The organism is Streptomyces sp. NPDC058239 (assembly GCF_042882185.1).
Classification (GTDB): Bacteria; Actinomycetota; Actinomycetes; order Streptomycetales; family Streptomycetaceae; genus Streptomyces.
In genome coordinates this window covers 6800-212473 of record NZ_JBHVWS010000010.1, presented here as the reverse complement: position 1 = coordinate 212473, position 205674 = coordinate 6800, and the positions used below count along the sequence as shown (strand labels likewise).

Sequence of the window (205674 nt, the reverse complement as noted above, 5' to 3'; positions counted from 1 at the left end):
GGGGGGGTGGGGTGGGCCGCGCCGGGGTTGGGGGGGCGGGGCCCCACCCGTTTCCGTTGCGGTCAGCCCCGCTTGAGACCGAGCACCTCCGCGGCGGCGAAGGTCTCGCCCGTCGGGCGGTCCTCGTAGTACGGGGAGATCAGCTCGTCCAGCTCGTCGAAGGAGAACGTCTCCTTCGACGAGTCGAACTTCGCCGCCACCCTGGGGCGTTCGACGATCGCGACCATCCCGCCGTGCACGACGAGCAGTTGCCCGTTGACCTTGGCGGCCGCCGGGGAGGCCAGATAGCCGACCAGCGGAGAGACATGCTCGGGGGCGAGCGCGTCGAGCCGGCCGTCCGTCGGTTCCTGGAAGCCCGCGAAGACGTCCTCGGTCATCCGGGTGCGGGCCCGCGGGCAGATGGCGTTGGCGGTGACGCCGTACTTGGCCAGGGCCAGGGCCGTGGAGGTGGTGAGGCCGACGATGCCGCCCTTGGCCGCCGCGTAGTTCGGCTGGCCGGCCGAACCGGCCAGGAACGCCTCCGACGAGGTGTTGACGATCCGGCCGTAGACCGGGCCGCCGGACTCCTTGGAGCGGGCGCGCCAGTGGGATGCGGCGAAGTGTGTGGTGTTGAAGTGGCCCTTGAGGTGGACTCTGATGACGGAGTCCCACTCGTCCTCGGTCATCGAGAAGACCATCCGGTCGCGCAGGATGCCCGCGTTGTTGACCAGGATGTCGAGCTTTCCGTATGTGCCGACGGCCAGCTCCACCAGGGCGCGGGCCTGCTCGTGGTCGGAGACGTCGCCGAGGTGCGCGACCGCCCGGCCGCCCGCGGCCCGGATCTCCTCGGCGACCTCCTCGGCGGGGGCCGCGGATGCCTCGCCGGAGCCGTCGCGGCCCGGCTGCCCGTAGTCGTTGACGACGACGGACGCGCCGAGCCGCGCCAGTTCCAGTGCTTCGGCGCGTCCGAGGCCGCGGCCCGCGCCCGTGACGATCGCGGACATGCCTTCCAGGGGAAGTGACATCGGAATCTCGGAGTCCTCTCAGGTGGGAGCAGGGTGGGAGCGAGGTGGGAGCAGGGTGAGGGTCAGAGTTCGATGCAGGTGCGCAGCGACTCGCCGGTCCTCATCTGGTCGAGGGCGTCGTTGATGCCGTCGAGCCGCACCCGGTGGGTGATCATCGATTCGAGGTCGATCCGGCCGGCCCGCCAGAGCGCGATGGCCCGTTCGTACGACCGGAGCACATCGCCTCCGCCGTACATGGAGGGCAGGATCCGCTTCTCGTCGAAGAACAGCTCGAACATGTTGACCTGAAAGTTGTCGTCCATCGCGCCCGCGCCGACGATGCAGAGGGTGCCGCCGCGCCGGGTGTTCTCGTACGCCGTGCGGGCGGTGGCCGACTTGCCGACGACCTCGAAGACGTAGTCGAAGCCCTCGCCTGCGGTGATCCGCTGCTTGGCGTCAGCGAATTCGTCCGGGGACACCGCCTCGGTCGCGCCGAACCGCAGTGCCGCCTCGCGCCGCGATGCGACCGGGTCCACGGCCACGATCTGGGCGGCGCCCTGCACCCTGGCGCCCTGGATCGTGGAGATGCCCACTCCGCCGCAGCCGATGACGGCGACCGACGAACCGGCCTCCACCTGTGCGGTGTTGATGGCCGCGCCCAGCCCGGTGGTCACCCCGCAGCCGATCAGCGCGGCGATATCGAACGGCACGTCGTCGGGGATCGGTACCGCGCAGCCCGCGCCGACGACGACCTCCTCGGTGAAGGTGCCGGTGCCCGCGAAGCCGAAGACATCTCCCCCGGGGCGCTTGAAGTTGGGCGTTCCCGCGTTCATGAAGCCGGCCAGGCAGAGGTGGGTCTGGCCGCGTTTGCAGGACGGACACGCCCCGCATGCGGGCAGCCAGCAGACCAGCACCCGGTCCCCCGCGTTCAGCCCGGTGACGCCGTCGCCGACGTCGACGACCTCGCCCGCGCCCTCGTGGCCCGGGATGAAGGGGGCGGGCTGCGGCAGCACGCCGCTCATCGCGGAGACATCGGAGTGGCACAGTCCGGTGGCCCGGATGCGGAGCCTGACCTTGCCGGGGCCGAAGCCCACCGCCTCGACGTCGTCGAGGACTTCCAGTTTGTCCTGACCGATCTCGTGCAGTACGGCTGCGCGCATTGCGGCTCCCCTCATGGGCCTGTGGACCTCTTGGAGTTGGTTCAGGAGTGTTCGACGAAGGTGTCGCCGAGGACCGGGGCGTCGTCCCGCTCGACGGCTCGCACCTCGGCCCGGACGTGGTCCTTGCCGGTCCACATCTGGATACGGAGGGTCTCGCCGGGGAAGACGACGCCGACGAAACGGGTGCGGTAGGAGCGGATACGCGTCACATCGCCGCCGAGCACCGTGTCGGTAACGGCCTTGAGTGTCATGCCGTAGGTGCACAGCCCGTGCAGGATCGGCCGGTCGAAGCCGGCGAGCCGGGCGAACTCGGGGTCGGCGTGGAGCGGGTTCCAGTCCCCGGAGAGGCGGTACAGCAGCGCCTGGTCCGGGCGGATCGGCCGCTCCACCACGCGGTCGGGGGCGACGGCGGGACAGGCGACCCGCTCGGAGGGGCCGCGTTCGCCACCGAAGCCCCCCTCGCCCCGGACGAAGATCTGGGCGTCGTTGGTCCACAGCGGGCCCTCGTCGTCGGCGGCCTCGGTGCGCAGCACCAGCACGGCCGCCTTGCCCTTGTCGTACACGGCGGCAACCTTCGAGGTCTGTACGGCGCTGCCCTTCACGGGGATCGGCCGGTGCACCCGCACACTCTGCCCGCCGTGCAGGACGGCGGCCAGGTCGACATCGATGCCGGGCGAGGAGAGTCCGCCGACGACGCCCGTGCCCGCGACGGTGGCGAAGGAGGGCAGCACCTGGAGCCGGGACTCCAGGGTGTAGCGCAGCTCGCCGGGGTCGGTGGCGGGGTCGGCCCGGTCGGGATCGGCGCCCGCACCGATCCCCAGGTGGTAGAGCTGGACGTCCTTGTGGTCCCAGCTGATCCGGGTGGACCGGGCTTCGGCGGCGACAGCCTTTTCGGCATCAATGGGCATGGGGAAGCTGCTCCTTGATGGTGGGAAGACCTCGGCGCGGCCGTCCGCACCGTCGGCCGCACCGAGGTCGTGCGGGACCGGCCGTCACGCCCGTTCTAGAACGCGTTCTAGCCGATGACCCCCATGTATAACGCAGCACCCAGCAGTTGTGAAGACCGTTGCTGACGTAGTGTCAGACATGGTTCCTCCGGGTGGTCCGGCACCATGACATATGTCATCGCGAAGTCCGTACACACACCTCTGCCGGGGCCTCGGGCACCCTCCGTAGTGTCGCGGTCATGAAGCAGACAACGGGGAGCTCGGCCGCGGTGGTGCTCACCGCGGCGGTCAAGACCTTCGGCCGGGCGGAGCGGAGCGTACGGGCCGTGGACGGGATCGATCTGTCCATCGGCCGCGGCGAGACCGTCGCCCTGCTCGGCCGCAACGGGGCGGGCAAGTCCACCACCATCGGCCTTCTGCTGGGTCTGAACGAGCCGGACTCCGGCAGTGTGCGGGTGCTGGGCCGGACCGCCGAGCAGGCGGTACGGGCCGGTCTGGTCGGCGCCATGCTCCAGGACGGGCGGCCCATCCAGCGGGTGACCGTCCGCGAACTGATCACCTTCGTCGCCTCGACCTACCCGCAGCCGATGCCGGTGACCGAGGCGCTCTCGCTGGCGGGCGTCACCGCGTACGCGAACCGGCGCATCGACAAGCTCTCCGGCGGCCAGACCCAGCGCGTCCGCTTCGCCGTCGCGCTGGCCGGCAACCCCGAGCTGATCGTCCTGGACGAGCCGACCGCCGCCCTGGACGTGGAGGCACGCCGGACGTTCTGGGACTCGATGCGGGCCTACGCCCGGCGCGGCAACACCGTCCTCTTCTCCACCCACTATCTGGAGGAGGCCGACGAGAACGCCGACCGGATCGTCGTCATCGACCGGGGCCGGATCGTCGCGGACGGCACCGGCGACACGATCAGGGGCGCGGCCGGAAGCAGTCTCGTCTCCTTCGACCTGGCGGGCGGGCCGACCGAGGGCCTGGAACTGCTGCCCGGCGTCGTCACCGTCGAGGTGTCCGGGGACCGGGCGCTGCTGCACACCGACGATTCCGACGCCACCGTCATGGAGCTGGCCCGCCTCGGCGCGCTCCGTGACCTCCGGGTCTCCCGGGCCACGCTGGAGGACGCGTTCCTCGCCCTCACCGCACCGGTCGCCGCAGTACCCGTAACAGATTCCGAGAGGGAGACCGTGTGATGTTCCGCTACATCGTGCTCGAAGTGCGCAGGACCCTGCGTGACGGCTTCTTCCTGATCTTCGGGACCGGGATGCCGGTGATGATGTATCTGCTCTTCACCAACATCGGCGGGGGCGAGGGCGTCGACGGCTGGAAGACGGCCTCGATGGTCGGCATGGCCGCGTACGGTGCGCTGGGCTCCGCCATGTCGATCGGTACGGGGGTCGCCTCCGACAAGACGCTGGGCTGGCTCCAACAGCTGCGGGTCACCCCGCTCGCCCCTTCCCGGGCGGTCGTGGGCCGGGCGATCAGCGGTTCGGTGACCGTCCTGCCGACGATCCTGACGGTGCTGCTGGCCGGCGGACTGCTCAACGGGGTGCGGCTGGACGCCTGGCAGTGGATCGCACTGGCACTGCTGCTGTGGATCGGCGCGCTGCCGTTCACCCTGCTCGGCCTCGGCAACGGCTACCGGCTCACCCCGCAGGGCACCGGGGTCGTCAACGTGGCCTGTCTGATGGGCTTCGCGATCGTCGGCGGGCTGTGGTTCCCGCTGGACCTGCTTCCCCAGTGGCTGCGTTCCATCGGCAGGTTCACCCCCGCCAACCGGTTCGCCGACCTGGGCTGGGCCACCACCGCCGGGCACGCGCCCGGTACCGGCACGATCGCCGTGCTCTGCGCGTGGCTCCTGCTGTTCGGTGCGTACGCCGTTGTCTCGTACCGTCGGTCCGCGAGGACCGTGTGACCCGAGACGACCGTGTGACAGGAGTGGACATGGCCAGGAAACGAACGGGCACGTGGCGGGAACGGCGCAGACGGCGCGACAACCGGCGCCCCGGTCCGCCCGGACCGTACACCCTGCTCCCCTGGCTGCTGATGGGCATGGGCGCCTTCTCCAATCTCTTCCAGGGCGAGACCCCCAACCCCTGGCTCGGCGGTCTGGGGCTGTTCACCTTCAACTCCCTCTACATCTCCGTGGTGTTCCGAGGCTTCGTCAAGAGGAAGCGCGAGAGTCCGGTGTCGTACTGGCTGCTCGCGGCGATGGCCGCCGTCACGTTCGGGCTCGCGATCGGCTACGGCGGAAGCTGGCTGCTGTTCTTCCCGCTGCTCTCGCTGGCCTGCGGCACCATCCTGCGCCACCGGCAGCTGGCTGTCGGCCTGTTCTCCCTCGCCGTGGTCGCCAGCCTCATCGCCGTGTGGCGCGGGAACAGCGCTTCGGACCCGTGGACGATCGGTTACGGCACCTTCATCTCGGGCGCGGTGACCGCCGCGATCCTCACCCTCGCGGAGACCGTGATGGAACTGCGCGCCACTCGGCAGGAACTGGCCCGCACCGCCGTCGAGAAGGAGCGGCTGCGGTTCTCCCGCGATCTGCACGATCTGCTGGGCCACACACTGTCCGTGATCGTGGTCAAGTCGGAGGCCGCGCGCCGGCTCGCCCCGCGCGACATGGATGCGGCGCTCCTCCAGGTCGCGGACATCGAGTCCGTCGGCCGCCAGGCCCTCACCGAGATCCGTGAGGCCGTCACCGGCTACCGCGAGGGGAGCCTCGCCACCGAACTGGACCGGGCCCGGTCCGCGCTCACCGCCGCCGGGATCGAACCGGTGCTCCGCCGCTCGGGACCGCCGCTCGCCCCGCAGACGGAGGCACTGCTCGGCTGGGTGGTGCGGGAGGCCGTCACCAATGTCGTACGCCACTCCAACGCCACCACCTGCTCGTTCGTCGTCGACGGCACATCCGAACCGGTCCGGCTCACGGTCACGGACGACGGCTGCGGACCGGAGCCGGACGCACCGGCAACGCCTGGTATCGGCGGCACCGGACTGACCGGCCTCACCGAGCGCCTCGCCGCGGCGGGCGGATCGCTCCGGGCGGGCCCGGGGCCGGAGCGCGGCTTCGTGCTCACCGCGGAACTGCCGGTGGACGGGACGGATCCGGCGGACGAGGATGCGGTCGCCTGTTCCGCCCGGAGCCATACGCTGGGCCTGTGAACGAGATGCCGCAGGATCACCGTCCGACCAAGTCCGTACGCGTTCTGCTCGCCGAGGACCAGGGCATGATGCGGGGTGCGCTCGCCCTGCTGCTCGGCCTGGAACCGGACATCGAGGTCGTGGCGCAGGTGGCCGCCGGGGACGAGATCGTGGATGCCGCGCTGCTGTCCCGCCCGGATGTGGCGCTCCTGGACATCGAACTCCCGGGCCGCAGCGGTCTGGACGCCGCCGCCGATCTGCGCGAGGAGGTGCCGGACTGCCGGGTGCTGATCCTCACCACGTTCGGCCGCCCCGGCTATCTGCGCCGGGCGATGGAGGCCGGGGCGGCGGGGTTCCTGGTCAAGGACGGCCCGGTCGAGGAGCTCGCCGCCGCGATCCGCCGGGTGCTGAGCGGTGAGACGGTCATCGACCCGGCGCTGGCCGCCGCCGCGCTCAGCGCCGGACCGAGCCCGCTGACCGCACGGGAGCGGGACGCGCTGAACGCCTCGGTGGACGGGGCGACGGTCGCCGACATCGCGGCGAAGCTGCATCTGTCCGAGTCGACGGTGCGCAACTATCTGTCGTCCGCGATCGGTAAGACGGGGACGCGCAACCGGATGGAGGCGGTACGGGCGGCGCGGCAGCAGGGCTGGCTGTAGGCGGGACTTCGCGGGCTCCCGAGGGGCATGACCCGGATACGCCGGAGATCCGCCACGGGACGCGCTGAAGCCGCATGTGAACCGGGGGAGGGATTGGGACAGAATCTATGTTCTCACCCGGCCGGCCCGGGACTCCAGGTAGCGCCGCTCGGCGATGCTGGCGGTGGACTTCGCGGCGCGCCGGTAGTGCTCGTACGCCCCGGCCGTGTCGCCGGTCTTCTCCAGCAGATGCGCCCGTACGGACAGCAGCCGGTGATGCCCGGCCATCCGTTCGTCACTGTCCAGTGTGGACAGCAGGGCCAGCCCGGCCGCCGGGCCCTGCGTCTCAGCGAGCGCGATCGCCCGGTTGAGGGTGACCATCGGGTTGGGCGCGATCCGTTCCAGGATCAGGTAAAGGGCGTGCACCTGCTGCCAGTTGGCTTCCCCGGCCGTGGCCGCGTCGGCGTGCGTGGCGGCGATGGCGGCCTGCAGCTGGTAAGGCCCCAGCTCCGGGCCGGCCAGCGACGCCTTGACCAGCTCGATGCCCTCGTCGATCAGCCCGCGGTCCCACTTCGTACGGTCCTGCTCGTCCAGCGGCACCAAATCGCCGGCCGCCGTCGTACGCGCCTCCCGGCGGGCGTGGGTCAGCAGCATCAGCGCGAGCAGCCCGGTCACCTCGCCGTCCTCGGGCAGCTGCGCGTGCACCGTCCTGGCCAGCCGGATCGCCTCGTGCGCGAGGTCGGCGCGGTGCAGCTCGCTGCCCGAGGAGGCGGTGTAGCCCTCGTTGAAGATCAGGTAGAGCACGTGCAGGACGACCCGTAGCCGCTCCTCGCGCTCCGCGCCGTCCGGCAGGCCGAACGAGCTGCCGGCGGCCTTGATGCGCTGCTTGGCCCGGCTGATCCTGGCCGCCATCGTGGCCTCGGGCACCAGGAATGCGCGGGCGATCTCGGCAGTGGTCAGGCCGCCGACCGCCCGCAGCGTCAGGGCGGTCTGGGAGGCCGCGGTCAGCGTCGGATGGCAGCACAAAAACAGCAGGACGAGCGTGTCGTCAGTGTCGGGTACGTCCTCGGGCACCACCTCGGTTGCCGTTGCCGCCTCCCGCTCGCGGCGCGCGTGGTCACTGCGCATCTGGTCGATGAGCCGCCGGGACGCGACGGTCACCAGCCAGCCGCGCGGGTTGTTCGGCACTCCCTCGGCCGGCCACTGCACGGTGGCGGCGAGGACGGCCTCCTGCACGGCGTCCTCACACCCTTCGAACTGTCCGTGCCGACGTACCAACGTGCCGAGAACCTGCGGCGTGAGCTCACGCAGCAGGTCCTCGACGGGTGGTGCTGTCATGCCTCCAATTGTCCGTCAGCGAACATCACCTGTCGCACCTCGATACCCAGACCGTCGATCGCGGTGTCCGGGATCTGCGATGCCAGCTCGATCGCCCGCTCCTTGTTCTCGCAGTCGATCAGGTAGAAGCCGCCCAGATACTCCTTGGACTCCAGGAAAGGTCCGTCGGTCACCACCGGCTGGCCGTTGCGTACGGACACCACGGCGGCCTGCGAGGGGTCGACCAGGGCCTGCGTGGTGATCAGCTCGCCGGACTTCTTCAGCGCCTCGATGAACGTGCCGTGGCCGGCGCCGATCGCCGCCTTCTCCTCGTCGCTCAGCGCGTCCATCACGGCCGGGTTGATATGCATGCTGATCAGGAACTTCATCTCGTACTCCTCGTGGTTCGCGAGCCCCGGCTGGGCCCTTCGACCGGTTGGTCGGAGCCGTCGCCGTCGTCTTGACATCCCCGCCGGAACGTTCGCATGAGTTTCGCCGTCGCATGGCCCGGACCGCGAGGTCGTCGTTTCTGATGGCGTCCCGTGGCAGCGAAGAAAAATGTCCGTACCGATGTCAAGAAGTTCCCGGCCACTCCGACCAACCGGCGAATCGTCGAGAGAACAGGGAGTTTCGGATATGCGAGTCAACCGGGCGTGGCTGGGACTGATCGTCCTCATGCTGCCGACATTGCTCGTCGCGATGGACATGACGGCATTGCTCCTCGCCCTCCCACGGCTCAGTGCCGACCTGGGCGCCACCAACGTCCAGCAGCTGTGGATCAGTGACAGCTACGGACTCATGGTGGCCGGCCTGGTCATCACCATGGGTACGCTCGGCGACCGGATCGGCCGCCGACGGCTGCTGATGATCGGCGGAGCGGCATTCGCGGTGCTGTCGGTCGCGGCCGCCTTCGCCGTCAGCCCGCTGATGCTGATCGTCGCGCGTGCGCTGCTGGGCGTCGCCGGCGCGACCCTGGCGCCCTCCACACTTGCCTTGATCACCAACATGTTCCGCGACGAACGACAGCGCGGGAAGGCCATCGCGATCTGGGCGACCTGCCAGTTCACCGGCGGCGCGCTCGGACCCGTACTCGCCGGAATCCTGCTCCAGCACTTCTGGTGGGGATCGGTGTTCCTGGTCGCCGTGCCGGCGATGGCTTTGCTGCTGCTCGCCGGGCCGGTCCTGCTGCCGGAGTTCCGCAGCGACCAGGCCGGCCGGCTGGACCTGTCCGGCGTCGGGCTGTCGCTCGCGGCGGTCCTTCTGATGGTCTACGGCATCAAGCAGCTGACCGTCGAGAGCGTGCCGGTCGTGCCGGCGGTGGCCCTCGTCGTCGGCGCAGCCGTCGGATTGCTGTTCGTACGCCGGCAATTGCGAATGGAGACACCGCTGCTGGACCTGCGGCTGCTCCGCAACCGCCCGTTCGCGGCCGTACTCGTCGCGCTGACCTTCGCCGGCATCGCCATGGCCGGTACGGGCCTGCTGGTGACCCAGTTCCTCCAGAGCGTGCTGGGCTTCTCGCCGGCCGCGTCCGCGGTGCTGTTCGCACCCATGGGCCTGGGCGTGGCGGTCGGCACCATGGCCGCGCCGGCGCTGGCCCGGCGCATGAAGCAGACGACCGCGATCGTCGGCGGGCTGGTGGGGTCGGCGCTGGGCAGCCTGCTGCTGGTCGGCGTCGGCGTCGGCGGTGCGAACGCCCTGCCGCTGGTGATGACCGGCATCACCGTCCTGGCGCTGGGCACCGGCCCGCTGTTCGCGCTGGGCACCGGGCTGGTCGTCGGGTCCGTACCGCCGGAGCGCGCCGGCTCGGCGGCGTCGATGTCGGAGACCGGCAACTACTTCGGCGGTTCGCTCGGCTTCGCGCTGCTCGGTGTGGTGGCCGCGGTGGTCTACCGCAGCCGGATGGACGGCACGTCCGACTCGCTGGCCGGCGCGGTCGCCGCCGGCCGGCACCTTCCCGCCGACCAGGGTGCGGAACTGCTGCACACCGCGCGGGAGGCGTTCACCGCCGGCCTGCACGTCACCGGCGTCGTCGCCGCGGTCATCTTCGCCGGGCTGGCCGTACTGATCCTGACCATGCGTCCGGCAACCCGGACCGCCCCGGCCGCACTCCCCGACTACGAGGCGACTCGCTCGTAGACCTCTGCCGGCAACCCACCCCATGGCAGCCCTACGACACCACCTGACAAAGCCCTGTCAGTGCCGGTCGGACCGGTGGCGCGGCAGCCAGAGCGCCATCAGCAGCAGTCCGCACAGCAGTACCGTGCCGGCCGTCCGGAACGCCAGCGCGTACCCGGCCGTGAGTTCCTGAGGCCCGGTGCCGCCCGCGGTGCGTGCGGCGGCGACGGTGGAGAGCGCGGCGAGGCCGAGCGCACCGCCCATCGTGCGGGAGGTGTTGACGAGGCCGGAGACCAGACCGGCCTCGCCGTGGGCCGCCCCCGTGATGGCGAGGGAGGCGAGCGGGGTGGATGCCAGACCCGCACCGGCCATCATCAGGACTCCGGGCAGACAGACCGAGGTGAGGTACGAGCCGTCGGCACCCATCGTGGACTGCCAGCCGAAGCCCGCGGCGGCGACGGTCGTACCGATGAGCGCCAGGTTCTTCGCGCCGACCCCGGCCATGACGCGGGGCGCGCACTTCGAGCCGAGGACGACGGCCAACGACGTGGGCATCAGGGCCAGTCCGGCCTGCAGCGGGGTGTAACCCAGCACCGTCTGGGCGTACACGGTCATGAAGTACCACATCGAGAATGTCGCGGAACCGATCACGAACATCGCCGCGTTCGCCGAGGTCACCGCCCGCGCCCCGAGCACCCTGAGCGGCATCAGCGGCTCCGCGGTCCTGGCCTCCACCACCACGAAGGCGATCAGCAGGGCCACCCCACCGAGCAGCGGCACCAGGGTCGCCGCCGCGGTCCAGCCCGACTCCTCGGTCTGCACGATGCCGTACGCGACTGAGGCGAGGCCCGCCGTGACGAGGACCGCGCCCAGGAAGTCGATCCGCTGCCGGTCGCCCGCCCGGCCCTCGGCCAGCCAGACCGCCGCGCCGGCCAGGACGAGCACACCGACCGGCACGTTGATCAGCAGGACCCAGCGCCACGACAGCAGATCGGTGAGCACCCCGCCGATCAGCCCGCCGGCCGCGCCGCCGCCGGCGCCGACCGCCATCCAGGTGCCGATCGCCTTCGTCCTGGCCGGGCCCTCGGGAACAGTGGTGGTGAGCAGGGTGAGGGTCGCGGGGGCGAGCACGGCGGCACCGAGCCCCTGCGCGGCGCGGGCGGCCAGCAGCTGCCAGCCCTCCTGGGCGAGCCCGCCGGCCAGGGAGGCCGCGGTGAACAGGCCGAGGCCTATGAGGAACATCCGCTTGCGGCCGTATATGTCGGCGGCGCGCCCGCCGAGCAGCATGAATCCGGCGAACGCGATCGCGTAGGCGTTGAGCACCCATTGCAGTCCGGCAGCGTTCATCCCGAGGTCGGAACGCATGGACGGCAGGGCGACATTGACGACGGATACATCGAGCACGACGAGGAACTGTCCGACACAGGCGGCGAGCACCGCCGCCCAGGTGCGGGTCCTGTGCCGTTGTTGCAGGGGTGCGGGCGTCGTGACGTCAACCATGACCGTCATACTCGCAGCCGCCCTGCGCCCCGTACATCGGTATTCGGGCCGACCCGGGCTCGGTCCGGCGGCGTATCAGGACGAGCGCTGATGACTCCGCTGACGCCGCAGCAACGTCACCACCGCCGCTCCACCGAGGCCGATGTTGTGGGCCAGGCCGACCCGGGCGTCCTTCACCTGCCTGCCCTGCGCCTCCCCCCTGAGCTGCCAGGTGAGTTCCGCGGCCTGGGCGATTCCGGTGGCGCCGAGCGGGTGCCCCTTGGAGATCAGCCCGCCGGACGGGTTGACCACCCATCGGCCGCCGTACGTGGTGGCGCCGGACTCGACGAGTTTCCCGGACTCGCCCTCGCCGCACAGCCCGAGCGCCTCGTAGGTGAGGAGTTCGTTGATGGAGAAGCAGTCGTGCAGCTCGATGACGTCGAGGTCGGCGGCCGAGAGTCCGGAGGCCTCGTACACCTGCTGGGCGGCGGCCCGCGACATCGGCTGTCCGACGGCGTCGATGCAGGTCCCGGAGGCGAAGGAGTCGCCGGTGTCGGTGGTCATCGCCTGGGCGACGATCTCGACCGCCCGGTCGCCCAGACCGTGGTTCTCGACGAAGCGTTCCGACACGACGACGGCGGCGGCCGACCCGTCGGAGGTGGGTGAGCACTGGAGTTTGGTCAGCGGGCGGTGGATGGTCTTCGCGGCGAGGATCTCCTCGACCGTGTACGGGTCCTGGAACTGGGCGTACGGGTTGTTCACCGAGTGCCGGTGGTTCTTGGCGCCGACCGCGGCGAGTTGTGCCTCGGTCGTCCCGTACCGCTCCATGTGCTCGCGGGCCGCGTTGCCGAAGATCTGGGCGGTGGGCGGGCTCATCTCGAAGCCGTGGGCGGCAGCCATGATCCCGTAGTGCCGGGCGACGGGTGACGTCTTGAAGTCGGCAGCACCGCCGTCGGCGCCTGTGCCGCCGAGCGCGCCGCGCGCCATCTTCTCGAAGCCGAGCGCGAGGACACAGTCGCTGCCGCCGCCCTCGACGAACTGCCGGGCCATCATCAGCGCGGTGGAGCCGGTGGCACAGTTGTTGTTGACGTTGTAGACGGGTACTCCGGTCAGCCCGAGTTCGTACACGGCGCGCTGACCGGCGGTGGATGCCTGGAAGCAGTAGCCGACGGCGACCTGCTGCACCTGCCCGTACGCGATGGAGGCATCGGTGAGCGCCGCCGTCCCGGCCTCCTTCGCCATGTCCCAGTACTGCCAGTCGCGTGTCTCGGGCTTCTCGAACTTCGTCATTCCGACACCGACGATGTACGCCTTCATGAGCAAGTCCCTTCAATCGCGCGGGAGGCCGAGGATGCGCTCGGCGACGACATTGAGCTGAACCTGGGTGGTGCCGCCCGCGATGGTCAGACAGCGGGACATCAGGAAGCCGTGCACGGCCCGCTCCCCCGCCCCCTCGCCGGCCGCGCCGGCCGGGCCGAGGAGTTCGAGGGTCAGTTCGGCGACCTTCTGCTGGTGGGTGGTCTGGACGAGTTTGCGGATGGAGGCTCCCGCACCGGGTTCGAGGCCGGACACCTGCTGCAGTGTGGTCCGCAGCCCGATGCAGGCGAGTGCGTGGGCCTCGGCGGCGAGTGCTCCGATACGGGCCCGGTACGTGCCGTCGAGTTCGCCGGAGCGGGCGATCAGTGCCTCGAGCCCGGTGTCGAAGGTCATCTGGTCGGCCATGTGGACGCGTTCGTTGCCGAGGGTGTTGCGGGCGACCCGCCAGCCGTCGTCGATCTCGCCGACTACGGCGTCGGCGGGCAGCAGAACGTCGTCGAAGTACACCTCGTTGAAGAGGGAGTCGCCGGTGATCTCCCTCAGCGGGCGGATGTCGATGCCCTCGGTGTTCTTCATGTCGACGAGGAAGTAGCTCAAGCCCTGGTGCTTGGGGGCGTCCGGGTCGGTCCTGGCCAGCAGAATTCCGTAGTCGGCCCATTGGGCGGCGCTCGTCCACACCTTCTGCCCGTTGATCCGCCAGCCCTCGGCCGTCCGCTCGGCCCTGGTCCGGAGCGACGCGAGGTCGGAGCCCGCGCCGGGTTCGGAGAACAGCTGGCACCAGAGGAGTTCGCCGCGCAGGGTGGGCAGCAGATAGCGGTCCTTTTGCTGCGCCGTCCCGTGGGCGATGAGCGAGGGGACTACCCAGGTGGCGATCCCGAGGTCGCTCAGCTTCACCCCCTGTTCCTTCAACTCCTGCTGTACAGCGAGTTGTTGGACGGGTCCGGCAGCCAATCCGTAGGGGGCGGGGAGGTGCGGGGCCGCGTAGCCGGTCGGCGCGAGGGCGCGGCGGGCGGCCTCCGGGCCGAGGCCGCGGGCGGCCGTGACGGCCTCGCGCGCCCCGGCCCGGTGGTCTGCGGCCTCGGCGGGGAGTTCGAGGGCGAGTTCGCGACGTGCCCCGCCCTCGGCCAGCCGTACGGCCCGCAGCCGGTGGGCGTCGCCGGCTCCGAGCAACTGCCGGGCCATCAGGGCCCGGCGCAGATACAGATGGGCGTCGTGCTCCCAGGTGAAGCCGATGCCGCCGAGGATCTGGATGCAGTCCTTGGCACAGCCGTACGCCGCGTCCAGGGCGTCCGACGCGGCGAGGGCGGTGACCATGGACCGCACGTCCGGCTCCTCCTCGTCGGCGGCGCGGGCCGCGTCCCACACCAGCGCGCGGGCCCGCTCGACCCGTACGAGCATGTCGGCACAGAGGTGCTTGATGCCCTGGAACTGTCCGATGGGGCGGCCGAACTGTTCGCGGACCTTGGCGTGTTCGACCGCGGTGTCCAGCGCCCGGGCCGCGATTCCACACGCTTCGGCGGAGAAGAGGACAGCGGCGAGGTCGCGTACGTGTGCGGTGTCGGCCCGCACGACATGTTCCGCGGGGACGAGTACGCCCTCGGCGCGTATCTCGGCCGTGGGGCGGGTCGGGTCGGCGCTGCGGTGCGGGCGGGCGGTCAGCCCTTCGGCGGCGGCGTCGACGGCGAACCAGAGGGTGCCGGAGGCCGATTCGGCGGGGAGCAGGAGCAGGTCGGCATCGGCGCCGGAGAGGACGGGCGGGGCCGCGCCGTCGAGCAGATGGCCGTCCTCGCGCTCCACGGCGGTGAGGGTGCCGGGGCCGAGGGCGACGGCGCCGATGCGCGTGCCGTCCGCGAGGTCACGCACCAGCGCGCCCGCCCCCGACGCGTGCAGTACGGCGGAGGCGAGGGAGCTCGCGAGATACGGGCCGGGGAGCGCGGCCCGGCCCGCCTCCTCCAGGACCACGGCCAGATCGAGGAGTCGGCCGCCCCCACCCCCGTACTCCTCGGGCAGATGGACGCAGAGGAGGCCCTGTTCCATGAGCCCGCCCCAGTACCCGGGGCGCACGCCGGGGGTACCGGGGGCATCAGCGTCGAGGAGCTTGCGTATCTCCTCCGGCGGTACGGCGCGCGCCAGCCAGCCCCGTACGGCCTGCGCCAACTCCCTCTGCTCTTCGGTGATTCCGATGCCCATGCGGATCCTCGCCGGTCGCAGCCACTGGAACGGCGCAAGAGTAGAACACGTTTCAATCTGACGGAAGGTCAGCGGAGTGGTCCGATGGCGGTCGGATCGCCGCATGCCTCAGGGCCTGGTGCGCAGCCGTGTCCCATTCGTGCCGCGTTCACCGGAATACCTCGGACATGCGGAAGGTTTCACCCTGCACACACCTGGCGGTCGGTGCTGCCCGCCAAAGGACCCGCATGCCTCTTCAGACCCTCGATCGCGCCGCCCGGAGGCCACACGTATGCCACAGACGACGAACGAACAGCACGCCGGGGAACTCCCCGATCCGCGGACGCGCAGGGCGGGCGGCGGTGTCGTCCCCGTGCTCGCCTTCGCGGGTATCACCGTCGCGGTGATGCAGACCCTGCTCGTCCCCGTCATCAAGGATCTGCCGGCCCTTCTCCGCACCGATCCGTCCAATGCCACCTGGGTGATGACCGCGACCCTGCTGGCGGGGGCCGTCGCGACCCCGATCATGGGGCGGCTCGGCGATCTCTACGGCAAGCGGAAGATGCTGCTCGCCAGCCTCGCCGTGATGGTGATCGGTTCACTGATATGCGCCTTCACCGACGATCTCGTGGTCATGATCGTGGGACGCGCGCTCCAGGGCTTCGCCATGGGCGCCATCCCGCTGGGCATCGGCATCATGCGCGACGAGCTGCCGCGCGAGAGGCTCGGCTCGGCGATGGCGCTGATGAGCTCCTCGATCGGGGTGGGCGGCGGACTCGCGCTGCCCGCCGCCGCGCTGGTCGCCCAGCACTCCGACTGGCACACCCTGTTCTTCGGCGCGGCCGGTCTCGGTGTGCTGTCGATGGTGCTCACCGTCCTCGTCGTGCCGGAGACCACGCTGCGCGCCCCCGGACGGTTCGACATCGTCGGCGCGCTCGGGCTCTCGCTCGGCCTGGTCTGCCTGCTGCTGCCCGTCACCAAGGGCAGTGACTGGGGCTGGACCTCGGGCACCACGCTCGGTCTGATCGCCGCCGCCCTGGTGATTCTGGTTCTGTGGGGCCTCTTCGAGCTGCGCAGCCCGGCGCCACTGGTCGATCTGCGGACCACGGCCCGGCGCGAGGTGCTGCTCACCAACCTCGCCTCGATCATGGTCGGGGTCGCCTTCTACGCCGTCTCGCTCGTCCTGCCGCAGCTGCTCCAGCTGCCGGCGTCGACGGGGTACGGACTCGGCCAGTCGATGGTGGTCGCCGGGCTGTGTGTGGCGCCGCTCGGCCTGACGATGATGTTCGTCGCCCCGCTGTACGCCCGGCTGTCCGCCCGCCGCGGCCCCAAGGTGTCGCTGATGCTCGGCATGCTGATCATCGCGATCGGTTACGGGGCCGGGCTCGGGCTGATGAGCGCCGCCTGGCAGACCATCGTGATCGCGGTGGTGCTCGGGGCCGGTATCGGACTCGCGTACTCCTCGCTGCCCGCACTGATCATCGGGGCCGTCGATCCGTCCGAGACAGGTGCGGCCAACGGTCTGAACACCCTGATGCGGTCGATCGGTACATCGGTGTCGAGCGCCGTGATCGGCATGGTGCTGGCGAACACCTCGGTGCGGACGGGCGGGGTGTCGTTGCCCTCGATGGAGGGGTTCCGCATCTCGTTCCTGATCGCGACGGGCGCGGTGGTGGTCGGGCTGGTACTGGCCGCGTTCCTGCCGTCGCAGCGCGATGCGATGCGCCCGGCGCTCCTGGCGAGCAGCGACGACGACGCGTCGGCCCCCGCGCTCTCCTCATCCCGCCCGGTCACCGGTTCGGGCGGCTTCCGCGGCCGGGTGCTGGACGCGGACGGTGCGCCGGTGGCCCGCGCCAATGTCACGCTGATCGACCACCGGGGCCGGCAGGCCGGTCTCACCGTGGCGGACGAGGACGGCCACTACACGCTGGCCGCCCCGTCCGGCGGCAACTTCGTGCTGGCCGGATCGGCCACCGGATACGCGCCGCGCGCCTACCCGGCGGCCTACCCCGGCAACGGGCTGCCGGTCGATGCCGATCTGGTGCTGAGGGTCAGCGCACCGGAGCGTCGAACCGCGGTGTCGTCGTGAGCAGATGAGAGACGTCCGACCCCACCGCGAGCTCCTGCGGCTGTGCGCCGCGGGTGAACAGCCGGGCGGGGCGGGCGCCCTGCACCCGGGCCTGGCGCCCGTTGACCCGCAGCCATGACCCCTCGCGCAGGCCGAGCACCGGCACGTCGTTCTCCTCGAGGAACTCGGTCAGCCGCTCCTCGCGGGTCTCGCCCTTGTGGGTGCTCTCCGGGTCCGGGTCCAGATAGTGCGGGTTGATCTGGAACGGGACGAGGCCGAGCGTCTCGAAGGACGGCGGCTGCACGATGGGCATGTCGTTGGTGGTACGGAGGGTGGGCGCCGCCATGTTCGTACCCGCGCTGGCACCCATGTACGGCATCCCGCCCTGCACCGCTTCGATCACGGCGTCCCGCAGACCGGTCCGGTACAGGGCGCTCAGCAGCCGGAAGGAGTTGCCGCCGCCGATGAACACGGCGTCGGACGCGGCGAGTTCGGCGACCGGGTCGGCGTTCTCATGGACCCCGCGGACGACTGTGCCGGACGGTGCGAGGGCGTCGCGGACGCGTGCGGTGTACGCGGTGTAGTCGGCGAGCGCGTACGGAACGAAGGCCAGTCGGGCACCGGAGGGCAGGAACGCGGTGACGGTGTCCAGGGCGTGTTCCAGATAACCGCAGCCGTACTGGGTGGAGTTGGAGAGCAGCAGCAGATTCACGAGGTTCCTCTTGGGTTCTCTTCGCACGAGGATTTCTCTTCGGGCGAGGGATCTCTTCTGGCGAAGGGTTCTCTTCGGGTCAGGTGGTGCGCGTGCGCCGGGCGCGGGGCTTCGGGCGCTGCGGAGGCTGGGTGAGCCGCCTCTCCAGCAGCTGGGCCGCATGGCGCAGGGCGTCGAGCCGGTCCTCCGGCGCCCCGCGGAAGAGTTCCTCGGCGCCGCCGAGGCTGAGGCTCCCGTACGGTTCGCGCCCGAGGAAGACCGGCACGGCGACGGTCGCGACACCGGTGTCGTACTCACCGACCGTCCAGGCGTACCCCTGGGCGCGAATCCTGAGAAACTCCTCCTCCAGCCGGTCCGGATCGGTGACCGTCCGGTCGGTGAAGCGGGCCATCGGGCGGCCCCGGAAGAGCCGGTGGCGCTGCTCGTCGGGCAGATACGCGTAGTACGACTTGCTGGTCGCCCCGGCGTGCGCCGGGTAGAGCTCGCCGACCAGCGGGTAGTAGCGCAGCGGCCCCGCCTCCCCTTCCTCCGCTGCGACGCACCGCATGTGGAAGCTGTCCGGCAGACAGAACAGGACCGTGTCGCCGGTGACCCGGCGCAGCTCCTCCAGGACCGGCCCGGCCAGCAGCTCCAGCGATCCGGAACGCTCCCAGAGCCTGCCCAGGCGCAACACGGCGGGGCCGATGCGATAACGGCGGGTGACCGGGTCCGAGACCAGGAAGCCACGCCCGGCGAGGGTGGCGAGCAGTCGCTGGGCCACCGAGGTGTCCCAGCCGAACTCCTCGGCGACCTCGGTGACGCCCCAGTCGGGCCGGGTCCGCTCGAAGGCGAGCAGCACCAGGAGCGCCCGGTCGACGGTTTGCAGCGCCCCGGCGGGCGTGCGCCGGTCCAGATCGAAGTCCGCCATCGTCATCTCACCATTCAGACCTGAATTGCAAATAACGGGAAACAGTTGCGTTCAACGCTATCCGATCCCGAATGTTGCCTCAGCACCCCGCCCCGCGCTTCCCCCGTCGAGCGCCGGCCCGGGTGCCCGGATGAGCAAGAAAGGCCCCCCATGTTGAAGTACGTGCTGGACATCGTCGATCTGCTGGACGATCCCCAGGTCAATGGCAAGACGGTCGCCGAGTACCTCGACTCCGTGAGCGGGGCCGAGGGATCGTCGGCGCAGGTCACCACGGTCGTCGGCGAGCAGGGCTCGACGGACTTCGTGATGGTCCGCATCCCGGGCGCACAAGGGCGTACGTCCAAAGGCAGCGCCCGCACGCTGGGCGTGGTCGGCCGGCTCGGCGGCATCGGCGCCCGGCCCGAGGTGACCGGCATGGTCTCCGACGCCGACGGTGCGGTCTCCGCGATCGCCACCGCCGCCAAGCTGCTCGACATGCGCCGCCGCGGCGATGTGCTGCCCGGCGATGTGATCGTCGCCACCCACATCTGCCCGAACGCGCCGACGGAGCCGCACGACCCGGTGCCGTTCATGGGCTCGCCCGTGGACATCGCCACCATGAACCGCCACGAGGTGACCGGTGAGATGGAGGCCGTGCTCTCCATCGACACCACCAAGGGCAACCGGATCATCAACCACAAGGGCCTCGCCCTGTCGCCCACCGTCAAGGAGGGCTGGGTGCTCCGGGTCGGCGAGCAGCTCGGCGAGCTGCTGGCCGTGGTGACCGGTGAGCCGTTGGTCACGTACCCGGTGACCACGCAGGACATCACCCCGTACGGTAACGGTGCACACCACATCAATTCGATCCTGCAGCCCTCCACCGCGACGGCCGCACCGGTCGTCGGCCTGGCCATCACCTCGGCCGCCGCGGTGCCGGGCTGCGGGACGGGCGCGAGCCACGAGACGGACATCGCGTCCGCTGCCCGCTACGCCGTGGAGGTCGCCAAGGCCTACGGCAGTGGCCACCTGGACTTCCACGACGCCGTGGAGTTCGACAACCTCGTCAACCGCTACGGGTCGCTGGCTCACCTGCAGACCTTCGGCCGTACACCCCAGGAGTCCTGATGGCAGCCGCCCCGCAGGCCGAGGCCGTGGCCCCCGAGGCCAAGAGCATCGGCAGCGACGACTACGCGCTCTCCCGTGTCCCGCGTGACAAGCGGTTCGGTTTCTGGTCCATGCTGCTGCAGTGGCTGGCCCAGTCGGGCTCGATCTCGCAGTTCACCCTCGGCGCGACCATCGGTGTCGGCATGACCTTCGGGGACGCCTTCCTCGCCTTCACGCTCGGCGCGGTGATCCTGGAGATCGTGATCTTCGCGATCGGTCTGGCCGGTATGCGCGAGGGTCTGGCGACCCCGATGCTGACCCGCTGGGTCGGCTTCGGCCGCAACGGCTCGGCGCTGGTCAGCTTTGTCATCGCGGTCAGCCTGGTCGGCTGGTTCGGCGTCCAGAACACGATCTTCGGCAACAGCGTCTCGGCGCTGGTCGGCGGCCCGTCCTGGATGTGGTGCGTACTGGCGGGCATCGCCATCACCGCACTGGTGATCTTCGGCTTCCGCTACATGGCCGTCTTCGCCAAGATCGTGACGCCGCTCTTCTTCGCGATGGTCGCGTGGTCGATCGTCTCGACGCTGAAGGACCACTCCCTCAGCGAGCTCATCCACTCGCCGGCCCCCGGCCAGACGATCCCGCTCGCCGTCGCCGCGACCGCCATCGCGGGCGGCTTCATGACCGGTGCGATCGTGGCCCCCGAGATGACCCGCTACAACAGGAAGGGCTCGCACGTCTTCCTGCAGAGCGCCTCGTCGATGATCCTCTCCGAGTACATCGTCGGCATGACCGGTGTGCTGCTCGGCCACCTGGTGAAGAGCAACGAGGTGTCGCACATCGTGCTCTCCACCTCCGGTGCCTTCGGCGTCATCGTGGTCCTGATGTCCACCGCCAAGATCAACGACTGGAACCTGTACGGCTCCTCGCTCGGCGTCGTCAACTTCTTCCAGGTCGTCTTCGGCAAGCGGCTGCACCGCGGCGCGGTCACGATCGTCCTCGGCATCGCGGGCACCGTCCTGTCCGCGGTCGGGATCATGACCCACTTCACCGAGTTCCTCTCCATCCTCGGCGTCGCGATCCCGCCGATCGGCGGCATCATCGTGGCCGAGTACTGGGTCGTGAAGCGGATGCGGGCGCCACTGGACGCCACCCGCGAGGCCGAGACGCTGCCGAAGTCCTCGCCGACCTGGGTACCGATGTCCCTGGTCATCTGGATCGTGGCGTTCTGCGTCGGCAAGTTCTACGACGGCGGCATCCCGGCCCTGAACTCGCTGGCCACCGCCTTCATCCTGTACAGCGTCCTCGGCCTGCTGGGCTGGGTGAAGCCGTACGGCACCTCCACCCTGGACGACGAGGACACCGCCGCCCCCGCCGCCCCCGCCACAACCTCTGTGGGAGCAGCATGACCACCCCCGACCCCACCCCCGCTCTCGTCCCGGCCTCCGACGAGGCCCAGGACGAGGTCATCGATCTCTGCGCCGAGCTGATCAGGTTCGACACCTCCAACCCCACCAGCAACGAGCGCGCAAGCGCCGACTGGGTGGTGGGCCGCCTCTTCGAGGTGGGCATCGACTCCGAACTGGTCGAGTCCGCCCCGGGCCGCGCCAATGTCATCGCCCGCATCGCGGGCAGCGACCCCGGGCGCGGCGCCCTCCTGGTCCACGGCCATCTGGACGTCGTGCCCGCCGACGCCTCCGAGTGGCAGGTCCCGCCGTTCTCCGGCGAGATCCGCGACGGCTACCTCTGGGGCCGTGGCGCGATCGACATGAAGGACACGGTGGCCGTCATGCTGGCCACCGCCCGCCACTTCGCCCGTACCGGCACCAAGCCGTCGCGCGACCTGGTCCTCGCCTTCCTCGCCGACGAGGAGGCCGGTGGGAAGTTCGGCGCCCACTGGCTGGTCGAACACCGGCCGGAGCTCTTCGCCGGGGTCACCGAGGCGATCGGCGAGGGCGGCGGCTTCTCCTTCGCCATCGACGACACGCGTCGCCTCTACCCGATCGAGAACGCCCAGCGCGGCATGGCCTGGATGGAGCTCACCGCCACCGGCCGGGCCGGCCACGGCTCGTCCCCCAACGACGAGAACGCCGTCACCGACCTCGCCGAGTCGCTGACCCGCATCGGCCGCGAGACCTTCCCGATCCGCCTGATCGAACCGGTCCGCGCCCTGCTCGAAGAGGCCGCCCGCCTCTACGGTGTCGAGTTCGACGAGAACGACATCGAGGGCAGCCTCGCCAGGCTGGGGCCGGTCTCCGACTTCATGCAGGTGGTGCTCCGCAACTCCGCGAACCCCACCATGTTCGGCGCGGGCTACCAGACCAACGTCATCCCGGGAAAGGCGACCGCCCGGGTGGACGGCCGCTTCCTCCCCGGCCACGAGCAGGAGCTGATCGACACCATCGACAAGCTCCTCCTCCCCTCGGTCACCCGCGAGTGGGTCAACCACGACATCGCGCTGGAGACGACGTTCGACGGCCCGCTGGTCGACGCCATGTGCGAAGCCGTACGCGCCGAGGACCCGGACGGCCACCCCGTCCCGTACTGCAACCCCGGCGGCACCGACGCCAAGGCCTTCACACACCTCGGCATCCGCTGCTTCGGCTTCAAGGGCCTCAAGCTCCCGCACGACCTGGACTACGGCCGTCTCTTCCACGGCGTGGACGAACGCGTCCCGCTGGAGGGCCTGCGCTTCGGCGTCCGCGTCATGACCCGGCTCTGGCAGAGCTGCTGACCTCCATATCGCAGCCCTGCCGGGGGCGCCCCGACCCGGGCTCACCCCTCGTACGCCCCCGCCGATGCCTTCGGCGGGGGCGTACGGCACGATGGGGCGCCGTCGAACGCGTACCCGTCAGAACCGTCCCCACCAGGAGGAACCCGTGCCCGCCGAGTCCGTCGCCGAGCCCAAGCCCGAGATTCTCGCCGCCTTCCAGGCCGCCAAGGGCTTCATGCCGGTGGTCGAAGGACTCGCGCTGTACGAGGCCGCCGTCGAGGCTGCCGCGCTGGGGCTGCCGATCCTTGAGGTCGGGACCTACTGCGGGCGCTCCACCATCCTGCTCGCCGATGTCGCCCGGGCGGCCGGCGTGACGGCTCTCACCGTCGACCACCACCGCGGCAGCGAGGAGCAGCAGCCCGGCTGGGAGTACCACGACCCGACCGTCGTGGACGCGGAGGTCGGCCGGATGGACACGCTGCCGACATTCCGCCGGACCCTGCACGCGGCAGGTCTCGAAGACCATGTCGTGGCACTCGTCGGACGGTCTCCGCAGGTCGCGGCCGTCTGGGGCGGGAAGCTCGGCTTCGTCTTCATCGACGGCGGTCACACCGACGAGCATGCGAACGGCGACTACGAGGGCTGGGCTCCGCATGTCGCCGACGGCGGGCTGCTCGTGATCCACGATGTGTTCCCGGACCCCGCGCACGGCGGCCAGGCCCCGTACCGCGTCTATCTGCGGGCGCTGGCCTCGGGCGCGTTCACCGAGGTCTCGGTGACGGATTCGCTGCGGGTGCTGCGGCGCACGGGACCGGGGATCTGAGACCGACGCCCCGATAGCATCGCGGGGTGCCGTACGACGAGAGCGTTCCCCCCACCCCGCGCCGCCGGCCCCTGTTCGCCGCCGCCGCGCTCGCAGCCATGTGCCTGACTGCCGCGGGCTGCGGCGCGGGCGGTGGCAGCGGCGGGGCGCAGAACCTGCCCCGGCAGGGCAGCAGCGGCACCTCCGCCGCGCCGCCGTCGGCCTCGAAGAACACTCCGGCGCCGGAGAAGACGTCCGCATCCCCCACCCCGTCCGCGTCGCCCTCGAAGTCCGCTCCCGGCCGGGCATCGGGGCCGCTGTCCGGGAAGACCGTCGTCATCGACCCCGGGCACAACCCGAACAACCATCTGCACACCCGCGAGATCAACCGCCAGGTGGACATCGGCACTACGCACAAGGAGTGCGACACCACCGGAACCTCGACCAACTCCGGCTACGCGGAAGCCCGGTTCACCCTTGATGTGTCGCACCGGCTGCGTACGCTCCTGCAGGCGCAGGGCGCGAAGGTCGTGCTGACGTACGACAACGACCGCCCGTACGGGCCCTGTGTCGACGAACGGGCCCGGATCGGCAACGACGCCGAGGCCGATGCGGTGGTCTCCGTGCACGCGGACGGTTCCGCGGTCGGCAACCGCGGCTTCCATGTGATCCTCCCCGCGCCGGTGCGGGGAGGAGCGGCGGACACCTCGAAGATCGTCGAGCCGTCGCGCGATCTCGGCACCCGGATCGCAGGTCTCTTCGTCCGCGATACCGGAAGTGCGCCTTCCAATTACGTAGGCGGCAATACCGGGTTGGACATCCGCAAGGACCTGGGCGGACTGAATTTGTCGACCGTGCCCAAAGTGTTCATCGAATGCGGCAATATGCGTGACCCGAAGGATGCCGCCCTGCTCACCAGCGCGAGTTGGCGCCAGAAGGCGGCGCAGGGCATCGCCGATGGCATCAGCAGCTACCTGAAGGGGTAGCAAGAGGTAGTTCTGAGGCGAAATTGGGGGGAAGTGCGTCCAGGGCCCGGGCAGGGACACAACCAGTCCGGGCAGACGATAGATTCATCCGTACGATGGGGAGCCGCCCCCGAGCTTCGCGCCGTGCCCGCCCTACCGGTGGCAGCGACGACCGCCCCGACGAGACGATCGACTAAGGACCTTCACGTGAATATCCGCTCCCTCACTCGAGGCGATGGCGTGGTGATCGGAGCAGCGGTCGTGCTGTTCATCGCCTCTTTCCTCGATTTCTTCTCCTACGGCGAGCTCAGCGTCAATGCGCCGAACGCCTGGGAGTCGTTGGGCAACGCGCTCGGTGTCTACATGGTCGGGGTGGCCGGTGCGGCACTGATCATCCTGTCCCGCTCGCAGCCCCAGCCCCGCAAGGTCGCGGGTCTGGATCTCAGCCAGTTCGGTGTCGCGGCTACGGTCTTCACCGCCTGGAACCTCTTCTGGACGATCATCGACCTCGGCCAGGTCGACGCCGGTGCGGGTCTCATCCTCGGCCTGATCGCCGCCCTGGCGCTGGCCGCGGGCGCGATCGCCACTCCGCTGGTCCCCGCGCTCAAGGCCCCGCTGGCCGCCGCCCCGCGTCCGCAGGCCGTGCAGTCGCCGTACGGCGGCCAGCCGCAGCCCGGCCAGGGATACGGCTACCCCGGCGCCCAGCAGCAGCCGTACGGTGCACAGCCGGGGCAGCCGCAGCCGTACGGTGCGCAGCCGCAGGCCGGTCAGCCGCAGGCGGGGCAGCCCGAGCCGCAGGCGGCCCAGCCGGCTCCGGCGGCCGGTGCGCCGGCCGGTGACTTCACGCCGTTCTGGTTCGCGGTGCCGGTGGCCCGCCCGCTGTACGGGGAGGACGGTTCACCGTCGCCGATCGCCGAGTTGGCGCCCGGCACCTGGTACCTCGCGGTGGAGCAGCGCGGTCCGGGCCTCATCGCCCAGACCCAGGACGGCCGTCGTGGTGTGCTCCAGGACACCACGGGCATCCAGCGCGGCTGAGTCCACGCTTCCGCAGCACGAACAGCGGCCCCCCGCCCCTTCCGGGCGGGGGGCCGCTGTCGTACTCTCCGTCCGTGCGTCAATGACCTGACGCAGCGTCAGATGCGGTGGGAGGCAGCGGAATGCGGCTCGGACTCGCGCTCGGTTACTGGGGCCGCGGCCCGAACCCCGCCCATCTGGAGCTCGCCCGGGAGGCGGAGGAGCTGGGGTACGGATCGGTGTGGACGGCGGAGGCCTGGGGCTCCGACGCGTTCACTCCGCTGACCTGGATCGCCGCGCACACCTCCCGCATCCGACTGGGCACCGGTATCGCGCAGATGGCGGCGCGCACCCCGACTGCCACCGCCATGCACGCCCTGACCCTCGATCATCTCTCCGGCGGACGGATGATGCTCGGCCTGGGGCTGTCCGGGCCGCAGGTGGTGGAGGGCTGGTACGGGCGTCCGTTCCCGAAGAGCCCGCTGACCGCGACCCGTGAGTACGTCGACGTCATCCGTCAAGTGCTCAGCCGCGAGGCGCCCGTTGAGCTGGACGGACGCTTCCACTCCCATCCTTACAACGGTCCGGACGCCACCGGTCTGGGCAAACCGCTGAAGCCGATCACCCATCCGCTGCGGTCCCGGCTGCCCGTACTGCTCGGGGCGGAGGGGCCGAAGAACATCGCGCAGACGACGAGGATCGCCGACGGCTGGCTGCCGCTGTACTGGTCACCGCTGCGCACCGATGTGTACGAGGCGTCGCTCACGGACCTGCCCGACGGATTCATGATCGCGCCGATGGCCCGTGCACACGTCTGTGACGATGTCGCCGAGGGGCTGCTGCCGGTGAAGGCGATGCTCGGCTTCTACATCGGGGGGATGGGGCACGCGGCCCGTAACTTCCATGCCGATCTGATGGCGCGGATGGGATTCGAGGAGGAGGCGCGGCGGATCCAGCAGCTGTTCCTCGAAGGACGCAAGGAGGAGGCGGTGCTGGCCGTGCCGGACGCGTTCGCCGATGAGATCTCGCTCGTCGGGCCCCGCCAACGGATCGCGGAACGGCTGGAGTTGTGGCGCAAGGGGCCGGTGACCGATCTACTGGTGACCGCACCGGACCCGCACACTCTGCGGGTGCTCGCCGAGCTCAACTAGGGTTTGGCCGAGCCGGGTCCGCCGGCCAGGCACCGGTGCCGACCGGCGCGGGCCGCACCCGCCGTCGTGGCGCGGTGCGCTCCCAGGGCTGGGGGTCGGGGTAGGTCAGGAGTTCCAGCGTGCTGCCCCATGGGGTGCGCAGATACGCGAACCGGTTGCGCTCCCCCGCTTCGGGGCCCGGCAGCGGCTGCGCCTGTGCGAGCAGCGAGGCTCCCGCGGCCACACAGTCCCGCACGGCCGCGTCCAGATCGTCGGCGTAGAGCGCCACATGCTGCCAGCCGAAGTCGCAGGGCAGCACCGGTGGTTCCCGGCGGGGGCCCTGGAACTCGAACAGCTCGATGCCCGGGCCGTTGCCGGGAAGGGCCAGCATCCGGATCGCCAACTGCTGTGTGCCCGCCGGGACTCCGAGCCGCCGCTCGACGTCCGGCCCGCCCTGCGGGCGGTCCTGGCGTCGCAGGGTGTCGTACAGCACCTCGGCGCCGAATGCCCTGACGAGAAAGAGGGTGGCAGTCTCCAGGTCGGGGACCGTGACCCCGATGTGGTCGATGCCTCGCACGCTTGTGGCCGTCATGGGTTCACCGCTCCTGTCCCGGGGCTGCGCAGACCACCCCGTCCGCCCCGGAGCGGGCCCGCTCCGGGGTCGTTCCCCCGCGCGACCAGGCCAGCAGTTCGTCGGCCGACCACGTGGTGATGACGCGTTCCGCCGGGACGCGGCACTCCTCGGCGCGGGCACAGCCGTGGATCTGCCAGTCCAGCTGTCCGGGCGCGTGTGCGTCGGTGTCGACGGAGAACAGGGTGCCCGCGGCGACGGCGCGGCGCAGCAGCCGGCGGGGCGGGTCGAGCCGTTCGGGCCGGCTGTTGATCTCCACCGCCGTGCCCTCCTCCGCGCACGCGGCGAAGACCTCGTCCGCGTCGAAGCGGGACTCCGGGCGGCCCCGGCCGGTGATCAGCCGCCCGGTGCAGTGCCCGAGGACGTTCGCCCGCGGATGGCGGACGGCCGCGAGCAGGCGTCCGGTCATCGGGGCGGCGTCCATCCGCAGTGCGGAGTGTACGGAGACCACCACGACGTCCAGCTGCTCCAGCAGCTCCTCCTCCTGGTCGAGGGAGCCGTCGGGGAGGATGTCGCACTCGATGCCGGTGAGCAGCCGGAACGGCGCCCAGCCCGCGTTGAGCTCGGCGATCGCATCCAGCTGCCGGCGCAGCCGTTCCGGGGAGAGTCCGTTCGCCACGGTCAGCCGGGGCGAGTGATCGGTGAGGACCGCCCACTCATGGCCCAGCGCCGCCGCCGTGCGGCCCATCTCCTCGATCGGGCTGCCACCGTCCGACCAGTCGGAGTGCAGATGGCAGTCGCCGCGCAGCAGGGCGAGGAGGCTCCGGCCGCCCCCGGGGAGCGGGGCTGCAGCGGCCTCTTCCTCCAGCCGCTCCAGGTAGCCGGGCACTTCCCCGGCCACCGCCTCGCGGATCACCTGCGCGGTCTTCGGCCCGATGCCCCTGACCGACTCCAGCGAGCCGTCCGCCACCCGCTGTGCGGCCTCGCCGTCCGTCATCGCCGCCACCGCGTCGGCGGCCGTACGGAATGCCTGCACGCGGTAGGTGTCCGCCCTGCCGCGTTCCAGCAGGAAGGCGATCCGTTTCAAGGCGCTGACGGGCTCCATCGGCACCTCCACAGGGGCCGCCGGACACTACGGGCTGTCCTCTCCAGCTTGGCTCAGCAACGCCGCGCCCGCACAGCGGACGGGAGACCTGCGCCCGCCCGGCGGCCGGTAGGGGCTCAGCCGAACGTCGCGCGCTCCAGCCAGGAGTCCAGCAGCTTCGCGTCCCCCAGCACCTCGACCCGGTCGCTGTCCGCCGGCAGGCGCCGGTTGAAGACCAGCATGACGTCGGTCAGCGGGCCCCGCAGCGCCACGTCCGCCTTCTCGTGCCCGCGCCGCCAGCTGAAGCCGTCCTCACCGAGCTCGATCAGCCACTCGGCACCGGGCACGTCCGTGGCGTGCAGATGGATCGAGCGCCCGGCGCCAGCGAGTTCGACGGCCTCCTTGTGGCCCGCGGCCCGCACGAAGGCGACGATCTCCAGCCACTCCTCGATGGTGTCGGCGGCCAGCTCGGGGGCCACCTCGTAGCCGGTCTTCGCGGTGAGTGCCGCGTCGGCCTGGTGGACGATCGTCTCGTGCGCCATGCGGCGCGCCCAGAAGCCGGTGCTGCACTCCCAGCCCCAGGACCACGCCTGCTCGTCCGGGCCGGCCTCACGCAGGAGCTCGACGGTCTTCGCCGCCCCGTCCGCCAGCCAGGCGTCGAGCACGGCGGGGTCGTCGCCCTCGGGCCCGAACTCCGGCACCCGTTCGTGCGGCACCGCTTCGGTGGCCCGGGTGCGTACGATCTCGCCCGCCCAACGGTGCGCTCGGCCGACGTGGACGGCGAGATCGCGCAGGGTCCAGTCGGGGCAGGTCGGGACGGTCGCGTTGAGGTCGGCGTCCTTGATCGCCGCCCTCAACTCGTCGGTGCGGCCGATGATTTCGTCACAGTAGAGGTCGTGTCGGAGTGCGCTCATGACACGCAACCTAGTTCGATCAAGGGCCGGAACCGCATCGATTATCCGCCGAGCTGAGAGCTGGTGGGCACCTTGTCCTTCACCTCTGCGCCCGCGCTCTTGCCCGCGTCCTTGATGCCGCTGATCACGCTCTCGAAGGCGCCGATGTCGCCCGCGCCCGCCTCACCCTTGCGGAGCTTGTTGCCGAGCCCCTTGAGCGATTCGATGCCCGCCGTCAGCGGCGCGACCGCCTTCGACAGCAGCGGGTCGCCCTTGGCGTTGACCACCGCGGCCTTCAGCCGGTTGTAGGCGAAGCCGCCCGCAAGCCCGGCCTTGACCAGTGCGAAGGTCCGCCCGTCCGCGCCCTTCTTGAACTTGCCCGCGCGGTACGGCTTCACGATCCACTGGTACGTCGCACCGGCCGCGAGTCCCGCATTGGCGACGAACCGCGTCTTGGCGAACTTCTGCGCCTCGGCCGAGGACGTGCCGCTCGGGGACGCGGAGCTGCTCGTGGTCTTGCTCTCGTTGCCGCCGCCGCACGCGGTTGCGCCCACCAGCACGGCGCAGGACAGCAGCAGCGAGACGAGCAGACGGCGGAGCGGTACGGGACGGTTCACGGCGGAACTGGGCACAGCGGGCCTCCCTGACCAGGCGCATCACGGCGATCTCTACGGTGAGTGACGCCTCTCGGCACTCTCCGCAAGGCTCGCCCGGCCCCGGGCAGCGTGCCACTCGGAGCCGCCGTCCGGGTTTCTCCCGCCGGAAAACGGCAACCCGGAACACATGTCTCCTCGAACAGGAACGAGAAGCGCTACCGCAGCACGTGTCATAGCCGTCGTGGCCGACATCATGGCCTTCGTCATCGGCTTGTGGATCCTGATGTACCTGCTGGAGGCCAACCGGGGCAACGACCTGGTGAATGTCGTCCAGCACACCGCACGCTGGCTGGCCGGCTGGTCGTACGACCTGTTCACCTTCGACGAGGCGTGGGCGCGGGTGGTCTCCGGATACGGGCTGGCCGCCGTCGTCTACCTCTTCGCGGGTCACGCGGTGGCCGGCCGCATCCGTCACTAGGGACCTGTCCGGCGAATCTTCGCGAGACAGGCCTGTCCGTACTGCCAGCCGATCGCGACTGTCAGCCGGTCGCGAGGGCGGCCGACGCGTCGATGAGGGCGAGTTGGCCCGGGCTGGCTCTCCGGGGCCGGGCCTGTTCCACGAAACGGCCCAGCTCCGCGCGGACGGTGGCCGAGTCGATGCGCTTGATCACGGGCAGCGTGGCCTCGACGATCTGACAGGCGTCGTCGAGGCGGCCGACACCGGCCAGGGCTGTCGCCTGCCGAACCGCTAAGCGAGCCTGGGAGTTGCTGTCCGCCGGGACGGCCGGCCGGCGCCGGCGCTCGGCGGCGAAAAGGTCGGCGGCCGGCTCGAAGCGGCGGAGGCTGAGCATGCAGGACGCCTCGATGAGCCGAGGGTTGCCGTTCTCGATGCGCGGGCCCCAGTGAGGGGTCCGGTCGCCGATGACCTCGGCGGCGTGGCTTCTGAACCGCTCCAGTGCCTCCCGGCAGGCCCCCGCATCGCCACGGCGCGCATGCCCCTGGGCCGCGCGTCGCGCGGCGTGCGCGCGGATCACCGGGTTGGCCGCCGGGTGCCCGGCCGCCTGGTCGGCGAATCCGATCGTCGCATCGGTGTCACCGCGGTGCTGGGCGATGAACGCCTTGCGGACCAGGGCATACGCGGCCACTGTTTCGTCCCCGCCGTGTGCGCCCCAGCGGACAGCGAGATTCGTCCAGCGCAACGCCTCCGCGGGATTTCCCGCCTCTTGTGCCATCCACCCCGTGTATTCGGCGAACCTCGAGGCCAGCAGCCAGATCTCGGCACGCTGCTCGCCAACGGCGTGCGGACCGGCGTCCGTCAGGATCCGCGTGATCGACTTCATCGAAGCGGTGACGAACCTCGGTCCGGTGGATCTGCCGATGTCCTTCAGCTCCCAGAGGACCCGCTCGTATCCGGCGACCACGGGGCCGGCCTCGACGATGCCCTCGGCCCGGGCGCCGCGGCGGCCGGCCCCGGCCAGCTCGACGAGTTCCCCGCCGGTGCCGAAGGCCGCGTCGCATGCCGCCGCCACAGCGGGCGTCGGGTTGCGCAACCCGCTCTCCAGATTGCAGATCTGCCCTTCGGACACGTTCGCACGCCGGGCGAACTCGCGCACGCTCCACCCCCGACGTGCCCGGAGTGTGGCCAGGACGACGCCGAAGTCGCCCGGCGGCAGACGCATGCCGGCCGATCTCCCTGCCGGGACCGTCCCTGCCGCGCTGTCCGCCGGATCCATACCCGCCAGCGTACGGAGCCTTGCGGCCGCTATTCAATCCCCGGCGAATAGCCACCGAGCGAGTACTGCGCCCCTAGGGTGAGCACGATCCCTGACGTCAAGGCTTGCCAGAGAGGGGGCAATTGTGCCGCGCATCTTCCTCAGCTTTCGCAAACCGGACTCCCGGTGGATGCGAGACCGCGTCTATCGCGCGCTGTCCGAACGCTTAGGTGCCGACGAGATCTTCAAGTCGGGCCGGTCGATCCCGCCCGGGGCCGATTTCGCCGAGATCCTGCGGCGGCAGGCCGCCGAGTGCGAGCTCATGTGCGTACTGATCGGGCCTGGGTGGCTCGACGCGCGGGGCGAGGACGGTGTGCGGCTCCTGGACCGGGATCACGACTGGGTCCGCGTGGAGATCGCGACAGCTCTGCGGGCGGGAAACCGCGTCGTCCCGGTCCTGCTGGGTGACGCGACGTCGTTGCCCGGCGCCTCGGCCCTGCCGGCCGAGATCGCGGAGCTGGCGGGCCTGCAGTTCCTCCGCGTTCCGGAGACCCATCTGCCGGACGGGCTGGAGCACTTGGGCGACGCGGTGACCGCTCTCCTGTCCGATACCGATACCGACCCCGCTGTCGAACCCGGGCACGGCACGGAGCCGGCCGCCGATCCGGAGCCATCAATCACCATGACGGCCCATGTGTCCGGCGGCGGCAGCGCCTACCAGGCGGCCCGTGACCAGACGATCAGGCTGGCGTGAGGGGCGGACGATGGATCATCCCGAAACAGAGGGTGTGCGTCGGATCGGGCCGTATGCGCTGCTCGGAAGAGAGCGCGCGGTCGGCGGGAGCGAAGTCTTCGCGGCCCGCTCGGACGAGGGGCTCCTCGTCACGGTCACGGTCGTGGGGCCCGAGCTCGCCGGGGACCCGGGGTTCCGGGACCGGTTCCGAGCCGCCGTCGAGGCCGCACGGGTGCTGTCCGGTGCCTTCCTCGTACCGGTGGTGGATGCCGACGCCGACGCGCCGGTTCCCTGGCTGGCGACCCGGTTCACCGCCGGACTGCCGCTCCGGCGGGCGGTGGACCGGCACGGCCCGCTGTCCGAACCGGCTCTGCGGGTGCTCGCCGACGGCCTCGCCCAGGCGCTGGCCGTACTCCACGCGGCCGGGACGGTCCACGGCGAGGTGAGCCCGGACTCGGTGCTGCTGACCATGGACGGGCCCCGCATCACCGCCCTGGGGATGGTGGAGGCCACCGGCAGCCCGGCACCCTCACCGACGGACGACATGTTCGACCTCGGGTCGACCGTGCTGTTCGCCGCTTCCGGAGGCGAGCCGGACACGGGCGCACTCCCCGTGTCACTGCGCGACGTGATCGGCGGCTGCCGCTACCCGGAACCGCCGGACCGTCCGACCGCGGAGCAACTCGTCGCCTACCTGAAGCATCAGAACCTGCCGTCCCTGAAGGGCAGGTGGCTGTCCCCGGCGGTGACCGCCGACATGGCCGCAGCGACCGCGGCGGTGGGATCGGAGTCCGCCGGGGGCGGCGGCCGGGGCCCGCTTCCGCCGCCGCCGGAGATCGCCGCCGGCGTGGGTGTCAGCCGCCGGAAGCTGATCATCGCTCTGGCCGGGGGCGCGGCCGTACTCGGCGGGACCGCGGCGGCACTCGCCCTCTCCGGCGACTCGTCACCAGCACCCGACGGCCGGGCCGGCGGGCCCGGGCCCACCGAGCGGCCGGCCTCTCCCTCGGGCGGGCGATCCACGTCCGCCCCCTCCGCGTCGCCGTCCTCGACGGACGGACCGCAACCGGTCGTGCTGGCCGGACCCGACGCCGTCAAGGCATGGTCGGAAGCCGGAAAACACGCCCCCACCTGCCTGGAAGCGTCCGACAAGGTGGTCATGGTGGTCACGGGCACGGCCACGTCCTTCCTGGACGCCGCGACCGGAAAATCCGAGTCCTCCCCGCTCAACACGACCAACCAGTTCGGCACGAGCATGGGCAACTACCCGACGGCGTACGGGGACGGAGTGTTCTACCTGCTCTGCGACACACCGAGTCAGTCAGGCGTGCTGGCGGCGTTCGACGCCGCCGGCGGGAAGGCGAAGTGGGCGACCACGCTTGCCGACGTCGATCCCGGTGGCGGCACGCATGCCGCGAGGTACGTGAGCAACTATGTGGCAGTCGCGGGGAACACGGTCTATGTATGCGGGACGGTACTCAAGATTGACGGGAAGTTCTCGGCCAAGGATCCGACCACCGGCTACATCCGTGCGTTCAACGCCGCGACCGGCAAGAGACTGTGGCAGGTCAAGGGCACGGACATCAACAACGTGCTCGTGCCGCCCACGGGTTCTCATCTGCTGGCTGCCTCGGCCGTTCCGGGCAGGAAAACCGGCCGCGTCCAGATGATCGACGCCGGCAGGAAGGGTGCCCGCGGCTGGAAGCTGTCCGTCCCGCACACCTCGTACTACTTCACCACCGGCTGGCCGCTGACGTGCTACGCCGCAGGGCTGTTCCTGTTCACCGGCGGCAACGGCAACACGCTGTCCGCCGTCGACGCGGCCACGGGCAGCGAGAAGTGGCATCAGCGCTTCGACGCGAAGAACGGGGACCAGGTCAAGATCGGCACCCCGTTCTCCAGCCTGGACGGCGCGACCGTCTACGTACCGGTCGGCAGCGACCTGGCTGCCCTGGCCACGGCCGACGGCACGATCCAGTGGGTCGCGGTGCTCGACGGCGCCAGCGACACGGGCACTACCAACCAGTTCAACGCCTCCGCCGCGCTGGGTGGCAAGAACGCGCAGTGTTCGGCCGACACCGTCTTCGCCACCGACAGCGCCAAGACGCTGTGGGCCATCGACGCCGCCACCGGCAGGGCCCGGTGGAGATACAGGGACCCGGGGCAGCCGGACGTGGGGTTCATGTGGACGGTGGGCGGCGACCACGTGTTCATCGCCTCCCACCTGACCATGACAGCCATCGCGGCCCACGGGCGGTAAGGGACAAGGAGAAGACATGGAGACGAGTGTGGAACTCGCCGGCCTGGCATCGGCAGCCGCGGCGCGCCTGATCGATCTGCTGGCGACGGACGGCTGGGGCGCGGTCAAGTCCTCGGTCCTGGCGCTTTGGCGGTCCGCGCACCCTGAGCGCGTCGAGGAGGAACTCGCCGACGTTCGCAGCGAGTTGCTGCAGGCGCAGCAGACGGGCGGCGGTGAGGAGCTTCAGGGGCTGTTGGTCGCCGAGTGGCAGGCCCGGATCATCCGGCTCATGGCCACGCGGCCGGACGCCGTCGCAGAACTGCGTGCACTGCTCGGCGGGGAACTGCGCGCTGTCGGAACCCCAGGACCGCAGATCACGGGCTCGATGACGCTGGAGGCACACGTTTCCGACGGCGACGCGTTCCTGGCCGGCCGGGACATGAACGTCACCAGGGGCGGACAGGCGTGACCGAACGCAGCACCGATGCCTCGACCCCAGACGGGCCGCCCCTCTGGCAGCCGAAACGGCAGGAGGCGCGCGTGACCGGCGGCGGCAGCGCCTTCATGGCCGGCCGCGACCTCCACGTCCGCCTCGGCGACGAGGGGCGCAGAACCGTGGCCGGCCCCGGCGCCGACGACGTGCCGTGCCCGTACCCGGGCTTGGTCCCGTTCGACGAAGAGCACAAGCAGTGGTTCTACGGCCGTGAGCGCATGGTCCACCTCGTGTGCGAGCGGATGGACGCCCGGATGCGTGAGGGCGGCCCGCTGGTGCTGATCGGCCCCTCGGGGGCCGGGAAGTCGTCCCTGCTCGCGGCCGGGGTACTGCCGGCCCTGGAGGACGGGCGGCTTCCGGTGGCGGGGTCGAGCACCTGGCCGCGCCTGGTACTGACCCCGACGGCATCCCCGGCCCTGGCGCTGGCGGCGGCCGCCGGGCTCGACGCCGAGACCGCGCGGCGCACGGCACCGGCGTGGCGGGCCGATCCCGCACGGTGCCTGGCCGAGCTGCGCGAGATCACCGGATCCGGCGATCCGGCGCCCGGCGGGGAGTCCCCCTCCGCGGGCCTGGTCGTCGTGGTCGACCAGTTCGAGGAGATCTTCACGGCCTGCGGAGACGAGACCGAACGGCAGTGGCTCATCGACGTGCTCGACCGTCTGGCCCGGCCCACGGGCGGTGCGGTCGTGGTGCTGGGAGTACGCGCGGACTTCTATGCCGCGTGCACGGCCCATCCGCAGCTCCGGGCGGCGCTCAGGGCCGGACCGGTCCTGCTGGAGCCGATGACGGAGGGCGAACTCAAGGACGCGATCCGCCGCCCGGCCGGAAGCGTGGGACTCGACGTCGAAGACGGCCTGGTCGAGGTGCTGCTGACGGAGCTGGGCACGGTCGGCGGACCCCTCGGGGCGAGCACCACGGGCCGGCTGCCGCTGCTCGCCCACGCGCTGCGGGCCACGTGGCAACAGCGCAACGGCTACACGCTCACCGTGGACGGGTACCGCGTCACCGGCGGCATCCAGGGCGCCATCGCCAACACGGCGAACAGGCTCTACGACACCCTGCCGCCGCCCTGCCAGGAGGCCGCACGGTGGGTGTTCCTGCGGCTCGTCATTGTGGGGCGCGACGCGGACGACAGCCGCCGGCGCGTCCGGTACGAGGAGCTGCTGCGTCACGCGCCGGACCGGGATGCGGCCGTCAGGGTCCTGGACGACTTCACCAGTGGCCGGCTGCTGACCCGAGACCAGGACACGGTGGTGATGACCCATGAGGTGCTCATCCGTGCCTGGCCCCGGCTGCGGGACTGGATCGAGCACGACCGCACCGGGAACCTCGTACGACAGGATCTGCAGGACGCGGCCGAGCTCTGGGAAGGTGCCGGCAGGGAGGCAGCCGCGCTGTACCGCGGCAACCGTCTGGAGGCCGCCCTAGCCTGGGCCGAAACGCACGGGCCGGAACTCAGCAGCGTCGCCCGGGCCTTTCTGGCGGCCGCCCGCCACCACCAGCGGCGCGGGCAACGGCTCCGGCGCGCCGCGGTCGCCACCATCACCGCCCTGGCCGTGGTCGCCTCGCTGGCCGCGGTGTTCGCCTTCCGGCAGGAGGCCAAGGCCCGGGGCGCCGCCACCAAGGCCCTGCACTCCCGCGACCAGGCCATCAACGCCGCCGTCACCTCCGCGTCCGTGCAACTGGGCCAGACCGATCCCTCGTTGTCCGCCCAACTCGCCCTGACCGCCTATCGCATGGACCCGACCCCGGACGCGGCGTCCCGGCTCATCACGACCCAGAACACCCCGCTGGACACCCGGCTTCCCGGCCCGCGCGGCGCGGTGTACACGGTGGCCTACAGCCCCGACGGGCACATGCTGGCGGCCGGGAACATCGACCAGAACCTCGTCCGGCTGTGGGACGTCTCCGATCCCGGCCGTCCGGTGGCGCTGGGCCGACCCGTGCCCGTGGACCGTTCCGTCAATTCGATCCTGTCGCTCAAGTTCAGCCCGGACGGTCAGGTGCTGGCCATCGGCGGTCACACCATCCACAACGGCGACGAGGGTTCCGGCGGATTCGTCGACCTGTGGAGCCTGACCAGCCCCAGCCACCCCGTCCTGCTGGGCCGGCCGAAGAGTCCCGGCATTCAAAGCTGGGACGCCAGCTACGCCATCGAATCGCTGGCGTTCAGTCCTGACGGCCGCACCCTGGCCGCCGTATCGTACGCCGGACTCGTCAGCCTGTGGAACGTCACCCACCCCGACGACGTCAAGCCCGCGAAAGCGCCCCTGGACCTCGACTGCCCCGACGCCTTCTCCCGGCGCGTCGCGTTCAGCCCCGACGGGCGCACCCTGGCCGCCGCATGCGCCGACGACGCCGGCACCGTCATCCTGTGGAACACCACCGACCCGGCCCAACCCGTCCGCGGCCGTTCCCTGAAGACCGGGAGTCGCGTCGGGGCCCTGGCGTTCAGCCCCGACGGCCGCACCCTGGCCGCCGGATCCAAGGACAGCAAGGTCCACCTGTGGAAGGTCGCCGACCCCGGCCACCCCGCCCCACTGGGCAAGCCGCTGACGGGTCCCGCCCAGCCCGTCATGTCGGTTGCGTTCAGCCCCGACGGTCACACCCTGGCGGCCGGCAGCGCCGACCACACCATCCATCTGTGGAACGTCACCCGCTCCGGGCCCATCGGCCCTCTCGGCCGGCCGTTGACCGGTCCCGGCGACGCTGTCACCGACGTGGTGTTCAGCCCCGACAGCCGCACCCTCGCCGCCGGGAACGCCGACGGCAACGTCGATCTGTGGAGTCTGCCGCCGACCCGGATCATCGGCGCCGGCGGCAATGTGGCATCCGTGGCGTTCAGCCCCGACGGGCGCACCCTGGCCGCAGGAAACCAGAACAGCACCGTCTCTCTGTGGAACACCGCCGACCCCAACAATCCCGCTCCCCGCGGTGATCCGCTCACCGGACCCAAGTACCCGGTCGACGCCGTGGCGTTCAGCCCGGACGGCCGCACCCTGGCCGCAGGCGACGCCGACGGCAAGGTCCACCTGTGGAACACCGCCGACCCCAGCCACCCCGTTCCCCTCCCTGAGACCCTCACCGGGGCGAACGGGCTCATCTTCTCCCTGTCGTTCAGCCCCGACGGCAACACCCTGGCCGCAGCCGGCGACAACTTTCTCGGCAGCATCGCCCTGTGGGACGTCAGTGATCCCGCAAAGCCCGTCACCCAGCCCGGCATCTCCAATTCACACACGCAGTCCGTCATGTCCCTGGCGTTCAGCCCCGACGGCACGATGCTGGCGGCCGGCGGCGACGGCAGCAACGGCAAGGTCGGACTGTGGAGTACGACGGACCAGGGGGTCCGCATCGGGGAACCGATCGCCCAGCCGACCTCCACCAGCACCTGGGTGGCGTTCAGCCCGGACGGCCGCACGCTCGCCACCGGGAACAGCCGCGGCACCGTCACCCTGTGGAACACCACCGACCCCAACCACCTGACGCGCAGGGGCAGTCCCCTGACCGTGCCCGGCGGCAGCCTGTGGTCGGTGGCGTTCAGCCCGGACGGGCACACCCTCGCGGCAGCCGGCCACACCGACAACGGCACGATCAACCTGTGGAACGTCACCGATCCCGACCACCCCACCGCCATCGGCCGGCCGCTGACCGTGGATACCGGATACGTCGCCGTTCTGGCGTTCAGCCCGGACGGTCACACCCTGGCCGCCACCACCGACGACGGCGTGGCCACACTCTGGGACCTGAAGGTCGAGTCCGCCATCAGCCGCATCTGCGCCGCGAGCTCCGGCGCCCTGAGCCAGCAGCAATGGAAGCGATACGTTCTGCAACTGCCGTACGACCCACCCTGTGTGACCACCTAGAAGGCTCATGAAAATCTTGGGTTTTGGCCCTGCCGCGTGAGTGGCAGGGCCAGACTCTCGACAAGATCTTCATCAGCCTTCTAGCCGCAGCAGTCCGGTTCCAGCCCGTGCGGCAGCCGTTCGCCGCTGAAGACCGCGGTGGTCGCCTCGTCGCCGCCGAGCGCGGCCACCGCGAGCAGCAGCGAACCGGCGGTCCAGGTGGTGAGTTCCTCCGGCCAGAACGCCCGGTTGCCCTCGAAGACGTACCCCGTCCAGTACATGCCGCCGTCGGCGCGCAGATGCTGGATGGACTGGAGGATCTCCAGCGCCCGGTCGGACTCGCCCATCACCCAGAGCGCCAGGGCGAGTTCACAGCTCTCGCCACCGGTCACCCACGGATTGGGCAGCACACAGCGCACCCCGAGGCCGGGAACCACGAAGCGGTCCCAGCTCTCCTCCATCCGCTCCTTGGCGGCCGCTCCGGTGAGCGCGCCGCCGAGGACCGGGTAGTACCAGTCCATCGAGTAGCGGCTCTTGTCCAGGAAGCGTTCCGGGTGGTTGCGGATCGCGTGGGCCAGCGCACCGGTCGCCAGCTCCCAGTCGGGCTGCGGCTCTTCGCGCCGTTCGGCGATGGCGAGTGCGCAGCGCAGCGCCTGGTGGATGGAGGAGCAGCCGGTCAGCAACGCGTCCTCGACGGGCGTTCCGTCGGCTTCGCGCTTCCAGCCGATCTGGCCGCCGGGCTGCTGGAGCCGGAGCACGAATTCGACTGCGGCGTAGACCGTCGGCCACATCCGGTCGACGAACGCGTCGTCGCCGGTGGCGAGGTAGTGATGCCAGACACCGACGGCCACATACGCGCAGAAGTTGGTCTCCAGACCGCGGTCGGTCGGCTGCTCCGGGTCTCCGTCGTGGTACGCGGCGTACCAGGAGCCGTCCTCGTTCTGATGCCGGGCCAGCCAGTCGTATGCGCGTTCCGCGGCGGCGTGCTCGCCGGCCGCGTCGAGGGCCATGGCGGCCTCGGTGTGGTCCCACGGGTCGAGGTGGTGGCCGCGGAACCAGGGCAGCGCACCGTCCTCGCACTGCGCGGCGAGAAGGGCTGCGACGGTCTCGGCGGCCTGCTCGGCGGTGAGAACTCCGGGCAGTACGAGGTGTTCGGTCTGCTCGGGAGTGGTCACGCCTCGGCCCTGGAGAGGTCCTCGGCAGCGGCGGCCACGGGCAGGTGCGGCTTGGTCGCGTACGCCACGAAACTCTTGCCGACGACCGGGTTGAGCAGCTGCTCGGCGACCCGGGTGACGGCCGGCTTCTTCATGATGTCCCAGACCAGCAGCTTGTGGTACGCGCGGACCGGCAGCGACTTGTCGTTGTCCACCCCGAACGCGCACTTCAGCCACCAGTACGGCGAGTGCAGGGCGTGGGCGTGGTGGGTGCCGTACGGCTTGAGGCCGGCGCCGCGGATCTTGCCGAGCAGTTCGTCGGCCCGGTAGATGCGGATGTGGCCGCCCTCGACCTCGTGGTACGCGTCGGAGAGCGTCCAGCAGACCTTCTCGGGGCCGTAGCGCGGCACGGTGATCGCGATCCGGCCGCCGGGCCTGAGGACCCGGACCATCTCGGCGAGCACGCCCTTGTCGTCGGGGATGTGCTCCATCACCTCGGAGATGATCACGACGTCGAAGGACTCGTCGGGGAACGGCAGATTGAGGGCGTCGCCCTCCATCGCGGTGGCGGTGGCGCCCTCGGGGGCCTCCCCGGCCTCCTTCATCGCGGCGAACCACTTCGCGACCTCGCGGATCTCCTCGCCGTTCTGGTCGAGTGCCACGACCTGGGCGCCGCGCCGGTAGCACTCGAAGGCGTGGCGTCCGGCGCCGCAGCCCAGGTCGAGCACTCGGTCACCTGCGGCGAGCGGGAAGCGGGTGAAGTCCACGGTCAGCACGAATGCCTGCTTTCGCGGTCGAGGGGGATCAGTGGGCGGGGACGACGAGGACGGGCGGCGGTGTCAACGACGGCCGCCGGGGCGCGCGGTACCGGCACGGGCGGCGATCGCCTCGCGGTAGAGGGCGGCGGTGCCGATGGCTGCCTGCTTCCAGGTGAACCGGGAGAGCACCCGGGCGCGGCCCGCGGCGCCGAGCCGGGACCGCAGTTCCGGGTCGCCGAGCAGCCGGGTGAGCGCGGCGGCCAGCGCCCCGGCGTCGGCGGGTGGGACGGCCAGGCAGGTCTCGCCGTCCGGGCCCGCGACCTCGGGAATCGCACCGCCGGTGGTGGCGACGAGGGGCGTGCCGGTGGCCATGGCCTCGGCAGCGGGCAGCGAGAAGCCTTCGTACAGGGAGGGGACGCAGGCGATCTGGGCGCTGCGTACCAGGTCGACGAGTTCGGCGTCGCTGATGCCCTTGACGAACTCGACGGCGTCCTGGAGTCCGTGCCGCTCGATGGCCTGCGCGACCGGCCCGTCCTCGGCCCGCTTGCCGACGACCACGAGGTGCGCCTGCGGGTTCTCGGTACGGAGCTCGGCGAGCGCCTCGACGAGGTGGACGAGGCCCTTCAGCGGGACGTCGGCGCTGGAGGTGGTGACGATCCGGCCGGGAACCTCGGCGACCGACGGGTCGGGCGACCACAGGTCGGTGTCCGCGCCGATGTGCACGACGTGGACACGGTCCCCCCGCACCCCGAGATGGTCGACGATCTCCTGCTTGGAGGAGCCGGAGACGGTGAGCACCGAGGGCAGCCGGCGCGCGACCCGCTTCTGCATGCGGGTGAAGGCGTACCAGCGGCGGACGGAGGCGCGTCGACGACGGGTCTCGGCTGCGTCCAGGTCCAACTGCCGGTCGACCGTTATGGGGTGGTGGATCGTGGTGACGAGCGGGGCGCCGAGGTCCGCCAACAGCCCGTACCCGAGGGTCTGGTTGTCGTGGATGACGTCGAACTCGCCGCGGCGGGCGGCAAGATGGCGTCGGGCGCGCAGGCTGAAGGTGAGGGGCTCCGGGAAACCGCCGGTCCACATGGTGGCGACCTCGGCGGCGTCGATCCAGTCCCGGTACTCGCCGCGCTTCGGGGTGCGGAAGGGATCGGGCTGGCGGTAGAGGTCCAGGCTCGGCAGCTCGGTGAGCGGGACGCCCTCGTCGAGCACCGGATAGGGCTGGGCGCCGATCACTTCGACGCTGTGACCGAGGCGGGCGAGCTCACGGCCGAGGTGGCGTACATAGACGCCCTGGCCGCCGCAGAACGGGTTGCCCTTGTAGGTGAGGAGTGCGATGCGCAACGGACGGTCGCCGGCGGTGCCCGGCGTGTCGCTGCCCGTGCGGGGGCCCGTCTCTATGGCCTCAGCGGTCACACTCGGCCCCCTTCTCACTGCGTGTTCGCCGGAGCGTAACCGCTCACGCTAATCTAGAACAAGTTTCAGACTGGATCGTTCAATGAGCTACGAATCTACCGGCAGGTAGCGTCGGCGCAACGGCCGGATCAGGTGATTCGCGCCACGACCGGCCACCCTGGCATGCTGTGCGCCGCCGGGAGACCGAGCGCCTCCCTCCGGTTGCGGACAGAAGCCATGGATGGGGACACATGACAGCGGAAGCCAAGCCGGCATCGCCGCCCCTGACGGAGCGGCAGGAGGCCCGCCGCCGCCGCATCCTGCACGCCAGCGCCCAGCTCGCCAGCAGGGGCGGATTCGAGGCGGTGCAGATGCGTGAGGTCGCGGAGGCCGCCGAGGTCGCCCTGGGCACGCTGTACCGCTACTTCCCGTCCAAGATCCACCTGCTGGTCGCCACCATGCAGGACCAGCTCCAGCACATGCACACGACGCTGCACAAGCGCCCCCCGGCCGGGGACGACGCGGCGCAGCGGGTCGCCGACACCCTGATGCGGGCGTTCCGCGCACTGCAGCGCGAACCGCATCTGGCCGATGCGATGGTGCGGGCTCTGACCTTCGCGGACCGCAGCGTCAGCCCGGAGGTGGACACCGTCTCGCGGATCACGACGGCGATCATCCTTGACGCGATGGGCCTGGAGCATCCGACGCCGGAGCAGCTGTCCGCGGTCCGGGTCATCGAGCACACCTGGCACTCGGCGCTGATCACCTGGCTGTCGGGGCGGGCGTCGATCGCCCAGGTGAAGATAGACATCGAGACGGTGTGCCGGCTGATCGACGTGACGGCACCACGGGACGCGTCCTGACGGGTCCTGGCGGGACGCGCCCCGGATGATCTTTCGTCACACATCCCTCACCGCTCTACCCAGAAGGACCACAGATCTCTCCTTAACATGGCCATGACCAGCACCGATGGAGAGGAAGACATGGCTGACCAGTCAGGCAGTGCAGGCGGCGCGGCGGGGACGCAGGCCCCGGGCGCACACCCGGAGGGCGTGCCGGGCTACGGCGCCCAGCCGTCGTACGGCTACGGGTACCCCGGTGGCGCCCCACTGCCCAGTGGCAAGGCGACGGCCTCGATGGTGCTCGGCATCCTCGGGCTGCTGCTCATCCCGATCATCCTGCCGATCATCGCGCTGTGCCTCGGCATCTCGGCCCGGCGCATGGCCGACCGGGGCGAGGGCGGCGGCCGCGGCCAGGCGACCGCCGGAATGGTGATGGGCATCATCGGCTGCGCGTTCGCGGCCCTCGGCGTGATCGCGGCCACGGTCCAGGCGATCGCCGTCGTGTGACGGGCCACCGCCCGCGGCACTGACGCGCAGGTGCCGCGCCCGGGGCCGTACGATCCGGCCCCGGGCGCGGCCCACGGCTTCGGCCCATGTGCGGCCCCCACATGTGCACCGCATCAGGTGGGGTGCCCTGCACCATGTCGACGGCGGCACGGTGTTCATACGGTTCGGCGACATCACATGAATACGCCGAGGAGCCGGTCACCATGCGTCGCAGAGCCACAGGCACCGTCCGTCACCACAGATCTCTCTCCGCCGTCGTCACGCTGGCCTCGGCCGGCCTGCTGCTGGTCGGGTGCACCGCCGCCGGGAAGGCGGGCGAGGCCGATTCCGCGTCCGGCAAGGACGCGAAGGACCAGAGCGTGAAGGTGGGCCTGGTCTACTCCCGTACGGGGCTGCTCGCGGACTACGGGAAGCAGTACCGCGACGGGTTCATGGCGGGCCTGGACTACGCGACGAAGGGCACCGGCAAGGTCGCCGGGCACCGTATCGAAGTCACCGAGCAGGACGACGCGGGCGACCCGGGCAAGGCGGTCTCCGCGGCCAAGAACCTGATCGGCAAGGGCTACAAGGTACTGGCCGGCACCACCGATTCCGGGGTGGCCCTCCAGATGGCGCCGCTCGCCGCCCAGAACAAGGTGCTGTACATCAGCGGCCCCGCCGCCACCGACGCCGTGACCGGCATCAACGACTACACCTTCCGCTCGGGCCGGCAGTCCTACCAGGACATCCTCACGGCCGGGACGATGCTCGGCGAGGCCAAGGGCAAGAAGGTCACGGTGCTGGCCCAGGACTCCACCTTCGGCCAGGCCAATGTGGCCGCCGTGCAGGCCGTCCTCGGCTCCAAGGGCGCGACGGTGGGCTCCGTACTGGCTCCGCCCAGCGCCACTGACCTGACCCCGTTCGCCCGGCAGGTCAAGGCGGGCGGGCCCGATCTGGTCTTCGTCGCCTGGGCCGGCTCCACCGCACCGGCGCTGTGGACCGCGCTGGACCAGCAGGGCGTGCTGGGGGCGGGCAAGGTCGTCACGGGTCTCGCCGGAACGGCCTCGTACCCGATCTTCGGGAACGCCGGTTCCAAGGTGTCGTTCCTGGCGCACTACTTCCCCGGCGCGGGCGGCGGCAACGCCGTGGAGAAGTCCATGCTCGACTCGGTCACCAAGGCCGGTGGCACCCCGGACCTGTTCACCCCCGACGGCTTCACCGCGGCGCAGATGGTCGTGCGCGCCGTCGAGGAGGGCGGCGCCACCGATTCCGCCGCCATGGTCAAGGCCCTTGAGGGCTGGAGCTTCGACGGGGTGAAGGGCAAGGAGCAGGTCCGTGCCGAGGATCACGCACTGGTCCAGCCGATGTTCGTCGCGAAGCTCAAGGGGACGGGCGCCGGTGCCCGGCCGGAGCTGGTGAGCACCGAGCCGATGGACGAGGTGGCGCCGCCCGCCAAGCCCTCGGCGGGCTGACCGATGACCGCACCGGACACCACCGCAGAGCACCCGGGCGGGGCGCGGAGCACCGCCCCGGTGCTCCAACTGGCCGGGCTCGGCTGGGGCGTCGGCGGAGCGACGATCGTCGAGGACGTCACGCTGAGCGTCCACGAGGGCGAGTTCCTCGCCTTCATCGGCCCCAACGGGGCCGGCAAGACCTCTCTGTTCAATCTGATCAGCGGGCTGACCACGGCCACGTCGGGCACGATCGCGCTGGACGGTGCGGACATGACGGACCGCCCCGCGCACGCACGGGCGAGGCGCGGCATCGGCCGCACGTTCCAGACATCCAGCCTCTGGCCCGGGATGAGCGTGGCCGACCACGTCCGGCTGGCCGCTCAGGCGGCCCGGGGCGGCTCGTACCGGCTGTGGCGGCGCGCCTCCTCGTACACCGCCGAGGTGAACGGCGTACTGGAACGCACCGGACTCGGCCACCGGGCACAGGCGATGGCGTCCGAGCTGTCGCACGGCGAGAAGCGGAAGCTGGAGCTGGCGGTGCTGCTGGTGGGCGAGCCGCGGCTGATGCTGCTCGACGAACCGATGGCCGGGGTGAGCGCGGAGGAGGTCCCCGCGCTGACCGAACTGATCCGCACCCTGCACCGGGACGAGGGCCGCACCGTCCTGATGGTCGAGCACCACATGGACGTCCTGCTGGGCCTGGCCGACCGGCTCGCCGTGATGCACCACGGAAGGCTGCTGGCGCTGGACACCCCGGAGGCAGTGACCGCCGACCCGACCGTTCAGCAGGCCTACCTCGGGGAGGGGTTGTGACGACAGGGACCCTGCTCGCCGTACGGGACCTGCGGGTCCTGATCGGCGGCCGGCACATCCTGCACGGCGTGGACCTCGACGTCGCCCGGCACGGGGTGACCGCTCTCCTCGGCCGCAACGGCGCCGGGAAGACCACGACCGTACGCGGCGTCCTCGGCCTCGTCCCGCGCACCGGCAGCGTGCGGCTGGACGGCGAGGAGACCGTGTCGATGCCCACCCACACCGTGGTGCGGCTGGGCATCGGTTACGCCCCCGAGGACCGGGGCATCTTCGCCGGGCTGACCGTCGCGGAGAATCTGCGCCTGGCCGAGCGGCGCGGCGCGGACGGGCCCGCGTACCCGCTCGTCCATGAGCTCTTCCCCGAACTCAAGCGCCGGGAACGGCAGTTGGCGGGAACATTGTCCGGCGGGCAGCAGCAGATGGTGGCGATCGGCCGCACACTCCTCAACGGCAACCGGCTGATCATCGCCGACGAACCCACCAAGGGCCTGGCGCCGAAGGTGGTCACCGAGGTCGCCCAGGTGCTGGAGCGGGCCGCCGAGGCGGTGCCGGTGCTGCTCGTGGAGCAGAACCTCGCCGTCGTGCGGCGCCTGGCCGAGCACTGTGCGGTGCTCGCCGACGGCCGGACCGCCCACCAGGGACCGGCCGCCGAGCTGCTGGGCGATGCGGAGGCGGCACGTCGCCTGCTGGGCGTGGGACACGGCCCGGCCACCGAAGCACCTTCCGTGGAGGCGGATTCCTGATGTCCACCGTCGTTCTGCTCACCATGACCGGACTCGGTCTGGGGGCGCTCTACTTCCTGATCGCATCGGGACTCTCACTGATCTTCGGCCTGATGGACGTGCTCAACTTCGCGCACGGGGCGCTGCTCTCCATCGGCGCGTACGGCACCTGGTGGGCGGCGTCCGGCAATCTGCCCGGCGCCGGCCCGGGCGGAGCGGGCTTCGTCCTCGCGGTCCTGTTCGGTACGGCGGTGGGCACCGCGGCCGCCGTGCTGCTGGAACTCGCCGTCGTCCGCCCGCTCTACACCCGGCCGCGCGAGCAGGTGCTCGCCACGGTCGGGGTGGGGCTCGCCGTCCCGGCACTGCTGTCGGGCATCTGGGGCTCGGACGCCCGGACCTTCCCGGGGCCGAAGGCGCTGTCCGGCACCTTCGGGCTGCTCGGCGCCCAGATCCCGGTCAACCGGCTGGTACTGGTCGCGGCGGCGGTCGTGGTCCTCGTCGCACTGCGGCTCTTCCTCGGCCGTACCCGGCACGGTCTGGTCGTACGGGCCGGGGTCGAGGACCGGGCGATGGTCACCGCCCTGGGTATCGATGTGCGGAAGGCGTTCACGCTCGTCTTCGCGATCGGCGGCTGCGCCGCCGCGCTCGGCGGGGCGCTCGGCGGCCTGTACTTCGGCTCGGTCGACCCCCGCCAGGGCACCTCGCTGCTGATCTTCGCGTTCGTCGTGGTGGTCACCGGGGGCATGGGCTCGGTGACCGGTGCGGCAGTGGCATCCGCCGTCATCGGCCTGGTCCAGCAGTTCGCCAACTACTACACCGCAGCGGGCCTCGGCGACCTGGCCGTCGTCGTCCTGCTCGCCGCGCTGCTGCTTCTGCGGCCGCGCGGACTGACCGGGAGGCTCGCGTGAGCGCCGTCACCGAGACACACGACCGCACCGGCGAAAAGCACACGGCCGCACCGGCCCGCGGGAACACCGCCCGGCCGCTGCGCCGCTGGTGGCCCGCCGCCGCACTGCTGATCCTCGCCATCGCGCCGTACAGCGCACTGCCGCTGCCCGGACTCCTGGACGGCCCGCTCGGCAGCCCCGGCAGTCTCCAACTGCTCGCCACCTGCCTGCTGTTCGGCGCGCTGGCAACCGGCTACGACCTGCTGCTGGGCCGCACCGGGCTGCTCTCCTTCGGGCATGCGCTCTACTTCGCCGCGGGCAGCTACGCCACCAACATGTTCCTGCTGGAGGCGGGCCTCCCGTTCGCCGTGTCCGCGCTGCTCGGCCTCTGCTTCGGGATCGCGCTCGCGCTGGTTCTGGGGTCGGTGAGCCTGCGGGTCACCGGCATCGGCTTCTCGATGGTGACGCTGGCCTTCGCCCAGGCGGGCTCGATCCTGGTCTCCCGCGACCCCGGTGGTTTCACCGGCGGCGAGGAGGGCCGGGCCGCCCCGGCGGATCTGCTGCCGTCCGGGCTCGTGGGCATCGAGCACACCGCGAACCTCTACTGGGTGGCGCTCGCCTATCTGGTCCTCACCCTCGCCGTCGTCCACTGGGCAGTCCGCTCCCCCACCGGACGGGTCTGGGAGGGCATCAAGGAGAACGAACGCCGGGTGGAGGTGCTGGGGTTGAAGCCGTACGGCTTCAAGCTGACAGCCTTTGTCCTGGCGGGCGCGCTGGCCGCGCTGGGCGGTCTGGTGCACCTGCTGCTCACCGGCGGCTCGACCCCCCAGACAACCACCTCGGACTTCACCCTCTCCCTGTTGGTCATGGTGGTGCTGGGCGGGTCGGGCACCCGCTGGGGTCCGATGGTCGGCGGCATCCTCTACACCTGGGCCGATCACCGGCTCGGCGATCTGGCCGGGTCGGGCGCGGTCGCCGATCTGCCCGCGGTGCTGCGGGTGCCGCTCTCCCAGCCGCTGTTCCTGCTCGGTGTGCTGTTCGTGGCCGTGGTACACCTGCTGCCGGGCGGCCTGGCCCGGCTGCCGTCCCGGCTGGCCGCGGTACGCCGCGGGCCCGCAACCGAAACGCTCCCGGCCGGGAAGGCCCGGAAGGAGAACGGACGCCCGTGATTCCGTACGAAGAGATACAGGTCCCCGTGACCGGGGGCGAGTTGGCGGTACTGAGGTGGCCGGCCCGCGAGCCGGACGCACCGGTCGTCGTCGCCCTGCACGGCATCACGGCCAACGCGCTGTCCTGGGGTCCGGTGGCAAGGCTGCTGGACGGCCGCATCACCCTGATCGCCCCGGATCTGCGCGGCCGGGCCGGGAGTTCGGCCCTGCCGGGGCCGTACGGGATCGCCACGCACACCGACGACATCGCCGCCCTGACCGAGGCCCTGGGTCTGGACCGGGTGGTGCTGGCGGGCCATTCGATGGGCGCGTTCGTGGCGGCGCTGGCCGCCGTACGGCACCCGGAACGGTTCGGGCCGCTGCTGCTGGCCGACGGCGGCATCGGCTTCCCCGCCCCCACGCATCTCTCCCCGGACGAGCTGATGACCGCCGTGATCGGGCCGGCCATGGACCGGCTGTCGATGACCTTCCCCGACCGGACCGCATACCGCTCCTTCTGGCAGGCGCACCCGGCGTTCGCGGGTGCGTGGTCGGCCGAGGTGGATGCGTACATCCAGCGCGACCTGACCGGCGACGAACCTGCCATGCACTCCACCTGCCGGATCGAGGCGGTACGCACCGACGGCATCGGCCTCTTCGACGAGGAGGTGCTGACGGCGGTACGGAAGCTGCCGGCTCCGGCGACTCTGCTGTGGGCGCAGCGGGGCCTGATGAACGAGGAGCAGGGCCTGTACGACGAGACACGCCTGGCAGCGGCCGGCCTCGGGGGCACGGAGGTCACACCGGTGCCGGTGAGGGACGTCAACCACTACACGCTGCTGACGGGAGAAGCGGGCGCCGGAGAAATCGCACGCCACTTGCTGACCATGTCCGGCACCCCCGGCCCGTCCGGCGCTTGAGGACGGGGACACCGGAACGCACCCCGGGCGGCCGGACGGCCTCTACCGCTCCCGGCCGCCCGCCAACAGATGCAGCCTCAAGGCAAGTTGCAGCTCCAACGCCCGCCCGGGCTCGTTCCAGTCCCGCCCCAGCAGCACCTGCACCCGGTCCAGCCGCTGCACCACCGTGTTGACGTGCACGTGGAGTTCGTCCTTGGCGCGGATGAGACTGCCCCCGGACCCGAAATAGGCGCTGAGCGTACGCACGAGATGCGTGCCGCGCTGCGCGTCGTACCGCAGCAGCGGCCCCAGCGTCGCCGTGACGAAACCGTCGACGTCCTGTGCGTTGCCCAACACCACTCCCAGGAAGCCGAGTTCGTCGACGCACGCACCTTCCCCCGCACGCCCCAGAACCCGCATGGCGCGCAGGCAGCGGGCGGCCTCCCCGTATGCGGAGGCCAGCTCCCGGGCGCCGCGGGCCGGCCCGGTGGCGGCGACGGTGACGGGGGCCTGGGTCAGCTGGCCGAGCTGGGCCGCCGCCGCTCGCGCCGCGTCACCGGCGGCCGGGCCGGGGTCGTCGGCCTCTATCAACAGCACCACGTTCCCCGCGTGTTCGGCGCTCACCCCGTGGATGTCCCCGCCGAACAGATAGCGCATCGCGGCAGGAGCCAGCCTCTCCCGGGCTCCGCCCTCGGCCACCAGCAGCAGATGCGGGCGGTCGAGGTCGATGCCGAGGCGTCGGCCGCGTTCGGCGAGCCCGGCCGGGTCGCGGTCCGCTTCGGTCAGCAGGTCGGTGATCAGCTCTCCGCGGATCCGGTTCTCGGTCTCGGCGACCGTGCGCCGCAGCAGCAGAAGGAGTCCGGTGACCACCGAGGCCCGCTCGAAGAGCCGCCGGTCGGAGTCGTCGAGCTGTTCACGCCGGTGCAGGACCAGACCGGCCAGGAGTTCCCGTCCGGCGAGGACCGCGCAGATCCACCGGCCGTCGCGGTGAACGGCGCGAGCACCCGTACGGGACTCCTCGGCGGTCTCGGCCAGCCACCCGGCGTCCATGCTGTCGGCGGCGAAGTCCGCACCGTCGGGGCGGACCGCCGCCAGGGGCCGCCCGCCCGGGTCGTGAATGGTGAGCGGGGAGTCCAGCAGCCCCGCGACCGCCGCGGCGACATCCTTGACGTCGCGGCCGCGCAGGACCAGATCGGTCAGCCGGTCGTGGGACTCCTCGGCGCGCTGCATCGCCGCCGAGTGGGCCCGTACGGCCGCATTGGCCTCGGCCAGCTCGGCGTTGGTCTCGGCCAGTTCGTCCAGCGCGGACCGGGTGTCGGCGAGCGCGCGGGCGGTGTCGATGGCGATCGCGGCATGTGCGGCGAGCGAGCACAACAGGGCGACCTCGTCGGGGCTGAAGACGCGGGGGGCACGGTCGGCCGCGAAGAGGACGCCGATGACCTTTCCCGTGCCGCCGCGGCTGGAGCCGAGAAGCAGGGGCACGCCCAGGATGGCTACGAGCCCGTCGTCCAGCACCGCGGAGTCGATGTTGCGGGTGTGGTGGAAGCGGTCGTCGGTGCGGTAGTCAGGGGTCGCGTAGGGGCTCGCGGTCTGCGCCACCAGACCGCCGAGCCCTTCGCCCAGCTCCAGCCGCAGGCACTGGAAGGACACCGACACCGACCCGTCGGTGACCCGCATATAGGTGTCCCCCGCCTCCTCGTCGGGGAGTGTGAGATACGCCGTGTCCGTGCCGAGCAGCATCCTGGCGCGGCGGACGATCGCATTCAGCACGTCGTCCAGGTCGCGGGATGCGGCCAGGTCGCCCGCGGTGTCGAAGAGCGCGGTGAGCTGGAGCTCTCGGCGCCGGTGCTGCCGCAGGGCGCCCCTGATCCGCAGAGCGGTGGCGGTGGCCCGCTCCACCTCCGCCAGATCGCCCGCGGGCACACCGGCGGCCCGCGCCTGCGAGGAGACGGCACCCAGCGCCTCGGCGGGGGCGTCGTCGGCCAGCAGGTCGAAGAGGCGCCGCACATGGGGCGCGGCGGAGGCGGACGGTTCAGACATGGGCGGCCATCGTTCGTAGAGGTCGGGGGATCAGTTGGCGGTCCAGCCGCCGTCCATGGAGAGCGAGGTGCCGGTGATGTGCCCGGTACGCGGTCCGCAGAGCCACAGCACGGCCTCGGCGACGTCGTCGGGTTCGATCAGGCGCTTGATCGCGCTGCGTTCCAGCATGACCCGGCCGACCACCTCCTCCTCGGAGATGCCGTGCGTACGGGCCTGGTCCGCGATCTGGTTCTCGACCAGGGGGGTACGTACGTACCCGGGGCTGACGCAGTTGCTCGTCACCCCGTGCTCCGCCGCTTCGAGCGCGACCACCTTGCTGAGTCCCTCCAGTGCGTGCTTTGCCATCACATAGGCAGACTTGTAGGGGCTGGCCCGCAGACCGTGCACGGACGAGATGTTGACCACGCGCCCCCAGCCGCGTTCGTACATGCCCGGCAGGGTCCGGCGCAAGATGCGGAACGGGGCCTCCACCATGACGCGCTGGATCAGCGCGAAGCGGTCCGGTGGGAATTCGTGCACGGGGGCGACGTGCTGGAGCCCTGCGTTGTTGACCACGACGTCCACGTCGGCGGGCAGCGTGTCCACCACATCGGGGACGGAGAGATCGACCACCCACGCCGTCCCGCCGATCGCCTCCGCCAGGCTCTTCGCGGCGTCCGCGGCCTTGTCCACCACATGGACATGGGCGCCCGCGGCGGCCAGGGCCTGTGCGCAGGCCCGCCCGATACCGCTCGCGGCACCGGTCACCAGGGCGGTGCGCCCGGCGAGGAGCCGGTCTGCGGGCGACGGCGAGGGACCTGCGGCGGGCGGCGGGACGGCGGGCGGGGCAGCCTGCGGGGCGGGCCCGTGGTCCGGGCTCTGAGGAGTCTCCATGGTCGTCACCGTAAGGAGACCGAAGCCCACGTCACACGGGGTCGGTGCACACACCGTGGCACGTCGGCATGGTGGTGGCGTACATGGTGCGGGCCCGGTCCCGGGCCGTCAGCGGGCCGCGTCCACCGCCCGTCGTGCCTCGGCCACCACTTCGGGGTCGGTGACGAAGTGGGTGTCCTGCTCGGCCGACGCGCCCCCGGCGCCGAGCGGTATCCACTTTCCGCCGCGCCGGGGCAACGCCCCGGTCTTGGCGGAGAGATGGACGGCGGCGGCTCCGGCGGAGGTCAGGGCCGGGATGTCGGCGGGGCGCACCCCGCCGCCGGCCATCACCTGCACCCCGGGTGCGGCGGCGGCCATCGCGGCGATCGCCGCCAGCCCGTCGGCCGCGGCGGGGGCGCCGCCCGAGGTGAGGACCCGGGTGAGACCGAGTGAAGGCAGCAGCGCGGCGGTGGCCACCGGGTCGGCGGACTGGTCGATGGCGCGGTGCAGGGTGATGTCCACCGGGCGGCCCGTGGCGCGGGCCGCTTCGGCGAGCCGGGCGACCGCCACGGTGTCCAGGGCGCCGTCGACGGTCAGCGCGCCGATCACCACGCCGGAGGCACCGGAGGCGATGACGGACCGCACCTCGGCGGCCATGAGCGCGATCTCCTCCGCGTCATGGACGAAGTCGCCGGGCCGGCACCTGACCAGCACCTGCACCGGCAGCCCTTCCGCGGCGACCGCCTCCACCAGGGCCGCCGACGGGGTCAGGCCGCCCAGCTCCAGGGCTACGCAGAGTTCGACCCGGTCGGCGCCGTGCTCCCGGGCGGTCCGGGCGCCGGCCGGTGAGGTGACGGCGATCTCCAGGGCGGGGCGCGCGGTCACTCGTCGTCCCCGGTCAGCGGCTGGTCGGAGGCGGGGATGATGCGGGCCGACAGATCCGGGTCGGCCATCTCGCGGTCGAAGGGGAACATCGGGCGGCGGATGCGGTGGTGGCCCAGGCGTACCAGGTCCTGGTCCACACCGCCGGGGGTGAGCGCCATCTTCCACCCGACCGACATGTCGAAGAGTTCGGGCTCCAGGTAGCCGATCTTCACGATCACGATGTCGGCACCGCGCGGGTCGAGGTCCAGGTCGGTGAAGTCGTGCTCGTGGTGGTAGGGCTTGCGAAGCCCGGTGAGGATCGCGTACACGCTGCCGACCCGGATCACGACCTCGGTCCGGGCGTCGCGGTCGCCGTGCCGGATGGCGTGCACCGTGCCGGTCAGGGTGACCGGGCCCGCGTGCCGGTCGTCCACCTCGGCGCCGGCGGTGACCGTGACGGTGGCACCGACACCCGCGGCGACGGCGGTCTCGACGGCGGCCGGTCCCGGCACCGAGGCGTAGATGACGGTCGGACCGTCGTCCTTCCGGAACTCCGGGCGGGCCAGCAGCCGGGTCAGGCCCCAGGTCATGTCGCCGGCGCCCCCGGCGGTCGGGTTGTCCCCGGTGTCGCTGATGAAGTACGGGCGCTGGTCGGAGTCCAGGGCCTCGTCCAGGATGCCGTCGAAGGTGCCGGTCGGGGCGACGAAGTCGAAGTCGTCGCGGGCCTTCCAGAAGCCCTGGGCCAGGCGCTCGGCACCGGCCGAGACGGCGCCCCGGTCGGTGCCGGTGACCACCACCACGGCGCGGTTGCGCGGTTCGTCGGCCCAGGCGTAGCCGACCCATATCGCAGCGTCGATCACGCCGTCCATGGCCTCGACCTCGTCCACGGCCGCGTACACGCTCCTGGCCGGCTCGATCCGGGTGGAGGTCTGCTCGCCGGCCAGCAGCACCGGCACCGGCACCCAGGCCTTGACCGGGCGGGGCGCGCCGGAGGCCAGCAGGTCCACCAGGTTGCGGACGGCCCGCTCCTTGGTCTCCATGTGGTCCTCGTGCGGGGCCATCCGGTAGCAGGTGATCAGGTCGCTGCCGTGGGCGAGTTCGCGGGAGACGTTGCCGTGCAGGTCCATCGAGGTGGAGATGATCACGTCGGGGCCGACGGTGGCGCGGATGCGCTCCAGCAGCACCGCCTCGGCGTCGTCGACGCCCTCCACGGTCATCGCGCCGTGGATGTCGTACCAGAGGCCGTCCGGCCGGGGCAGCGCAGCGAGCCGTTCGATCAGCTCGTCGGTCAGCTCGGCCCACGCGGCGGCGGTGACGGTGCCGCCCGGCAGCGACTTGCCGACCAGGGCGCCGTGCCAGTCGGCCGCCTCGCGCAGTTCCTCACCGGGGGCCAGGAAGGGGTAACGGTCCAGCACCTCGGTGCCGCGCGAGGGGTGGAAGGCGGCGGCCCGGGTGCGAGCGGGGGAGAAGGTGGACGACTCGATGCCGAGTCCGGCGATGGCTATGACCGGGCGGGCTGCGGCGGTGCGGGATTGCGACATGGCTCCTCGTAGGGGTGGGGCGTCAGACGTGACGGGGCGCTGGGGCGCGGAACCGGTCGGCGGCACCGGCCTCGCTCAGGGCGCGGGCCAGGGCGCGCTGCAGGGCGAACTGCCCGGCGCCGACCAGTCCGGCGTCGGCGCCGAGGCTGGCCCGCTCGATGGCGAGGTGTTCGGTGACGAGCGGGTGGCAGCTCTCGTAGAGCTGGCTGCGCACGGCGGCGACGAACGGTTCCAGGGTGGAGAGGATGCCGCCGAGGTAGACGGCGTCCGGATTGAAGAAGTTGACGTTGGCGGCGAGCACTTGACCGAGGTAGTCGCCGGCCCTGCGGACCGCGCGGGTGGCCAACGGGTCTGCGTCGATGGCGAGTCGGGCCACGTCCTCGGGGCTGCTGACGTCGGCCCCGCGCTCGCGCAGGATGCGGACCAGGGCGGCGCCGGACGCCACGGTTTCCAGGCAGCCGGTGTTGCCGCAGGAGCAGGGGATGTCGGCGCCGGCGTCGATCCGGATGTGGGTGATGTCACCGGCCGCGCCGGTGGCGCCCCGGTAGAGGCGTCCGTCGACGATGACGCCGGCGCCGATCGCGGAGCCGGTCTTCACCATGATCGTCTGCCGGCGCTCGGCGGGCCTTACGGTGTGCTCGCCGACCGCCATGCAGTTGGCGTCGTTGTCCACGGCGGCCGGGACGCCGAAGCGCTCCTCCAGCCAGGCGGTGACCGGGAAACGGTTCCAGCCCGGCATCCGCGACGGCAGGACGACCGACCCCGACGCGATGTCCACCGGCCCGGGCAGCGAGAGCCCGACACCGCGCAGCCGGCCGCGTCCGCGTTCCTCGGCCAGTGCCTCCAGGGTCTCGGCGAGCCGGGGCAGAGCCGCCTCGGGGCCGTCGGCGATCATGAAGGGGACGGTCGAGACATCGGTCAGACCGCCGCCGGGCAGCACCACACCGATCCGGGCGTGCCGGCCGCCGAGATCGGCGGCGACCGCGAACTCGTCGTTGCTTCCCAGTCTCAGCACTTTGCGGGGGCGCCCGCCGGTGGAGGACTGGGTGCCCTCCTCGGCGATCAGCCCGCGCTCCACCAGATGGGCCACGGTGAGAGAGATGGTGGAGGCGGCAGCCCCCAGCAGTCCGGCGAGTTCGGCGCGTGACGAGGCCTGGCCCGATGCGACGAGTTCCAGAACCCGCGCGGCGAGGGCTGGAGTGCCTTTTGCGGCCCTGCGGTCCCATGCACTTATTTCAGTCATGTACGAAGTAACTTCCGCAACGGTGTGTGTGGCGAAGACAATACGCCCGCGCTCGGCACGGGGGAACAGCTTCGCGAAGGAAGTAGGCCCCACCTGAAACCCATTCAATCCACCCAAAACCCCCGAACGGAGAGAGGTGATTGAGGCGGGAGGGCTTTTTTCGGAGGCGCAGTAACTTACTTTTTACTAATTCTTGTTTGTTTCTTCAGTGTGTCCGGCGTTAGCTGTCGTGAACGCAGTGCCGGTCCCGGGCATACGGGTCCTTTCACTCTGAGGAGAGTCATGTTCCTTGCTCACACGGCGAACAGCCGCCGCTGGGCCCTTGTCGCGGGCGCCGCTGTCACCGCGGGTGCTCTGCTGACCGGTTGTTCCGGGGGCGGCACCTCGTCGTCCGCCTCCGGCTCGTCGGACACCATCAACTACGCGCTGCCGGCCAACTTCACGCCGAACTGGATCCTCCCGGTCGGCACCGCCGCGCACCTGAACACCAACAACTCCTCCATATCCCAGTCCCTCTGGGAGCCGCTGATCGCCTACGACGGCTCCACCGGCAAGGTCGGCTGGAACAAGGACAACTCGCTCGCCACCGCCGCCGACTTCGCCAAGGACAGCAAGAGCGTCACGATCACGCTCGGCGACCGGCACTGGAGCGACGGCAAGCAGATCACCTCCCGCGACGTGGAGTTCTGGTTCAACCTGGTCAAGGCCAACAAGGCCGACTGGGCCAGTTACAGCCCGGGCAAGGCGCCGGACAACTGGACCTCGCTGAAGGTCGTCGACGACACGCACTTCACCATCACCTTCGACCAGGCGTACAACCAGCAGTGGATGCTCGCCAACGAGTTGAGCATGATCCGCCCGATGCCGCAGCACGTCTGGGACAAGACCAGCGACTCGGGCACGGTGTCGGACCTCGACCGCACCGCCGCGGGCGCCAAGAAGGTCTGGGCGTACCTGAACGACGCCGCCAAGAAGATCTCCGGTTACGCCACCGACCCGCTCTGGAAGACGGTCAGCGGCCCGTACACCATCAAGTCGTTCTCCACGGCCGGCAAGGTCCAGCTGGAGGCCAACGCCAAGTACGACGGCGGCGGCAAGGCCAACATCAAGACCGTGAACCTGCTGCCGTTCACCACCACCGACGCCGAGGAGAACGCGCTCCGGGCAGGCACGGTCGACTACGGCTACATCAACGCCACCAACCTCAGCCAGGAGTCGTCCTTCGCCGCCAAGGGCTACACGGTGAAGCCGTGGTCCGGCTGGGCCATCACGTACATGCCCTACAACTTCAACAACCCCGCCATGGGCGCGGTGTTCAAGCAGCTCTACGCCCGCCAGGCGATCCAGATGTCGGTGGATCAGACCACCCTCTCCAAGGTCGTCTTCAACGGCACCGCGGTCTCCACCTACGGTCCGATCCCGCAGGGCCAGAGCTCGTCCTTCGTCTCGTCGGAGCAGAAGAACAACCCGTACCCGTTCTCCACCGCCAAGGCGAAGCAGCTGCTGACCGGCCACGGCTGGACCGAGCAGAACGGCACCATGGTGTGCACCGCGCCGGGCACCGGCGACAACCAGTGCGGCGCCGGCGTGGACAAGGGCACCAAGTTCCGGATGCAGGTGCTCTCGCAGTCCGGTTCGACCGTGACCGACAACATGATGAGCGCCCTGCAGTCGTCGTTCGCCAAGACCGGCATCGACTTCACCATCAAGACCGCCCCGGTCAACTCGGTCCTCTCGCAGGCCGGCCAGTGCAAGGCCGACCAGGCCGGCTGCAAGTGGCAGCTGTCGTTCTTCGGCACCGCGGGCAGCTGGTACTTCCCGGCCTACCCGAGCGGTGACTCGCTCTTCGCCACCGGCGGCGGCTCCAACTTCGGCAGCTACTCCAACCCCGCCGTGGACAAGCTGGTCACCCAGACCACCACCTCCTCCTCCGACGAGGCGGTGCAGAAGTACAGCGCGGCCCTGGCCAAGGACCTCCCGGTCATCTGGCTGCCGGAGCCGGACTACCAGGTCTCCGTGGTCAAGAAGGGCCTGGGCGGCTTCGCCCAGGACTCGCTCGCCAACTTCCACCCCGCCATGTGGAAGTGGACGACCAAGTGAGCCCGGCCGGTGACCACGCGTACCACTGAGCCGAAGCGACCGGAAAACACATGAGCACTTCCTCGTACCTGATCAGGCGAGTCCTCCAAGCCGTCGTGGTGATCGTCATCGTGACGATCGTGGTCTTCGGTCTGCTGCACGCCCTGCCCGGGGGTCCCGCTCGCGGGATCCTCGGTCCGCAGGCCACGGCGCAGCAGATCGCGTCCTTCAACCATGAACAGGGCCTCGACAAGCCACTTCCCGTGCAGTACTTCTACTACCTGAACCAGCTGCTGCACGGCGACCTCGGAACCTCGTACACCCTCAATGAGCCGGTCTCCCAGCTCATCACCGAGCGGCTGGCCAAGACCCTGCTCCTCACCGCCCTGTCGGCGATCGTCGGCCTCGTGCTGGCCATCCCGCTGGGCATGTGGCAGGCCGTCCGGCGCAACAAGCCGGTCGACTACGTCATCACCACGCTGAGCTTCATCGCCTACTCCACGCCCGTGTACTTCCTCGGGCTGATCCTGGTGCTGGTGTTCAGCCAGGTGCTGCCGTGGTTCCCGTCCCAGGCCCCGCAGGGGGACACACTCGCCCAGGTGTTCTCCGAACCGCAGGCGCTGGTCCTGCCGGTCGTCGCCGGTGCCGCCTCGATGATCGCGGTGTTCAGCCGCTACATGCGGGCGGCCACCCTGGAGAACCTCTCCGAGGACTACGTCAGGACGGCGCGGGCCGGCGGTTCCCGCTCCCGCGCCATCCTGTGGCGGCATGTGTTCCGCAACTCACTGACGCCGGTGGTCGCCATGCTCGGCTACTACGTGCCGGTGCTGTTCGGCGGCGCCCTGGTGGTGGAGCAGCTCTTCAACTACCCCGGCATGGGGTTGCTCTTCTGGACCGCCGCGCAGTCCTCCGACTACCCGGTGCTGCTGGGCTGTGTGCTGGTCATCGCGGCCGCCACGGTGGTCGGCACGCTGCTCGCCGACATCGTCCAGCGGATCATCGACCCCCGAGTGAAGGCAGGCCGGGCATGAGCGCCGTCATCCAGCCGGGCCAGGCGCCCGGCACGGCCACCGACGCCGCCACGGCGTCCGGCTCCCGGCTCGCCGTCCGGCGCTTCCTGCGCAACCGGCTCGCCGTGGTCGGGCTCGGCGTCGTGGTCTTCTTCTTCCTGTTCTGCTTCGTCGGTCCGCTGGTGTACTCCACCGACCAGACCCACACGATGCTCCAGCAGGTCAACCTCGCCCCCGGCCGTTCGCACTGGCTCGGCACCGATGCGGTCGGCCACGACGAGCTGGGCCGGCTGATGTACGGCGGCAAGGTGTCGCTGATCGTCGGCCTCGCCGCAGGCATCCTGGCCACCGTGATCGGCACCATGTGGGGCGCCGTCGCCGGCTACGCGGGCGGCTGGGTCGACGCGTTCATGATGCGGATCGTGGACGCGGGGATCGCCATCCCCGCGCTCTTCATCCTGCTGGTGGTTTCCGCCATCACCACCCCGGGCCTGACCGGACTGATCGTCATCCTGGGCTTCGTCTCCTGGCTGGTGCCGTCCCGGCTGATCAGGGCCGAGACGCTCTCTCTGAAGAACCGCGACTACATCCTGACCCTGCGGGCCATCGGCGGGACGCACGCCCGGGCCATCACCCGGCACATCCTGCCGAACTCGGTCTCGACCATCATCGTCGCGGCCACCTTCCAGATCGCCGACGCCATCCTGCTGGTCGCCTACGTCTCCTACCTGGGCCTGGGCGTCCAGCCGCCGGCCACCGACTGGGGCGGCATGCTCTCGGCCGGTCTCACCGCCGCCTACTCCGGCTACTGGTGGCTCATCCTGCCGCCGGGCCTGGCCATCATCCTGGTGGTGTGGGCGTTCAACGCGATCGGGGACGGACTCCGCGACGCATTCGACGTGAGGGGACGCGGATGACCGCCACCCAGGGCTCCGCCACCCCCCAGGCCGGGCCGATTCTCGAACTCGACGACCTCGGTGTCGTCTTCACCACCGAGACCGGCGAGGTGCCGGCCGTCCGGGGTGTCACCCTGCGCGTCCGCCCCGGCGAGACGCTCGCCCTGGTCGGCGAGTCGGGTTCCGGCAAGTCCACCATCGCGCTGGCCGCGATGGGCCTGCTGGCCGGCAACGCCCGTGCCACCGGCAGCGCCACCATCGCCGGCAACCAGGTGGTCGGTGCCCGTGAGGCCGACCTGGCGGCGCTGCGCGGCCGGACCGTCTCCATGGTGTTCCAGGAGCCGGCCACCGCGCTCGACCCGCTGACCCGGATCGGCAGGCAGATCGCCGAGGTGATCCGCAACCACCGCAAGGTGTCCGCCAAGGAAGCCGCCGCCGAAGCCGTCGAACTCCTCCGCAAGGTCGGCATCCCGGAGCCGGAGAGGCGGGCCACCGCCTACCCCTTCCAGCTCTCCGGCGGACAGCGGCAGCGGGTGGTCATCGCCATGGCCATCGCCAACGAACCGGCCCTGCTGATCGCCGACGAGCCGACCACCGCGCTGGACGTCACGGTGCAGGCCGAGATCCTCGACCTGCTGCGTCGGCTCGCCGTCGAGACCGGCACCGGCGTCCTGCTGGTCACCCACAACATGGGCGTGGTCGCGGACTTCGCCGACCGGGTCGCCGTGATGTACCACGGCGAGATCGTGGAGACCGGACCGGTCGAGGACGTGCTGCTCCGCCCGTCCCACGAGTACACCGAGCGGCTGCTGGCCGCGGTGCCCCGGCTGTCGGTCGCCGAGGAGGGCCGGCCGGCCGCGCCGGCCGCCGCCGCCCGCCCGGACAGCGACCCGGTGGTCGAACTCCGCGACATCTCCGTGGTGTTCGGCCATGGCAAGGGCGCCGTGCGCGCCCTGGACGGGGTCTCGCTCGCCGTCCACGCCGGGGAGACCCTGGGCCTGGTGGGCGAGTCGGGCTCCGGAAAGTCCACCGCGTCCCGGGTCGCGCTCGGTCTGATCCCGCCGAGTTCCGGCACCGTCTCGCTGTTCGGCAGCGACCTGGGCCGCACCCGGTCCCGGGCCCGCCGGGCGCTGCGGGCCGGTATCGGCGTGGTCCTCCAGGACCCGGTGGCCTCGCTGGACGCCCGGATGACGGTCGGGGAATGCGTCGCCGAGCCGCTCAGGGTGCACCGCCGCGAGCTCTCCGCCAAGGACCGCCGGAGCAAGGTCGCCGACGTCCTCGACCGGGTCCGGCTGCCGCGTGAACTCGCCCGGCGCGCCCCCCGGGAGCTGTCCGGCGGTCAGCGCCAGCGGGTCAGCCTGGCCCGCGCCCTGGTCCTGGAGCCCCGGCTGCTGGTCGCCGACGAGCCCACCAGCGCGCTCGACGTGAGCGTGCAGGAGGCGGTGCTCGAAGTGATCTCCGAGCTCCAGCACGAGCTGGGCTTCGCCTGTCTCTTCGTCTCCCACGACCTGGCCGTCGTACAGCACTTCGCGCAGCGCGTCGTGGTGATGCGGGCCGGCCGGATCGAGGAGCAGGGCCCCACCGGCGCGACCCTGCTGCACCCGGAGACCGACTACACCCGCCGGCTGCTGGCCGCCGTGCCGGTGCCCGACCCGGTGATCCAGCGCGGTCGCAGAGCCGAACGTCTGGCCACCCTGGCGGCCGGCCGGACGGAGGCCCAGGTATGAGCTTCCGTGACCGTATGCTCTTCGCCGGAGTGGACATCGGCGGCACCACGACCCAGGTGGTGGTCTGCGCCGAGGACCTGACCGTGCTGGACCGCGCGGAGGTGGCGACCCCGGCGGCCGACGGCGGCCGGGCCATGATCGGCGCGGCCCTGGGCGCGCTGGCCCCGCTGCTGGAGCGCACCCCCGGCCGGCTCGCCGGTTGCGGGGTCGGCGCGGCCGGCGTGGTGGACTCCGCCACCGGCCGCATCCTGGTGGCCAGCGACTCCTTCACCGGCTGGGCCGGTTTCGCGGTGACGGACGCCGTCGAGGAGGCGCTGGGCGTCCCGGCGTTCCTGGACAACGACGTCAACGCCTTCCTCTACGGGGAGGTGTCCGGCGGCGCCGTGCGCGGAGAGTCGGACGTCCTCGGGATGACGCTGGGCACCGGGGTCGGCGGCGCACTGTGGACCGGCGGCGCGCTGTTCGCCGGGCCGCACGGCGCGGCCGGTGAGATCGGGCACATCCCCGGCTTCGGTGATCTGCTCTGCTCGTGCGGCGGCCGGGGCCATCTGGAGACCCTGGCCTCCGGCCGTTCCATCGGCGCCCGTTACGCAGACCGCACCGGCCGCCGGCTGACCGCCCGCGAGGTCGCACAGGCCGCCGGCCACGGCGACCAGGACGCCCTCGCGGTGTACCGGGCCGCCGGTGCCGGGATCGCCCAGGCGATCGTGATGACAGCGGGCGTCGTCGACATCACCACGGTGGTGGTCGGTGGCGGGGTCAGCCGCGCCTGGCCCCTGCTGGAACCCCTCATCCTGGCGCCGCTGGCCGCCGACCCGCCGGTCAGCGGCCACCCGGTCCGGCTGGTCCGGGCAGCCCTGGCCTCCGACGCGGTGCCGGTCGGCGCCGCGGCACGGGCACGGGAGGAACTCGCGACGAGGGTCGAGGTCTGAGGAGGCCGGTCGCGGGTCGCGCACCTACGCTCCGATGCTGCTGAGCCCGGATACGCCGCAGCATCGGAGCGGGCTCTTCTGCCGCGCCTCGATGGCGGACAGCCCACGCGTACGGGCCTGCGGCATGGAGTGCGTGTGCTCGCTCTCCCCGCCCTGACTGCCGTCGCCCCAGAGCGCGTAGTTGTTCGATGTGTCGATGAAAGCACCGCGGGCCTCGGCGTACCGGTCGAGGCTGGCAGACGATGTCGCCTCGTCCGTGATCGTGCCCATCTGCATGGCGCCGATCCTGAGCACGCTCGCCTCGCGGCGGGTCTTCGGGTCCATGCCGATCGTGCGGTGGCGCATACCTGTTTCCCTCCCGACAGCCCTTATCGGGTGCGGGCGTTGCCGACCGGGAGTCTGCGTCTTCGAGCGCACTCGATGTCAACGCCCGCTCCCCGCCGGTGCTCGCGGCGCAAGGGCGGCGTCGCACACAGCGGGGCCCGAGGGATGTCAGCCCGCCCCATGGGCCGGGGCGGCCCGGACTCGTAGGTTCCGGCAACAGTCCGCACGCCCGCATGTTCCGAACAGGGAGGCCCCCGTGCGCCCATCGATCCTGCGACGCCTGCTCCGGCGCGTCGCGTCCACGGCCGCTCTCGCCCTCGTCGCGGCGACGCTGAGCACCGTGGGCGCCGTCCAGCCGGCCGCTGCCGCCGGCGGCCTGCAGCAGGTCACCGGCTTCGGCACGAACCCCGGCAATCTGCAGATGTACGAGTACGCCCCCGCGGATCTGCCCGCGAACGCACCGCTGGTGATCGCCCTGCACGGCTGTACGCAGACGGCCAACGACTACTACACCAACTCGGGCTGGCCGAAGTACGCCGATCTGTGGGGCTTCGCCGTGGTCTTCCCGCAGACCACGACCGCCAACAACTCGCTTTCCTGCTTCGGCTGGTTCGACCCGGCCGAGGACAGCAGGGGCAAGGGCGAGGCCGCCTCGATCGTGCAGATGGTGGAGCACGCGAAGCAGAGTCACGGCTCGGACGCCCGCCGGGTGTACGTCACCGGCCTCTCGGCGGGCGGCGGCATGACCGCCGACCTGCTGGCCGCGTACCCGGACGTGTTCGCGGGCGGCTCCGTGGCCTCGGGCCTGCCCGCCCAGTGCGCGACGAGCCAGGCGGCCGCGTCCGGCTGCCAGACGGGCCCGCAGAAGCTGACGCCCGCACAGTGGGGCGACAAGGTACGCGGCTCCTACCCCGGCTACTCGGGCCCCTGGCCCCGTGTGGCGATCTGGCAGGGCACGTCCGACTACACGGTGTATCCCGCCAACGCCACGGCCCTGCGCGACCAGTGGACGGACGTCTGGGGCATCGGCCAGACCCCGTCGTCCACGGACACCCTTCCCGGCAACACGACACGCAGCATCTACAACGACGCCTCCGGTGAGCCCGCCGTCCAGACGTACTCCGTCTCCGGCATGGGCCACGGCCTGGCAGTGAGCCCCGGCTCGGGCACCGACCAGTGCGGCACGACGGCCGCGTACTTCCTGAGCGCCATCTGCTCGACGTACTACACGGGCGTCTTCTGGGGGCTGGACCAGGGCACACCCGGCGGCGGCGACCAACTCCCCGCCCCGTCCGGCCTGCAGGTCACAGGCGTCACGGCGAACAGCGCTTCACTGTCCTGGAACGCGGTCCCGGACGCTGCCTCGTACGCGGTCTACCGCAACGGCACGAAGGTCGCCTCCCCCACCTCCACGACATACACGGACACGGGCCTCACCGCCGGTACCGCCTACCGGTACACAGTGGCGGCAATCGACGGATCGGGCACGCCCGGCACCACTTCGGCCCAGGTGACGGCGACCACGACCGGCGGCGCACCCGCGCAGTGCTTCACAGCGACCAACTACGCACACGTGACCGCGGGAAGGGCGCACACCACGGGCGGCCATGTGTACGCCAACGGCTCGAACGAGAACATGGGCCTGTACAACGTCTTCGTCACGCACACTCTGAAGGAGTCACCGGCGGGATACTTCGTGATCGCGGACAGCGGGTGCACGACGTAGACGGACTGCGGCGGAGGCGGTCACGGCTCGGGGTTCGCGGTGTTCGCGGGGGTCTTCGCAGGGCCCAGCTCGCGAATGATGCGGGCCAGGTCGGCCGGGGCGGCCGCGAGGCGGACCGGCGTGCCCGCGTCGTCGAGTTCGGCGATGTGCCAGCTTCTGGGGACGGTGTCGCCGTCGTCGCCCCGGGCGCGCCGCACGTCCTTGACGGTGAGCCGCTCCACCGGTATCCGTTTCGCCGCGAACCTGCCCGGGCCCGGGTGAGGTGTCACCGCGGGCGGGCCGCCCCCGAGGGCGACGTGGGTGCCGAAGCCGTACGGGTTGTAGTCGGTGGGCTCCAGGAAGCGGGCGGCCAGGAACACCTCCTCTTCCTCGGCGAACTCGCCCACCGCTCCGGCCTCTCCGGGCGTACGGACGCGGGTGGCGCGCCAGGCCCGGACGAAAAAGCCCAGCGTGGCCGACGAGCCCACGGCCACCCACGTGATCGCCACGGGAGAGGTGAGCAGGGTCGTGGGGTGGAGGTAGCAGAGCGGCAGCAGCCACAGGGCGGTACCGACGAGCGCGCCCGCGAACGGAAGGGCCGACGGGAGGACGTCGTCGTCGGGAAGCCGACGCCCGCGCAGGCGCAGCAGCACCTGGGCGCCGGGGTAGCCCGCGGCGAGGGCGCATGCGGCCGCGATGACGGCCGGTTCCCCGGCGGCGGGGATGTGCTCGCGCCACACGTAGCGCTCTCCGGCGACCTCCCTCACCTGGCCGCGCCAGAGGGTCAGTTCGACGCTGTCGCCCGGCTGGAACCCCAGGGCGGCCTCTCGCGGGACCGCGAGTCGCGCCAACGGCCGGCTGTCGGTGAAGTACAGCCAGCTGCGTTGCTTGGGCCGGTTGGCCTCGGTCTGCGCGATCACGGCCGGCAGGGTGGTCAGGCACTCACCTCGCTCCGTGGCGGGCGTCTCGGCGGTGCACGGGGTGGCCGACTTCCACGCCCGCACATCCGACGCGGTGCTCGGCACGAACCACGCGGCCAGGCCCGCGCACACGAGCAGCAGCGCGCACAGGCCCACCGACCCGGCCCAGCCGCGCCCGGCGGTGCGGTACGAGATCACGGGAACGTAGCTCGAATCGGGGGCTCCGTAACGGCGGTGCAGCGCGCGGAGCGCGTCCAGTTTCGCGTCGAAGTCCGGGTCGTCGCAGGACCAGCTCTTCGGCAGTGGCAGGAGCCGCTTGCGTCCGTCGTGCAGCACCAGGCTGACGCGACGGATGTCCTGAACCCGGGGGTTGTTCGCGTACTTCAGTCGTACGCGCAGGTCGGCGACGTCACGCCACGGCACACTCCGGCGGCGCAGCAGCGTCCGGGAGTGCAGGCCGTACGCGTCGGCGCTCAGCCGGGCGGTGACCGCGCGGAGCGACGCGATGCCCACCAGCGCGAGAAGCAGGCCCACGCCCAGCCATACGTCCGGGCCCCAGTACACCGTACGCACCGCGGCCAGGCCCGCCCCGGCCGCACCGAGCCCGACGAAGGACCACAGGGTGCGCTTCCCGAGGGGACGACAGGTCACTTCCCGGGCATCGGTCATGCACGGAATCCTGCCATCGGCCGGGCTGCACCTGCTTGTGCAGTGTCCGGCAACTTCCTGGCCCCCGACACTGCCGACCGCATACGAGGTGCACCCCCGCCGACGTCCCCCTTCCGCCTGCTTTTCCTCCTACTCCTCCGGTGGGAAGACGACCTCCCCGGAGTCGATCAGCGTGATCGTGATCGCCTCGACCGGGCACCCCTCGGCCGCGGCGAGGACCTTCTCGTTGGCGTCGGTCTCCGGGGCCGCCGGGTGGGACTGCCGGGCGGAATCCAGCGCGAATCCGCCCGGGGCGTGGTTCACGCACATCCCGGAGCCGATGCAGACCCCGCGGTCGACCTCCACGGCCCAACGGTCCCCCATCACGCCCCCTCGTATCCGGCCGGCAGATGGATCATCTTGTGCTCGAAGTACTCGGCGTACCCCTCGGGTCCGAACTCCCGCCCCATACCGGAGTTCTTGTAGCCGCCGAACGGGCCGAGCATGTCGAGGCTGAAGGTGTTCACGCTGTACGTTCCCGTCCTGACCCGGCGGGCGATGTCGATGCCGCGTTCGATGTCGGCGGTCCAGACGCTGCCGCTGAGGCCGTAGTCGGAGTCGTTGGCGATCCGTACGGCCTCGGCCTCGTCGCCGTACGGCAGAAGGCAGATGACGGGGCCGAAGATCTCCTCGCGGGCGATGCGCATGGAGTTGTCGACGTCGCCGAAAAGGGTCGGCTCGACGTACCAGCCCCGTTCCTGGGACGCCGGACGGCCGCCGCCGGTAAGGATCTTGGCGCCCTCGTCCTGGCCGATCCGGATGTAGTCGAGCGAGCGCCGCTGCTGGCGCTGCGCGACGAGGGGGCCTAGTTCGGTGGCGGGGTCGAGCGGGTCGCCGACCTTCAGCGCACCCGCGGCGGTGGCGAACGCCTCGGCCATCTCGTCGTAGCGCGAGCGCGGGACGAGGATCCTGGTCTGGGCGACGCACGCCTGGCCGTTGATCATCCAGGCGAAGGGGACGATGCCCGCGACGGCCGCGTCCAGATCGGCGTCGGGCAGGATCACGGCGGCGGACTTCCCGCCCAGCTCCAGCGTGACCCGGGTGAGGTTGCGGGAGGCGACCTCCATCACCCGGCGCCCCGCGGCCACGGACCCGGTGAACGACACCTTGTCGACGCCCGGATGCCCGACCAGGTACTCGCTGACCTCACGGTCGGCCGGAAGGATCGAGAGCACCCCCTCCGGCAGGCCGGCCTCGGCGGCGATCTCGGCCAGGATGTAGGCGTCCAGCGGCGATTCGGGCGAGACCTTGAGCACGGCGGAGCAGCCGGCCAGCAGCGCGGGCGCGAGCTTTGCGGCGGCGGTGAACTGCGGAACGTTCCACGGCACCACGGCCGCGACCACCCCGACCGGCTCCCGGCGCACCAGCAGCGGCCCGAGAACCCCGTCCCGCCGCTCCTCGTACGGGAAGGTGCGGGCGACGGTGATCGCCGCATCCCACACCATCATCGCGGCGAGCGCCTGCACCATGACGCCGGACGTGTACGGGGTGCCGTTCTCCATGCTGATGACCCGGGCGATCTCCTCGTACCGTACGGCGAACGCGTCCTTGATCCGGCTGACCACCGCGATCCGCTCGTCGAGGGACGCCCGCGCCCAGGGCCCCTCGTCGAATGCCCGCCGGGCGGCGGCGACGGCCCGGTCCACATCCCCCTCGCAGGCGTGCGGCACCCGGCCGATGACCTGTTCGGTGTGCGGGGAGATGACCTCGATGACATCCCGGCCCAGCGGATCGACCAACTCCCCGCCGATGAACAGTTTTCCGTGTTCGACAAGCTCGGTCATGGCTGCTGCCTCCCGCGACCCGGCACGTTACCTGACTCTGTGTCAGAACTGATACCAGTTCCAGTTCCAGGAGTCCACGGCTGCGACAGCGCCCACCCCGGTCGCCGACCGATCGGTCCGGGCCGCCGTGCGGGCGAGAAGCACCCCGACCGATTAGATGGTCGACCGGGGCTACTACTGAAACAAGTTCTCGTTACAGTGGGCGCGGTGCACCGCACAGCCGTACGTCCGGTACGCCGACCAGGCCGCCAAGAGAGATGGGGAGCCCATGACGCAGGTGACCGACCACGGCGGGGGCGTACACAGCATCAAGGTCCCCATCCCCGACAATCCGCTCGGCCACACCCTTGTGCATGTTCTCGACACCGATCGCGGGCCGGTCCTGATCGACACGGGCTGGGACGATCCGGAGGCGTGGGACACGCTCACCGCCGGACTCGCCGCCGTGGGTGTGGATGCCGGCGACATCCACGGTGTGGTCATCACCCACCATCACCCCGATCACCACGGCCTCTCCGGGCAGGTGCGCGAGACGTCCGGGGCCTGGATCGCCATGCATGCGGCGGACACCGCGATCGTGCGCCGGAGCCGTGAGTCCCGGCCGGGCACCTGGCTGACGTATCTCTCGGCGAAGCTCACCGCGGTCGGTGCGCCCGAGGAGCACCTCGCACCGTTGCGGGCCGCCGCGGCCGAGGGGGGCCGGATGCGCACCCTGCCCGGGCTGCGGGCCGCGCTTCCGGACCGGGAGATCGTTCCCGGCGAACTCCTCGGTCTGGCGGGCCGCAAGCTGCGGGCCATCTGGACACCGGGGCACACTCCCGGCCACGTCTGCCTGCATCTGGAGGAGGAGCATCCGGGGAATCTGCCCGGTCGGGGCCGGCTCTTCTCCGGGGATCATCTGCTGCCGGGGATCAGCCCGCACATCGGACTGTACGAGGACCCGGACGACGCGACCATGACCGACCCCCTGGGCGATTATCTCGACTCGCTGGAGCGCATCGGCAGGCTCGGGGTCGCCGAAGTGCTGCCGGCCCATCAGTACGCGTTCGCGGATGCCGCGGGGCGCGTACAGGAACTCCTGGACCATCACGAGGAGCGGCTGACCGGGCTGCTCGGACTGCTGGCCACCCCGCTGACGCCGTGGCAGCTGGCCGAGCGGATGGAGTGGAACCGGCCCTGGGAACAGATCCCGCACGGATCACGGAACATCGCGGTCTCGGAGGCCGAGGCCCATCTGCGGCGGCTGGTGAAGCTGGGGCGCGCGGAGGCGGTGGCGGGGAGCGATCCGGTGACGTACGTCGCAGTGTGACGGGGCTCTCGCCCCGATGGGCGGGAGGACGGGGGCGGCACTCCTCCCGGCTCGGAGGCCGTCCGGACCCGCCCGGTAGAGTGGGCGAGTCGTCATCATGCCCGTTCAGGGGGAAGCCGGTGCAAATCCGGCACTGACCACGCAGCCGTGAACCGTCGTAGGGGACGGTGAGTCGGAATGCCCTGTCCGCGGTCGTGACCGGCTCGCACCACCGGAACCCCGGTGGTCGGCACCGTCGAGGTATACGGAGCCGGAGCCTGGTGCGTGAGCGTGCCTGTGCCCGGTTCCCCCCGCAGGAGAGGCCCCGCCCGCCATGACCGTACGCCGCAGCGCAGCAACGCTCGCCGCCACCGCCACCGTGCTCTGTGCGACCGCTGCCCCGGTCGCGGTCGCAGCGCCGTCCCCGTCGCCCTCGCCGTCCGTCGCACTGCCTTCCGGGCTGTACGGGACGAAGGACCCCACGTACGACGGTGTCTGGCGGCAGTCGCTGGCCTTCCTCGCCCAGCGGGTCGAGGGCGTCACGCCCGCCACGAAGTCGGTGGACTGGCTGATCGCCCAGCAGTGCGGCAACGGCGCCTACGCCTCGTACCGGCCCGACGTCTCCCAGCCGTGCACCGGGAAGACCGTGCTGGACACCAATGCCACCGCGGCCGCCGTCCAGGCGCTCGTCGAGGTGGGCGGGCACCGGGACATCGTGAACAACTCGGTGCGCTGGCTGAAGTCCGTACAGAACAAGGACGGCGGCTGGGGCTACACCGCGGGCGGGGCCAGTGACGCCAACTCCACCTCGCTGGTGATCGGCGCCCTTGCCCGGCAGGGCCAGCGGATCGCGGACATCACGACCCCGGGCGGGAAGACCCCCTACGACGCACTGCTGGGGCTCGCGATCCCGTGCGGCGGCAAGGACGGCGGCGCCTTCGCCTATCAGCCCGACAAGGCCGGGAAGCTCGCCGCCAACGCGGACGCCACCGCGGCCGCCGTGCTCGGCACGATGGGCAAGGCCCTGGCCGTCGGGAACAACGCCGCGGTCAAGGCGCCCAGCTGCCACCCGGGGTCCGGTCTCATGCCCGAGCAGGCCGCCCAGAACGGCGCCCACTTCCTCGCGGACACCCTCGCGACCAGCGGGCATCTCAACCTGGCGCCGATGCCCGGCGCCACGGACTCCACCCCCCAGCCCGACTTCGGCAACACCGCGGACGCGGTCGTCGCGCTGTCGGCCGCGGGCCACCAGGACAAGGCGGCCAAGGCCGTGGCCTGGCTGAAGAAGAACTCCGGGGCCTGGGCCGAGCAGAACGGTCCCGCCGCCTACGCGCAGCTCGCCCTCGCCGCGCACGCGACCGGCGACGACGCTCGCGACTTCGGCGGCGTCAACCTGATCGACAAGCTGAACGCGACCGGTCCCACCCCCGCGGCCGTCACGACGCCCGACCCGTCCGCCGACACCGGGTACGTGGCCACGGAGAAGGACCAGGTCCACAGCGGGGACGACGTGATCGGCGGCGTGTGGTGGTACGTCGGCATCGGCCTCGTCGTCGGTGCGGGCGCCGGCTTCCTGATCAGCGGCCGCCGGAAGAACCAGCAGCTGTGAGGCGGGCGGGAAGAGCCGCCGCTCTCCTGGTGGTCCTGGGCACCGTCCTGGCCGTGCTCGGCGCGGGGACGGCCCAGGCAGCGGGGTACCGGTACTGGTCGTTCTGGGAGGGCTCCGGCACCGGCTGGACGTACGCCACCCAGGGCCCGTCCCTGGTCCGGCCGGACGACGGCGCGGTGCAGGGCTTCCGGTTCTCGGTGAGCGAGGACTCCCAGGACTCGGCGAAGCCGCGCCGCTCCCCCGGCTTCGCGAAGATCTGCGCGGACACCCCGGCCGAGGACGGCACCAAGCGGGTCGCGCTGGTCATCGACCCCGGCACGGCGGCGGACGCCCCGGCCGGTGAGACTCCGCCCGCGCTGCGCACCGCGTGCGCACGGGTCGCCCCGGACGCGAGCACCGCGGAGGCGCTCGCCTCGGTGGCCAAACCGCTCCGCTACAGCAGCGACGCTCTGCTCTGCGCCATATCCGGCTATCCGGCCTCGGGCTGCGGCGAACAGATCTCGGGCAACGGTCACGAGGCGCCTGCGGCGTCCGCATCCGCGTCCCCGGCCGATTCCGCCGCCGACGGCCCGGGAGACTCCGGCACCTCCGGTGGCGGACCGTCCGCCGGGGTGCTGGTCGGGGTCGGCGCCGTTCTTCTCCTCGGCATAGCCGCAGTCGCGCAGGCCCGCCGCCGCCGCGGATGACCGCCTCGACCACCGGCCCAATCCGGCTGCGCCGCCCGCTGCGCGCCCCTGGGGCGACCCGGAGCAACGCCCTGCCCGCCGGGGCCTGGTGGCTGTGGGCGCTCGGCCTCGCCACCGCCGCGTCCCGGACCACCAATCCGCTGCTGCTCGGCCTGTTGGTGGGGGTGGCGGGCTATGTGGTCGCGGCACGCCGTACGGATGCGCCGTGGGCCCGTTCGTACGGGGCGTTCATCAGGATCGGGCTGTTCGTCGTCGGTGTGCGGCTGCTCTTCTCCGTCTTTCTCGGTTCGCCGATCCCCGGCACGCATCCGGTGTTCACGCTCCCCGAGGTGCCGCTGCCCGACTGGGCGAAGGGCGTCAGGATCGGTGGCCGGGTCACCGCCGAGCAGCTGGTCTTCGCGCTGTACGACGGGGCGAAGCTGGCCACCCTGCTGATCTGCGTCGGTGCGGCGAACTCGCTCGCCAACCCGGCCCGGCTGCTGAAGTCGCTGCCGGGTGCGCTGTACGAGGCGGGGGTCGCCGTCGTCGTCGCGATGACGTTCGCGCCGAACATGGTCGCCGATGTGGTGCGGCTGCGTACCGCACGGCGACTGCGGGGCCGTCCGACCGGCGGCATCAAGGCGGTCCTCCAGATCGGACTGCCGGTCCTGGAAGGCGCGTTGGAGCGGTCGGTCGCGGTGGCGGCCTCGATGGACGCGCGCGGATACGGGCGCACCGCCCAGGTCCCGCCCGCCGTCCGGCACACCACGAACGTCCTCACGCTCGGCGGGCTGCTCGGGGTGTGCGCGGGTACATACGGTCTGCTGGCCGCGCAGGGTGCGGTGTACGGACTGCCGCTGCTGATCGCCGGGCTCGTCGCCGCGATGGCCGGGCTGCGGCTCGGCGGGGCTCGCTCGGTCCGTACCCGCTACCGGCCCGACCGGTGGGGTGTGCGGGCCTGGCTGGTGGCGGGTTCGGGGGTCGCGGTGGCCGTGGCGATGATCTGGGCGGGCGGTGTCGATGGGGAGGGGCTGCACCCCGGGGTCGTACCGCTGGTCGCACCGGTGCTTCCGTTGTGGCCCGCGGCGGCGGTGCTGATCGGGCTGCTGCCCGCGGTGGTGGCGCCGGTGCCGCCCCCGGTGGGCGCCCCGAACTCCAAGGAGAGCCAGTGATCCGGTTCGAGCACGTCTCGGTGCAGTACGAGGGGACGGAGCACCCCACCCTCTCCGGGGTCGATCTGACCATTCCCGAGGGCGAGTTGGTACTGCTCGTCGGTCCGTCCGGGGTCGGCAAGTCGACACTGCTGGGCGCCGTGTCCGGTCTCGTACCGCACTTCACCGGCGGCACGCTGAGCGGCCGGGTCACGGTCGACGGCCGCGACACGCGTACTCACAAACCACGCGAACTCGCCGATCTGGTCGGCACGGTGGGCCAGGACCCGCTCTCCCACTTCGTCACCGACACGGTCGAGGACGAGCTGGCGTACGGGATGGAGTCGCTGGGCCTCGCCCCCGATGTGATGCGGCGGCGGGTCGAGGAGACTCTCGATCTGCTGGGCCTGGCCGGGCTGCGCGACCGGCCGATCGCCACACTCTCCGGCGGGCAGCAGCAGCGGGTCGCGATCGGCTCGGTCCTCACCCCGCACCCGAAGGTCCTGGTCCTCGACGAGCCGACGTCCGCGCTGGACCCGGCGGCGGCCGAGGAGGTCCTCGCCGTGCTGCAGCGGCTGGTGCACGACCTGGGTACGACGGTCCTGATGGCGGAGCACCGGCTGGAGCGGGTGGTGCAGTACGCGGACCAGGTCGTCCTGCTGCCGTCGCCGGGCGCCGCACCGGTCATGGGCGCGCCCGCGGACATCATGGCCGTCTCCCCGGTCCACCCGCCGGTCGTCGCGCTGGGCCGGCTGGCGGGGTGGGAGCCCTTGCCGCTCTCGGTCCGCGATGCCCGGCGCCGGGCATCGGACCTGCGTGAACGGCTGGCGCAGGCCCAGCCGCCCGCCCCGTCGCCCGCGTCGGCCGGCGCAACCGTGGTGGCTCCACTGCCCAACGCCCCCGCGCGCCGCGGCGTCCTCGCCCGGCTGCTGGGCCGCGGCGCACAGACCACCACCGCGGCTTCCGATCCCCTCGCCGCTGTCACGGCCCGGGTCGAGCGTCTCGGTGTACGGCGTGGGCGCGTCGAGGCGCTGCGCCGGGTGACGCTCACCGTCGCCGCCGGCGAGACCGTCGCCCTGATGGGCCGTAACGGTGCGGGCAAGTCCACCCTGCTGGCCGCGCTCGTCGGCATGGTCGAGCCCACCACGGGCACCGTCCTCGTCGGCGGCCGGACCCCGCACCGTACGCCGCCGCGCGAGATGGTGCGCCGGGTCGGCCTCGTACCGCAGGAACCACGCGATCTGCTGTACGCGGACACGGTCGCCGCCGAGTGCGCCGCGGCCGACGCCGACGCGGGCGCCGCGGCGGGCAGCTGTCGGGCCCTGGTCTCCGAGCTGCTGCCCGGTGTGCCGGACGACACACACCCCCGCGATCTCTCCGAGGGGCAGCGCCTCGCGCTCGCCCTGGCCGTCGTGCTCACCGCGAGGCCCCCGCTGCTGCTCCTGGACGAGCCGACCCGCGGCCTGGACTACGCGGCGAAGGCCCGGCTGGTCGGGGTGCTGCGCGGTCTCGCGGCCGAGGGTCATGCGATCGTCCTGGCCACGCACGATGTGGAACTCGCCGCCGAGCTGGCACACCGGGTGGTGATCCTCGCCGACGGGGAGACCGTCGCGGACGGGGAGACCCGCCAGGTGGTGGTCTCCTCCCCGGCGTTCGCCCCGCAGACCGCGAAGATCCTCGCCCCGCAGGAATGGCTGACCGTGACGCAGGTGCGCGGCGCGCTGGGAGCCACGTCATGAGCGGGCGCCGGACACGGCCGGTACGTCTCGGGCCGCGCGCGATCGCCGCGCTCGTCCTCATCAGTGCGATCGGTGTGGTCGCGTTCGGCTGGCCGCTGCTGGCCGACGGGAACACCGGCCTGGCGCACTCCGAGGACGCGCCGTGGCTGTTCGCCGCACTGCTGCCGCTGCTGGTCGGCGTGGTCGTCGCGATGATCGCGGACTCCGGTCTCGACGCGAAGGCGGTGGCGATGCTGGGGGTGCTGGCCGCGGTCGGCGCCGCGCTGCGCCCGCTGGGCGCCGGCACGGCGGGGCTGGAACCGATGTTCTTCCTGATGGTGCTGAGCGGCCGGGTGCTCGGGCCCGGCTTCGGCTTCGTGCTCGGCTCGGTGACGATGTTCGCGTCCGCGCTGCTCACCGGTGGGGTGGGGCCGTGGATGCCGTTCCAGATGCTGTCGATGGGCTGGTTCGCGATGGGCGCGGGCCTGCTGCCCGGCCCGGACCGGCTGCGCGGGCGGGCCGAGCTCCTGATGCTGGCGGTGTACGGGTTCGTGGCGTCGTTCGCGTACGGCACGGTGATGAACCTGTACGGATGGACGATCGTGCCCGGACTCGGCTCGGGGATCTCCTTCCAGCCGGGTGACCCGCTGTCGGAGAACCTGGTTCGCTTCCTCGCGTACTGCACGGCCACATCGCTCGGCTGGGACCTGGGCCGGGCCGTGCTCACCCTCGTGCTGACCCTCACCATCGGCGCGACGCTGCTGAAGGCGCTGCGCCGGGCCACCCGCCGCGCCGCCTTCGAGGCCCAGGTCACATTCGACGTTCCCGGCGAGTGAGGACTCCCACAGGGCCTTGGTCCTCCACGGCCCGGGTTAGTAGTCGCCCGCGCCCCGGACAGACCGCCCCATATCCCCTCTGACCTGCTATGACGCCTCTAGGGTGATTCGGCCGGTTCGTGACCTTCGGATCCGGGTGCGAGGCGGGCTCGTATCAGGGGTCATTGCCATGGTTGAACGGCGCCGCTAACACTGGAGCACGTCGCCGAGCACCGCCTGGTCCACCGAAACGGACCGCGGTCGGACGAGACCGATCCACCCGCACCACCGCACGATCCGGATCGGCCCGCGACTCCCCCGTACCCGACGTTAGGACTCCTGTGTCGTTCGCCCGTAACATCCTCGCCCTGCCCCGCACCGCCCGCCGCAAGTCCGCCGTCGCCGGCACCGCCGTACTCCTCGGCACCACCGGCCTGGCCCTCGGCGTCACCCCGGCCATGGCCGCACCGGCCACCGCGCCGACCGCCGTCGCGGCAGGCGCGCAGGACACGGCGAAGTCGATGATCGGCAACGCCGCACAGTTCCAGTGCTTCAGCAACATCGTCCAGCACGAGAGCGGCTGGAACCCCAGCGCGACCAACGCCTCGTCCGGCGCCTACGGCCTCGTCCAGGCCCTGCCCGGCTCGAAGATGGCCTCCGCCGGCTCCGACTGGAAGACCAACGCCAAGACCCAGATCAAGTGGGGCATGGACTACATGAACTCCCGCTACGGCAGCCCGTGCGCCGCCTGGTCGTTCTGGCAGGCCAACCACTGGTACTGAGCCGGCACCCCCCGAGCTCGCACGAAGGCCCCGACCACCGGTCGGGGCCTTCGCCATGCCCTGACGCGGGTCAACACTTGACCAGAGATCTACTTCATATAACTTGGCCAGCTTAATAACCCGTTGGTCCATTTAGGCGCATTTTGCTTGGGTGTCCGTTCCCGTCAGCCGCCGGAGCGTTGTCACGTACGTGGAACCTCGAGAATTCTGGGACCGGAACGCCGTACTGGCGGAAGCATTCTGCGCCAGCGACGAACGCATGCGTCTGGCGCAGGCGCTGCTGGACGAGGCGCAGGCGGAGCGGAGCAGAACGCTTGCGGCTTTCGCCGTCACCGTCGGCGACGACGGCTCGATCGCAGACATGATGGGCCTCAACGAACGCGAAGTGCGATTAGCGCGACGCACGGTGGGCCGCGGTGACGCCCGGACACTTGCCCAGGAACTCCTGAACCAGCCGCCGGCGACGAGGGAAGCACCGGCCGAACCCACACCCGCACCCGCACCCGAGATCCCCGTGCCTCACCCGCGCGAAGAGATGATCGTTCCGCCGCTGGACACGCCACCGCCGGCCCCGCCCCCTCCTTCTCTGCCGCCCGTCGAGATGGAGAACACGGTCGTCTGGTCGCCCAGCATGGACTCCGTGCTGCTGTGGAGCTGGGAGTCCGGCCTCGACGTGCAGACGGTCGCCGCCGAACTCGGCCTGGACGTACGGGCGCTGCTGATGCGCGTGCAGGAGCTCGCCAACGACGGACTGCTCACGCTCGCGACCCCGGTCGCCGAGGTGAGCCGGTCCGGGCGGCACCGCCGCCAGCACGAAGACGGATACGCCGCGCTCTTCGGCCCCACCACCACCTTTCCCACCCACGTGCCGTACTGAGCGGGCACACCCGGCCGTCGCCCCGGCGGCATGGACCCGGCCGGTTTCCCGGCCGGATCCATGCCGCCGGGGCGCACGGTTCAGTGCCGCGCGGCGACCGTGTCGAACCAGCGCACGATCTGCGGCCCCGACTTCATGTACGTGGCGTTGTGGCCGGCAGAACCCTGGTCGGCCACCGGGGCCTCGACGCCGTGTGCGGCCAGATCGGCGGAGCAGTTACGGGCGTTGGCGATCGGCACATCCGTGTCGCCGGACGAGGAGTAGAGGCGCACGGGAACATGCGGCTTCCAGGCGCAGTTGCCGTCCTGGGCGCGCACCGCGGCCAGCAGGGCGCCGGTGGGGTGCTGGACCTGCCGGTAGTAGTCGTCGGTGAGCAGTTCCTTCAGCGTCGCGGGCAGCGCCGGGATGATCTGCTCCTCGGTGTGGTTGGTGTCGAAGAGGTCGTCGACGATTCCCGCGTACGGCTCCCGGAACACTTCGGAGGGGTTCTTGTAGAGCGGGTGGAGCCTGTTCTGCGCGGTGAGGAAATACGTCATGTAGAAAATGCCGCTGGTGTCGTTGACGCTGCCGTCGAACAGGCCGGGTGTCTCGACGCGCTCGATGTCGTACGGTCCGGAGACGGGGGCGAGGGCCCGGAGCCTGAAGTGCCGGTCGACGCCGTTGTCCAGGGCCCTGCCCAGGGCCATCGCGACCTGGCCGCCCTGGGAGAAGCCACTGGCGTACACCTCGCCGGTGAGCGGGCGGCCCAGGCGCAGCGCGGCGGTGCGGGTGGCCCGCAGCATGTCCACGGAGGCCGTGACGGAGGACTTGGTGTCCATGTACGGGTGGCGGCCCGGCCCCTTGCCGAGGCCCAGGTAGTCGGGGGCGGCGACGGCACGGCCCGCCGAGGCGTGGAGGTAGGGCGCGAAGCGGCCGAAATCCTCGCCGACGGAGGGCGCGTAGTCGCGGTGGGCCATCGTGCCGTGGGTGTCGGAGACCAGGTCCAGGCGGCGCGGGCCGCCCTTGGGGAGGGCGAGGAGGCCGGTGGCGATGGTGGGTGTGCCCTGCGGGGTGATGGTGCGGTAGGTGAGGCGGTAGGCCCGCAGACCGTGGCGGACGGTGTCGGTTTCCATCCCTCCGGAGGCGAGGAAGCGGGCAACGTCGGCACGACCGAGGTCGGCCACGGAGGTGATGTCCAGGAGGGCCCCTCTGCCGTGCGCCACGGCCGAGTGGGGTGACTCGGGCGCACCGGTGGACTGTTGGGCCACGGCCGGTGCGGTGCCGAGTGCGGCGAGGACCAGAACGGTGGCGGCTGCCAGACCGCGGCGGGCGGAGCGGTGTCGCGTGTTCCAAGTTGCGTGGTTCATAAGGCTGTTGTCGTCCATGACCACGACGCTATGCAGTCACGCTCGGCACCGGTACCGGCGTGGACACCCGGCCGGAGGTGCATCTGGCAACACCCCCGGCCGGGGGTCTTCCTCCACAGTGCCGCGTTAGACCGACCGGCAAATGGGGGGTGGGAGAAGGAGCGGGGCTGGGTGCGTGCAGCTGCAAGGCGGAGGAGGGAGGCAACGCGAAGGGGTCTCCCCTGCTCGAGCGAAGCCGAGAGCTTGGGGAAGTTGTCGACCGACGACAACGCCGCAGATGTGCGTGCCCGACCCCGCGACGCCGCCCCCCATTTGCCGGTCGGTCTTACAGCCGCTGAATGATCGTGCCCGTCGCCAGCGCTCCGCCCGCGCACATCGTGATCAGCGCGAACTCCTTGTCGCGGCGCTCCAGTTCATGCAGGGCCGTGGTGATCAACCGGGCCCCGGTGGCGCCCACCGGGTGGCCCAGCGCGATGGCTCCGCCGTTGACGTTGACCTTTTCGAGGTCCTGCTCGAAGACCTGGGTCCAGCTCAGCACCACCGATGCGAAAGCCTCGTTGATCTCGACGATGTCGATGTCCTTGAGCGACATCCCGGCCTTGCCGAGCACCGCGCGGGTCGCGTCGATCGGTCCGTCGAGGTGGAAGTGCGGGTCGGCGCCGACCAGTGCCTGCGCGACGATCCGGGCGCGCGGCTTGAGCTTGAGCGCGCGCGCCATCCGCTTGGACGCCCACATGATCGCGCAGGCGCCGTCGGATATCTGCGAGGAGTTGCCCGCGGTGTGGATCGCGGTGGGCATGACCGGCTTGAGCCGTCCGAGCCCCTCCATCGTGGTGTCCCGCAGCCCCTCGTCCCGGTCGACCAGACGCCACATGCCCTGCCCGGCCGCCTGCTCCTCCTCGGTGGTCGGAACCTGGACCGCGTACGTCTCCCGTTTGAACCGTTCCTCCGCCCAGGCGACGGCGGCCCGCTCCTGCGAGATCAACCCGAGCGAGTCGACGTTCTCCCGGGTGAGTCCGCGGTTGCGGGCGATGCGCTCGGCCGCCTCGAACTGGTTGGGCAGGTCGACGTTCCACTCGTCGGGCCAGGGCTTGCCCGGTCCGTGCTTGGATCCGCTGCCCAGCGGCACCCTCGACATGGCCTCGACACCGCAGCTGATGCCGATGTCGATCACTCCGGCCGCGACCATGTTGGCGACCATGTGGGATGCCTGCTGCGAGGAGCCGCACTGACAGTCCACGGTGGTGGCGGCGGTCTCGTACGGAAGGCCCACGGTGAGCCAGGCGTTGCGGGCCGGGTTCATGGACTGCTCGCCGGCGTGGGTGACCGTACCGCCGACGATCTGTTCGACGCAGTCGGCGTGGATGCCGGTGCGGCCGAGGAGTTCTCGGTAGGTCTCGCCCAGCAGATAGGCGGGGTGCAGGTTGGCGAGCGCGCCTCCGCGCTTGCCGATGGGGGTGCGTACGGCTTCGACGATGACGGGTTCCGCGGCCATGAGCTCGTCCTCTCCTCGCACTTCCGCAGGGGCGTCCCGGCGCCCGCGGAGTGGAACTAGTACGCGTTCTAGTTCTTGTAGGCAGTCTTGTTGGGCTTACCCCCGGTACGCAAGGGTCTTGCACGCACCTTGCGCCCGCTTCATACCTGCCTCACTCACTCTTCACGCAACAGATCGGGCCACCCCTCTTGCCAGTTGTAGAACTCGTTACTACCTTTCGGGCAACTTCTGATGGGTCGTCAGACATCGTTCGGGCGACTCTCGGCCCGACCTGGAGTTGCCGATGCCCTGCCCCCATCTGCCCGAAGGGTTCGACTTCACCGATCCCGATCTGCTCCAAGCCCGCATTCCGCACCCGGAGTTCGCACAGATGCGGCAGACCGCACCGGTCTGGTGGTGCACCCAGCCGGCCGGCATCTCCGGTTTCGACGACGAGGGCTACTGGGTCGTCACCCGGCACGCGGACGTCAAGTACGTCTCCACCCATCCCGAGCTGTTCTCCTCGAACACCAACACCGCGGTCATCCGGTTCAACGAGTCGATCAGCCGCGACCAGATCGAGGTCCAGAAGCTGATCATGCTGAACATGGACCCGCCCGAGCACACCCGGTTCCGGCAGATCGTCCAGCGGGGGTTCACACCCCGGGCGATACGCTCCCTGGAGCAGGCCCTTCGCGCCCGCGCCCGCCAGATCGTCGAGACCGCTCTCGCCGCCGCGGGCGACGACGGTTCGTTCGACTTCGTCACCAACATCGCCGTCGAACTGCCGCTCCAGGCCATCGCGGAGCTCATCGGCGTACCGCAGGAGGACCGGTCCAGGATCTTCGACTGGTCCAACAAGATGGCCGCGTACGACGATCCCGAGTACGCGATCACCGAGGAGGTCGGCACCGAGGCGGCCATGGAGATCGTCTCGTACTCGATGAATCTGGCGGCCGCCCGCAAGGAGTGCCCGGCCAAGGACATCGTCTCCCAACTGGTCGCCGCGGAGGGCGAAGGGAACCTCTCCTCCGACGAGTTCGGCTTCTTCGTGATCCTGCTCGCCGTCGCCGGGAACGAGACCACCCGCAACGCCATCAGCCACGGTATGCACGCCTTCCTCACCCACCCCGATGAGTGGGAGCTCTACAAGCGCGAGCGGCCGGAGACAACCGCCGAGGAGATCGTCCGCTGGGCCACCCCCGTGGTCTCCTTCCAGCGGACGGCCACTCAGGACGTCGAACTGGGAGGGCAGCAGATCAAGAAGGGCGACAGGGTCGGGCTGTTCTACTCCTCGGCCAATAACGACCCCGAGGTCTTCGAGAACCCGGAGACCTTCGACATCTCCCGCGATCCCAACCCCCACCTCGGCTTCGGCGGCGGCGGTCCGCACTTCTGCCTCGGCAAGTCCCTTGCCGTGATGGAGATCAACCTGATCTTCAACGCGATCGCGGATGTGCTGCCGGACCTTCGGCTGGTCGGCGACCCGCGGCGGCTGCGCTCGGCATGGCTCAACGGGATCAAGCAGCTTCAGGTCAGCACCACCGCGAGCGCCGCGGGCGTCGGTACCACCGGGAGCTGACCGCTTCCGGCAGCTACGGACGGCGGGGGCCTCCCCCTCACGCCCCGGCCCCCGCCGTCCGTACCGACCAATCCCGCACCCTTGCCCGAACCCCCGCGCGATAAGCGAACAACAGCGCGAGGATGATGGCGGGCATGCACGCCCTGTTCTCCGCCTTCGCCCCCATCTGGACGCTCACGGCCATCGGTTACGCGGTCGGCCGCAGCGGTCTCCTCGGCGAACAGGCGGAAGCCGTGCTCGGCCGGTTCGTCTTCCATGTGGCCATGCCCGCCGCCCTGTTCACCATGGTTTCCGGGGCGCAGTTGGACGCCTTCGCCAATTCCTCGATGGTGGCCTTCGCGGCGGGTACGGCGCTGGTCTGCGGTCTCGGCTTCGTGGCGGCCGGCCGGCTCTTCGGCCGCGGCACGGCCGACCGGGCGATCGGCAGCATGGCGTCCGGCTACGTCAACTCCGCGAATCTCGGTATTCCGGTGGCGGTCCAAGTGCTCGGCGACGCGTCGTTCGTCGCCCAGATCATCCTGTTCCAGGTGCTGTTGGTCTCCCCGGTGATCCTCACGCTGCTGGACACGGGCACGGGCACGGGCTCCGGAAAGGGCATCGTGGTCCGGCGGATGCTGACCATGCCGGTCCGCAACCCCATCATCATGGCCTCGTTGCTGGGTGTCGTCGTCTCCGCGCTCGGGCTGCGGCTTCCGCACGCCCTCGCCCACTCCTGCGACCTGCTCGGCGCAGCCGCCGTGCCGACGGCCCTGATCACGCTGGGCCTGTCCCTGAACGGCCGTCCGGCGGCGGACGGGACGACGGAGCACACGGGGCCCGCCGGGTCCACGGTGCGTACATGGCGTGCGGAGGTCGTTGTGACGGTCGCTCTCAAGACGTTGGCCCAGCCCCTGATCGCCTTCGTCGTCGGCGGCCCGCTGTTGCATCTGCCGGACCACCAGTTGATGGCCGTCGTGCTCTGCTCCGCGCTGCCGACCGCTCAGAACGCCTTCATCTACGCCCAGCAGTACGGCCTGGACACCCGCGTGGCCCGCAACTCCGTGGTGGCCTCGACGGTGGTGTCCATGGCCACGCTGTCCTTCGCCACCTGGGCGCTCGGGACGACCGGCCTTTGAGCCGTTCGAGTGGCGGACCGATGCCGATGGGCGGATGCTGGTCAGGCGGCGATCCATGCCGAAGGGGTGCCGGGACGATGTGTTCGTTCCGGCACCCCTTCGGCCCCTCACGGGCTCCGTGCCACTAGTGCTGCTTGCTGCTCACCGCATCGTCGGTCGACCTCGGAACCGGCACCGACACCGACACCGCGATCCCGTCCTGCGGTTTCGCCGCCGCAGGCACGGCCGGCAGCCGCAGCCTCCGCGGCCCCGACAGTACGTAGGTCAGCCCGAAGCCGAGCGCGACGACGGCCGCGCCACCCACCGCGTCCAGCACCCAGTGATTGGCCGTGGCCACAATCGCGGAGACCGTGAACAGCGGGTGCAGCAGCCCCAGCGCCTTCATCCACATCTTCGGGGCCAGCATGACGATGACCACACCGCACCAGAGCGACCAGCCGAAGTGCAGCGAGGGCATCGCCGCGTACTGATTGGTCATCGCGGTCAGCGATCCGTAGTCCGGCTTCGCGAAGTCCTGCATGCCATGGACCGTGTCCACGAAGCCGAGCCCCGGCATCAGCCGCGGCGGGGCCAGCGGGTAGAGCCAGAAGCCGACCAGCGCGAGGATCGTGGCGAAGCCGATGGAGCTGCGTGCCCAGCGGTAGTCCGCGGGGCGTCGTACGTACAGCACACCGAGGATCGCCACCGGTGCGATGAAGTGGAACGTCGAGTAGTAGAAGTCGAAGAAGTGCCTCAGCCAGGTGACCTGGACGACCGCGTGGTTGACCCAGTGCTCGATGTCGATGTGCAGCCACTGTTCGAGGGAGTGGATCTGCCGGCCGTGGTGTTCGGCGGTGGCGCGGCCTGCCGTCGCCGCGAGCCTGACATGTGAGTACGCGGAGTAGACGACCCTGATCAGGAGCAGTTCCAGCAGCAGATTGGGCCGGCTGAGCACCCGTCGCCAGAACGGCAGCAGGGGGATGCGGCTCCAGCGGGCCGTGACCGGGACCGCGTAGTCCGTGGGGATCGGCTGTTGCCAGTACGGCGAGGTGCGCGGCAGGAACGGTGCGGCGCAGGCCGCGCCGAGGGCCGCGATCAGCAGCACGTTGTCGCGTATGGGGAAGACCACCGCCACGTTCGGCAGCAGCATCTTCCCCGGCAGTGTGAGCACGAGCACCACGACCGCCGGCCACACGAGCCGGTCGGAGGCCCGCTTGCCGACCCGGCCGACCACGGCGAGCAGCACCCACAGCAACTGGTGCTGCCAGGCGGTGGGTGAGACGGCGACGGCGACGCAGCCGGTCACGGCGACGGCGAGCAGCAGTTGCCCGTCACGCGCGTACCGTACGGCGCGGCGCAGTCCGAGGCAGCAGACGGCGGCCGCCAGCACCACGAACAGCGCGATCTCGAGCGGGCCCTCCAGGCCGAATCGGAGCAGCGCGCCGTGCAGGGACTGGTTGGCCAGGCTGTCCGCGTTGTCGCCGAGCCCGGCGCCCGCGACATGGTGCACCCAGTAGGTCCACGAGTCGTGCGGCATCGCGGCCCAGGCAAGCGCGGTGCAGGCGGCGAACGCGGTGCCGCCGGTCACCGCCGTCTGTCGGCGGCCGGTGAACCAGAGCAGGACCGCGAAGAGCAGCACGGTCGGCTGGAGCGCGGCCGCGAGCCCGATCAGAAGGCCCGAGGCGCGTTCCCCCCGGACCGCGAAACAGGCCAGCAGCACCAGCAGGACCGGCAGGATGCTGGTCTGCCCCAGGTTGAGTGCGTTTCGGACCGGCAGGGAGAGCATCAGCAGGCTGATCGCGACGGGGGCGGCCAGCAGTGAGGTGCGGCGGGTGACCGGGCCGGGCAGCGCGCGGGCGGCGACGATGCCGAGGGCGGCGACGAGCAGCAGTGAACCGAAGGTCCAGGCGACGCCCAGGCTCTGTTCGGCGGTCCGGGTCAGTGGCTTCAGCACGAGCCCGGCGAACGGGGTGCCGGTGAACCGGTCGCTGTCGTACAGCGAGCCCGTCACATGCAGGACACCGTTCTCACCGATCCAGGTCTCCAGATCGGTGAGGCGTTCGCCCGGCGGCTGCCGTAGCACCACCGCCATCTGCCGTACGGCCAGTGCGGCCACAACCAGCCAGAGCAGAGCCCGGGCAGCCCCGGTCCTCGACCCCGTCGCCGCATTTCCGCGCACACTGTGCTCCGCATTCGCCACGTTGCGCCGGCCCTCCCGCCGTTTCCGTGCCCGTCCCTCGACCCGGGCATGCTGTGAAACCATCGCATTGCGTCATGAGGTAGACACAATCAACCCCCTCTTCGCCTGACTGTCACCATCCTTTTTTTCCGAAAGAACGACCGAAGGACCTGTCGGGCCGGGCCTCGGCGCCGGAACCGGACCGATGGTTCCCACGTCCTCCCCCGTGTTCGTCGATCGCGGGGGAGGAAGACGGGACATGCGGTACGCAGGGGGGATGCGGAGTGTGCGGGGTGAGGGGCGCGGATGGGTGGTGCGTGCGCTGTCACTGCTGCTGATGCTGGTGTCGCTGCAGCTGGGGTCGCTGATCAGCCCGGCGTACGCCTGTGGCTGCGGGGCGATGGTCCCGAGCAGGGCGAGCCAGGTCTCGGTCGACCGGGAGACGTCGGTGGTGGACTGGGACGGCCGTACCGAGCAGATCGTCATGCGGCTCACGGTCCGCGGGGATGCCCCCGAGGCTGCCTGGATCATGCCGGTGCCGCACCGGGCGACCGTGGAGCTCGGTGATCCGTCGCTCTTCTCCGAGCTCGCCACCCTCACCGCGCCGGTGCAGGAGACCAGGCACTACTTCTGGCCGCACTCCGACGACTGGCCGTTCGCCGGTTCGGGCAACAGCGCGGACGGAGCCGGGGCCCCTTCGAGCGCCGCGCCGCCGGTCGAGGTGGTGGGCCGGGAGCGGCTCGGCCCGTTCGATGTGGCGCGGCTGGCCGCGACCGACCCCGAGGCGCTGCAGCAATGGCTGCAGGACAACGGCTTCGAGCTGCCCGACCGGCTGGCGACGGCGCTGAAGCCCTATGTCGACCAGAAGTGGGAGTACGTCGCGATCCGCCTCGCTCCCCGGGACAGGAACAGTCCCCTCGGCGGCGACCTCGATCCGCTGCGGCTGCGCTTCGCCAGCGACCGGCTGGTCTACCCGATGCGGCTGTCGAAGCTCGCCTCGACGCCGCAGCAGCTGGGCCTGTACGTCCTGGCCGCGCATCGGATGGAGCCGCGCGACGCGATCGGCGGCAACGCGCCGCAAGTGACGTACGCGGGCAGGATCGACCCCCGGTCGGTACGGGACGACACCGGGGCGCTGGAGGCGGTGACGGGCGGGAAGCCGGTGTTCGTCACCGCGATCGAGCAGTCGTTCCCGCGCCCGGAGCGGATCAACGGCGATCACGAACTGCGCGCGGCCGGGGCCGACACCCCGTACCGGACCATGGTGTACACGGACAGGCTGCTGACCGTGGGTGGTGTCCCCGCCTGGGTGCTGTCGCTGCTCGGGGCCGTGCTGGTGGCGGCTGCGGTGGTGCTGCTGGTGCTGCGGGTCCGACGGCACCGGCCGGTGGTGCCTCCGCCGCCGGTCGTGGTTCCGCCGCCGCTGGGGTGAGCGCCGCTTGCCGCAATCCGAACGCTTGCGTGTGGAGTGAAGCGCCGTCTCCACCGATCCGTTCGCTCCTCCTGGCCGATCCCGCTAATCCATTCGCTCCTGCGAGCATGCCCAAGTCAGAATGACCGGCATGCCCTGGACCGTGACCCCCGAACCCTTCGACTCCCCCGACGCCGCGTGGCTGCGTCGCGACTATTACGACGAGGTCGCCAGCCGCTACTGGGGGCGGCCCGCGACCGCCGAGGAGATCGACGAGGGGCTCACCGACGACGGCGCCGACCGGCTCACCCCGCCCACCGGCCAATTCGTCGTCGGCCGGTTCGAGGGGAAGCCGGCGGCCTGCGCCGGGCTGCTGGTGGTGGACGCGGACATCGCGGAGCTGACCCGGGTGTTCGTACGCCCCGAACACCGCGGTACGGGCGGCGGCGGGCTGCTCCTGGCGGCCGTCGAGAGCGCGGCGCGCGCCTTCGGCGTACGCACGGTCAGGCTCGACACCCGCAATGACCTGGTCGAGGCACGGGGGCTGTACACCAAGCACGGCTATCAGGAGGTTCCGGCGTTCCACCGGCGGCAGTACGCGGAGCACTGGTTCGCCAAGGAGCTGTGACGGGTGCAGGAGTTCGCAGGAGGCGCAGGAGGTGTCCGCGAAGCGGCTCACCCGGGTCTGGCCGCGTGGTCCCGCATCGGCTCGGGGCCGTGCGGCCGCTCCTTGCTCGACCCGTTCGTCTCGGCGGTCAGCTCCGCCACGAGTTTCACCAGGTCCGTCGGCCGTTCCGGCCCCCACCAGTCGCCCAGCAGCTCGGCCATCGATTCCTCACGGGCCTCCGCAAGCTTCACCACCACTTCCGCGCCGGCCTCGGTGAGCACCAGCTGCACCCCTTCGCGCCGGACCAGTCCGCGCTCCTCCAGCTGACGCGCCGCCTCGGTGACCACCCGTAGCGGCACCGGGGCGGCCTCGGCGAGCATGACCGGTTCGACCGTGCCGTGCCGGGCTATGCGCAGCAGCATCCAGCTCGCCGCGGGCAGCAGGTCGTATCCCGCCCTCTTGGTGATCTCCTCGTAGACCTTGCGGCGCCCCGCGCGGGTGGCGAGCACCGAGAGGGCCCGGGCGCATTCGTCGTACGAGGACCGCTCGACCGGGTTCGACGCCAGGGTCTCGGTGGGCTCCGGTGCGGTCACCGAGCCGCGCAGCTTGTCCTCCTTGAGGAACCAGGCGAAGACGAAGGCGACCAGGACGACGGGTGCCGCGTACACGAACACATCGGTGATCGAGGTCGAGTACGCGTGGAGCACCGAGGGCCGCAGCCCGGGCGGCAGCTGGCCGATGGCGCGCGGGTCGGCGGCCAGCCCCTGGGCACTGACCCCCGGGGGCAGGGAGCGGCCGGCGAGCGCCGCGCCCAGTTTGTCGGTGAGCCGGTTCGTGAAGATCGTGCCGAAGACTGCGACACCGAACGAGGCACCGATGGAGCGGAAGAAGGTGGCTCCGGACGTGGCGACGCCGAGATCCTCGTACGTGACGGCGTTCTGCACGACCAGCACCAGGACCTGCATCACCAGGCCGAGCCCGGCGCCGAAGACGAAGAAGTAGATGCTCATCTCCAGGGTGCTGCTGGTCTCCGTGAGCCGGTGCAGGAGCTGCAGTCCGATCGCGGTGATGCCGGTGCCCGCGATCGGGAAGACCTTCCAGCGGCCGGTGCGACTGACGATCTGCCCGGACACGGTCGAGGTGAGGAGCAGACCGAGCACCATCGGGAGCATGTGCACGCCGGACATCGTCGGCGTGATGTTGTGCACCACCTGCAGGAAGGTCGGCAGATAGGTCATCGCGCCGAACATCGCGAAGCCCACGACGAAGCTGATGACGGCGACGAGGGTGAAGGTCCTGATCCGGAACAGCTTCAGCGGAATGACGGGCTCCGCTGCCCGGCGCTCCACGTGCACGAAGGCGGTCAGCAGCAGCACGCTCAGGACGGCGAGACCGATGATCTGCGCAGAGCCCCAGGCCCAGGTGGTGCCGCCGAGCGAGGCGACGAGGACCAGACAGGTCGCGACGGAGGCGATGAGGAAGGTGCCGAGGTAGTCGATGGTGTGCTGCGCACGGCGGACCGGGATGTGCAGCACTGCGGCGATCACGAGGAGCGCGACGACGCCGATCGGCAGGTTGATGTAGAAGACCCAGCGCCAGCTGAGTTGCTCGGTGAAGAAGCCGCCGAGGAGCGGTCCGAGGACGCTTGTCGCGCCGAAGACCGCTCCGAACAGGCCCTGGTACTTGCCTCGTTCGCGCGGCGCGACGATATCCCCGACGATCGCCATCGAGAGCACGATGAGGCCGCCTCCGCCGAGGCCCTGAAGGGCCCGGAAGCCGATGAGCTGCGGCATGTTCTGGGCGACGCCGCAGAGCGCCGAGCCGATGAGGAAGATGACGATGGCGGTCTGGAAGAGCTTCTTGCGCCCGTACTGGTCGCCGAGCTTGCCCCAGAGCGGGGTCGCGGCGGTCGACGCCAGCAGATAGGCCGTGACGACCCAGGAAAGATGTTCCAGACCGCCGAGGTCGCTGACGATGGTCGGCAGCGCGGTGGAGACGATGGTCTGGTCGAGCGCGGCCAGAAGCATGCCGAGAAGAAGCGCACCGATGGCCACCATGACCGACCGCGTGGAGCGGTCCTCACCGGGGGCCGGGGCCGGGGCCGGAGGGCTCAGATGCTGGGCCATAGAACATCTCCTCGGATCCGCTACATCCCCATCCTGGCCGTTCCGCACGGTTATGGCCTGCCGAGCGGGACCGGGCCGGGACCTGCGGGGACGGGCCCTGAGTGGGTGTCGCGGCGGGATTCATACCGGGTGCCGCATTCGGTACGGCATTGGGCATCCCGGCGGCGGGCTGCATAAACGCAGGCAGTTCAAGGGGAGGGATCCACAATGACCGGACATGTATGCCCGGAGTGCGGTATGGACAGCAGACCGGACGAGAGACAGAGACCTGGTGGAAGACCGGTCGGGGGGGCCGGACCGGGGGCCGGGCGGAAGACCCGGGGCCGGTCCCGGATGCGCGTGCGGGGAGCGGGCAGCACGGCGGGCCGCCGAGCAGCAGCGGGCCGAACGGTCGGCGGCCGACTTGGCGGAGATCGCGGCGGCGGAGGACTTCGATCCGCTGCGGATCCGGCCGTACGTGACGCTGGGGGGCGACGAGACACCGGCCGCAGAAGACGAGCAGCACCACAGACCGGCGGGGGACGCGGCCACGACGATGCCGCTCCTTCTCGACCCGGCGACGGCAGGTCCGCTGCCGGACGCCGTCGAGCCGGCCGAAGCCCCCGGTACTGCGACCCTCGCAGTACCGGGGTTCGTACCCGCCGACGATCCCATTCAGCCGCGCCGCCGACGGCCCTTCGCGGCACTCGCCGTAGGAGCGGCCGTGGCCGCGGTGGTGGGTACGGCGGCGTTCGCAGGCGGGCTGTTCGACGGAATCGGCAATGGGGACACCGACGGGGAACAGGCCCTGCCGAGCACGGTGGCGAGCGCCCCGGCGGAGGAGACGGCATCGGCTTCCGCATCGTCCGCGCCCTCCGGACCGGCTCCCACGTCACCGTCCGCGTCCCCCTCCGCGTCCCCCTCGGCGAGCACCTCGCCGTCCCCCTCCGCATCCACGGCCTCACGGCCGGCCACCGCCTCACCCTCCGCGTCCACGCCGCACGCGAGCCGTCCGGCGTCGTCCGCACCGCCCGCTTCACTGGCCGGTCCCACGCTGCGCCGCGGCGACCAGGGGCCCGCGGTGGCCGAGCTGCAACGCCGGCTGGAGGAGATCTGGCTGTTCCACGGGCGGGACGACGGCGACTTCACGGGCCAGGTCGAGCACGCCGTAAGCGTCTACCAGTCGTACAAGTCCATCGAGGGCGACCCGTCGGGGGTGTACGGACCCAACACGCGACGCGCCCTGGAGGCGGAGACGACGGGACGGGGACGCTCCTGACCACCCGGCCCGACGCCCCCGCCCGGGACGGGATTGGCTTTCCCGGACAGGTTTTTGTATCGTGATGGAACAAAGTAGCCTCTGCCCGCCACTCCCTGACCGGCGGGCGAGGCTGCTTGTTCTCTTTCGTGCGCCATCGCCCCCCGCGCCCTGGAGAGCCTGCCCGCACCGGCCACCGCCCTCACAGCCCGCGCCCTGCATCGCCCGCGAGCTGGAGGCAACCCCGGCGTGCCCGAGAACAGCGCCTAGCCGAGCCGTTGGACCTCATGTGCAACGGCTCGGCAGCTGCGCACGAAGTCTTGGGCAGCGCTGATCGTTACCGTCTCCGGTCTTTGGACTGCCTGGTCCCGCAAGCCCTTCAACTGGAGGAAGACACCCACCGCTTCTTCCGAAAGCCCCAGCAAACCAAGCCCCAGGTCCAGACTGAGGCCCATGCGGCTCGACGGGGCATCAAGTCGATGTTCCCTCAACAGGTCCTTGCAGAGCGATTCGAGCCTCGTCCATGCGGTGATTACGGCACTCACGGGCGACGCGGGCGCCATGGCCATCACGTCCGTGAATGCGTCACCGTGCGAGACGCACCGAGCAGTCAGAAATTCACGTTCGTCCGGCCGCGCAAGACGCAGCAGGGCCTGCACGGCATCAGAGCGTTGATTGCCGTCGTTCAATAGCTCCAACAACCGCCGAGTCACTTCATCACGGGAAACCGTAAGCTCATCCCGCGGCTCATGCCGGCCAACGCGGCGCGGCTCAGGACCAGGCTCGGGCCCGAAATCAGGCTCGGGCTCGGAATCAGGCGCAGGCACTGCTACGGGAGGGTTCCTCACCTCACCAGAAGCGCTGGAGCGAACCAGCCCCTCCGCCTCATCGAGCACGTTGCGCGCCTCTGCCGCGAACTCGGCGCTTCCCGCAAGGGTTTCAACCCGCGTCAGTCGGCCGAGCGCTTCCTTGATTTGGCTACGCAGGACCCAGACCAGCCCTACCACGACCAAGGGCCAGGCAAGGGTCTTGACGTACTCCAGCACGAGTTTCGCGATCTCCACGGCGCCATCATGCTGCGGCTCGGTGCGCACCCCTGGGGCCGGCGCCGCAATCGTGACAGAGGCGAGACACACGACCGACGCGCATCGCCCACCACCGACTGCCGCGGCGAGGAGGTGACGCACCCATGGGCCGACCGGCGCGTCATGATGGCCACCGCGGGGCCCCTCGGCCGGCCACTCAGACCGGTCCCGTTTCGACTGCGCCCAAAGTCAGCACCAGCAACCCGAGTTGGGATGACGCCGCCGTGCAGGCCGAGGCCGCCGCGACCCTCGCCGAGACCGGCGCGGCAGCGCCCGACCCCGGCAGCACCTACCCACTCAGCTGCTGAAGGGGGCCGCTCCTCCGGAAGAGCGGCCCCCAATTGTCGGTAATTACCTGATAGTTGAATCTGGCTCGGCGGGCGCTACACCCGCAATGTGGCAAATAGTCTCAGCAGCAGGAACATTGTGCGCTGATTCGCATCCCCGGTCGACGGCGAGGATGCCAGTAATGAGATAAAAGGCGACCGCTGCGGTAGATGCAGCAATGGCCGCTACAACCTTGACACGGCGGCCCCAGCTCGGCGCCCCGCGGTTCACACAGGTAGTGGATTCGGAAACGGTGGTCGAAAGGTCAAACTCTGCTAGAGGCGCAGCGCCATTGGTACTTCGCTCATGTGACTGACGACACATCTTATTTTCTCCTTATGGATGGAAAGATCGCCAAGCTTCGTGCTAGGCCACTCCAGCGTACGCACCGAGCCAGGGTACGCAAGGGCGATCTACGGGCGTAGACGCTCCGTTATCATTCCGTGATTTCTGCTTCAACTGAACATACGAGGAGCCCCAGCTGACGCCTAAAAGGTTGCGGCTCTAACTACCTCTGGGGGGGTGCCCGCGCGCCGATCCCTCCGGGCATGGCCGAAGGCCTCTCCGCCGGTACGCGGGACCTGTACGCCCGCCGCCGAAGAGCGCCTACTCGGCATCGTCGCACGGCAGTTGGAGGGTGGGTGCGACTCGCCGCAGTGGGACGGAGCCGGAGAACGTCCGCCGATGCTTCAGGTCGTCCCCCGGAGGCCGTCCCCGAGCTCACCAGCCTGCTCGCCCCGGACGACAGTCGGCGCTGAGGGCGGGCCGGGCTTCGTCCCGCCCGGTGGCGGATCGGGGGAGGGTGTGGGCGAAGTGCTGCGCGGTGATGCCGAGCCCGGTCACAGCCACTTCTTGCTCTGCTGGAAGTGGTGGAAACACTCCAAGACCGGCTCGTGATCGTTGTCTCTGGCGGGGCCACTGCCCGTGTCCGTCCTGTCGCAGACTTGCAGGACGTGGTGGCCCGGCTGGTCGCCGCGTCTTTGTCCCAGCCGAACCAAGGACTGCAATCGTGAGCGAGCGCGTTCTCACCCCCCGCAACCGGGGCTTCCTCTTCCTCGACTCCCACCCGGCGGGCTGCGAGCAGTTGGTGGCCGACATGTGGCAGGCATGTCCCGCCCCTGCCGGCGTGCCGGAGGGCGCCGGGCCGGTGGCTCTGATCATCGGCTCCTCGGCCGGATACGGCCTCGCGGCCACTCTCGCCGGACTGAAGCGCGCCGGCATCCGCGGCATCATGGTCTCCTTCGAGAAGGCCCCTACCGAACGGCGTACCGCTACGGCCGGCTGGTACCGCACCGCCGCCACCGCCGACATCGCCCGCACCGCCGGGCGGGATCTGGTCTTCCTCAACGGCGACGCGTTCTCCGACACGATGAAGAACCAGGTCGCCGACCTCATCGAGCAGCGTTTCGGCGGCAGGCTGGACTACCTGATCTACTCGGTGGCCGCGCCCCGGCGCACCGACCCCGACACCGGCACCACATACGCCTCCGTCCTCAAGCCGATCGGCCGGGCGAACCGCACCAAGACCCTCCTCTTCGACGACCAGGGCGTTCCCGAGGTCCGCGAGGTCGAGACCGGGCCGGCCGAGGGCGACGATGTCGAGCAGACCGTGGCCGTGATGGGCGGCGCGGACTGGGAACGCTGGATCGACCACCTGGCCGGTCGGGGCCTGCTCGCCGACGGCTTCGCCACCGCCGCGCTGTCGTACATCGGCTCGCCGCTGACAGCGGCGATCTACCGGCAGGGCACCATCGGCGCGGCCAAGGCCCACTTGGAGGCCACCGCCCGCACCCTGAACGAGCGGCTCGACAACACGGTGGGCGGGCGGGCCGTGACCTCCGTCAACGGCGCCGCCGTCACCCAGTCCTCCACCGCCATCCCCGGCATCGCCCTGTACACCGGCCTGCTGCGCGGCGTCCTCGGAAAGGACCTGGTCCCGCCGATGCACCAGCTCGCCGCCCTGTGGGACCAGCTCACCGGTGCCGCTCCGCTCGCTCTGGACGACGAAGGCCGGATCCGCCTGGACAACTGGGAACTCACCGACGACGTCCAGGCGGCCGTCGCCGAACGCTGGGAGGCCGCCACTACCGACACCATCGCCGACCTCGCCGACCTCGCCTGGTTCCGCGCCGAAGTCCAACGCCTGTACGGATTCTCCGTGCCGGGCATCGACTACGCCGCCGCGGTTGCCACCGACATCCCCTGGCCCGACCACACACCCTGACCCCGGCGCGGAGAACCGCCATGCGGAACACCCCGCCGAGCGGCCTCATTCTTCGTCGATGGCGTCCTTGTCACGCAGGGGCCGCATACCGCCGGGGAGGTCCGGAAGGTGGAACGGGTACCGGCCCGGCATGTTGATGTGGTGAAGGACGAACGGGGAAAGGCGGGCGCCGTCCTCGTCGCGGACGTCGAACCCGTCCGCGCGCAGTTGGTTGACGGCTGCGTCCATGCAGCGGGTGTTTGACAGCACGAGCGCGTTGAGGACCAGGCCGAGGGCGCCGACCTGGTCCTCCGGCTCCGCCCGGTAGTGGCCCTCCAACTCCTGCTGGAAGCAGTCGATCAGGGCAGGGTCGACGTGCTGCGGCGCGACCGGTCCCGCAACGAGCGCGGCGGCGGTGACGGAGGCTTGGCGGCGCACCTGTTCCTCTTCGTGGTGCTCGGGCCGGGCGCCACTTACGGCAATGCCGATCAAGGTGTACGAGGTCGACCGCAAAGGCAGAACGCGCGCCGTCCGCCCGGAGGTCGAGGTCACCCCGCTCAAGACGTGGACCAGTCCGCGGCGTACCCGGCCTGCGAGTGCGACCAGTGCAAGAACAAGCAGTCGTGACCGCCCCGACCCGGCCGCTCCCGGCGCCCGGCGAGCCGACATGGGACCAGTCCATGGGCCGTGCCTGCATCCGGTGCAGGAAGCCCCTCACCTTCGGCCCGGTGAGTGCCTGGTTCATCCGCGACCGGCTCGGAGCCCGCAACCTCGACACCGAGGTATGGGCCGGGCCCCGCTGCGCCAGCGCACGGCCCCGATGACTCCCGCCGCAGGTCCCCCGAACGGGTGGCCTCAGCGGGTGAGCACTGCACGTCCCCAGTGACCGAGCCACCCTGGCCAGGACCCCATACAGGAGGACCACGTGGTGTATCGGCCGCCGCCATGCCCCCACTGCCCCGACCGTCCTGCGCTGTGGAGAGACACCAGCCGCACCACACCGACTGCAGCGGAACGGTGGGACTGGTGCTGCGCCGGATGTCGAGGGAAGTGGGAGCCCACTCTCGAACAGAAGGCGAAGCTCTCGTATGGGACACCGGGAAGATCGCGCCATTGGCTGTAGCGCCACGCCGAACCGGCTCCGGCATGTCTCTGGATTGGCCAGAGCGGCACTCCTCTTTGTATCGTGGTGAAACAAATACGCCGCACGTAGAGGATGGCCCCCTTGCCCAGGTCAGAGACCATTGGTGTTTTCAAGGCATTGCTCCTGGACATGGACGGCACCCTCGTGAACTCCGACGCCGTCGTGGAGCGCTGCTGGCGACGCTGGGCACTGCGGGAGGGGCTCGACCCGGAGGCCGCGCTCAAGGTGGTTCACGGGCGGCAGGGGTACGCCACCATGGCGGTACTCCTCCCGGACCGCCCGATGGAGCAGAACTACGCGGACAACCGGGTGATGCTCGCCGAGGAGACCGCCGACACCGACGGCGTCGTCCCGATCGCCGGCGCACCCGCCTTCATGGACGCGATCGCCGGGCTCCCGCACGCCCTGGTCACCTCGGCCGACGAGGCGCTGGCCCGGACCCGGATGACCGCGTCCGGCCTTCGGATGCCGGTCACCCGCGTCACCGCCGAGAGCGTCGGCGCAAGCAAGCCGGACCCCGAGGGCTTCCTCAAGGGAGCGGCCGAGCTGGGGTTCGCCCCGGCGGACTGTGTCGTCTTCGAGGACTCGGAGGCGGGCATCGCGGCCGGCCGGGCGGCGGGCATGCGCGTCGTGGGCGTCGGCCCGCGGGCCGCGGCGCTCTCGCCCGACGCACACGTCGAGGACCTGACCCAGCTCCGGGTGGAAGTGGCGGCCGACGGTTCGATCCGGCTGCACATCAGCGCGCGATAGCCGGACCCCGGCGGGCCTCGGTCCGCGACAGCCGACCTCCGACGAGCCTCAGTCCCGGTGCAGCCGTCCCCGTGCCACCAGTTCGAGCACGGTCGCGACGGCCACCGCCTGTACGGCTATGAGCGCCACCAGCACGAACAGCTGCACAGCCCCCGCCTGGACCGGCGAGGCGCCGCCCAGCAGCATGCCCACAAAGGCGCCCGGCAATGTGACGAGCCCCACCGTCCGCGTCTGATCGAGCCCCGGCAGCAGCGCGTCCGCCGCCGCGGGCCGGGCGATCTCCAGCCTCGCGTCACGGTCGAGCAGCCCGAGCGCCATACCCGCCTCCACCTCCCCGCGCCGGGTCGTCAACTCGTCCAGCGCCCGCCGCCCGCCGAGCACGGTCGCGGTCAGCGCACCCCCGATGAGGATGCCGGTCACCGGGATCAGCGCGATGCCCCGGACCGGGACGAGTCCGGTGAGCAGCAGCAGGGCGACCACCGGCACGACCCCCGCCCCGATCGGCAGAGCCGCCCACCACCAGGTGCGATTGCGGGTGATCCGGCGGCCCGCGGTGCGTACCGCCACGGCGTACATCAGCGCCACGAACGCGAGCAGCGGCGGCAGCGAACGGACCACCCAGCCGATGAGCAGGGAAACCGCGGCGAGTTGGACCGCGGCCCGCAGCCCGGCCAGCAGGATCTCGCGCGACCGGCCGAGTGAGGCCAGGGCGGCGACGGAGGCCGCCGCCACGAGCAGCAGGGCCAGGACGACCCCGAGCGTGATGTTGACCGGTAGCAGCACACCGCAACCCTACGACCGGCCAGGCTCGGGCTGCCTGCGCGAACCGGACCACTGCACAGCCGAATTGCCGGTGCGTCACTACGTGCGCCCGCGCAGATGCGGACGTACGCCCCAATGCCCCAGCCCCGTTCGTCAGAACTCTTGATGTGACGTGCCCATGTCGCCACTCTGTTACCTGGCGCCCACCCCACGGAAACCTGGCGCCGCCACGATGGCCGGGCCCCACGGGTCGCCCGTCCAAGGTCCCCCCACATCAAGGGAGTTCGCATGTCAGGTGTCTACGCGCGTCGCATCGCTGTCGTCGCCGCATCCGCCGCCCTCGCCGCAACCACCGGACTGCTCACCGCCCCCACCGCCCAGGCGGCCATGCCCACCCCGGTCTCGGCATCGACCGCCCGCACTTATCTGAGCGAGCTGACAGTCTCCGCGGAGGGCTCGTCGACCGGCTACAGTCGCGACAAGTTCCCGCACTGGATCACCCAGTCGGGCGCCTGCAACACCCGCGAGGTCGTCCTGGAGCGGGACGGAACGAATGTGACGCAGGACTCCAGCTGCGCAGCCGTCGGCGGAAGTTGGTACTCGGAGTACGACGGAGCCACCTGGACCGCCGCATCCGATCTGGACATCGACCACATGGTCCCGCTCGCCGAGGCCTGGCGATCGGGCGCCAGCAGCTGGACGACCGCCCAACGGCAGGCGTACGCCAACGACCTGACGCGCCCCCAGCTGATCGCGGTCACCGACAATGTCAACCAGTCCAAGGGCGACCAGGACCCGGCCAGTTGGCTGCCCTCGCGCACCGCGTACCGGTGCACGTACGTGCGCGCCTGGGTGCATGTGAAGCACTACTACGACCTGAGCGTCGACTCGGCCGAGAAGAGCGCCCTGCAGTCCGTCCTGAACGGCTGCTGAACAGCTGCTGAACGACACGGCGAAGGCCGCGCCGGGCAACCGCGTCCAGCCACTCACCGAAGAGCCGGGGGCCCGCTGAGCGGAACCGGCCCGCCCTCCCCCGTCGTTCCGTACCGTACGGAGCCGTGCACGCCGCACGGCTCCGTACCCGTACACCGGGACGACGCGAGGAGGGCACACCATGGCCGGGCTCCGGCTGGGACCACTGCTGCGGTACGTCGACTGGGAGACCGCTTCGACCGCCACCGTCTGGGTCGAGGCGGACCGGCCGTGCACGGCCGAAGTCCGTTGCGCGGACGGCGCGTCGGGCTCCTCCCGCACGTTCGCGGTCGCCGGTCATCACTACGCACTGGTCATGGTGACGGGCCTGACGCCCGGCTCGACCACGGCGTACGAGGTGCTGCTCGACGAGCGACGGGTGTGGCCGCCCGAGAACTCCCGCTTCCCTCCGAGCACCATCACCACCCCACCCCTGGCCGAGGAGACGGACCACCGGACCGTACGGGCCGTCTTCGGCTCCTGCCGCTGGGCGGCTCCCCCGGCCGGCGAGCGGGACCTCTCCTGCGGCCCCGGTCAGCGCGCGGACCTGCCGGACCCGGCCGGCCCGGACGCCCTCGACACCCTTGCCACCCATCTCGCCGGCGACCCCGACGCGGAACGCCCCGACGTACTGCTGCTCCTCGGCGACCAGGTCTACGCGGACGAGACATCGCAGGCGACCCGCCGCCGCCTCGCCGCACGCCGCGATCTGCGCGAGCCGCCCGGCCCTCAGGTGGCGGACTACGAGGACTACACCTGCCTCTACGACGAGTCGTGGCGCGACCCCGAGGTGCGCTGGCTGCTCTCCACCGTCCCCAGTTGCATGATCTTCGACGATCACGACGTCATAGATGACTGGAACACCAGTGAGGCCTGGCTCACCGCCATCCGTGCCACCCACTGGTGGCACGAACGGATCGTCAGCGGGCTGATGTCGTACTGGGTGTATCAGCATCTCGGCAATCTCTCCCCCGCCGAACTGACCGCCGACCCGCTCTACGCCGCGGTCCGCGCCACCCCGGACGGCACCGAGACGCTGCGCCGCTTCGCCGCCGGGGCGGACGCCGAACCGACCCGTACGCGCTGGAGCTACCGGCGTGTTTTCGGCCGAGTACGACTGCTGATGGTGGACACCCGCGCGGCCCGCGAGCTCGACGAGCAGCGGCGGTCGATGCTCGACACCGAAGAGGCGCGCTGGGTGCGCGAGGAAGCCCTTGCCGACCCCGGTTCGTACGACCATCTCCTGATCGGCACTTCGCTGCCGTGGCTCCTGCCGCCGCTCGTCCACGACGCGGAGCAGTGGAACGCCGCGCTGTGCCGTGGCGAGCGCGGAGGGCCCGAGGGGCGCTGGGCACGCTTCGGCGAGAAGCTGCGCCAACGCTCCGACCTGGAACATTGGGCAGCCTTCCCCGACTCCTTCCGGGAGCTGACCGAGCTGATCCGGCAGGCGGGCCGGGGCCCGGACGCCCCGGCATCGATATGCGTGCTGTCGGGCGATGTGCACCACGCGTACATCGCGGAGCCCGCGTGGCCGGCCGGGGTGCCCGGTGGCGCCCCCGAGGCACGCGTCCTTCAGCTGACCTGCTCCCCTGTGCACAACTCGATCCCCGGCCCGCTCAGGGCCGGCTTCCGCTTCGGCTGGAGCCGGGCGGGGCGGCGGCTCGGCAGGCTGCTGGCGCGGCACGGGCGGACGGGCACACCGCCGGTCCACTGGCACAGGACCGGCGGACCATGGTTCGGCAATCAGCTCATGACACTCACCCTGCATGGCCGGAAAGCTGCGCTGACATTGGTTCAGGCCAAGGCAACGAAGAAAGGTGTGCAGCTGGAGACAGTGCTGGACCGCCTCCTGACCGACAACCATGGGACGACTTTCAGCCAGTCAACCAAATGTTGAACTTGCAAGCATTGGTGAGGTTTCCCTAATCTTGGGCGCTCAATCGGTTCACGTCCCCACCAGACCGAAGGAGCCCTCCCCCCATGCACACACGTCTGAATCAGGCTCAGCCCTATGCCCTCGGCCTGTTCCGGATCGTCGTAGGCCTGCTCTTCGCCTGCCACGGCGCCGCTTCTCTCTTCGGCGTCCTCGGCGGCGCGATGGGCGGCGGTTCCATACCCGCCGGAACCTGGCCCGGCTGGTACGCGGCGGTCATCCAGCTCGTCGGCGGCAGCCTGGTGGTGCTCGGCCTGGGCACCCGCATCGCCGCCCTGATCTCCTCCGGCTCCATGGCGTACGCGTACTTCAAGGTCCACCAGCCCGAGGCGCTCTTCCCGCTGCAGAACGGCGGCGAGCCCTCGGCCGTCTTCTGCTGGGTGTTCCTCCTGCTGGTCTTCACCGGCCCCGGCGCGCTGGCCCTGGACCGGCTGTTCAGCCGGGGCGGCGCGGAGAGCGACGGCCAGGACCGCGCACGCGAGCAGGTACCGGCCGTAACGGTCTGACGGCCGCAGTGGCGGCCCTGCTGACGGCCGTCACGGCCCGATCCGCACGGGACCGCCCCCTCCGCTCGCGGGCCGTTCCTCACGTACACCCGGAACCTGGTCTTCCCATTTCTGGGTGTACGTGAGCTTTCCAACATCGTCCGTATTTGTAGATCACCGGATGAGCCTCAGGCGTACGCTGTACAGCTGGCCCTGCCGCTCCTGCCGCTCCCCTGCGACGTCGCGGCGTTGTTCCGGATCGGGGAGTAGTAGGTGCTTGAGAGTGTGGGTGCGCTGACCGGCAGCCCATGGATCTACGCCGTGGTCGCCGTCTCGGTGCTCCTGGACGTCTTTCTGCCCGTGCTGCCCAGCGGAGTCCTGGTGATCACGGCCGCCACGGCGGCCGCCGCCGGTTCGACGACCGTCGCAGGCGCGGCCTCCGCGACGCGCGCCGCCGAGCAGGTGCCCGAGGTCCCCTCCCTCCTCGCCCTGATCCTGTGCGCGGCCACCGCCTCGGTGCTCGGCGACCTCGTCGCGTACCGGCTGGCCTGGCGCGGCGGCGAACGCCTGGACCGGGCCATCGCCCGCTCCCGCCGCCTCACCTCCGCGCAGGAACGCCTCGGCACCGCCCTGGCCCGGGGCGGCGGCGTCCTCGTCGTCATTGCCCGCTTCGCCCCGGCCGGCCGCTCGGTCGTCTCCCTGGGCGCGGGCGCCGCGCATCGCAAGGTGAAGGATTTCCTGCCCTGGTCGGCCCTGGCGGGCGTGGCCTGGGCCGGTTACAGCGTCGGCCTCGGCTACTTCGGCGCCCAGTGGCTCGGTGCGACCTGGGTGGGCACAGCCATTTCGGTCCTCGCCCTGTTCGTGGCGGGCGCCCTGGCCGCGTACGTCATGCGGCGCCCGGCAGCGGAAGCGGCCGCCCAGGCATCGACCGCGACGGCCACTACGACGTCCTGACGGCGCCCCGTATCTCCAGACCGTCCAGCAGCCTGGCGGTCGCCTCGGCGATCTCGCCGACGGCCCGGTCGAACACCTCCTGATTGTGCGCGGCCGGAGCCCGGAAGCCGGACACCTTGCGTACGAACTGCAGGGCGGCGGCCCGGATCTCCTCCTCGGTGGCCTCTTCGGGGAGGGCGGGCGGGCGGAGGGTCTTGATACTGCGGCACATGCGTCCAGTGTGACCCGAGCCACTGACAACGGGCGGACGGGGGCGACCGTCTGCGACAACGGGCGGGCGGGGCGGGCATCCGCCGATGGCATCAGCCACGCCTCACTCCGCCACTCCCGGCTCCGCTCACCTCACCGCTCACCGCTCCGTTCGACGGCGGGAATCCCGTACGCACCGTCGAGGATCTCCGGCCCCGGCGCGTAGAGCCCGAGCACGGGCCGGAAGTCCCCGTCGGGCGCAGGCAGCCAGTTCGCCGCCGCATCCGGGTCGGCCGGACGCTCCCGCTGGATGCGGATCGTGAGCGAACCGTCCTCGCCGTATACGAGACCAGGCGTACGGTCACCGATCGAGTACCGCGCGGCCGGGTTCTCGACGAGGCGGTGATCCGGCAGGCTGTACATGGTCACGGACCAGAACGCTTCGACCGGCGGCTGCCGCTCGAAGCGCAGCACATAGGAGTGAGCGCCGTTGAGCTGCTCACCGTCGGCGTCGCGGAAGGTGCGGGCGTACACCGCCTCGTACCCGTGGCTCCCCCACAGCGCGGTCCGTGCAGCCACCGCTCTGACCTGATAGGCGGCCTCGCGGTCCGTGATCCGCCACTCCGGGGAGTCGAGGGCCCCGACGCCGTGCCAGTCGAGGTTGTAGTCGAAGAGATGTGGATCCATCTCCCAGCCCTCACGCGCCGCCGCGGGCCGGCTCGCCTCCTCCACCCGCGCCCTGCCCCGCGCGAGGCCCTCGGTCAGCGCGTGTACGAGGGCGGGGTCGGCGGACACGTATGGCGAGGGCCCCTCCTCCAGCAGCTCCAGCGGCTGGAACCGGTCCTGATACGCCTGGTCGGCCGCGGACGGCGGAAAGTCCGCCATCCATACCCTGAGCTGCTCGAAGAACCTCAGCGGCTCCGGTACATCGGGGTCGGGCGCGGGCAGTCCCGTGCGATGAGTACCCGGTTCGAGATGTGTGAGGGCGAACTGTGCCTGAAGGGCGCGCACCCGGCCCAGGTCGTCCGGACCGTTGCAGGCGTTGCGGCCGATGACGGAGACAACGGAGGTCGGTGCGTCGAGCACCCCGCGCACCCCGTCGGGCACGCTGCCCGACCAGCCCGGCGGTACGACGAGCCAGTCCCCGGCCCCCGTACCGGTGGCACGGCGGCCGACGTACGCGAAGTTGTTGGTCCAGGCGTCCACGAACTGCAGCACGTAGTACGCCCCGTCCGTGTCGGGTACATGGAGCACGACCGGACCGCCGGAGAGGTCGAGGTGGGCGATCGAGTGGACGGTGTCGTTGTCGATGGACACGAAGTGCGTGTAAGGGAGGTCCAGTTGAATGGAGTGCGCGAAGTGGTTGAAGGGGGTGGGCGGCAGCGGACCGAAGCCCGTGTGCATGAAGTCCTCGACTGCCGACAGGCCATGGACCAGCGGACAGCCGTAGACATACGCCTCGGCGGCAAGAGCGACAAGCTCTTCCGTGTTCTCCTTCGACACCGCAGTCCTTTCACTCACTGCACCCGCTCACGGCAGGGGCCGGCATGGACCGGCCTCCGCCCGGGAAGGCCGAGTCGGGCCGGTGCGCCCTGACGGCTCAGATGACCGCCTTCGAGCCCTCCGTGCACAGGGCCCAGATGACGAATGCGTCGATGGCGATGGAGATGATCGCCCAGACCGGCTGGTACGGCAGCCAGATGAAGTTGACGATCAGGTTGATGGCGGCAAGCACCACACCCGTGGCGCGGGCCCAGGCGGCGCCCTTGAGAATGCCCCAGCCGACGCACACGAGCACGATGCCGAGGACGAGGTGGATCCATCCCCAGGCGCTCACATCGAACTTGAACGTGTAGTTCCTGACACGTCTGTAGACCTCGTCGGAGGCGAGACCGGTGATGCCCTTGATCACTCCGAGGACACCGTCGACGAGAAGCAGCACACCGGCGAACGTGATCCCACCGGCCGCCCAGGGGTTGATGCCCCCGGGTTCGGTGGAACGGGCCGGGCCGGGCGTGGGCGCTGTGTGTGCCATGGAAACTCCTTGGCCGGGGCGGGACTGCAAGACAGAACCGACCCTGCGCGGCACCTTCCCGGGCGACCACCCGGACGCGCCCATACGGGTGACGCCCCTGGAAGCACAGCCGCGAAGCCGGGCAGCCGTGCGTCATACGAAAACCCGGTCCGCGAACAGCCGGAGCCGAGCGGCCGGAGGGGGTGTCCGGCTGGGGCCGAACGGCTGGGGCCGAGGTGCCGGCGCTAGGACGCCGGGAACCGCGACACCTTCGCGACCTTGCACGTGAGCCTGCCCGGAAATTTCCCCAGCCCCTGGGCCTTCCCCACGGACTTCTGCCCGGCATCCAGGTCGGACGACGACGTCAGTCCCTCGCCGTGGCGCGTACCGTCCCCGTCCACGAACTCCACGTTCACGATGTAGGACGCCCGTGCCCCGGAGTGGTTCACGATCTCCACATCCGCCGCGGGCCACTGCGTCACCGAGTCCAGCTCACAACTCGTGATCCGCACATCGTCCTCGGCCCCCGAGTCCTTGGCAGCAGGCGGCTCGGTGGGTGCGTCGGACACACCGTCCTCCACAGGAGCGCCGCCCCCTGTGTCCTCCACCGACGGCTGCTTCGACTTGCTCGACGACGAGTTGCCGCCGACCGAGGTGGCGATCAGCACGCCGAGGGCCAGCAGGGCAGCCACCCCACCCACCACGGACAGCGCGACGATCAGCCCGGTACGGGACTTCTTCGGCGGCTGCGGAAAACCACCCGCTCCCGGGCCCGGCTGCGGCCACTGCCGGTACGGCGATGGCTGTTGATCGGGCCGAGGCGGCGGCGGGTAGCCGTACGACATGGATTCCCCCCACGGGATGGTGCGAATGTGAAGGAGACACGTTACGACGTGGCCGGGGCTTGAGTCTCCCGTGGGGGGAGGCGTGAGAGTGGGGGCATGGACGGCGACACGCTCTACTCGATCGGTGATCTGGCCAGGCGGACCGGGCTGACGGTCAAGACCATCCGGTTCTACTCCGACCGCGGGATCGTGCCGCCGACCGACCGCAGCCCGGCCGGCTACCGCCGCTACGGCATCGACGCCGCCGCACGCCTCGACCTGGTGCGTACGCTGCGCGACCTGGGACTGGACCTTCCCACGATCCGGAAGGTCGTGGACCGGGAGCTCTCGCTCCCCGAGGTCGCCGCAGCGCACGCCGAGGCCCTGGCGGTGCAGATCCGCACTCTGCGCACGCGGCAAGCGGTGCTGACGACGGTGGCCAGGCGCGGGTCCACGCCTGAGGAAATGGATCTCATGCACAAACTGGCCAAGCTCTCGGAGGTCGAACGCCGACGCCTGATCGGCGATTTCCTCGACACCGCATTCGGCGGCCTGGACACCGCCTCCGGGGTCACCGGAATCATGCGCTCGATGACCCCGGAGCTGCCCGGCTCCCCCGACACCGAACAGGTGGAGGCGTGGGTGGAGTTGGCCGAACTGTCCCAGGACCCCGATTTCCGCGCCGTGGTACGCAGCATGGCTGAGCACCACGCGGCCGAGCGCGCCCGGGGCGATACGACCAGCCTGCGACGCGACCCCGCGGCAACGGTCCGCGCCCACGTCGCCCCGGCTCTGACGGCCGGCATCACCCCGGCCTCGCCACGGGCGGATCCGATCGTCGAATCGGTCATGACCGAGTACGCACACGACAGCGGCCACCCCGACGACCTCGCTCTCCGCCACCGGCTGCTGACCCTGTTGGAGACCGCGAACGACCCTCGCCGGCAGCGGTACCTGGAGCTGCTCGCAGTGGTCAACGCCTGGCCTCCCCCGGACGACCCGGCACCGGCATTCACGTGGTTCACGGAGGCGCTGCGCGCCCGGCTGCCGGGCACCTCTGATGCGGCTGCACCGGGTCGAACCTAGACTGACGAAGGCCCGAAACATCCTGAATGAGGGAGATGTGCAGTATGGCCAAGCGAGGAAACAAGCGACGCGCCCGCAAGAAGAAGAACGCCAATCACGGCAAGCGTCCCAACGCCTGAGCCGACCGAGCAGACAGCCCGGGGGGACGCCGCCTCCACGCTTGAGAGGCGTCCCGCCCGTGGCGGGGAGCTCATGGCCCATCAGAACCACCGCTCCCGCCGGGTCGCACCCGGCAGGATCTCCGGCGAGCCGGTCCGGCCCTGCGCTGTCGATGCCGGGGCACAGCGCACGGCATGACAACGGGGTGGCAGGGGCACCGCACGCGCAGGGTTTACTTTCGGCAGTGCCGGGACGCCCCCTCGGCTGCGTACCGTCGTACGGGTGTACAGAGCATTGATCAGCGGTGCGGCCCGGCGGGCCCTCGAACCGGGGAGCCTTCTGACCGTTGCCGCGGCGGTCTGTGTCGGGCTGAGCGCCGTCAGTCTGTGGTGGGCCCTGCCCGCGGCCGCGGCGGCCTTCTTCGCCGGCCGGGAGCCGGGAAGGACCGGACCCACGATCCTCGTGCTCGTCGCGGTCGTCGCGGGCGGAGTCGTGGCGGTGGCCCTGGTGCCCTCGTGGCTGCTGATGGCGGGGCGGTTCGTCGCCGTGGTGGTGGTGGCCGCGATGCTGCCCTGGTTCGCCGGGCGTTTCTGGCGCCAGTACCAGGAGCTCGTCCGGGCGGGCTGGGAGCGGGCCGGCCGGCTGGAGCGTGAACAGCAGCTCGTCGCCGAACAGGCGCGTTCCCGGGAGCGGGCCCGGATCGCCCAGGACATGCACGACGTCCTCGGGCACGACCTCAGTCTCATCGCGCTGTCGGCGGGCGCCCTCAAGCTCGCCCCCGGCCTCGACGAGGCTCAGCGGACCGCGGCCGGGGAGATCCGGGCCAGGGCGGCCGCGTCGGTGGAGCGGCTCGGCGAGGTGATCGGCATCCTGCGCGAGGAGGCGGACGAGGAGCCGCCGCGGCCGCCCGGCACCGGCATTCCCCGGCTGGTCGAGGAGGCCGCGACCGCCGGGCTCGCGGTCGGCCTGCGGATCGACGGCGGCGCCGACGGGGTGTCACCACCGGCCGCGCGGGCCGCCCACCGGGTCGTCCAGGAGTCCCTGACCAATGCGGCCAAGCACGCGCCGCACGCACGGGTGAGCGTGGAGGTGACGCACACGGCCGAAGAGACGACGGTCCGGGTACAGAACGGACCCTCGCCCGCACGGAGCGGCCCGGAGGGCGTACCGGGCACAAGACGAGGCCTGATCGGCCTCGACGAACGGGTGCGGCTGGCGGGCGGCACGTTCGAGCACGGTCCGTACGAGGGCGGCTTCGCGGTCACCGCGCGGATACCGCACACCCCGCCCGCTCGCCGACCGGTCGCGGCACCCCGGGCGTCGGCCCCGGCGCTGCCCCCGGAACACCGGCACGCCCGCAGCCGTGCCCGCCGCGCTCTGGCCACCGCGGTCGTGCTGCCGCTGGCGGCATGGGCGCTGCTGAGTGCCGCCCTCATGGGCTGGGACATCCGCTCGGCGCGGCAGTCCGTGCTGGACCCGGGCGACTACGCCCGGCTGCGGGTGGGACAGGATCGGGACACGGTGAAACGGCTGCTGCCCGAGCGCCAGACCACCCAGCGGCCGGTGGTGGCCGGGGAACCGAGGGGAGAAGGCACCACGTGCGAGTACTACGCGATGACGGCGGACCGCTTCGACGACCGGTCCGGGGACACCTACCGGCTCTGCTTCCGGAGCGGCCGGCTGATGACCAAGGAGGCCCTGACCCCATGAGTGCGCCACGCAGGGAAGGGACGGTGAGCGGCCGGTGATCCGGGTGCTGATCGCCGACGACGAGCCGATGATCCGCAAGGGTGTGGGCTCCGTTCTGTCCACCGATCCGGAAATCGACGTCGTCGCCGAGGCCGCCGACGGGCACGACGCCGTGGAGCTGGTCCGCCGCCATCGCCCGGCAGTTGCCGTGCTCGACATCCGGATGCCCGGGATGAACGGCATCGAGGCGGCGGCCGAGATCCGGCGCACCGTGCCCGAGACGGGGGTCGTGATGCTCACGACCTTCGGTGAGGACGACTACATCCTCCAGGCGCTCGGAGGCGGCGCCGCGGGCTTCCTGATCAAGTCGGGCGAGCCCGAGGAGCTCATCGCGGGAGTCCGCGCGGTGGCCGACGGCGCCGCCTATCTGTCACCGAAGGTCGCGGCGCGGGTCGTCGCCCATCTCTCGGCGACGGGCGCGGGCGCCCTGGCCGGCCGCCGCACCGCCGCCCGGGAACGGGTCCGTGCGCTGACCGGCAGGGAACGCGACGTGCTGGCCTTCCTCGGCAGCGGGCTGTCCAACGGACAGATCGCCCGGCGGCTCCATGTGGTGGAAGGGACGGTCAAGGCCCATGTGAGCTCCATCCTGGCCCGGCTGGGTGTGGACAACCGTGCCGCCGCGGCGGTCGTCGCCCATGAGGCCGGGATCGTCGCGCCTGCCGAACCGCCTCCCGAGCGCTGACGCCGCGGTCCGGGCGAGCGACAGGAAGGCGAGCAGCACGGCCGCCGTCACCGAGCCCCCGAGGACCGCACCGGCCAGCACGTCGTGCGGGTAGTGCACCCCCACCAGGACCCGCAGCAGCGCCGCCGCCCCGGCCAGCGGCAGGGTGACGGCGGCGAGGCGCGGCCGCAGCATGGCCAGGCCGACCGCAAGACCTGCGGCCAGGGTGGCGTGGTTGCTCGGGAAGGACCAGTCGCCAGGGGGCGGGCACTCGGCGACGGCCTCCGCACCGCTGTGCAGGACCCGGCAGGGGCGCGCCTCGTCCACCACTTGCTTCACGGCCTCACTGACCGCATAGGCCAGTACGGTGCCGATACCGGTGAGCACGGTACCGGCGGACAGCCGGGTGTCCCCACGCCGTACGGCACCCCACCAGGCCCACACCAACAGCAGCCCGAGAGCCACCAGAGTGCCCTCGGTGGCCGCCTCCAGCAGCGGCCCTGTCCATGAGGGGCCGTCAGCCACCGCCCCCGTCAACGAACGGTACGCGGACGCGGACGCACCGCCCGTCACCTCCACGGCTCCGGCCCTGCCCAACCCGCCCGGGGCAAGCGCCGCGACGACGGCCGCGCCCGCCCCCAGGACGACACAGGCGGCCAACGGCCGTCCGTTCCGGGTCCTGTTTCTTCCGGTTTCTCGCTTCATGGAAAGTGAACCTAGAAGCCGGGAAGGCGGGAAACCCGGGCCGAAGGACAAGGGCCTCCCCCTGACGATCGTCAGGGGTGCCCGTGCCTGCGGGGCGGGTTCAGCGGCCCTGATGCATCCGATCGAGGTCGCGGGCCTGGATGCGGCTGGGGGACGGAAAGCCGTCGCGTCGGGCGAGCACGGCCGTCAGCACGGAGGCCGCCAGCAGGGCGGAGGCCGTCCACGGCAGCGCCCCCGTCCCTGCGCCGTCCAGGACGGCACCGCCGAGCAGGGAGCCGCCGGCCATACCGATGTTCCAGCCGGTGACCCAGAGGGAGTTGGCCGTGTCGGGATCGAGCGGGGCCGCCTTCACCCCCGCGGTCTGCGTCAGCGTCGGAATGCCGCCGTGCGTCACGCCCCAGAACACCGCACCGAGCACTACGGCCACCGTGCTGTGCCCGACCGCTCCGAATGCCGCCAGGCACACGGCGGCCAGTGCCAGCAGGCCGATCGTGGCGGCGCGCAGCCGGCGGTCGGCGGTGGCTCCGGCGATCCAGACGCCGCCCATGGAGCCCAGGCCGAACAGGAACAGCACGGCGCCGGTGCCGACCCCCAGCCCCGCCTGTTCCACGAAGGGGGCGATGTAGGTGTAGAGGACGTAGAAGCCGAGGACCATCAGGAGCGACGCGATGTTGATGGCGAGGATTCCGGGCGTACGGACTGTGCGCAGCAGCCCCGCGCCGCGGCTCGCCGTCTCGCCGGACAGCTGCGGAAGATGCCACAGCGCGGTGGCCGCCAGGACCACGGCCAGCACGGTGAGCAGCCCGAAAGTGGCACGCCAGCCGATGAGTCCGCCGAGCGCGGTGCCGGCCGGGATGCCGAGCGACAGCCCGACTGTCATGCCGGCCAGCGCGGTGGCGATCGCCTTGCCGCTGCGCTGCGGCGCCAGCCTCGCGGCGTAGGCCGGAACCATGGCCCACAGCAAGCCGGCGAACACCCCGGAGACGACCCGCGCGGCAAGTGTGAGGGCGAAGTCGGTGGACATCGCCGTCACCATGTTGGTGGCGGCGAAGCCGAGGAGCAGCGCCAGCAGCAGGGTGCGGCGGGGCAGGATCAGGGTCCAGGCGGTCATCGGGATCGCGGTGAGGGCCGCGGCGAGTGCGTAGACGGTGATCAGCAGCCCTGCACGCGCCTCGCTCACGCCCAGGTCGCCGCTCATCGCGGGCAGCACTCCGGCCGGCAGGGCCTCGGTGAGGATGGTGACGAACGCGGATCCGGCCAGCACCAGCAACCCACCGAGCGGCCAACCCGTGGTGCCGGAGAGGGGATTCACAGAACGCGGAGAGTGAGTGGCAGAGGTCATGCCCGGAGGCTAAAACCCTCACGTCTGCGTGAGGGTCAAACCCGGGCCGCACCGTCCCGGTCTCACACCCCCACGGTCGCGCGGGCAGCCTTCCGGGCGGCCCGCAGATAGGCGTCGACGGCGTCGCGATTGCGGGTCAGGCACCGGATGCGGCTGTCGAGGTGCTCCCGCTCGGCGGCCACCTGGTCGAGCATCTGCGCGCAGGGGACCTGCGGCAGCAGATCCGACGGGCCGTCGAGGTACGGCAGGATGTCGCGGATGATCCGGGTGGGCAGCCCGCACTCGATCAGCCCGCGGATCTGCCGGACCACCTCGTCGGCGCCGTCGCAGAAGTCGCGATAGCCGTTGCTGCTCCGGGCAGGCCGGATCAGCCCCTCCTCCTCGTAATAGCGCAGCGCGCGCACGCTGACGCCGGTCATCCGCGAGAGCTCGCCGATCTTCATGTAACCCACCTCACAACGCCCCGGATTGACCCTCACGTCCACGTGAGGGTTTTACGTTACTGCACCTCAGCCCCACCCTTGGAGAAAAGGCGCACACACATGTCCGACCCGAGCATGACCGACCGCATCGACCCCCAGGTCCGCCAGGGCCTGCAGGGCCTGCACGCACTGACCGGCCCCGGCGGTCTGATCAACTTCGACATCCCGCGCCAGCGCGAGCTGTACGAGGAGATGAACCGGGCAGCCCTCGCAGCACTGCCGCCCAATGACCGAGTGCGGTACGAAGACCTCACCGTGCCCGGCCCGGCCGGCGGCCCGGAGGTGAACGTACGGATCTACCGCCCCACGGACAGCACGGACACCGCGCCCCTTCCGGGCATCCTGTACATCCATGGCGGCGGCATGATCACCGGCAGCATCCGGACCGATCACCGGCAGGTCCTGCCCCTCGTCGAAGCGGTCAACGCGGTCGTCGTCTCCGTCGAATACCGCCTGGCGCCCGAACACCCCGACCCCGCCCCCGTCGAGGACTGCTACGCCGCACTGCTGTGGATGTCCCGCAACGCCACCGCACTCGGCATCGACCCCGGCAGGCTGGCCCTCTACGGCGGCAGCGCGGGCGGCGGCCTGGCCGCTGGCGTCGCCCTGCTCGCCCGCGACCGCGGCGGCCCTCGCCCGGCCTTCCAGATGCTGCCCTACCCGATGCTCGACGACCGCAACACGACACCGTCCAGCCACGCGATCACCGACATCGGCATCTGGGACCGCGCCGCCAACATCCAGGGCTGGCAGTCCCTCCTGGGCCACAGGCTCGGCGCCGACCACGTCAGCCCCTATGCCGCACCCGCCCGCGCCGAGGACCTCAGCGGACTGCCGCCCACATACCTGGACGTCGGCGACCTCGACCTCTTCCGCGACGAAGACATCGCCTACGCCAACCGGCTCATGCAGGCAGGCGTCCCCGTCGAACTCCACGTCTATCCCGGCGGCATCCACGCCGGCGAACTACTCGCCCCCGACGCCGAACTCAGCACCCGTATCACCAATTACCGTATGACCGCACTCAATCGAGCCCTGAACCCCTAGCCCGCAGCGGGCGGACACCTGTAACACAGCCAATATCGGCTGCACCCCGGCGGCACCGGCCTTCGAGCCTGCGGTGGACGACTCGCCCGCCCGCGCGGAAGCGCCCGTACCGGTCCCTCCACGCCGAGTCCGGCCGCCTCCGGCCTCCCGGCGGAGCGTCGGCGCTCATGAACCGCACCCCCTTCTGCCTTCAGGCGGGAGGGGGCGCTTTCGTGCATCCAGGGTCAGCCGAGTGCGTCGATGGCGCTCACCACCAGCGCTCGCATCTCGGCACCGCACACAGGCAGTCCGGGGTGTCGTCTGGGCCAAGCACCTGGAAGACGTCCAGGATCGAGTGGGTGCCGACCTCCTGCACCGGTCCGTCCTGCCAGAGTTCCTCCAGTGTCCGGGGCCCGGCTCCCCCTCCTCTGCAGGGCGCCGGTCAGCACCGTCGACCCAGTAGTACTCCCCTGCGTCGAACACCTCGCATCTCGGCGGCAAGCGAGGCACTGGGATGCCGTGCGGCCGGCGTGCTGCTTCTCGTGTCGCCCTTCATCGGTCAGGCGACCGACCGTTAGGCTCACGTCGCCACAAAGGTACCGATCTTCACGGAGGGCAGGACGACGAGGATCAATCGAGAGCGCCTCGTCAGAACACTGACGTTCTGGCTGCGGCCTGCCTTCGCGTTGCGGGTCATCAACCGGTTTCAGAAGATCGTGGGTTTCGACCGCTCGATGGCCCTGGCATCCAGCGCCTTGACGGCATTGGTCCCGCTCTCCATCCTCGTTGGCGCTGTCTTGAGCAACTTCGTGCACTATGACGCCGCAGAGCGGATCATCAGGCGCTACAACCTCACCGGAGTAGGCGCCACGGCAGTCAGCTCGCTGTTCTCTCCCACCGAAGCGACCAGCGCAGGCGTGGGCATCTTCGGGGTCGTGTTTCTGACAATCTCGGTGCTGAGTTTCGCGCGAGCCGCACAGCGACTCTTCGAACAGGCATGGGAACTCAAGCCCCTCAGTGTGCGCAACACGCGCAACGGTTTGTGGTGGACCCTCACTCTCGGTGGCTACGTAGTGGTCACCACGTTGCTCTCCGCGCTCCATGGCGAGGGCCTGCTGGGTCTGGCCGCCTCGATGTGTGGGGTACTGGTGACCGCTGCATTCCTCGTCTGGAGCGGCCGGATCCTGTCGGCGAAGCGGATCAGGTGGCAGGACCTGCTTCCCTTCGGCATCACCGGCGCCATCCTGACGGCGGCCTATTCAGTGGGCGCAACCATCTACATGCCGCGTCTCTTCAACTCCTCCGCAGCACGCTACGGGGTGGTCGGTGCTGTCTTCGCGATGATCTCCGCCCTCTTCGCAGTCATGCTCGTCCTGGTTGCATCGGCGGCACTGGGACGAGAAGTACGGGACGAGCTCAGCCGGATCCGTCACGGCCACCGCCCTTCCGACCATGAGGTCCGCCGGCAGTGGGACAGCGTGGTCGAGCAGGCTCGGTCACGGTGGCGCACGGCACGGGAACAGGTCTCTCATCGTCGGATCAAGAACTCGGACCATTGACAGGCACGGCCGGCCACCTGAGGTTCCCCCGAGACGCGACGGGAGGAGACAGCAAGCCGGATGGGACTCATGGGAGGACCTTTGACCATGGCTGCCCGAGAAAATACCGGGCACGTACCGGGCACACCTCGGTGCCGGGTAGGCGTGGGCTCTACAGCGTTTCGTCTCGGGCCAGGATCACACCGCCCGAGCCCTCTTCGAGATCGATACCGCCCTCAAGATGCTCGTGGTACCCGTCCCCGAGTTCCGGACCAGTTGGCCCCATGAGTCGCTCAGTCAGGTCCCGCAACCCTGCGGCGCCTGGCCACATGGGCTGTAGGGATCAGCCACGGTTGCTGGTGGTCGGTGTGGTTGCTGTACTTCTCTGCTGTACTGCTGGCCCTGGGGGCGGACCGATACAGGGCGGTGGAACGGTGAGCGTAGGCAGTCGCGGAGTGCTGGCAGTCGTGGGTACGGCAGCCGATGGAGTCGAGACGCTGCGCACCGGACTGGTCGAGCCGGCCATGGCCCTCGGCTGGCAGGTAGCAGTGACCCTGACGCCGAGTGCCGGCCGATGGCTGAGGGCCAACGGCGAGCTGGACCGACTGGAGGCACTGACCGGCCTGCAGGTGCGGGATACGCCCCGTCTGCCGACCGAGCCTCGCCCACACCCTGTCCCCGACTGCTACGTCGTGGCCCCGGCAAGTGCGAACTACGTCGCCAAGCTCGCAATGGGCGTCGCCGACAACCAGGCCCTGACACAGGTGAGTGAGGCGCTCGGCACGATCGGCGTCCCCGTCGTGGTGTTCCCCCGGGTCAACGCAGCTCACGCAAGGCATCCGGCATGGCAAGGGCACGTAGAGGCACTGCGGAAGGCGGACGTGGGCCTTGTCTACGGCCCTGACGTCTGGCCACTGTACGAACCCCGCGAGGGCCCAGAAGTTCGAGAACTGCCCTGGCCCACCATCATGGAGTTCATCCAGAAGGTGGCGACCGATGCTTCTCGCCGGTCAGTCTGAGCCCGCTCCGGGCCCGTTCCTGCTGGTCTGGGGGTGGTGATGATCGTGGCAGGGGGAACCCTTGCAACGAAGTCACAACATCGATCAACGCTGTGACCTGCTGCTGAGCTGTCGGCAGTTGCCGGCATCGGTCATCGTCGAGTGCCCTTTCACAGCCCCGGGACGGCCCCGGGCCGGCGCCCCTTGGATGCGATGACACGGTGCAGCCATTCACCACCGCCTCGGTGAACCGGTCCGCCTCGGCTGCCCGGCAGCAAAGCGGGCGGCAGGGGCTGATCGGCGGGCGGCTCGGCAGGCCGGGGAACGGCGACCGGCGCTCGCACGGGCCTCATGACCACCACGATGGAGCAGCACCATGGCAGGATCGACGGGGCGGGTGCCCCGCTGCGTCCTATCGCGAACTCGCTCGCGAGTCCTGTTGCCGCCTCGGCCGCCGCACCCTCGCCGAGGACGCCGCCGCGCGCCGCCGCTGCTGACGCAGAAGACACACCATCACCGCGCACACCACGACCGGCACGGTCATGAGCACGGTCCACCACGGGATGCCGAGCCACATCGACGCGACCCCCACGCCTATGCCGACGCAGATGTTGGTGAAGGCCAGCCATCTGCCGTACGGCTCCCAGACGAAGGGCCCGTAGGTGGTCGGCCTGGCCAGGCGGACCGCGCCGAACACGAGCGACTGGGCCGCGAGGAGTGCGACGAGGACGCCTAGGGCGGCGTTCCCCTGCTTCTCGTCGCGGGGTACATCGGAGGTGTTCTGGTGGACGCCGTCCTTGCTGACGACGACGATGTCGCGGCGCCAGCCGGTCGCGGTGACCTCGTCGCCCCGATGCAGCTTGTCGAAGAGCGGCCCGGAGTCGCTGAACGGCACGACCCTCTGCCAGGAGTCGTCGCCCTTGTCCTTGAGGGTCGCCTCGTAGACCCTGACCTTTCCTGTGAACGTGGACTCAGTCTTCGTGACGGTGAAGTGCCAGGTGGCGAGGCAGTCCTTCGCAGCCACCTCCTGCGGGGTCGCCTGCTCGGAGCATGGCTCGGCTGCCCGGTAGTGCTCGTAGCGCTCCTGTTGGCCTGTCATCCACACCGTGAACGCCAGGTAGCTCAGCACCGCCCACACCAGAGACAGCACGATCAGCGCCACGCCCATGAGCCGCGCCCGGCCCGGCGACTTCCGGTCAGGACTCTTCTTGCCCGCCGTGGCCCACGCCCGCTCTGCCATCGCCGGTCCCCCTCCACCGATTCTTCATGGGCTGAGCAGGTATACCGCTGGGCCGGATGGCAGTCGGTGCGAGGGGCACGCGTTTTACCTGATGATGAGACGCAGCACCGCGTCGAGGACGGCCAGGCCGCCCACCTCGCAATTACCGGTAACCGTCATGTCGTCCTGCGGAACGCCGTACGCGGATGCCTGATGAGCTGCGGGATTCCTGACCTGCGAGGGAAGTGCTGCGTCGCCCCGGTTCCCCGCTCGACTCCGACCGGTTGGGTGCGCAAGGGGCACGGGAGCCAGTGCCGTAACAGGCAACGTTCGCCCTGTTGGCAGGCGATGGGTCGCCAAGTCAGAATGCCCGGCATGGAGTTGATCGCACGGGGGCGGGACGCCGATGTGTTTGCCCTGGATGAGTCCAGGGTGCTGCGACGGTATCGGCACGAGGGGCGGCCAACCGATCTGGAATCGCGCTTGATGACTCACCTGACTGCGTGCGGTTATCCGGTGCCGAAGGTGTACGAGGTCACCGATTCCGACATGGTTCTTGAGCGGCTGACCGGACCGACGATGCTGGAGGCGTTGGCCCAGCGCCCGTGGCGGGTGCGTGACCTCGGTCGGATGCTGGGCGGCCTCCACGATCGACTCCATGGGCTGCCGGCACCGGCATGGCTGCCCAAGCGGTTCGGCACTGCAGGTGATGACCGGGTGCTGCACTTGGACTTGCATCCGGGCAACGTCATTCTGACCAGGCGCGGCCCCATGGTGATCGACTGGAGCAATGCGGGCGCCGGTGATCCCGCTGCCGATGTGGCGATGACCATGGTGACCGTCGGCAGCGCCGATGTCCCCGGGCTCGCCGCACGTCTGGGACGGGGCCTGCTTTTGCGAGCCATCCAGGGCGGCTGCGGAACTGATCCCACCCCGCGGGTTCAGGAGGCGGTCAACGCCAAGCTGGCCGACCCGAATCTCACAACCACAGAGGCAGCGTGGTTGCGGAACCGTGTCGCTGTCTCTGCCGGTCCCTGATGCGGCACCAGTCAGTGATCCGGTAGTGGCGGGCCGTCTCGCCGGTGGCCTCTCCGAGCTGCTGCGCCATCTCCGCAACGACAAGTCGGCTGCTTCTGCCGACGCTGCTCCCTCGACGAACACGTACCAGGTGCCTGCGAGTTCCCATGAGGCAGAGACCGTGGCGGTGCCTGTGCGGAAGGAACGATCGCCGTCCTCCTCGGCAGGCTCACAGCTGAGTGATCGGGGCCCGCGCTACGGCAGCGAAGTCGCTCTGCCGTAGCGCGGGCCAGTCGTCCGCGCGAGCGGTGCTGATCATGTACTCGGCCACATAGGGATCACGCCAGGCGCTACGAGGTCGGTGGAGTGCCAATGCGTGAGTCGATCCCTGAGCGATCTTCAAAACCGTCGTGGCGGCGACGTCACCCTGGGTTCGGATCCCACACCCACGCAGGTGAGTGAACGACCCCTGACCAGGTAAATCGGTCGGGGGACGCTCCTATGCGCGCTGTCCTTGAGTGTCCGGCGTTCCCCGCAGATACCCCGCCCGATCGGGCACGAGTGGGGCACGGCTGCAATGGTGCTGGACTAACGGTCGCGGCTACGCCGGCGGCGCACTCGCGACACAGTCCAGATCCCGACCCCGATGACTGGGAACACGATCAACGACATCCTCACAATGGCGACGATCCCCACGAAGAGGAACGCGAACAGCAACTCCCAAATCGAGGGATCCGGTTCCATTCCCTGCTTTCTTGATGTAGTTGCGTGACGTTGTTCTGGCGACGACGCATGTGCCGAACCTGCCGGTTCCTCAACGTGCCGGCATCATGCACCTCGGCACCCACCACTCTCCTCGGCTCCCATCCCGTCCGCCTTCGGCCCACACGCCGTGGAGCGGGCGTGGTTCAGGGCGTCAAGTGGAGCGCGCCACTGTACGAACGACCTCGACGCCCTGCGCCGCGCCTGCTCGGCTCTGCCCGGGTCGAAGGCAGGCGGGATGGGAGCCTCCCCGCATCAGCCACGTTCGGATGCGTATCTCGTGCAGGTTCCAGCCCAGATGCCCAGGCTTGGCCTCACGATGTGTCTCCTCGTGAAGGTGAAAGAACATGCCTACGTACATCACCTTGCTGAGTTGGACCGATCAAGGGGTCCAAAACTACAAGGACACCGCAAAGCGCGCCGAGGCCTTCGGGTCAGCGGTGCAGAAGCTCGGGGCAAAGCTCCTGAGCATCTACTGGACCGTCGGTCCGTACGACCTCGTGGCCATCGTCGAGGCGCCCGACGACGAAACTGCCACGGCAGCACTCCTGCAGCTCGGCGGGGTGGGCAACGTCCGTTCCACGACTCTGCGGGCCTTCGGCCCAGAGGAGATGGAACGCATCATCGCCAAGGCGGCCGGCTGACGACCCACACGCCGTTATGAACCGTGGTTGACCGTGGCTGACCGCCCGATGTGGCACGGCTGTGGCACGCACCGGCACCCCGGCAGGCGCCATACCGACGCAACCAGTCATGTCACCGCACGGCGAGTTCCTCATGTCCTGGTTGGCGGAGGAGAACCGGACGTCAGATCCCTGGATCGATCCATTTGCGCAGCTCGGAGGTCGGATCGCTCCGGTTGCGTGCCATACAGGATGCGGACAGCATGTTGCGGGAGCGGAACACCCGCTTTGTTCCATTTGCAGCACAACGGCGACTACTCTCCGTGACGCACCATACGCCGACAGGGGCCGACCAGCGCCCGTGAGCGCGGCCATCCCAGCCCAGGGGGTTCCGAGGTTCGCCCAGGTCAATGGGAGAGGCGAGGCACGACGGCAGAGGAAAGCCCGCGGAGCGCTTCGGAAGGTTCGTCCGCACGAACTCTTCGCCCAGCTCCACGAAGGTGTCCTCGCGTAGCCCGCACCCACCGATCACTCGCAGAGGGAGGGGTGGGCACCGACTCCGCCGGGCGGTCAGCGCCCTGGAGCGGTGGTGCCGCCACAAGGAAAGGAACTTCCTCATGTCCACCACCGTGATCCAGCACGTCCTGAATCGGCTGCGGGACATCGGCGTGCGTCACGTCTTCGGCGTCCCCGGCGACTACGCCTTCCCCGTCGACGATGCCATCGCCGAGCACCCGGAGCTCCAGTGGATCGGCAGCTGCAACGAGCTCAACGCCGCCTACAGCGCCGACGGCTACGCCCGCGCGCACGGCATCGGCGCCGTGTGCACCACCTACGGGGTCGGAGAACTCAGCGCCATCAACGGCATCGCCGGCGCGTACACCGAGCACCTCCCGGTGTTCCACCTGGTCGGCATGCCCAAGATGCCCGTCCAGGCCCACCACTCACTCGTCCACCACACCCTGGGCAACGGCGAGTTCGACCTGTTCCAGAAGCTGTCCGGGGCGGTGGTCTGCGCGAGCGCCATCATGACGCCACAGAACGTCGCAGCCGAGACCGAGCGCCTCATCGCGGCGGCGCTCTATCACCGCCGCCCGGTCTACATGGCCTTCCCCGCCGACCTCGCGGAGATGCCGGTGGTCGGCAAGGCCCAGCCGATCCCCGCGCCGGCCAGCGACCCCGCGCAGGTGGAGGCAGCCGTTCAGGCAATCGCCGACATGCTCGGTCGGGCCGACAGCGCCTGCGTCCTACCCGGCATCCTCACCGCCCGCTCGGGCCTCGGCCCGGACCTCCAGCAATTCCTCGACGCCACCGGCCTGCCCTTCGCCACGATGATGGCCGACAAGGGCGTCCTGGAGGAGGACCAGCCCGCGTACGCCGGCATGTACGACGGCAAGCTCATGAACGAGAGCGTCCGCCGCTTCGTCGAGGACGGCGACGTCGTCGTCCTGGTCGGCGCGCTGATGCACGACTTCAACACCGGGGCGTTCACCGCCAACCTCGACCCCGGCCGCACGATCGATATCCGCCACCACCACGTCAGTGTCGACGGCATGACATACCAGAGCGTGGAGATGAAGGACCTCCTCGGCGCCCTCGCCCAGAAGCTCCCCCGCAAGCAGTGGCCGCACCCGTCGGCCGAAGTGACCCGTATGTCCCCGGCAGGCGGCAGCGGCGACGACTCCATCACCGCCGAGAACCTCTACCCCCGCTGGGAGAACTTCCTCAAGCCCAACGACATCCTGGTCGCGGAGACCGGAACCGTGTCCATGGGCATGGCCTTCGCCCGGCTGCCCCGCGGCGCCACCTTCCAGAACCAGTCCCTGTGGGGATCGATCGGATGGGCCACCCCCGCCGCGGTCGGCGCGGCCATCGGCGCCGGGGACGGCGAGCGCGTCGTGCTGGTCACCGGTGAGGGGTCCCACCAGCTCACCGCTCAGGAGATCAGCCAGTTCGGACGGTACGGCCTGCGCCCGGTGGTGTTCGTCCTGAACAACCACGGCTATCTGATCGAGCGCCTGCTCTGCAAGCACCCGGACATCGCCTACAACGATCTGGCCAACTGGCGATACTCCGAACTACCGAAGGCCCTGGGCTGTGAAGACTGGTTCACCGCCCGTGTGTCGACCCTCGCCGAACTCGACCAGGCCCTGGAGACAGCGGCGAAGGGCAGCACCGGCTGCTACATCGAGGTCATGACCGACACGTACGCGGCACCGCCCCTGGCCAACCAGCTCCACGAGAACATCGAAACGCTCTACTCCGCATAAAACCGAGCCCGCCCGCACGCGGACACGACACTCCATGGAGCCCCCGCCGGCAATCTCTCGATTCCGCGAGGCTCAGCGGCTGCCGCTGCACAGCTCCCGACGCCTTGTGATCGGCCATCGTGGGCCTACGCCGGTAGCAGCCCCTCGATGCGAACTACTGGCACGACGTTCGCTGAGGTCTGTTGCGTGGCCACGTGGGCTGTACTGATCAGTGAGCTGAACGTCGGTCCTTAGCCAACCAGGCGGCGGCGCCAGTCCAGGGGAGTGACGGTGATGGCCCGGCCAGGGTCCTGGTCCCACTCGGCGTTGAGGCCGGATGCTTCGAGGGCGGCCAGGACCTCGTGGCCGACGACTGCGGTGGTCTCGGACGAGCCGTCGAAGCCACCGTAGAGAAGCATCAGTCCGTGGCCTGCTGCTGCGGAGTCCGTGCACTGGGTGTGGAAGTAGACGAAGCCGCGGGCGTCAGGCTCGCCTTCGCTGCCGATCTCGGACTCGCCGCAGCTGCGGCAGCAGGCGAAGTTCTCGCGGGCAGTGATACCGGCCTCCTGGAGGGCGGTGAACGCGCGGGTGAGCCGCTCAGGGTCGGTCTCGCCCTGCCATGTGGCCTGCTCCGCTACGCGCTCCAGCCACAGCCGGTCGGCCAGCGCTCCCGCCTGCTCGCGCGACACGGGCCGGCGGTCCTCGGTGACCAGGTACTCCTCAGCAAGCTCGGCCAGTTCGGCGCGGGAGGCGTAGCCGCCAATCAGCACCTCGCGTACGCGCTTCTCCAACTCCTCGCGCTCGTCCTCGTCGAGGTCGAGCGACGGCACCTCGCGGGTGGGGCCCATGTCCAACAGAGACCAAGTCAGACCAGCGTCCCAACCGTCCTCCTGGCGAGCCCAGCCGGTAAGCGCCGCGATCACGACCTCGGGCCTGTCGGTCATCGCCTGGAAGTGCCGGTCGGCGGCACCGTCGCGGTGCTCCAGTGTGTAGTCACCACCGGCCTTGTGCCAGACCTGGGCGAAGACGTCCGGCAGGTCGGGTATCCGCTGGGCCACCACGAAGCGGTCACCGTCACCGCCCAAACGCCGGACCAGCCCGGCCAGCTCCCCGCCGGACACACGGACGTGCCGCTCCCAGTTCTCCGTCTTCACCACGATCTCGAGCATGCGCAGACTCTGACACACCCGTCTGACAGCAGCCCTCATGGGATTCGCTACGCAACTGCACTGCGGCAGCTGCTCGGCCGGCTGGGTCGAAGTCGGTCGGCCCGGGAGCCCGCAATGCTCGCCACGAATCCGCCGTCACTCGCCAACGGCGCCCCGACCATCCCGGAGTCTGAGGCCGTCGTTGCGAAGATCAAGGCCCAGGCCCCCGATCCGATGCCGGCGACCTGGGCCTTTGTCGTGCTTCCTGCTGGTGGGCGCGGACGGTTTCGAACCGCCGACATCTGCTTTGTAAGAGCAGCGCTCTACCCCTGAGCTACGCACCCGTGGATGAGGCAACAGCGTACATGGACTACGGCCCACGGTCACAAACGGTTGCCCGGACGGCAGTGAACGAGGCGGCAGGGACCATGGCGCAGCCGGGGCAGCCTCGGCTGCGTCCGGGGGATATCCCCACCCCTCATACGGTAGCCGTCTGGATTCTGCCGGGTGGGCCGGTGTACGTACGGTGAGGCGCACACCGTCGGGACCGCCCGCCGTACGACCTGGGGGAAAGATCATCGTGGCACTCCGTACCCGCACTCTCATCGCGTCCGGTGGGGCCCTACTGCTCGGTCTTGCCCTCACCGGCTGCGGCAGTACGGATCCGGGCGACGCGCCCGCCGAGCACAAGTCCTTCGCGCTCAGTGGAAAGACGCTGACCATCTACTCCGGTCACACGTCTTTGGAGCTCGTGCCGGCCGATGTACGGAAGGTCGAGGTGACCCGTCATGTCGACGGGTGGGTGGTTCTCGGGAACGGGCCCGATCCCGAGTGGAAGATGCAGGACGACACGCTCACACTCCAGGTGAAGTGCAGGGCGGTGATCAGCGACTGTGCCTCGCAGCACCAGGTCAAGGTGCCGCGCGGGGTGGCGGTGGTCGTCAAGGGGGACAACGGGAAGGTCGTCGCGTCCGGCTTCGACACTCCCCTCACGCTCCACGCCGACAACGGGCAGGTGACCGTCCGGGACTCCAGCGGGCCGCTCAAACTGGGGAGCGACAACGGTGGCATCGTCACCGAAGGGATCTCTGCCAAGTCCGTATCGGCTCGGTCCGACAACGGCAGGATCCGGCTGGGGTTCGTCTCCGTGCCCGATCTCGTGGACACCGAGAGCGACAACGGAGGGATCACCATCGATCTGCCGGGCGGCTCCGTGAGGTATGCGGTGGACGTCGTCGCCCACAACGGACGTGTCTCGGTGGACGCGCCGCGCAGCGACGACAGCAGCCATGTGGTGAAGGCCCGGAGCGACAACGGCCAAGTCACGGTCCGAAGCGTGAACTAACCGGCCCGTGTGTTCGTCCTTACCTGGTGGGAGAATGTACCGGGCAGGGCGAAACGGCACGGGAGAGGGATGTGACGGCGACACACGCGCGGCCGCAGGCGAGAGCGGGTGAGAGTTCCGCCGTCAGGTATGTCAGGGGTATCGGGGACGTCCTCGTGCTGATGCTGCTGCCGGTGCCGCTGCTCGCCGCCGCGTTGCCGGCCGCGTTCGCCGGTGGCGGTACGAGGCGCTGGTTCGGCGGGCGCGGGGAGAGTCAGCGCGCCGACGCGCAGGCCGCGAAGGACGCAGCCGCTGCCGCCTTCTACGAGCTGGACACAGCCCAGCGCGATCTGCGGATCTCGATCGAGACGATCACCGCGGTGGACAGTTCGCCCGGTGCGCGCAAGGCCGTGGATGACTTCGCTGCTCTCGGGCGGCGGATCGACGAGGCCAGTCATACGTACATCACCGCGGTCGACGCACACGACCTGGACCGGGACGATCTGGAGCCGGCCGTCGCGGCCCGTGCCAGGACCGAGCTGACCACGGCCAAGGACGAGCTGGTGCGGGTCAAGGGCGAGCTGGACCGGTTCGCACAGGGCCTCGGGCCGCTGCTGGGCAGCGCGGAGACGCAGCTCGCCCGGCTCGCGCCCGCCGTGGAGCGGGCCCGGCAGGCGCTCCTCGGTGCGAGCAATGCTCTCGATGCGGTGCGGGCGTCCGGACTGCGGGCGGACGATCTCGCCGCGCGGCTGGCGGCCCTCGCTCCCGAGCTGACCAAGCTCAACCAGGGCGCCGGCCGGCACGGCGTTCCGGAGACCCTGCAGCGTGCCGATCGGGTGCTGCGCGATGCCGAGGCGGTACGGGCAGAGGCCGCCCAGTTGCCCGAACGGGCCGCCGAGATCGACCACCGGCTGGTGTCGCTGCGTACCCGCGCCCAGGCGTTGACGACCCGAGCGGGCTCCGTGGAGCCGGTGCTGAGCGAGCTGCGGCGGCGGTTCTCCGCGGCGTGCTGGCAGGACCTCCAGCCGGTCCCGGAGCAGGCGGCAACCAATGTGCGGCAGGCCGAGGAGAAGCTGAAGGAAGCCGCCAAGGCGCGGGACGAGCAGCGGTGGGCCGATGCGACCTCCCGGCTGAGCACGGTGCGCGCCCTGCTGAACGCCACGGACGAGGCGGTGTCCGCGGCCGGCGACCGGCTGCACCGGCTGAACGAAGTGGCCAAGGACCCGCAGCAGGAGATCCAGCGAACCCGGTTCGCGATCCGGGACGCCCAGCGCCTGGCCATGGCCGGGCGCAACACGCCCGATCCGCGACATGCCCGTCCGCTGGACGATGCCGTGGCCCGGCTGGAGCGCGCCGTCGCCGGTCTGGAGGGGCGCCACCCCGACTACTGGCACTTTCTGACCGAGACCGAAACGGTACGGCAGACGGCTGCCCGGGTGGTCTCCGAGATCCGTGAGGAGCGCGGGGCCGGCGGGTGAGGTGCGGGAGCGGCGGCAGCCCTCTTGATACGCCGGGTTCCGATACGCCGGGTTCGGGTCCTTCGGCCCTGATGTGCGGCAGCATCCCCGTGGGCGGATCCTGGTAGTACGCGCGAAGGAGGCCGAAATGGCCACCCATGTACTGCACGCCACCGGACGACAGAACCCGCGGCGCCCCCGTAAGGCCACCCAGCTCGACAAGCACCTTCCGATCGATCACCGGCTGAACAGCGTCTACCGGGTCGGGGCGGGACTGATGGGGCTGGTGCTTCTCGCCTTCGGAATCCTGGGGCTGGTCAACAAGATCGGCTTCTTCAGCACCGGTGGTGCCACCGTCGCCGGCCTCAACACGAACGGTGCCCTCAGCGTCCTGTCCATCTGCGTCGGGCTGCTGCTGTTCATCGGGATGGTGATCGGCGGCAACTTCGCCTCGACGCTCAACATGATTCTGGGCATCGCCTTCATCCTCAGCGGATTCGTCAATCTCGCGCTGCTCGAAACCGACTACAACTTCCTCGCCTTCCGCCTCCAGAATGTGCTGTTCAGCTTTGTGGTCGGCCTGATGCTGATGGTGTTCGGGATGTACGGGCGGGTCAGCGGCGGCCTTCCGCACGACAACCCCTACTGGCGGGCCCGCCATCCCGAGGAGGCCGAGCGGGAAATACGGATGGGCCGGAAGGCAACGACGCCGACGCCGATGCCGGTTGTCCGCCGCCCGTAACGCGTACTGCGTCTGCGTACCACCGGTCGGCCGCCGTGTCTGTCCGCCCCGGCCCGGCGCCGGATAGCCTGGGGCCATGCCTCGTTACGAGTACCGCTGCCGCTCCTGCGGAGACACGTTCGAACTCAGCCGCCCGATGGCTCAGTCCTCGGACCCGGCCTCCTGCCCCGCCGGGCACGCCGACACCGTGAAGCTTCTCTCCACCGTGGCCGTGGGCGGCTCGTCGGCCAAGTCCGCGCCCGCCGCCCCGTCGGCCGGCGGCGGGGGCGGGGGCGGGGGCGGCTGCTGTGGCGGGGGTTGCTGCGGCTGAGAGCGGGCAACCGGAGTCGGGGCCTGCGACTCCTACCGCTTGCGGGAGAGCGTCAGCCCGTCCGACACGGTGAGCAGCACGCTGTCCATCCGCGGATCGGCGGCCACATGGTCGTTGAATTCCTTGATCGCCGCCGCTCCGCCGGTCGCCTGCGGGTCGGTCACCCCGCCGTGGAAGAGCACGTTGTCCGTGACGACGAGACCGCCCTGCCGCATCCTGGGCACCAGTTCCTCCCAGTACGGGATGTAGTTGCCCTTGTCCGCGTCCAGGTAGGCGAGGTCGATGTGCGGCTCGGCCGGCATCGCCCGCAGTGTGTCGAGCGCGGGGGCGATACGGAGTTCGATCCGGTCGGCGACGCCCGCCTTCTCCCACGCCTCCCGGCCGTAGGCGGTCCACTCCTCCGAGACATCACAGGCGATCAGCCGTCCGTCCGCGGGCAGCGCCTGTGCCATCGACAGGGCGGAGAAGCCGGTGAACGTCCCGACCTCCACGATGTGCCGGGCCCCGGTCAGCCGGACGAGGAAGGCGAGCAGCGGTCCCTGTTCCTCGGCGGACTGCATGCCGGCCTGGTCGGGGAGGCGTGCGTACGTGGTCTCGACGAGCTCGCGCTGCACCGCGTCGAGCGGTGGGTTGTGCGCCAGCATGTATGCGTACAGCTCGTCCGTGATCTTGGTTTCGTTACCCTTGGCCATCGCATGCTCCTCGTTGGTCCCACCGGGCCGGGCCCGCGCCGTCCCGCCCTCACATACTGCTACTTCTGGGCGAGGGCGCCTGCCCCTGGCGAGGCCCGGAGGAAGTGGCGCAGGATCTCCTCGCCCGCCGCCACACCGTGCTCGGCCGTCACATCGACGTGCGGGGCGTTCCAGCCGGTGTCGGCGAGTTCGCCGTGGGCCGGGCGCCAGGCGCGGTCGGCGGCGAGGAGCAGATCGGCGTCGAGGAGGCTGTCACCGGCGGCGAGGGTGAGTGTGGCGCCGGTGCGCCGGGCGACCTCGTTCATGGCGGCGCTCTTGGTGAGCGGGCCCGGCACGGCGTAGATCTTGCGGCCCTGGAGGGAGACCGTCCAGCCGCGGGTCTCCGCCCACTCCCCCAGTTCCTTGACCCAGCCCTCGGGCAGCAGCGCGCGTTCGACGACGAGATAGGCGAAGAGCTCCTCGGCGACCCGTTCCTTGAGCAGCCAGGCGGGGTCGGCCGCGGCCAGGAGATGGGCGCGGACCTCGGCGAGCGAGGCGCATTCGTCGGCGAGCCTGCGGGAGACCTGCGTCTGCCAGTCGGGGTCGGATTCGCCGTTGACGAGGAGGTGTCCCCCGTTGGCGCAGATCGCGAACCGCGGTGCGGGACCGGGGAGGTGGATGCGCCCGTACTGCTCGCGGGTACGGGTCGTCGTCGGGACGAAGACCGTGGTGCGAGCGAGTTCGCCGAGCAGTGTCGCGGCCGTCTCGGTCAGGTAGGAGAGCGGCTTGTGGTCGTACACCTCTACGCAGAGCAGCCGGGGGGCCTCGGCGTCCGGCATGGGGAGCTGGAGCGCCGCCGTCGAGTAGATCAGGGTGCGGTCGAGGTCGCTGGCGACCAGTGTCACGGGGGCGGTCCCGGTGGCCGGGATGGCCGCGGTGGCCGGGGGGGTCACTTCGACTCCACCGCCTTGCCGTCCGCGCCCGTCGCACCCCTGGTGTACTTCGGGTGGATCAACCCGACGCAGGTGTAGGGGAGTTCGTCGACCTCCTCGACCGGTACGCCCCGCTGCTCGGCCAGCAGGCGGATGTGCTCGAGGTCAGCGCCCGCTCCTCGCTTGGCGAGGATCTTCCACGGGACGCGGCGCAGCAGTACGCGGGTCGTCTCGCCGACACCCGGCTTGACCAGGTTCACATCGTCGATGCCGTACTCCTCGCTGATGCGTTCCACCGCGGCCCAGCCCTCCCAGGTGGGTGCGCGGTCGGCCGCGAGCAGTTCCTTGACCTCGGCGTCCACGGCGTCGACGACTTCGTCGAAGTGGTCGGCGACGGTGTCGAGGAAGTGGCCGGACACATCGGTGTCCGCAAGCTCCCGGTAGAACTTCGCGCCGTGGAAATCGTCGGGTCCGACCAGGTCGGAGCGGAGGACTGTCCGTGAAATCAGCCCGGACACGGTGGAGTTGAGGCAGGCGGACGGAATGAGGAAGTCCTCGCGGGTGCCGTAGGTACGGACGCAGCCGCCCGGGTCGGCCAGGACGGCGATCTCGGGATTGAATCCGTCGAACTCGGCGAGTGCCGCGGACAGTTCACGCGTGATCGCCCCCTTGCCGGTCCAGCCGTCGACGAAGACGACATCCGCCGGTTCGTGGTGGGCGGCCAGCCAGCGCAGGGCGTTGGCGTCGATGCCGCGGCCCCGCACGATGGAGACGGCATAGTGCGGCAGATCGAGTCCGTGCCGGTGCCGGGCCCAGCGGCGCATGAGTACGCCGACGGGAGTGCCGGCCCTGGCGAGCGAGACCAGTACGGGGCGAGGGGCGCGCTCGGCGAGGACCGTCTCGGTGACGGTGCCGACGGCGCGGGCGACGCGTGCGGCCGACAGGTCCAGCGCCGCCTTGAACAGGCTCTGGTACTGGGCGGACGGCTGGTACTCGACGGGGAGCGACTCGGCGTAGTGCGCGCCACCGCTCTGTATCGCCTCCTCGCGCTCCTCGGTGGGCGCCTCCAGTTCGGTGTCCGAGAGGTCCTGGAGCAGCCAGCCGACTTCGTCCGGCGCGTAGGAGGAGAAGGCGGGGCCGCGGAGGGGCTCGGGCAGCATGGGGGGTTCCTGCCGTTCGGAGACGTACGAGGGGAGGCCCGACGGGACGTACGAGGGGACGACCGCGAGCAGGACGTGGTCGGTGTGCGCGGAGAGCTGCGCCAACAGGCCGTCGCGGGCGTGAAGTTCGGGGGTGTCGGCGGTGGAGTCGACAGTCACGACCACGGCGTCGAATCCGGCGCCCGCGACGTTGTAAGCGTACCGGTCGCCGGGGCCGTCGGCCGGGTTGTCGTGGGCCGGGAAGACCAGCCGGCTGCGTATCGCATAGCCGGGGTCGTCCACGGCGAGGACGGGGGAACGCGTGGTCGTCGAGTAGCGCACCTCGGCGTCGGTGTGGTCCTCCAGGGCCGTGCCCAGGCGGAGGGGGGCGTACATCAGCTCCTCGAAGCCGAGGATCAGTACGCGGCGGGCGTCGCCCAGTGACGCGGCGATGCGGGCGGCCATGGCCGGGAGGACCGGCTCAAGGGCGGCCCGGTGGGCGGGGGTGAAGCCGTGCCGTCCGCCGTCGGGCACCCCGGCGGGCCACTGGATGTCCACCCGGGTGCACGGTCGGTGCCCCTGATCGACGGCCGCTCGGGGAGCGGCGGAACCGGCCCCCTCATGCGCGGCGACCAGTGCCTGGCCCTTCTCCAGGACGCCCTCCGGAAGGGCGACCGTGCCCGAGCTCCTCGCCACCAGGTCGACGCGCGCGCCGATCTCCGCGGCGAACTCGGTCAGCCTTCCGTGGTCGGCCGACGACCGCATGTCCACCAGGGCGACGACGACGTACCAGCTCCGCGGGTATCGCTCGTGCAGCGCGCGGATGGTGTTGAGCACGGTGTTGCCCGTGGAGAATTCGTCGTCGACCAGTACCAGCGGCGCGTCCGCGTATGCATCCGCGTCCGTCGGGCCGCACCCGCCCGCCAGCAGGTTCGGGTCCTCCGGAAGCAGCAGGTGCGAGGTGGCGTGCGAGTGCGACTCCTCGAAGCCGCCCGCCCGCTCCACGCCCTCGACGGGGCGGCGCGTCGAGTGCAGGTACGGCGCCACGCCGAGCCCGTCGGCGACCGCGTGGCCGAGACCGGTGGCCGTCTCCGCGTATCCGAGCACGACCGCCCGGTGCGCCTCGGCGTCACCGAGGAGTTCGCGCACCCGGCGGCCGAGCTCGAATCCGGCGCCGTACACCACGGAAGGCTTCTGCGGCACATGCTTGCCGAGCACGTTCGACACGAGCAGATGGGCCCGCTTGGGATTGCGGCGCAGGGCGAGGCCCAGCAGGTCCCTCAGCTCCCTGTCGCCGTCGGGCTTCCCGTCGCCGACGAGCTCGACGCCCAGTCGCTCCGCCACCCAGCTACCCGACCACACCACGTTCGCCGTCTCTTTCCTTGCCGCGTGCTCGCTCATCGAGACACGCTCGTTCCGCGAGGCCCGCTCATTCCGTGAGGCCCGCGGCCAGTAGTTCCACGAAACCGACGTCTTCCTTCGCCACGCCGAAGACCTCGGCCCTCTGCAGGGTCCGCTCGGCCCAGGCACGGTGCGGCTTCACTTCATTCATTTTGTTCGTGTACGCGGAGCGCATGACGCCACCGCCGCCGCGTTCCGGCCGCAGGATGTCCTGTGCGTCACTGAACTCCTCGTGACTGACCACGGACAGTGCATGCACGGGTGCGACGTGCGACGGGTGGATGCAGGTCTTGCCGAGCAGGCCGTTGGCCCGGTCGAGCTCGATCTCGCGCAGCAGGCCGTCCAGGTCGTGCTCGATCAGTGCCGTGCGCAGTTCCTCGGCCCGGCCCTCCAGGAAGGGGCTGCGGCGCAGCTGCGGTTTGAACATGCGCTCCTGGAGCCGGAAGTATTCCCACACCGGGCCGGTGATCGTGAAGCCCGTGCCGTCCGCCCGGCCCAGCACATTGACCACGTCGGCAATGACGGCGCCGACGATCTGTACGTCGTACGCAGTCATGTCGGGCGCCCGGCGGAGCCCGTAGGCCGAGCAGAAGTCGGTGACGCCGAGTCGCAGTGCGAGTACCCGCTCGCGGTACTTGTTGACGGTGCGGGTGATTCCCCGGAGTGCTTCCCTGCGGGTCTCCAGATGCAGCAGCTCGGGCGATTCGAGAACAGGCATCGCGAACAGGCGCTGCCCACACGCCTTTTCGGCGTCGGCGAGCGCTTCCATGAAGGGCACGCCACGCTCTTCGGTGAATTTCGGAAGTACAAAACCAGACAACAATCGGACGGTGCGGCCGAGCCGACTCACCAGGTCCACTATCTGGCTCGGTTCCCGGACCCGGATGAAGAGCAGGGGCACCTCGCTTCCGCGCGCATCGAGGTCTGCGAACTGTCTGACCAGGTTCTCCTCGGCGCCGGCCACCTCGGAGTCATCGATCGAGTCCTCCAGGCACAGCACCATCGAGACGACACCGCGCCCGGCCTGCTTGATGACATCGTCAGCAAGTCGCGGCCTGGTGGCAGGGCTGTACAGGGTCGCTCCCAGCGCGGCCGAAAGCATGCCGGCCGGCGAGTCCGCACCGAATTCGCGCGGCTCCTGGAAGAACAGACCCTCTCTCGCAGCGGGCGCAATATGCCCGAAATGACGCATGTGATTCCCCCGAACTGCCTGACCGACCGGACAACGTATGGCCGGTAATAGTACGTACGGACGGGTGTCAAGAGTTCCCTACGTGCATGAATTCCGGGTAACTCGTCCATTTCCCGACGGGTCCACGTACTGCGGACGACGCGGTTCCGACGCCCTGCCGAGACATCCGGTGCGACCCCCGCGTTGTCCGCACAGGCAGCCAGCAGGCAGGATGACGGGCATGACGCACGCGATGGTGAAAGGCTCGAACGTCCCTCTGGACGCCATGGCCGTACGGGCCGTGCTGCGCTGGACCCCGGGCGCCGGGGTTCCGGATGTGGACGCCTCGGCGCTGCTGCTCGGAGCCGGTGGCGGCGTGCGCTCGGACGAGGACTTCGTCTTCTACAACCAGCCCCGCCACCCCTCGGGCCTGGTGCGAAGGCTGCCGAAGCGCAGTGTCCCCGAGGGACTCACGGACAGCATCGAGGCCGACCTCAGCGCGCTCGACCCCTCGGTCGATCAGGTGGTCATCGCCGCATCCTCCGACGGAGCCCCATTCGCTCAGGTGCGCGATCTGCGCATCCTGCTGTACGACGCGGCATCGGCGGGCAGGGACCCGCTCGCCGTCTTCGATGTGCGGCCGGAGACCGGCGAGGAGACGGCGATCATCTGCGGCGAGCTCTACCGGCGCGGCGATGGCTGGAAATTCCGGGCCGTGGGACAGGGCTATCCGACCGGTCTGGTCGGTCTCGCGACCGCCTTCGGTATCTCGGTCGACGAGGCGGAGGCCGCGGCGGAGCCCGGCCCGGCCCCCTCGCCGGTAACGGTTCCCTCGCCCGTAGCAGCGCCCGCTTTCCCGCCGCCCGCGCCCGCGTTCCCGCCCGCGCCGGCCCCCGGTCCCGACTCGCAGGCCACCGTCCAGCACCGGCAGCCCGCCTACGGCTACCCGCAGCCCGCGGTGGCCCAGCAGGCTCCGCAGCCCGCGTACGGGTATCCGCAGCCTGCCGCCGCCCAGCCCGCCTACGGCTATCCGCAGCCTGCCGCGGCTGCGGCGCCCGCGCCCGACCCGAATTTCGTGCTGCCACCGCAGGGGCCGCAGTTCGTACGGTCCTGAGGCGGCCATGAGACGGTCGCGGGACGCGCGGCCCCGGAACGGCACCTGGGGTGACGCTGATCCGCCTGCGGCCCGTCCGGCGTCGGCTCAGGTCCGGGACTTGTAGCCCCGTCCCCACTGCATGCCCCAGCCGTACAGCCGGTCCAGCTCCGACTGGAATCCGTACACGAACTTCACCTCGCGCCGCACGATCAGCTCGTCCTTGATGTTCTCCACCGTGAACACGGCGCAGGAGCGGGCCTGTGGGGCCCGCTCGTCGAGTTCGATCTCGATCCGCGGGCCGTTGCCCGGGTAGAGCGTCACCTTGGCGTGCGTACGGTCGAAGGCCGGCGTCTGGTCATAGATGTAGACGAAGAACAGCAGCCGCTTGATCTGGTCGCGCTGGTCGAGATTGACATAGACGGTCTCGCCCGACGGTGCCCCGAAGCGGTCGTCCCCGCTGAGCCGGATGTACGGCGGCCCGTTCAGGTCGCCGATGAGGTTGCCCAGGGGCTGGACCACGCCCTTGGTGCCGTCCTTCAGCTCGTACATGCAGCCCAGGTCCAGGTCGACGTTGACCATGCCCTGGGTGTGCGCCTGGACCACGTCGGGCTGGAAGAGCTTCAGCGGCCGCAGCAGCCGGCCGCTCTGCCGCGACCGGCCCATGATGTCCGACGTACGCATCTGCCAGGAGAGGTTGACCCGCAGATTGCCGGTCAGCGCCCCCTGTTTGGTGAGCGAGACCGTGGCGTGCCGCCGGGACAGCACGATGGAGCTGGTCGCCGCGCTGCCCGACTCGAACTGTGCCTCCCGCCGCGGCCACAGGCCGTCCCAGAACGCCATCCCCAACCCCCACACGTCTCGGTAGTACACCGGCCCCGCACACATCACTGCGGGACGGCCGCCGGGCCGGATCCGGGTGTTCCCGGAGAACCGTCACCGTACGGACCGCCCCGCTGAGAGCGTTCCTCAATCCCTACCGGGTCACACCCCGGACGGGACTTCCGCCTTGGAACCGGCGTCGTCGCCGCCTTCGGCTTCCAGCGCCTTGTTGCGCCGGACCGAGGACCAGAACGACCAGGCGATCAGCACGACGCCGGTCAGGCCGGTGATGAGCTCGTTGATCTGGTACTGGATGGTGACGAGCAGGAGCACGGCCAGCGCACCGATCGCGTAGTGGGCGCCGTGCTCCAGGTAGACGTAGTCGTCGAGCGTGCCCTGGCGGACCAGGTAGACCGTGAGCGAACGGACGTACATGGCGCCGATGCCAAGGCCGAGGGCCATCAGCACGATCTCGTTGGTGACGGCGAAGGCACCGATGACACCGTCGAACGAGAAGGACGCGTCGAGCACTTCCAGGTAGAGGAACATGAAGAACGCGGCCTTGCCGGAGAGTACGACCGCGGAGACCTTCCCACCGCTCTTCCTGGCCTCCTCCTCGGCCTCGTGCTCGCGCTCTTCCTCCTCCTCCAGCTTGTTCTCGAAGAAGCCGGAGAGGCCACCGACGATGAGGTACGTGATCAGACCGGCGACACCGGCGAGCAGGACCGTTTCCGCCTTGTCCGCGTGACCGCCACCGTGCTGGTGCGCGTTGGTCGCGACGGTCATGGCCGCGACCAGCAGCACGATCAGCGAGATGCAGACCGACAGCATGTCGACCTTGCCGAGCTTGGCGAGCGGACGCTCGATCCAGCGCAGCCACTGGATGTCACGTTCCTCGAAAATGAAGTCGAGGAAGATCATCAGCAGGAACATGCCACCGAAGGCGGCAATCGCCGGGTGGGCGTCGGTGACCAGTTCCTGATAGCGATCGGGCTGGTTGAACGAAAGATCGACCGCTTCGATCGGGCCGATCTTGGCGGTGATGGCCACGATCACGACGGGGAACACCAGCCGCATACCGAAGACCGCGATGAGCACACCGATCGTGAGGAAGATCTTCTGCCAGAAGGCATTCATCTTCTTCAGGATTCCGGCGTTGACCACCGCATTGTCGAAGGACAGCGAGATCTCCAGGACGGAAAGAATCGCAACCACTCCGAAGGCTTCCCACCCCCCGTAGATCACCGCTGCGACCAGGCCGAGCGCGGTAATCGCGAACGACCAGCCGAAGGTTTTCAGAAGCACTGGCTACCCCATCGTGTATGTAACGGGTCTCCCCCGGGTGTGTACGGGGCTCCCCCGCGCCGTGCGCGGCTTTACGAAACGTTGACCCCGAAGTCTAGAGCGATACCGCGCAGCCCCGACGCGTACCCCTGTCCCACTGCACGGAACTTCCACTCGCCGTTGTACCGATAGAGCTCGCCGAAGATCATCGCGGTTTCCGTCGAGGCGTCCTCGCTGAGGTCGTAACGCGCGAGTTCCTGACCGTCCGCCTGGTTCACCACGCGGATGAACGCATTGCTGACCTGCCCGAAGGTCTGCCCTCGATTGTCCGCCTCATGGATCGAGACCGGAAAAATGATCTTGTCGCAGTGCGCCGGCACCTGGGTGAGATTCACGATGACCGACTCGTCGTCGCCCTCGCCCTCACCCGTGAGGTTGTCGCCGGTGTGCTCCACGGAGCCGTCGGGGCTCGTGAGGTTGTTGTAGAACACGAACCATTCGTCGCCGAGCACCCGGCCCGACTGGCACAGCAGCGCGCTGGCGTCGAGGTCGAAGTCGGCGCCCGTGGTGGATCGTGCGTCCCAGCCGAGCCCGACCAGCACCTGGGTGAGGTTGGGTGCGGCCTTGGAGAGGGAGACATTGCCTCCCTTGGCGAGCGTGACGCCCATGGTGTGTCCTCCCCGAGTCGATGAACCGTCTGTTGAGCCGTTGAGCCGGTGAAGCGTTGAACTGTCGAGCCGTTCAGCAGCCGGAGCCCGCCCGCTGAACGAACTGTTCAGCGCGTCCGGCGCCGTACGGGGTGCGGCGCCGGACGGGGTACATGCTGACGTGGCCCGGGCTGCGCCTCGGCGGCCCGGCCCGGTCGCGTCTTCTCAGACGTTGACGCCGAAGTCCTGCGCGATGCCGCGCAGCCCCGAGGCGTAACCCTGACCGATGGCGCGGAACTTCCACTCCGCCCCATTGCGGTACAGCTCACCGAAGACCATGGCGGTCTCCGTCGAGGCGTCCTCGCTCAGGTCGTAACGCGCCAGCTCGGTGTTGTCGGCCTGGTTGACCACGCGGATGTACGCGTTGCGCACCTGGCCGAAGCTCTGCTGGCGGGTCTCGGCCTCGTAGATCGAGACCGGGAAGACGATCTTGTCGACATCGGCCGGAACGCCGGCCAGGTTCACCTTGATGACCTCGTCGTCGCCCTCGCCCTCACCGGTGAGGTTGTCACCGGTGTGCTCGACGGAGCCGTCGGGGCTCTTGAGGTTGTTGAAGAAGACGAAGTTGCCGTCGCTGCCGACCTTGCCCTCGGCGTTCGTCAGCAGGGCGCTGGCGTCGAGGTCGAAGTCACCACCGGTGGTGGTACGAGCGTCCCAGCCCAGACCGACGATGACCGCGGTCAGGTTGGGCGCGGCCTTGGTCAGCGAGACGTTGCCGCCCTTGCTGAGGCTGACTCCCACGAGTCCTCCCATTGGTTTCCTTGGGGGCCGGCGGGCGCCGGCGCCTCCACGTTGCGTTGGCATCCGATCAACGAGTGGATCCTAGTGACCGGTTCCCGGCCAAAGCAGGCTTTTGGCCGGGACGCCCGCAGATCCACCGCTCCCGGATCAGAGCGTGTCGAGCGCCTTGATGTAGTCGTTGAGGTCGCGCGCGTCGGGCAGACCGTTGACGACGGTCCAGCGCACCACGCCCTCCTTGTCGATGATGAAGGTGCCGCGCACCGCGCAGCCCTTCTCCTCGTCGAAGACGCCGTATGCCCGCGAGGTCTCGCCGTGCGGCCAGAAGTCCGAGACCAGCGGGTACTCGAGACCTTCCTGCTCGGCGAAGACGCGCAGGGTGTGGATGGAGTCGTTGGAGACGGCGAGCAGCTGCGTGTCGTCGTTCTCGAACTTCGGCAGCTCGTCGCGGAGCGCGCAGAGCTCACCCGTGCAGACGCCGGTGAAGGCGAACGGGTAGAACAGCAGCACGACATTCTTCTCACCGCGGAAGTCGGAGAGCTTCACGGTCCGGCCGTGGTTGTCCTTCAGCTCGAAATCCGGGGCCTGGGTGCCGACCTCGATCGCCATGAAACGCGTCCCTTCGCTACGTTCACCGGGCTGGGCTGTCCGGGTGGCTCCCACCCTACGCAGAGCCCGCAGCAGGCCACGCAGCGCCCGCGCGGGGGCACCCTGCACCCCAACCGTACGAACAAGGCGCCCGGCAAGCGTATGAAGAAGGCCCCCGGCGGCTCATGCCGTCGGGGGCCTTCTGGGCGAGTGCGTGGCGAATGCGGTTCAGCGCTTGGCTTTGGCCGCCTTCGGTGTGACCAGACGGCTTCCCGTCCAGTCCTTGCCCGCATTGATGCTCTTGGTCTGGGAGAGACCGGCCGTCTGTGCAGCCTCGTTGATGTCGCTCGGTTCGACGTATCCATCACGGCCGGTCTTCGGCGTCATCAGCCAGACCGCACCGCCGTCCTCGATCAGACCAATGGCATCCACCAGCGCGTCCGTAAGGTCGCCGTCCTCGTCGCGGAACCACAGCAGGACGACGTCTGCGACGTCGTCGTAGTCCTCATCGACGAGATCCTGGCCGGTAGTGGCCTCAATGCCCTCACGGAGCTCCTGCTCGACGTCGTCGTCGTAGCCGATCTCCTGGACCACCTGTCCGGGCTCGAACCCCAGGCGTGCTGCCGGGTTGGTCCGCTCCTCCGCGTGGTCCGCGGTCGCGCTCACGGGTTGCCTCCTGATCATGTTTCGGAAAATGCTTCAGCCACGCGCGTGCGCGGGGCGTTGGCCGTAGTCCACACGGGAGCGGCGGATCGCGCAAGTACCCAGCGTCCGAGACCGCCTAAACGGTGACGTTCCCTGCCACGTCACCGCACTGTCGGGAGGTCCCCCGCGGGGGCCGACGCTACCGTCACACCCTTTACGTCCTTCCACAGCTTATGCCGTTTCGGTCCGCCATTCGGAGTCGAACATCCTTTGGGAACGCTTGGACGGGTTGGGCGTATGGTTGCGGTTTGGACCAGCCCATCCCCGCGCTACGGACGCGATGTCTCGCAACACGGCGGTTACCCCTCGGTAGAGATGACGTTTGCGCCCCTGCGGTACACGATGGTGATGGCGTACATGCATACATCCCGGGGGCATGTTCTCCCGTAACCAGGCCCCGTAGAGCAGCACCTAATAGCGAAGGAACAGCGTGGCTTCCGGATCCGATCGCAACCCGATCATCATTGGCGGCCTGCCGAGCCAGGTCCCGGACTTCGATCCCGAAGAGACCCAGGAATGGCTCGACTCGCTCGACGCCGCCGTCGACGAGCGAGGCCGTGAGCGGGCCCGTTACCTGATGCTCCGGCTCATCGAGCGCGCGCGCGAGAAGCGCGTCGCCGTGCCGGAGATGCGCAGCACGGACTACGTGAACACGATCGCCACGAAGGACGAGCCGTTCTTCCCCGGCGACGAGGAGATCGAGCGCAAGGTCCTCAACGCGACGCGCTGGAACGCGGCCGTGATGGTGTCGCGCGCCCAGCGTCCGGGGATCGGTGTCGGCGGGCACATCGCCACCTTCGCCTCCTCGGCCTCGCTGTACGACGTGGGCTTCAACCACTTCTTCCGGGGCAAGGACGACGGTCTGGGCGGCGACCAGATCTTCTTCCAGGGGCACGCGTCCCCGGGTATCTACGCCCGCGCCTTCCTGCTCGACCGGCTGAGCGAGGCGCAGCTCGACGCCTTCCGCCAGGAGAAGTCGAAGGCGCCGAACGGCCTGTCCAGCTACCCGCACCCGCGGCTGATGCCGGACTTCTGGGAGTTCCCGACCGTCTCGATGGGCCTCGGTCCGCTCGGCGCGATCTACCAGGCCCGGATGAACCGCTACATGGAGGCGCGCGGCATCGCCGACACCTCCCAGTCGCATGTGTGGGCTTATCTGGGCGACGGCGAGATGGACGAGCCCGAGTCGCTCGGCCAGCTCTCCATCGCCGCCCGTGAGGGCCTGGACAACCTGACCTTCGTGGTCAACTGCAACCTGCAGCGCCTCGACGGTCCGGTGCGCGGCAACGGCAAGATCATCCAGGAGCTGGAGTCGCAGTTCCGCGGCGCCGGATGGAATGTCATCAAGCTGGTCTGGGACCGTTCCTGGGACCCGCTGCTCGCGCAGGACCGCACGGGCATCCTGGTCAACAAGCTGAACACCACGCCGGACGGCCAGTTCCAGACGTACGCCACCGAGTCCGGCGCGTACATCCGTGACCACTTCTTCGGGGACGACCCGCGGCTGCGCGACATGGTCAAGGACATGACCGACGACCAGATCCTGCACCTGGGCCGCGGCGGTCACGACCACAAGAAGGTCTACGCGGCCTATGCCGCGGCCAAGGCCCACAAGGGCCAGCCGACGGTGATCCTCGCGCAGACGGTCAAGGGCTGGACGCTCGGACCGAACTTCGAGGGCCGCAACGCGACCCACCAGATGAAGAAGCTCACGGTCGAGGACCTCAAGAGGTTCCGCGACCGGCTGCACATCCCGATCACGGACAAGCAGCTGGACGAAGGCTACCCGCCGTACTACCACCCGGGCCGCGACTCGGAAGAGATCCAGTACATGCACGACCGCCGCAAGGGTCTGGGCGGCTACGTCCCGACCCGTGTGGTACGCGCGAAGCCGCTGGTCCTCCCCGAGGACAAGACATACGCGACCGCGAAGAAGGGTTCGGGCCAGCAGTCGATCGCCACGACCATGGCGTTCGTCCGCATCCTGAAGGACCTCATGCGGGACAAGGAGATCGGCAAGCGCTTCGTGCTGATCGCACCCGACGAGTACCGCACCTTCGGCATGGACGCGTTCTTCCCGAGCGCGAAGATCTACAACCCGCTGGGTCAGCAGTACGAGGCGGTGGACCGCGATCTGCTGCTCGCGTACAAGGAGTCGCCGACCGGTCAGATGCTGCACGACGGCATCTCCGAGGCCGGCTGCACGGCCTCGCTGATCGCCGCCGGCTCGGCGTACGCCACGCACGGCGAGCCGCTGATCCCGGTGTACGTCTTCTACTCGATGTTCGGTTTCCAGCGCACCGGCGACCAGTTCTGGCAGATGGCCGACCAGCTCGCGCGCGGCTTCGTGCTGGGTGCGACCGCCGGTCGTACGACTCTGACCGGTGAGGGTCTCCAGCACGCGGACGGCCACTCGCAGCTGCTCGCCTCGACGAACCCGGGCTGTGTCGCTTACGACCCGGCCTTCAGCTACGAGATCGCGCACATCGTCAAGGACGGTCTGCGCCGGATGTACGGCGGGACCCCCGACGAGAACGAGGACGTCTTCTACTACCTCACCGTCTACAACGAGCCGATCCAGCACCCGGCCGAGCCCGAGAACGTGGATGTCGAAGGCATCCTCAAGGGCGTGTACCGCTACAAGAGCGCCGAGCGGGGCCAGATCCCGGCCCAGATCCTGGCGTCCGGTGTGGCGGTCCCGTGGGCGGTGGAGGCACAGCGGATCCTCGCCGACGAGTGGAACGTCCGGGCGGACGTCTGGTCGGCGACCTCCTGGAACGAGCTGCGCCGCGAGGCCGTGGACGTGGAGCGGTACAACCTGCTGCACCCCGAGGAGGAGCAGCGCGTCCCGTATGTCACGCGGAAGCTCTCCGGCTCCGAGGGCCCGTTCGTGGCGGTCTCGGACTGGATGCGTTCCGTACCGGACCAGATCGCGCGCTGGGTGCCCGGTGCGTACCAGTCGCTGGGTGCGGACGGCTTCGGCTTCGCCGACACCCGTGGTGCGGCCCGCCGGTTCTTCCACATCGACGCACAGTCGATCGTCCTCGCGGTGCTCACCGAGCTCGCCAAGGAGGGCCGGATCGACCGTTCGCTGCTGAAGACGGCGATCGACCGGTACGAGCTGCTCGATGTGACCGCGGCCGACCCGGGCGCGGCCGGCGGCGACGCGTAAGCACGGCGAACCATGGTTGAAGGGCGGCGGGACCTCCTGGTCCCGCCGCCCTTCGGCGTGTCCGGTCAGTTCTCCCAGACCTTGAAGGCCCTGACCTGGTACGGGGACTGGGGCACCCAGGTGCCGCCGCCCGGATAGGTCTCGAACTCACCCGTCTCGGCACACTCCGCCGACTGGTACGTGGTGACGGGCCGGCCCGTGCGGTTGGCGAGCGCCTGGACCTTGCTGCCCGCCGGCAGCGGGACACAGCTCTCGATGTCGATCGTGGACAGCTCGTGGATCTGCCGGGCGCCGGTGAAGTCCGGCTTCTCCCAGAGACAGAGCTGGCCGCTTCCGCAGGCCCCGGGCCGGGCGGGTGAGGAGTGGGCCGCGGTCTGCGGAATCAGGGCGGTGGCGGCCAGGGCGGCGGCAAGAACGGTCGTGCGCATGGAAATCGACCCCCGTGGTGGTGCGAATCAGTTGCACGCACCCTGACCTGCGGGGCGATGCCTGGGGAAGAGGCTGCGGGTCACACCACCCTGATAGGCGACAGCCCCGCCGGAACGGTCCGACGGGGCTGTCGTACGCACTGTGTTGACGCCTCGCAGGCATCGCGACGAGCGATCAGATGTGACCCGCGCCCGCGCCCGCCTCGGCATTCGCACCGCGCTTGGTGAGTGTGGCGACCAGCGCGGCGACCACCGCGACGATACCGGCCACCATGAACGCCGTGCTCATGCCCGACACGAACGTGTCATGGGCGACGCCCGCGATCTGCGCCGCGACCTCCGGCGGAGTGTTGCCGCCCACCGGAGGTACGCCGACCTCGACGGCCGAGGACGCAGCATCCAGCTGCTCCGGCGTAAGGGGCGGAAGCTTCGCGGCCGTCCAGTTGTCGGCCAGTTTCGAGTCGACCTGGGAGGCCATGACCGCGCCCAGCACCGCAGTGCCGAGGCTGCCGCCGACCTGCATGGCGGCCTGCTGCAGACCGCCCGCGACACCGGAGAGCTCCATCGGGGCGTTGCCGACGATGACCTCGGTGGCGCCGACCATCACCGGTGCGAGGCCGAGGCCGAGCAGACCGAACCAGATCGACATGGTCAGGGTGCCGGTGCCGATGGTCAGCTGCGACATGCCGAACATGGCGACCGCCGTGCACACCATGCCGCCGACCAGCGGTACCCGCGGGCCGAACTTGGTGATCATGGCGCCCGCGAGCGGCGAGGCGACGATCATCATTCCGGTCAGCGGCAGCAGGTGCAGACCGCTGTCGACAGGGCTCAGGCCGTGCACGTTCTGGAGGTAGAAGGTGACGAAGAACAGCCCGCCCATGAAGGCGAACGCCATCAGCACCATCAGGACCGCGCCCGCGGACAGCGGCACGGACCGGAACATCGCCAGCGGGATCAGCGGCTCCCTGACGTTCTTCTGCGAGAACGCGAAGACCACGAACAGGGCCACGGCGGCGCCCAGGAAGCCGAGCGTCTTGTAGTCGCCCCAGCCCCACTCGGCGCCCTTGATGAGCGCCCAGATCAGGCAGAACATCGCCTGCGACAGCAGCACGATGCCGCCGATGTCGAAGGAGCGCGGCGCGTTCTCGGCGCGGTGGTCCTTGAGGATCACCAGGCCCAGCACAAGCGCGATCACACCGACCGGCACATTGATGAAGAAGACCGACTGCCAGCTGACGTGCTCGACGAGCACACCGCCGAGGATCGGGCCGCCCGCGGTGGAGGCGCCGATCACCATGCCCCAGATGCCGATCGCCATGTTCAGCTTCTCGGCCGGGAAGGTGGCGCGCAGCAGGCCGAGCGCGGCGGGCATCAGCAAGGCACCGAAGAGGCCCTGGAGCACCCGGAACACGATCACCAGTGCGACGCTGCCGGAGAGGCCGATGGCCCCCGATGCCGCGGCGAAGCCGACGACACCTATGAGGAAGGTCTGGCGGTGGCCGAACCGGTCACCGAGCTTGCCCGCGGTGATCAGGGAGACCGCGAGGGCGAGCATGTAGCCGTTGGTGATCCACTGGACATCGGCGAGCGAGGCGCCCAGGTCCTGCTGGATGGCGGGGTTGGCGATCGCGACGATCGTGCCGTCGAGCGCGACCATCATCACGCCGATGGCCACGGAGAAGAGCGTCAGCCAGGGGTGGCCGCGCAGCCCCTTGGCAGGTGCGGGTGCGGCGGTGTCCTGCGGCTCCCGCGACGCCTTTTCGACGGTGGTCTGACTAGTCATGCCCGGGAGATTAGTGTCAGTCGCTGACAGTTGACAAACGATTTCACAAGACGGTAACTGTCACGTAGCTCACAGGTACGCTGAGCTGGACAAAGCAGGGGAAAGAGGACCACTTCAGTGACCGATGGGCAGCGGGCCGTGCATCCGACCGGACTGCGCGAACGGAAGAAACGACGCACCCGGGACGCCCTGCTGCACGCCGCCCTCGATCTTTTCACCGCCCAGGGGTACGAGGAGACCACCGTCGACGAGATCGTCGACGCCGTCGAGGTCTCCCAGCGCACTTTCTTCCGCTACTTCGCCGGCAAGGAGGAGGCCGCCTTCGCCATCCAGGAGATGGTGGAGTCGCACTTCCTCTCGGAGCTGCGCCGGCGCCCCGCCTCGGAAGCCCCGTTCGAGGCCATGCGCAGCGCGGTCCTCTGCGCCTGGAACAGCATCGGCGAGGCGATCGAGGCGGTCATCACGGTCGAACTCCATATGCGCACGTACCGGATGATCGAGTCGACGCCGTCGCTGCTCGCCGCCCACCTGCGGCGCAGCATGGATCTGGAGAACCAGATCGCGCTGCTGATCGCCGAGCGCGAGGGGCTCGACGTGAGGACGGACCCCCGGCCGAGGGTCGCCGTGGCCGCGTTCTGCGGGGTGATGCGGGTGACCGGGCAGCTCTGGGGGCAGGGGCGGGACATCAGCGTGGACTCGTTGCGCACGCTGACCGAGGTGTACCTGGACCAGCTCGGACCGGCGCTGGCCGGGAACTGGCGGGCGGGGGCCGGCGCCGGGCTCAGGTAGCGACATGGAAACTCCGTCCGATGTGCTGCACGCCTCACTGCCACGGCATGACCGACGTCACAACCGCCGCGCCCCGATGGCCATATGCGACGCTCCGGGGATGTTCCGCGCGCCCGAGTGTGCGCGCCGCACCAACACAGCGTGAAATGAACCGCCTTGAATTCCCGACAGCCGGGTGATGTGTGTCACCCTCTTCACGGCTGCCGTCGCGCGTCTCCTAATGTGGGCCGAAGTGACTTCCTTCGACTCCTCCCCCACGCTCACCGCATGGCGCGCGCTGCTCGCCGTCGCGGTTGTGTTCGTGATGCTGGCGACCACTGGCTGGACCGCCGTACGTCACCCGCACTCCGACGAGCCACGCACCGTCGCACTCGCCTCCTGGGCCCGGGGCCACGTGGCGGGCCGCGCGCTGCCGGACGCCGACGCACCGCCGCACCGCCTGGCGCAGTTCTTCGCCACGCTCACGGCCGCTCAGCGCACCGGTCTTGCCGACAAGTACCCCTTGGTCGTGGGCAATCTGAACGGCGCCCCGGTGACCCTGCGCTACCACGCCAACCGGCTGGCCCTGGTGCAGGCGGGGACGGTCGAGCGGCAGCGCATGCACGACGCCAGGCTCTCCCCCGACGGCCGCGCCGAGGCGCTCCGCCGGATGAACCGCTTCCGGTCGATGCTCGCCGAGGGGCGGCACATCCTCGCCTTCGACCCGTCCGGAAAGGGCCGGGCCGCAGAGGTGTTCGGTGATCTCGACCTGGCCGAACGGGTCTCCGTGATCGTCCCCGGCGTCGACACCAACCTGCTGACGCTGGAGCGGCCCGCCCCCAAGGTGAACGCCGCGCCGGTCGGTATGGCGAAGTCGCTGTACGCGGCGGAGCGCGCCGCGAGCCCGGGCACCCGTACCGCCGTCATCGCCTGGGCCGACTACACCACGCCCGCCGGAATCGGTATGGACGCGGCCCTGGGAAACCTCGCCGAGCGCGGGGCGGTGCGGCTGAACGCGCTGGTGGGAGCGCTGCCCGGGGACGCCCCGGTCTCGCTGTTCTGCCACAGTTACGGCTCGGTGCTGTGCGGTGTCGCCGCACATGAACTGCCCGCCAGGGTCGCCGACATCGCGGTCGCGGGCAGCCCCGGCATGCGGGTGGAGAACGCGGGACAGCTGCACACCGGGGCCAGGGTGTGGGCCATGCGGGACCACGACGACTGGATCGAGGACGTACCGAACCTGGAGCTGGGCGGTCTCGGGCACGGTGCCGATCCGGTCGACCCGGGCTTCGGCGCACGCATCGTCTCGGCGGCCGACGCGGTCGGGCACAGCGGCTATTTCGAGCCGGGCACCGAGAGCCTCAGCAACTTCGCCTCCATTGGCGTGGGGGCCTACAGCTCGATCAGCTGTGCGAACTCCGACAGCGCCTGCCACGACGGAGTCACCAGCAGCCAGGGAATCTGACGGGCAGAGCGAGCCGTGGTCGGCCGCATATCGGGACTTACGCCGAGGGGGGACGTGCGGGCAAGTGCCGCATACGATGAGGCACATGGGTGATGTGCTGGCCGGAATTCATGCCACCTGGGAGTTCGACACCGACTCCGTGCTCATCCGCTTCGAACGGGGAATACGCACGCCGAAGCTCTTCCAGAGCCTGCGTGAGCGCCGCGTCCCGCACGCGGCGCTGTCATCGGTGACGCTGACCCCGGGCAAGCGGGGCACGGTGGTCCTGCACGCGGTGCCGAGACCCGGTGCCGACCCGTTGCTGGAGGCTGCGGCCGGGCAGCTGAAGGACGGCTGCGATCCGTACCGGCTGGTGCTCCCCGCCGAGCGCGAGACGCTCGCCGAGTACTACGCGGACGAACTGCGCGCCCTGCTCGGTCCTGACGCCTCGGAGCCCGCCGACCGGTTCCTGGTCACGGCCCCCGAGGCGCCGATGCAGTTCAAGGCGTACGACGGCCGGGCCGGTTTCGACGGGGACCGGGTCTCCTTCCGGTGGTTCTGGACGGGAGCCTCCACGGCGAAGTGGAAGGCCGGCGACCAGACGTTCCCGGTGACGGAGCTGAGCGGCGTCGAGTGGCGCTCGCCGGAGGCCTTCGACGGCTATCTGCGGCTGGTGCCGAGAGGCCAGGAAGGTGCGGCCCAGGGACCGGGCCCGGGTACCGGCCTCGGCATGGGTACGGAGCCGGTCACGAGGCTCGGTCCAGGCACGGTGCAGAGCGCACAGCCGATGACCCCCCGCCCCGCCCGGGCCGATCAGGACCCGGCTGCCGTGGTCTTCGGCCTCGGCTACGGCCCGGTGCACGAGTCGCTGCCGTTCGCCGCGGCCGTACTGGAATCCGTACGCAGGAAGCAGTCGGCTCCCGCCGCGCCGGCCACCGTTTTGGCAGGCGCGGGGCGGCGCGATCCCGCGGACATCGCCGAGCGGATCCGGCACCTCGGGGAACTGCACCGGGCGGGTCTGGTGACGGACGACGAGTTCAGTGCGAAGAAGGCCCAGCTGCTCGCCGAGCTGTAGGTGTGTCAGGCCCGCCGGTAGTACTCCCGTACGAGAAGCATGGAGGCGGACCGAAACCCGGGTATGACGACACCGGGCCGGTCCGCTCCCTACCCTGATCGGGCCATGACCACTTCCCCGCCGCCCACTCCACCCGCCGCCGACGGCCTGCTGAGCGCCGCCCGGCGCAATCTGCGCGAGATCGCTCACGGGCTCCTGCACCCGTCCCATCCCCCGGTGCCACCCCTGGCCCACGCACCGAAACACCGGCTGCGGCTGCTGCCGTACGTGGTCGTCCTCGCCCTCGCCGCGATCTTCATCCCGGTCACGATCAACGTCCTGACCGAGCAGTACGGCGTGATCGGAGGACTGGCGGGAATCCTGGCCGTCGCGCAGGCCGCACCGCTGCTGATGCTGGCGCACCGGCCGCTGCAGGCCTGGTGGATCGTCTTCCCCGCCGACATCCTGGGCGCGGCCGTGCTGCTCGGGTATCCGGTCCACGAGTACGAGATCTGGCCATGGCCCCCGCCCACCCTGATCGGCTATCTCTTCCTGCTGCTCGCGCTGGCGCTGCGCGAGACCCGGCGGACCCTGGTCGCGGTCTGGGTGGCGACGGGTGCGGCGAGCCTGATCCTGCAGCTGATCTCCCCGGGCCGCAGCAACGGCAGCGCGCTGCTGCTCGTGATCCTCGGTGCGGTGGTCCTGCTGATCGGTGCGGCGGTACGGGAACGTGGCGACGCGCAGCGTCGGCTCGCCGAGCAGGAGACCATCAGTGAGTCCGAGCGGGCGCAGCGGACACTGCTGGAGGAGCGCACCAGGATCGCCCGTGAGCTGCACGACGTGGTCGCGCACCACATGTCCGTGATCACGGTCCAGGCCGACTCCGCGCCCTACCGGATCAGCGGGCTGCCCGAGGAGGCGCGCGAGGAGTTCGGTGCGATCGCGGCGAGCGCGCGGGAGTCGCTGACGGAGATGCGGCGGCTGCTCGCGGTGCTGCGCAGCGACGGCACGGAGGGCGAGCGGGCACCGCAGCCGGGGCTCGACCGGGTGCAGCAGCTGGTGGAGGCGACGGTGCGGGCGGGGCTGCCGGCCGAGCTGTCGCTCTCCGCTCAACTGCCGGACGTACCGCAGGCGGTGGATCTGTCGGCGTACCGGATCGTGCAGGAGGCCCTGGCGAACGTGGTCCGGCACGCGCCCGGAGCGCGGACCCGGGTGTCGATCACGTCCGACGGTGAGCACCTGACCGTGCTGGTGGTCAACGACCGGGCGGAGCAGCCCGGTTCGCCGCTGGAGACGACCGGGACCGGGCACGGCCTGGTCGGCATGCGCGAACGCGTACGGTTGACGGGCGGCACGCTGGACACCGGGCCCCTGCCCGACGGCGGCTTCCGGCTGGCGGCGCGGCTGCCTCTCGCCCCGGCTCCGCCCCCGACCTCGGAGGACTCTTGACCATCCGCGTGATCATCGTCGACGACCAGGCCATGGTGCGGGCGGGGTTCGCGGCACTGCTCTCGGCACAGAGCGACATCGACGTGGTCGGTGAGGCGCCGGACGGGCGCCAGGGCGTCGACACCAGCCGGAGGGTCCAGCCGGACGTGGTCCTGATGGATGTCCGGATGCCCGAGATGGACGGTCTGGCGGCGGCCCGCGAGCTGCTGAACCCGCCGGCGGGGGTGACACACCTGCCCAAGGTGCTGATGCTCACCACGTTCGACGTGGACGACTACGTGTACGAGGCGCTGCGCGCCGGGGCGTCCGGCTTCCTGCTGAAGGACGCACCGCCGGCGGATCTGATCTCGGCGGTACGGGTGGTCGCGGCGGGCGAGGCGCTGCTGGCGCCGTCCGTGACGCGTCGCCTGATCGCGGACTTCGCCCGGCAGGGGCCGTCCGGGGCCACCCGGAGCGGGCAGTCGCTGCGGCTGAAGGGGCTGACTCCGCGCGAGACGGAGGTGCTGGAGCTGATTGCGCGGGGGTTGTCCAACCAGGAGATCGCGGGGCGGCTGGTGCTGGCCGAGCAGACCGTCAAGACGCATATCGGACGGGTGCTGGGCAAGCTGGAGCTGCGGGATCGCGCGCAGGCGGTGATATTCGCGTACGAGGCGGGGGTGGTGGTGCCGGGCGAGGGGTGAGGTCGTTTCTCCCATCCGCCCTCCGGCCACCCGTCACCCGGTTCGGCGCACACCGCGTCCCGGCCGACGACACCCGCGGGCACACCGGCTGCTTCGCCCCGGGCACGGACTCGGCCCGCGCCTTCGCCGCGATCACCGAGGGGAAGGCGCGGTGAGCCCCGGGCGGGCGGCTACTCGCGCGCCGCGGACGTCGAGCTCATGTCCGGGTACCGGTCCCCCGCCACCTGCCCCGCGATCGGCTCCAGCAGTGCCAGCTCCTGTGCGGTCAGGGTGAGCCGGGTGGCGGCCACGTTCTCCAGCAGCCGGCTGCTCTTACGGGTGCCCGGGATCGGCACCACGGTCAGACCGTGCACCTGGGCCCGCTGCTGCACCCAGGCGAGCGCCACCTGCGCGGCCGACGCACCGTGCGCCGCCGCGATCTTGTGTACGGGCTCCAGCAGGGCAGCGTTCGTCTTCGCGTTGTCGCCGGTGAAGCGAGGCTGGTACTTGCGGAAGTCGCCCTCCGACAGGTCCTTGGCCGCGTCCGTGAACGCCCCGGTCAAAAAGCCCCGGCCCAGCGGCGAGTACGGCACGAAGGTCACCCCGAGCTCGACCGCGGCGGGCACGGCGCTGCGCTCGACGTCCCGGCTGAAGAGCGACCACTCGGACTGCAGGGCGGCGATCGGGTGCACGGCGTACGCCTCGCGCAGCTCCGCGCCGGTCACCTCGCTCAGTCCGAGCTGCTTGACCTTGCCCTGCTGCACCAGCTCGGCCATCGCGCCTACGGACTCGGCCAGCGGGACGGCCGGGTCGCGGCGGTGCATGTAGTACAGGTCGATGACGTCGGTGTTCAGGCGACGAAGACTGTCCTCGACGGCCTGGCGGATGTACGCGGGGTCGTTGCGCACGCCTCGGTAGTGCGGGTCATCGGTCCGCTCCATGGCGAACTTCGTGGCGAGGGTGATCTCGTCCCGGTGCGCCCCGACGAACGGCGCCAGGAACTTCTCGTTGGCGCCGCGACCGTACACATCTGCGGTGTCGAAGAGCGTGACGCCCGCCGTCAGCGCCGTCTCCAGCGTCTCGCGGGCGGAGGACTCATCGGTGTCCCCGTAGAACTCGCTCATGCCCATGCAGCCGAGCCCCTGCACGCCGACCTGCGGGCCGCCGTTTCCGAGCTCCACGGTGGTGATCTTGTTGTCAGTCATCAGGCACAGGGCCTTTCCGGCGCCCGTCGGGCACTCGCATAGAAGTCGATCTTGTGGTCGAGGACGGCGAGGGTGTCCTGGAGCTCCGCGATCCGCGTCTGCACGTCGCGGCGGGTCGACTCCAGCAGCTCCTGCCGTTCCTCGAAGGTGTGCTCGCCCTCGCGCAGCAGCTCCGCGTACCGGACCATGTCGGCGACCGGCATTCCGGTCAGCCGCAGCTTGCCGACGAAGGCCAGCCAGTCCAGATCACGGTTGGTGAAGCGCCGCTGGCCGGTGTGCGAACGGTCGACGTGCGGCATCAGCCCGATCCGCTCGTACCAGCGCAGGGTGTGCGCGGTGAGCCCGGTGAAGGCGGCGACCTCACTGATGGTGTAGCGGTCCTGGCCCTCGGGGCGCGGATGCGCCCTGGGTGCCGATGCGCATGCGTCCGTCTTTACGGAAGTGCTCTCCATCACCGTCATGACCTCCACGCTAGAACCTTGGAGTGCACTCGAAGCAAGCGCAATCGGTGACGGGTTTCGACGGTGGCCGGGCCACCCCCTCCGAACCGTGCAGGACGGCCCTTTAGGCTCGTACGTATGCAGAGCCTGGCGATGATCGACAACTGGCCCGTCCCCACCGCGGCGGCGGCCGTCGTACGAGCGGACGGCACCGTCGTCGGTACGCATGGTCCGACCGCGCACCGTTTCCCGCTCGCCTCCGTCACCAAGCCGATCGCGGCCTACGCGGCGCTCGTGGCGTACGAGGAGGGCGCGGTCGAGCTCGACGAGCCGGCCGGGCCCGAGGGCTCCACCGTCCGGCATCTGCTCGCGCACACCAGCGGGCTCGCCTTCGACGAGCACCGGGTGACGGCCGCCCCGGGCACTCGTCGGCTCTACTCCAATGCCGGCTTCGAGGTGCTCGGCGACCATATTGCCAAGGCCACCGACATCCCGTTCCCGGAGTATGTGCGCCAGGCGGTGCTGGAGCCACTGGGCATGGTGTCGACCACGGTGGACGGCTCGCCCGCCAAGGACGGTGTCTCGACCGTCGATGATCTGGCTCGGTTCGCGGCGGAGGTGCAGGCACCGCGGCTGCTCGACCCGCGTACGGTGCTGGCCGCGCAGACCGTCGTCCACCCCGGCCTGAAGGGTGTGCTGCCGGGCTACGGCCACCAGAACCCCAACGACTGGGGTCTCGGCTTCGAGATCCGGGACCACAAGTCACCGCACTGGACGGGCAGTTCCTCGTCACCCGCGACCTTCGGGCACTTCGGGCAGTCCGGGACCTTCCTGTGGATCGACCCGGTGGCGGGCGCGGCGTGCGTCGCGCTCACCGACCGGGCCTTCGGCCCGTGGGCGGTCGAGGTGTGGCCTCCGTTCACGGACGCGGTGCTCGCGGAGCTCCGTTCCGGCCGCTGAGAGAGATCATCCGTCGGCCGCTTTCGCGGCCAGGCACTCGAACCACACCGTCTTGCCGCGGCCGTCGCGGCGCGGCTCCACGCCCCAGCCGTCGGTGACAGCATCGACCAGGACCAGCCCCCGCCCGCCCTCGTCGAGGGCATCACCCATGACCGCGCGGGGCAGTTCCGGACAGCCGTCCGCGACCTCGACGCGCACGCCCCCGGCCGGGAGCAGGAAGATGAGCGTCTGGCAGCGGCGGCCGGGGACATGCCGTACGACATTGGCGATCAGCTCCGTGAGCGCCAACTCGGCCGCGTCGGCCACGTCGAGGAGACCCCAGACGGTGAGGTAGAGACGCAGGATGTGGCGCAGATGCCGGGCCGAGTGCTCGCCCATCGCGAAGTCGGCTCGGTAGGTGGCCTCCAGCAGATCGTCGGCCTGCGGATCAATTACGTGATTCATGTCACCAGCGTGCAGCGACATGATTACGCTCGGCTACGTACGGAAACGAACGCCGCGAGGCGTTGAATGCCGGAGGTGCCCCCGCCGTGGCCAACGTCCAGTCACTCGACCCCAGCGCTTCCCCGTTGGACTACTACGGCTGGGAGCTGCGCCGCCAGAGAGAGGCCGGCAATCTCAAGCAGGGTCAGCTCGGCGACATCATCTTCTGCACCGGCTCCCTGATCGGCCAGATCGAGACCACGAAGAAGATCCCCACCCGCGACTTCTCCGAGCGGGTGGACGCGGCACTCGGCACGGACGGCGTGTTCTCGCGCCTCGTCGGCCTGGTCCTGCGCAGCCAACTGCCGACCTGGTTCCAGCCGTACGCGGACATGGAGGCCCGTGCGGCGTACATCTCCACGTACCAGGCGCAGTTGGTGTACGGGCTGTTGCAGACGGAGGAGTACGCGCGGGCAGTGCTGGCCACCGGCATGCCGGATGACCTCGAAGGCCTGCTGGCGGCTCGGATGGAGCGCCAGCGCATCCTGGAGCGGGAACGGCCGCCGCTCGCCTGGGTCGTCCTTGATGAGGCTGTGCTGCACCGGCCGATCGGCGGCCGCGAGGTCATGCGGAAGCAACTCCTCCGATTGTTGGAGTTCGCTGGTCACCGATGGATGCAGATCCAGGTGCTGCCCTTCGCGGCCGGTCAACACGCGAGCCTGGATGGCGCGTTCACCACGATGCGCTTCGACGACGACCCTGACATCGTCTATACGGAGGACATCGTCTCCGGTCATATGACCGCCAACCGCGAAACAGTAAGGGAAGCCGCGCTCCGTTACGCTCGCTTGCAGGCCGCAGCCCTCTCCGTCGAGGATTCAGCGGTCCTGATCGCCCGCGTGATGGAGGAGCGTTATGGAGACCAGTCGCGACCTGAAGAGCGCGCGGTGGCGTAAGTCGAGTTACAGCGGAAGCACCGGCGGCGAGTGCGTCGAGTGCACCGTCACCGGCGGCGCGGCATGGCGTAAGTCGAGTTACAGCGGAAACACCGGCGGCGACTGCGTCGAGGTGGCCGACAGCCTCCCCTGCGCCGTACCCGTGCGCGACAGCAAGAACCCGGACGGCCCCGTCCTGGTCGTCGGGGCCGACGCCTGGCGGACCTTCGTGGACACGCTTCGTTAGCGCGTCTACCCTCCTCGGCCATGGCCGACATAGTCCGCGCTACCGCCTCCGACGTCCCGGCGCTCGCTTCCGTACTCGCCAGTGCCTACGCCGATGACCCCGTCTGGTCCTGGCTGATGCCGCGCGACCGGGACCGGAGGCTGCGGCTGCTGTTCACCGCGCATCTGACGCAGCAGGTCCCGGCGGGCCGGGTGTGGACCGATCCGGACCGCACGGTGGCGGCGGTGTGGGCGGAGCCCGGGAAGTGGAAGCTGCCTGTGGGGTATCTGCTCCGCAACGCGGGCACGCTCCTGCGGGCGGGGCGGGCCCAACTGCCCAGGACCGGAATGCGGTTGCTCGCGCTGGAGCACCGCCACCCGGCCGACCCCTCGCACTGGTACGTCGAGTACATCGGCACCCACGCGGACGCGCGCGGTACCGGGCGGGGATCGCAGGTGCTCGGCGGGCTGCTGGAGCAGGCGGACGCGGACGGGCGGCCGGTGTTCCTGGAGTCGAGCAACCGCCGCAATCTGACCTTCTACCGGCGCCACGGCTTCGCCGTGCAGGAGGAGATGACGTTCCGGGCGGGGCCGCCGATGTGGTCGATGTGGCGTCGGGACACCGGCCGGTAGCTCAGGCCGACAGTTCCCAGATCAGCACCTCAGCCGCCCCGGCCGCCACCAGCTCCAGTCCCTCCTCGTCGGCGATCCGCACCGAGTCGCCGGCCTCCAGCTCCTCGTCGCCGAGCCGCACGCCCCCGGCGACCACGTGGACGTACACCCGCGCCGCGTCCGGTACCGCCGTGCGCTCCTCGGGGGCCAGTCTGCGCACGTGCAGCATGGCCCCCGCTTCCGGGAGTGCATAGGGGGTGGAGTCGGCGATGCCGGGAACGATCGTGTACGAAGGTTCGCCGCCCGGTTCGAGCGGCGCCAGCCACATCTGAATGAACGTCAGCGGACCGTCTCCGTCATTGCGTTCGATGTGACGCACTCCGGCCGCGGCGCTGAGGTGCTGAAGGTCCCCGGCCCGTACGACCGTGGCGTGACCGGTCGAATCGCGGTGGGTCAGCTCGCCCTCGACGACCCAGGTGACGATCTCCGTGTGGCTGTGGGGGTGTTCGTCGAAGCCCGCGCCGGGCTCCAGCCGTTCCGCGTTGCACGCCAGGACCGCGCCGAAGCGCAGATTGTCCGGGTCGTAGAAGCTGCCGAAGGAGAAGGCGTGCCGGGACAGGATGCCGGCGGCCCGGTCCCCGCCCGTGAAGCGGTCTTCGGCTCGGTGTACGGAAATCACCCGCCCACGGTAGTCCTGCCGGAGCACACCCGGACCCCCCGGCCGCTACTCGGCAGTACGACCCGCGGCCGCCCCGGCCCTCCGTGCACGTGGCCCGATAAGGCAGTCTTGTGTCCGTGCCCCGACCCGATCCTGAGCAGCCCGCTGCGAACGCCGCCCACCTGCATGCCGCGACCCTGAAACGGCTGGAGCAGTCCTCCGGCCGACTGGCCGCCAATGCGATCGCCCGCATGGACGAGTCACTGCCGTGGTACCGGGCGATGCCACCGGAGAACCGTTCCTGGATCGGCCTGGTGGCCCAGGCCGGGATCGCCGCGTTCACCGAGTGGTTCCGGCATCCGGAGACCCCGCAGGCCATCTCCACCGATGTGTTCGGTACTGCTCCGCGCGAGCTGACCCGGGCGATCACCCTGCGGCAGACCGTCGAGATGGTGCGTACGACGATCGAGGTCATGGAGGCCGCGATCGAGGAGGTCGCCGCGCCCGGCGACGAGTCGGTGCTGCGGGAGGCACTGCTCGTCTACGCGCGGGAGATCGCCTTCGCGACCGCCCAGGTGTACGCGCAGGCCGCCGAGGCCCGCGGCGCCTGGGACGCCCGGCTGGAATCGCTCGTGGTGAACGCGGTGCTGTCCGGCGAGGCCGACGAGGGCGCCGTGTCACGCGCCGCCGCACTCGGCTGGAACTCCCCCGAACATGTCTGTGTGGTCCTCGGTACGGCCCCCGACGGCGACAGCGAGCTGACCGTCGAGGCGATCCGGCGGGCCGCCCGGCACGCCAAGCTCCAGGTCCTGACCGGGGTGCTCGGCAACCGGCTGGTCGTCATCGCGGGCGGCAGCGACAACCCGCTGCATGTCGCGAAGGCCCTGATCGGCCCGTACGCGGCCGGTCCCGTCGTGGCCGGACCGGTGGTGTCGGACCTGCTGGCGGCCACCCGGTCCGCGCAGGCGGCGGCCGCCGGGCTCAAGGCGTGCAGTGCCTGGCAGGACGCCCCGCGACCGGTGCTGGCCGACGATCTGCTGCCGGAGCGCGCAATGGCGGGCGACCCCGCCGCACGGGACCAATTGGTGGAGGAGATCTACAGACCGCTGGAAGAAGCGGGTTCTGCGCTCCTGGAGACGCTGAGTGTGTATCTGGAGCAGGCGAGCAGCCTGGAGGGCGCGGCCAGGATGCTCTTCGTCCACCCCAACACCGTGCGCTACCGGCTCCGACGTGTGACTGACGTCACCGGATGGTCGCCTTCCGATGTCCGCTCGGCGTTCACTCTGCGAATCGCCCTGATCCTGGGGCGCTTGGCCGCCAGAGATCCGCAGTCCTAGACTTTTGTCGGACATCAACAATTCCCCATACGGTTCTTCGTCCCTGTCCCCACGGGCGTTCCGGACCGTTCACAAGAGAGAGTGTGAGGGTGCTCGTACTCGTCGCTCCCGGCCAAGGCGCTCAGACGCCCGGCTTCCTGACTCCCTGGCTCGACCTCCCCGGTGCCGCCGACCGCGTCGCGGCCTGGTCCGACGCCATCGGGCTCGACCTCGCCCGCTACGGCACCGAGGCCGACGCCGAGGCGATCCGTGACACCGCGGTGGCGCAGCCGCTGCTGGTCGCCGCCGGTCTGCTGTCCGCCGCCGCGCTCGACGCGTCGCCCGACATCGTCGCAGGTCACAGCGTGGGTGAGATCACCGCAGCCGCCCTCGCCGGAGTCATCGGCGACGAGACGGCGCTCCGTCTCGTACGTACCCGTGGGCTCGCCATGGCCGACGCCGCGGCAGTCACCGAGACCGGCATGGCGGCGCTGCTCGGCGGCGATCCCGAGGTGACGGTCCCGCACCTGGAGAAGCTCGGGCTGACCCCGGCCAACGTCAACGGTGGCGGCCAGATCGTCGCCGCCGGCACCGCCGCGCAGATCGCCGCGCTGACCGAGGACATGCCCGAGGGCGTACGCCGCGTGGTGCCCCTCAAGGTCGCCGGCGCCTTCCACACGCACCACATGGCGCCCGCCGTCGACCGGCTGCGCGAGGCCTCCCTGGCGCTGAAGATCGCCGACCCGACCATGACATATGTCTCGAACGCCGACGGGAAGCCCGTGGCCATCGGCGACGAGGTCATCTCGCGGCTGGTCGGCCAGGTGGCCAACCCGGTCCGCTGGGACCTGTGCATGGAGACCTTCAAGGAGATGGGCGTCACGGCTCTGGTCGAGGTGTGCCCCGGCGGCACCCTCACGGGTCTCGCCAAGCGCGCGATGCCCGGTGTGCAGACCCTCGCGCTCAAGACCCCCGACGACCTCGACGCGGCCCGCGCGCTCATCTCCGAGCACGCAGGCGCCTAAGGAGCCCGAGAGCATGTCGAAGATCAAGCCCAGCCAGGGCGCCCCGTACGCACGCATCATGGGTGTCGGCGGCTACCGTCCGACCCGTGTCGTGCCCAACGAGGTGATCCTCGAGACGATCGACTCGTCCGACGAGTGGATCCGCTCGCGCTCCGGCATCGCCACCCGCCACTGGGCCTCCGAGGAGGAGACCGTGGCCGCGATGTCCGTGGAGGCGTCCGGGAAGGCCATCGCCGATGCCGGGATCACGCCGGAGCAGATCGGCGCCGTGATCGTCTCCACCGTCTCGCACTTCAAGCAGACCCCGGCCATCGCGACCGAGATCGCCCACAAGGTCGGCGCGGGCAAGCCCGCCGCCTTCGACATCTCGGCCGGCTGCGCGGGCTTCGGCTACGGACTGACCCTCGCCAAGGGCATGATCGTCGAGGGTTCGGCGGAGTACGTCCTCGTCATCGGCGTGGAGCGGCTCAGCGACCTCACCGACAAGGAGGACCGCGCGACGGCCTTCCTCTTCGGCGACGGCGCCGGCGCGGTCGTCGTCGGTCCCTCCAAGGTGCCGGCCATAGGCCCGACCGTCTGGGGCTCCGAGGGCGACAAGTCCGAGACGATCAAGCAGACCGTGGCGTGGGACGAGTTCCACGCCGATCGCCCGGAGAAGTTCCCCGCCATCACGCAGGAGGGCCAGGCGGTCTTCCGCTGGGCCGTCTTCGAGATGGCGAAGGTCGCCCAGCAGGCGCTGGACGCGGCCGGGATCGCCCCGGAAGACCTGGACGTCTTCATTCCGCACCAGGCCAACATGCGGATCATCGACTCGATGGTGAAGACCCTGAAGCTGCCGGAGAACGTCACGGTCGCCCGTGACGTGGAGACCACCGGCAACACCTCCGCCGCCTCGATTCCGCTCGCTATGGAGCGGCTTCTGGCGACCGGTCAGGCGAAGAGCGGCGACACCGCGCTCGTCATCGGCTTCGGGGCGGGTCTCGTCTACGCCGCGACGGTCGTTACCCTCCCCTAGGCACACCAGGCCTTTTGGCCCGGACGCCCGAACCCTGCAGATAAACACCGAAGGAGCGCCAACATGGCCGCCACTCAGGAAGAGATCGTCACCGGTCTCGCCGAGATCGTCAACGAGATCGCCGGTATCCCGGTCGAGGACGTCCAGCTGGACAAGTCCTTCACCGACGACCTGGACGTCGACTCGCTGTCCATGGTCGAGGTCGTCGTCGCCGCCGAGGAGCGCTTCGACGTCAAGATCCCCGACGAGGACGTCAAGAACCTCAAGACGGTCGGCGACGCTGCCGACTACATCCTCAAGCACCAGGCCTGATCCGGCCGGCTCCTGTGTCGCCACCCGGCGGTGGCGCCGCTGATTCACGACCCTCTACACGTGGAGAAGATTTTCCAGTGAACTCGACCAATCGCACCGTGGTCGTCACCGGTATCGGCGCAACCACTCCGCTGGGTGGCGACTCGGCGTCGACCTGGGAAGGTCTGATGGCCGGTCGTTCCGGCGTCAAGCCTCTCGAGGGCGAACGTTTCGCCGAATTGCCCGTCCGGATCGCCGCGATCGCGGCCGTCGATCCGGGCGACGTCCTGCCCCGCCCGCTCGCCCGCAAGCTGGACCGCTCGGCGCAGTTCGCGCTGATCGCGGCCCGCGAGGCGTGGGCGGACGCCGGCTTCACCGGCAAGGCCGGTGAGGACGACAAGGTCCGGCCCGAGCGGCTGGGCTCGGTCATCGCCTCCGGTATCGGCGGCGTGATCACCCTGCTCGACCAGTACGACGTGCTCAAGGAGAAGGGCGTACGCCGCGTCTCCCCGCACACCGTGCCCATGCTCATGCCCAACGGCCCGGCCGCCAACGTCGGCCTGGAGGTCAACGCCCAGGCCGGTGTGCACACTCCGGTCTCCGCCTGCGCCTCGGGCGCGGAGGCGATCGGGTACGCCGTCGAGATGATCCGCACCGGCCGTGCCGATGTGGTCCTCGCCGGTGGCACCGAGGCGGCGATCCACCCGCTGCCGATCGCCGCGTTCGCCAACATGATGGCGATGTCCAAGCACAACGAGGAGCCCGAGAAGGCCTCCCGTCCGTACGACACGGGCCGTGACGGCTTCGTCCTCGGCGAGGGTGCCGGGGTCGTCGTCCTGGAGTCCGCGGAGCACGCCGCCGCGCGTGGCGCCAAGGTCTACTGCGAGGTGCTGGGCCAGGGGCTGTCCGCCGACGCCCACCACATCGCCCAGCCCGAGCCGACCGGTCGTGGCATCGCCGCCGCGATGCAGAACCTGCTGGACCAGACGGACCTCAAGCCGTCCGAGGTCGTGCACCTCAACGCGCACGCCACGTCGACGCCGCAGGGCGACGTCGCGGAGCTGAAGGCTCTGCGCAAGGTTCTGGGCGACGACCTCGACCATGTCGCGATCTCCGCGACGAAGTCGATGACCGGTCACCTCCTCGGTGGTGCGGGCGGCATCGAGACCGTCGCGACGGTCCTGGCGCTGCACCACCGGATGGCTCCGCCGACGATCAACGTGGAGCACCTCGACGAGGCGGTGGAGGCGGACATCGTGCGCGATGAGCCTCGGCCGCTTCCGGAGGGGTCGATCGCCGCCATCAACAACTCGTTCGGCTTCGGCGGTCACAACGTGGTCCTGGCGTTCCGCAGCGTCTGACCTGCGGTACGCGGCCCTGATACACCGAAACCCGTCTCCCCCTGCTGGGGAGACGGGTTTCGTCCGTTGCACGGGGCGTTTCGGGGGCTCTGCCCCCGGCCCCCCGCTCCGCGGTCGCCGGAGGGCTGAATCCTGCGCCCTCACACCACCTGGTGCAGCCACCGCACCGGGGCGCCCTCTCCCGCGTGGCGGAAGGACTCCAACTCGTCGTCCCACGGCTTGCCGAGCAGCTTGGCGATCTCGGCCTCCAGGTCGGTCTCGCCCCGCACCGACCGCGCCAGCGCCGCCCGCAACCGGTCCTCGGGCACCAGGATGTCGCCGTGCATGCCGGTGACGGCGTGGAAGATGCCCAGTTCGGGCGTGGAGCTGTAGCGCTCGCCCTCCGACGTGGGGCTCGGCTCAGCCGTCACCTCGAAGCGCAGCAGATCCCAGCCGCGCAGCGCGGAGGCCAGCTTCGACGCCGTGCCGGGCCTGGCCTGCCAGGAGAACTCGGACCGCCAGGTACCGGGCGCGGCCGGCTGTCTGATCCAGTCCAGCTGGACCCGCACACCGAGGACACCCGCCACCGCCCATTCGACATGGGGGCAGAGCGCGCGCGGTGCGGAGTGAACGTACAGAACTCCACGTGTCGTCACCGGGACCTCCAGTGTGGGACGAAGTTCGCCTTCCCCAGCGGCCTCGCGCCCGTACCGTCTCTTCTCGGCCGGTTCCCGAGGTTGTCATCAGTAAACAGCATCGGGGTGAATCTCCTGAAAAAGGACAGTATGTGACGTGATGTGATTTACAGAAAGCCACCCGAATAGAGCCGGGTGAGGGGAAGCGCCGCTGGTTCGACGAGGAAAAGCTACCGCGCGGCGGCGTCCGAGGTGTGACGTACCGTCGGTCCTGGGCCCATCATTCGCTCAGCTTTCACCCTGCAGGGCGCCCGGGCCTTCCGACCGGTGCCACGAGGGGTTGCCGGGGGCATAACCGAGGGGAGCCAAGGGATGCAGGATCGTTCCGCCCGCCACCGTTCGCGTACCGTGGCCGCCGTCCTGACGGCCGTCTCGTTGCTCGGCACGGCCGCTCTGACCGGCTGCGACGCCGACCGGGACGGGACGACGAAGGGGGCGACGGCCGAAAAGCAGCGGCCGCCGGCCAAGCCAGGCCCGCTCTGGGACCGCAGACCGGGGTCGGTGGCCGCCGTCGGCGACTCCATCACCCGCGGTTTCGACGCCTGTTCGGTGCTGGCGGACTGCCCGGAGGTGTCCTGGGCGACCGGCACGGACAGCGGGGTGCGCAGCCTCGCCGTGCGGCTGCTCGGTGAGTCGGGGGCCGCCGAGCGCAGCTGGAACCATGCCCGGACGGGGGCCAGGATCGCGCAGTTGCCGGAGCAGATGGCGCTGGCCGCGAAGGAGAAGCCGGATCTGGTGACGGTGATGATCGGTGCCAATGACGCCTGCCGGGACTCGGCGCGGTTCATGACTCCGGTGGCGGATTTCCGGGCGTCGTTCGAGGCTTCGATGCGTCAGTTGCGCGCCGGGGCGCCGAAGGCGCAGGTGTATGTGTCGAGCGTGCCGGATCTCAAGCGGCTCTGGTCGACGGGGCGCGGAAATGCGCTGGGCAAGCAGATCTGGAAGCTGGGGATCTGTCAGTCGATGCTGGGTGACGCGGACGACATGGGCGCGCGCGCCGTGGCCCGGCGCACCTCGGTGCAGGAGCGGGTCGTGGCGTACAACGACGTGCTGCGGAAGGTCTGTGCGAAGGACCGGCGCTGCCGTTACGACGGCGGGGCGGTATTCGACTACCGGTTCACCGGCAAGCAGCTCAGCCAGTGGGACTGGTTCCATCCGGGGCGGAACGGGCAGGCGCGGCTGGCGGAGATCGCATACCGCAATGTCACCTCGCCCCGGCCCCCGGCGTAGGGTTTGTGATCATGGACACGGGTTCGAGCACGGCGCTGCGTACGGAAGAGTTCGGCACCCTCGCGGACGGCGCCGTGGTGCACCGCTGGACGCTGGAGCGGGACGGTACGCGGGTGCGTGTCCTGACGTACGGCGGCATCGTGCAGTCGGTCGAGGTGCCCGGCCGGGACGGGGTGCGGGCGGATGTGGCGCTCGGGCTGCCGGATCTCGCCGGGTACGAGACGTATTCGGGTCCGTATTTCGGCGCGCTGGTCGGGCGGTACGCGAACCGGATCGGTGGTGCCTGTTTCGAACTGGACGGGCGGACACACCGGGTGACGCGCAATGAGGGGCGCAACCATGTGCACGGCGGGGCCCGGGGCTTCGACAAGCGCGTGTGGCAGGCGCGGGAGGTGGCGGACGGTGTCCGGCTCTCCCTGGTCTCCGAGGACGGCGAGGAGGGCTTCCCGGGACGCCTCGCGGTGTCGGCGACGTACACCCTGGACGAGGGCGGGGCGCTGCGGATCGCGTACCGGGCGACGACGGACGCCCCGACGGTGCTGAACCTGACGAATCACACGTACTGGAATCTCGCGGGCGGCGGCAGTGGCAGCGCGCTCGGGCAGGTGCTGCGGATCGCGGCCGGGCAGATCACTCCGGCGGACGCCGAGTCGCTCCCGACGGGCGAGTTCCTGCCGGTGGACGGAACCCGGTTCGACTTCCGAGAGCCGAAGCCGGTCGGCGCGGGCTACGACCACAACTTCGTGCTGGACGGCGCCGTCCCGGGCCCGGCGGCCGAGCTGTACGACGCGGTGTCGGGGCGCGTCCTGACCGTCACCACGACGGAACCCGGGATGCAGCTGTACACGGCGGACCACTTCGACGGGCGGCCGTTCGGGCCCTGTGCCGGGATCGCGCTGGAGACCCAGCACTTCCCGGACTCCCCGAACCGGCCCGAGTTCCCGGGCACGGTGCTGCGGCCGGGCGAGGAGTACGTCTCGACGACGGTGTACGGATTCGCGGTGCGCCGAGGTGCGCCGACGGCATGAATCGGCATGAGGAGAGCCCCGGAGCGGGGTCAGGTACCGCGCCGGGGCTCTCCCGTACCGGGGGCCGCTACTCCTTGATGTCCACGGCCGTCGTCAGGCGTACGTCACCGACCGAGCGGGCCGCCTGCACCTCGTACGTGCCGGGGACGAGTGTCCAGTCGTACGCCGTCTCGTCCCAGATCTCGTACGCGCGCCGCTCCAGCGGAATCACTGCCTCGGCACTCTCGCCGGGGGCCGCCTCGACCCGTGCGAAGCCGGCCAGCCAGCGGACCGGACGTTCGGCGGTGTCCTCCCGGGGCGCCAGGTAGAGCTGGACGGTCTCGGCTCCGGGCCGGGTGCCGGTGTTGCGGAGGCGGACGGTGGCGGTGTCGGGGCCGGCCACCAGGCTCTCGTACTCCCAGGTGGTGTAGCCGAGTCCGTGGCCGAAGGGGTAGGCGGGCGCGGTGCCGGCCTTCTCCCAGGCCCGGTAGCCGACGAAGACACCCTCCTCGTAGTGGAGTTCGCCGCCGGTCGGGGTGGTGGAGGAGACCGGGACGTCGGCGAGCGCGACCGGCCACGTGGTGGGGAGGCGGCCGCCCGGTTCCTCGGCGCCGAGCAGGACATCGGCAAGGGCGTGCCCGGCCTCCTGGCCGGGGAACCAGCTGAGCAGGACCGCGGCGACCTCGTCGCGCCAGGGAAGCTCCACCGGGGAGCCGGAGTTGACGATCACGACGGTGTTCGGGTTGACGGCGGCGACGGCCCTGACGAGCTCGTCCTGGTGGCCGGGGAGCTTCAGGTCGGTGCGGTCGAAGCCCTCGGACTCGACGCGTTCGGTGGTGCCGACGACGACGATCGCGGTGTCCGCAGTGCGGGCCGACTCGACGGCCTCGGCGATCAGCTCCTGGGGGTCGCGGCGCGGGCCGAGGTGGCAGAAGGAGAACGAGACGCCGGGGATCGGTGCGTCGTCGCCCAGGGTTTCGGGGATCTGCCGCAGGGAGACCTCGACGGGTTCGTCCGCCGCGAGTGCGATCCGGCCGCGCTCCAGGGGGTTGCCGAAGAACGCTTCGCCGGGATCGGCGGAGCCGGTGACCCGGTGGACCTCGTCGTACAGGGTCTCGCCGGCGACGGTGAGGCTGAGCGCTCCGGTTCCGCGGGTGCCGAAGATGTGCTCCCCGCCGTCGCGCGGGACGAAGGTGCCGGTGATCTCGACGCTGTGCAGCGTCTCGCGGGTCACGCCCTCGGGGAGGTCGGCGCCGATCCACTGGACGGTGCCGCTGTGCAGCGGGGCCGAGCCGATGACGGTGCCGGAGGCGTCGTAACAGACGGCCCTGAGGTCGAAGCCCTTCTCTGCGGGGGTGAGTTCGTTGTTCGGGTCGGCGCCGACGCGGTAGTCGAGGACGTCCTCGGGGAGGGCGGCGGTGAGGCCGTCCAGCGGCGAGACGATGTGGGGCGGGAAGACCTGGGCGGAGCCACCGCCGAGGACCCGGGCGTCCCGGGCGAGCGCCCCGCTGAGCGCGACCTTGCGGACGGCGGCCGGGTCGATGGGGAGCGCGGCGCGTTCATTGCGTACGAGGACGAAGGAGCGGCGGGCGATCTCGCGGGCCAGCGCATCGCCGTCGACGGTCTCGGGGCGTCCGGCCTCGTCGACGACGGGCGGGGCGCCGTCCAGGACGCCGACGCGGGCGGCCAGCCGCAGCACATTGCGTACGGCCCCGTCGACGACGGACTCCTCGACCTCACCGGCCCGTACGGCGTCGGCGAGCGCCTTCCCGTACACGGTCCTGGGGCCCGGCATGGCGACGTCGAGGCCGCCGTTGACGGCGGCGACGGTGGAGCGGGCGGCCAGCCAGTCGGAGACGATGTAGCCGTCGAAGCCCCATTCGCCGCGCAGCACCGCGTTCTGCAGATAGCGGTGCTCGGTCATGGTGGAGCCGTTGACCTGGTTGTACGCGGCCATGATGCCCCACGGGTGGGCGTTCTTGACGATGCGTTCGAACGGGGCGAGGTAGATCTCGCGCAGGGTGCGCGGGGCGACGATGTTGTCGACGGTGAAGCGGTCGGTCTCGGCGTCGTTGGCGACGAAGTGCTTGACGGTCGTACCGACGCCGCCGTCCTGCACGCCCCGCACATAGCCGGTGCCGATCTCGCCGGTGAGGTACGGGTCCTCGCTGTACGTCTCGAAGTGGCGCCCGCCGAGCGGGGAACGGTGGAGGTTCACGGTCGGGGCGAGGAGGACGTGCACCCCCTTGCGGCGGGCCTCCTGGGCCAGCAGCCGGCCGGCCCGGCGGGCCAGGGCCGGGTCCCAGGTCGCGGCGAGCGCGGTGGGCGAGGGCAGTGCGACGGACGGGTCGTCGGCGGTCCAGGCGACCCCGCGGACGCCGATCGGCCCGTCGGACATCACCAGGGAGCGCAGCCCTACGGCGGGGAGCTCGGGCAGCGACCACATGTCCTGGCCGGCCAGGAGCCGCGTCTTGTCGTCGAGCCCCAGTGCGGCCAGCGCCGCATCGACCGCGGCCTCGCGGGCCGCATCGGGGTTGGTGGATGTGGACGCGCCTGCCACGGCCGTACCTCCTCGTCGGATTCCTGCACTGAATGTCTCCATACTGACTCCGTAACCGGTAGAGCAGTAGGCTTCGTTATCAGTATGTGATTTATAGGGATGGCGTACGGTCCTCGGGGCGGAACCGGTGGAGCACCGAAAGGGGCCGGGAGATGGTGCGGGCCAGAAGCGCGGAGCGGCGGGCGGAGATTCTCCGCGCCACCCTCGAAGTGATCGCCGAGCGCGGGTATCGCGGCGCCTCGCTGGGTGCTGTCGCCGAGCGCGTCGGCCTCAGCCAGCAGGGGCTCCTGCACTACTTCCCGACCAAGGAGGCGCTGCTCGTCGCCGTGCTGGAGGAGCGCGACCAATGGGACACGGGCGGCGGCACCCGGAGCGACGGCACGTGGCGGATCGATCTGCTGGCCTCGCTCGTCGAGTACAACGCGATGCGACCCGGCATCGTCCAGACGTTCTCGGCGCTGCTCGGCGAGAGCGTGACGGAGGGGCATCCCGCGCGGGAGTTCTTCACCCGCCGCTACACCCAGGTCCGGGCCAGCATGGCGGCGATGCTGCGCGCCGAGTACGGCGAGCGGCTGCCGGGCGGCCTGAGTCCGGAGCGCGCGGCGCCGCTGCTGGTGGCGATGATGGACGGGCTTCAGTACCAGTGGCTGCTGGACCCGGATTCGGTGGACATGCCGGCGGCTTTCCAGGATTTCCTGACGCTCTTGCGGTCGACGGAATCGAGCGCACCCGAGAACCCTCGACCATGACATGACCTGCACCAACACCTGTACGACAAGATCGACAATCCCCACCTGCGGGTGATTTCCCAACGATCTACGCGCGTCCGGTCAAGGGTCACCGTCCCGGGCGCCCCAGGGTGGGGCGCATGACTTCCAAGCCTGCTGGGCCTTCCTCCGGCCTGCCCTCCCGGCGCACCATGATCACAGGTGCCGCCGCCGGTGCCGCCGCCCTTGCCACGACCGCCGTGGGCTCCGCAAGTGCCGCCGCGCCGGGCGCCCTTGGTGCGCCCGCCGCATCCGGAACCGCGCTCGCGCCCGCGGCCGCCCCCGGCTCGGACTGGGACGCCTGCCTGACCATCGCCCGCGCCGTCCTCGTACGCGACGAACAGGACCAGCCGCTGGTCCCCCACTACCGCGACATCCTGCTGACCAAGGGCCTGCCGCGCAGCCGCAAGGCCCCCAAGAAGGTGCTGGTCGTCGGCGCGGGCCCGGCCGGGCTCACCGCCGCCCATCTGCTCCGCAGCGCCGGGCACACCGTCACCGTGATCGAGGCCAACGGCAACCGTGTCGGCGGCCGGATCAAGACCTTCCGCAAGGGCGGCCACGAGAACGCGAAGGCGCCGTTCGCCGACCCGAAGCAGTACGCCGAGGCCGGCGCCATGCGCATCCCCGACAGCCACCCGCTCGTCACCGGACTCATGGACAGCTTCGACCTGAAGCGCCGCCGCTTCTACCTGGTCGATGTCGACACCGAGGGCCGGCCGGTCAACCACACCTGGATCCACGTCAACGGCATCCGGATGCGCAAGGCCGACTACGCGCAGAAGCCGCAGGCGATCAACCGCTCGTTCGGGGTTCCCGCGGCGTTCGAGAACAAGACCGCCGCGACGATCGTGCGGGAGGCCTTCGCACCCGTGCGCAAGGAGTTCGAGGGCAAGGAGGGCCGCGAGCTCGTCGAGGGCTGGGCGCGGGTCATCCAGCGGTACGGACACTGGTCGATGTTCCGCTTCCTGACCGAGGCGGCCAAGCTCGACGAGCGCACCATCGACCTCGTCGGCACGGTCGAGAACCTCACCTCCCGGCTCCATCTCGCCTTTGTGCACAGCTTCATCGGCGCCTCCCTGATCAGCCCGGACACCGCGTTCTTCGAGCTGCCGGACGGCACGGCCACTCTTGCCGACGCGATGTACGAGCGGGTCGAGGACATCGTGCGGCTGGACCGCCGGGCCACCAGGATCAGCTACGGCGCAGACCGCGTCCGGGTCGAGACGGTCTCCGAGGGCCGGGACGGCAAGCCGCTCGTGCGCGAGACGTTCACCGGCGACCGGGCGATCATCACCGTGCCGTTCTCCGGGCTGCGCCACATCCCCGTCGCTCCCGCGCTCTCGTACGGGAAGCGGCGCGCGATCACCGAGATCCACTACGACGCGGCGACCAAGGTGCTGCTCGAATTCAGCCTCCGCTGGTGGGAGTTCGAGGAGAAGGACTGGAAGACCGAGCTGGACAAGGTCCGGCCCGGTCTGTACGAGGCCTACCGGCTGGGCAGGGCGCCGGCCGACGGTTCACTGCTGGGTGCCCACCCCTCCGTACCGCCCGGTCATCTCCCGCCCAACCAGCGCGTGCACTACGCGGCGTACCGGGCCACCGCCCGCAACCAGCCCGAGGCGGCGCATGTCATCGGCGGCGGATCGGTCACCGACAACCCCAACCGCTTCATGTTCCAGCCGTCCCACCCGGTCGAGGGGAGCGCGGGCGGCGTCGTCCTCGCCTCGTACAGCTGGGCCGACGACGCGCTGAAGTGGGACTCGCTGGACGACGACGAGCGCTATCCGCACGCCCTGGGCGGGGTGCAGGACGTGTACGGGCAGCGCATCGAGGTCTTCTACACGGGCGTCGGCGCCACCCAGTCGTGGATGCGCGATCCGTACGCGTACGGCGAGGCCTCGGTGCTGCTGCCGGGCCAGCACACCGAGTTGTTCGCCGATGTGCGCTCGGTCGAGGGGCCGCTGCACTTCGCCGGCTGCCACACCTCGATCAAGCCGGCCTGGATCGAGGGGGCCCTGGAGTCGGCGGTCAGGTCCGCGCTGGAGGTGCACAGCAGCTGACCCGTGTCCGGCGGGCGTCGCTCGGCCAAGACCTTCAGTGCCCTGCCAGGCCCAGGGTGACGCCCAGTCCGACGAGCACCGATCCGATGCCCCTGTTGAGGGCCTTCTGCCACCTCAGCATCGCGGTGCGCAGACGCGAGTTCGAGAAGAACAGTGCGACCAGGCCGAACCAGCCGAGATGGGCGACGGACATGAACAACCCGTAGCCGGCCTGCTGCCACAGGCCGGTTGTGGGCCCGACGACCTGGGTGAAGGTCGATACGACGAAGAGCGTGGTCTTGGGGTTCAGCGCATTGGTGAGGAAGCCGGTGCGCAGGGCCCCGAGCCGGGTGAGCTGCGGCTTCGAGTCCAGGTCGACGCCGATATCGCTGCGGGCGAAGAAGGTCCGCACCCCGATATAGACGAGATAGGCCGCGCCGACCAGTTTGATCGCGGTGAACAGGGCGGTCGAGGACGCGATCAGCAGCCCGACGCCGAGCATCGTGTACGTGACATGGACGAGCACGCCTGCGGCGACTCCGACGGCGGCCAGCAGCCCCGTCGTACGACCGTGGAGACAGCTGTTGCGGACGACCATCGCGAAGTCCGCGCCCGGACTGATGACGGCGAGGACGGTGATGACGGCGACAGCGATGATCTCGGTCATGGGCGCGGAATCTCCTCAGCCCTTGTCAAGGGTGTACGGGGCGGGGGCCACGTCCTCGTCGGGCGCCACCAGGTCCCGCGCCAGCAGGGTGGCTCCGGCGACGGCGCCCGGCATCAGGAACACGGCGACGAACGGGACGAGGAAGGCGAGTCCCAGCGGTACGCCGAAGCCGAGGGTCAGCATGCGGCGCCCGCGCAGCAGGACGAGCCGGTCCTTCAGGACCATGCCGCGGCGCTGGAGTGCGACGGCGGTGAGCTCCTCGGAGAGGAAGTAGCCGGTGACGCAGAAGCCGATCACGGGGACGACGGTCTGGCCGACGACCGGAATGAATCCGAGGGCGAAGAGCAGCACCGCGTACAGCCCCACCCGCACCAGGATGCGGGCGCTGTCGCGGGCGGATATCCACAGCTCTTGCCAGAGCGGCAGCCCGGACTCGGGGACCTCGCCGCCTTCCGTACGGTCGACCTGCTCGGAGAGCGACTCGTAGAAGGGCTGGCCGACCAGCAGCGTCACGGCGGTGAACGTGATCACGGCGAGGAAGAGGCCGAGGGCGAAGACCAGCACGGTAAGGGTGTTACGGAGCAGGCCGAGCCAGGGCGACGACCAGTCGTCGGCGAAGGGTGTCGCCCACGTCACCAGGTTGTCGGCGCCGTAGCCGAGGCCGACGAGAGCCGCCGCATACAGGACGAGAGTGATGAGTCCGGGCAGCAGCCCGAAACCGAACCAGCGTCCGTGCCTGCCGACCCATCGCTGTCCCTTTATCAAGTAGCCGAAGCCCACCCCTAGATCACGCATGGCGTCAGCGTACTGGTGGGGGCAAAGGCCTTTCCCGCCGCGGTGTGTCCGGTGCACGGCCGAGGGCCGCACCCCTGTGGGGGTACGGCCCTCGGTCGGTTCCGAGCGGTCAGGCGACCGACAGCTCGACCTTGATGTTGCCGCGCGTGGCGTTCGAGTACGGGCACACCTGGTGGGCCTTCTCGATGAGCGACTGCGCGGTTGCGGTGTCGACGTTCGGGATGGTGGCGGTGATCGCGACCTCCAGACCGAAGCCGCCCTCGGCGGTCTTGCCGATGCCGACCGCGGCGGTCACCGTGGAGCCGGAGATGTCGGCCTTCTCCTGACGGGCCACGACGCCGAGTGCTCCCTGGAAGCAGGCGCTGTAGCCGGCCGCGAAGAGCTGCTCCGGGTTGGTGCCCGCGCCGCTTCCGCCCATGGCCTTGGGCGGGTTGACGATGACGTCGAGGTTGCCGTCGTCGGACGAGACGCGGCCGTCACGGCCGTTCTCGGCGGTGGCGACGGCGGTGTAGGCAACAGTGATGTCCTGAATGGCCATGCTGGAAATTCCTTCTGCTGTGCGCCGCGACTCGCGCCCACGATCGCGACGGCCTGTGGAGGAGCCTAACGGGTGCACCGGAGTCCCTGTCAGGCGAGGGAAACGATCATCTTTCCGGTGTTCTCGCCACGCAGCAGACCCGTGAACGCGTCGAAGCCGTTCTCGATGCCTTCGACGAAGGTCTCCCCGTACTTCAGCTCGCCCGAGGCCAGCCAGCCGGCGACCTCCTGGACGAACTGCGGCTGGAGGGCGGCGTGATCGCTGACGAGCATGCCCTGGATGCGCAGCCGCTTGCCGATGACCAGGGCGAGGTTGCGCGGGCCGGGGGTCGGCTCGGTGGCGTTGTACTGGGCGATCATTCCGCAGACGGTGACGCGTCCGTGCACGTTGAGCGAGGAGATCGCCGCTTCGAGGTGCTCTCCGCCGACATTGTCGAAGTAGACGTCGATGCCGTCGGGGGCGGCCTCGCGCAGCTGCTCGGCGACCGGGCCGTTCTTGTAGTTGAAGGCCGCGTCGAAGCCGTACTCCTCCACGAGGAGCTTGACCTTCTCGTCGGAGCCGGCCGAGCCGATGACCCGCGAGGCGCCCTTGAGCTTCGCCATCTGGCCGACCTGGCTGCCGACCGCACCGGCCGCGCCGGATACGAAGACGGCGTCGCCCTCCTTGAAGGAAGCGACGTCGAAGAGGCCGGCGTAGGCGGTGAGCCCGGTCATGCCGAGCACGCCGAGATAGGCGGAGAGCGGGGCAAGCGACGCGTCGACCTTCACGGCGTGCTCGGCCGGGACGTCGGCGTACTCGCGCCAGCCGAGACCGTGCAGGACGTGGTCGCCGACCGCGATGCCCTCCGCGTTCGAGGCGATGACCTCGCCGACCGCTCCGCCTTCCATGGGGTGGTCGAGCTTGAAGGGCGGGGTGTACGACTTCACGTCGTTCATCCGGCCCCGCATGTACGGGTCGACCGAGAAGTGCAGATTGCGGACGAGGACGCGGCCCTCGCCGGGAGCGGTGACCGGGGCCTCACGCAGCGCGAAATCCTCGGCCTTCGGCCAGCCGTGGGGGCGGGCGACGAGGTGCCATTCACGGCTGGACGTGGGAAGTGCTGCAGACATGGGCTCGGGGTCTCCTCGATGTCCTACGGGGTGGGGGGAAGCTTCGCCCGGGCCGGTGGGGGCCGACGGAGGGGAAGGCGAAATGCTTCATTACATGAAACAACCATGCTCCTGAATATTTCACCTTGTCAAGTAACCGGCTATCCTGGGCGTCATGGCCACCACTCGTACAGACCCTCTGACCCTCGAAGTCGTCGAGCTCATCGGTACCGTCGTGGCGCGCTACTACGAGGAGTACGACGAGGCCGCGGCGGCCCACTCCCTCACCGGCGCCCAGGCGCGCGTCCTCGGGCTGCTCGCCCTGGAGCCGACACCCATGCGCAAGATCGCCGAGAAGCTGAAGTGCGAGCCGTCGAACATCACCGGCATCGTCGACCGGCTGGAGACGCGCGGCCTGGTGGAGCGCAGGCCGGATCCGGCCGACCGGCGGGTGAAGCTGGCCGCCCCGACGGAGAAGGGGGCACAAACGGCGCAGCAGCTGCGCGATTCGCTCACCTTCGCCCGGGAGCCGCTGGCCGAGCTGTCGGACGAGGACCGGACGATGCTGCGGGACCTGCTGCGGCGGATGCTGGGCGAATCAGGCCCGCGCCGCGACTGAGGACGTGGCGCGGCCCGGGGTCACGCGACCGGGCGAACCGCTCAGCAGAACCACGGGATCCACCAGCACGACTCGGACTCGGTCGGCGTGGGCGTGGGGGCGGGGGTGGGCGAGGCCGGGGGCGTCGACCTCGTCGGTTTGTCGCTGGGCCGGGCGGATCCCGAGGGGTCGCCGGGCGTTCCCCCGGTGGGGCCGGACGACGGCTCCGTGGACGTGGAGGGCGAGGCGGGGGCCGGTGCCGACGCGGCGGAACCCTCGGGGCGGGCGCTGCCGGTCGCCCCGCCCGCACCCGTGGCATCGGCCGGACGGGAATCGGTGGCCGGGCGCGCGGACGGGCCGTCCACCGGACCGGGCGGCTCGACCGCGTCGCTCGCCGAGGGGTCAGGGGCCGGCTCGGTCGTGACCGAGTTCGATTCACGTACGTAGTCCGAGGCGCTGTCGTCGCCCTTCGGCTCGATGGCCAGCTCGGCCAGGCTCAGCGCCCCGGCCGCGAGGACCACGCCGAGCACGACGAGCAGGGCCGTCCGGCCGCGACGGCGGTGCGCACGCCGGCCGCGCCCCTGCGCCCCGGCCCTCCGGTCCGGCCTGCGGGAACCATGCGTGCCGCGCGCGGGCTGGGCAGCACCGCGCCCCCGGCGGCGTCGGCCCCCGGGCTGGGGCGGTGCGGCCGTTTCGCGCTCCGCATCCGGTTCGTGACCGGAGAACGCAGGCGTGGCGTAGTGGCTCAGCGCCTCGGCGGGGGTTCCGCATCCGGCACAGGCCAGGGCACCGTTGAGATGCCGCTGACACGGGTGGCAGTAATCCATGGCGCCCGCAGATTAGATGCCTGTAGGACAACGTAGATAGCCGCTCAGGTGAGGATTCTGTGTGGAACTGTTGAATCCATGACCGCTCCCACGCGTTTCGGCCCTCGTGAGTTCCAGCTCGTCCTGTTGCGCCGGATGGCCGACCACCAACCCGCCCTCGTCGACGACGCCCGACAGGAACTGAGCGCCTCGCTCGCCGAGATGCGGGAGGCCAACCGCCGTTGGCAGGCCATGGTGCGGGCGCCGCGCGGGCGGGGCGCCCTGCGCCGCTACCGTTCGGTGCTCGGCGATCCCGAGTCGTCCGTACACCGCACCATCGGCGACCTGGAGTGCGACGCGCTGCTGTGGCCGGTGCCGCTCTGGCCGGATCTGCGGTTCGAGGTGATGGTCGCGCCGAGCGGGGCCGTATGGAACGAATGGCTGGTCCGGGCGCCGGGAGCACCGGGCCCCGAGCTGCGTACCGTCGAGGATCTGCGTCCCTGGTCGGGCACGGTGGACGAGGTCGCGCGGGCCTTCGCACCGGCTCGCCCGATGGAAGGCAGCGCACCGACCCGGTGGGCGCTCGCGATCACCGCGCCCGGGACGGGTGAGCGGTATGTCGCCGAATTCACGTGGGGGCTGTTCCAGCGGCTGCTGCCCGGCTGACTTCCCCGTACCGCACTTTTCTGTCGGTTCGTCAGCTTTCTACCTCCTACGGCCCATCCCGACGCGCGCAATGACTCCGAACGGCGCACGATGCGAAGAGAGCCGGCTGCCGCCGGTACCCCAATCAGCGCTCTCGGGAGAACCTGCCGTGACCGTCAGCCTTGAGCAGTTGCGCCGTTGCCATGTCGCCGTCGACCTCGGGGCCGCCCGGACCCGCGTGTACATCAAGGGGCTCGGGCTCGTCGTCGACGAGCCGAGTGCCGCCGCCATGAACACCCGTACCGGCTCGCTCATCGCCGTCGGCACGCTCGCCGAGCAGATGACGGGCCGCACCCCCGACTACATCCGGGTGGTCCGCCCGGTCACCGGCGGAACCGTCATCGACATCGAGATGGCCCAGCGCATGCTCCGCCAGCTGCTCGGCGACAAGCTCCGCCGCCAGCTGCGCCGCAAGCCCCGGCTGCGGGCCGCCGCCTGCACCCCGCACGACAGCGATCCGCTCGCCCAGCGGGCCACCGTCGAGACACTGGTCGGGCTGGGCGCCCGGCGGGTCGAACTCGTCGACACCCTGATCGCGGCGGCCGTCGGCTGCGGGCTCCCCGTCGAGCAGCCGACCGCCTCCATGATCATGGTGTGCGGGGCGGCGACCACCCAGATCGCGGTGCTCTCGCTCGGTTCGATCGTGACCGCCGTACGCATCCCGATCGGCGGCGACGCCATCGATCACGCGGTGATCCAGCATCTGCGCCAGCACCACGAGTTGATGCTGCCGAGCCAGTCCGTACGCCCGCTCCAGCTGGCGCTCAGCGGCAGCGGTCTGACCGCGCACGGTCCCGCCACGACCGAGATCCACGGCCGTGACGTGGCCACCGGCCTGGCCCGCTCGGTGCACGTCGACACCGCCGCCGTGCAGCAGGCCATCCACGCCCCGCTGACCGCGGTGCTCGACGGCCTCGGCAAGATCCTGCGGGACTGCCCGCCCGACCTGGTGGCCGACATCGCCGACTGCGGGATCATGATGGTCGGCGGCAGCGCGCTGCTGCCCGGTCTCGATCAGATGCTGCGGGATGCGACGGGCGTGCCCGTGCACATCGCGGAGCGGCCCGACGTGTGCTCCGTACTGGGGCTCGGTGCGATGCTGGACGGCAAGATCCAGCCGCTGGTTCTCGACCCGCTCGCCTGCTGACCACCGCGGGGTGCGGCGCATGGCCGAAGAGGCAGCGAACACAGCGGCGGCGAACACGGCCGCCGGGCCCGGGGACGAGGAGACGGCCGCCGCGTCCGGCACCCCGCAGGCACCCCGGCTGCCGATGCTCCTGGAAGCGGTGCTGAGCATCGGCACCGATCTGGAACTGCGGGCCACCCTCCAGCAGATCGTGGACGCCGCCGCGGCACTGACCGAGGCCCGGTACGGCGCGCTCGGCGTGCTCGACCCCGAGCGCGGCACCATCAGCGAGCTGTTCACCTCGGGCATCGACGCCACCGAGCGGCAGCGCATCGGCGACTTCCCGGACGGGCACTCGGGGATGCTCGGCGTCCTCATCGACGAGCCGCAGCCGCTGCGCTCGGACGATCTGACCACCGACCCGCGCTCCTGCGGGGTGCCGCCCGGCCACCCGCCGATGCACTCCTTCCTCGGGTCGCCGATCCGGGTGCAGAACCAGGTGTTCGGCAATCTCTACCTCACCGAGAAGCGCACCGGCCGCTTCACCGATACGGACATGGCACTGATGCGGGTGCTGGCCGCACAGGCCGGAATCGCGATCGGCAATGCCCGGCTGTACGAGGCGGCCCGGCAGCGGGAGCGCTGGATCGAGGGGGCGGCCGCCGTCACCACCACCCTGCTGACCGGCGGGAACGCGGCCGACGCGCTGACGACCGTCGCCGAGGGGGCCAGAGCCCTCGCCGACGCCTGTGCCGGGGTGATCCTCCAGCCGAACAAGGAGGGCGGGATGGAGATCGTCACCGCGTCCACGCTCGACGACCCGGCCGGGATCGTCGGTACGACCATCGAGCCCGGCTCCGCCGTGCTGGTCGAACTGCTGGGCGGCGAACCGGTGTTCATAGAGGACTCGGCGACCGATCCGCGAATGACGACACATGTGCGCTCGCGGTTCGGCCCCAGCATGATGCTGCCGCTGCAGAGCGGCGGGCGACTGATCGGCACCCTTGCCCTGCCCCGGCGGCGCGGCGACCGCCCGTACACGGCCGTGGACCGGTTGCTGGCCTCCCAGTTCGCCTCGCAGGCCGCACTCGCCCTGGTCCTGGCGGACGCCCAGCACAACCGGGAACAGCTCGCGGTGTACGAGGACCGGGACAGGATCGCCCGCGATCTGCACGACCTCGTCGTCCAGCGACTGTTCGCGACCGAGATGATGCTGGAGTCGACCCGCCACAGGGCCGCCGCCCCGGAGACGGACGAGCTGCTCGGCAAGGCCGTCGACGAGCTGGACTCCACCATTCAGGAGGTACGGACGGCGATCTTCGCCCTCCAGCAGCCGCCCGCCGAGGCCCCCACCACGTTCCGCGGCCGGGTGCTGCGGGAGACCAGGGGCGCCGCGGCCGTCCTCGGCTTCCAGCCGTCGGTGCACTTCGACGGGGCGGTCGACACATTGGTCCGGGACCCCGTGGACCGGCGACTGCTCGCCGCGCTGCGGAGCGCCCTCGCGGCCGCGCACCGGCGGGCCGGGGTGTCGGCGATCGAGGTGGAGGTGGATGCGACGGCCGTGTTGCCGGACGGGCGGGCCGCGGTCCGGCTTGCGGTCGCCGACGACGGCCGGGACGAGGACGGCTCGCGCTCACCGACCGTCATCTGGCGGGCGCCGCTCTGAGCGCGACGCGGGTGTTGGAGTGGGCGACGCCGGCCTCCCGCTTGAGCCTGCGCAGCAGTCCGTCCAGTGCTGCGGTGTCGGCGACGGCGGCTCGTACGAGGTAGTCGTGGCCGCCGGTCACATGCACCACTTCGGTGATACCTGGCAGGGCGAGCACCGCCCGCTCGAACACCTCGTTCGTCGTGTCCATCCGCAGCGACACGTCGATGAAGACGACAAGGCCCGTACGGGTGTCGGCGGCCGGGTCGATGATCACGGTGAAGCCGCGGATGACACCGTCGCGCCGCAGCCGGCGCACCCGGTCGGCCGCGGCGTTGGCGCTGAGCCCGACCCGTACGCCCAGATCGCGGTACGAGATCCGGGCATCCTCCTGCAGGATGCCGAGGATTTCCCTGTCCAGACGGTCCATACTGCGATTGTCGCAGCTTTGTCCGGATTGCGACTTCGCAAGGCGCATCCTGAGCTCTCCCCTCCCGCGCGCGGTTCCCGGCCGGGTTGCCCCGCATGGCGCATCCCGACGGGCCCATGGCTTGTGCCCGCCCTTGACTGAATGGGTGGATACAGCCGCCAAACAGCCTCCTGTACCGGTCGGCGCACCGTCCGCGGCCGCCTATCGCAACCTCGTGATGGCCACGATCGGTTTCGGGCTGACCTTCTGGGCCTGGAATCTGATCGCGCCCATGGCCGGGGACTACAAGGAGCGGCTGGGCCTGACTTCGTTCGAGCAGTCGCTGCTGGTCGCGGTGCCGGTGCTGGTCGGTTCGCTGGGCCGGATCCCGGCGGGCGCACTCACCGACAAGTACGGCGCACGGCTGATGTTCCCGCTGATCTCGGCGCTCACCATCGTGCCGGTGCTGCTGCTGATCCCGGCGAAGAACTCCTACGGCGCGATGCTCGCCGTGGGCTTTCTGCTGGGCCTGGGCGGCACGACGTTCGCGATCGGTATCCCGCTGGTCAACTCGTGGTTCCCGCCCGCCGACCGGGGGCTCGCGCTGGGGGTGTTCGGCATGGGCATGGGCGGCGTCGCCCTGTCCGGGTACTTCACCCCGCGGATCGCCGAACACGGCGACAATCTGCCGTTCCTGGTGGTCGCGGCGGCCCTCGTGGTGTACGCGGCGCTGGCCGCGGTGCTGGTCAGCGACCGCCCGGACCGACCGGTACCGGCCGACTCGCTCGCCCATCGACTGGGTGAGGCGGGGCGGCTGCGGGTCACCTGGGAGCTGTCCGCGCTGTATGCGATCGGCTTCGGCGGGATCGTCGCGTTCGGCGTCTACCTCCCCACGTATCTGAAGACCTGGTACGGCCTCTCACCGACCGACGCCGGTACGAAGGCCGCCGGGTTCGCCCTGGTCACGGTCATCTTCCGGCCCATCGGCGGCTGGCTCTCCGACCGCATCCGCCCGGCCCTGGTCACGGCGGCGGCGCTCGGCCTGGCCGCCCTGATGGCGATCATCCAGGCCTTCGACCCGGAGCTGGCCCCCGGCGGCACGATCGCACTGCTCTGCATGGCGGCCGGCCTGGGCACCGCGAGCGGCAGCATCTTCGCCCTGGTCTCCCAGGTGACACCCCAGGCGAAGGTCGGCAGTGTGACCGGGATCGTCGGCGCGATGGGGGGCCTGGGGGGCTTCGTGCCACCGCTGGTGATGGGGGCGATCTACAGCGCGAAGGGGTCGTACTCGATCGGCTTCATGCTGCTGTCGGATCTGGCACTGGCGGGGTGCGTGTACGCGTACGGGTGCATGCGGGGGCTTCAACGGGAGTAGGGCTCGGCTTCGCGCGGGTTCGGGCGCCCCACCGCGACGGTTCCGTCCTCGAACGCCGGACGGGCTCGGTGGTCTCGCCGGGTCGGTGGCTTCTTCGGAGCCGGTCGGGGCATCTTCGAGTCCGTCCGGCGGTCGAGGACATCTTTTGAGCCCGTCCGGCGATCGAGAGCGAACCGGTCGGCGGACGGGCCCAGGGGTGCCGGACTAGGGTGCGGCAGGTGACTCCTCTTCTGTTTGTGCCGGATGACGGTTCCGCCCGGGAAGCCACCCGGTTCGGCGAACACACCATGACGTACGACCGGTTGGCCACCGCCTCCACCGCGCTCGCCGCGCGTCTCGGTGGTGCCGGACGAGTCGCCGTCTGGGCCACGCCCACGCCCGAGACCGTGGTCGCCGTCGTGGCCGCGCTGCGGGCCGGGGTGCCGGCGGTGCCGCTCAACCCGAAGACGGGCACGCGCGAACTCGCGCACATCGTGGCCGACAGCGAACCGACCGCGGTGCTGGCCGGGACGGGCGACGTGCTCCCGCCGGTGCTGGACACGCTGGGCCGTATCGATGTCGACACGGCCCCGGACGGCGAGGGCGGCGGCGCCGCGCTCCCGGAGCCCTCCCCCGAGTCCCCCGCGCTGATCGTCTACACCTCCGGCACCACGGGCCCGCCCAAGGGCGCGATCCTGCCGCGGCGGGCGATCGCCGCGTCGCTGGACGCGCTGGAGGACGCCTGGCAGTGGACCGGCGACGACGTGCTCGTCCACGCCCTGCCGCTGTTCCATGTGCACGGTCTGATCCTGGGCGTGCTCGGTCCGCTGCGCCGTGGCGGATCGGTGCGGCACCTGGGCAGGTTCTCCACCGACGGTGTGGCCCGGGAGCTGTCGTCCGGCGGCACGATGCTCTTCGGCGTACCGACGATGTACCACCGGCTGGCCGAGGCCCTCGACGGCTCCGACCCCGGTGCGACCGAGCTGGCGAAGGCGCTGGCCGGGGCCCGGCTGCTGGTGTCCGGGTCTGCCGCACTGCCGGTCCACGACCACGAACGGATCGCGGCGGCGACCGGCCGCCGGGTCATCGAGCGGTACGGCATGACGGAGACCCTGATGAACACGGGCGTCCGGGCCGACGGCGAACCACGCCCCGGCACGGTCGGCGCACCCCTTCGCGGCGTCGAGCTCCGCCTGGTCGAGGAGGACGGCACCCTCCTCACCGACCCCGACGCCATCGGCGAGATCCAGGTGCGCGGCCCGAACCTCTTCACCGGCTATCTGAACCGCCCCGACGCCACGGCCGCCGCGCTCACCGAGGACGGCTGGTTCCGCACGGGAGACATGGCCACCCGTGACACCGACGGCTATGTACGGATCGTCGGCCGCAAGGCGACCGATCTGATCAAGAGCGGCGGGTACAAGATCGGCGCCGGTGAGATCGAGAACGCGCTCCTCGACCACCCCGGTGTCCGCGAGGCCGCCGTCACCGGTGAACCGGACCCGGATCTGGGCGAGCGGATCGTCGCCTGGGTGGTACCGGCCGACCCCGCCTCGCCCCCGACGAAGGACGAGCTCGCGGACCATGTGGCCGCCCAGCTGTCCCCGCACAAGCGCCCGCGCACGGTCCGTTACCTGGACGAACTTCCCCGCAACGACCTGGGCAAGATCATGAAGCGGTCGCTCCATGCCTGACCGGCTGACGGCGAGGGCGGCGATCGCGGCCGTCACCACCGAGTTCGAGGAGTTCACCGAATCCGGCGTGGCCGACCGGGACACGGATGGTGACGGGCCCCTGTCCTGGGCCGGGTACGCGGACTCCCGGGCCCGCGCCGCCGCCCGTACCGGCGAGGAGGAGTCCGTCGTCCACGGCCTCGCCTCCGTCGGCGGCCGGAGCTGTGTCCTGGTCTCGTTCGAGTTCGGATTCCTGGGCGGCTCACTCGGGCAGCGCACCGGGGACCTGCTGGAGGCCGCGTACGAGGCCGCCCGGACCCGGGGGCTTCCGCTGGTCTCGCTCATCGCGACGGGCGGCAGCCGGATGCAGGAGGGCATGGTCGCCCTGACCCAGCTGCAGCGTGTGGCCCGCGCCTCGGCACGGCTGCGGGCGGCCGGCCCCGCTCAGCTCGCGGTCCTGCGTGACCCGACGACGGGCGGCGGCTGGGCAACGCTGGGCGCGGGCGCCGATGTGATCCTGGCGCTGCCGGGCGCCCAGGTGGGGTTCGCCGGGTCCCGGGTGCGGCCCGCGGACGCGGACCCTCACGCGTACACCGCCGAGGGCCAGCTGGCCGCGGGCCAGATCGACGCCGTCGTCCCGCCGGACGAGCTCCCAAAGACAGTGGCCCGCTGGCTGCAGGCGCTCCACCCACCCGGTTCCTCGGCCCCCGGCCCCGCTCCGGTGCCGGACGCCCTGTCCGCCACCGGTCTCCCGCTGACCGGCTGGGACGCGGTCCGGCAGGCCCGCTCCCCCTCCCGGCCGCGCGCCGAGGAGTATCTGGACGCGTATTTCGACCACCGGCTCCCGCTCGGCGGCGACCGCTGCGGCGGTACGGATCCGGGGCTGCGCTGCGGTTTCGGGCGGCGCGACGGCAGGACGATCGCGTACGTCGCCCAGTGCGGCACCGCGACCCGCCCGGCCGGCTACCGCACGGCGGCCCGGGTGATCCGGCTGGCCGACCGGCTCGGTGTCCCCGTGCTCACCCTGATCGACACCCCGGGCGCGGCGAACGACGCCGAGGCGGAACGTGCGGGCGCGGGCGCGGCCATCGCCGACACCTTCGCGGCGATAGCCGAGGCCGTGGTCCCCGTCACGACGCTGGTGATCGGCGAGGGCGGTTCGGGCGGCGCACTGGCCCTGGCGGCACCGGGGAACACCTATGTCACCCAGGACAGCTATTTCTCGGTGATCGCCCCGGAGTCGGCGGCGGCGATCCTGAAGCGCACCCCGGACGAGGTGCATGCCACGGCCGACCAGCTGCGGCTGCGCCCCCAGGACCTGGTGGAGCTGGGCATCGCCCGCGCCGTGGTGCTGCCGGATCCGTGCGAGGAGTGAGCCGTCAGGGCTGCGGGTCCTTCGCGTCGTACCGCGCGAACCCGCGCCACCGCAGCCCCAGCAGCGTCACGGCGACGACACAGGCGATCCCACCGCCGGTCACCGCCAGGCCGGGCGAGGCCAGATCGGCGACCGATCCGGCCAGAAAGTCGCCGAGCCTCGGTCCGCCCGCCACGACGACGATGAACACGCCCTGCAACCGTCCTCGTATCTCGTCCGGCACGGCCGCCTGGAGCATGGTGTTCCGGAAGACCATCGACGTGGTGTCCGCGCACCCGGCGAGCGCGAGGAAGATCAGCCCGAGCCAGAGCTGACGGGTCAGCCCGAAGATCGCGATGGCGGTGCCCCAGGAGGCGACGGCGAGGAGCACGGCGAGACCCTGGCGGCGGATGCGTCCCAGCCATCCGGAGAACACCCCGCCGAGCAGCGCCCCCAGCGCGGGAGCGGCGACCAGCAGCCCGGTGGTCTTCGCGTCACCGCCGTACCAGACCACGGCGACGACGGGGAACAGCGCCCGGGGGTGGGCCAGCACCATGGCGCACAGGTCGGTGAAGAAGGTCATCCGCAGATTGGGCCTGGTCCCGAGGAAGCGCAGCCCGTCCGCGACGGATGCCCGTTTGTCGCCCGCGCCCTCCTCCCGCTCCGGAAGCATCGAGGGCAGCCGCCACATCGCGTACAGCGAGGCGGTGAAGGTGACGGCGTCGACGGTGTACGCGGCCCGGTACCCCCACCAGCCGACGATGAGCCCGCCGAGCATCGGCCCGACCAGCGTGCCGGTGGTGCTGGTCATGGAGTTGAGCGCGTTGGCGGCGGGCAGCTGCTCGGCCGGGAGCAGCCGGGCGATCATCGAGCTGCGGGCCGGTGAGTTGACCGCGAAGCAGGCCGCCTGCAGGGCGACGATCACGTACAGCAGTCCCACCTGTTCCACCCCGGCGACGGTGGCGGCGACCAGCCCGACAGAGAGGACGAACGACCCCGCGGAGCTGGCCAGTCCCAGCTTGCGGCGGTCGATGGTGTCTGCGACGGCCCCGCCGTACAGCCCGAAGACGACCAGCGGCAGGAACGAACAGAACCCGATGAGCCCGACCGAGAAGGCGGACCCGGTGATGTCGTAGACCTGGAGCGAGACGGCGAGCGCCGTCATTCCCTGCCCGATCCAGGAGACCGTGTTCCCGAACCAGAGCCGCCGGTAGTCGGGGGAGGTCCGCAACGGCGTCAGGTCGGCGAGTATTCGTGTGCGGTGTGCAGGTTCTTCGGCTGTTTCGGTCACAGCGGATGGTAACGACCGGCGTGTGTCCGGTGGCCCGGTATCCATCGGGCACAGCCTGTTCCCGGCCACGCCTCCACGTCAGGAGGCGCGACCGGCCGCGCAGTTCGGCGCCCGCTCCCGCCCGCCTACCGCCAGTGGATTCCTGACGGGCGGGCAGGCGAGTACACAGTGCCGTTGTGCGGTTGTTGGGCACGGCGCTCGAAAAGAGTGGCGTACAGACCTCTCCGGCCCAGGAGTTGGGTATGCGTGCCCGACTCCACCAGACGTCCCTCGTCCAGGACAAGGATGCGGTCGGCGTTCGCGGCAAGGGCCAGGTCGTGCGTGATCACGATGGTGGTGCGTCCCTCGGCGAGGCGCCGCAGCGGTGCGAGGATGCGCTGTGCGGCCATTCTGTCCAGTCCGGTGGTGGGTTCGTCGAGGAGGAGGACGGGCGCGTCGCGCAGCATGGCGCGGGCGATCGCGATGCGCTGCAGCTGGCCTCCGGAGAGCCGAGAAGTGCCGGTGGCAATGACAGTGTCATATCCATCCGGCAGAGTGCGGATGAACCCATGGGCGTCGGCCGCCTTCGCGGCTTCCACGACGTCACGGTGGCTCACATCCGTGCGCCCGCAGCCGATGTTCTCCTCGATGGTGTCGTGCAGGACGAGCGTGTCCTGGGGCAGCAGCGTGATGTTCCGGCGGAGGTAGGTCAGCGGCAGCTGGTCCACGGACACGCCGTCCAGCCGGACACTGCCGGCATCCGGGTCGTAGAACCTCAGCAGCAGGGCCGCCAGGGTCGACTTTCCCGCGCCACTGGGGCCGGTGATGACCAGTAGTTCCCCGGGGCTCGCGGTGAACGAGAGATCCCGGAGAACCGGCTCGCTGCTGTCGGGGTAGTGGAAGACGATCTGACACGCCTCCACCTCGCCGAGCGCGCGGTTGCGGGGCGGGGCGGGCACGGAGACGGCCGGGTCGGTGACGGCGGGCTCGGCGTCGAGGATCTCCAGCAGCCGTTCGGCTCCCGCGGTCGCGGCGGTGGCCGTCAGGCCCAGCTGGCCCAGGGAGCGGATCGGCGGATAGAGGTAGCCGATGAAGGCGGCGAAGGCCAGCAGTTGTCCGAGTGTCATCCGCTGCCGGGAGATCTCCCACGCCCCCAGACCGATGATCGCCAGGACGCACAACGTTTCGAGGACCTCGACGAGCTGCTCGTAGAACTCGGTGAGGCGGACGGCCTTCACCGCTGTCTTCAGCCGGATACGTGCCTTGCTGAGGAGCCGCTCCTCCTCGTCGTGCTGCCTGTTGTACGCCTGGGTCATGACGACGTTGACCAACGTCTCCTCGACCACTGCCGTGATGGCACCGTCCGCCGCGCGACCGCGCCGGGACACCGCGCGCAGGGGCCCGGCGAAACGGGTGGTCGTGAACCAGAAGAACGGCACCATGACAAAGGTGGCCAGGGCCAGATCCCAGCGCAGCCACACGGCGGCGGCCGCGTAGAAGACCGTACTGAACAGGGCCGAGGCCGCCCCGACGATGCCGGAGACGACGAGCGCTTCGATGGCTTCCACGTCACCCGTCAGCCGCTCCACCAGGTCACCGCGGCGATTGCGTTGGTAGAAGTGCGGCGGGAGCGTCTGGAGATGGCTGAAGACACGGGCCCGCAGGCGCAGCACGAAGCGTTCGGCGACCCAGGCCGCGATCGAGTTGCCCAGATACCCCACCACGGCACCGACGACGGCCACGGCGAGCCACTGGCCGGCGGGTTTCCAGAAGGCGCTGACGGAGCCGGTCTGCAGAGCGGTGTCGGTGAGTTTGGCGAAGAGCAGGACCGTGATGGTCTCGGCGATGGCGGCCAGGACGGCGCACAGGAAGATGACGACGAGCCAGCGCCGGTCGCCCATGGTCAGTGGCCAGAAGCGCCGGAATGCCACCGCGATGCTGATGGGATCGGTGCGGATCGGTACATCCGTCACCGAGTCCTGAGAAGTCTCTTCGGGGGGCGCTGAGCGCCGGGATGAGCTGCGGAGGCGCATGGGCGTCACCCAGAGGTGCTCGGACTATGGACCATCTCCATAGGCGCGGACCCCAAAACCGCGAGGCGGACCCGCGCCGCAGCGCGAGCCTGCCTCGATCTGGGGATGGTGTCGGGGGTGTCGGGTCAGTAACCCCACCCACCGCCGCCACGGCCGTAACCGCCACGTCCGTAACCGCCACGTCCGTAGCCTCCGCCACGTCCGTAACCGCCGCCACGTCCGTAGCCTCCGCCACGTCCGCCGCCACGTCCGCCGCCGCGTCCGCCGCCACGTCCGCCGCCGCGTCCGCCGCCACCGCCACCGCCGTGGCCGCTGTAATCGAAGATGCTGCGTACGTTCATCTTCGTCTCCTTTGGAGAGGTATCTGCGCCGCTCCTTGCTTTTGCTGCGGCACTTTCGACACTACGACTACCCCCTACGACCAACAAGTCGTACAAGCCGCAATCCGGATAAAAGTCGCGAAATGCCGTAAACCTTCGGAGCGTTGTCACAAGTGACTCTCTGGCACACCCTCCAGAGCCAGGACGCAAACAGCCCTGCAGCGACTGGACACCTTTGCCCACGGCAAAGATCACCGCCAGAGCCCGAAGCAGGTCGTCGCACAGACGGCACGGGCCTGACGGGCCCTTCGCGGCCACGCACAATCGGGCCTGCCCGCAAGACTCCTGACGGCGCGAGAGAACCCACCGGCGACGCGCCGGGCCACGGCGCGGCCACTTGATCTTGATCCGGAGCTATGGTGAGGGCCCCCATGGAATCCATGAGGGCCCTGCCGCCTGCAGACACGCAGGTCATAACGTTTCTGCCGGAGCAGCAACAGTGGGGCGGGTGGGACTCGAACCCACGGCCGACGGATTATGAGTCCGCTGCTCTAACCGGCTGAGCTACCGCCCCTTTTCGGCGTGGCGCGTACAAGTGTGCGCGCCGTCTGCCGCAGCATAGCCGGTCATACGATCTCTCGCTCCGGATGGTCGGCTTCGCATGACCATGAAGACTGCGCTGCTCCCTGCCCGGTTCCGAACGGAGCGGAGTAGACGCGAAAGAGTCACCGTGCACCCCACACGTACCACGGCGAAGGACCGACGCAAGGCACGCGAAAAAGGACCCCGCAGGGTCCTCTTCCGTTCCGCTCCCCCGACTGGACTCGAACCAGTAACCCTCCGGTTAACAGCCGAATGCTCTGCCAATTGAGCTACAGGGGATCGCGCTCCCCCGACTGGACTCGAACCAGTAACCTGCCGGTTAACAGCCGGCTGCTCTGCCAATTGAGCTACAGGGGATTGCTGCGTTTGCACCGAACCCTACCTGCCTGGCTCCTGCCGGGCGGCGCGCGTTCGCTGCGACACATACATTAGCGCAAGCAGGGGGGTGCTTTGCCAATCGGTATCGCCCGGGGTGATCTCGGGTGCCCGCGGGTAGGCGGGCAGCACACGTCGCACTGAGCAAGGAAGGGTGGCAGCCATGCGGTACCGGCTCACGTTCATCGCCGGACTGGCCCTCGGATACGTGATCGGCACGCGGGCCGGGCGCGAGCGTTACGAGCAGCTGAAGAAGTCCGCACGTCAGTTCGCCCAGAATCCGGCCGTGCGCAATACCGCCGAGTCCGCGGCACAGAGCGGCCGCGATCTGGCCGGCAAGGCCTACCACGCGGTCAGCGACAAGGTCGGCGAGAAGGTGCCCGCCTCGGTGGCCGACCGGGTGCGCTCACTCCGGGACCGCGGCCAGAACGGCGAGGACGACTGGGGCACGACCAACACCTAGTCGGGGGGGGGCCGCCCGCCCGCTGCCGCTCCACCGGTGCGGAAACGCTCCGGCGGTGCGGCAGAATCTTGGGCATGGGCATAGTCGCCGGCTTGGACAGTTCTTCCGCCTTCACACACATCGTCGTCTGCGATACGGACACAGGCGCCGTGCTGCGCCGCGGGTACGCCGCACACCCCGTCGAGGCGAAGGCCACCGAGGTCGACCCGCAGGCGTGGCTGCTCTCGCTCGGTGAGGCCGCCGACGGAGGGCTGCTCGAAGGCGTGCAGGCCATCGGTGTCTCCGCGCAGCAGCACGGTCTGGTGCCGCTGGACCACCAGGGCAATCTCGTACGCCCTGCGCTGCTCGGCAATGACAGGCGGGCGCAGGTCGCCGCGGCCGATCTGATCGACGGGCTCGGCGGGCGGCAGTCCTGGGCCGAGGCGGTCGGGTCGGTGCCGCAGGCCGCGCAGCCGGTGTCGAAGCTGCGCTGGCTGGCACGGACCGAGCCGGAGTCGGCCCAGCGCGTGGCCTCGGTGCTGCAGCCGCACGACTGGCTCGTGTGGCAACTGCTGGGGCGGCCGGCCCGGCGGACCACCGACCGGGGCGCCGCGTCCGGCACCGGTTACTGGTCGGCGGGCAGTGATGCCTACCGGCCCGACCTGGTGGAGCTCGCTCTCGGGCACCAGGCGGCGCTGCCCGAGGTGCTCGGCCCCTCCGATGCGGCCGGGACGACGCCCGAGGGGCTGCTGATCTCCGCGGGGACCGGCGAGACGATGGCGGCGGCGTTCGGGCTCGGGGTCGGGGCCGGCGATGCGGTGGTGTCGCTGGGCGCGTCGGGTTCGGTCATGGCGGTGCACCACGAGGCGCTGCCCGATCCGAGCGGGATGATCACTTCGTTCGCGGACGCGACCGGTATGCATCTGCCGGTGGTGTACACGTCGAACGCGGTACGTGCGTTGCGCGGGTCCGTCGAGATGCTGGGTCTGGAGGGGCTGGAGGAGCTGTCCGCGCTGGCGCTGAAGTCGACGCCGGGCGCCTCCGGGCTCGTACTCCTGCCGTATCTGGAGGGCGAGCGCACCCCGCATCTGCCGCACACGGCGGGAACGCTGTGCGGGCTGCGGCGCGAGTCGATGAAGCCGGAGCATATGGCGCGGGCGGCGTTCGAGGGAATGCTGTGCTCGCTGGCCGACGCGCTCGATGTACTGCGCGGCCGCGGTGTCGAGGTGCGGCGGGTGTTCCTGCTGGGGGCGGCGGCCGAACTGCCCGCAGTGCAGGGGCTCGCGCCCGCACTGTTCGGTACACAGGTGGTCGTGCCGCAGCCCGCCGAGTACGCGGCGCTGGGCGCGGCCCGACAGGCGGCCTGGGCACTGGGGGTCTCGCAGGGGACGGCCGATCCGCTCACTCCCCCGGCCTGGCAGGGTGCCGCGGCGCAGGTGCTGGAGCCGGGCGAGGAGCTGGCGGTCGGCCGGGCGGTGCGCCAGCAGTACGTGGCCACGCGCGACCAGATTCATCCGGGGGCGTTCGACTCCGCGCCCTGAGCCGCCCACCCTGCGTGACATGACCGGGTACACCCGAGGAGATCGATCTTCTACATGTGTACTCGGTCTTTTTTTTGACCTGGTCTTGAATAAAATCGTTCGTGGTCCCGGTCGGGGGTACCGGAAAATGGGTCGACTCCCGACCTCTGCCGACTCCGAGAGACACGCATGCTCATAAAACTCCTGCGGGCCTATCTCGGTCCGTACAAGAAACCCATCCTGATCCTGGTCCTGCTCCAACTCCTGCAGACCTGCGCCAGCCTCTATCTGCCCACCCTGAACGCCGACATCATCGACAACGGTGTCGTCAAGGGGGACACGGGCTACATCCTGGAGTTCGGCGGCATCATGATCGCCGTCAGCATCGCCCAGGTGGTCTGCAACATGGGGGCCGTCTACTACGGCGCCCGCACCGCGTCCGCCCTCGGCCGTGATGTCCGGGCGTCGGTCTTCGACCGGGTGCAGTCGTTCTCGGCGCGTGAGGTCGGACGGTTCGGCGCACCCTCGCTGATCACGCGTACGACCAATGACGTCCAGCAGGTCCAGATGCTCGTGCTGATGACGTTCACCCTGATGGTGTCGGCGCCGATCATGTGTGTCGGCGGCATCATCATGGCGCTCGGCCAGGACGTCCCGCTGTCGGCGGTGCTGCTCGCCGTGGTGCCGGTGCTCGGCATCGCGGTGAGCCTGATCGTCAAGCGGATGCGGCCGCTGTTCCGCACCATGCAGGAGCGGGTCGACACCGTGAACCGGGTGCTGCGCGAGCAGATCACCGGCAACCGCGTGATCCGCGCCTTCGTCCGTGACCGTTACGAGGAGGAGCGTTTCCGCGGCGCGAACAACGAGCTGACCGATGTGGCGCTGTCCACGGGCCGGCTGATGGCGCTGATGTTCCCGACCGTGATGACGGTCGTGAACGTGTCCTCGATCGCCGTGGTCTGGTTCGGTGCTCACCGCATCGACAGCGGCGGCATGGAGATCGGCGCTCTGACCGCGTTCCTCGCCTATCTGATGCAGATCGTCATGTCGGTGATGATGGCCACCTTCATGTTCATGATGGTGCCGCGCGCCGAGGTCTGCGCGGAGCGCATCCAGGAGGTCCTGGAGACCGAGTCGAGCGTGGTTCCGCCGGTCAGGCCGGTCAGCGAGCTGCGCGCCCACGGTCATCTGGAGGTCCGCGGCGCGGACTTCCGCTACCCGGGCGCCGAGGAGCCGGTGCTGCGGTCGGTGGATCTGGTGGCCCGTCCCGGCGAGACCACCGCGATCATCGGGTCGACGGGCAGCGGCAAGTCGACGCTGCTCGGACTCGTACCGCGACTGTTCGATGTGACGGACGGCCAGGTTCTGGTCGACGGCACGGACGTACGGACGCTGGAGCCGGCGCTGCTGGCGAAGACTGTGAGTCTCGTTCCGCAGAAGCCGTATCTGTTCTCCGGGACGGTCGCGACGAATCTGCGGTACGGAAACCCGGACGCCACCGACGAGGAGCTGTGGCACGCGCTGGAGGTCGCGCAGGCCAAGGAGTTCGTCGAGGCGCTGGAACACGGCCTGCACGCGCCGATCGCGCAGGGCGGCACCAATGTCTCCGGCGGGCAGCGGCAGCGTCTGGCGATCGCCAGGACGCTGGTGCAGCGGCCGGAGATCTACCTCTTCGACGACTCGTTCTCCGCGCTCGACTATGCGACCGACGCCGCACTGCGAGGGGCGCTCTCGCAGGAGACGGCCGAGGCGACCGTGGTGATCGTGGCGCAGCGGGTGTCCACCATCCGTGACGCCGACCGGATCCTGGTGCTGGACGAGGGCCGGGTCGTCGGCTCCGGCACCCATCACGAGCTGATGGACGGCAATGACACGTACCGGGAGATCGTGCTCTCCCAGCTGACGGAAGCGGAGGCCGCGTAATGGCCGGGCCTGGCGGACGCATGATGGCGGGCGGGGCGCCGACCGACCGGTCCATGGACTTCAAGGGGTCGTCGAAGCGGCTGCTGAAGCGCTTCGCTGCGGAGAAGACCTCGCTGTACGTGATGCTCGCGGCCGGTGTGCTGAGCGTCGGCCTCTCGGTGGTCGGGCCGAAGATTCTCGGCAAGGCGACCGACCTGGTGTTCGCCGGGGTCATCGGCCGGCGCATGCGGGAGGGAACGACCAAGGAACAGGCCGTCGAGGGCCTGCGCAGGACCAACAGCGGCCTCGCCGACATGCTCTCCGGGGTGGACTTCGTCCCCGGTCACGGCATCGACTTCGGCGCGGTGGGCGACGTACTGCTGGTGGCGCTGGCGGTCTACGTCGGTGCCGGGCTGCTGATGCTGGTGTCGACACGGCTGTCGATCCGGATCATCAACCGGGTCGTGTTCCAACTGCGCGAGGACATCCAGACGAAGCTGTCGCGGCTGCCGCTGTCCTACTTCGACCGGGCCAAGCGCGGCGAGGTGCTCAGCCGGGCGACGAACGACATCGACAACATCTCGCAGACGATGCAGCAGACGATGGGCCAGCTCATCAACTCCCTGCTCACCATCGTCGGTGTACTGATCATGATGTTCTGGGTCTCGCCGCTGCTGGCGCTGGTCGCGCTGGTGACGGTGCCGCTCTCGGTGGTCGTGGCCGCGAAGATCGGCAAGCGGTCCCAGCCGCAGTTCGTGCAGCAGTGGAAGGTGACGGGCAAGCTCAACGCCCATATCGAGGAGATGTACACCGGGCACACCCTGGTGAAGGTCTTCGGGCGGCAGGAGGAGTCCGCGCGGGACTTCGCCGAGCAGAACGAGGCACTGTACGAGGCGGGCTTCAAGGCGCAGTTCAACAGCGGGATCATGCAGCCGCTTATGATGTTCGTCTCCAACCTGAACTATGTGCTGATCGCCGTCGTCGGTGGTCTGCGGGTCGCTTCGGGTTCGCTGTCGATCGGTGATGTACAGGCCTTCATCCAGTACTCACGGCAGTTCTCGATGCCGCTGACCCAGGTCGCCTCGATGGCGAACCTGGTGCAGTCGGGCGTCGCGTCGGCCGAGCGGATCTTCGAGCTGCTGGACGCCGAGGAGCAGGGCGCCGACCCCGCGCCGGGTACCGGCGAGCACCCCGAGGAGCTGCGGGGCACCGTCGCGCTGGAGAAGGTGTCGTTCCGCTACGACCCGGAGAAGCCGCTCATAGAGGACCTGTCGCTGAACGTCGAGCCGGGTCACACGGTCGCGATCGTCGGCCCGACAGGCGCCGGCAAGACCACGCTCGTCAATCTGCTGATGCGGTTCTACGAGGTGACGGGCGGCCGGATCACCCTCGACGGGGTCGACGTGGCGAACATGTCGCGCGACGACCTGCGGTCGGGGATAGGCATGGTCCTCCAGGACACCTGGCTGTTCGGCGGGTCGATCGCGGACAACATCGCGTACGGCGCTTCGCGCGAGGTCACCCGGGAGGAGATCGAGGAGGCGGCGAAGGCGGCCCACGCCGACCGTTTCATCCGCACCCTGCCGGACGGCTACGACACGGTGATCGACGACGAGGGCTCCGGTGTCAGCGCGGGCGAGAAGCAACTGATCACCATCGCGCGGGCGTTCCTGTCCGACCCGGTGATCCTGGTGCTCGACGAGGCGACGAGCTCCGTCGACACCCGTACCGAGGTACTGATCCAGAAGGCGATGGCGCGCCTGGCGCACGGTCGCACGAGCTTTGTGATCGCGCACCGGCTCTCCACCATCCGGGATGCCGACGTCATCCTGGTGATGGAGAACGGCTCGATCGTCGAACAGGGCACGCACGACGAACTGCTGGATGCCGAGGGCGCGTACGCCCGGCTGTATTCGGCCCAGTTCGCGCAGGCGGTCGCCGAGGTCGACTAGAAGCAGTCAGCACATGGGGAGGGCCCGTACCGCCGGCCGGCGGTGCGGGCCCTCCTTCTTCGGGCCGGACCGGGCCGCTCTCACGGGCGAGGCGCCGACCCGGCCGGTCCACCGGCGGTGCCCGTACGGCCCGGCGTCCCTGCGGGGTCAGTCGAGGTAGCCGCGAAGCTGGTCGGCGAAGGCGTGGTCCCGCAGCTTGTTGAGGGTCTTGGACTCGATCTGGCGGATGCGTTCGCGTGTCACGCCGAAGATCCTGCCTATCTCCTCCAGTGTGCGGGGCCGCCCGTCGGCCAGCCCGTAACGCAGCTGGACCACCTTCCGTTCACGCTCGTTCAGAGTGGAGAGCACCGCTTCCAGGTGCTCGCGCAGCAGCAGGAACGCGGCCGACTCGACCGGGGACGCGGCGTCACCGTCCTCGATCAGGTCACCGAGGGCGACGTCCTCCTCCTCGCCGACCGGGGCGTGCAGCGAGACGGGTTCCTGGGCGAGCCGCAGGACTTCGCCGACCCGTTCCGGGGTGAGGTCGAGCTGGTCGGCGACCTCCTCGGGCGTCGGCTCGTAGCCGCGCTCCTGGAGCATCCGGCGCTGGACCCGTACGACGCGGTTGATCAGTTCGACGACATGGACCGGGACCCGTATGGTCCGCGCCTGGTCGGCGAGGGCGCGGGACATGGCCTGCCGGATCCACCAGGTCGCGTACGTCGAGAACTTGTAGCCCCGGGCGTAGTCGAACTTCTCGACCGCCCTGATCAGTCCGAGGTTTCCCTCCTGGACCAGATCGAGCATGGTCAGACCGCGGCCGACATAGCGTTTGGCGACGGAGACGACGAGGCGGAGGTTGGCCTCGATGAGACGGCGCTTCGCCATCCGTCCCATGACCACCAACCGGTCGAGATCGACGGCCAGTCGGGTGTCCGGGTCCGGGGTGCCGGCGAGCCGTTCCTCGGCGAAGAGACCGGCCTCGACGCGGCGGGCGAGCTCCACCTCGTCGGCGGCGGTGAGCAGCGGAATCCGGCCTATCTCCCGCAGATACTGGCGGAAGAGATCGGAGGATGGGCCGGCGGTCTCCGGGCGGCCCCGCGGCTCCGGCGTTTCGGGCGCCTCCGGCAGCTCCTCCATGAGTGCCTCGGGTGGGTCGGGTGGGTCGGATGGTGTCTGCGGCTGCACCGCGGCCTCCGGATGATGCACGGCCCGGTTCTGCGCGGGTATTGCCGAGACATGCTCGGTTTCGGTCAGGGTCCGGGTCTGCACGGGGGCGACCTCCAGGTGATCGCTGCCGGATCGCGGGGATGGAGGACCACCGTTCGGTGGGCCGGCCGCGCTCCGATGACTCAGGCACCGCCCCCCAGTGTGGGGGAAGACACATCGCTGCCACGAGGGGCGTGCGGGGACTTTCTGAGTCCGGTCCGTGACCGAGCGGTTACGGGGACGGTCGGGGTTTTCGAGCCCGTCCGGCGATCGAGGACGCAGCGGCGACCGGACGTGCCCGGTGCGCCTTCCCGGGTCGAGGCGCCGGAACCTCGCGTCAGAGCGCGTCGGCGCCGTTGTTGCGCAGGGCCTGGGCGTACTGCTGGAGGACCCAGACCTCGTTCTGCGCGGCCGCGAGGTGGTCGGGGGCGACATTGCTGCCGAGACGGGCGAGGCTGCCCTGTACGTCGTTGATCCTGCGGTCGACGGCGCGCAGCCGGACCTGGACGAGCTGCATGCCCGCGTAGGTCTCGTCGATGGTCTTGCCGTGGAAGACCTCCACGGCCAGCTCGGTGACCAGATTGCGCACCGTGTCGTTGGGGGCCGCGTCCAGCACCTGAACGAGGTATTCGCGGGTCTCCGGGACACCCATCTCGGCGCCGCCCGCCTCCGCGATGCACTGCCGGACCGCGGCGTACGGCGGGGCGGTGAATTCGTCGGCCCCATAGGCGTCGAAGGCCGGTGAGACGAGGGAGGGTTTCTGCAGGGCGAGCTTGAGCAGCTCGCGCTCGGTGCGGTGGGCGGGGCTGCGGAGGTTGAGGGCGGGGCCCGAGGAGGCGGCGGGCGCCCGGACCTGCTGGGGCTGGGGGCCGCCGCGGGACGGGGCCTGCGCGGGGCCCCGCTGCTCGCCCCGCTCGCGGGCCCAGCGGGCGAGCTGGCCGACGCGCTTGACCACGAACTGGGTGTCCAGGATTCCGAGCATGCCGGCCAGCTGGACGGCGACCTCGTGCTGCGAGGAGCTGTTCTTGATCCGGGCGACGACGGGTGCCGCCTCGTCGAGCGCGGCGCCGCGGCCCGCCGGGGTCTCCAGGTCGTACCGGCCGACGATCTGGCGGAGCGCGAACTCGAAGAGCGGGGTGCGGGGTTCGACCAGGCCACGGACGGCCTCGTCACCCTTGGCCAGGCGCAGATCGCACGGGTCCATGTTGTCCGGGGCGATCGCGATGTACGTCTCGGCGGCGAACTTCTGGTCGTCCTCGAAGGCGCGCAGAGCGGCCTTCTGCCCGGCCGCGTCACCGTCGAAGGTGAAGATCACCCGGGCGCTGCCGTTGTCCATCAGGAGGCGGCGCAGGATCTTGATGTGGTCGCCGCCGAAGGCCGTACCGCAGGTGGCGATGGCAGTGGTGATCCCGGCGAGATGGCAGGCCATGACGTCGGTGTAGCCCTCGACGACCACGGCCCGGCTGGCCTTGGCGATGTCCTTCTTCGCCAGGTCGATGCCGTACAGCACCTGGGACTTCTTGTAGATCGCGGTCTCGGGGGTGTTGAGGTACTTCGGTCCGTTGTCGTCGTCGCGCAGCTTGCGGGCGCCGAAGCCGACGACATCGCCGGAGGTGTCGCTGATCGGCCACATGAGCCGGCCGCGGAATCGGTCGATGGGGCCGCGCCTGCCGTCCTGGGAGAGGCCGGAGGTGATCAGCTCCTTGTCGCTGAAGCCCTTGCCGCGCAGATAGCGGGTGAGGTGGTCCCAGCCCGCCGGGCTGTAGCCGACGCCGAAATGGGCGGCCGCCGCCTGGTCGAAGCCGCGCTCGGCGAGGAACTTCCGGCCGATCTCGGCCTCGGGGCTGTCCAGCTGCTCGACATAGAACTGGGCGGCCACCTTGTGCGCCTCGACCAGCCGGATGCGCTCACCGCGCTGGTGGGAGGGGTTGTACCCGCCCTCCTCGTATCGCAGGGTGATGCCCGCCTTGGCGGCGAGCCGCTCGACCGTCTCGGAGAACGAGAGATGGTCGATCTTCATCACGAAGGCGATCGTGTCGCCGCCCTCCTGGCAGCCGAAGCAGTGGAAGAGACCCTTGCTCGGGCTGACCTGGAAGGAGGGGGACTTCTCGTCGTGGAACGGGCAGAGACCCTTGAGGTTGCCACCGCCGGCGTTGCGCAGCTGGAGATACTCGGAAACGACGGCGTCGATCGGGACCGCGTCCCGTACCGCCTTCACATCGTCGTCATTGATCCTGCCTGCCACGGGTGAAGTCTACGGGTGGGGTACGACAGCTGTGCCGCGCGGCGATGTGATCCGTGGAACCCGGCGGCGAGGGCGCCCGGCGGGTGCCGTGCGGCTGAGCCGTCCCGTCCGGGGCCACCCGGGCGGAACGGCCGGCTCGGCTCGGCTCAGTTCAGGGAGACCAGCGGTACCGACGGGTCCGCCAGCGCGTCCGGGTCGACCTGCCGGCCGGACCGGATCAGCTCCTGCACGGTCTCGGTGACGTCCCACACGTTGACGTTCATCCCGGCCAGTACCCGGCGCTCCTTCAGCCAGAAGGCGATGAACTCGCGCTTCCCCGCATCGCCGCGGATGACCACCTGGTCGTAGCTGCCCGGCGGCGCCCAGCCCGAGTATTCGAGGCCGAGGTCGTACTGGTCGGAGAAGAAGTACGGCACCCGGTCGTAGCTGACGTCCTTGCCGAGCATGGCACGGGCCGCGGCCGGGCCGCTGTTCAGCGCGTTCGCCCAGTGCTCCACGCGCAGCCGGGCGCCGAGCAGCGGATGGGCCACGTTGGCGACGTCACCGGCCGCGAAGATGTGCGGGTCACAGGTGCGCAGGGAGGCGTCGACGGCGATGCCGCCGCCGTCCTTGCGCGCGGCGATGTCGAGCCCCGCGGCTTCGGCGAGGGCGATGCGGGGGGCGGCACCGATCGCGGCGAGCACGTCGTGGGCGGGGTGCTCCTCGCCGTCATCGGTGCGGACCGCGAGAACCAGGCCGTCCTGGCCGATGATCTCGGTGAGGCGGACGCCGAAGTGGAAGCGGACACCGTGGTCGCTGTGCAGATCGGTGAAGATCTGGCCCAGTTCGGGCCCGACGACCTGATGCAGTGGCGTCGGCTCCGGTTCGACGACAGTGACCTCGGCGCCGTAACCGCGCGCCGCTGCCGCGACCTCCAGGCCGATCCAGCCGGCCCCGGCGATCACCAGATGGCCGTTGTCGCGGCCGAGGGCAGCCAGTACGTTGCGCAGCCGGTCCGAGTGGGCGAGACGGCGCAAATGGTGGACTCCGGCCAGGTCCGTACCTGGAATGGGGAGGCGGCGCGGCTCGGCCCCGGTGGCGAGCAGCAGCTTGTCGTAGTGGACGACGGTGCCGTCGCCGAGCTGTACGGAGCGGGCCTCCCGGTCGAGGCTGGTGACGGGCTGGCCCAGGTGGAGCTCGATCTCGGCGCCCGCGTACCAGGCGGTCTCGTGGACGAAGACGCTGTCCCGTTCCTCCTTGCCGGTCAGATAGCCCTTGGAGAGCGGAGGTCGTTCGTACGGATGTTCGCGTTCATCGCCGAGAAGGATCACCCGGCCGCTGAAACCCTCCGCCCGGAGTGTCTCGGCTGCCTTCGCTCCTGCCAGTCCTCCGCCGACGATGACGAACGTCCGATGTGCGTCGACCACTTGATGCCTCCTCGGTGCTTGCTGCGCGGGGCCCAACTGCGAGCGTCCCGCACGCAGCGTGATGGCGAAAGAGGGTGTACACCGATCAGGTCACACCCAGTGGTCACAGGCCGGTCCGCACGGCTCGGTCGGTACCGCGCCGTGCGGCTCGCAGACACGACCGGCCGGGGACGGGACTCCGGTCAGTGGCGACGGCCGGTGAGCGATGCGTGCAGGGAGCGTGCGGAGGCGTCGGTCAGGGCGGCGATCTGGTCGACCAGGACCCGCTTGCGGGCCCTGTCGTCGTGGGCGGCATGGAACAGCGCCCGGAACTGCGGCTCCAGCCCCTCCGGGGCACGTGCGGTCAGCGCGGCGGCCAGTTCCGCGATGACGATCCGCTGGTCGGCGCGGATGATCTCCTGCTCGGCGCGCTGCATGACGTACCGGTCGGCGACCGCCTTGAGCACGGCGCATTCGTTGCGCGCCTCGCGGGGGACGACGAGCTCGGCGCCGTACCGGCCGAGGCGGCCCGTCCCGTACGCCAGCCGGGTGCTGCTCTCGGCGGCGAGACAGAACCGGCCGATCAGCTGACTCGTCGCGTCCTTCAGCCGGGCCTGGGCGACGGCGGATCCGTCGTAGCCGTGCGGCCACCAGTCCTGGCCGATGAGCCGGTCCAGAGCGTCGGCCAGCTCCTCGGGGTCGGTGTCCGCCGGGACGTAGCGGCCGATGGCGACCGCCCAGATCTCGTTCCGCTCGGGCTCGGCGTAGAGACAATTGGGGTCGATGTGCCCGGCGTGCAGCCCGTCCTCGAAGTCGTGCACCGAGTACGCGACGTCGTCGGACCAGTCCATGACCTGGGCCTCGAAGCACTTGCGGTCCTTCGGGGCGCCCTGGCGGGCCCACTCGAAGACCGGCAGGTCGTCCTCGTACACCCCGAATTTCGGCGAGCCGGGGTCGAAGGGGTGCCCGCCACGCGACCACGGGTACTTGGTGGCCGCGTCCAGAGCGGCACGGGTCAGGTTGAGTCCGACGCTGACCAGTTCGCCGGTCCGGGTGTCGGGCACGAACCGCTTCGGTTCGAGTCTGGTCAGCAGGCGCAGCGACTGGGCATTGCCCTCGAAGCCCCCGCAGTCCGACGCGAAGTCGTTGAGCGCCTGCTCCCCGTTGTGTCCGAACGGCGGGTGGCCCAGGTCATGGGCGAGACAGGCCGTCTCCACCAGATCGGGGTCGCAGCCGAGCGCCGCCCCGAGCTCGCGGCCGACCTGGGCGCATTCCAGGGAGTGTGTGAGCCGGGTCCGCGGGCTGGCGTCCCAGGCGTGGCTGCGGGTGCCGGGGGTGACGACCTGGGTCTTCCCGGCGAGCCGGCGCAGCGCGGCGGAGTGCAGCACTCGGGCGCGGTCACGCTGGAATGCGGTACGACCGGGCCGTTTGTCCGGCTCGGTGTCCCAGCGCTCGGCGTCGGCCGCACCATAGGGGGCCATGCCGTGGTCCTGCGTTCCCTGCGTACCGTCCATGCCGTCCATGGTTCCGACAGTAAACGGCCGGGCCGACAGGAGAGCTCAGGCGGATGCACGGCGGACAGCTCGCAGAAGGCGCTATTCGGTCGTCGCGCCCCCGGCGGCGAACCGCCGGACAGGCCCTGGGTCGGGGGGCTGCGCGGCCCGCCGGGTTCCGTTCAGGGAGACGAGGCCGAGCTGGGTGCCGAGCTGTGCGGTGATGCGGGTCAACAGTTGCGCCGTGCTGTCGAGGGGCAGGGACTCATCGGGATGTGCCGGTGCCGACTCCGTCATGCACCGATGGTGCAGGGCCGAGGTTGCCGCACCGTTGCGTGAGGGTGACGGGTGCTTTCCGCGGGCGCATCGAGCGGTCGGGGCGGTGCCGGGCCGGGTTCTCGGTGCCGGGCCGGGTTCTCGGTGCCGGGCCGGGTTCTCGGTGCCGGGCGAGGTCTCGGTGCCGGGCCGGGTTCTCGGTGCCGGGCGAGGTCTCGGTGCCGGGCCGGGCCTCGATATCAGGCCACGCCGCCGAAGAGCCGCTCGATGACGTGCGCGACCCCGTCCTCCTCGTTGGAGAGCGTGTGCGTCCGTATGGCGGCCAGCACACTCGGGTGGGCGTTGCCCATCGCGTAGCCGGTGCCGGCCCAGTCGAGGACGGTCAGGTCGTTGGGCATGTCGCCGAAGGCGATGACCTCCGTGGCGTCGATGCCCCGCCCGGCGCACAGCATCGAGAGGGTGCCGGCCTTGGTGACGCCGGACGCGCTGATCTCCAGCAGCCCGCGCCCGCCGGAGTGGGTGAGCTGTACCTCGTCGCCCGCCCCTTCCTCGGCAGCGGCCAGCAGGGCATCCGCGTCGAGCCGGTCCGACCAGGCGAGCAGCTTGGTGACGGGGACGTCGGTCAGCCACAGATCCGCCAGCGACGGTACGGGCAGCTCGACGTCGATGTCCTCGGAGAGCCGCAGCCGGTAGGCGGGTTCGTACAGGACGTGGCTGCCGGTCTCCAGGGCGAAGCCGATCTCGGGCACGGCGGCGGCGAGCGCGGTGGCCACGCGCCGGGCGGTGGCGAGGGGCAGGGCTCGGGAGGAGACGACGGTGCGCGTCCCGATGTCGTACACCAGCGCCCCGTTGCTGCACACGGCTGTCCCCTCGAGGCCGGCGGCCTCGGCGAGCCGGTCGACGAATCTGGGCGGCCGGGCGGTGACGAGGACGACCTCCGCACCGGCGCTCTCGGCCGTGCGCAGGGCGCGCAGGGTGCGGGGCGAGAGGGTGCCGTCGTTGCGCAGGAGCGTGCCGTCGAGATCGGAGGCGATCAGCCGTGGAAGCAACATTGCCCGATGCTACTGGGCGTCCTCCGGACAATCGCCGGTCTCAGCCCGAATTGCACCAGAGCAGTACGCCCGGCCGCCCGTCCGGGGTGAGCACCGGCACCCATGCCTCGTCCGTCTCGTCCAACCGGCTCTCGTACCGGCGCAGTTCGTGGGGCTGGTGGTCCACGCCGTCGCAGAGCCGGGCCAGTAGAGGATGTCCCCGGCATGGGGTCGACCGGCGGGCAGCGGGCGCGTACTCAATGGGTTTTCCGGGCCGCCCGTTCGGCTGCCGCGTGCCACCATGCCGGGGCAGGCGGGAATCCTGGCTGCGAGGTCGGCTGGTCGGGATGGAGGCCGAGCGGAATCAGCGCCGAAGCCCGGACGCGGACGGTGAACCAGCCGTGCCAGTGGCCGTCCGGGCCCGGGCCGCAGGCCAGGTCGACGTGCAGGTCGTCGACGGCGAACGGCATCCAGTCGATGCCCCGGTCCCGCAGTCAAGCGCGGACGGCAGCCGCGGGATGCGGCCGGCCCTTCAGATTCTCGTACGCGGCCACGGTCACCCAGTTGTCTGTCCCGGTCCCAGGTCGGTTCATGGCGGCCATCATGCCCGAAGTGTCTGCGGCAAGATCGGAAACGGTTACGAAAACAATGAAATCGGGAGATGGAGAACCCTTTCTCCCCGTCGCTCGTCCGATCATGTGGGACAGCACGGCACAGGGGACGAACAGGGGGGACACCCATGCGGGAGAAGCAGCCGGGACGACGGGGGCGGCTCGGGCGGCTCCGGCCGCGATGGCCGCGGACGCGGCGCGGGCAGCGGCGGCTCGTGCAGGGGGTGATGGTCGCCTGTGTGGCGGCGCTGGCGCCCGCGACCTGGATGTACGCCGTGGCCGACGCCCGCGTCAGAACGACCGCGGACGCGCCCGCGCAGCAGGTCGCCATGGTGTTCGGGGCCGGTCTCTGGGAAGGCAAGCCGTCGCCGTATCTGGCGAACCGGCTGAACGCCGCGGCCGAGCTGTACCGGGACGGGAAGGTCAAGGTCGTGCTCGTGACCGGTGACAACAGCCGGAAGGAGTACGACGAGCCGGACGCCATGCGCACGTATCTCAAGGCGCACGGGGTGCCGGACGAGCGGATCGTGAGCGACTTCGCCGGGTTCGACACCTGGGACTCGTGCGTTCGGGCAAAGAAGATCTTCGGCGTCGACCGCGCGGTGCTGGTGAGCCAGGGGTTCCACATCCGGCGGGCGATCGCGCTGTGCCGCACCGCGGGGATCGATGCGTACGGGGTCGGCGTCGACGCCGTACACGATGCGACCTGGTACTACGGCGGGACGCGGGAGATGTTCGCGGCCGGGAAGGCCGCGCTGGATGCCGTCTTCAGGCCCGACCCGCACTTCCTGGGACCGCAGGAGCCCGGGGTCGGAGAGGCCCTGGCGGCGGACGGGCGCTGAGGGCGGGCGCCCCCGGGCGGGCGCCCCCGGGCGGGCGCCCCCGGGCGGGCGCCTGCTCTACAGAGAGATGACCGGAGCGGTCTCGGCAAAGACCCAGTCGAGGTAGCGGGCGCTGCCCCGTACCACCGGGATCGCGACGATCTCCGGTGTTTCGTAGTCGTGCGCCGCCAGGAGATGGGCCTCCAGTTCGTCGTACCGCTCGGCCGTCGTCTTGAACAGCAGCTGCCACTCCTCGGTGGTCTCGATGGCGTTCTGCCAGCGGTAGACCGAGGTGACGGGGGCGGAGATCTGTACGCAGGCGGCGAGCCGCGCCTCCACCGCGCCCTGCGCCAGGGAATGGGCCTTCTCCTCGCTGTCCGTCGTGGTCAGTACGGTCAGCAATGCCGGCGTCGTCACCTTCGGGCTCCTCGGGGTCGGTTACGGAGTGTCCTTGCTCCCATCGTCGATTGTCGGGGGTGTTGCGGCGCGGCGCAGGCCCTGGTGGTCAGACGCCGTACGGATGGGCGGCCTTGGCGTCGCGCAGCGCGCGCCCCCACCAGACCAGCTGGTCGAGCAGCGTCTTGGCCGCCGCGTCGCAGCCCGTCGGGTCCTTGTGCCTGCCCTCGTCGTCGAACAGGGCGCCCGCGTTGTGGAACGACACCGTTTCCCGGATGCCGACGCCGTGCAGCTCGGCGAAGACCTGCCTCAGATGCTCGACCGCGCGCAGACCCCCGGATACTCCGCCGTACGAGACGAAGGCGACGGGTTTGGCCTGCCACTCGGCGTGGTGCCAGTCGATGAGGTTCTTCAGCGGGGCCGGGTACGAGTGGTTGTACTCGGGGGTGATGACGACGAAGGCATCGGCCTGCGCCAACCTGGCCGACACGGCCGCCAGTTGGGCCTTGGCGTCGGCATCGGGCCGGTAGGAGAGGGCGATCGGGAGGTCGAGCTCCGCGATGTCGATCAGGTCGGTCTCGATGCCGGGGTGACCGGTGGTGCGCGAGAGGAACCAGTCGGAGACGACGGGGGCGAACCGTCCCTCGCGATTGCTGGCGAGGATGACCGCGACCTTCAAAGGTGCGGTGGAGGCGGTCGTGGGTGCGATGGATGAGGATGCTGCGATGAGGTCCATACGGAGAGGCTCATATGTCAACCATGGTTGAGGTCAAGTCCTGTCCGCCGGGGGCCGCCGTCGCGCGCCGCGGCATACGGTGGATCGCATGACGACTCCCCCTCCCGCACCCTTCCCGTACGCCGAGTTCGACGGGCACCCGGCCACCGAGGCGGATCTGCGGATTCCCGCCTTCCTCAACTACGGCCATTTCACGGCCATGCAGGTCAGGGACGGAAAGGTGCGCGGCCTCGCCCTGCATCTGGCCCGGCTGGACTCCGCCAACCAGGAGCTGTTCGAGCTCGGCCTCGACGGGGAACGAGTCCGCGAGCTGATCCGGCACGCGCTGGACAGTGCCGGGGTACGGGACGCCTCGACCCGGGTATACGGCTATCCGTCGCAGGGCGGCACGGAGACGACCGTGATGGTCACGGTGCGCGAGCCGGCGCAGAAGTCCGCCGAACCGCACGACCTGATGTCCGTTCCGTACGCCCGGACCGTGCCGCACATCAAACGTCCCGGCGAATTCGGCCAGACGTACTACGCAAGGCTCGCGGCACGCGCCGGTTACGACGAGGCTCTGCTGACCATGCCGGACGGTGCGGTGACCGAGGGTTCGATCACCAACATCGGTTTCTGGGACGGCACTTCGGTCGTCTGGCCAAAGGCCCCTTCCCTGCTCGGCATCACCATGGCGCTGCTGGAGCAGGAGCTGCCCGGAGCGGGGCTGGAGTCCGTACGGCGCCCGGTGACGCTGGACGGGCTGGCCGCGTTCCGGTCGGCGTTCATCACCAACTCGCAGGGCATCGCGCCGGTCCGGCGCATCGACGACACCGAGTTCACGGTGGACGAGGAGCTGATGAAGCGGATCGGGCAGGCGTACGACGGTGCGCCGTGGGACACGATCTGACGCCTCCCGGCGCCACGCCGGCCCCCCATCGCTGCCCGGGTGCTTCACTGCCCGGCCGACCAGGACGGTCTCGACGGCCGTGACGCCGTGGGCGCCGATGTCCTGTGCCAGAAAGCGATAGAGGGCCGTCAGGTCGGGCAGCCACACCGCGAGACGGAGGTTGGCGGTACCGGTGGTGGCCATGGCGCCGTGCACCGCCGGATGGGCGGCTCGACGCGTTCCGGGAGTACGGCCGGGACGACTCGAACCTCCTCGCCGGTGCGCTGCCTGCGCGCGAGGCCGGCGTGTCCGTCACGGGCCCGACCGGGGCCGCGGACCGTGGGTGGACCGCGGGAGCCGAAGGCTTTCTCGCCGCGTCCCGCCTCCCGCACGGCGAACTCCACGCCCTGCTGCATACGGCGGCGTGACGGCACACGGGGCAGGGCCGGCGTCCGGAGGGAGGGAGCATGGGGGCATGCAGATCCATATCGAAGGCTCGCATCTCCCCGGCCTCACCTGTGGGCCCGACAGCGACTTCCCCGGTGCCCACAACATCCACGTGGGCGTGCAGCGCAAGGACAGGCCCGGTGAACTGCTCGACTTGCACCCGGGGGACGCCCCGTCGGCCTCGTGGACCTTGGACTGCACCGTCGCGCCGACCGAGGACGGTGTCGAGATCAAGGGGCCTTACGTGCAGAACCGGCTGGGCGGGCGCTTCTTCTACCTGTCCTGGGGCACGGTCGACGAGAACGGCGTCTTCACCATGTTCCGGCGGGCCAAGCTGATGCTGGGCGACATCGATCCGGCCGTGCTCGAAGCCGCCGTGCGCTCCGGGCATCTCACCGCACGGCTGTCTCTCTCCGATGCCAAGGGGCAGCCGCTCTGTGCCCGGGTGCGGCCGCCGGCCGTCGAATGGTCCGCCGCCGCCCCGGCCTGAGAACGCCGCACCGCGGGACGCCACGGCACGAAACCGCCCCCGCCGGACCCAGGGGGGATGGGCCCGGTGAGGGCGGCGGCCTGGGGCGGCCTGGTTCACCGTCCCGTGGGGGGTGTCAGACGTGTGCCCGACACCCGCAAGGTCATGCATGTGATGTGCGCCACTCTCTTCCTGGGTGGCGTCACCCAATCGGCACCGGGCGGTACGGGACCGGCCACCCTCGCTTCGATCACCGCTGTGACCTGCACACATGCAGCTTGGCAAGGATGCCGCGCCGAGCCATTCGGGTGAAAGCTGACTTCATGTCAGCAGGCATGGGTGGCGGACCGCCCGTTAGCTCGAGGTCAGGACACACCCACTCGTGCAGTTGCCGGAGGAACACCCCATGCGTCCTGCCCGCCTAGTGACCGGTACCGCCGCTTCCGCGGTCACCATAGCCACGCTCGGCCTCTTCACCGCCGGGCCGTCCGCGTACGCAGGTGATGCCGGCGCGCTGCGGGTCGGCTCGGCTGCCGCACCGCGGGCCAATGGCGCCCCGGAGGCGCAGACCGACGAGGACGGAGACGAGGACGGAACGGACAACCCCGCCGGGTCCGGAAACAAAACCCCCTTCGGCCTCAACAACCCTTCCGGCCTCAATGTCCCCTCGTTGCTCGACTCCGTCGGAGGGCTCGACGCCCTCTCAGGGCTTCACCTCCCCTCCGGGGACGAAGGCTCGGACAAGCGCGACAACTCCTCGTCCGGGCGTGACAACCAGTCCGGAAACAACAACTCCTCGTCCGAACGCGACAACCAGTCCGGAAACAACAACTCCTCGTCCGGGCGTGACAACCAGTCCGGAGGCAACAGCTCCTCGTCCGGGCGTGACAACCAGTCCGGAGACGACAACTCCTCGTCCGGGCGTGACAACTCGTCCGTACCCAACGCCCCCAGCGGGCACGTCAAAACAGGCGTCGGCGGCAGCGTCCGGCCCGACACCACCCAGATCGCGGCGGGCGCCGGCGTACTCGCCGCGACCGCCGTCGGCGGAGCCTGGCTCCTGCGTCGCCGGGCGAGCGGCACGCAAGGAACCGGCTGACGGAGACGGATTCACGTCTCCGTACCGCCTGATTTCCGTCCCGGTGGCCGCGCGCCACCGGGACGGGACCGTCCCCGTACCGTCCCCATTTCGTCATCCGGAGGACGACCGTGTCCCAGAAGGCCAAGAGCTGGCTGCTGGTCGTCGCAGCGCTGGCCGGTGTCTGGCTGATCCGTCACGGCGCCGGTGCCGAGCTGATCCCGCCCCAGCCGACCGCCGCCCAGGCGTTCGCCGGCGGTCCGGAGCTGCAGCCGGGGTCTCCGGTCGCCGAACCGCTGAAGCCCTCGGCGCCCGTACGCATCCGGATCCCGAGCATCCGGGTGGACGCACCGATGATGCGACTGGGACTCGGAGCCGACGGCAGTCTCGATGTGCCGCCGGCCGGGAACCGTGACATCGTCGGCTGGTACCGGGACGGCACTCCGCCCGGCTCCAAGGGCAGCGCGATCGTCGCCGGTCATGTCGACAACGCAAAGGGGCCGTCGGTCTTCTACAACCTGGGCACCCTGCAGAAGGGCAGCACGGTCGAGGTGGTCCGCCAGGACGGGCGCACCGCCGTCTTCGCAATCGACGCGATCGAGGTCTACGAGAGCAAGAACTTCCCCGACAAGCGGGTGTACGGCGCCTCGCCCTACGCCTCGCTGCGGCTGATCACCTGCGGCGGCGGATTCTCGAAGACGACGGGATACCAGGGCAATGTTGTGGCGTACGCACACCTCACCGAGGTGCGGTGAACCCGCCCGCCCGGACGCCCGTCGTTCATGCCGTCCACTGATCGAACGCCAACTTGGCGACCAGCGAGAACACCACGACCAGCAGCACCCCGCGGACGAACTCGCTGCCCTTCCTGAGCGCCATCCGCGCCCCGATCAGCGCACCCGCCAGGTTGAACACGGCCATCAGCGCGGCCAGTTGCCACATCACGTTGCCCTGGTAGGCGAACATCGCCAGCGCCCCGCCGTTGGTGCAGACGTTGACGATCTTGGCGGTGGCGGACGCCGTCACCAGATCGAGGTGGAGCACCGCGGTCAGCGCCAGCACCAGGAATGTTCCGGTGCCGGGGCCGAACAGCCCGTCGTAGAAGCCGATGCCGCCGCCGACCAGCACGATCGCGGTGACGGTGCGGGCCCGGGTGACCTTGTGCCGCGTACCGTCGTCCGTCGCTCTGCCGAACGAGGGCCGCAGCATCACGAACGCCGCGACTGCCAGCAGCACAACCATGATGACCGGGCGCAGCACCTCGCTGCTGATCCCGGCGGCGAAGAACGCACCGGTCATCGATCCGGCCAGTGCCGCGAGCCCGATCCGCAGGGCCGTCCCGACCTTCACCGGTGCCTTGCGTACGTACGTCACGGCGGCGCCCGACGTACCGACGATCGCGATCGCCTTGTTCGTGCCGAGGACGTGCGCGGCCGGGACGTGCGGCAGTCCAAGCAGCAGGGCGGGCAGCAGCAGCAGTCCGCCGCCGCCGACCACCGCGTCGATCCAGCCGGCCGCGGCCGCGGCGAGGCAGAGGACGACCAGAGTGGTGAGTGCTATGTCGGGCATGGTCGCGACCATAAGGAGGCGATACGTGCCCCGTCCAACTGTCTCGGCCGGATCGCGGGAAAGTTGAGCCAACTCTGAGGTTCCGGGCTTCCGGGCCCGCCCTTCCCTCGCGAGCCCGGCGGAATCCGGACCGGACCGGCCCGTCCGGCCGGCTCGCCGCAGTCGTACGCTTTGGTCCATGAGCCAGGGCTGGAACGCGAGCGACATCCCCGATCAGAGCGGCCGTACGGCCGTGGTCACCGGAGCCAACAGCGGCATCGGACTGATCACGGCGCGGGAGCTGGCCCGGCACGGCGCGCGGGTGCTGCTCGCCTGCCGTGACGAGACGCGCGGCAAGGAGGCCGAGTCCCGCATCCGGACCGCCGTGACCGGCGCGGACGTGGAGTTCGTACCGCTCGATCTGGCCGATCTGGATTCCGTACGCAAGTTCGCCGCGGCCCACACGCCCGACCGGGTCGATCTGCTGATCAACAACGCGGGCGTGATGGCCCTTCCGTACGGGAAGACGGCCGACGGCTTCGAGAGGCAGTTCGGCGTCAACCACCTCGGGCACTTCGCGCTCACCGGACTGCTGCTCCCGAAGCTCCTCGACACCCCCGGGGCGCGCGTGGTGAGCGTCTCCAGCGGCATGCACGCCCTGTCCAACATCGACATCGGGGATCTCAACAGCGAGCGGAACTACCGCCGTTGGATCGCCTACGGCCGCTCGAAGACCGCCAATCTGCTCTTCATCCACGAGCTGGCGCGGCGGCTGTCGGCAGCCGGTTCCGAGGTGGTGGCCGCCGCAGCGCACCCCGGTTACGCGGCGACCAATCTGCAGACGGCGGGCGTCCGGATGGAGAACCGCAAGGCGGCGGAACGGGTGGTCGAGCTCGGCAACCGGATCATCGCCCAGCCCGCGTCGTCCGGTGCGCTGCCCACCCTGTACGCGGCCACCGCGCCCGGCGTACGCCCCGACTCGTTCACCGGGCCGAGGCTGCTGGGCTGGCGCGGTGCGCCCGCCCCGTCCTGGCGGGCGGGCTGGACACTGAACGATGTGGCGAGCGAACGGCTGTGGGTGGCGTCCGAGCAGCTCACGGGGGTGGCGTATCCGGGCCTGACGTCCTGAGGACCGCTCCCCCACCCCCTCATCGACCGGGCTCAGCCCTGCCGGCCCTCGACGGCGGAGGGATCCATCCACACGACCTCCCAGATGTGGTGGTTCGGGTCCTGGAAGGAACGGCCGTACATGAAGCCGTAGTCGATCGGCTCGTTGGCGGGCGATCCCCCGGAGGCGAGGGCGGTGTCGACCAGCTCGTCCACCTTCTCCCGGCTCTCGGCGCTCAGGGCGAGGATCACCTCGGTGGACTTCGAGGCGTCGGCGATGTCCTTCTTGGTGAACTCCTTGAAGCGGGGCTCCGTGAGGAGCATGGCGAAGATGGTGTCGCTGATGACGAGGCATGCGGTGTTCTCGTCGCTGAACTGCGGGTTGAACGAGAAGCCGAGCTTGCCGAAGAAGCTCTTGGTCGTCTCGAGGTCCTTGACCGGCAGGTTCACGAAGATCATCTGAGGCATGGCCGTTTCGCTCTCTCTGTTGTCCGAACGCTTTACGACAGGTAGACGGCTGGGCCGCGCAGAACTCATCGGCCCCGCGAAGAAAACTTTGGCCCTCCGGCGTCAGGACATGGCGAGCGGCGCGCCGCCCCGGAGCAGCGATCCGCCCAGCGGGGTCAGCGTGTGCAGTACCGAGCTGCCGTGCCGCAGGGTGTGGATCAGGCCGGCCTCGCGCAGCACACAGGCGTGCTGGCTCGCCGAGGCGAGGGAGACTCCTGCCCGGCGGGCGAGTTCGCTGGTCGTGCAGCCGTTGCCGATGGCCCTCAGGATCGTCGAGCGGGTATTGCCGAGGAGCCTGCCGAGCCAGGGCCCCGGTTCGGCGAAGACCGGGGCACGGGAGTGGGTGACCGGGTAGACGAGGACCGGCGGGAGCTGCGGGTCGCGGTAGACGACCGGGGTGACGCGGCAGAAGTAGGACGGCAGGAGCAATAACCCCCGCCCGTCCAGATGGAGTTCGCGGTCGACGGGGTAGTCCGCCTCCAGCACGGGGGTCCGCCAGCGGATCATGGGCGGGAGTGAGGCGAGCAGTTCTTCCGCCCCGCCGTCCAGGAGGGCGCGGCCGCGGACGGCGCGGTCGGCCTCGACGCTGGCCTGGATGTGCGGCCAGTACGGTTCGATCGCGGCGCGGTGGTAACCGCGCAGGGCGCCGACGAGCCGGCCGAGCGACTCGGCGTGCCCGTCCGGGGTGCGGCCCGCCTCGCGGTTTTCGGTGCCCAGCAAGGCGAGTTCGGCGCGGATCCGCCGGGGCGGGGTGTCGCGCAGCGCTTCAATTCCGGCGTCTATGCCGTACGGCTCACTGCCTCCCTGAGAAGGCGTCAGAAAGTCCGGGAAATAGCCGCGCGGTGGAATCACGGTGGCCAGCAGGCGTACTTCAGCATTCAACCGGGGCCGGGTTTCCGTACGCCATTTCCCGAACACCGTGGAACCGCGCCGGTCCCTCAGCCGATGGAAACTCAGAATGGTTTCCCACAGCGCATCCGGCCGGGTGGCCATCCGCACCTTGGAAAGGTCCACTCCGGACATATGGATACGCAGCACCGAACCCCCATCTGTTGCACCTGCAATTACCCCCACCCAAGGGTATGTGATCCGTAACAGCACGTCACCACGGGGTTTCGGCCAGAGGTGAAACGTCTCGCCTCCACATGCCGTCTCCCGAAAAGCTGTACGACGTCGGGTACGAATCCGGAGCCACCGGAAGAGCGAGTGAAGGCCGTGGGGGGTTTTGCTCGTTCGGCGGCGGTCGGCGACGGTGCGGCTCCGTGCCCGACGGGGGTAAGCCGGGTGCGGCCCACGGATGGGGATCCCTTGGGCCCACCCCGGGCCCGTCCCCGTCCAAATGGGTGGCGTTTTAACGAAAATTTCGAATTTAACAAAAAAAAGGCCCAACAACGCACACACA

Annotated in this window: 185 protein-coding genes, 4 tRNA genes, 2 pseudogenes and 1 riboswitch; of the genes and pseudogenes, 104 read left to right on the top strand and 87 right to left on the bottom strand. The window is 70.4% G+C overall.

The genetic code is table 11. The annotated features are described in order from the left end of the window. Window positions 1–62 precede the first annotated feature (62 nt). The 3 genes from ACFVYE_RS15145 to ACFVYE_RS15135 form a co-directional block, all read right to left on the bottom strand. Window positions 63–1004: a 3-oxoacyl-ACP reductase gene (locus ACFVYE_RS15145; RefSeq protein ID WP_383971824.1), complete on the bottom strand. Its 942-nt coding sequence runs from the start codon at window positions 1002–1004 to the stop codon at window positions 63–65. Window positions 1005–1066: 62 nt separating this feature from the next. Beyond that, complete coding sequence (locus ACFVYE_RS15140) at window positions 1067–2143, bottom strand: Zn-dependent alcohol dehydrogenase (RefSeq protein WP_383971821.1); 1077 nt, start codon at window positions 2141–2143, stop codon at window positions 1067–1069. Window positions 2144–2184: 41 nt separating this feature from the next. After that, entirely contained in the window at window positions 2185–3051 is an 867-nt protein-coding gene (locus ACFVYE_RS15135) for a MaoC/PaaZ C-terminal domain-containing protein (protein WP_383971818.1), read from the bottom strand. Window positions 3052–3329: 278 nt separating this feature from the next. On the opposite strand from ACFVYE_RS15135, the gene ACFVYE_RS15130 reads away from it, so the two are divergent. The 4 genes from ACFVYE_RS15130 to ACFVYE_RS15115 are packed head-to-tail and all read left to right on the top strand — an operon-like array spanning window position 3330 to window position 6887. Next, window positions 3330–4280, top strand: coding sequence for an ABC transporter ATP-binding protein (locus tag ACFVYE_RS15130; RefSeq protein WP_389605800.1), 951 nt, complete (start codon window positions 3330–3332; stop codon window positions 4278–4280). Next, the gene (locus tag ACFVYE_RS15125) at window positions 4280–5002 is read left to right on the top strand and encodes an ABC transporter permease (RefSeq protein ID WP_383971813.1); all 723 of its coding nucleotides are present in this window, start codon (window positions 4280–4282) and stop codon (window positions 5000–5002) included. Before ACFVYE_RS15130 ends, ACFVYE_RS15125 begins: the two co-directional genes overlap by 1 nt. 29 nt (window positions 5003–5031) lie before the next feature. Then, the gene (locus tag ACFVYE_RS15120) at window positions 5032–6249 is read left to right on the top strand and encodes a sensor histidine kinase (protein WP_383971810.1); all 1218 of its coding nucleotides are present in this window, start codon (window positions 5032–5034) and stop codon (window positions 6247–6249) included. A gap of 5 nt (window positions 6250–6254) precedes the next feature. After that, a complete protein-coding gene (locus ACFVYE_RS15115) occupies window positions 6255–6887 on the top strand; it encodes a response regulator transcription factor (protein ID WP_266365639.1) in 633 nt (210 codons plus the stop codon). A gap of 105 nt (window positions 6888–6992) precedes the next feature. Here the strand turns inward: ACFVYE_RS15115 and ACFVYE_RS15110 are convergent, their stop codons facing one another. Further along, window positions 6993–8204, bottom strand: coding sequence for an RNA polymerase sigma factor (locus ACFVYE_RS15110; RefSeq protein WP_383971807.1), 1212 nt, complete (start codon window positions 8202–8204; stop codon window positions 6993–6995). Further along, the gene (locus tag ACFVYE_RS15105) at window positions 8201–8572 is read right to left on the bottom strand and encodes a YciI family protein (RefSeq protein ID WP_383971804.1); all 372 of its coding nucleotides are present in this window, start codon (window positions 8570–8572) and stop codon (window positions 8201–8203) included. The genes ACFVYE_RS15110 and ACFVYE_RS15105 overlap by 4 nt, the downstream gene beginning before the upstream one ends. A gap of 247 nt (window positions 8573–8819) precedes the next feature. Between ACFVYE_RS15105 and ACFVYE_RS15100 the strand changes: the two genes are divergently transcribed. Further along, window positions 8820–10319, top strand: a complete 1500-nt coding sequence (locus tag ACFVYE_RS15100) for an MFS transporter (RefSeq protein ID WP_389605797.1) — start codon at window positions 8820–8822, stop codon at window positions 10317–10319. Window positions 10320–10376: 57 nt separating this feature from the next. Here ACFVYE_RS15100 and ACFVYE_RS15095 read toward each other — a convergent pair whose 3' ends face one another. The 3 genes from ACFVYE_RS15095 to ACFVYE_RS15085 all read right to left on the bottom strand — a co-directional run bounded on the left by ACFVYE_RS15095 (window position 10377) and on the right by ACFVYE_RS15085 (window position 15284). Further along, window positions 10377–11807 (bottom strand): DHA2 family efflux MFS transporter permease subunit, encoded by a 1431-nt coding sequence (locus tag ACFVYE_RS15095; RefSeq protein ID WP_389605795.1) that lies wholly within the window; start codon window positions 11805–11807, stop codon window positions 10377–10379. A gap of 66 nt (window positions 11808–11873) precedes the next feature. Next, window positions 11874–13094, bottom strand: coding sequence for a lipid-transfer protein (locus ACFVYE_RS15090; RefSeq protein WP_383971796.1), 1221 nt, complete (start codon window positions 13092–13094; stop codon window positions 11874–11876). A gap of 12 nt (window positions 13095–13106) precedes the next feature. Then, complete coding sequence (locus ACFVYE_RS15085; protein WP_389605792.1) at window positions 13107–15284, bottom strand: acyl-CoA dehydrogenase; 2178 nt, start codon at window positions 15282–15284, stop codon at window positions 13107–13109. Window positions 15285–15555: 271 nt separating this feature from the next. Between ACFVYE_RS15085 and ACFVYE_RS15080 the strand changes: the two genes are divergently transcribed. Then, the gene (locus ACFVYE_RS15080; protein ID WP_389605790.1) at window positions 15556–17352 is read left to right on the top strand and encodes an MFS transporter; all 1797 of its coding nucleotides are present in this window, start codon (window positions 15556–15558) and stop codon (window positions 17350–17352) included. Here the strand turns inward: ACFVYE_RS15080 and pepE are convergent. Together pepE and ACFVYE_RS15070 are read right to left on the bottom strand one after the other, a co-directional pair. Further along, a complete protein-coding gene (pepE, locus tag ACFVYE_RS15075; protein ID WP_383971787.1) occupies window positions 17315–18043 on the bottom strand; it encodes a dipeptidase PepE in 729 nt (242 codons plus the stop codon). The genes ACFVYE_RS15080 and pepE overlap by 38 nt on opposite strands. 79 nt (window positions 18044–18122) lie before the next feature. Beyond that, window positions 18123–18950: an IclR family transcriptional regulator gene (locus ACFVYE_RS15070; protein WP_383971784.1), complete on the bottom strand. Its 828-nt coding sequence runs from the start codon at window positions 18948–18950 to the stop codon at window positions 18123–18125. Window positions 18951–19100: 150 nt separating this feature from the next. Here ACFVYE_RS15070 and ACFVYE_RS15065 point away from each other — a divergent pair, with 150 nt between their 5' ends. The 7 genes from ACFVYE_RS15065 to ACFVYE_RS15035 all read left to right on the top strand — a co-directional run bounded on the left by ACFVYE_RS15065 (window position 19101) and on the right by ACFVYE_RS15035 (window position 26678). Next, the gene (locus ACFVYE_RS15065; RefSeq protein WP_383971782.1) at window positions 19101–20054 is read left to right on the top strand and encodes a DUF1177 domain-containing protein; all 954 of its coding nucleotides are present in this window, start codon (window positions 19101–19103) and stop codon (window positions 20052–20054) included. Beyond that, window positions 20054–21442 (top strand): cytosine permease, encoded by a 1389-nt coding sequence (locus ACFVYE_RS15060; protein ID WP_383971779.1) that lies wholly within the window; start codon window positions 20054–20056, stop codon window positions 21440–21442. The genes ACFVYE_RS15065 and ACFVYE_RS15060 overlap by 1 nt, the downstream gene beginning before the upstream one ends. Continuing rightward, the gene (locus tag ACFVYE_RS15055; protein WP_383971776.1) at window positions 21439–22767 is read left to right on the top strand and encodes a M20/M25/M40 family metallo-hydrolase; all 1329 of its coding nucleotides are present in this window, start codon (window positions 21439–21441) and stop codon (window positions 22765–22767) included. Before ACFVYE_RS15060 ends, ACFVYE_RS15055 begins: the two co-directional genes overlap by 4 nt. Window positions 22768–22912: 145 nt before the next feature. Next, on the top strand, window positions 22913–23569 hold the full coding sequence (locus tag ACFVYE_RS15050) for a class I SAM-dependent methyltransferase (protein WP_383971773.1): 657 nt from the start codon (window positions 22913–22915) through the stop codon (window positions 23567–23569). Window positions 23570–23595: 26 nt separating this feature from the next. Continuing rightward, window positions 23596–24534 (top strand): N-acetylmuramoyl-L-alanine amidase, encoded by a 939-nt coding sequence (locus ACFVYE_RS15045; protein ID WP_389605786.1) that lies wholly within the window; start codon window positions 23596–23598, stop codon window positions 24532–24534. Between the two features lie 219 nt (window positions 24535–24753). Continuing rightward, window positions 24754–25548 carry a hypothetical protein gene (locus ACFVYE_RS15040; protein ID WP_383971767.1) on the top strand — a complete coding sequence of 265 codons (795 nt, stop codon included), beginning with the start codon at window positions 24754–24756 and terminating at the stop codon, window positions 25546–25548. 122 nt (window positions 25549–25670) lie between these two features. Further along, complete coding sequence (locus tag ACFVYE_RS15035; RefSeq protein ID WP_383965242.1) at window positions 25671–26678, top strand: LLM class F420-dependent oxidoreductase; 1008 nt, start codon at window positions 25671–25673, stop codon at window positions 26676–26678. Here the strand turns inward: ACFVYE_RS15035 and ACFVYE_RS15030 are convergent. From ACFVYE_RS15030 to ACFVYE_RS15015, 4 genes are all read right to left on the bottom strand, one after another. Next, complete coding sequence (locus ACFVYE_RS15030; RefSeq protein WP_383965239.1) at window positions 26671–27249, bottom strand: VOC family protein; 579 nt, start codon at window positions 27247–27249, stop codon at window positions 26671–26673. The two genes, ACFVYE_RS15035 and ACFVYE_RS15030, sit on opposite strands and share 8 nt — an antisense overlap. Window positions 27250–27253: 4 nt before the next feature. Further along, window positions 27254–28333 (bottom strand): PHP domain-containing protein, encoded by a 1080-nt coding sequence (locus ACFVYE_RS15025; protein WP_383965236.1) that lies wholly within the window; start codon window positions 28331–28333, stop codon window positions 27254–27256. A 116-nt stretch (window positions 28334–28449) separates the two neighbouring features. Then, a complete protein-coding gene (locus tag ACFVYE_RS15020; protein ID WP_383965233.1) occupies window positions 28450–29226 on the bottom strand; it encodes a maleylpyruvate isomerase family mycothiol-dependent enzyme in 777 nt (258 codons plus the stop codon). Window positions 29227–29267: 41 nt separating this feature from the next. Then, the gene (locus tag ACFVYE_RS15015; protein WP_383965245.1) at window positions 29268–29822 is read right to left on the bottom strand and encodes a hypothetical protein; all 555 of its coding nucleotides are present in this window, start codon (window positions 29820–29822) and stop codon (window positions 29268–29270) included. Between the two features lie 166 nt (window positions 29823–29988). On the opposite strand from ACFVYE_RS15015, the gene ACFVYE_RS15010 reads away from it, so the two are divergent. Next, the gene (locus ACFVYE_RS15010) at window positions 29989–30279 is read left to right on the top strand and encodes a hypothetical protein (protein WP_383965230.1); all 291 of its coding nucleotides are present in this window, start codon (window positions 29989–29991) and stop codon (window positions 30277–30279) included. A 61-nt stretch (window positions 30280–30340) separates the two neighbouring features. Here the strand turns inward: ACFVYE_RS15010 and ACFVYE_RS15005 are convergent, their stop codons facing one another. After that, window positions 30341–31480, bottom strand: a complete 1140-nt coding sequence (locus ACFVYE_RS15005; protein ID WP_389605782.1) for a helix-turn-helix domain-containing protein — start codon at window positions 31478–31480, stop codon at window positions 30341–30343. 178 nt (window positions 31481–31658) lie between these two features. Between ACFVYE_RS15005 and ACFVYE_RS15000 the strand changes: the two genes are divergently transcribed. The 4 genes from ACFVYE_RS15000 to ACFVYE_RS14985 are packed head-to-tail and all read left to right on the top strand — an operon-like array spanning window position 31659 to window position 38838. Further along, window positions 31659–32267 carry a toll/interleukin-1 receptor domain-containing protein gene (locus ACFVYE_RS15000; protein WP_383965223.1) on the top strand — a complete coding sequence of 203 codons (609 nt, stop codon included), beginning with the start codon at window positions 31659–31661 and terminating at the stop codon, window positions 32265–32267. 10 nt (window positions 32268–32277) lie between these two features. Then, a complete protein-coding gene (locus ACFVYE_RS14995; protein WP_389605780.1) occupies window positions 32278–34503 on the top strand; it encodes a PQQ-binding-like beta-propeller repeat protein in 2226 nt (741 codons plus the stop codon). A 16-nt stretch (window positions 34504–34519) separates the two neighbouring features. After that, entirely contained in the window at window positions 34520–34951 is a 432-nt protein-coding gene (locus ACFVYE_RS14990; protein ID WP_383965217.1) for a hypothetical protein, read from the top strand. Beyond that, on the top strand, window positions 34948–38838 hold the full coding sequence (locus tag ACFVYE_RS14985) for a hypothetical protein (protein ID WP_389605778.1): 3891 nt from the start codon (window positions 34948–34950) through the stop codon (window positions 38836–38838). The genes ACFVYE_RS14990 and ACFVYE_RS14985 overlap by 4 nt, the downstream gene beginning before the upstream one ends. An 80-nt stretch (window positions 38839–38918) precedes the next feature. Here the strand turns inward: ACFVYE_RS14985 and ACFVYE_RS14980 are convergent, their stop codons facing one another. The 3 genes from ACFVYE_RS14980 to ACFVYE_RS14970 all read right to left on the bottom strand — a co-directional run bounded on the left by ACFVYE_RS14980 (window position 38919) and on the right by ACFVYE_RS14970 (window position 42142). Next, window positions 38919–39992, bottom strand: a complete 1074-nt coding sequence (locus ACFVYE_RS14980) for a prenyltransferase (RefSeq protein WP_383965211.1) — start codon at window positions 39990–39992, stop codon at window positions 38919–38921. Further along, entirely contained in the window at window positions 39989–40747 is a 759-nt protein-coding gene (locus tag ACFVYE_RS14975; RefSeq protein WP_383965208.1) for a class I SAM-dependent methyltransferase, read from the bottom strand. The genes ACFVYE_RS14980 and ACFVYE_RS14975 overlap by 4 nt, the downstream gene beginning before the upstream one ends. Window positions 40748–40810: 63 nt before the next feature. After that, the gene (locus ACFVYE_RS14970) at window positions 40811–42142 is read right to left on the bottom strand and encodes a glycosyltransferase family 4 protein (protein ID WP_383965206.1); all 1332 of its coding nucleotides are present in this window, start codon (window positions 42140–42142) and stop codon (window positions 40811–40813) included. Window positions 42143–42372: 230 nt separating this feature from the next. Between ACFVYE_RS14970 and ACFVYE_RS14965 the strand changes: the two genes are divergently transcribed. From ACFVYE_RS14965 to ACFVYE_RS14930, 8 genes are all read left to right on the top strand, one after another. Next, entirely contained in the window at window positions 42373–42984 is a 612-nt protein-coding gene (locus ACFVYE_RS14965; protein WP_327275501.1) for a TetR family transcriptional regulator, read from the top strand. 120 nt (window positions 42985–43104) lie between these two features. Continuing rightward, complete coding sequence (locus tag ACFVYE_RS14960; RefSeq protein ID WP_383965202.1) at window positions 43105–43470, top strand: DUF4190 domain-containing protein; 366 nt, start codon at window positions 43105–43107, stop codon at window positions 43468–43470. Window positions 43471–43673: 203 nt separating this feature from the next. Beyond that, complete coding sequence (locus tag ACFVYE_RS14955) at window positions 43674–44921, top strand: substrate-binding domain-containing protein (RefSeq protein WP_383965199.1); 1248 nt, start codon at window positions 43674–43676, stop codon at window positions 44919–44921. Between the two features lie 3 nt (window positions 44922–44924). Continuing rightward, window positions 44925–45716: an ABC transporter ATP-binding protein gene (locus tag ACFVYE_RS14950; RefSeq protein ID WP_389605774.1), complete on the top strand. Its 792-nt coding sequence runs from the start codon at window positions 44925–44927 to the stop codon at window positions 45714–45716. Then, window positions 45713–46459 (top strand): ABC transporter ATP-binding protein, encoded by a 747-nt coding sequence (locus ACFVYE_RS14945; protein WP_389605772.1) that lies wholly within the window; start codon window positions 45713–45715, stop codon window positions 46457–46459. Before ACFVYE_RS14950 ends, ACFVYE_RS14945 begins: the two co-directional genes overlap by 4 nt. Continuing rightward, complete coding sequence (locus ACFVYE_RS14940) at window positions 46459–47346, top strand: branched-chain amino acid ABC transporter permease (RefSeq protein WP_383965191.1); 888 nt, start codon at window positions 46459–46461, stop codon at window positions 47344–47346. Before ACFVYE_RS14945 ends, ACFVYE_RS14940 begins: the two co-directional genes overlap by 1 nt. Further along, entirely contained in the window at window positions 47343–48494 is a 1152-nt protein-coding gene (locus ACFVYE_RS14935) for a branched-chain amino acid ABC transporter permease (RefSeq protein WP_383965189.1), read from the top strand. The genes ACFVYE_RS14940 and ACFVYE_RS14935 overlap by 4 nt, the downstream gene beginning before the upstream one ends. Beyond that, on the top strand, window positions 48491–49393 hold the full coding sequence (locus ACFVYE_RS14930) for an alpha/beta fold hydrolase (protein WP_383965186.1): 903 nt from the start codon (window positions 48491–48493) through the stop codon (window positions 49391–49393). Before ACFVYE_RS14935 ends, ACFVYE_RS14930 begins: the two co-directional genes overlap by 4 nt. Before the next feature lie 42 nt (window positions 49394–49435). Here ACFVYE_RS14930 and ACFVYE_RS14925 read toward each other — a convergent pair whose 3' ends face one another. The 5 genes from ACFVYE_RS14925 to ACFVYE_RS14905 form a co-directional block, all read right to left on the bottom strand. Continuing rightward, the gene (locus ACFVYE_RS14925; RefSeq protein WP_383965183.1) at window positions 49436–51412 is read right to left on the bottom strand and encodes a helix-turn-helix domain-containing protein; all 1977 of its coding nucleotides are present in this window, start codon (window positions 51410–51412) and stop codon (window positions 49436–49438) included. Between the two features lie 30 nt (window positions 51413–51442). After that, window positions 51443–52285, bottom strand: a complete 843-nt coding sequence (locus tag ACFVYE_RS14920) for a 3-hydroxybutyrate dehydrogenase (protein WP_383965181.1) — start codon at window positions 52283–52285, stop codon at window positions 51443–51445. 108 nt (window positions 52286–52393) lie between these two features. After that, window positions 52394–53149, bottom strand: a complete 756-nt coding sequence (locus tag ACFVYE_RS14915) for a copper homeostasis protein CutC (RefSeq protein ID WP_389605769.1) — start codon at window positions 53147–53149, stop codon at window positions 52394–52396. Beyond that, window positions 53146–54669: a M81 family metallopeptidase gene (locus ACFVYE_RS14910; RefSeq protein ID WP_383965175.1), complete on the bottom strand. Its 1524-nt coding sequence runs from the start codon at window positions 54667–54669 to the stop codon at window positions 53146–53148. The genes ACFVYE_RS14915 and ACFVYE_RS14910 overlap by 4 nt, the downstream gene beginning before the upstream one ends. A gap of 22 nt (window positions 54670–54691) precedes the next feature. Next, the gene (locus ACFVYE_RS14905) at window positions 54692–55912 is read right to left on the bottom strand and encodes an ROK family protein (RefSeq protein WP_383965173.1); all 1221 of its coding nucleotides are present in this window, start codon (window positions 55910–55912) and stop codon (window positions 54692–54694) included. A 282-nt stretch (window positions 55913–56194) separates the two neighbouring features. On the opposite strand from ACFVYE_RS14905, the gene ACFVYE_RS14900 reads away from it, so the two are divergent. The 5 genes from ACFVYE_RS14900 to ACFVYE_RS14880 are packed head-to-tail and all read left to right on the top strand — an operon-like array spanning window position 56195 to window position 62556. Then, window positions 56195–58012: a peptide ABC transporter substrate-binding protein gene (locus ACFVYE_RS14900; RefSeq protein WP_383965170.1), complete on the top strand. Its 1818-nt coding sequence runs from the start codon at window positions 56195–56197 to the stop codon at window positions 58010–58012. Between the two features lie 50 nt (window positions 58013–58062). After that, window positions 58063–59022, top strand: a complete 960-nt coding sequence (locus tag ACFVYE_RS14895) for an ABC transporter permease (RefSeq protein ID WP_383965168.1) — start codon at window positions 58063–58065, stop codon at window positions 59020–59022. Beyond that, complete coding sequence (locus ACFVYE_RS14890; protein WP_383965166.1) at window positions 59019–59918, top strand: ABC transporter permease; 900 nt, start codon at window positions 59019–59021, stop codon at window positions 59916–59918. The genes ACFVYE_RS14895 and ACFVYE_RS14890 overlap by 4 nt, the downstream gene beginning before the upstream one ends. Beyond that, window positions 59915–61624: a dipeptide ABC transporter ATP-binding protein gene (locus ACFVYE_RS14885; RefSeq protein WP_383965163.1), complete on the top strand. Its 1710-nt coding sequence runs from the start codon at window positions 59915–59917 to the stop codon at window positions 61622–61624. The genes ACFVYE_RS14890 and ACFVYE_RS14885 overlap by 4 nt, the downstream gene beginning before the upstream one ends. Beyond that, window positions 61621–62556 carry an ROK family protein gene (locus ACFVYE_RS14880; RefSeq protein WP_389605765.1) on the top strand — a complete coding sequence of 312 codons (936 nt, stop codon included), beginning with the start codon at window positions 61621–61623 and terminating at the stop codon, window positions 62554–62556. Before ACFVYE_RS14885 ends, ACFVYE_RS14880 begins: the two co-directional genes overlap by 4 nt. 138 nt (window positions 62557–62694) lie before the next feature. Here ACFVYE_RS14880 and ACFVYE_RS14875 read toward each other — a convergent pair. After that, window positions 62695–62901: pseudogene (locus tag ACFVYE_RS14875) on the bottom strand (aldo/keto reductase); the annotation flags it as partial. Window positions 62902–63136: 235 nt separating this feature from the next. Here ACFVYE_RS14875 and ACFVYE_RS14870 point away from each other — a divergent pair. Further along, window positions 63137–64606, top strand: a complete 1470-nt coding sequence (locus tag ACFVYE_RS14870) for a PHB depolymerase family esterase (RefSeq protein WP_383965157.1) — start codon at window positions 63137–63139, stop codon at window positions 64604–64606. A gap of 20 nt (window positions 64607–64626) precedes the next feature. Here the strand turns inward: ACFVYE_RS14870 and ACFVYE_RS14865 are convergent, their stop codons facing one another. From ACFVYE_RS14865 to ACFVYE_RS14855, 3 genes are all read right to left on the bottom strand, one after another. Continuing rightward, window positions 64627–66174, bottom strand: a complete 1548-nt coding sequence (locus ACFVYE_RS14865) for a PH domain-containing protein (protein WP_389605763.1) — start codon at window positions 66172–66174, stop codon at window positions 64627–64629. A 129-nt stretch (window positions 66175–66303) separates the two neighbouring features. Further along, window positions 66304–66537 (bottom strand): ferredoxin, encoded by a 234-nt coding sequence (locus ACFVYE_RS14860; protein WP_383965151.1) that lies wholly within the window; start codon window positions 66535–66537, stop codon window positions 66304–66306. Beyond that, entirely contained in the window at window positions 66537–67997 is a 1461-nt protein-coding gene (locus tag ACFVYE_RS14855; protein WP_389605760.1) for an aldehyde dehydrogenase, read from the bottom strand. The genes ACFVYE_RS14860 and ACFVYE_RS14855 overlap by 1 nt, the downstream gene beginning before the upstream one ends. A 268-nt stretch (window positions 67998–68265) precedes the next feature. Between ACFVYE_RS14855 and ACFVYE_RS14850 the strand changes: the two genes are divergently transcribed. From ACFVYE_RS14850 to ACFVYE_RS14815, 8 genes are all read left to right on the top strand, one after another. Beyond that, window positions 68266–69306 carry an MBL fold metallo-hydrolase gene (locus ACFVYE_RS14850; RefSeq protein WP_383965146.1) on the top strand — a complete coding sequence of 347 codons (1041 nt, stop codon included), beginning with the start codon at window positions 68266–68268 and terminating at the stop codon, window positions 69304–69306. 107 nt (window positions 69307–69413) lie between these two features. Beyond that, a riboswitch (cobalamin riboswitch) is annotated at window positions 69414–69489 on the top strand. A gap of 130 nt (window positions 69490–69619) precedes the next feature. Next, complete coding sequence (locus tag ACFVYE_RS14845; RefSeq protein ID WP_389605758.1) at window positions 69620–70894, top strand: hypothetical protein; 1275 nt, start codon at window positions 69620–69622, stop codon at window positions 70892–70894. Continuing rightward, a complete protein-coding gene (locus ACFVYE_RS14840; RefSeq protein ID WP_383965142.1) occupies window positions 70891–71580 on the top strand; it encodes an SCO2322 family protein in 690 nt (229 codons plus the stop codon). The genes ACFVYE_RS14845 and ACFVYE_RS14840 overlap by 4 nt, the downstream gene beginning before the upstream one ends. Further along, window positions 71577–72731: an energy-coupling factor transporter transmembrane component T gene (locus tag ACFVYE_RS14835; RefSeq protein ID WP_389605756.1), complete on the top strand. Its 1155-nt coding sequence runs from the start codon at window positions 71577–71579 to the stop codon at window positions 72729–72731. The genes ACFVYE_RS14840 and ACFVYE_RS14835 overlap by 4 nt, the downstream gene beginning before the upstream one ends. Next, window positions 72728–74449 (top strand): ABC transporter ATP-binding protein, encoded by a 1722-nt coding sequence (locus ACFVYE_RS14830; RefSeq protein ID WP_389605754.1) that lies wholly within the window; start codon window positions 72728–72730, stop codon window positions 74447–74449. Before ACFVYE_RS14835 ends, ACFVYE_RS14830 begins: the two co-directional genes overlap by 4 nt. Further along, window positions 74446–75264 carry an ECF transporter S component gene (locus ACFVYE_RS14825; protein WP_389605752.1) on the top strand — a complete coding sequence of 273 codons (819 nt, stop codon included), beginning with the start codon at window positions 74446–74448 and terminating at the stop codon, window positions 75262–75264. Before ACFVYE_RS14830 ends, ACFVYE_RS14825 begins: the two co-directional genes overlap by 4 nt. A 320-nt stretch (window positions 75265–75584) precedes the next feature. Further along, window positions 75585–76025 carry a transglycosylase SLT domain-containing protein gene (locus ACFVYE_RS14820; RefSeq protein ID WP_383965132.1) on the top strand — a complete coding sequence of 147 codons (441 nt, stop codon included), beginning with the start codon at window positions 75585–75587 and terminating at the stop codon, window positions 76023–76025. A 190-nt stretch (window positions 76026–76215) separates the two neighbouring features. Continuing rightward, a complete protein-coding gene (locus ACFVYE_RS14815; RefSeq protein WP_389605750.1) occupies window positions 76216–76902 on the top strand; it encodes a hypothetical protein in 687 nt (228 codons plus the stop codon). An 80-nt stretch (window positions 76903–76982) separates the two neighbouring features. Here ACFVYE_RS14815 and ACFVYE_RS14810 read toward each other — a convergent pair whose 3' ends face one another. Both ACFVYE_RS14810 and ACFVYE_RS14805 read right to left on the bottom strand, forming a co-directional pair. Then, the gene (locus tag ACFVYE_RS14810) at window positions 76983–78266 is read right to left on the bottom strand and encodes an alpha/beta hydrolase (RefSeq protein WP_389605748.1); all 1284 of its coding nucleotides are present in this window, start codon (window positions 78264–78266) and stop codon (window positions 76983–76985) included. A gap of 307 nt (window positions 78267–78573) precedes the next feature. Continuing rightward, entirely contained in the window at window positions 78574–79743 is a 1170-nt protein-coding gene (locus ACFVYE_RS14805; protein WP_383979641.1) for a steroid 3-ketoacyl-CoA thiolase, read from the bottom strand. A gap of 283 nt (window positions 79744–80026) precedes the next feature. Here ACFVYE_RS14805 and ACFVYE_RS14800 point away from each other — a divergent pair, with 283 nt between their 5' ends. After that, entirely contained in the window at window positions 80027–81304 is a 1278-nt protein-coding gene (locus ACFVYE_RS14800) for a cytochrome P450 (protein ID WP_389605746.1), read from the top strand. A 134-nt stretch (window positions 81305–81438) separates the two neighbouring features. Then, the gene (locus ACFVYE_RS14795; RefSeq protein ID WP_383963617.1) at window positions 81439–82419 is read left to right on the top strand and encodes an AEC family transporter; all 981 of its coding nucleotides are present in this window, start codon (window positions 81439–81441) and stop codon (window positions 82417–82419) included. A gap of 124 nt (window positions 82420–82543) precedes the next feature. Here the strand turns inward: ACFVYE_RS14795 and ACFVYE_RS14790 are convergent, their stop codons facing one another. Then, on the bottom strand, window positions 82544–84529 hold the full coding sequence (locus ACFVYE_RS14790) for a bifunctional glycosyltransferase 87/phosphatase PAP2 family protein (RefSeq protein ID WP_389605809.1): 1986 nt from the start codon (window positions 84527–84529) through the stop codon (window positions 82544–82546). A 385-nt stretch (window positions 84530–84914) separates the two neighbouring features. Here ACFVYE_RS14790 and ACFVYE_RS14785 point away from each other — a divergent pair, with 385 nt between their 5' ends. Further along, a complete protein-coding gene (locus ACFVYE_RS14785; protein WP_383963736.1) occupies window positions 84915–86009 on the top strand; it encodes a DUF2330 domain-containing protein in 1095 nt (364 codons plus the stop codon). 130 nt (window positions 86010–86139) lie between these two features. Next, window positions 86140–86616: a GNAT family N-acetyltransferase gene (locus ACFVYE_RS14780; RefSeq protein ID WP_383963620.1), complete on the top strand. Its 477-nt coding sequence runs from the start codon at window positions 86140–86142 to the stop codon at window positions 86614–86616. A 47-nt stretch (window positions 86617–86663) separates the two neighbouring features. Here the strand turns inward: ACFVYE_RS14780 and ACFVYE_RS14775 are convergent, their stop codons facing one another. Then, complete coding sequence (locus tag ACFVYE_RS14775) at window positions 86664–88721, bottom strand: MFS transporter (RefSeq protein ID WP_383963623.1); 2058 nt, start codon at window positions 88719–88721, stop codon at window positions 86664–86666. A 403-nt stretch (window positions 88722–89124) separates the two neighbouring features. On the opposite strand from ACFVYE_RS14775, the gene ACFVYE_RS14770 reads away from it, so the two are divergent. Beyond that, the gene (locus ACFVYE_RS14770) at window positions 89125–89979 is read left to right on the top strand and encodes a peptidoglycan-binding protein (protein ID WP_389605743.1); all 855 of its coding nucleotides are present in this window, start codon (window positions 89125–89127) and stop codon (window positions 89977–89979) included. A gap of 245 nt (window positions 89980–90224) precedes the next feature. On the opposite strand, the gene ACFVYE_RS14765 is transcribed toward ACFVYE_RS14770, so the two are convergent. Continuing rightward, on the bottom strand, window positions 90225–91022 hold the full coding sequence (locus ACFVYE_RS14765) for a hypothetical protein (protein WP_389605741.1): 798 nt from the start codon (window positions 91020–91022) through the stop codon (window positions 90225–90227). A gap of 1357 nt (window positions 91023–92379) precedes the next feature. On the opposite strand from ACFVYE_RS14765, the gene fabV reads away from it, so the two are divergent. Then, the gene (fabV, locus tag ACFVYE_RS14760; protein ID WP_389605739.1) at window positions 92380–93594 is read left to right on the top strand and encodes an enoyl-[acyl-carrier-protein] reductase FabV; all 1215 of its coding nucleotides are present in this window, start codon (window positions 92380–92382) and stop codon (window positions 93592–93594) included. A gap of 45 nt (window positions 93595–93639) precedes the next feature. Here fabV and ACFVYE_RS14755 read toward each other — a convergent pair whose 3' ends face one another. Beyond that, a complete protein-coding gene (locus ACFVYE_RS14755; protein ID WP_389605737.1) occupies window positions 93640–94242 on the bottom strand; it encodes a Tn3 family transposase in 603 nt (200 codons plus the stop codon). On the opposite strand from ACFVYE_RS14755, the gene ACFVYE_RS14750 reads away from it, so the two are divergent. Together ACFVYE_RS14750 and ACFVYE_RS14745 are read left to right on the top strand one after the other, a co-directional pair. Then, the gene (locus ACFVYE_RS14750; RefSeq protein WP_389605812.1) at window positions 94197–94397 is read left to right on the top strand and encodes a hypothetical protein; all 201 of its coding nucleotides are present in this window, start codon (window positions 94197–94199) and stop codon (window positions 94395–94397) included. The two genes, ACFVYE_RS14755 and ACFVYE_RS14750, sit on opposite strands and share 46 nt — an antisense overlap. A gap of 401 nt (window positions 94398–94798) precedes the next feature. After that, a complete protein-coding gene (locus ACFVYE_RS14745) occupies window positions 94799–95467 on the top strand; it encodes an HAD-IA family hydrolase (protein ID WP_389605735.1) in 669 nt (222 codons plus the stop codon). A 48-nt stretch (window positions 95468–95515) separates the two neighbouring features. Here ACFVYE_RS14745 and ACFVYE_RS14740 read toward each other — a convergent pair whose 3' ends face one another. Further along, entirely contained in the window at window positions 95516–96250 is a 735-nt protein-coding gene (locus ACFVYE_RS14740; RefSeq protein WP_383963641.1) for an ABC transporter permease, read from the bottom strand. Between the two features lie 267 nt (window positions 96251–96517). Between ACFVYE_RS14740 and ACFVYE_RS14735 the strand changes: the two genes are divergently transcribed. From ACFVYE_RS14735 to ACFVYE_RS14720, 4 genes are all read left to right on the top strand, one after another. Then, entirely contained in the window at window positions 96518–97162 is a 645-nt protein-coding gene (locus tag ACFVYE_RS14735; RefSeq protein ID WP_383963644.1) for an HNH endonuclease family protein, read from the top strand. A gap of 181 nt (window positions 97163–97343) precedes the next feature. After that, window positions 97344–99098, top strand: coding sequence for an alkaline phosphatase D family protein (locus ACFVYE_RS14730; RefSeq protein WP_383963647.1), 1755 nt, complete (start codon window positions 97344–97346; stop codon window positions 99096–99098). An 83-nt stretch (window positions 99099–99181) separates the two neighbouring features. After that, the gene (locus tag ACFVYE_RS14725; protein WP_383963650.1) at window positions 99182–99640 is read left to right on the top strand and encodes a DoxX family protein; all 459 of its coding nucleotides are present in this window, start codon (window positions 99182–99184) and stop codon (window positions 99638–99640) included. A 252-nt stretch (window positions 99641–99892) separates the two neighbouring features. Further along, entirely contained in the window at window positions 99893–100573 is a 681-nt protein-coding gene (locus ACFVYE_RS14720) for a DedA family protein (protein ID WP_383963653.1), read from the top strand. Here ACFVYE_RS14720 and ACFVYE_RS14715 read toward each other — a convergent pair. The 4 genes from ACFVYE_RS14715 to ACFVYE_RS14700 all read right to left on the bottom strand — a co-directional run bounded on the left by ACFVYE_RS14715 (window position 100560) and on the right by ACFVYE_RS14700 (window position 103621). Beyond that, window positions 100560–100784, bottom strand: a complete 225-nt coding sequence (locus ACFVYE_RS14715; RefSeq protein WP_383963656.1) for a DUF2277 domain-containing protein — start codon at window positions 100782–100784, stop codon at window positions 100560–100562. The genes ACFVYE_RS14720 and ACFVYE_RS14715 overlap by 14 nt on opposite strands. A 131-nt stretch (window positions 100785–100915) precedes the next feature. Continuing rightward, window positions 100916–102265: a DUF1254 domain-containing protein gene (locus tag ACFVYE_RS14710; RefSeq protein WP_389605731.1), complete on the bottom strand. Its 1350-nt coding sequence runs from the start codon at window positions 102263–102265 to the stop codon at window positions 100916–100918. 97 nt (window positions 102266–102362) lie between these two features. Continuing rightward, window positions 102363–102797: a hypothetical protein gene (locus ACFVYE_RS14705; protein ID WP_383963661.1), complete on the bottom strand. Its 435-nt coding sequence runs from the start codon at window positions 102795–102797 to the stop codon at window positions 102363–102365. A 224-nt stretch (window positions 102798–103021) separates the two neighbouring features. After that, a complete protein-coding gene (locus ACFVYE_RS14700) occupies window positions 103022–103621 on the bottom strand; it encodes a hypothetical protein (RefSeq protein ID WP_389605729.1) in 600 nt (199 codons plus the stop codon). A 96-nt stretch (window positions 103622–103717) separates the two neighbouring features. Here ACFVYE_RS14700 and ACFVYE_RS14695 point away from each other — a divergent pair, with 96 nt between their 5' ends. From ACFVYE_RS14695 to ACFVYE_RS14680, 4 genes are all read left to right on the top strand, one after another. After that, entirely contained in the window at window positions 103718–104686 is a 969-nt protein-coding gene (locus tag ACFVYE_RS14695) for a MerR family transcriptional regulator (RefSeq protein ID WP_389605727.1), read from the top strand. A 44-nt stretch (window positions 104687–104730) separates the two neighbouring features. Beyond that, complete coding sequence (locus ACFVYE_RS14690) at window positions 104731–104805, top strand: 50S ribosomal protein bL37 (protein ID WP_015034725.1); 75 nt, start codon at window positions 104731–104733, stop codon at window positions 104803–104805. A 262-nt stretch (window positions 104806–105067) separates the two neighbouring features. Next, window positions 105068–106495 (top strand): sensor histidine kinase, encoded by a 1428-nt coding sequence (locus tag ACFVYE_RS14685; RefSeq protein WP_389605725.1) that lies wholly within the window; start codon window positions 105068–105070, stop codon window positions 106493–106495. 34 nt (window positions 106496–106529) lie between these two features. Further along, window positions 106530–107216, top strand: coding sequence for a response regulator transcription factor (locus tag ACFVYE_RS14680; protein WP_114244331.1), 687 nt, complete (start codon window positions 106530–106532; stop codon window positions 107214–107216). 39 nt (window positions 107217–107255) lie between these two features. On the opposite strand, the pseudogene ACFVYE_RS14675 reads toward ACFVYE_RS14680, so the two are convergent. From ACFVYE_RS14675 to ACFVYE_RS14665, 3 genes and pseudogenes are all read right to left on the bottom strand, one after another. Then, a pseudogene (locus ACFVYE_RS14675) lies at window positions 107256–107900 on the bottom strand (phosphatase PAP2 family protein); the annotation flags it as partial. Between the two features lie 100 nt (window positions 107901–108000). Then, a complete protein-coding gene (locus ACFVYE_RS14670; protein WP_383963672.1) occupies window positions 108001–109242 on the bottom strand; it encodes an MFS transporter in 1242 nt (413 codons plus the stop codon). Between the two features lie 62 nt (window positions 109243–109304). Further along, entirely contained in the window at window positions 109305–109685 is a 381-nt protein-coding gene (locus ACFVYE_RS14665; RefSeq protein WP_383963675.1) for a MerR family transcriptional regulator, read from the bottom strand. A gap of 99 nt (window positions 109686–109784) precedes the next feature. On the opposite strand from ACFVYE_RS14665, the gene ACFVYE_RS14660 reads away from it, so the two are divergent. The 3 genes from ACFVYE_RS14660 to ACFVYE_RS14650 all read left to right on the top strand — a co-directional run bounded on the left by ACFVYE_RS14660 (window position 109785) and on the right by ACFVYE_RS14650 (window position 113307). Then, on the top strand, window positions 109785–110771 hold the full coding sequence (locus tag ACFVYE_RS14660; RefSeq protein ID WP_383963678.1) for an alpha/beta hydrolase: 987 nt from the start codon (window positions 109785–109787) through the stop codon (window positions 110769–110771). A gap of 695 nt (window positions 110772–111466) precedes the next feature. Next, window positions 111467–112309 (top strand): YhjD/YihY/BrkB family envelope integrity protein, encoded by an 843-nt coding sequence (locus tag ACFVYE_RS14655; RefSeq protein WP_389605722.1) that lies wholly within the window; start codon window positions 111467–111469, stop codon window positions 112307–112309. A 413-nt stretch (window positions 112310–112722) separates the two neighbouring features. Next, window positions 112723–113307, top strand: coding sequence for a flavoprotein (locus tag ACFVYE_RS14650; protein ID WP_383963684.1), 585 nt, complete (start codon window positions 112723–112725; stop codon window positions 113305–113307). Between the two features lie 391 nt (window positions 113308–113698). Here ACFVYE_RS14650 and ACFVYE_RS14645 read toward each other — a convergent pair whose 3' ends face one another. Then, window positions 113699–114526 (bottom strand): hypothetical protein, encoded by an 828-nt coding sequence (locus ACFVYE_RS14645; protein WP_383963686.1) that lies wholly within the window; start codon window positions 114524–114526, stop codon window positions 113699–113701. Window positions 114527–114880: 354 nt separating this feature from the next. Here ACFVYE_RS14645 and ACFVYE_RS14640 point away from each other — a divergent pair, with 354 nt between their 5' ends. The 3 genes from ACFVYE_RS14640 to ACFVYE_RS14630 all read left to right on the top strand — a co-directional run bounded on the left by ACFVYE_RS14640 (window position 114881) and on the right by ACFVYE_RS14630 (window position 119177). Continuing rightward, on the top strand, window positions 114881–115543 hold the full coding sequence (locus ACFVYE_RS14640; RefSeq protein WP_383963689.1) for a phosphotransferase: 663 nt from the start codon (window positions 114881–114883) through the stop codon (window positions 115541–115543). A 1088-nt stretch (window positions 115544–116631) separates the two neighbouring features. Next, window positions 116632–116928, top strand: coding sequence for a GYD domain-containing protein (locus ACFVYE_RS14635; RefSeq protein ID WP_383963692.1), 297 nt, complete (start codon window positions 116632–116634; stop codon window positions 116926–116928). Window positions 116929–117524: 596 nt separating this feature from the next. Then, the gene (locus tag ACFVYE_RS14630; RefSeq protein ID WP_389605719.1) at window positions 117525–119177 is read left to right on the top strand and encodes an alpha-keto acid decarboxylase family protein; all 1653 of its coding nucleotides are present in this window, start codon (window positions 117525–117527) and stop codon (window positions 119175–119177) included. Window positions 119178–119407: 230 nt separating this feature from the next. Here the strand turns inward: ACFVYE_RS14630 and ACFVYE_RS14625 are convergent, their stop codons facing one another. Beyond that, window positions 119408–120325 (bottom strand): DUF6891 domain-containing protein, encoded by a 918-nt coding sequence (locus tag ACFVYE_RS14625; RefSeq protein WP_383963698.1) that lies wholly within the window; start codon window positions 120323–120325, stop codon window positions 119408–119410. Window positions 120326–120573: 248 nt separating this feature from the next. Beyond that, window positions 120574–120648 (bottom strand) — tRNA-Val (locus tag ACFVYE_RS14620). 236 nt (window positions 120649–120884) lie between these two features. On the opposite strand from ACFVYE_RS14620, the gene ACFVYE_RS14615 reads away from it, so the two are divergent. From ACFVYE_RS14615 to ACFVYE_RS14600, 4 genes are all read left to right on the top strand, one after another. Then, the gene (locus ACFVYE_RS14615) at window positions 120885–121649 is read left to right on the top strand and encodes a DUF4097 family beta strand repeat-containing protein (protein ID WP_383963701.1); all 765 of its coding nucleotides are present in this window, start codon (window positions 120885–120887) and stop codon (window positions 121647–121649) included. A gap of 71 nt (window positions 121650–121720) precedes the next feature. Then, the gene (locus ACFVYE_RS14610; RefSeq protein WP_383963704.1) at window positions 121721–123106 is read left to right on the top strand and encodes a hypothetical protein; all 1386 of its coding nucleotides are present in this window, start codon (window positions 121721–121723) and stop codon (window positions 123104–123106) included. 127 nt (window positions 123107–123233) lie between these two features. Beyond that, window positions 123234–123827, top strand: coding sequence for a DUF4383 domain-containing protein (locus ACFVYE_RS14605; RefSeq protein WP_383963706.1), 594 nt, complete (start codon window positions 123234–123236; stop codon window positions 123825–123827). A 76-nt stretch (window positions 123828–123903) separates the two neighbouring features. Further along, window positions 123904–124137, top strand: a complete 234-nt coding sequence (locus tag ACFVYE_RS14600; protein ID WP_383963709.1) for a zinc ribbon domain-containing protein — start codon at window positions 123904–123906, stop codon at window positions 124135–124137. Between the two features lie 32 nt (window positions 124138–124169). Here the strand turns inward: ACFVYE_RS14600 and ACFVYE_RS14595 are convergent, their stop codons facing one another. The 4 genes from ACFVYE_RS14595 to ACFVYE_RS14580 are packed head-to-tail and all read right to left on the bottom strand — an operon-like array spanning window position 124170 to window position 129472. Beyond that, the gene (locus ACFVYE_RS14595) at window positions 124170–124829 is read right to left on the bottom strand and encodes an O-methyltransferase (protein WP_383963712.1); all 660 of its coding nucleotides are present in this window, start codon (window positions 124827–124829) and stop codon (window positions 124170–124172) included. 59 nt (window positions 124830–124888) lie between these two features. Next, a complete protein-coding gene (locus tag ACFVYE_RS14590; RefSeq protein ID WP_383963714.1) occupies window positions 124889–125761 on the bottom strand; it encodes an HAD family hydrolase in 873 nt (290 codons plus the stop codon). Then, window positions 125758–128280 carry a phosphoribosyltransferase gene (locus tag ACFVYE_RS14585; RefSeq protein ID WP_389605715.1) on the bottom strand — a complete coding sequence of 841 codons (2523 nt, stop codon included), beginning with the start codon at window positions 128278–128280 and terminating at the stop codon, window positions 125758–125760. Before ACFVYE_RS14585 ends, ACFVYE_RS14590 begins: the two co-directional genes overlap by 4 nt. A 28-nt stretch (window positions 128281–128308) precedes the next feature. Continuing rightward, window positions 128309–129472: an HpcH/HpaI aldolase/citrate lyase family protein gene (locus ACFVYE_RS14580; protein ID WP_389605713.1), complete on the bottom strand. Its 1164-nt coding sequence runs from the start codon at window positions 129470–129472 to the stop codon at window positions 128309–128311. A 220-nt stretch (window positions 129473–129692) separates the two neighbouring features. Between ACFVYE_RS14580 and ACFVYE_RS14575 the strand changes: the two genes are divergently transcribed. Beyond that, complete coding sequence (locus ACFVYE_RS14575) at window positions 129693–130565, top strand: TerD family protein (RefSeq protein WP_383963722.1); 873 nt, start codon at window positions 129693–129695, stop codon at window positions 130563–130565. Window positions 130566–130652: 87 nt separating this feature from the next. On the opposite strand, the gene ACFVYE_RS14570 is transcribed toward ACFVYE_RS14575, so the two are convergent. From ACFVYE_RS14570 to ACFVYE_RS14545, 6 genes are all read right to left on the bottom strand, one after another. After that, window positions 130653–131387 (bottom strand): Tellurium resistance, encoded by a 735-nt coding sequence (locus ACFVYE_RS14570; protein WP_383963725.1) that lies wholly within the window; start codon window positions 131385–131387, stop codon window positions 130653–130655. Between the two features lie 141 nt (window positions 131388–131528). After that, on the bottom strand, window positions 131529–132671 hold the full coding sequence (locus ACFVYE_RS14565) for a DUF475 domain-containing protein (RefSeq protein WP_383963728.1): 1143 nt from the start codon (window positions 132669–132671) through the stop codon (window positions 131529–131531). A 71-nt stretch (window positions 132672–132742) separates the two neighbouring features. Further along, window positions 132743–133318 (bottom strand): TerD family protein, encoded by a 576-nt coding sequence (locus ACFVYE_RS14560; RefSeq protein WP_114244350.1) that lies wholly within the window; start codon window positions 133316–133318, stop codon window positions 132743–132745. Between the two features lie 204 nt (window positions 133319–133522). Next, entirely contained in the window at window positions 133523–134098 is a 576-nt protein-coding gene (locus ACFVYE_RS14555; RefSeq protein WP_327119004.1) for a TerD family protein, read from the bottom strand. Between the two features lie 147 nt (window positions 134099–134245). Beyond that, window positions 134246–134704 carry a peroxiredoxin gene (locus ACFVYE_RS14550; protein WP_093895495.1) on the bottom strand — a complete coding sequence of 153 codons (459 nt, stop codon included), beginning with the start codon at window positions 134702–134704 and terminating at the stop codon, window positions 134246–134248. 207 nt (window positions 134705–134911) lie between these two features. Continuing rightward, window positions 134912–135349, bottom strand: a complete 438-nt coding sequence (locus ACFVYE_RS14545; protein ID WP_114244351.1) for a DUF3052 domain-containing protein — start codon at window positions 135347–135349, stop codon at window positions 134912–134914. Between the two features lie 469 nt (window positions 135350–135818). Between ACFVYE_RS14545 and aceE the strand changes: the two genes are divergently transcribed. Then, window positions 135819–138560 (top strand): pyruvate dehydrogenase (acetyl-transferring), homodimeric type, encoded by a 2742-nt coding sequence (gene aceE / locus ACFVYE_RS14540; RefSeq protein ID WP_383963731.1) that lies wholly within the window; start codon window positions 135819–135821, stop codon window positions 138558–138560. Window positions 138561–138625: 65 nt separating this feature from the next. Here the strand turns inward: aceE and ACFVYE_RS14535 are convergent, their stop codons facing one another. Next, window positions 138626–138988 (bottom strand): peptidase inhibitor family I36 protein, encoded by a 363-nt coding sequence (locus ACFVYE_RS14535; protein WP_383962632.1) that lies wholly within the window; start codon window positions 138986–138988, stop codon window positions 138626–138628. Window positions 138989–139163: 175 nt separating this feature from the next. Next, window positions 139164–140774: an MFS transporter gene (locus ACFVYE_RS14530; protein ID WP_389605709.1), complete on the bottom strand. Its 1611-nt coding sequence runs from the start codon at window positions 140772–140774 to the stop codon at window positions 139164–139166. Window positions 140775–140891: 117 nt separating this feature from the next. Here ACFVYE_RS14530 and ACFVYE_RS14525 point away from each other — a divergent pair, with 117 nt between their 5' ends. From ACFVYE_RS14525 to ACFVYE_RS14500, 6 genes are all read left to right on the top strand, one after another. Further along, window positions 140892–141563 carry a TetR family transcriptional regulator gene (locus ACFVYE_RS14525; protein WP_383962627.1) on the top strand — a complete coding sequence of 224 codons (672 nt, stop codon included), beginning with the start codon at window positions 140892–140894 and terminating at the stop codon, window positions 141561–141563. A 232-nt stretch (window positions 141564–141795) separates the two neighbouring features. Beyond that, window positions 141796–143007, top strand: coding sequence for an alpha/beta hydrolase (locus ACFVYE_RS14520; protein WP_383962624.1), 1212 nt, complete (start codon window positions 141796–141798; stop codon window positions 143005–143007). Window positions 143008–143092: 85 nt separating this feature from the next. Continuing rightward, window positions 143093–144061, top strand: coding sequence for a DUF4429 domain-containing protein (locus ACFVYE_RS14515; RefSeq protein ID WP_383962621.1), 969 nt, complete (start codon window positions 143093–143095; stop codon window positions 144059–144061). 105 nt (window positions 144062–144166) lie between these two features. After that, window positions 144167–145489, top strand: coding sequence for a sensor histidine kinase (locus tag ACFVYE_RS14510; protein ID WP_383962618.1), 1323 nt, complete (start codon window positions 144167–144169; stop codon window positions 145487–145489). Continuing rightward, window positions 145486–146169, top strand: a complete 684-nt coding sequence (locus tag ACFVYE_RS14505; RefSeq protein WP_383962615.1) for a response regulator — start codon at window positions 145486–145488, stop codon at window positions 146167–146169. The genes ACFVYE_RS14510 and ACFVYE_RS14505 overlap by 4 nt, the downstream gene beginning before the upstream one ends. Beyond that, complete coding sequence (locus tag ACFVYE_RS14500; protein WP_383962613.1) at window positions 146166–146324, top strand: hypothetical protein; 159 nt, start codon at window positions 146166–146168, stop codon at window positions 146322–146324. The genes ACFVYE_RS14505 and ACFVYE_RS14500 overlap by 4 nt, the downstream gene beginning before the upstream one ends. 15 nt (window positions 146325–146339) lie before the next feature. Here ACFVYE_RS14500 and ACFVYE_RS14495 read toward each other — a convergent pair whose 3' ends face one another. Beyond that, on the bottom strand, window positions 146340–147353 hold the full coding sequence (locus ACFVYE_RS14495; protein ID WP_389605705.1) for an aldo/keto reductase: 1014 nt from the start codon (window positions 147351–147353) through the stop codon (window positions 146340–146342). Further along, window positions 147353–147814, bottom strand: a complete 462-nt coding sequence (locus tag ACFVYE_RS14490; protein WP_383962607.1) for a MerR family transcriptional regulator — start codon at window positions 147812–147814, stop codon at window positions 147353–147355. The genes ACFVYE_RS14495 and ACFVYE_RS14490 overlap by 1 nt, the downstream gene beginning before the upstream one ends. Window positions 147815–147931: 117 nt before the next feature. Between ACFVYE_RS14490 and ACFVYE_RS14485 the strand changes: the two genes are divergently transcribed. After that, the gene (locus ACFVYE_RS14485) at window positions 147932–148753 is read left to right on the top strand and encodes a serine hydrolase domain-containing protein (RefSeq protein ID WP_383962604.1); all 822 of its coding nucleotides are present in this window, start codon (window positions 147932–147934) and stop codon (window positions 148751–148753) included. Window positions 148754–148759: 6 nt separating this feature from the next. Here ACFVYE_RS14485 and ACFVYE_RS14480 read toward each other — a convergent pair whose 3' ends face one another. Then, complete coding sequence (locus ACFVYE_RS14480) at window positions 148760–149197, bottom strand: ATP-binding protein (protein ID WP_383962601.1); 438 nt, start codon at window positions 149195–149197, stop codon at window positions 148760–148762. A gap of 86 nt (window positions 149198–149283) precedes the next feature. Between ACFVYE_RS14480 and ACFVYE_RS14475 the strand changes: the two genes are divergently transcribed. From ACFVYE_RS14475 to ACFVYE_RS14465, 3 genes are read left to right on the top strand one after another with little or no spacing between them, the layout of a single operon-like run. Further along, on the top strand, window positions 149284–150132 hold the full coding sequence (locus tag ACFVYE_RS14475) for a helix-turn-helix transcriptional regulator (protein ID WP_383962598.1): 849 nt from the start codon (window positions 149284–149286) through the stop codon (window positions 150130–150132). Continuing rightward, window positions 150092–150358, top strand: a complete 267-nt coding sequence (locus ACFVYE_RS14470; protein WP_383962595.1) for a DUF397 domain-containing protein — start codon at window positions 150092–150094, stop codon at window positions 150356–150358. Before ACFVYE_RS14475 ends, ACFVYE_RS14470 begins: the two co-directional genes overlap by 41 nt. Before the next feature lie 20 nt (window positions 150359–150378). Continuing rightward, entirely contained in the window at window positions 150379–150969 is a 591-nt protein-coding gene (locus ACFVYE_RS14465) for a GNAT family N-acetyltransferase (protein WP_383962592.1), read from the top strand. Between the two features lies 1 nt (window position 150970). Here the strand turns inward: ACFVYE_RS14465 and ACFVYE_RS14460 are convergent, their stop codons facing one another. Beyond that, window positions 150971–151627, bottom strand: coding sequence for a pirin family protein (locus ACFVYE_RS14460; protein ID WP_383962589.1), 657 nt, complete (start codon window positions 151625–151627; stop codon window positions 150971–150973). Between the two features lie 116 nt (window positions 151628–151743). Here ACFVYE_RS14460 and ACFVYE_RS14455 point away from each other — a divergent pair, with 116 nt between their 5' ends. The 5 genes from ACFVYE_RS14455 (at window position 151744) to fabF (ending at window position 156614) form a co-directional block, all read left to right on the top strand. After that, window positions 151744–152943 carry a PucR family transcriptional regulator gene (locus ACFVYE_RS14455; protein ID WP_383962586.1) on the top strand — a complete coding sequence of 400 codons (1200 nt, stop codon included), beginning with the start codon at window positions 151744–151746 and terminating at the stop codon, window positions 152941–152943. Between the two features lie 89 nt (window positions 152944–153032). After that, window positions 153033–153947 carry an ACP S-malonyltransferase gene (locus ACFVYE_RS14450; RefSeq protein ID WP_383962583.1) on the top strand — a complete coding sequence of 305 codons (915 nt, stop codon included), beginning with the start codon at window positions 153033–153035 and terminating at the stop codon, window positions 153945–153947. Window positions 153948–153960: 13 nt separating this feature from the next. Beyond that, window positions 153961–154962: a ketoacyl-ACP synthase III gene (locus ACFVYE_RS14445; protein ID WP_383962581.1), complete on the top strand. Its 1002-nt coding sequence runs from the start codon at window positions 153961–153963 to the stop codon at window positions 154960–154962. Window positions 154963–155025: 63 nt separating this feature from the next. Further along, on the top strand, window positions 155026–155274 hold the full coding sequence (locus ACFVYE_RS14440; protein WP_024490626.1) for an acyl carrier protein: 249 nt from the start codon (window positions 155026–155028) through the stop codon (window positions 155272–155274). 77 nt (window positions 155275–155351) lie between these two features. Further along, window positions 155352–156614: a beta-ketoacyl-ACP synthase II gene (gene fabF, locus ACFVYE_RS14435; RefSeq protein WP_383962577.1), complete on the top strand. Its 1263-nt coding sequence runs from the start codon at window positions 155352–155354 to the stop codon at window positions 156612–156614. Between the two features lie 140 nt (window positions 156615–156754). On the opposite strand, the gene ACFVYE_RS14430 is transcribed toward fabF, so the two are convergent. After that, window positions 156755–157249, bottom strand: a complete 495-nt coding sequence (locus tag ACFVYE_RS14430; RefSeq protein ID WP_114244370.1) for a DUF3145 domain-containing protein — start codon at window positions 157247–157249, stop codon at window positions 156755–156757. A 351-nt stretch (window positions 157250–157600) separates the two neighbouring features. Between ACFVYE_RS14430 and ACFVYE_RS14425 the strand changes: the two genes are divergently transcribed. After that, a complete protein-coding gene (locus ACFVYE_RS14425) occupies window positions 157601–158518 on the top strand; it encodes an SGNH/GDSL hydrolase family protein (protein ID WP_383962574.1) in 918 nt (305 codons plus the stop codon). An 11-nt stretch (window positions 158519–158529) separates the two neighbouring features. After that, a complete protein-coding gene (locus ACFVYE_RS14420) occupies window positions 158530–159546 on the top strand; it encodes an aldose epimerase family protein (RefSeq protein WP_383962572.1) in 1017 nt (338 codons plus the stop codon). 67 nt (window positions 159547–159613) lie between these two features. Here ACFVYE_RS14420 and ACFVYE_RS14415 read toward each other — a convergent pair whose 3' ends face one another. Further along, window positions 159614–162085 carry a beta-glucosidase gene (locus ACFVYE_RS14415; protein WP_383962570.1) on the bottom strand — a complete coding sequence of 824 codons (2472 nt, stop codon included), beginning with the start codon at window positions 162083–162085 and terminating at the stop codon, window positions 159614–159616. Window positions 162086–162237: 152 nt separating this feature from the next. Here ACFVYE_RS14415 and ACFVYE_RS14410 point away from each other — a divergent pair, with 152 nt between their 5' ends. Next, window positions 162238–162834 carry a TetR/AcrR family transcriptional regulator gene (locus ACFVYE_RS14410; RefSeq protein ID WP_383962567.1) on the top strand — a complete coding sequence of 199 codons (597 nt, stop codon included), beginning with the start codon at window positions 162238–162240 and terminating at the stop codon, window positions 162832–162834. A 119-nt stretch (window positions 162835–162953) separates the two neighbouring features. Further along, window positions 162954–164912 (top strand): flavin monoamine oxidase family protein, encoded by a 1959-nt coding sequence (locus tag ACFVYE_RS14405; protein WP_389605697.1) that lies wholly within the window; start codon window positions 162954–162956, stop codon window positions 164910–164912. Between the two features lie 34 nt (window positions 164913–164946). Here ACFVYE_RS14405 and ACFVYE_RS14400 read toward each other — a convergent pair whose 3' ends face one another. From ACFVYE_RS14400 to ACFVYE_RS14385, 4 genes are all read right to left on the bottom strand, one after another. Then, the gene (locus ACFVYE_RS14400; protein WP_383962562.1) at window positions 164947–165558 is read right to left on the bottom strand and encodes a LysE family transporter; all 612 of its coding nucleotides are present in this window, start codon (window positions 165556–165558) and stop codon (window positions 164947–164949) included. A 15-nt stretch (window positions 165559–165573) separates the two neighbouring features. Then, window positions 165574–166353 (bottom strand): EI24 domain-containing protein, encoded by a 780-nt coding sequence (locus ACFVYE_RS14395; RefSeq protein WP_383962559.1) that lies wholly within the window; start codon window positions 166351–166353, stop codon window positions 165574–165576. Window positions 166354–166462: 109 nt separating this feature from the next. Further along, window positions 166463–166891 carry an organic hydroperoxide resistance protein gene (locus tag ACFVYE_RS14390; RefSeq protein WP_266361662.1) on the bottom strand — a complete coding sequence of 143 codons (429 nt, stop codon included), beginning with the start codon at window positions 166889–166891 and terminating at the stop codon, window positions 166463–166465. Window positions 166892–166980: 89 nt separating this feature from the next. Next, window positions 166981–168000, bottom strand: a complete 1020-nt coding sequence (locus tag ACFVYE_RS14385) for an NADP-dependent oxidoreductase (protein WP_383962555.1) — start codon at window positions 167998–168000, stop codon at window positions 166981–166983. A gap of 154 nt (window positions 168001–168154) precedes the next feature. On the opposite strand from ACFVYE_RS14385, the gene ACFVYE_RS14380 reads away from it, so the two are divergent. Next, a complete protein-coding gene (locus ACFVYE_RS14380) occupies window positions 168155–168598 on the top strand; it encodes a MarR family winged helix-turn-helix transcriptional regulator (RefSeq protein ID WP_383962553.1) in 444 nt (147 codons plus the stop codon). Window positions 168599–168639: 41 nt separating this feature from the next. Here the strand turns inward: ACFVYE_RS14380 and ACFVYE_RS14375 are convergent, their stop codons facing one another. Further along, a complete protein-coding gene (locus ACFVYE_RS14375; RefSeq protein WP_383962551.1) occupies window positions 168640–169404 on the bottom strand; it encodes a hypothetical protein in 765 nt (254 codons plus the stop codon). Window positions 169405–169482: 78 nt separating this feature from the next. On the opposite strand from ACFVYE_RS14375, the gene ACFVYE_RS14370 reads away from it, so the two are divergent. The 3 genes from ACFVYE_RS14370 to ACFVYE_RS14360 all read left to right on the top strand — a co-directional run bounded on the left by ACFVYE_RS14370 (window position 169483) and on the right by ACFVYE_RS14360 (window position 172880). Next, a complete protein-coding gene (locus ACFVYE_RS14370) occupies window positions 169483–170049 on the top strand; it encodes a hypothetical protein (RefSeq protein WP_389605693.1) in 567 nt (188 codons plus the stop codon). A gap of 148 nt (window positions 170050–170197) precedes the next feature. Continuing rightward, a complete protein-coding gene (locus ACFVYE_RS14365; protein ID WP_383962546.1) occupies window positions 170198–171235 on the top strand; it encodes a rod shape-determining protein in 1038 nt (345 codons plus the stop codon). A gap of 19 nt (window positions 171236–171254) precedes the next feature. Beyond that, the gene (locus tag ACFVYE_RS14360) at window positions 171255–172880 is read left to right on the top strand and encodes a GAF domain-containing protein (RefSeq protein WP_389605691.1); all 1626 of its coding nucleotides are present in this window, start codon (window positions 171255–171257) and stop codon (window positions 172878–172880) included. Here ACFVYE_RS14360 and ACFVYE_RS14355 read toward each other — a convergent pair. Continuing rightward, complete coding sequence (locus ACFVYE_RS14355; protein ID WP_093897145.1) at window positions 172858–173289, bottom strand: Lrp/AsnC family transcriptional regulator; 432 nt, start codon at window positions 173287–173289, stop codon at window positions 172858–172860. The genes ACFVYE_RS14360 and ACFVYE_RS14355 overlap by 23 nt on opposite strands. Before the next feature lie 145 nt (window positions 173290–173434). Between ACFVYE_RS14355 and ACFVYE_RS14350 the strand changes: the two genes are divergently transcribed. The 3 genes from ACFVYE_RS14350 to ACFVYE_RS14340 all read left to right on the top strand — a co-directional run bounded on the left by ACFVYE_RS14350 (window position 173435) and on the right by ACFVYE_RS14340 (window position 177670). Then, window positions 173435–174643, top strand: a complete 1209-nt coding sequence (locus tag ACFVYE_RS14350; protein ID WP_389605689.1) for an MFS transporter — start codon at window positions 173435–173437, stop codon at window positions 174641–174643. Between the two features lie 287 nt (window positions 174644–174930). After that, window positions 174931–176316, top strand: coding sequence for an acyl-CoA synthetase (locus ACFVYE_RS14345; protein WP_389605806.1), 1386 nt, complete (start codon window positions 174931–174933; stop codon window positions 176314–176316). Then, complete coding sequence (locus ACFVYE_RS14340; protein ID WP_389605687.1) at window positions 176309–177670, top strand: carboxyl transferase domain-containing protein; 1362 nt, start codon at window positions 176309–176311, stop codon at window positions 177668–177670. The genes ACFVYE_RS14345 and ACFVYE_RS14340 overlap by 8 nt, the downstream gene beginning before the upstream one ends. Window positions 177671–177674: 4 nt before the next feature. On the opposite strand, the gene ACFVYE_RS14335 is transcribed toward ACFVYE_RS14340, so the two are convergent. From ACFVYE_RS14335 to ACFVYE_RS14310, 6 genes are all read right to left on the bottom strand, one after another. After that, window positions 177675–178940, bottom strand: a complete 1266-nt coding sequence (locus ACFVYE_RS14335; protein WP_389605685.1) for an MFS transporter — start codon at window positions 178938–178940, stop codon at window positions 177675–177677. A gap of 125 nt (window positions 178941–179065) precedes the next feature. Next, a complete protein-coding gene (locus tag ACFVYE_RS14330; protein WP_383962532.1) occupies window positions 179066–180952 on the bottom strand; it encodes an ABC transporter ATP-binding protein in 1887 nt (628 codons plus the stop codon). A gap of 125 nt (window positions 180953–181077) precedes the next feature. Further along, window positions 181078–181293: a hypothetical protein gene (locus ACFVYE_RS14325; protein ID WP_389605683.1), complete on the bottom strand. Its 216-nt coding sequence runs from the start codon at window positions 181291–181293 to the stop codon at window positions 181078–181080. Window positions 181294–181772: 479 nt separating this feature from the next. Continuing rightward, window positions 181773–181846, bottom strand: a tRNA-Ile gene (locus ACFVYE_RS14320). 235 nt (window positions 181847–182081) lie between these two features. Continuing rightward, window positions 182082–182154 (bottom strand) — tRNA-Asn (locus tag ACFVYE_RS14315). Window positions 182155–182159: 5 nt separating this feature from the next. Beyond that, window positions 182160–182232 (bottom strand) — tRNA-Asn (locus ACFVYE_RS14310). 181 nt (window positions 182233–182413) lie between these two features. Here ACFVYE_RS14310 and ACFVYE_RS14305 point away from each other — a divergent pair. The 4 genes from ACFVYE_RS14305 to ACFVYE_RS14290 all read left to right on the top strand — a co-directional run bounded on the left by ACFVYE_RS14305 (window position 182414) and on the right by ACFVYE_RS14290 (window position 188066). Continuing rightward, complete coding sequence (locus ACFVYE_RS14305; RefSeq protein WP_383962527.1) at window positions 182414–182713, top strand: YtxH domain-containing protein; 300 nt, start codon at window positions 182414–182416, stop codon at window positions 182711–182713. A 74-nt stretch (window positions 182714–182787) separates the two neighbouring features. Beyond that, entirely contained in the window at window positions 182788–184233 is a 1446-nt protein-coding gene (locus ACFVYE_RS14300; protein ID WP_383962524.1) for an FGGY family carbohydrate kinase, read from the top strand. 168 nt (window positions 184234–184401) lie between these two features. After that, complete coding sequence (locus ACFVYE_RS14295; RefSeq protein WP_383962520.1) at window positions 184402–186135, top strand: ABC transporter ATP-binding protein; 1734 nt, start codon at window positions 184402–184404, stop codon at window positions 186133–186135. Beyond that, window positions 186135–188066, top strand: a complete 1932-nt coding sequence (locus tag ACFVYE_RS14290) for an ABC transporter ATP-binding protein (RefSeq protein WP_383962517.1) — start codon at window positions 186135–186137, stop codon at window positions 188064–188066. The genes ACFVYE_RS14295 and ACFVYE_RS14290 overlap by 1 nt, the downstream gene beginning before the upstream one ends. A 147-nt stretch (window positions 188067–188213) precedes the next feature. On the opposite strand, the gene ACFVYE_RS14285 is transcribed toward ACFVYE_RS14290, so the two are convergent. The 8 genes from ACFVYE_RS14285 to ACFVYE_RS14250 all read right to left on the bottom strand — a co-directional run bounded on the left by ACFVYE_RS14285 (window position 188214) and on the right by ACFVYE_RS14250 (window position 196154). After that, window positions 188214–189317, bottom strand: a complete 1104-nt coding sequence (locus ACFVYE_RS14285) for an RNA polymerase sigma factor (RefSeq protein WP_383962515.1) — start codon at window positions 189315–189317, stop codon at window positions 188214–188216. 274 nt (window positions 189318–189591) lie between these two features. Next, entirely contained in the window at window positions 189592–191499 is a 1908-nt protein-coding gene (gene dnaG / locus ACFVYE_RS14280) for a DNA primase (protein WP_383962512.1), read from the bottom strand. 146 nt (window positions 191500–191645) lie between these two features. Further along, window positions 191646–192905, bottom strand: a complete 1260-nt coding sequence (locus ACFVYE_RS14275) for an NAD(P)/FAD-dependent oxidoreductase (RefSeq protein ID WP_383962509.1) — start codon at window positions 192903–192905, stop codon at window positions 191646–191648. A 182-nt stretch (window positions 192906–193087) separates the two neighbouring features. Continuing rightward, window positions 193088–194398, bottom strand: a complete 1311-nt coding sequence (locus tag ACFVYE_RS14270; RefSeq protein ID WP_383962638.1) for a deoxyguanosinetriphosphate triphosphohydrolase — start codon at window positions 194396–194398, stop codon at window positions 193088–193090. A gap of 81 nt (window positions 194399–194479) precedes the next feature. Continuing rightward, a complete protein-coding gene (locus ACFVYE_RS14265; protein ID WP_383962507.1) occupies window positions 194480–194674 on the bottom strand; it encodes a hypothetical protein in 195 nt (64 codons plus the stop codon). Window positions 194675–194892: 218 nt separating this feature from the next. Then, window positions 194893–195690 carry a Cof-type HAD-IIB family hydrolase gene (locus ACFVYE_RS14260; RefSeq protein ID WP_389605803.1) on the bottom strand — a complete coding sequence of 266 codons (798 nt, stop codon included), beginning with the start codon at window positions 195688–195690 and terminating at the stop codon, window positions 194893–194895. Window positions 195691–195745: 55 nt separating this feature from the next. Further along, window positions 195746–195871: a DUF6210 family protein gene (locus tag ACFVYE_RS14255; RefSeq protein ID WP_383962505.1), complete on the bottom strand. Its 126-nt coding sequence runs from the start codon at window positions 195869–195871 to the stop codon at window positions 195746–195748. A 70-nt stretch (window positions 195872–195941) separates the two neighbouring features. Continuing rightward, window positions 195942–196154 carry a hypothetical protein gene (locus ACFVYE_RS14250; RefSeq protein ID WP_383962503.1) on the bottom strand — a complete coding sequence of 71 codons (213 nt, stop codon included), beginning with the start codon at window positions 196152–196154 and terminating at the stop codon, window positions 195942–195944. A gap of 269 nt (window positions 196155–196423) precedes the next feature. On the opposite strand from ACFVYE_RS14250, the gene ACFVYE_RS14245 reads away from it, so the two are divergent. Beyond that, the gene (locus ACFVYE_RS14245) at window positions 196424–197137 is read left to right on the top strand and encodes a vancomycin high temperature exclusion protein (RefSeq protein WP_383962500.1); all 714 of its coding nucleotides are present in this window, start codon (window positions 196424–196426) and stop codon (window positions 197135–197137) included. 57 nt (window positions 197138–197194) lie between these two features. Here ACFVYE_RS14245 and cutA read toward each other — a convergent pair whose 3' ends face one another. Further along, complete coding sequence (gene cutA / locus ACFVYE_RS14240; RefSeq protein WP_232837642.1) at window positions 197195–197533, bottom strand: divalent-cation tolerance protein CutA; 339 nt, start codon at window positions 197531–197533, stop codon at window positions 197195–197197. A gap of 88 nt (window positions 197534–197621) precedes the next feature. After that, entirely contained in the window at window positions 197622–198248 is a 627-nt protein-coding gene (locus ACFVYE_RS14235) for an NADPH-dependent FMN reductase (RefSeq protein ID WP_383962496.1), read from the bottom strand. 88 nt (window positions 198249–198336) lie between these two features. Here ACFVYE_RS14235 and ACFVYE_RS14230 point away from each other — a divergent pair, with 88 nt between their 5' ends. The 4 genes from ACFVYE_RS14230 to ACFVYE_RS14215 all read left to right on the top strand — a co-directional run bounded on the left by ACFVYE_RS14230 (window position 198337) and on the right by ACFVYE_RS14215 (window position 201865). Further along, on the top strand, window positions 198337–199137 hold the full coding sequence (locus tag ACFVYE_RS14230) for an aminotransferase class IV family protein (protein WP_389605678.1): 801 nt from the start codon (window positions 198337–198339) through the stop codon (window positions 199135–199137). A 454-nt stretch (window positions 199138–199591) separates the two neighbouring features. Continuing rightward, window positions 199592–200053 carry a DUF5990 family protein gene (locus tag ACFVYE_RS14225; protein ID WP_383962490.1) on the top strand — a complete coding sequence of 154 codons (462 nt, stop codon included), beginning with the start codon at window positions 199592–199594 and terminating at the stop codon, window positions 200051–200053. A 385-nt stretch (window positions 200054–200438) separates the two neighbouring features. Then, window positions 200439–201131 (top strand): hypothetical protein, encoded by a 693-nt coding sequence (locus ACFVYE_RS14220; RefSeq protein ID WP_389605676.1) that lies wholly within the window; start codon window positions 200439–200441, stop codon window positions 201129–201131. Between the two features lie 110 nt (window positions 201132–201241). Then, window positions 201242–201865, top strand: coding sequence for a class F sortase (locus ACFVYE_RS14215; protein WP_383979157.1), 624 nt, complete (start codon window positions 201242–201244; stop codon window positions 201863–201865). A 25-nt stretch (window positions 201866–201890) separates the two neighbouring features. Here the strand turns inward: ACFVYE_RS14215 and ACFVYE_RS14210 are convergent, their stop codons facing one another. Then, window positions 201891–202679: a sulfite exporter TauE/SafE family protein gene (locus ACFVYE_RS14210; protein ID WP_383979160.1), complete on the bottom strand. Its 789-nt coding sequence runs from the start codon at window positions 202677–202679 to the stop codon at window positions 201891–201893. A gap of 178 nt (window positions 202680–202857) precedes the next feature. Here ACFVYE_RS14210 and ACFVYE_RS14205 point away from each other — a divergent pair, with 178 nt between their 5' ends. Next, window positions 202858–203787, top strand: a complete 930-nt coding sequence (locus ACFVYE_RS14205) for an oxidoreductase (RefSeq protein WP_389605674.1) — start codon at window positions 202858–202860, stop codon at window positions 203785–203787. Between the two features lie 32 nt (window positions 203788–203819). Here ACFVYE_RS14205 and ACFVYE_RS14200 read toward each other — a convergent pair whose 3' ends face one another. Beyond that, window positions 203820–204233 carry a VOC family protein gene (locus tag ACFVYE_RS14200; RefSeq protein ID WP_383979165.1) on the bottom strand — a complete coding sequence of 138 codons (414 nt, stop codon included), beginning with the start codon at window positions 204231–204233 and terminating at the stop codon, window positions 203820–203822. Between the two features lie 102 nt (window positions 204234–204335). Next, complete coding sequence (locus ACFVYE_RS14195) at window positions 204336–205310, bottom strand: ArsR/SmtB family transcription factor (protein WP_383979168.1); 975 nt, start codon at window positions 205308–205310, stop codon at window positions 204336–204338. Window positions 205311–205674: the final 364 nt, after the last annotated feature.

Bases quoted from the DNA above. Each gene is read 5' to 3' on its own strand.
- ACFVYE_RS15145 (WP_383971824.1), bottom strand. From the start codon at position 1,004: ATGTCACTTCCCCTGGAAGGCATGTCCGCGATCGTCACGGGCGCGGGC.
- ACFVYE_RS15140 (WP_383971821.1), bottom strand. From the start codon at position 2,143: ATGCGCGCAGCCGTACTGCACGAGATCGGTCAGGACAAACTGGAAGTC.
- ACFVYE_RS15135 (WP_383971818.1), bottom strand. From the start codon at position 3,051: ATGCCCATTGATGCCGAAAAGGCTGTCGCCGCCGAAGCCCGGTCCACC.
- ACFVYE_RS15130 (WP_389605800.1), top strand. From the start codon at position 3,330: ATGAAGCAGACAACGGGGAGCTCGGCCGCGGTGGTGCTCACCGCGGCG.
- ACFVYE_RS15125 (WP_383971813.1), top strand. From the start codon at position 4,280: ATGTTCCGCTACATCGTGCTCGAAGTGCGCAGGACCCTGCGTGACGGC.
- ACFVYE_RS15120 (WP_383971810.1), top strand. From the start codon at position 5,032: ATGGCCAGGAAACGAACGGGCACGTGGCGGGAACGGCGCAGACGGCGC.
- ACFVYE_RS15115 (WP_266365639.1), top strand. From the start codon at position 6,255: ATGCCGCAGGATCACCGTCCGACCAAGTCCGTACGCGTTCTGCTCGCC.
- ACFVYE_RS15110 (WP_383971807.1), bottom strand. From the start codon at position 8,204: ATGACAGCACCACCCGTCGAGGACCTGCTGCGTGAGCTCACGCCGCAG.
- ACFVYE_RS15105 (WP_383971804.1), bottom strand. From the start codon at position 8,572: ATGAAGTTCCTGATCAGCATGCATATCAACCCGGCCGTGATGGACGCG.
- ACFVYE_RS15100 (WP_389605797.1), top strand. From the start codon at position 8,820: ATGCGAGTCAACCGGGCGTGGCTGGGACTGATCGTCCTCATGCTGCCG.
- ACFVYE_RS15095 (WP_389605795.1), bottom strand. From the start codon at position 11,807: ATGACGGTCATGGTTGACGTCACGACGCCCGCACCCCTGCAACAACGG.
- ACFVYE_RS15090 (WP_383971796.1), bottom strand. From the start codon at position 13,094: ATGAAGGCGTACATCGTCGGTGTCGGAATGACGAAGTTCGAGAAGCCC.
- ACFVYE_RS15085 (WP_389605792.1), bottom strand. From the start codon at position 15,284: ATGGGCATCGGAATCACCGAAGAGCAGAGGGAGTTGGCGCAGGCCGTA.
- ACFVYE_RS15080 (WP_389605790.1), top strand. From the start codon at position 15,556: ATGCCACAGACGACGAACGAACAGCACGCCGGGGAACTCCCCGATCCG.
- ACFVYE_RS15070 (WP_383971784.1), bottom strand. From the start codon at position 18,950: ATGGCGGACTTCGATCTGGACCGGCGCACGCCCGCCGGGGCGCTGCAA.
- ACFVYE_RS15065 (WP_383971782.1), top strand. From the start codon at position 19,101: ATGTTGAAGTACGTGCTGGACATCGTCGATCTGCTGGACGATCCCCAG.
- ACFVYE_RS15060 (WP_383971779.1), top strand. From the start codon at position 20,054: ATGGCAGCCGCCCCGCAGGCCGAGGCCGTGGCCCCCGAGGCCAAGAGC.
- ACFVYE_RS15055 (WP_383971776.1), top strand. From the start codon at position 21,439: ATGACCACCCCCGACCCCACCCCCGCTCTCGTCCCGGCCTCCGACGAG.
- ACFVYE_RS15035 (WP_383965242.1), top strand. From the start codon at position 25,671: ATGCGGCTCGGACTCGCGCTCGGTTACTGGGGCCGCGGCCCGAACCCC.
- ACFVYE_RS15030 (WP_383965239.1), bottom strand. From the start codon at position 27,249: ATGACGGCCACAAGCGTGCGAGGCATCGACCACATCGGGGTCACGGTC.
- ACFVYE_RS15025 (WP_383965236.1), bottom strand. From the start codon at position 28,333: ATGGAGCCCGTCAGCGCCTTGAAACGGATCGCCTTCCTGCTGGAACGC.
- ACFVYE_RS15020 (WP_383965233.1), bottom strand. From the start codon at position 29,226: ATGAGCGCACTCCGACACGACCTCTACTGTGACGAAATCATCGGCCGC.
- ACFVYE_RS15010 (WP_383965230.1), top strand. From the start codon at position 29,989: ATGTCTCCTCGAACAGGAACGAGAAGCGCTACCGCAGCACGTGTCATA.
- ACFVYE_RS15005 (WP_389605782.1), bottom strand. From the start codon at position 31,480: ATGCGTCTGCCGCCGGGCGACTTCGGCGTCGTCCTGGCCACACTCCGG.
- ACFVYE_RS14995 (WP_389605780.1), top strand. From the start codon at position 32,278: ATGGATCATCCCGAAACAGAGGGTGTGCGTCGGATCGGGCCGTATGCG.
- ACFVYE_RS14990 (WP_383965217.1), top strand. From the start codon at position 34,520: ATGGAGACGAGTGTGGAACTCGCCGGCCTGGCATCGGCAGCCGCGGCG.
- ACFVYE_RS14965 (WP_327275501.1), top strand. From the start codon at position 42,373: ATGACAGCGGAAGCCAAGCCGGCATCGCCGCCCCTGACGGAGCGGCAG.
- ACFVYE_RS14960 (WP_383965202.1), top strand. From the start codon at position 43,105: ATGGCTGACCAGTCAGGCAGTGCAGGCGGCGCGGCGGGGACGCAGGCC.
- ACFVYE_RS14955 (WP_383965199.1), top strand. From the start codon at position 43,674: ATGCGTCGCAGAGCCACAGGCACCGTCCGTCACCACAGATCTCTCTCC.
- ACFVYE_RS14950 (WP_389605774.1), top strand. From the start codon at position 44,925: ATGACCGCACCGGACACCACCGCAGAGCACCCGGGCGGGGCGCGGAGC.
- ACFVYE_RS14940 (WP_383965191.1), top strand. From the start codon at position 46,459: ATGTCCACCGTCGTTCTGCTCACCATGACCGGACTCGGTCTGGGGGCG.
- ACFVYE_RS14925 (WP_383965183.1), bottom strand. From the start codon at position 51,412: ATGTCTGAACCGTCCGCCTCCGCCGCGCCCCATGTGCGGCGCCTCTTC.
- ACFVYE_RS14920 (WP_383965181.1), bottom strand. From the start codon at position 52,285: ATGGAGACTCCTCAGAGCCCGGACCACGGGCCCGCCCCGCAGGCTGCC.
- ACFVYE_RS14910 (WP_383965175.1), bottom strand. From the start codon at position 54,669: ATGTCGCAATCCCGCACCGCCGCAGCCCGCCCGGTCATAGCCATCGCC.
- ACFVYE_RS14905 (WP_383965173.1), bottom strand. From the start codon at position 55,912: ATGACTGAAATAAGTGCATGGGACCGCAGGGCCGCAAAAGGCACTCCA.
- ACFVYE_RS14900 (WP_383965170.1), top strand. From the start codon at position 56,195: ATGTTCCTTGCTCACACGGCGAACAGCCGCCGCTGGGCCCTTGTCGCG.
- ACFVYE_RS14895 (WP_383965168.1), top strand. From the start codon at position 58,063: ATGAGCACTTCCTCGTACCTGATCAGGCGAGTCCTCCAAGCCGTCGTG.
- ACFVYE_RS14890 (WP_383965166.1), top strand. From the start codon at position 59,019: ATGAGCGCCGTCATCCAGCCGGGCCAGGCGCCCGGCACGGCCACCGAC.
- ACFVYE_RS14885 (WP_383965163.1), top strand. From the start codon at position 59,915: ATGACCGCCACCCAGGGCTCCGCCACCCCCCAGGCCGGGCCGATTCTC.
- ACFVYE_RS14880 (WP_389605765.1), top strand. From the start codon at position 61,621: ATGAGCTTCCGTGACCGTATGCTCTTCGCCGGAGTGGACATCGGCGGC.
- ACFVYE_RS14865 (WP_389605763.1), bottom strand. From the start codon at position 66,174: ATGACCGATGCCCGGGAAGTGACCTGTCGTCCCCTCGGGAAGCGCACC.
- ACFVYE_RS14860 (WP_383965151.1), bottom strand. From the start codon at position 66,537: ATGGGGGACCGTTGGGCCGTGGAGGTCGACCGCGGGGTCTGCATCGGC.
- ACFVYE_RS14855 (WP_389605760.1), bottom strand. From the start codon at position 67,997: ATGACCGAGCTTGTCGAACACGGAAAACTGTTCATCGGCGGGGAGTTG.
- ACFVYE_RS14850 (WP_383965146.1), top strand. From the start codon at position 68,266: ATGACGCAGGTGACCGACCACGGCGGGGGCGTACACAGCATCAAGGTC.
- ACFVYE_RS14845 (WP_389605758.1), top strand. From the start codon at position 69,620: ATGACCGTACGCCGCAGCGCAGCAACGCTCGCCGCCACCGCCACCGTG.
- ACFVYE_RS14835 (WP_389605756.1), top strand. From the start codon at position 71,577: ATGACCGCCTCGACCACCGGCCCAATCCGGCTGCGCCGCCCGCTGCGC.
- ACFVYE_RS14825 (WP_389605752.1), top strand. From the start codon at position 74,446: ATGAGCGGGCGCCGGACACGGCCGGTACGTCTCGGGCCGCGCGCGATC.
- ACFVYE_RS14810 (WP_389605748.1), bottom strand. From the start codon at position 78,266: ATGGACGACAACAGCCTTATGAACCACGCAACTTGGAACACGCGACAC.
- ACFVYE_RS14805 (WP_383979641.1), bottom strand. From the start codon at position 79,743: ATGGCCGCGGAACCCGTCATCGTCGAAGCCGTACGCACCCCCATCGGC.
- ACFVYE_RS14800 (WP_389605746.1), top strand. From the start codon at position 80,027: ATGCCCTGCCCCCATCTGCCCGAAGGGTTCGACTTCACCGATCCCGAT.
- ACFVYE_RS14795 (WP_383963617.1), top strand. From the start codon at position 81,439: ATGCACGCCCTGTTCTCCGCCTTCGCCCCCATCTGGACGCTCACGGCC.
- ACFVYE_RS14785 (WP_383963736.1), top strand. From the start codon at position 84,915: ATGCTGGTGTCGCTGCAGCTGGGGTCGCTGATCAGCCCGGCGTACGCC.
- ACFVYE_RS14780 (WP_383963620.1), top strand. From the start codon at position 86,140: ATGCCCTGGACCGTGACCCCCGAACCCTTCGACTCCCCCGACGCCGCG.
- ACFVYE_RS14775 (WP_383963623.1), bottom strand. From the start codon at position 88,721: ATGGCCCAGCATCTGAGCCCTCCGGCCCCGGCCCCGGCCCCCGGTGAG.
- ACFVYE_RS14755 (WP_389605737.1), bottom strand. From the start codon at position 94,242: ATGTCGGCTCGCCGGGCGCCGGGAGCGGCCGGGTCGGGGCGGTCACGA.
- ACFVYE_RS14735 (WP_383963644.1), top strand. From the start codon at position 96,518: ATGTCAGGTGTCTACGCGCGTCGCATCGCTGTCGTCGCCGCATCCGCC.
- ACFVYE_RS14730 (WP_383963647.1), top strand. From the start codon at position 97,344: ATGGCCGGGCTCCGGCTGGGACCACTGCTGCGGTACGTCGACTGGGAG.
- ACFVYE_RS14725 (WP_383963650.1), top strand. From the start codon at position 99,182: ATGCACACACGTCTGAATCAGGCTCAGCCCTATGCCCTCGGCCTGTTC.
- ACFVYE_RS14715 (WP_383963656.1), bottom strand. From the start codon at position 100,784: ATGTGCCGCAGTATCAAGACCCTCCGCCCGCCCGCCCTCCCCGAAGAG.
- ACFVYE_RS14705 (WP_383963661.1), bottom strand. From the start codon at position 102,797: ATGGCACACACAGCGCCCACGCCCGGCCCGGCCCGTTCCACCGAACCC.
- ACFVYE_RS14700 (WP_389605729.1), bottom strand. From the start codon at position 103,621: ATGTCGTACGGCTACCCGCCGCCGCCTCGGCCCGATCAACAGCCATCG.
- ACFVYE_RS14695 (WP_389605727.1), top strand. From the start codon at position 103,718: ATGGACGGCGACACGCTCTACTCGATCGGTGATCTGGCCAGGCGGACC.
- ACFVYE_RS14670 (WP_383963672.1), bottom strand. From the start codon at position 109,242: ATGACCTCTGCCACTCACTCTCCGCGTTCTGTGAATCCCCTCTCCGGC.
- ACFVYE_RS14665 (WP_383963675.1), bottom strand. From the start codon at position 109,685: ATGAAGATCGGCGAGCTCTCGCGGATGACCGGCGTCAGCGTGCGCGCG.
- ACFVYE_RS14660 (WP_383963678.1), top strand. From the start codon at position 109,785: ATGTCCGACCCGAGCATGACCGACCGCATCGACCCCCAGGTCCGCCAG.
- ACFVYE_RS14645 (WP_383963686.1), bottom strand. From the start codon at position 114,526: ATGGCAGAGCGGGCGTGGGCCACGGCGGGCAAGAAGAGTCCTGACCGG.
- ACFVYE_RS14640 (WP_383963689.1), top strand. From the start codon at position 114,881: ATGGAGTTGATCGCACGGGGGCGGGACGCCGATGTGTTTGCCCTGGAT.
- ACFVYE_RS14635 (WP_383963692.1), top strand. From the start codon at position 116,632: ATGCCTACGTACATCACCTTGCTGAGTTGGACCGATCAAGGGGTCCAA.
- ACFVYE_RS14630 (WP_389605719.1), top strand. From the start codon at position 117,525: ATGTCCACCACCGTGATCCAGCACGTCCTGAATCGGCTGCGGGACATC.
- ACFVYE_RS14625 (WP_383963698.1), bottom strand. From the start codon at position 120,325: ATGCTCGAGATCGTGGTGAAGACGGAGAACTGGGAGCGGCACGTCCGT.
- ACFVYE_RS14605 (WP_383963706.1), top strand. From the start codon at position 123,234: ATGGCCACCCATGTACTGCACGCCACCGGACGACAGAACCCGCGGCGC.
- ACFVYE_RS14600 (WP_383963709.1), top strand. From the start codon at position 123,904: ATGCCTCGTTACGAGTACCGCTGCCGCTCCTGCGGAGACACGTTCGAA.
- ACFVYE_RS14595 (WP_383963712.1), bottom strand. From the start codon at position 124,829: ATGGCCAAGGGTAACGAAACCAAGATCACGGACGAGCTGTACGCATAC.
- ACFVYE_RS14585 (WP_389605715.1), bottom strand. From the start codon at position 128,280: ATGAGCGAGCACGCGGCAAGGAAAGAGACGGCGAACGTGGTGTGGTCG.
- ACFVYE_RS14580 (WP_389605713.1), bottom strand. From the start codon at position 129,472: ATGCGTCATTTCGGGCATATTGCGCCCGCTGCGAGAGAGGGTCTGTTC.
- ACFVYE_RS14575 (WP_383963722.1), top strand. From the start codon at position 129,693: ATGACGCACGCGATGGTGAAAGGCTCGAACGTCCCTCTGGACGCCATG.
- ACFVYE_RS14570 (WP_383963725.1), bottom strand. From the start codon at position 131,387: ATGGCGTTCTGGGACGGCCTGTGGCCGCGGCGGGAGGCACAGTTCGAG.
- ACFVYE_RS14560 (WP_114244350.1), bottom strand. From the start codon at position 133,318: ATGGGCGTCACGCTCGCCAAGGGAGGCAATGTCTCCCTCTCCAAGGCC.
- ACFVYE_RS14550 (WP_093895495.1), bottom strand. From the start codon at position 134,704: ATGGCGATCGAGGTCGGCACCCAGGCCCCGGATTTCGAGCTGAAGGAC.
- ACFVYE_RS14535 (WP_383962632.1), bottom strand. From the start codon at position 138,988: ATGCGCACGACCGTTCTTGCCGCCGCCCTGGCCGCCACCGCCCTGATT.
- ACFVYE_RS14530 (WP_389605709.1), bottom strand. From the start codon at position 140,774: ATGACTAGTCAGACCACCGTCGAAAAGGCGTCGCGGGAGCCGCAGGAC.
- ACFVYE_RS14515 (WP_383962621.1), top strand. From the start codon at position 143,093: ATGGGTGATGTGCTGGCCGGAATTCATGCCACCTGGGAGTTCGACACC.
- ACFVYE_RS14510 (WP_383962618.1), top strand. From the start codon at position 144,167: ATGACCACTTCCCCGCCGCCCACTCCACCCGCCGCCGACGGCCTGCTG.
- ACFVYE_RS14495 (WP_389605705.1), bottom strand. From the start codon at position 147,353: ATGACTGACAACAAGATCACCACCGTGGAGCTCGGAAACGGCGGCCCG.
- ACFVYE_RS14490 (WP_383962607.1), bottom strand. From the start codon at position 147,814: ATGACGGTGATGGAGAGCACTTCCGTAAAGACGGACGCATGCGCATCG.
- ACFVYE_RS14485 (WP_383962604.1), top strand. From the start codon at position 147,932: ATGCAGAGCCTGGCGATGATCGACAACTGGCCCGTCCCCACCGCGGCG.
- ACFVYE_RS14480 (WP_383962601.1), bottom strand. From the start codon at position 149,197: ATGAATCACGTAATTGATCCGCAGGCCGACGATCTGCTGGAGGCCACC.
- ACFVYE_RS14470 (WP_383962595.1), top strand. From the start codon at position 150,092: ATGGAGACCAGTCGCGACCTGAAGAGCGCGCGGTGGCGTAAGTCGAGT.
- ACFVYE_RS14465 (WP_383962592.1), top strand. From the start codon at position 150,379: ATGGCCGACATAGTCCGCGCTACCGCCTCCGACGTCCCGGCGCTCGCT.
- ACFVYE_RS14445 (WP_383962581.1), top strand. From the start codon at position 153,961: ATGTCGAAGATCAAGCCCAGCCAGGGCGCCCCGTACGCACGCATCATG.
- ACFVYE_RS14440 (WP_024490626.1), top strand. From the start codon at position 155,026: ATGGCCGCCACTCAGGAAGAGATCGTCACCGGTCTCGCCGAGATCGTC.
- ACFVYE_RS14425 (WP_383962574.1), top strand. From the start codon at position 157,601: ATGCAGGATCGTTCCGCCCGCCACCGTTCGCGTACCGTGGCCGCCGTC.
- ACFVYE_RS14420 (WP_383962572.1), top strand. From the start codon at position 158,530: ATGGACACGGGTTCGAGCACGGCGCTGCGTACGGAAGAGTTCGGCACC.
- ACFVYE_RS14410 (WP_383962567.1), top strand. From the start codon at position 162,238: ATGGTGCGGGCCAGAAGCGCGGAGCGGCGGGCGGAGATTCTCCGCGCC.
- ACFVYE_RS14405 (WP_389605697.1), top strand. From the start codon at position 162,954: ATGACTTCCAAGCCTGCTGGGCCTTCCTCCGGCCTGCCCTCCCGGCGC.
- ACFVYE_RS14400 (WP_383962562.1), bottom strand. From the start codon at position 165,558: ATGACCGAGATCATCGCTGTCGCCGTCATCACCGTCCTCGCCGTCATC.
- ACFVYE_RS14395 (WP_383962559.1), bottom strand. From the start codon at position 166,353: ATGCGTGATCTAGGGGTGGGCTTCGGCTACTTGATAAAGGGACAGCGA.
- ACFVYE_RS14390 (WP_266361662.1), bottom strand. From the start codon at position 166,891: ATGGCCATTCAGGACATCACTGTTGCCTACACCGCCGTCGCCACCGCC.
- ACFVYE_RS14385 (WP_383962555.1), bottom strand. From the start codon at position 168,000: ATGTCTGCAGCACTTCCCACGTCCAGCCGTGAATGGCACCTCGTCGCC.
- ACFVYE_RS14380 (WP_383962553.1), top strand. From the start codon at position 168,155: ATGGCCACCACTCGTACAGACCCTCTGACCCTCGAAGTCGTCGAGCTC.
- ACFVYE_RS14375 (WP_383962551.1), bottom strand. From the start codon at position 169,404: ATGGATTACTGCCACCCGTGTCAGCGGCATCTCAACGGTGCCCTGGCC.
- ACFVYE_RS14370 (WP_389605693.1), top strand. From the start codon at position 169,483: ATGACCGCTCCCACGCGTTTCGGCCCTCGTGAGTTCCAGCTCGTCCTG.
- ACFVYE_RS14360 (WP_389605691.1), top strand. From the start codon at position 171,255: ATGGCCGAAGAGGCAGCGAACACAGCGGCGGCGAACACGGCCGCCGGG.
- ACFVYE_RS14355 (WP_093897145.1), bottom strand. From the start codon at position 173,289: ATGGACCGTCTGGACAGGGAAATCCTCGGCATCCTGCAGGAGGATGCC.
- ACFVYE_RS14345 (WP_389605806.1), top strand. From the start codon at position 174,931: ATGACGTACGACCGGTTGGCCACCGCCTCCACCGCGCTCGCCGCGCGT.
- ACFVYE_RS14340 (WP_389605687.1), top strand. From the start codon at position 176,309: ATGCCTGACCGGCTGACGGCGAGGGCGGCGATCGCGGCCGTCACCACC.
- ACFVYE_RS14330 (WP_383962532.1), bottom strand. From the start codon at position 180,952: ATGCGCCTCCGCAGCTCATCCCGGCGCTCAGCGCCCCCCGAAGAGACT.
- ACFVYE_RS14325 (WP_389605683.1), bottom strand. From the start codon at position 181,293: ATGAACGTACGCAGCATCTTCGATTACAGCGGCCACGGCGGTGGCGGT.
- ACFVYE_RS14305 (WP_383962527.1), top strand. From the start codon at position 182,414: ATGCGGTACCGGCTCACGTTCATCGCCGGACTGGCCCTCGGATACGTG.
- ACFVYE_RS14300 (WP_383962524.1), top strand. From the start codon at position 182,788: ATGGGCATAGTCGCCGGCTTGGACAGTTCTTCCGCCTTCACACACATC.
- ACFVYE_RS14295 (WP_383962520.1), top strand. From the start codon at position 184,402: ATGCTCATAAAACTCCTGCGGGCCTATCTCGGTCCGTACAAGAAACCC.
- ACFVYE_RS14290 (WP_383962517.1), top strand. From the start codon at position 186,135: ATGGCCGGGCCTGGCGGACGCATGATGGCGGGCGGGGCGCCGACCGAC.
- ACFVYE_RS14270 (WP_383962638.1), bottom strand. From the start codon at position 194,398: ATGGACGGTACGCAGGGAACGCAGGACCACGGCATGGCCCCCTATGGT.
- ACFVYE_RS14265 (WP_383962507.1), bottom strand. From the start codon at position 194,674: ATGACGGAGTCGGCACCGGCACATCCCGATGAGTCCCTGCCCCTCGAC.
- ACFVYE_RS14250 (WP_383962503.1), bottom strand. From the start codon at position 196,154: ATGCCGTTCGCCGTCGACGACCTGCACGTCGACCTGGCCTGCGGCCCG.
- ACFVYE_RS14245 (WP_383962500.1), top strand. From the start codon at position 196,424: ATGCGGGAGAAGCAGCCGGGACGACGGGGGCGGCTCGGGCGGCTCCGG.
- ACFVYE_RS14235 (WP_383962496.1), bottom strand. From the start codon at position 198,248: ATGGACCTCATCGCAGCATCCTCATCCATCGCACCCACGACCGCCTCC.
- ACFVYE_RS14230 (WP_389605678.1), top strand. From the start codon at position 198,337: ATGACGACTCCCCCTCCCGCACCCTTCCCGTACGCCGAGTTCGACGGG.
- ACFVYE_RS14225 (WP_383962490.1), top strand. From the start codon at position 199,592: ATGCAGATCCATATCGAAGGCTCGCATCTCCCCGGCCTCACCTGTGGG.
- ACFVYE_RS14220 (WP_389605676.1), top strand. From the start codon at position 200,439: ATGCGTCCTGCCCGCCTAGTGACCGGTACCGCCGCTTCCGCGGTCACC.
- ACFVYE_RS14210 (WP_383979160.1), bottom strand. From the start codon at position 202,679: ATGCCCGACATAGCACTCACCACTCTGGTCGTCCTCTGCCTCGCCGCG.
- ACFVYE_RS14205 (WP_389605674.1), top strand. From the start codon at position 202,858: ATGAGCCAGGGCTGGAACGCGAGCGACATCCCCGATCAGAGCGGCCGT.
- ACFVYE_RS14200 (WP_383979165.1), bottom strand. From the start codon at position 204,233: ATGCCTCAGATGATCTTCGTGAACCTGCCGGTCAAGGACCTCGAGACG.